252 protein-coding genes, 4 tRNA genes, 1 other RNA gene and 3 pseudogenes (2 of these 260 running past the window's edge) are annotated in these 230,686 nt (G+C 33.2%); 94 read left to right on the forward strand and 166 right to left on the reverse strand.

What is annotated here, in order from left to right; genetic code table 11:
* Positions 1-1,007, reverse strand: partial view of an ATP-binding protein gene (locus DL91_RS07970; RefSeq protein ID WP_048190990.1) — the 5' portion only. 334 nt of this gene lie to the left of the window's left edge; 1,007 of the gene's 1,341 nt are visible here — the first part of the coding sequence; its start codon is at positions 1,005-1,007; the stop codon falls past the left edge of the window.
* Between the two features lie 466 nt (positions 1,008-1,473).
* On the opposite strand from DL91_RS07970, the gene DL91_RS07975 reads away from it, so the two are divergent.
* From DL91_RS07975 to DL91_RS07985, 3 genes are all read left to right on the forward strand, one after another.
* A complete protein-coding gene (locus tag DL91_RS07975) occupies positions 1,474-2,223 on the forward strand; it encodes a ZIP family metal transporter (protein WP_048190991.1) in 750 nt (249 codons plus the stop codon).
* Between the two features lie 167 nt (positions 2,224-2,390).
* Positions 2,391-2,897: a MarR family winged helix-turn-helix transcriptional regulator gene (locus tag DL91_RS07980; protein ID WP_048190992.1), complete on the forward strand. Its 507-nt coding sequence runs from the start codon at positions 2,391-2,393 to the stop codon at positions 2,895-2,897.
* A gap of 51 nt (positions 2,898-2,948) precedes the next feature.
* A complete protein-coding gene (locus DL91_RS07985; protein ID WP_048190993.1) occupies positions 2,949-3,482 on the forward strand; it encodes a flavodoxin domain-containing protein in 534 nt (177 codons plus the stop codon).
* A 156-nt stretch (positions 3,483-3,638) separates the two neighbouring features.
* On the opposite strand, the gene DL91_RS07990 is transcribed toward DL91_RS07985, so the two are convergent.
* The 57 genes and pseudogenes from DL91_RS07990 to DL91_RS08260 form a co-directional block, all read right to left on the reverse strand.
* Positions 3,639-5,654 carry a phage holin family protein gene (locus DL91_RS07990; RefSeq protein ID WP_048190994.1) on the reverse strand — a complete coding sequence of 672 codons (2,016 nt, stop codon included), beginning with the start codon at positions 5,652-5,654 and terminating at the stop codon, positions 3,639-3,641.
* A gap of 344 nt (positions 5,655-5,998) precedes the next feature.
* Positions 5,999-7,234 (reverse strand): LL-diaminopimelate aminotransferase, encoded by a 1,236-nt coding sequence (locus DL91_RS07995; RefSeq protein ID WP_048190995.1) that lies wholly within the window; start codon positions 7,232-7,234, stop codon positions 5,999-6,001.
* 110 nt (positions 7,235-7,344) lie between these two features.
* Complete coding sequence (locus DL91_RS08000; protein WP_048190996.1) at positions 7,345-9,024, reverse strand: glutamate--tRNA ligase; 1,680 nt, start codon at positions 9,022-9,024, stop codon at positions 7,345-7,347.
* 159 nt (positions 9,025-9,183) lie between these two features.
* Entirely contained in the window at positions 9,184-10,170 is a 987-nt protein-coding gene (idsA, locus tag DL91_RS08005) for a short chain isoprenyl diphosphate synthase IdsA (RefSeq protein WP_048190997.1), read from the reverse strand.
* Positions 10,170-11,519 carry an RNase J family beta-CASP ribonuclease gene (locus DL91_RS08010; RefSeq protein ID WP_048190998.1) on the reverse strand — a complete coding sequence of 450 codons (1,350 nt, stop codon included), beginning with the start codon at positions 11,517-11,519 and terminating at the stop codon, positions 10,170-10,172. The genes idsA and DL91_RS08010 overlap by 1 nt, the downstream gene beginning before the upstream one ends.
* A complete protein-coding gene (fni, locus tag DL91_RS08015; RefSeq protein WP_048192646.1) occupies positions 11,509-12,570 on the reverse strand; it encodes a type 2 isopentenyl-diphosphate Delta-isomerase in 1,062 nt (353 codons plus the stop codon). Before fni ends, DL91_RS08010 begins: the two co-directional genes overlap by 11 nt.
* Positions 12,571-12,580: 10 nt before the next feature.
* A complete protein-coding gene (locus tag DL91_RS08020) occupies positions 12,581-13,381 on the reverse strand; it encodes an isopentenyl phosphate kinase (protein ID WP_048190999.1) in 801 nt (266 codons plus the stop codon).
* A gap of 141 nt (positions 13,382-13,522) precedes the next feature.
* Complete coding sequence (gene mvk, locus DL91_RS08025; RefSeq protein WP_048191000.1) at positions 13,523-14,509, reverse strand: mevalonate kinase; 987 nt, start codon at positions 14,507-14,509, stop codon at positions 13,523-13,525.
* A 150-nt stretch (positions 14,510-14,659) separates the two neighbouring features.
* Positions 14,660-15,499, reverse strand: coding sequence for an AmmeMemoRadiSam system protein B (gene amrB / locus DL91_RS08030; RefSeq protein WP_048191001.1), 840 nt, complete (start codon positions 15,497-15,499; stop codon positions 14,660-14,662).
* A gap of 113 nt (positions 15,500-15,612) precedes the next feature.
* The gene (rpsB, locus tag DL91_RS08035; RefSeq protein WP_048191002.1) at positions 15,613-16,209 is read right to left on the reverse strand and encodes a 30S ribosomal protein S2; all 597 of its coding nucleotides are present in this window, start codon (positions 16,207-16,209) and stop codon (positions 15,613-15,615) included.
* Between the two features lie 76 nt (positions 16,210-16,285).
* Positions 16,286-16,480, reverse strand: a complete 195-nt coding sequence (locus DL91_RS08040) for a 4Fe-4S dicluster domain-containing protein (protein ID WP_048191003.1) — start codon at positions 16,478-16,480, stop codon at positions 16,286-16,288.
* Positions 16,481-16,634: 154 nt separating this feature from the next.
* Complete coding sequence (gene eno / locus DL91_RS08045) at positions 16,635-17,891, reverse strand: phosphopyruvate hydratase (RefSeq protein ID WP_048191004.1); 1,257 nt, start codon at positions 17,889-17,891, stop codon at positions 16,635-16,637.
* A gap of 129 nt (positions 17,892-18,020) precedes the next feature.
* Positions 18,021-18,209 carry a DNA-directed RNA polymerase subunit K gene (locus tag DL91_RS08050; protein WP_048191005.1) on the reverse strand — a complete coding sequence of 63 codons (189 nt, stop codon included), beginning with the start codon at positions 18,207-18,209 and terminating at the stop codon, positions 18,021-18,023.
* Between the two features lie 52 nt (positions 18,210-18,261).
* Positions 18,262-18,494, reverse strand: a tRNA-Gln gene (locus DL91_RS13635).
* A 13-nt stretch (positions 18,495-18,507) separates the two neighbouring features.
* The gene (locus DL91_RS08055) at positions 18,508-18,675 is read right to left on the reverse strand and encodes a DNA-directed RNA polymerase subunit N (protein WP_048191006.1); all 168 of its coding nucleotides are present in this window, start codon (positions 18,673-18,675) and stop codon (positions 18,508-18,510) included.
* Positions 18,676-18,686: 11 nt separating this feature from the next.
* Positions 18,687-19,088, reverse strand: a complete 402-nt coding sequence (locus DL91_RS08060) for a 30S ribosomal protein S9 (protein WP_048191007.1) — start codon at positions 19,086-19,088, stop codon at positions 18,687-18,689.
* Positions 19,089-19,106: 18 nt separating this feature from the next.
* Positions 19,107-19,529 (reverse strand): 50S ribosomal protein L13, encoded by a 423-nt coding sequence (locus DL91_RS08065; protein ID WP_048191008.1) that lies wholly within the window; start codon positions 19,527-19,529, stop codon positions 19,107-19,109.
* Between the two features lie 14 nt (positions 19,530-19,543).
* Positions 19,544-19,906, reverse strand: a complete 363-nt coding sequence (locus DL91_RS08070) for a 50S ribosomal protein L18e (RefSeq protein WP_048191009.1) — start codon at positions 19,904-19,906, stop codon at positions 19,544-19,546.
* Positions 19,907-19,920: 14 nt separating this feature from the next.
* A complete protein-coding gene (locus DL91_RS08075; RefSeq protein WP_048191010.1) occupies positions 19,921-20,709 on the reverse strand; it encodes a DNA-directed RNA polymerase subunit D in 789 nt (262 codons plus the stop codon).
* A 20-nt stretch (positions 20,710-20,729) separates the two neighbouring features.
* Positions 20,730-21,122: a 30S ribosomal protein S11 gene (locus DL91_RS08080; protein ID WP_013644409.1), complete on the reverse strand. Its 393-nt coding sequence runs from the start codon at positions 21,120-21,122 to the stop codon at positions 20,730-20,732.
* Between the two features lie 25 nt (positions 21,123-21,147).
* On the reverse strand, positions 21,148-21,684 hold the full coding sequence (locus DL91_RS08085) for a 30S ribosomal protein S4 (protein ID WP_048191011.1): 537 nt from the start codon (positions 21,682-21,684) through the stop codon (positions 21,148-21,150).
* Positions 21,685-21,696: 12 nt separating this feature from the next.
* Positions 21,697-22,155, reverse strand: a complete 459-nt coding sequence (locus DL91_RS08090) for a 30S ribosomal protein S13 (RefSeq protein WP_048191012.1) — start codon at positions 22,153-22,155, stop codon at positions 21,697-21,699.
* A 176-nt stretch (positions 22,156-22,331) separates the two neighbouring features.
* Positions 22,332-22,416 (reverse strand) — tRNA-Ser (locus tag DL91_RS08095).
* Positions 22,417-22,653: 237 nt separating this feature from the next.
* Positions 22,654-23,616, reverse strand: a complete 963-nt coding sequence (locus tag DL91_RS08100) for an RNA-guided pseudouridylation complex pseudouridine synthase subunit Cbf5 (protein WP_048191013.1) — start codon at positions 23,614-23,616, stop codon at positions 22,654-22,656.
* 99 nt (positions 23,617-23,715) lie between these two features.
* Positions 23,716-23,946 carry a 50S ribosomal protein L14e gene (locus tag DL91_RS08105; protein WP_048191014.1) on the reverse strand — a complete coding sequence of 77 codons (231 nt, stop codon included), beginning with the start codon at positions 23,944-23,946 and terminating at the stop codon, positions 23,716-23,718.
* Positions 23,934-24,464: a (d)CMP kinase gene (cmk, locus tag DL91_RS08110; RefSeq protein WP_048191015.1), complete on the reverse strand. Its 531-nt coding sequence runs from the start codon at positions 24,462-24,464 to the stop codon at positions 23,934-23,936. The genes DL91_RS08105 and cmk overlap by 13 nt, the downstream gene beginning before the upstream one ends.
* Positions 24,464-24,730: a 50S ribosomal protein L34e gene (locus tag DL91_RS08115; RefSeq protein WP_048191016.1), complete on the reverse strand. Its 267-nt coding sequence runs from the start codon at positions 24,728-24,730 to the stop codon at positions 24,464-24,466. The genes cmk and DL91_RS08115 overlap by 1 nt, the downstream gene beginning before the upstream one ends.
* 276 nt (positions 24,731-25,006) lie before the next feature.
* The gene (locus DL91_RS08120; RefSeq protein WP_048191017.1) at positions 25,007-25,588 is read right to left on the reverse strand and encodes an EMC3/TMCO1 family protein; all 582 of its coding nucleotides are present in this window, start codon (positions 25,586-25,588) and stop codon (positions 25,007-25,009) included.
* A 34-nt stretch (positions 25,589-25,622) separates the two neighbouring features.
* Positions 25,623-26,180 (reverse strand): adenylate kinase, encoded by a 558-nt coding sequence (locus tag DL91_RS08125; RefSeq protein ID WP_048191018.1) that lies wholly within the window; start codon positions 26,178-26,180, stop codon positions 25,623-25,625.
* The gene (secY, locus tag DL91_RS08130) at positions 26,177-27,523 is read right to left on the reverse strand and encodes a preprotein translocase subunit SecY (RefSeq protein WP_048191019.1); all 1,347 of its coding nucleotides are present in this window, start codon (positions 27,521-27,523) and stop codon (positions 26,177-26,179) included. Before secY ends, DL91_RS08125 begins: the two co-directional genes overlap by 4 nt.
* Before the next feature lie 42 nt (positions 27,524-27,565).
* Positions 27,566-28,003 carry an uL15 family ribosomal protein gene (locus DL91_RS08135; protein WP_048191020.1) on the reverse strand — a complete coding sequence of 146 codons (438 nt, stop codon included), beginning with the start codon at positions 28,001-28,003 and terminating at the stop codon, positions 27,566-27,568.
* Positions 28,004-28,120: 117 nt separating this feature from the next.
* The gene (gene rpmD / locus DL91_RS08140) at positions 28,121-28,576 is read right to left on the reverse strand and encodes a 50S ribosomal protein L30 (RefSeq protein WP_048191021.1); all 456 of its coding nucleotides are present in this window, start codon (positions 28,574-28,576) and stop codon (positions 28,121-28,123) included.
* Positions 28,577-28,584: 8 nt separating this feature from the next.
* Positions 28,585-29,232: a 30S ribosomal protein S5 gene (rpsE, locus tag DL91_RS08145; protein ID WP_048191022.1), complete on the reverse strand. Its 648-nt coding sequence runs from the start codon at positions 29,230-29,232 to the stop codon at positions 28,585-28,587.
* Entirely contained in the window at positions 29,232-29,810 is a 579-nt protein-coding gene (locus DL91_RS08150) for a 50S ribosomal protein L18 (RefSeq protein ID WP_048191023.1), read from the reverse strand. The genes rpsE and DL91_RS08150 overlap by 1 nt, the downstream gene beginning before the upstream one ends.
* 15 nt (positions 29,811-29,825) lie before the next feature.
* Positions 29,826-30,272 carry a 50S ribosomal protein L19e gene (locus tag DL91_RS08155; protein ID WP_048191024.1) on the reverse strand — a complete coding sequence of 149 codons (447 nt, stop codon included), beginning with the start codon at positions 30,270-30,272 and terminating at the stop codon, positions 29,826-29,828.
* A gap of 316 nt (positions 30,273-30,588) precedes the next feature.
* On the reverse strand, positions 30,589-30,936 hold the full coding sequence (locus tag DL91_RS08160; protein WP_048192647.1) for a 50S ribosomal protein L32e: 348 nt from the start codon (positions 30,934-30,936) through the stop codon (positions 30,589-30,591).
* 14 nt (positions 30,937-30,950) lie between these two features.
* Complete coding sequence (locus DL91_RS08165; protein ID WP_048191025.1) at positions 30,951-31,484, reverse strand: 50S ribosomal protein L6; 534 nt, start codon at positions 31,482-31,484, stop codon at positions 30,951-30,953.
* A 9-nt stretch (positions 31,485-31,493) separates the two neighbouring features.
* Complete coding sequence (locus tag DL91_RS08170) at positions 31,494-31,886, reverse strand: 30S ribosomal protein S8 (protein WP_048191026.1); 393 nt, start codon at positions 31,884-31,886, stop codon at positions 31,494-31,496.
* Between the two features lie 12 nt (positions 31,887-31,898).
* The gene (locus DL91_RS13170) at positions 31,899-32,042 is read right to left on the reverse strand and encodes a 30S ribosomal protein S14 (RefSeq protein ID WP_081882648.1); all 144 of its coding nucleotides are present in this window, start codon (positions 32,040-32,042) and stop codon (positions 31,899-31,901) included.
* Positions 32,043-32,050: 8 nt separating this feature from the next.
* Positions 32,051-32,557, reverse strand: a complete 507-nt coding sequence (locus DL91_RS13640) for a 50S ribosomal protein L5 (RefSeq protein ID WP_048191027.1) — start codon at positions 32,555-32,557, stop codon at positions 32,051-32,053.
* Entirely contained in the window at positions 32,558-33,283 is a 726-nt protein-coding gene (locus DL91_RS13645) for a 30S ribosomal protein S4e (RefSeq protein WP_048191028.1), read from the reverse strand.
* A gap of 1 nt (position 33,284) precedes the next feature.
* Entirely contained in the window at positions 33,285-33,638 is a 354-nt protein-coding gene (rplX, locus tag DL91_RS08185; RefSeq protein ID WP_048191029.1) for a 50S ribosomal protein L24, read from the reverse strand.
* An 18-nt stretch (positions 33,639-33,656) separates the two neighbouring features.
* Positions 33,657-34,055 (reverse strand): 50S ribosomal protein L14, encoded by a 399-nt coding sequence (locus DL91_RS08190; RefSeq protein ID WP_048191030.1) that lies wholly within the window; start codon positions 34,053-34,055, stop codon positions 33,657-33,659.
* Positions 34,056-34,057: 2 nt separating this feature from the next.
* Positions 34,058-34,378, reverse strand: a complete 321-nt coding sequence (locus DL91_RS08195) for a 30S ribosomal protein S17 (RefSeq protein ID WP_048191031.1) — start codon at positions 34,376-34,378, stop codon at positions 34,058-34,060.
* A 108-nt stretch (positions 34,379-34,486) separates the two neighbouring features.
* A complete protein-coding gene (gene rnp1, locus DL91_RS08200; RefSeq protein ID WP_048191032.1) occupies positions 34,487-34,768 on the reverse strand; it encodes a ribonuclease P protein component 1 in 282 nt (93 codons plus the stop codon).
* 59 nt (positions 34,769-34,827) lie between these two features.
* The gene (gene yciH / locus DL91_RS08205; protein ID WP_048191033.1) at positions 34,828-35,166 is read right to left on the reverse strand and encodes a stress response translation initiation inhibitor YciH; all 339 of its coding nucleotides are present in this window, start codon (positions 35,164-35,166) and stop codon (positions 34,828-34,830) included.
* A 5-nt stretch (positions 35,167-35,171) separates the two neighbouring features.
* Positions 35,172-35,378: a 50S ribosomal protein L29 gene (rpmC, locus tag DL91_RS08210; RefSeq protein WP_048191034.1), complete on the reverse strand. Its 207-nt coding sequence runs from the start codon at positions 35,376-35,378 to the stop codon at positions 35,172-35,174.
* A 255-nt stretch (positions 35,379-35,633) separates the two neighbouring features.
* Positions 35,634-36,440, reverse strand: a pseudogene (locus tag DL91_RS08215) (30S ribosomal protein S3); the annotation flags it as partial.
* A 5-nt stretch (positions 36,441-36,445) separates the two neighbouring features.
* The gene (rplV, locus tag DL91_RS08220) at positions 36,446-36,907 is read right to left on the reverse strand and encodes a 50S ribosomal protein L22 (RefSeq protein WP_048191036.1); all 462 of its coding nucleotides are present in this window, start codon (positions 36,905-36,907) and stop codon (positions 36,446-36,448) included.
* Positions 36,908-36,919: 12 nt separating this feature from the next.
* Positions 36,920-37,333, reverse strand: coding sequence for a 30S ribosomal protein S19 (rpsS, locus tag DL91_RS08225; protein ID WP_048191037.1), 414 nt, complete (start codon positions 37,331-37,333; stop codon positions 36,920-36,922).
* 55 nt (positions 37,334-37,388) lie between these two features.
* Positions 37,389-38,114, reverse strand: coding sequence for a 50S ribosomal protein L2 (locus DL91_RS08230; protein ID WP_048191038.1), 726 nt, complete (start codon positions 38,112-38,114; stop codon positions 37,389-37,391).
* A 72-nt stretch (positions 38,115-38,186) separates the two neighbouring features.
* The gene (locus DL91_RS08235; RefSeq protein WP_048191039.1) at positions 38,187-38,444 is read right to left on the reverse strand and encodes a 50S ribosomal protein L23; all 258 of its coding nucleotides are present in this window, start codon (positions 38,442-38,444) and stop codon (positions 38,187-38,189) included.
* An 18-nt stretch (positions 38,445-38,462) separates the two neighbouring features.
* Positions 38,463-39,245, reverse strand: coding sequence for a 50S ribosomal protein L4 (gene rpl4p / locus DL91_RS08240; protein WP_048191040.1), 783 nt, complete (start codon positions 39,243-39,245; stop codon positions 38,463-38,465).
* 21 nt (positions 39,246-39,266) lie between these two features.
* Positions 39,267-40,277, reverse strand: a complete 1,011-nt coding sequence (rpl3p, locus tag DL91_RS08245) for a 50S ribosomal protein L3 (protein ID WP_048191041.1) — start codon at positions 40,275-40,277, stop codon at positions 39,267-39,269.
* A gap of 170 nt (positions 40,278-40,447) precedes the next feature.
* Complete coding sequence (locus tag DL91_RS08250; RefSeq protein WP_048191042.1) at positions 40,448-41,272, reverse strand: putative RNA uridine N3 methyltransferase; 825 nt, start codon at positions 41,270-41,272, stop codon at positions 40,448-40,450.
* A 397-nt stretch (positions 41,273-41,669) separates the two neighbouring features.
* Positions 41,670-42,269: pseudogene (locus DL91_RS08255) on the reverse strand (nitroreductase family protein).
* Between the two features lie 123 nt (positions 42,270-42,392).
* Entirely contained in the window at positions 42,393-42,758 is a 366-nt protein-coding gene (locus tag DL91_RS08260; protein WP_048191043.1) for a hypothetical protein, read from the reverse strand.
* Between the two features lie 211 nt (positions 42,759-42,969).
* Here DL91_RS08260 and DL91_RS08265 point away from each other — a divergent pair, with 211 nt between their 5' ends.
* The 3 genes from DL91_RS08265 to DL91_RS08275 all read left to right on the forward strand — a co-directional run bounded on the left by DL91_RS08265 (position 42,970) and on the right by DL91_RS08275 (position 45,909).
* The gene (locus DL91_RS08265; RefSeq protein WP_048191044.1) at positions 42,970-43,482 is read left to right on the forward strand and encodes a DUF308 domain-containing protein; all 513 of its coding nucleotides are present in this window, start codon (positions 42,970-42,972) and stop codon (positions 43,480-43,482) included.
* 104 nt (positions 43,483-43,586) lie between these two features.
* Positions 43,587-44,432: a potassium channel family protein gene (locus DL91_RS08270; RefSeq protein ID WP_048191045.1), complete on the forward strand. Its 846-nt coding sequence runs from the start codon at positions 43,587-43,589 to the stop codon at positions 44,430-44,432.
* A gap of 76 nt (positions 44,433-44,508) precedes the next feature.
* Entirely contained in the window at positions 44,509-45,909 is a 1,401-nt protein-coding gene (locus DL91_RS08275; RefSeq protein WP_048191046.1) for a glutamate decarboxylase, read from the forward strand.
* Between the two features lie 27 nt (positions 45,910-45,936).
* On the opposite strand, the gene DL91_RS08280 is transcribed toward DL91_RS08275, so the two are convergent.
* The 3 genes from DL91_RS08280 to DL91_RS08290 all read right to left on the reverse strand — a co-directional run bounded on the left by DL91_RS08280 (position 45,937) and on the right by DL91_RS08290 (position 48,351).
* On the reverse strand, positions 45,937-46,800 hold the full coding sequence (locus DL91_RS08280) for a hypothetical protein (protein WP_052374333.1): 864 nt from the start codon (positions 46,798-46,800) through the stop codon (positions 45,937-45,939).
* Between the two features lie 61 nt (positions 46,801-46,861).
* Positions 46,862-47,515: a hypothetical protein gene (locus DL91_RS08285; protein ID WP_048191047.1), complete on the reverse strand. Its 654-nt coding sequence runs from the start codon at positions 47,513-47,515 to the stop codon at positions 46,862-46,864.
* A gap of 218 nt (positions 47,516-47,733) precedes the next feature.
* Entirely contained in the window at positions 47,734-48,351 is a 618-nt protein-coding gene (locus DL91_RS08290) for an METTL5 family protein (RefSeq protein WP_048191048.1), read from the reverse strand.
* 262 nt (positions 48,352-48,613) lie between these two features.
* Between DL91_RS08290 and DL91_RS08295 the strand changes: the two genes are divergently transcribed.
* The 5 genes and pseudogenes from DL91_RS08295 to DL91_RS08315 all read left to right on the forward strand — a co-directional run bounded on the left by DL91_RS08295 (position 48,614) and on the right by DL91_RS08315 (position 54,373).
* Positions 48,614-50,098: an acetyl-CoA carboxylase biotin carboxylase subunit gene (locus tag DL91_RS08295; protein WP_048191049.1), complete on the forward strand. Its 1,485-nt coding sequence runs from the start codon at positions 48,614-48,616 to the stop codon at positions 50,096-50,098.
* Positions 50,099-50,120: 22 nt separating this feature from the next.
* Positions 50,121-51,095 (forward strand): biotin--[acetyl-CoA-carboxylase] ligase, encoded by a 975-nt coding sequence (locus DL91_RS08300; protein ID WP_048191050.1) that lies wholly within the window; start codon positions 50,121-50,123, stop codon positions 51,093-51,095.
* Between the two features lie 261 nt (positions 51,096-51,356).
* Positions 51,357-52,514 carry a PIG-L deacetylase family protein gene (locus DL91_RS08305; protein WP_048191051.1) on the forward strand — a complete coding sequence of 386 codons (1,158 nt, stop codon included), beginning with the start codon at positions 51,357-51,359 and terminating at the stop codon, positions 52,512-52,514.
* A gap of 193 nt (positions 52,515-52,707) precedes the next feature.
* A pseudogene (tnpA, locus tag DL91_RS08310) lies at positions 52,708-53,119 on the forward strand (IS200/IS605 family transposase).
* Positions 53,120-54,373: an RNA-guided endonuclease TnpB family protein gene (locus tag DL91_RS08315; RefSeq protein ID WP_197050630.1), complete on the forward strand. Its 1,254-nt coding sequence runs from the start codon at positions 53,120-53,122 to the stop codon at positions 54,371-54,373.
* Here the strand turns inward: DL91_RS08315 and rtcA are convergent.
* The 5 genes from rtcA to DL91_RS08340 form a co-directional block, all read right to left on the reverse strand.
* On the reverse strand, positions 54,338-55,354 hold the full coding sequence (gene rtcA / locus DL91_RS08320) for an RNA 3'-terminal phosphate cyclase (protein WP_048191052.1): 1,017 nt from the start codon (positions 55,352-55,354) through the stop codon (positions 54,338-54,340). The two genes, DL91_RS08315 and rtcA, sit on opposite strands and share 36 nt — an antisense overlap.
* 41 nt (positions 55,355-55,395) lie before the next feature.
* Positions 55,396-56,556, reverse strand: a complete 1,161-nt coding sequence (locus tag DL91_RS08325; RefSeq protein ID WP_048191053.1) for a TIGR03576 family pyridoxal phosphate-dependent enzyme — start codon at positions 56,554-56,556, stop codon at positions 55,396-55,398.
* A gap of 10 nt (positions 56,557-56,566) precedes the next feature.
* Positions 56,567-57,067, reverse strand: coding sequence for a TIGR00288 family NYN domain-containing protein (locus tag DL91_RS08330; RefSeq protein WP_048191054.1), 501 nt, complete (start codon positions 57,065-57,067; stop codon positions 56,567-56,569).
* Between the two features lie 332 nt (positions 57,068-57,399).
* Positions 57,400-57,741 carry a hypothetical protein gene (locus DL91_RS08335; RefSeq protein ID WP_048191055.1) on the reverse strand — a complete coding sequence of 114 codons (342 nt, stop codon included), beginning with the start codon at positions 57,739-57,741 and terminating at the stop codon, positions 57,400-57,402.
* A 187-nt stretch (positions 57,742-57,928) separates the two neighbouring features.
* A complete protein-coding gene (locus DL91_RS08340; protein ID WP_369792072.1) occupies positions 57,929-59,230 on the reverse strand; it encodes a sensor histidine kinase in 1,302 nt (433 codons plus the stop codon).
* Between DL91_RS08340 and DL91_RS13650 the strand changes: the two genes are divergently transcribed.
* The gene (locus tag DL91_RS13650; protein WP_156096056.1) at positions 59,154-59,318 is read left to right on the forward strand and encodes a hypothetical protein; all 165 of its coding nucleotides are present in this window, start codon (positions 59,154-59,156) and stop codon (positions 59,316-59,318) included. The two genes, DL91_RS08340 and DL91_RS13650, sit on opposite strands and share 77 nt — an antisense overlap.
* On the opposite strand, the gene DL91_RS14245 is transcribed toward DL91_RS13650, so the two are convergent.
* The 4 genes from DL91_RS14245 to DL91_RS08365 form a co-directional block, all read right to left on the reverse strand.
* Positions 59,315-60,514, reverse strand: a complete 1,200-nt coding sequence (locus DL91_RS14245; RefSeq protein ID WP_156096057.1) for a PAS domain S-box protein — start codon at positions 60,512-60,514, stop codon at positions 59,315-59,317. The two genes, DL91_RS13650 and DL91_RS14245, sit on opposite strands and share 4 nt — an antisense overlap.
* Entirely contained in the window at positions 60,514-60,939 is a 426-nt protein-coding gene (locus tag DL91_RS08355) for a hypothetical protein (protein ID WP_048191057.1), read from the reverse strand. Before DL91_RS08355 ends, DL91_RS14245 begins: the two co-directional genes overlap by 1 nt.
* A gap of 111 nt (positions 60,940-61,050) precedes the next feature.
* Positions 61,051-63,243 (reverse strand): PAS domain S-box protein, encoded by a 2,193-nt coding sequence (locus DL91_RS12955; RefSeq protein ID WP_052374336.1) that lies wholly within the window; start codon positions 63,241-63,243, stop codon positions 61,051-61,053.
* A 141-nt stretch (positions 63,244-63,384) separates the two neighbouring features.
* Positions 63,385-63,936 (reverse strand): serine O-acetyltransferase, encoded by a 552-nt coding sequence (locus tag DL91_RS08365; protein WP_052374337.1) that lies wholly within the window; start codon positions 63,934-63,936, stop codon positions 63,385-63,387.
* 251 nt (positions 63,937-64,187) lie between these two features.
* Between DL91_RS08365 and DL91_RS08370 the strand changes: the two genes are divergently transcribed.
* The 4 genes from DL91_RS08370 (at position 64,188) to DL91_RS08380 (ending at position 68,430) form a co-directional block, all read left to right on the forward strand.
* Positions 64,188-65,375: a site-specific integrase gene (locus tag DL91_RS08370; protein ID WP_052374340.1), complete on the forward strand. Its 1,188-nt coding sequence runs from the start codon at positions 64,188-64,190 to the stop codon at positions 65,373-65,375.
* A gap of 675 nt (positions 65,376-66,050) precedes the next feature.
* Positions 66,051-66,191 (forward strand): hypothetical protein, encoded by a 141-nt coding sequence (locus tag DL91_RS13655; RefSeq protein ID WP_156096058.1) that lies wholly within the window; start codon positions 66,051-66,053, stop codon positions 66,189-66,191.
* Between the two features lie 208 nt (positions 66,192-66,399).
* Positions 66,400-66,945 carry a hypothetical protein gene (locus DL91_RS08375; RefSeq protein WP_048191059.1) on the forward strand — a complete coding sequence of 182 codons (546 nt, stop codon included), beginning with the start codon at positions 66,400-66,402 and terminating at the stop codon, positions 66,943-66,945.
* A 1,152-nt stretch (positions 66,946-68,097) separates the two neighbouring features.
* Positions 68,098-68,430, forward strand: coding sequence for a hypothetical protein (locus tag DL91_RS08380; protein WP_052374343.1), 333 nt, complete (start codon positions 68,098-68,100; stop codon positions 68,428-68,430).
* Positions 68,431-69,215: 785 nt separating this feature from the next.
* Here DL91_RS08380 and DL91_RS08385 read toward each other — a convergent pair.
* Positions 69,216-70,841 (reverse strand): NAD(P)-binding domain-containing protein, encoded by a 1,626-nt coding sequence (locus DL91_RS08385; protein ID WP_048191060.1) that lies wholly within the window; start codon positions 70,839-70,841, stop codon positions 69,216-69,218.
* Complete coding sequence (locus tag DL91_RS08390; RefSeq protein WP_048191061.1) at positions 70,807-71,880, reverse strand: hypothetical protein; 1,074 nt, start codon at positions 71,878-71,880, stop codon at positions 70,807-70,809. The genes DL91_RS08385 and DL91_RS08390 overlap by 35 nt, the downstream gene beginning before the upstream one ends.
* Positions 71,881-72,803: 923 nt before the next feature.
* Here DL91_RS08390 and DL91_RS08395 point away from each other — a divergent pair.
* Complete coding sequence (locus DL91_RS08395) at positions 72,804-74,510, forward strand: helix-turn-helix domain-containing protein (protein ID WP_048191062.1); 1,707 nt, start codon at positions 72,804-72,806, stop codon at positions 74,508-74,510.
* Between the two features lie 94 nt (positions 74,511-74,604).
* On the opposite strand, the gene DL91_RS08400 is transcribed toward DL91_RS08395, so the two are convergent.
* Both DL91_RS08400 and DL91_RS08405 read right to left on the reverse strand, forming a co-directional pair.
* Positions 74,605-75,780 carry a helix-turn-helix domain-containing protein gene (locus tag DL91_RS08400; protein ID WP_081882651.1) on the reverse strand — a complete coding sequence of 392 codons (1,176 nt, stop codon included), beginning with the start codon at positions 75,778-75,780 and terminating at the stop codon, positions 74,605-74,607.
* A gap of 670 nt (positions 75,781-76,450) precedes the next feature.
* Positions 76,451-76,990: a hypothetical protein gene (locus tag DL91_RS08405; RefSeq protein ID WP_048191063.1), complete on the reverse strand. Its 540-nt coding sequence runs from the start codon at positions 76,988-76,990 to the stop codon at positions 76,451-76,453.
* Between the two features lie 483 nt (positions 76,991-77,473).
* Here DL91_RS08405 and DL91_RS08410 point away from each other — a divergent pair, with 483 nt between their 5' ends.
* Positions 77,474-77,725 carry a hypothetical protein gene (locus DL91_RS08410; protein ID WP_048191064.1) on the forward strand — a complete coding sequence of 84 codons (252 nt, stop codon included), beginning with the start codon at positions 77,474-77,476 and terminating at the stop codon, positions 77,723-77,725.
* Here the strand turns inward: DL91_RS08410 and DL91_RS08415 are convergent.
* Together DL91_RS08415 and DL91_RS08420 are read right to left on the reverse strand one after the other, a co-directional pair.
* Positions 77,722-81,012: a PAS domain S-box protein gene (locus tag DL91_RS08415; RefSeq protein WP_048191065.1), complete on the reverse strand. Its 3,291-nt coding sequence runs from the start codon at positions 81,010-81,012 to the stop codon at positions 77,722-77,724. The two genes, DL91_RS08410 and DL91_RS08415, sit on opposite strands and share 4 nt — an antisense overlap.
* A 1,283-nt stretch (positions 81,013-82,295) precedes the next feature.
* A complete protein-coding gene (locus DL91_RS08420) occupies positions 82,296-83,105 on the reverse strand; it encodes a TrmB family transcriptional regulator (RefSeq protein WP_369792073.1) in 810 nt (269 codons plus the stop codon).
* Between the two features lie 176 nt (positions 83,106-83,281).
* Between DL91_RS08420 and DL91_RS08425 the strand changes: the two genes are divergently transcribed.
* From DL91_RS08425 to DL91_RS08435, 3 genes are read left to right on the forward strand one after another with little or no spacing between them, the layout of a single operon-like run.
* Positions 83,282-84,007, forward strand: a complete 726-nt coding sequence (locus DL91_RS08425; protein ID WP_048191067.1) for a 4Fe-4S binding protein — start codon at positions 83,282-83,284, stop codon at positions 84,005-84,007.
* Between the two features lie 16 nt (positions 84,008-84,023).
* The gene (locus DL91_RS08430) at positions 84,024-84,362 is read left to right on the forward strand and encodes a cupin domain-containing protein (RefSeq protein WP_048191068.1); all 339 of its coding nucleotides are present in this window, start codon (positions 84,024-84,026) and stop codon (positions 84,360-84,362) included.
* Positions 84,363-84,382: 20 nt separating this feature from the next.
* Positions 84,383-84,577, forward strand: a complete 195-nt coding sequence (locus tag DL91_RS08435) for a hypothetical protein (protein WP_048191069.1) — start codon at positions 84,383-84,385, stop codon at positions 84,575-84,577.
* Between the two features lie 175 nt (positions 84,578-84,752).
* Here DL91_RS08435 and DL91_RS13660 read toward each other — a convergent pair whose 3' ends face one another.
* The 10 genes from DL91_RS13660 to DL91_RS08470 all read right to left on the reverse strand — a co-directional run bounded on the left by DL91_RS13660 (position 84,753) and on the right by DL91_RS08470 (position 90,802).
* Positions 84,753-84,902: a hypothetical protein gene (locus tag DL91_RS13660; protein ID WP_156096059.1), complete on the reverse strand. Its 150-nt coding sequence runs from the start codon at positions 84,900-84,902 to the stop codon at positions 84,753-84,755.
* 236 nt (positions 84,903-85,138) lie between these two features.
* Entirely contained in the window at positions 85,139-86,146 is a 1,008-nt protein-coding gene (locus tag DL91_RS08440) for an AI-2E family transporter (protein ID WP_048191070.1), read from the reverse strand.
* 258 nt (positions 86,147-86,404) lie between these two features.
* Positions 86,405-86,653, reverse strand: coding sequence for a hypothetical protein (locus DL91_RS08445; protein ID WP_048191071.1), 249 nt, complete (start codon positions 86,651-86,653; stop codon positions 86,405-86,407).
* Positions 86,654-86,865: 212 nt separating this feature from the next.
* Positions 86,866-87,018 (reverse strand): hypothetical protein, encoded by a 153-nt coding sequence (locus DL91_RS13910; protein ID WP_197050632.1) that lies wholly within the window; start codon positions 87,016-87,018, stop codon positions 86,866-86,868.
* A 301-nt stretch (positions 87,019-87,319) separates the two neighbouring features.
* On the reverse strand, positions 87,320-87,478 hold the full coding sequence (locus tag DL91_RS13915) for a hypothetical protein (RefSeq protein ID WP_197050633.1): 159 nt from the start codon (positions 87,476-87,478) through the stop codon (positions 87,320-87,322).
* A gap of 159 nt (positions 87,479-87,637) precedes the next feature.
* Positions 87,638-88,138: a TIGR00288 family NYN domain-containing protein gene (locus DL91_RS08450; protein ID WP_048191072.1), complete on the reverse strand. Its 501-nt coding sequence runs from the start codon at positions 88,136-88,138 to the stop codon at positions 87,638-87,640.
* 198 nt (positions 88,139-88,336) lie between these two features.
* Positions 88,337-88,933, reverse strand: a complete 597-nt coding sequence (locus DL91_RS08455; protein WP_048191073.1) for a hypothetical protein — start codon at positions 88,931-88,933, stop codon at positions 88,337-88,339.
* The gene (locus tag DL91_RS08460) at positions 88,930-89,352 is read right to left on the reverse strand and encodes a hypothetical protein (protein ID WP_048191074.1); all 423 of its coding nucleotides are present in this window, start codon (positions 89,350-89,352) and stop codon (positions 88,930-88,932) included. The genes DL91_RS08455 and DL91_RS08460 overlap by 4 nt, the downstream gene beginning before the upstream one ends.
* A 14-nt stretch (positions 89,353-89,366) precedes the next feature.
* Complete coding sequence (locus DL91_RS08465; RefSeq protein ID WP_048191075.1) at positions 89,367-89,606, reverse strand: PRC-barrel domain-containing protein; 240 nt, start codon at positions 89,604-89,606, stop codon at positions 89,367-89,369.
* Positions 89,607-89,824: 218 nt separating this feature from the next.
* Positions 89,825-90,802: a hypothetical protein gene (locus DL91_RS08470; protein ID WP_048191076.1), complete on the reverse strand. Its 978-nt coding sequence runs from the start codon at positions 90,800-90,802 to the stop codon at positions 89,825-89,827.
* 514 nt (positions 90,803-91,316) lie between these two features.
* Here DL91_RS08470 and DL91_RS08475 point away from each other — a divergent pair.
* A complete protein-coding gene (locus DL91_RS08475; protein ID WP_048191077.1) occupies positions 91,317-92,690 on the forward strand; it encodes a cation diffusion facilitator family transporter in 1,374 nt (457 codons plus the stop codon).
* Between the two features lie 429 nt (positions 92,691-93,119).
* Positions 93,120-93,191, forward strand: a tRNA-Gln gene (locus tag DL91_RS08480).
* Between the two features lie 720 nt (positions 93,192-93,911).
* Here the strand turns inward: DL91_RS08480 and DL91_RS08485 are convergent.
* From DL91_RS08485 to DL91_RS13670, 6 genes are all read right to left on the reverse strand, one after another.
* Positions 93,912-94,388: a tetratricopeptide repeat protein gene (locus tag DL91_RS08485; protein WP_048191078.1), complete on the reverse strand. Its 477-nt coding sequence runs from the start codon at positions 94,386-94,388 to the stop codon at positions 93,912-93,914.
* 185 nt (positions 94,389-94,573) lie between these two features.
* On the reverse strand, positions 94,574-95,434 hold the full coding sequence (locus tag DL91_RS08490) for a methanogen output domain 1-containing protein (RefSeq protein WP_048191079.1): 861 nt from the start codon (positions 95,432-95,434) through the stop codon (positions 94,574-94,576).
* A gap of 246 nt (positions 95,435-95,680) precedes the next feature.
* Positions 95,681-96,496, reverse strand: coding sequence for a DUF6282 family protein (locus DL91_RS08495; RefSeq protein ID WP_048191080.1), 816 nt, complete (start codon positions 96,494-96,496; stop codon positions 95,681-95,683).
* Positions 96,465-97,010 carry a FumA C-terminus/TtdB family hydratase beta subunit gene (locus tag DL91_RS08500; protein WP_048191081.1) on the reverse strand — a complete coding sequence of 182 codons (546 nt, stop codon included), beginning with the start codon at positions 97,008-97,010 and terminating at the stop codon, positions 96,465-96,467. The genes DL91_RS08495 and DL91_RS08500 overlap by 32 nt, the downstream gene beginning before the upstream one ends.
* 244 nt (positions 97,011-97,254) lie before the next feature.
* Positions 97,255-97,647, reverse strand: coding sequence for a hypothetical protein (locus DL91_RS08505; protein ID WP_048191082.1), 393 nt, complete (start codon positions 97,645-97,647; stop codon positions 97,255-97,257).
* A gap of 96 nt (positions 97,648-97,743) precedes the next feature.
* Positions 97,744-97,905, reverse strand: coding sequence for a hypothetical protein (locus DL91_RS13670; protein WP_197050634.1), 162 nt, complete (start codon positions 97,903-97,905; stop codon positions 97,744-97,746).
* Between the two features lie 439 nt (positions 97,906-98,344).
* Here DL91_RS13670 and DL91_RS08510 point away from each other — a divergent pair, with 439 nt between their 5' ends.
* Positions 98,345-100,168: a DUF2070 family protein gene (locus tag DL91_RS08510; protein WP_048191083.1), complete on the forward strand. Its 1,824-nt coding sequence runs from the start codon at positions 98,345-98,347 to the stop codon at positions 100,166-100,168.
* Positions 100,169-100,251: 83 nt separating this feature from the next.
* On the opposite strand, the gene DL91_RS08515 is transcribed toward DL91_RS08510, so the two are convergent.
* On the reverse strand, positions 100,252-100,557 hold the full coding sequence (locus DL91_RS08515; protein ID WP_048191084.1) for a DUF5379 family protein: 306 nt from the start codon (positions 100,555-100,557) through the stop codon (positions 100,252-100,254).
* A gap of 66 nt (positions 100,558-100,623) precedes the next feature.
* Here DL91_RS08515 and rqcH point away from each other — a divergent pair, with 66 nt between their 5' ends.
* Positions 100,624-102,606 (forward strand): ribosome rescue protein RqcH, encoded by a 1,983-nt coding sequence (gene rqcH / locus DL91_RS08520; protein ID WP_048191085.1) that lies wholly within the window; start codon positions 100,624-100,626, stop codon positions 102,604-102,606.
* A 45-nt stretch (positions 102,607-102,651) separates the two neighbouring features.
* Here the strand turns inward: rqcH and DL91_RS08525 are convergent, their stop codons facing one another.
* The 7 genes from DL91_RS08525 to DL91_RS08555 all read right to left on the reverse strand — a co-directional run bounded on the left by DL91_RS08525 (position 102,652) and on the right by DL91_RS08555 (position 109,143).
* Positions 102,652-102,957 carry a Zn-ribbon domain-containing protein gene (locus DL91_RS08525; RefSeq protein WP_048191086.1) on the reverse strand — a complete coding sequence of 102 codons (306 nt, stop codon included), beginning with the start codon at positions 102,955-102,957 and terminating at the stop codon, positions 102,652-102,654.
* Positions 102,941-103,324, reverse strand: a complete 384-nt coding sequence (locus tag DL91_RS08530; RefSeq protein WP_048191087.1) for a DUF2073 domain-containing protein — start codon at positions 103,322-103,324, stop codon at positions 102,941-102,943. The genes DL91_RS08525 and DL91_RS08530 overlap by 17 nt, the downstream gene beginning before the upstream one ends.
* A gap of 14 nt (positions 103,325-103,338) precedes the next feature.
* Positions 103,339-103,974, reverse strand: a complete 636-nt coding sequence (locus tag DL91_RS08535; RefSeq protein WP_048191088.1) for an Era-like GTP-binding protein — start codon at positions 103,972-103,974, stop codon at positions 103,339-103,341.
* Between the two features lie 607 nt (positions 103,975-104,581).
* Positions 104,582-105,280 (reverse strand): metal-dependent hydrolase, encoded by a 699-nt coding sequence (locus DL91_RS08540; protein WP_048191089.1) that lies wholly within the window; start codon positions 105,278-105,280, stop codon positions 104,582-104,584.
* Positions 105,277-106,554 (reverse strand): DUF308 domain-containing protein, encoded by a 1,278-nt coding sequence (locus DL91_RS08545; RefSeq protein ID WP_048191090.1) that lies wholly within the window; start codon positions 106,552-106,554, stop codon positions 105,277-105,279. The genes DL91_RS08540 and DL91_RS08545 overlap by 4 nt, the downstream gene beginning before the upstream one ends.
* A gap of 445 nt (positions 106,555-106,999) precedes the next feature.
* Positions 107,000-107,848, reverse strand: a complete 849-nt coding sequence (locus tag DL91_RS08550) for a hypothetical protein (protein ID WP_369792074.1) — start codon at positions 107,846-107,848, stop codon at positions 107,000-107,002.
* Between the two features lie 149 nt (positions 107,849-107,997).
* Positions 107,998-109,143 carry a UDP-N-acetylglucosamine--N-acetylmuramyl-(pentapeptide) pyrophosphoryl-undecaprenol N-acetylglucosamine transferase gene (locus DL91_RS08555; protein ID WP_048191091.1) on the reverse strand — a complete coding sequence of 382 codons (1,146 nt, stop codon included), beginning with the start codon at positions 109,141-109,143 and terminating at the stop codon, positions 107,998-108,000.
* Positions 109,144-109,378: 235 nt separating this feature from the next.
* Between DL91_RS08555 and DL91_RS08560 the strand changes: the two genes are divergently transcribed.
* Positions 109,379-109,552 (forward strand): class III signal peptide-containing protein, encoded by a 174-nt coding sequence (locus tag DL91_RS08560; RefSeq protein ID WP_048192663.1) that lies wholly within the window; start codon positions 109,379-109,381, stop codon positions 109,550-109,552.
* Between the two features lie 116 nt (positions 109,553-109,668).
* On the opposite strand, the gene DL91_RS08565 is transcribed toward DL91_RS08560, so the two are convergent.
* A complete protein-coding gene (locus DL91_RS08565) occupies positions 109,669-110,232 on the reverse strand; it encodes a hypothetical protein (RefSeq protein ID WP_048191092.1) in 564 nt (187 codons plus the stop codon).
* 408 nt (positions 110,233-110,640) lie between these two features.
* Here DL91_RS08565 and DL91_RS08570 point away from each other — a divergent pair, with 408 nt between their 5' ends.
* From DL91_RS08570 to DL91_RS08580, 3 genes are all read left to right on the forward strand, one after another.
* Positions 110,641-110,814 (forward strand): class III signal peptide-containing protein, encoded by a 174-nt coding sequence (locus DL91_RS08570; RefSeq protein ID WP_048191093.1) that lies wholly within the window; start codon positions 110,641-110,643, stop codon positions 110,812-110,814.
* Between the two features lie 309 nt (positions 110,815-111,123).
* Complete coding sequence (locus DL91_RS08575; RefSeq protein ID WP_048191094.1) at positions 111,124-111,297, forward strand: class III signal peptide-containing protein; 174 nt, start codon at positions 111,124-111,126, stop codon at positions 111,295-111,297.
* Positions 111,298-111,323: 26 nt separating this feature from the next.
* Positions 111,324-111,491, forward strand: coding sequence for a class III signal peptide-containing protein (locus DL91_RS08580; RefSeq protein ID WP_048191095.1), 168 nt, complete (start codon positions 111,324-111,326; stop codon positions 111,489-111,491).
* Positions 111,492-111,594: 103 nt separating this feature from the next.
* Here the strand turns inward: DL91_RS08580 and DL91_RS08585 are convergent, their stop codons facing one another.
* Positions 111,595-113,184, reverse strand: a complete 1,590-nt coding sequence (locus tag DL91_RS08585) for a glycosyltransferase family 39 protein (protein WP_048191096.1) — start codon at positions 113,182-113,184, stop codon at positions 111,595-111,597.
* A gap of 225 nt (positions 113,185-113,409) precedes the next feature.
* On the opposite strand from DL91_RS08585, the gene DL91_RS08590 reads away from it, so the two are divergent.
* Entirely contained in the window at positions 113,410-114,045 is a 636-nt protein-coding gene (locus tag DL91_RS08590; protein ID WP_048192665.1) for an acyltransferase, read from the forward strand.
* Between the two features lie 11 nt (positions 114,046-114,056).
* Here the strand turns inward: DL91_RS08590 and wecB are convergent, their stop codons facing one another.
* The gene (wecB, locus tag DL91_RS08595; RefSeq protein ID WP_048191097.1) at positions 114,057-115,133 is read right to left on the reverse strand and encodes a non-hydrolyzing UDP-N-acetylglucosamine 2-epimerase; all 1,077 of its coding nucleotides are present in this window, start codon (positions 115,131-115,133) and stop codon (positions 114,057-114,059) included.
* 56 nt (positions 115,134-115,189) lie between these two features.
* Here wecB and DL91_RS08600 point away from each other — a divergent pair, with 56 nt between their 5' ends.
* Both DL91_RS08600 and DL91_RS08605 read left to right on the forward strand, forming a co-directional pair.
* The gene (locus DL91_RS08600) at positions 115,190-116,134 is read left to right on the forward strand and encodes a glycosyltransferase family 2 protein (protein WP_048191098.1); all 945 of its coding nucleotides are present in this window, start codon (positions 115,190-115,192) and stop codon (positions 116,132-116,134) included.
* 12 nt (positions 116,135-116,146) lie between these two features.
* A complete protein-coding gene (locus DL91_RS08605; RefSeq protein ID WP_048191099.1) occupies positions 116,147-117,151 on the forward strand; it encodes a glycosyltransferase family 2 protein in 1,005 nt (334 codons plus the stop codon).
* A 107-nt stretch (positions 117,152-117,258) separates the two neighbouring features.
* Here the strand turns inward: DL91_RS08605 and DL91_RS14460 are convergent, their stop codons facing one another.
* The 10 genes from DL91_RS14460 to DL91_RS08655 all read right to left on the reverse strand — a co-directional run bounded on the left by DL91_RS14460 (position 117,259) and on the right by DL91_RS08655 (position 129,209).
* A complete protein-coding gene (locus DL91_RS14460; RefSeq protein ID WP_048191100.1) occupies positions 117,259-118,458 on the reverse strand; it encodes a glycosyltransferase family 1 protein in 1,200 nt (399 codons plus the stop codon).
* 49 nt (positions 118,459-118,507) lie between these two features.
* Positions 118,508-119,206 (reverse strand): hypothetical protein, encoded by a 699-nt coding sequence (locus tag DL91_RS08615; protein WP_048191101.1) that lies wholly within the window; start codon positions 119,204-119,206, stop codon positions 118,508-118,510.
* A gap of 89 nt (positions 119,207-119,295) precedes the next feature.
* Positions 119,296-120,714, reverse strand: a complete 1,419-nt coding sequence (locus DL91_RS08620; RefSeq protein WP_048191102.1) for a B12-binding domain-containing radical SAM protein — start codon at positions 120,712-120,714, stop codon at positions 119,296-119,298.
* Positions 120,715-120,751: 37 nt separating this feature from the next.
* On the reverse strand, positions 120,752-121,873 hold the full coding sequence (locus tag DL91_RS08625) for a glycosyltransferase family 1 protein (protein WP_048191103.1): 1,122 nt from the start codon (positions 121,871-121,873) through the stop codon (positions 120,752-120,754).
* 53 nt (positions 121,874-121,926) lie between these two features.
* Positions 121,927-123,366: a flippase gene (locus DL91_RS08630; RefSeq protein ID WP_048191104.1), complete on the reverse strand. Its 1,440-nt coding sequence runs from the start codon at positions 123,364-123,366 to the stop codon at positions 121,927-121,929.
* Between the two features lie 32 nt (positions 123,367-123,398).
* A complete protein-coding gene (locus DL91_RS08635) occupies positions 123,399-124,577 on the reverse strand; it encodes a glycosyltransferase family 4 protein (RefSeq protein ID WP_081882652.1) in 1,179 nt (392 codons plus the stop codon).
* 37 nt (positions 124,578-124,614) lie between these two features.
* Positions 124,615-126,333 (reverse strand): glycosyltransferase family 39 protein, encoded by a 1,719-nt coding sequence (locus tag DL91_RS08640; RefSeq protein WP_231551436.1) that lies wholly within the window; start codon positions 126,331-126,333, stop codon positions 124,615-124,617.
* A 153-nt stretch (positions 126,334-126,486) separates the two neighbouring features.
* On the reverse strand, positions 126,487-128,109 hold the full coding sequence (locus tag DL91_RS08645) for a hypothetical protein (RefSeq protein WP_052374351.1): 1,623 nt from the start codon (positions 128,107-128,109) through the stop codon (positions 126,487-126,489).
* Positions 128,110-128,181: 72 nt separating this feature from the next.
* Positions 128,182-128,715, reverse strand: a complete 534-nt coding sequence (yjjX, locus tag DL91_RS08650) for an inosine/xanthosine triphosphatase (protein WP_048191105.1) — start codon at positions 128,713-128,715, stop codon at positions 128,182-128,184.
* A gap of 17 nt (positions 128,716-128,732) precedes the next feature.
* Complete coding sequence (locus DL91_RS08655; RefSeq protein ID WP_048191106.1) at positions 128,733-129,209, reverse strand: phosphopantetheine adenylyltransferase; 477 nt, start codon at positions 129,207-129,209, stop codon at positions 128,733-128,735.
* Between the two features lie 56 nt (positions 129,210-129,265).
* Here DL91_RS08655 and DL91_RS08660 point away from each other — a divergent pair, with 56 nt between their 5' ends.
* Positions 129,266-130,828, forward strand: coding sequence for a radical SAM protein (locus DL91_RS08660; protein WP_048191107.1), 1,563 nt, complete (start codon positions 129,266-129,268; stop codon positions 130,826-130,828).
* On the opposite strand, the gene DL91_RS08665 is transcribed toward DL91_RS08660, so the two are convergent.
* Positions 130,821-132,233: an amino acid permease gene (locus DL91_RS08665; RefSeq protein WP_048191108.1), complete on the reverse strand. Its 1,413-nt coding sequence runs from the start codon at positions 132,231-132,233 to the stop codon at positions 130,821-130,823. The two genes, DL91_RS08660 and DL91_RS08665, sit on opposite strands and share 8 nt — an antisense overlap.
* 35 nt (positions 132,234-132,268) lie before the next feature.
* On the opposite strand from DL91_RS08665, the gene DL91_RS08670 reads away from it, so the two are divergent.
* From DL91_RS08670 to DL91_RS08680, 3 genes are all read left to right on the forward strand, one after another.
* Positions 132,269-133,399, forward strand: coding sequence for a pyridoxal phosphate-dependent aminotransferase (locus tag DL91_RS08670; RefSeq protein WP_048192672.1), 1,131 nt, complete (start codon positions 132,269-132,271; stop codon positions 133,397-133,399).
* A gap of 6 nt (positions 133,400-133,405) precedes the next feature.
* A complete protein-coding gene (locus tag DL91_RS08675) occupies positions 133,406-134,236 on the forward strand; it encodes a 4Fe-4S binding protein (RefSeq protein ID WP_048191109.1) in 831 nt (276 codons plus the stop codon).
* A gap of 74 nt (positions 134,237-134,310) precedes the next feature.
* Positions 134,311-135,492: a PLP-dependent aminotransferase family protein gene (locus DL91_RS08680; RefSeq protein ID WP_048191110.1), complete on the forward strand. Its 1,182-nt coding sequence runs from the start codon at positions 134,311-134,313 to the stop codon at positions 135,490-135,492.
* Between the two features lie 20 nt (positions 135,493-135,512).
* Here the strand turns inward: DL91_RS08680 and DL91_RS08685 are convergent, their stop codons facing one another.
* Positions 135,513-135,890, reverse strand: a complete 378-nt coding sequence (locus DL91_RS08685; RefSeq protein ID WP_048191111.1) for a hypothetical protein — start codon at positions 135,888-135,890, stop codon at positions 135,513-135,515.
* A gap of 95 nt (positions 135,891-135,985) precedes the next feature.
* On the opposite strand from DL91_RS08685, the gene tnpB reads away from it, so the two are divergent.
* The gene (tnpB, locus tag DL91_RS08690; RefSeq protein WP_048191112.1) at positions 135,986-137,152 is read left to right on the forward strand and encodes an IS200/IS605 family element RNA-guided endonuclease TnpB; all 1,167 of its coding nucleotides are present in this window, start codon (positions 135,986-135,988) and stop codon (positions 137,150-137,152) included.
* Here tnpB and DL91_RS08695 read toward each other — a convergent pair.
* The 3 genes from DL91_RS08695 to ffs form a co-directional block, all read right to left on the reverse strand.
* Positions 137,112-137,456: a hypothetical protein gene (locus DL91_RS08695; RefSeq protein ID WP_048191113.1), complete on the reverse strand. Its 345-nt coding sequence runs from the start codon at positions 137,454-137,456 to the stop codon at positions 137,112-137,114. The two genes, tnpB and DL91_RS08695, sit on opposite strands and share 41 nt — an antisense overlap.
* A 24-nt stretch (positions 137,457-137,480) precedes the next feature.
* Positions 137,481-137,565 (reverse strand) — tRNA-Ser (locus DL91_RS08700).
* Positions 137,566-137,706: 141 nt separating this feature from the next.
* Positions 137,707-138,021: signal recognition particle sRNA (gene ffs / locus DL91_RS08705), an RNA gene on the reverse strand.
* Between the two features lie 123 nt (positions 138,022-138,144).
* Here ffs and DL91_RS08710 point away from each other — a divergent pair.
* The 3 genes from DL91_RS08710 to DL91_RS08720 all read left to right on the forward strand — a co-directional run bounded on the left by DL91_RS08710 (position 138,145) and on the right by DL91_RS08720 (position 141,003).
* Positions 138,145-139,128 (forward strand): inorganic phosphate transporter, encoded by a 984-nt coding sequence (locus DL91_RS08710; RefSeq protein ID WP_048191115.1) that lies wholly within the window; start codon positions 138,145-138,147, stop codon positions 139,126-139,128.
* A gap of 211 nt (positions 139,129-139,339) precedes the next feature.
* On the forward strand, positions 139,340-140,557 hold the full coding sequence (locus DL91_RS08715) for an FprA family A-type flavoprotein (protein WP_048191116.1): 1,218 nt from the start codon (positions 139,340-139,342) through the stop codon (positions 140,555-140,557).
* A gap of 32 nt (positions 140,558-140,589) precedes the next feature.
* Positions 140,590-141,003 (forward strand): hypothetical protein, encoded by a 414-nt coding sequence (locus tag DL91_RS08720; RefSeq protein ID WP_048191117.1) that lies wholly within the window; start codon positions 140,590-140,592, stop codon positions 141,001-141,003.
* Between the two features lie 74 nt (positions 141,004-141,077).
* Here DL91_RS08720 and DL91_RS08725 read toward each other — a convergent pair whose 3' ends face one another.
* The 7 genes from DL91_RS08725 to hdrC form a co-directional block, all read right to left on the reverse strand.
* Positions 141,078-141,476: a CBS domain-containing protein gene (locus tag DL91_RS08725; protein ID WP_048191118.1), complete on the reverse strand. Its 399-nt coding sequence runs from the start codon at positions 141,474-141,476 to the stop codon at positions 141,078-141,080.
* Entirely contained in the window at positions 141,454-142,365 is a 912-nt protein-coding gene (locus tag DL91_RS08730) for a 2-phosphoglycerate kinase (protein WP_048192674.1), read from the reverse strand. The genes DL91_RS08725 and DL91_RS08730 overlap by 23 nt, the downstream gene beginning before the upstream one ends.
* Positions 142,366-142,557: 192 nt before the next feature.
* Positions 142,558-143,232 (reverse strand): metallophosphoesterase, encoded by a 675-nt coding sequence (locus DL91_RS08735; protein ID WP_048191119.1) that lies wholly within the window; start codon positions 143,230-143,232, stop codon positions 142,558-142,560.
* 119 nt (positions 143,233-143,351) lie between these two features.
* Complete coding sequence (locus DL91_RS08740) at positions 143,352-143,894, reverse strand: DUF2096 domain-containing protein (protein ID WP_048191120.1); 543 nt, start codon at positions 143,892-143,894, stop codon at positions 143,352-143,354.
* Entirely contained in the window at positions 143,891-144,157 is a 267-nt protein-coding gene (locus DL91_RS08745) for a DUF749 domain-containing protein (protein ID WP_048191121.1), read from the reverse strand. Before DL91_RS08745 ends, DL91_RS08740 begins: the two co-directional genes overlap by 4 nt.
* Positions 144,158-144,329: 172 nt before the next feature.
* A complete protein-coding gene (gene hdrB, locus DL91_RS08750) occupies positions 144,330-145,226 on the reverse strand; it encodes a CoB--CoM heterodisulfide reductase subunit B (protein WP_048191122.1) in 897 nt (298 codons plus the stop codon).
* Between the two features lie 12 nt (positions 145,227-145,238).
* Positions 145,239-146,057: a CoB--CoM heterodisulfide reductase subunit C gene (hdrC, locus tag DL91_RS08755; protein ID WP_048191123.1), complete on the reverse strand. Its 819-nt coding sequence runs from the start codon at positions 146,055-146,057 to the stop codon at positions 145,239-145,241.
* A gap of 250 nt (positions 146,058-146,307) precedes the next feature.
* Here hdrC and DL91_RS08760 point away from each other — a divergent pair, with 250 nt between their 5' ends.
* A complete protein-coding gene (locus DL91_RS08760) occupies positions 146,308-147,039 on the forward strand; it encodes an archaeosine tRNA-ribosyltransferase (protein WP_052374353.1) in 732 nt (243 codons plus the stop codon).
* 103 nt (positions 147,040-147,142) lie between these two features.
* Here the strand turns inward: DL91_RS08760 and DL91_RS08765 are convergent, their stop codons facing one another.
* The 3 genes from DL91_RS08765 to DL91_RS08775 are packed head-to-tail and all read right to left on the reverse strand — an operon-like array spanning position 147,143 to position 149,967.
* Positions 147,143-147,721, reverse strand: coding sequence for a class I SAM-dependent methyltransferase (locus DL91_RS08765; protein WP_048191125.1), 579 nt, complete (start codon positions 147,719-147,721; stop codon positions 147,143-147,145).
* Positions 147,722-147,749: 28 nt separating this feature from the next.
* Positions 147,750-149,024 (reverse strand): ABC-2 transporter permease, encoded by a 1,275-nt coding sequence (locus DL91_RS08770; protein WP_048191126.1) that lies wholly within the window; start codon positions 149,022-149,024, stop codon positions 147,750-147,752.
* A gap of 1 nt (position 149,025) precedes the next feature.
* Entirely contained in the window at positions 149,026-149,967 is a 942-nt protein-coding gene (locus DL91_RS08775) for an ABC transporter ATP-binding protein (protein ID WP_197050671.1), read from the reverse strand.
* Between the two features lie 232 nt (positions 149,968-150,199).
* Here DL91_RS08775 and DL91_RS08780 point away from each other — a divergent pair, with 232 nt between their 5' ends.
* Positions 150,200-150,469: a hypothetical protein gene (locus DL91_RS08780; protein ID WP_048191128.1), complete on the forward strand. Its 270-nt coding sequence runs from the start codon at positions 150,200-150,202 to the stop codon at positions 150,467-150,469.
* Between the two features lie 35 nt (positions 150,470-150,504).
* On the opposite strand, the gene DL91_RS08785 is transcribed toward DL91_RS08780, so the two are convergent.
* Together DL91_RS08785 and dph5 are read right to left on the reverse strand one after the other, a co-directional pair.
* Positions 150,505-151,428, reverse strand: coding sequence for a Dam family site-specific DNA-(adenine-N6)-methyltransferase (locus DL91_RS08785; RefSeq protein WP_048191129.1), 924 nt, complete (start codon positions 151,426-151,428; stop codon positions 150,505-150,507).
* A 44-nt stretch (positions 151,429-151,472) separates the two neighbouring features.
* A complete protein-coding gene (gene dph5, locus DL91_RS08790) occupies positions 151,473-152,264 on the reverse strand; it encodes a diphthine synthase (RefSeq protein ID WP_048191130.1) in 792 nt (263 codons plus the stop codon).
* Between the two features lie 113 nt (positions 152,265-152,377).
* Between dph5 and DL91_RS08795 the strand changes: the two genes are divergently transcribed.
* Positions 152,378-153,400 (forward strand): class I SAM-dependent methyltransferase family protein, encoded by a 1,023-nt coding sequence (locus tag DL91_RS08795; RefSeq protein WP_048191131.1) that lies wholly within the window; start codon positions 152,378-152,380, stop codon positions 153,398-153,400.
* An 11-nt stretch (positions 153,401-153,411) separates the two neighbouring features.
* On the opposite strand, the gene mtnA is transcribed toward DL91_RS08795, so the two are convergent.
* The 11 genes from mtnA to DL91_RS08850 form a co-directional block, all read right to left on the reverse strand.
* Complete coding sequence (gene mtnA, locus DL91_RS08800) at positions 153,412-154,341, reverse strand: S-methyl-5-thioribose-1-phosphate isomerase (RefSeq protein WP_048191132.1); 930 nt, start codon at positions 154,339-154,341, stop codon at positions 153,412-153,414.
* An 86-nt stretch (positions 154,342-154,427) separates the two neighbouring features.
* Positions 154,428-155,279, reverse strand: a complete 852-nt coding sequence (locus DL91_RS08805) for a radical SAM protein (RefSeq protein ID WP_048191133.1) — start codon at positions 155,277-155,279, stop codon at positions 154,428-154,430.
* Complete coding sequence (locus DL91_RS08810; protein ID WP_048191134.1) at positions 155,272-155,829, reverse strand: methanogenesis marker 17 protein; 558 nt, start codon at positions 155,827-155,829, stop codon at positions 155,272-155,274. The genes DL91_RS08805 and DL91_RS08810 overlap by 8 nt, the downstream gene beginning before the upstream one ends.
* Positions 155,826-157,058 carry a methanogenesis marker 15 protein gene (locus DL91_RS08815; protein WP_048191135.1) on the reverse strand — a complete coding sequence of 411 codons (1,233 nt, stop codon included), beginning with the start codon at positions 157,056-157,058 and terminating at the stop codon, positions 155,826-155,828. Before DL91_RS08815 ends, DL91_RS08810 begins: the two co-directional genes overlap by 4 nt.
* A complete protein-coding gene (locus DL91_RS08820) occupies positions 157,051-157,506 on the reverse strand; it encodes a methanogenesis marker 5 protein (protein WP_048191136.1) in 456 nt (151 codons plus the stop codon). Before DL91_RS08820 ends, DL91_RS08815 begins: the two co-directional genes overlap by 8 nt.
* Positions 157,503-157,886 carry a DUF2111 domain-containing protein gene (locus DL91_RS08825; protein ID WP_048191137.1) on the reverse strand — a complete coding sequence of 128 codons (384 nt, stop codon included), beginning with the start codon at positions 157,884-157,886 and terminating at the stop codon, positions 157,503-157,505. Before DL91_RS08825 ends, DL91_RS08820 begins: the two co-directional genes overlap by 4 nt.
* Complete coding sequence (locus DL91_RS08830) at positions 157,883-158,308, reverse strand: methanogenesis marker 6 protein (protein WP_048191138.1); 426 nt, start codon at positions 158,306-158,308, stop codon at positions 157,883-157,885. The genes DL91_RS08825 and DL91_RS08830 overlap by 4 nt, the downstream gene beginning before the upstream one ends.
* On the reverse strand, positions 158,286-159,824 hold the full coding sequence (locus tag DL91_RS08835; RefSeq protein ID WP_048191139.1) for a methanogenesis marker 3 protein: 1,539 nt from the start codon (positions 159,822-159,824) through the stop codon (positions 158,286-158,288). Before DL91_RS08835 ends, DL91_RS08830 begins: the two co-directional genes overlap by 23 nt.
* A gap of 25 nt (positions 159,825-159,849) precedes the next feature.
* Positions 159,850-160,836: a methanogenesis marker 2 protein gene (locus DL91_RS08840; RefSeq protein WP_048191140.1), complete on the reverse strand. Its 987-nt coding sequence runs from the start codon at positions 160,834-160,836 to the stop codon at positions 159,850-159,852.
* Positions 160,837-160,865: 29 nt separating this feature from the next.
* Positions 160,866-161,990 (reverse strand): DUF2117 family protein, encoded by a 1,125-nt coding sequence (locus DL91_RS08845; protein ID WP_048191141.1) that lies wholly within the window; start codon positions 161,988-161,990, stop codon positions 160,866-160,868.
* 142 nt (positions 161,991-162,132) lie between these two features.
* Entirely contained in the window at positions 162,133-162,636 is a 504-nt protein-coding gene (locus DL91_RS08850; RefSeq protein WP_048191142.1) for a ribonuclease VapC, read from the reverse strand.
* Positions 162,637-163,121: 485 nt separating this feature from the next.
* Between DL91_RS08850 and DL91_RS08855 the strand changes: the two genes are divergently transcribed.
* Positions 163,122-163,652 (forward strand): molybdenum cofactor biosynthesis protein B, encoded by a 531-nt coding sequence (locus DL91_RS08855; protein WP_048191143.1) that lies wholly within the window; start codon positions 163,122-163,124, stop codon positions 163,650-163,652.
* Positions 163,653-163,687: 35 nt separating this feature from the next.
* Here the strand turns inward: DL91_RS08855 and pyrE are convergent, their stop codons facing one another.
* The 5 genes from pyrE to DL91_RS08880 all read right to left on the reverse strand — a co-directional run bounded on the left by pyrE (position 163,688) and on the right by DL91_RS08880 (position 166,844).
* On the reverse strand, positions 163,688-164,215 hold the full coding sequence (gene pyrE / locus DL91_RS08860) for an orotate phosphoribosyltransferase (RefSeq protein WP_156096062.1): 528 nt from the start codon (positions 164,213-164,215) through the stop codon (positions 163,688-163,690).
* Positions 164,216-164,281: 66 nt separating this feature from the next.
* Positions 164,282-164,446 (reverse strand): hypothetical protein, encoded by a 165-nt coding sequence (locus DL91_RS08865; RefSeq protein ID WP_048191144.1) that lies wholly within the window; start codon positions 164,444-164,446, stop codon positions 164,282-164,284.
* 92 nt (positions 164,447-164,538) lie between these two features.
* Positions 164,539-164,793 (reverse strand): PRC-barrel domain-containing protein, encoded by a 255-nt coding sequence (locus tag DL91_RS08870; RefSeq protein WP_048191145.1) that lies wholly within the window; start codon positions 164,791-164,793, stop codon positions 164,539-164,541.
* A 244-nt stretch (positions 164,794-165,037) separates the two neighbouring features.
* Positions 165,038-166,624, reverse strand: coding sequence for a sodium:solute symporter (locus tag DL91_RS08875; RefSeq protein ID WP_048191146.1), 1,587 nt, complete (start codon positions 166,622-166,624; stop codon positions 165,038-165,040).
* A 13-nt stretch (positions 166,625-166,637) separates the two neighbouring features.
* A complete protein-coding gene (locus DL91_RS08880; RefSeq protein WP_048191147.1) occupies positions 166,638-166,844 on the reverse strand; it encodes a symporter small accessory protein in 207 nt (68 codons plus the stop codon).
* A 340-nt stretch (positions 166,845-167,184) separates the two neighbouring features.
* Between DL91_RS08880 and DL91_RS08885 the strand changes: the two genes are divergently transcribed.
* Positions 167,185-168,126 (forward strand): bifunctional enoyl-CoA hydratase/phosphate acetyltransferase, encoded by a 942-nt coding sequence (locus DL91_RS08885; protein WP_048191148.1) that lies wholly within the window; start codon positions 167,185-167,187, stop codon positions 168,124-168,126.
* A 71-nt stretch (positions 168,127-168,197) separates the two neighbouring features.
* Here DL91_RS08885 and DL91_RS08890 read toward each other — a convergent pair whose 3' ends face one another.
* Complete coding sequence (locus DL91_RS08890; protein WP_048191149.1) at positions 168,198-168,677, reverse strand: DUF308 domain-containing protein; 480 nt, start codon at positions 168,675-168,677, stop codon at positions 168,198-168,200.
* A 197-nt stretch (positions 168,678-168,874) separates the two neighbouring features.
* Between DL91_RS08890 and DL91_RS08895 the strand changes: the two genes are divergently transcribed.
* From DL91_RS08895 to DL91_RS08905, 3 genes are all read left to right on the forward strand, one after another.
* The gene (locus DL91_RS08895) at positions 168,875-169,231 is read left to right on the forward strand and encodes a hypothetical protein (RefSeq protein ID WP_231551437.1); all 357 of its coding nucleotides are present in this window, start codon (positions 168,875-168,877) and stop codon (positions 169,229-169,231) included.
* Between the two features lie 74 nt (positions 169,232-169,305).
* Positions 169,306-169,551 carry a DUF3788 family protein gene (locus DL91_RS08900; RefSeq protein WP_048191151.1) on the forward strand — a complete coding sequence of 82 codons (246 nt, stop codon included), beginning with the start codon at positions 169,306-169,308 and terminating at the stop codon, positions 169,549-169,551.
* Positions 169,532-169,714, forward strand: a complete 183-nt coding sequence (locus DL91_RS08905) for a hypothetical protein (RefSeq protein ID WP_048191152.1) — start codon at positions 169,532-169,534, stop codon at positions 169,712-169,714. Before DL91_RS08900 ends, DL91_RS08905 begins: the two co-directional genes overlap by 20 nt.
* Before the next feature lie 170 nt (positions 169,715-169,884).
* Here the strand turns inward: DL91_RS08905 and DL91_RS08910 are convergent, their stop codons facing one another.
* Positions 169,885-170,715, reverse strand: a complete 831-nt coding sequence (locus DL91_RS08910; RefSeq protein WP_048191153.1) for an MBL fold metallo-hydrolase — start codon at positions 170,713-170,715, stop codon at positions 169,885-169,887.
* A 39-nt stretch (positions 170,716-170,754) separates the two neighbouring features.
* Complete coding sequence (locus DL91_RS08915; protein ID WP_197050672.1) at positions 170,755-172,347, reverse strand: sodium:solute symporter family protein; 1,593 nt, start codon at positions 172,345-172,347, stop codon at positions 170,755-170,757.
* Between the two features lie 381 nt (positions 172,348-172,728).
* Between DL91_RS08915 and DL91_RS08920 the strand changes: the two genes are divergently transcribed.
* Positions 172,729-174,027: a phenylacetate--CoA ligase family protein gene (locus tag DL91_RS08920; RefSeq protein WP_048191155.1), complete on the forward strand. Its 1,299-nt coding sequence runs from the start codon at positions 172,729-172,731 to the stop codon at positions 174,025-174,027.
* A gap of 51 nt (positions 174,028-174,078) precedes the next feature.
* Positions 174,079-174,510 (forward strand): ACT domain-containing protein, encoded by a 432-nt coding sequence (locus DL91_RS08925; protein ID WP_048191156.1) that lies wholly within the window; start codon positions 174,079-174,081, stop codon positions 174,508-174,510.
* A 337-nt stretch (positions 174,511-174,847) separates the two neighbouring features.
* Here DL91_RS08925 and DL91_RS08930 read toward each other — a convergent pair whose 3' ends face one another.
* Both DL91_RS08930 and iorA read right to left on the reverse strand, forming a co-directional pair.
* Positions 174,848-175,441 carry an indolepyruvate oxidoreductase subunit beta gene (locus DL91_RS08930; RefSeq protein ID WP_048191157.1) on the reverse strand — a complete coding sequence of 198 codons (594 nt, stop codon included), beginning with the start codon at positions 175,439-175,441 and terminating at the stop codon, positions 174,848-174,850.
* A gap of 49 nt (positions 175,442-175,490) precedes the next feature.
* The gene (iorA, locus tag DL91_RS08935; RefSeq protein WP_048191158.1) at positions 175,491-177,341 is read right to left on the reverse strand and encodes an indolepyruvate ferredoxin oxidoreductase subunit alpha; all 1,851 of its coding nucleotides are present in this window, start codon (positions 177,339-177,341) and stop codon (positions 175,491-175,493) included.
* 263 nt (positions 177,342-177,604) lie between these two features.
* On the opposite strand from iorA, the gene DL91_RS08940 reads away from it, so the two are divergent.
* The 7 genes from DL91_RS08940 to DL91_RS08970 all read left to right on the forward strand — a co-directional run bounded on the left by DL91_RS08940 (position 177,605) and on the right by DL91_RS08970 (position 185,328).
* A complete protein-coding gene (locus DL91_RS08940; RefSeq protein ID WP_048191159.1) occupies positions 177,605-178,177 on the forward strand; it encodes a M48 family metallopeptidase in 573 nt (190 codons plus the stop codon).
* Between the two features lie 197 nt (positions 178,178-178,374).
* Positions 178,375-179,931: a fumarate reductase (CoM/CoB) subunit TfrB gene (gene tfrB / locus DL91_RS08945; RefSeq protein WP_048191160.1), complete on the forward strand. Its 1,557-nt coding sequence runs from the start codon at positions 178,375-178,377 to the stop codon at positions 179,929-179,931.
* 45 nt (positions 179,932-179,976) lie between these two features.
* A complete protein-coding gene (locus DL91_RS08950; protein ID WP_048191161.1) occupies positions 179,977-180,696 on the forward strand; it encodes an RNA methyltransferase in 720 nt (239 codons plus the stop codon).
* A complete protein-coding gene (locus tag DL91_RS08955) occupies positions 180,696-181,844 on the forward strand; it encodes a DUF1512 family protein (protein WP_048191162.1) in 1,149 nt (382 codons plus the stop codon). The genes DL91_RS08950 and DL91_RS08955 overlap by 1 nt, the downstream gene beginning before the upstream one ends.
* Positions 181,845-182,453 carry a dCTP deaminase gene (gene dcd / locus DL91_RS08960; protein WP_048191163.1) on the forward strand — a complete coding sequence of 203 codons (609 nt, stop codon included), beginning with the start codon at positions 181,845-181,847 and terminating at the stop codon, positions 182,451-182,453.
* Between the two features lie 51 nt (positions 182,454-182,504).
* A complete protein-coding gene (gene glyS, locus DL91_RS08965) occupies positions 182,505-184,226 on the forward strand; it encodes a glycine--tRNA ligase (protein WP_048191164.1) in 1,722 nt (573 codons plus the stop codon).
* A 346-nt stretch (positions 184,227-184,572) separates the two neighbouring features.
* Positions 184,573-185,328, forward strand: coding sequence for a TatD family hydrolase (locus DL91_RS08970; protein ID WP_048191165.1), 756 nt, complete (start codon positions 184,573-184,575; stop codon positions 185,326-185,328).
* Between the two features lie 27 nt (positions 185,329-185,355).
* Here the strand turns inward: DL91_RS08970 and DL91_RS08975 are convergent, their stop codons facing one another.
* The 6 genes from DL91_RS08975 to DL91_RS09000 all read right to left on the reverse strand — a co-directional run bounded on the left by DL91_RS08975 (position 185,356) and on the right by DL91_RS09000 (position 190,792).
* Positions 185,356-186,228 carry a carbohydrate kinase family protein gene (locus DL91_RS08975; protein ID WP_048191166.1) on the reverse strand — a complete coding sequence of 291 codons (873 nt, stop codon included), beginning with the start codon at positions 186,226-186,228 and terminating at the stop codon, positions 185,356-185,358.
* An 88-nt stretch (positions 186,229-186,316) separates the two neighbouring features.
* Complete coding sequence (minD, locus tag DL91_RS08980; RefSeq protein WP_231551439.1) at positions 186,317-187,135, reverse strand: cell division ATPase MinD; 819 nt, start codon at positions 187,133-187,135, stop codon at positions 186,317-186,319.
* A gap of 11 nt (positions 187,136-187,146) precedes the next feature.
* Positions 187,147-187,926 carry a cell division ATPase MinD gene (minD, locus tag DL91_RS08985; protein WP_048191167.1) on the reverse strand — a complete coding sequence of 260 codons (780 nt, stop codon included), beginning with the start codon at positions 187,924-187,926 and terminating at the stop codon, positions 187,147-187,149.
* An 11-nt stretch (positions 187,927-187,937) separates the two neighbouring features.
* Positions 187,938-189,272, reverse strand: a complete 1,335-nt coding sequence (locus DL91_RS08990) for a DUF2226 domain-containing protein (protein ID WP_048191168.1) — start codon at positions 189,270-189,272, stop codon at positions 187,938-187,940.
* Positions 189,273-189,380: 108 nt separating this feature from the next.
* The gene (locus tag DL91_RS08995; protein WP_048191169.1) at positions 189,381-189,737 is read right to left on the reverse strand and encodes a cell division protein SepF; all 357 of its coding nucleotides are present in this window, start codon (positions 189,735-189,737) and stop codon (positions 189,381-189,383) included.
* 2 nt (positions 189,738-189,739) lie between these two features.
* Positions 189,740-190,792, reverse strand: coding sequence for a DUF1611 domain-containing protein (locus DL91_RS09000; RefSeq protein WP_048191170.1), 1,053 nt, complete (start codon positions 190,790-190,792; stop codon positions 189,740-189,742).
* A 201-nt stretch (positions 190,793-190,993) separates the two neighbouring features.
* On the opposite strand from DL91_RS09000, the gene DL91_RS09005 reads away from it, so the two are divergent.
* The 4 genes from DL91_RS09005 to DL91_RS09020 all read left to right on the forward strand — a co-directional run bounded on the left by DL91_RS09005 (position 190,994) and on the right by DL91_RS09020 (position 193,604).
* The gene (locus tag DL91_RS09005) at positions 190,994-191,341 is read left to right on the forward strand and encodes a roadblock/LC7 domain-containing protein (protein ID WP_048191171.1); all 348 of its coding nucleotides are present in this window, start codon (positions 190,994-190,996) and stop codon (positions 191,339-191,341) included.
* A 48-nt stretch (positions 191,342-191,389) separates the two neighbouring features.
* Positions 191,390-192,385 (forward strand): 3H domain-containing protein, encoded by a 996-nt coding sequence (locus DL91_RS09010; RefSeq protein ID WP_048191172.1) that lies wholly within the window; start codon positions 191,390-191,392, stop codon positions 192,383-192,385.
* A gap of 54 nt (positions 192,386-192,439) precedes the next feature.
* Positions 192,440-193,006, forward strand: a complete 567-nt coding sequence (locus tag DL91_RS09015; RefSeq protein WP_048191173.1) for a ZPR1 zinc finger domain-containing protein — start codon at positions 192,440-192,442, stop codon at positions 193,004-193,006.
* A gap of 85 nt (positions 193,007-193,091) precedes the next feature.
* A complete protein-coding gene (locus tag DL91_RS09020; protein WP_048191174.1) occupies positions 193,092-193,604 on the forward strand; it encodes a nitroreductase family protein in 513 nt (170 codons plus the stop codon).
* A 72-nt stretch (positions 193,605-193,676) separates the two neighbouring features.
* On the opposite strand, the gene DL91_RS09025 is transcribed toward DL91_RS09020, so the two are convergent.
* Positions 193,677-194,219, reverse strand: coding sequence for a hypothetical protein (locus tag DL91_RS09025; protein ID WP_048191175.1), 543 nt, complete (start codon positions 194,217-194,219; stop codon positions 193,677-193,679).
* Between the two features lie 193 nt (positions 194,220-194,412).
* The gene (gene nadC / locus DL91_RS09030; protein WP_048191176.1) at positions 194,413-195,243 is read right to left on the reverse strand and encodes a carboxylating nicotinate-nucleotide diphosphorylase; all 831 of its coding nucleotides are present in this window, start codon (positions 195,241-195,243) and stop codon (positions 194,413-194,415) included.
* Between the two features lie 241 nt (positions 195,244-195,484).
* Between nadC and rnz the strand changes: the two genes are divergently transcribed.
* From rnz to DL91_RS09080, 10 genes are all read left to right on the forward strand, one after another.
* Entirely contained in the window at positions 195,485-196,393 is a 909-nt protein-coding gene (gene rnz, locus DL91_RS09035; protein WP_048191177.1) for a ribonuclease Z, read from the forward strand.
* Positions 196,383-197,138 (forward strand): mechanosensitive ion channel family protein, encoded by a 756-nt coding sequence (locus DL91_RS09040; RefSeq protein ID WP_048191178.1) that lies wholly within the window; start codon positions 196,383-196,385, stop codon positions 197,136-197,138. Before rnz ends, DL91_RS09040 begins: the two co-directional genes overlap by 11 nt.
* Positions 197,131-197,727: a class E sortase gene (locus DL91_RS09045; RefSeq protein ID WP_048191179.1), complete on the forward strand. Its 597-nt coding sequence runs from the start codon at positions 197,131-197,133 to the stop codon at positions 197,725-197,727. Before DL91_RS09040 ends, DL91_RS09045 begins: the two co-directional genes overlap by 8 nt.
* Before the next feature lie 242 nt (positions 197,728-197,969).
* Positions 197,970-198,221: a ferredoxin family protein gene (locus tag DL91_RS09050; protein ID WP_048191180.1), complete on the forward strand. Its 252-nt coding sequence runs from the start codon at positions 197,970-197,972 to the stop codon at positions 198,219-198,221.
* Positions 198,222-198,233: 12 nt separating this feature from the next.
* On the forward strand, positions 198,234-198,809 hold the full coding sequence (locus DL91_RS09055) for a hydrocarbon binding protein (contains V4R domain) (protein ID WP_231551440.1): 576 nt from the start codon (positions 198,234-198,236) through the stop codon (positions 198,807-198,809).
* Entirely contained in the window at positions 198,809-199,720 is a 912-nt protein-coding gene (locus DL91_RS09060) for a F420-nonreducing hydrogenase (protein WP_048191181.1), read from the forward strand. Before DL91_RS09055 ends, DL91_RS09060 begins: the two co-directional genes overlap by 1 nt.
* 11 nt (positions 199,721-199,731) lie before the next feature.
* Positions 199,732-201,180: a Ni/Fe hydrogenase subunit alpha gene (locus DL91_RS09065; RefSeq protein ID WP_048191182.1), complete on the forward strand. Its 1,449-nt coding sequence runs from the start codon at positions 199,732-199,734 to the stop codon at positions 201,178-201,180.
* 246 nt (positions 201,181-201,426) lie between these two features.
* Entirely contained in the window at positions 201,427-202,599 is a 1,173-nt protein-coding gene (locus DL91_RS09070; RefSeq protein ID WP_048191183.1) for a roadblock/LC7 domain-containing protein, read from the forward strand.
* 145 nt (positions 202,600-202,744) lie between these two features.
* On the forward strand, positions 202,745-203,710 hold the full coding sequence (locus DL91_RS09075) for a replication factor C small subunit (protein ID WP_048191184.1): 966 nt from the start codon (positions 202,745-202,747) through the stop codon (positions 203,708-203,710).
* Positions 203,711-205,210, forward strand: a complete 1,500-nt coding sequence (locus tag DL91_RS09080) for a replication factor C large subunit (protein WP_048191185.1) — start codon at positions 203,711-203,713, stop codon at positions 205,208-205,210. It begins immediately after the preceding gene.
* A gap of 64 nt (positions 205,211-205,274) precedes the next feature.
* Here DL91_RS09080 and DL91_RS09085 read toward each other — a convergent pair whose 3' ends face one another.
* On the reverse strand, positions 205,275-205,973 hold the full coding sequence (locus DL91_RS09085; protein WP_048191186.1) for an ATPase: 699 nt from the start codon (positions 205,971-205,973) through the stop codon (positions 205,275-205,277).
* A gap of 344 nt (positions 205,974-206,317) precedes the next feature.
* Between DL91_RS09085 and DL91_RS09090 the strand changes: the two genes are divergently transcribed.
* From DL91_RS09090 to DL91_RS09100, 4 genes are all read left to right on the forward strand, one after another.
* Positions 206,318-207,001 (forward strand): hypothetical protein, encoded by a 684-nt coding sequence (locus DL91_RS09090; protein ID WP_231551441.1) that lies wholly within the window; start codon positions 206,318-206,320, stop codon positions 206,999-207,001.
* Positions 206,998-207,246, forward strand: coding sequence for a hypothetical protein (locus DL91_RS14255; RefSeq protein ID WP_231551442.1), 249 nt, complete (start codon positions 206,998-207,000; stop codon positions 207,244-207,246). The genes DL91_RS09090 and DL91_RS14255 overlap by 4 nt, the downstream gene beginning before the upstream one ends.
* A 144-nt stretch (positions 207,247-207,390) precedes the next feature.
* Complete coding sequence (locus tag DL91_RS09095) at positions 207,391-208,017, forward strand: DedA family protein (protein WP_081882653.1); 627 nt, start codon at positions 207,391-207,393, stop codon at positions 208,015-208,017.
* 176 nt (positions 208,018-208,193) lie between these two features.
* Positions 208,194-209,162, forward strand: coding sequence for a zinc metalloprotease HtpX (locus tag DL91_RS09100; RefSeq protein WP_048191187.1), 969 nt, complete (start codon positions 208,194-208,196; stop codon positions 209,160-209,162).
* Positions 209,163-209,236: 74 nt separating this feature from the next.
* Here the strand turns inward: DL91_RS09100 and DL91_RS09105 are convergent, their stop codons facing one another.
* The 3 genes from DL91_RS09105 to aroD all read right to left on the reverse strand — a co-directional run bounded on the left by DL91_RS09105 (position 209,237) and on the right by aroD (position 210,887).
* Positions 209,237-209,440 carry a YwbE family protein gene (locus DL91_RS09105; RefSeq protein ID WP_048191188.1) on the reverse strand — a complete coding sequence of 68 codons (204 nt, stop codon included), beginning with the start codon at positions 209,438-209,440 and terminating at the stop codon, positions 209,237-209,239.
* A gap of 129 nt (positions 209,441-209,569) precedes the next feature.
* A complete protein-coding gene (locus tag DL91_RS09110; RefSeq protein WP_048191189.1) occupies positions 209,570-210,211 on the reverse strand; it encodes a S24 family peptidase in 642 nt (213 codons plus the stop codon).
* A gap of 4 nt (positions 210,212-210,215) precedes the next feature.
* Complete coding sequence (gene aroD, locus DL91_RS09115) at positions 210,216-210,887, reverse strand: type I 3-dehydroquinate dehydratase (protein WP_048191190.1); 672 nt, start codon at positions 210,885-210,887, stop codon at positions 210,216-210,218.
* Positions 210,888-211,245: 358 nt separating this feature from the next.
* On the opposite strand from aroD, the gene DL91_RS09120 reads away from it, so the two are divergent.
* From DL91_RS09120 to DL91_RS09135, 4 genes are all read left to right on the forward strand, one after another.
* Positions 211,246-211,968 (forward strand): hypothetical protein, encoded by a 723-nt coding sequence (locus tag DL91_RS09120; RefSeq protein ID WP_048191191.1) that lies wholly within the window; start codon positions 211,246-211,248, stop codon positions 211,966-211,968.
* Positions 211,969-212,037: 69 nt separating this feature from the next.
* A complete protein-coding gene (gene sucD, locus DL91_RS09125) occupies positions 212,038-212,898 on the forward strand; it encodes a succinate--CoA ligase subunit alpha (protein ID WP_048191192.1) in 861 nt (286 codons plus the stop codon).
* 134 nt (positions 212,899-213,032) lie between these two features.
* Positions 213,033-214,241 carry a hydroxymethylglutaryl-CoA reductase (NADPH) gene (hmgA, locus tag DL91_RS09130; protein ID WP_048191193.1) on the forward strand — a complete coding sequence of 403 codons (1,209 nt, stop codon included), beginning with the start codon at positions 213,033-213,035 and terminating at the stop codon, positions 214,239-214,241.
* Positions 214,242-214,363: 122 nt separating this feature from the next.
* The gene (locus tag DL91_RS09135) at positions 214,364-214,942 is read left to right on the forward strand and encodes a TIGR00267 family protein (RefSeq protein WP_048191194.1); all 579 of its coding nucleotides are present in this window, start codon (positions 214,364-214,366) and stop codon (positions 214,940-214,942) included.
* Positions 214,943-214,977: 35 nt separating this feature from the next.
* On the opposite strand, the gene DL91_RS09140 is transcribed toward DL91_RS09135, so the two are convergent.
* The 3 genes from DL91_RS09140 to DL91_RS09150 form a co-directional block, all read right to left on the reverse strand.
* Complete coding sequence (locus DL91_RS09140; protein WP_048191195.1) at positions 214,978-215,826, reverse strand: TatD family hydrolase; 849 nt, start codon at positions 215,824-215,826, stop codon at positions 214,978-214,980.
* Positions 215,827-215,892: 66 nt separating this feature from the next.
* Positions 215,893-216,753 carry a shikimate dehydrogenase gene (locus tag DL91_RS09145; RefSeq protein WP_048191196.1) on the reverse strand — a complete coding sequence of 287 codons (861 nt, stop codon included), beginning with the start codon at positions 216,751-216,753 and terminating at the stop codon, positions 215,893-215,895.
* Positions 216,754-216,822: 69 nt separating this feature from the next.
* Positions 216,823-217,458: an SGNH/GDSL hydrolase family protein gene (locus tag DL91_RS09150; protein WP_048191198.1), complete on the reverse strand. Its 636-nt coding sequence runs from the start codon at positions 217,456-217,458 to the stop codon at positions 216,823-216,825.
* A gap of 205 nt (positions 217,459-217,663) precedes the next feature.
* On the opposite strand from DL91_RS09150, the gene DL91_RS13675 reads away from it, so the two are divergent.
* The 15 genes from DL91_RS13675 to DL91_RS09220 form a co-directional block, all read left to right on the forward strand.
* Positions 217,664-217,807, forward strand: coding sequence for a hypothetical protein (locus tag DL91_RS13675; protein ID WP_156096063.1), 144 nt, complete (start codon positions 217,664-217,666; stop codon positions 217,805-217,807).
* A 583-nt stretch (positions 217,808-218,390) separates the two neighbouring features.
* Positions 218,391-219,053, forward strand: a complete 663-nt coding sequence (locus DL91_RS09155) for an RNA ligase partner protein (RefSeq protein ID WP_048191200.1) — start codon at positions 218,391-218,393, stop codon at positions 219,051-219,053.
* A gap of 409 nt (positions 219,054-219,462) precedes the next feature.
* Entirely contained in the window at positions 219,463-220,755 is a 1,293-nt protein-coding gene (gene hisS, locus DL91_RS09160) for a histidine--tRNA ligase (RefSeq protein ID WP_048191201.1), read from the forward strand.
* 90 nt (positions 220,756-220,845) lie between these two features.
* On the forward strand, positions 220,846-221,250 hold the full coding sequence (gene hisI / locus DL91_RS09165) for a phosphoribosyl-AMP cyclohydrolase (RefSeq protein ID WP_048191202.1): 405 nt from the start codon (positions 220,846-220,848) through the stop codon (positions 221,248-221,250).
* Positions 221,250-223,073: a PINc/VapC family ATPase gene (locus DL91_RS09170; protein WP_048191203.1), complete on the forward strand. Its 1,824-nt coding sequence runs from the start codon at positions 221,250-221,252 to the stop codon at positions 223,071-223,073. Before hisI ends, DL91_RS09170 begins: the two co-directional genes overlap by 1 nt.
* A 77-nt stretch (positions 223,074-223,150) precedes the next feature.
* On the forward strand, positions 223,151-223,900 hold the full coding sequence (locus tag DL91_RS09175; RefSeq protein WP_048191204.1) for a sugar phosphate isomerase/epimerase: 750 nt from the start codon (positions 223,151-223,153) through the stop codon (positions 223,898-223,900).
* 246 nt (positions 223,901-224,146) lie between these two features.
* Complete coding sequence (npdG, locus tag DL91_RS09180; protein WP_048191207.1) at positions 224,147-224,815, forward strand: NADPH-dependent F420 reductase; 669 nt, start codon at positions 224,147-224,149, stop codon at positions 224,813-224,815.
* A gap of 42 nt (positions 224,816-224,857) precedes the next feature.
* A complete protein-coding gene (locus DL91_RS09185; protein ID WP_369792053.1) occupies positions 224,858-225,250 on the forward strand; it encodes an SIS domain-containing protein in 393 nt (130 codons plus the stop codon).
* Positions 225,251-225,529: 279 nt separating this feature from the next.
* On the forward strand, positions 225,530-226,033 hold the full coding sequence (endA, locus tag DL91_RS09190; RefSeq protein WP_048191209.1) for a tRNA-intron lyase: 504 nt from the start codon (positions 225,530-225,532) through the stop codon (positions 226,031-226,033).
* Between the two features lie 97 nt (positions 226,034-226,130).
* On the forward strand, positions 226,131-227,234 hold the full coding sequence (locus DL91_RS09195) for a tryptophan--tRNA ligase (protein WP_048191210.1): 1,104 nt from the start codon (positions 226,131-226,133) through the stop codon (positions 227,232-227,234).
* A gap of 71 nt (positions 227,235-227,305) precedes the next feature.
* Complete coding sequence (locus DL91_RS09200; protein WP_048191211.1) at positions 227,306-227,941, forward strand: stage II sporulation protein M; 636 nt, start codon at positions 227,306-227,308, stop codon at positions 227,939-227,941.
* 106 nt (positions 227,942-228,047) lie between these two features.
* Positions 228,048-229,241 (forward strand): threonine synthase, encoded by a 1,194-nt coding sequence (gene thrC / locus DL91_RS09205; RefSeq protein ID WP_048191212.1) that lies wholly within the window; start codon positions 228,048-228,050, stop codon positions 229,239-229,241.
* 237 nt (positions 229,242-229,478) lie between these two features.
* Positions 229,479-229,682 carry a histone HfoB gene (gene hfoB, locus DL91_RS09210; protein WP_048191214.1) on the forward strand — a complete coding sequence of 68 codons (204 nt, stop codon included), beginning with the start codon at positions 229,479-229,481 and terminating at the stop codon, positions 229,680-229,682.
* A gap of 529 nt (positions 229,683-230,211) precedes the next feature.
* Positions 230,212-230,583 (forward strand): 50S ribosomal protein L7Ae, encoded by a 372-nt coding sequence (rpl7ae, locus tag DL91_RS09215; RefSeq protein WP_048191215.1) that lies wholly within the window; start codon positions 230,212-230,214, stop codon positions 230,581-230,583.
* A 64-nt stretch (positions 230,584-230,647) separates the two neighbouring features.
* Positions 230,648-230,686 carry the 5' end (the start) of a 30S ribosomal protein S28e gene (locus DL91_RS09220; RefSeq protein ID WP_013644212.1) on the forward strand. The gene runs 168 nt beyond the window's last position, so the window shows 39 of its 207 coding nt (coding positions 1-39); the start codon lies at positions 230,648-230,650; the stop codon falls past the right edge of the window.

Here is a 230,686-nt window from a genome sequence, read left to right on the forward strand (position 1 = left end):
GGTGCACGTCTAAGATGGGCTTCATCTACAATATTAATATCCAGATTGGTGGATAGAACTGGGATAAACTGTGTGTGAACAATTACAGGAGCACCTTTTATGTAGATAACATCTCTCTTATTTTCTAAAGGAACAATGAGCCTGTTTAGTATTATATTGTGATCCTCCTTCTGTCTTCCAAGATCATCTAAAAGTAAAACTCCACCATTGGCTTTTATTATTGGAGATGTTTCATACACTCCTTTATTAGGATTAAATAATGTTTCAAGCTTTTCACTTGTGAGTTCAGAGCCAGTGAAAACAAATGGGGCAGAAACTTTAACCCAACGAGGATCTTCAGGTTGTTCTGGACTTTTATGGTGAAAATCAGGGTCATATAATTGTATAACACTTCCACTGAATTCTATGTATTTGGGCATTAAAATTGGTGGAAGCATCTGGGACATCTTACTTGTTATGAATGTTTTACCTGTTCCAGGAGGCCCGTAAATAAAGAACCCTTTACCCCCTATGGAAGATGCTATCAATGTTTTCTTTGCCTTTTCAACACCAACAATTTCCTTCATGGCATTTTTAATTACACTTTCAGGGATTTTTAAGGGAAATCTGCCCTTTACCTGAGCACTCATTATTGTGAAATATTCATCATAAGCAACTGGTGCAATTCCAATATAAGGGTTTTCTTGCATAATTTGCAAGGCCTTCTCACGACCCTGTTGTTTTATTGTAAATTCAACACTTGGAAAAAGAAACCCACCACCTGTTTGTGCACACATATCATCTTTTTCAAGTTTACGAAGAACTGCTTCAAGAATATCAGTATGAAGGCCGGTAATTTCATGTATCTGATTCACCTTTATGACACCATAAGTAGATAATATCTTTAAAACCAGATTTTTAATGAATCCTACAGAAATATCAATATTATCAAGAGATTTAGGCTCTTCTAACAACTGAAACATTTTTTGCATTTGCACATCATGGTAATAATCCCCTAAATTGTCCATATTCCCTCCCCCATACAATATAATAATTTATTCAGATTATTTTTATTGAAATAAAATAAAGTTTTCAGAATTTATATCTATAAATTAAAAAATTTTCATTCACTGCTTACTTATTTAATATATATTTAATATTGAATATTTTTTACCCAACAAGTTATTTTATCTTAAGGTTGAATACTCGACATTTACACTTAAATTCACAGTGTATAAATAATTCCATTGATAAGATGTGAATATTTTCACAAATTAGCTTGATAACAATAAAATTTTGTTAACAGCCTATGATTAATTATTCCTCAATTCATTACTGGCCTATGAATGTCTAAAATTATTTATAAATACTTAAATAGTCGGTTTATTTATAAATGGTATTGAGGTTAATTCGAATATGCTTAAATTTCCTAATTTATGTGGGAATTTGAATAATGTTAATAAAATTATTTATTGTATTTATTAGGAGAATTCTATGTTTTCAACAATGGTTCAAGCAGGTTTATGGGGATTTATTGGTGGTCTTGCCCTTTTAATTGGAGCTGTAGCAGGTTATTACGTTAAAATTAGAAAACGAATCATTGGAAGTATAATGGCATTTGGAGCAGGTGTTCTAATAGCTGCTGCATGTTTCGAACTTCTTGAACAAGCATTTGAATGGGGTAGTTATGATTCAACAATCTTAGGATTTGTTTCAGGTGTAGTTATCTTCACATTTGTTGATCTTTACCTTTCCCGTACCGGTGCAAAGCACAGGAAAACTGCTGATAAATCTGTTGTAGGAGATTATGATGAAAATGGACCTGCAATTGCTGCGGGAGCATTACTTGATGGTATTCCTGAATCAGTTGCAATTGGTCTTACCATGATATCTGGCGGTGCCGTTGGTATTGCAACTGTTGTTGCTGTGTTTATCTCAAATATTCCAGAGGGACTTTCAAGTTCTGTTGGAATGAAGTCTATGGGATGGAGTAAAAAGACCATATTTGGTTTGTGGTTTTTAATAGCAATAATAACTGGGCTGTCTTCATTGGCGGGTTATAGTGTTTTTAGCCAATTCCCTCCAGATGTTAATGCAGCTACTTTGGCTCTTGCAGCTGGTGCTCTTTTGACCATGATAGCAGATACTATGATTCCAGAAGCATTCAGAGATACTCATGAGTTTACAGGTTTAATGATGGCATTTGGTTTTTTAATAGCATTTGTGTTGTCTAAATTGGTATAATTCTGTTTGTTTTTTTTGAAATTCTTTTTTTCAAATACAAATGTTTATATATTAAGATAAGTTATTAGGTAATATATTACCTATGTGATTTTAGAGTAAAAAATCTTGTTTGAATTGTTTTGCCTCAAAGTTTCACAAACAATGATAATAGAAAGGTGACCTAGTAAATGAAAAATTCAGATGAAATTATAGCAGAAATGAATATTGAGGAAAGACTCGATATGGAAAAATATATACTAGTAATCTTATTCCTTATACAGCAACGATGGAGTTATACAATCAATAAAGACTTTCAAAAAGACAATATTACCACCAAACAATGGCTGATGCTCATTGTAATTGGAACAGCATTTAACCACGAACCATCCATGCAGGAAGTTGCAGATGCACTTAGCACCACACATCAAAATGTCAAACAATTAGCCACTCGCCTTGAAACAACTGGTTTTCTTAAAATTGAGAGGGACCCTAAAAACAAACGCATATTAAGATTAAAAGTAACAGAGAAATCCGCTGAATACTGGCAAACAAGAGCGTCAGAACATGCCAAATCAATAGCAGAATACTTCAAAACACTAGAAGACATTGAAGTAGCATCGCTATTTAAGATCATGAACAAACTCGAAAAACTATCATTAACAATGTATGAAGATGCAAAAAATGTAAACAAGTAAGAAAATACTAATTTAAAGATTAAATAATCTAGATAATTGGGGGAAATTAATATGAAAGCATTAATAATATATGGAACACGTTATGGGACTGCAACTGGAATTGCAGAGGAAATATCAAAGGTTTTAAAAGAAGAAAATGTTGATGTTGATCTGGAAAATGCTAGGGAAAAAAAGGAATTAGATGTAACCTCCTACGATCTTGTTGTTGTTGGCAGTGGAATTAAAATGGGTAAATGGACCAAAGCAACAATGAACTTTCTCAAAAAGAATAAAGATGCACTTTCAAAACGCAAAGTAGCATTATTTGTTACCTGCGGAGCTGCTAATGAAGAAAAAACAATTGCCGAAGGACAGGAAAAATATTTAGACAACATTGCAAAGGAAAACCTTATCAACGAACCAATTGCAACAGGACTCTTTGGTAGTGTATATGATCCTAACGCCAAACAAGGATTGATTTTCAAATTGGTGAATAGATCCATTAAAAAGGAACTTGAAAAACAGGGAAAGGATCCAAATAAAAAGCATGATTACAGAAACTGGGATGAAATTAGAGCCTGGACTAGAAATTTAACAACCAAATAACCATATAAACAAATAATAATTGTTTTAAAATCTAAAAATCCTATAAAATTAAAAATAATCTAAAATACTACCAAAAATAATTTTTTTTTATTAAAAAATAATATCCTCTAATTAAACTATAAAAAAATTGCTTAGTTTATTCATAAAAAACTATCTTCATTGAATTGTTTTTTCTATCTCAGATTTGAATAATTGGTAAACCTTTTCAGCACCAATTAGATCGTTTTTAATTTCCCAATCTTTAGGATGTGAAATAAATGGATAGGATTGTTCGCCTCCAATTCCACCATGACTACCAACCAGCTCTTCAAATGCTGCTACTTCATTGCTTACAGGATCATACATACTCATGACCAGAACATCTGGAGTGTATCTGAAGCTGTTCGTTCTTCTTATATGATCCGCTGCATTTGGGCCGAAGTTAAGAAGAGGATTCTCTCCTTCAATAGTATCATCCTTTAAATAATATGTTCCTTTATTACCTATTACTAGTGGGCCATGTTTCTCAGAATTAACAAGTATAAATCCTATTCCAGGATGTTGTGCAAGACCCGGCATAAGATCTGGATATATTTGTATCAACTGTTCATAATTGAGTCTTTCAGTATGATCCGTTAAATATACCATTCCCAAATTACCCGAAGCCAATACGTTTACATTAGCATCCAGCTGGGTTACCTCTTTAGGTTTCACATTATATTTTTGTATATATTCATTAACATCCTCTGTTTTATCCCTGAAATAACCTTTAACCCGATCCCCCGGTGCTGTAAATGCTACTCCAAAATGGTCTCCTGTAGTTGGAGACATGTCTGCAAATATTAGAGCTTCAGCAGGCAGTAATCCCCTAACTAGTTCTTCTAATGTTAGATCATAGCGTTGTTTGAATGTTGCACCATTTGTCTGACCATGATCAGAATGTATAACCAATTTATACTTTCTGTGGGCAAGTAAAGAAGCCATTTCAACACGGTGGAACTGTTTATCAATACTTCTAAGGGCATCAAATGAATCTTTATCCCTTGTACCAGAATGATGTGCAATTTCATCATAACCTAGATATGTAACATATGCCACGTCAACATGTCCCTTAAGTACATCACCAATCAGCGCTAAAGTTGTAATTTCTCGTAAAAATACATTGGCACCTGCTCTTACAAATGGATAGATAATTCCACGTTTAATACGTGGATTAATATTTTTTATTGCGTGCATTAACTGTGATTTGTAATCAAGAATACAATCGTATAAAAATAGGGATATTATCCTGCTGAAGTTAGAGGAATTAGAAAATACATAACGCCATGCACGGTTATAAAATTTTCCCAAATTCTTCATTTTACTGAATGTAAATATAACATCCTCTGCATCACCTGAAAAAAGATTTGATCTGCTTGCACCGTTCATTGAAAGTAATCCGTTTCCATCTGATATTCTCTCTTCAACAATTGGAGCATCACTTAAACCTGTTGATACCATGAATTTATTATTATTTTCCTTTTCAACCCAGCGAAATGCTACTATATCCTCATTATTACCGTGTAAAATTCCTGCTTGGCTTGCACCTGTTTGGCTTGAAAGATCTGTTTCCCATCCACTTAAAACATGTACACCGTCATCTAACCATCTTTTAAGAGTAGGCATGTATCCCTTTTCAACTGCTTCCAATAGAATGTTCTTTGCCAGGCCATCAATTTCCATGAATACAACGCCGGGCTTATCTTTTATATTTTTTTTATCAAATTTCTTGACATTTTTTCTTATTGCTCTATACCATGCTGCATCATCATCTATGGTTATGATTCCTGCAAGTAACGTTGAAATTGCAGCCATTCCTATAGGTGCTAAAATTAAGGCAGCACCATCAATGGTGACTCCCTCTACAAAACCCGTTGCAAACCAGATTAAAGCCCCATTTATCAATAAAGAACCTATTCCAACTGTAAAAATCATGAATGGGAGTAAAATACGGGATAAAATAGGCCAGAGTAATGCATTTAATATACCAACAATACCGGCAGCAACAAAAGCACTTTCCCATGAATCTAATGTTAATCCTACAGAAAGATAAGCGATCAACAGAAATCCTAATGAAGAACCTATCCAAAGTATTATTGTACGCCAAAACCAATAAAATCTTGATTTATGATATTTCTTGTCATAATCTTCCATTTAGACCACCGATTAAAATTCTTTCTGTTAGAGAATACTATTAGATATTAGATTTTATAAACTGTTTATAAATTTAAACTCTATTAATATTTTAGCCACTTATACAGTAACAATAATGTTTAATTGGGATTAGATTAAATAAAATTTTGCAATTCCATTCATTTTCATTGTTAACTTGTAAATAACTTGTTAATAATAATAGTTATTCTATCAATTGAATCAATAAAAAGTGATAATAATCTAATAATAACATCTGTGTAAAAAAGTTAGATGAAATCAAAAATAATAATTTAAACTATAATTTCATAATGAAAATAAATAAAAAATAGAAAAAATGGATTGGATTAAATAGAAAGTTTAGAAATTCTATTCATGGCTTCTATAGTATTTTCCAGTGTATTGAAAGCTGTTAATCTGAAATAACCTTCTCCACTTGGACCAAATCCTACACCAGGTGTTCCAACTATATTAGCCTTGTTAAGGAGTAAGTCGAAAAATTCCCATGAATCCATATTTTCAGGTGTTTTTACCCAAATATACGGTGAATTCACTCCACCGTAGACTTTTAAACCAATTTTTTCCATACTTTTCCTTACAATTCCTGCATTTTTAAGATAATATTCAATTGATTCCTTGATTTCTTTTTGACCCTCTGGTGAGTAAACTGCTTTGGCTGCAACCTGTACAGGATAGGACACTCCATTGAATTTGGTTGTCTGACGTCTGTTCCATAATGAATTTAGATCATGTTTCTTCCCTTCAGAATCAACTGCTGTTATATCTTTTGGTACAACTGCAAATGCACATCTAGTACCAGTAAAACCTGCATTTTTTGAGAAACTTCTAAATTCTATTGCAACTTCCTTAGCACCTTCGATTTCATAAATACTTCGAGGTATATCTTCTTCTGTTACATATGCCTCGTAGGCTGCATCAAAGAGGATTATTGAATTATTTTCTCTTGCATAATCAATCCATTTAGTTAGCTCTTCTCTTGTAAGACCTGTTCCTGTGGGATTGTTGGGCAAACAGAGATAAATTAGATCAACTGGTGTTTCTGGAAGTTCTGGAATGAAATTATTCTTAGCGGTACATGGTAAATATACAATTCCTTTGTATTGTCCATTATCCTGCATTAGGCCGCTTCTCCCTGCCATTACATTACTATCAACATATACTGGGTAAACAGGGTCGGTAACTGCTATTATATTCTCAAGTCCAAATATTTCCTGTATATTGGCTGTGTCGCATTTGGCTGCATCGCTTACAAAAATTTCGTCTGTAGACAATTCAACTCCAAGTTTTTTATAATCTTTTTCTATTATTTCTTCTCTCAAAAATGAGTAGCCCTGTTCTGGTCCGTACCCCATAAATGATTCAGCCTCTCCCATTTCAAGTACTGCACTTTTAAATGCATCCACCACTGCCTTAGGAAGTGGGCGTGTTACATCTCCTATTCCCATTTTAATTACCTGTGCATCTGGATTTTCTTTTTGAAATTTTTCAACTCTTCGGTTGATCTCGGCAAATATATAGTTGCTTTTCAAAAGTAGGTAGTTTTCATTGATTTTTACAGACATTTTAATTAAACCTCATTTAAAATTTTTTTATTATATTAAAAACCCTTCCATCCAATTAGATACTAAGTTAATTTTATTGAATACAAAGATTGGCTTTTTATATTGAATTTTCATTTATGTGCAAAGTAGAACTGGATCTCTTTATCTGTTACATTATCTACACGTGCAAATCCAAATCTTTCAAACTGTACAACATCATCCACCTTAACATTTACAGCAGATGGTTCTACAAATCCTGTTGTAACAGTTGCATCGGGCATTACAACTTTGGATTTTATGGATCCTTCTACAGGCACCCACTGTATGATCATTGCTTTAGCTTTTCTTGCCTCTTCAAGGTCATTGCTGTGATAAGAAGTTGTTCCTTTATTAAAACTCACGTTTACTGTATCGATAAGTCTTAATATTCTTCCATCCCCGGTTTTTTTAAGATCTTCTGTAGTGATATAAAGTTCCGGTCCAAATGGAATTTCACGACTGCCCCTTTCAGGATAGTCTGGGTGTAAAGGCCTTTTTATTATTCCAATTTCAGATTCTGGAAGGTTTTCTATGTTTATCTTTGTGGGGTTAGGAACATAGAAGTACCTGTTTGATATTTCTTCGAGTATTGTACGGTTCAGTCCATAGACCTTCTTCCAGCTTACAGTTGCATCTGATATTTTGGGTCCGATCTCCATCATTAATTCAGTTATTGCTTCCTGTTTTATTCCCCTACGTGCAATTGCACGTATAGTTCCAAGTCTTGGATCATCCCACCCTTTATACAAACCATCTTCAATTCCCTGCCTTGCTTTGGATGTGCTCAATGCTACATCTTCCATTTTAAGTCGTCCATAGTGTATGAAAACTGGTACCTTCCATCCAAAGTGGTTGTAGAGATATCTTTGTTTTTCACTGTTTGCAAGGTGATCCTTTCCTCTTAGCACATGTGTAACACCCATTAAATGGTCATCAACAGCTACTGAGAAATTCATCATAGGATAAATTTTATATTTATTTCCTGTTAGGGGATGTTTTTCATCTACAACCCTCATTGCGACCCAGTCTCTTATTGCAGGATTTTTATGTTGAATATCTGTTTTAACTCGGAGTACTGCTTCTCCTTCACCCATGGTTTCCATTTGTTTCCACAGTTTCATACTGTGTTCAACTGGTAGTTCGCGGCAAGGACATGGTTTTGATTCATCTTTAAGTATTTTAAAGTCTCCTCCTTTACATGTACACATGTAGGCCTTTCCCATATCTATGAGTTTTTCAGCGTATTCATAGTATATTTCTATCCTGCTACTCTGCACATATTTTTCCTGCCATTCCACACCCAACCACTTTAGATCTTCCTCCATCATTTGGTAAGCGTTAGGGTCAACCCTTCGAGGGTCTGTGTCTTCAATCCTAAGAATTAGCTTACCACCATAACGTTTAACATATTCTTTGTTCAACACTGCCGCCCTTGCATGTCCGATATGTAGGGGACCCGATGGATTTGGAGCAAAACGTAGAACAACTTTCCCTTTAACATCTGGAAGATCAACAAGTCCTTTCTCCTCTACAGGTTTCTTCACTTTCATTCCGCCGAGCTTGTCCAGTTCTGATTTCTGAAGTTCAGGATCCATTGAATTTACCTTTGTAACAATTTGGGATGCAATTTGTGCAATTTTTTTGGCTTCGCTTCTTAGTTCGGCATGTGTTGCCATTACAGAACCCATAATAGCTCCATTACTTGCTTTACCCTTATGTTTCACTGCATTTATCAGTGCATGTTTGTAAACAATTTCTTCAAGGTTACTCATGAAAATCAACTCCAGTTATAAGCATGATAATTTTTTAAAATCACTAAATTTGTGAAATACACTTAATTATTTGATAATTATAAAAAAATTTTTAATTTAAGAAAAAAATGTCATTGATGAAAATTTGAAAGAAACATTTAATTTTGTTTAAATATTTTCTTATTTGTTTCTCTGTAGAACATAGTCTGCAATTTTTGCAAGCGCAATTGTTGCTTCTGATTCTTCCAGTGTTTCCAGTATTTTTTTAGCATTTTTAACATGTTCAAGTGCAATATCATGGGTGTATTTTATTGAACCATATTTCTCGAAAAGTTCCATTGCTCTTGCCACATTTGTATCTTCTTCTGCCTTTAATATGGACACTAACTCCTCTTTATCCTCATTTGAGGCATTTGAAAGTGCGTGTACAACCAATAAGGTCATTTTTCCTTCGATAATATCGCTTCCAACAGGCTTTCCAAGATTTTCTTCATCGCTTATAACATCAAGGTAATCATCCTGTATCTGGAATGCGAGTCCAATAAGCCTACCATATTCTGTTAGAGTATCAACTTGATCTGGTGATCCTCCACCAATTATTGCACCTGATCGTGTTGCAGCTGAAATAAGAGCCCCTGTTTTCTTGTAGATCATGTTCGTATATTCATCTTCACTGACATCGAAGTTTCCCTCAAAGCACATATCAGATGCCTGTCCTTCACATATTTTGATACAAGAATCAACAACTGTTTTAAGGGCTTCTATAACACGTTGGTATGAAACACCATCTACCTCTGTTTGTAGAACAGTTTCAAAAGCTTTTGAGAATAATGTATCACCTGCGAGTATTGCCATTGGCTCTCCCCACATTACATGTACACTAGGTCTTCCCCGTCTCTTATCATCTTTATCCATTATATCATCGTGTATCAATGAAAAAGTATGTATAAGTTCCACAGCAGCAGCAGTTTTAAGTGCTTCTTCTGCATGTCCACCAACTGCTTCTGAACTTAATACAACAAGGGAAGGGCGGATTTTCTTTCCACCAGCTTCTATAAGATGTAGTGTTGATTTTTGAAGTTCATCAGGGTCAACTGAGATAAGTGAATTTTTTATCTCTTCATCTATGCTTTTTGAATATTTCTTTAAAATATCAACTACTTCCATCAAACTCCTCCATTAAACACCTGTGCCTGTCCATTACGTAATATATGAATATCATTACCTAATTTGTAACCTTCTTCCTCTGCAAGTTCTGTGTATGCAGCCAACATATTCAAATTACCATGTGATGGTATTAGATGTTTAGGGTCGAGCATTCTTATGAAATCTCGATGGTCTTCTTTGCCTGCATGACCAGAAACATGTGCATTGGTAAATATTCTTGCACCACTTGATTTAAGTCTTCTTTCCATGAGGTTACGGTTGGCTATGTTCATTGGGTTAGGTATTACAGATGCAGATATAACAACATTGTCTCCTGGCCTTACATTGAACATGGTTTTACCATTTGCTATCCTTGGAAGGAGTGCATCTGGTTCTCCCTGGTGTCCTGTTGCAACAAGTACATATTCGGATCTGTTTTCATCTGCCCTTGCAAGAGCTCTGTTTACAGCCTTTGGACTTCCATAAACACTTGCAGTTTCTGGAAGTTTAAGTATTCCCATTGTTTCTGCCATTGTACAATAACGTTCCATTGACCTTCCTAAAAGTAGGATTTTACGGTTACTCTCATCTGCAATATTACAGATTGCCTGAATCCTCTCAATATGTGAGGAAAAAGTTGTTATAAGCATTCCAGTATCTTCTTTTAATGGTTCTTCCATTATATCCTTGAGCACCATTCTTGCAACTTTCTCAGAGTGAGTTTTCAATTGATCATCTTCTGCTGCTCGAGTTGTGTCAACTATAAGTGCTAAAACTCCTTTTCGCCCCAGTTCCCTGAATCTCTGGTAGTCCGGTGGCGGTGAAAGTGTCTGGTGGTTGTCAAATTTAAAATCGTTTGAATATACAATTATACCCTCTGATGTGTGCAGTGCAGGTGTAACTGTCTGCGGTATACTGTGGGTTGTGCGTACAAATTCCAGTGTTATGTCTGGAGATATCTGAATCTTTTCTCCTGAATTTAATACTTGAAGTGGATTTGTGACTTTGAACTTCCTTTCTCCCTTTATGGTTTTCTCAATTAATGCCATTGTGTATGGTGTGGCTATTAATGGAGCTTCATATCTGTGTGCTAGTTTTGCAACTGCTCCTATATGGTCCAAATGTCCATGTGTAAATACTATTGCCCTTACCTTTCCATCTACATCCTTCATAAGTGTGTCGTCTGGTATGATTCCCCTTTCAATAAGGTCCAAACTGTGCATTCTTGCTATATCTGTGTCTTCATGGATATGAATTCTATCTAGGTGTATTCCCATGTCGAATATTACAACATCTTCACCCACCTTTATAGCAGACATGTTTTTGCCTACTTCTTCATATCCTCCTACTGCTATTACTTCAACGCTCATTCTGTGATCTCCTCGCGTATTTTTTTGTGTCGAAACCTCTTTCATTGAGCCATTCCCTTGTATCGCCTTTAATAATAAGGTCTGATTTTCTAAGTTCTGCTATGTTTGATGCTCCGACAAGGAACATTGCAACGCGGAGTTCCTCATTAAATTTATTAAGTTTATTAATTACTGATTCATGTCCAATATAAGCTTCCTTCAAAAGTGGCAATGCAACACCTACTGCATCTGCCCCCAAAGCTAAAGCTTTGGCCGCATCCAAACCGCTTCTTATACCGCCTGATGATATTACTGGTATTTCAACTGACTCACAAACCTCTACAGTACTTGCTGCACTTGGTATTCCCCAGTCCCAGAAAAGATCCCCCATGGATCTGTCATTTGCCCGGTATGTTTCTACAGCTGCCCAACTTGTGCCACCTGAACCTGCAATGTCTATTGCACTGACTCCTGCACTTTCAAGTTTTATAGCATCTTCAGCTTTGATACCTGCACCAGTTTCCTTGGCTATAACCGGTATTTTAAGGGTTTTTGAAATTTCTTTTATTGCATTAATATGTCCTCTTGCATTTACATCACCTTCAGGCTGTATAGCTTCTTGTAATGGGTTTAAATGTACTGCAAGCGCATCTGCATTTATCATATCAACTGATTTTTGTGCCAATTCAATTTGTTGACAACCAATGTTTCCAATTATAAATGATGATGGTGCTTCTTCTCTCACAACTGTGTATGTTGATTCGAGTTCGGGATTTACTGCTGCTGCTCTCTGGCTTCCAACACCCATCCCAATATTGAGTGTGTTCACTGCCTTTGCAAATTCCCTGTTAATGGATAATGCAGCTGGATGTCCTCCAGTAATTGCAGATATTAAAAAAGGTGAATCCAATTTTTTACCAAGGAATTCTATTGAAATATCAATGTCTCCCTTGTTCACCTCTGGAAGGGCTTTGTGGACGAGTTCTATCTCCTCAAATCCTGTTTTCTTCCTGTATTCAACTTCGCAGTTTTTACACAAGAGTAAATGTTCTAATTTTCTGTCTGAAATCATTTTTTTTCCTTCATTTTTCATTTCGTATTAAAGTTCCTATTCCTTTTTCACCGTTTAGGGCTTTTTTTATATTATTATCGTGATTTGCATTGATTATTTCCGATTCAATACCAATTTTGGCTAGTTCTAGTAGTTCTCCGAGCTTTCCACCCATGCCACCAGTTACATCTACGGTCTGAATATTATCTGTTGATTCCAGTTCTTTGTGGGATGTAACCACTTTCATAAGATGTGCATCTGGATATTTCTTTGGATCCCTATTGTATATCCCGTCAACATCAGAACCTAGAATAACCTTTTCAGGCTTCAGATTCTCTGCCAGATATTTTACAATCTGATCACCAGATAGTACAGCCATTTTAATTTTTTTGTCCAAGTCAAGTACAACATCGCCGTAGAGTACTGGAACAAATCCTAAATCTAAATATTTTGAAATTAAATCCAAATCTGCATTTATTATACGTTTGTTATGTGTTTCTATGAATGATGATGGTTGTATTGACACTGCTGGGATTTCTTGTTCCACTAGATGTTGACATACCAATGCATTCAGGTTTTTGACCGAATTTTGAGTTTTAGAGAACCCCATTTTTTTTCGGGTAAGTTCTTGTGTAGATTTTATTTCACTGCCTATGGCATATTCTTTGGCGTATGGATGGCCGAATGAACCTGCTCCATGCACTACAATTAATTTATGATGGGATGAGTTTGATATTTCTCTGGCAATTCTAGTTAGATTATTTGAATCCAGAGTAGGAGTTAATGAATCCTTGCGGGTTATAACGCTTCCACCAAGCTTTAAGATTATCAATTAAGCACCATTATTATTTGTAAATTTATTTTGTGTAAATCATTATCATGTAACAAAAATTTTAGGGAATTATAATTAATTTTATCTCTGAAATTTTTGTTCTTATTTACTTTTATGATTTTATAATATTTTTTTTGGAATCTATTCTTTGGATTCCAGTCTAACTCCCTCAATGGATATATTTATTTTGAATGCATTTTCAAATTTATTTATACAAGATATTACTTCTTCTACTCGTCCGGGGCAGTAGGCTATTATGCTTCCACCTCCACCTGCTCCTGTTATTTTTGATCCGAGAGCACCTGTTTTACGGGCAAAGTAAACCATTTTTGATAATTCTTCTGTATTTACGCCTAATGAATCCAGTAATCCATGGTTAATATTCATGAGTTCCCCAATCTTCTGTTGGTCTCCATTTACTAATGCTTCACGTGCATGGTTTGTAATTGATTCCATTGAGTTGAGTATTGGATTCATTATTTGTGGATATTTTTCCACTTTAAGTTTTACAGTTTCTACTAATTTTCCTGTGTTGCCTCTTTTGGATGTGTATCCAATTATTATTGGAATTTCTGTATTTATATCTAGGGTTATGATTTCTTCAGCATTCTTTGAAAGGTAGATTACTCCACCATGGGTGCTGAGAGTTGTGTCAATGGGACTTGCTGCACCCTGTACTTCCAGTTCAACCTGGTAGGCTAGTTTTGCTATTTCGTCCCTTGTAAGATGTATATTGTTGTATATTGATGAAGATAATATTGTTGCAACTGTAATCGCTGCTGATGATCCTAATCCTGCACCAATGGGTATGTCAATATTTATGGTTACTTCCAATCCATCATTTGTATTGGTTTTTATTAGGGATTTCAGAACGTATTCTAGGATATTTTTCTTCTCATATTCTCCATTATCAAATTCTATTAATCCTCTTTCAAGGTTCAAAAATCCTGATACTCCCAGTTCTTCTACATTTACATGGGTTCGGTTGTCTTCACGTTTTTCTATTTTTACGTAGACCCTTCTGTCAACTGCAGCTGCTATTGCTGGTTTGCCATAGACTACTGCGTGTTCACCGAACAGGATTGTTTTTCCTGGTGCAGATGTAGTAACATGCTTTGTATTTAACATGATTGATCATTAAATGAATTTTAGTGATGGTTAATAAATTTTTATTTACTTGAATTTTATTATAAACCCTTGAATATCTAATTTTTTTTTATTTATTAATTTCAAGTTTTGATAATCTTTTAAATAGGGACTATATTTTCTTGGATGATTTTATCTGAACACTGCTGATGCGTATGCAACCACAGAACTTTTATCTCCTGTTGTGTCCCCGCTTGTTGCATATTTTTTTACTTCGCAGTTAGTGGCTCCCATTTTCTTTGTTGCAACCATTGTTGCTGCTACTGGACCGTATCCACACATACTAACATTAAGCTGTTTTACACGGTTTATCATTAATTTTTCATCCATTGCTTTAATTGCTTCTATTACCTGCATATCCTGTGCTTCAGCTATGTTTTGAGGTTGGTAGTGTGTGAAGTCTGTGCTTGCAATTACAACTACATCTCTTCCAAGTTTACTGGCTGTTTTCTGGATTGAATCACCAATTTCAATTGCTGTTTCTAGGTCCTGCATCCACATGGTCACTGGAACAAATTGGAAATCTGGATTTAAATACTGGAGAAATGGCAGTTGAACCTCTGCACTATGTTCTTTTATATGTGCAGCAGGATTTATATCTATTATATCTGCATTTTCCACCATAAGGTCTGCAAATTCACTATCTATATCTACTAATCCTAATGGTGTTTCCCATGAACCTTGGTTCATGGTTGATATTCCTGATCCCATTCCTGTGTGATTGGGGCAGAGTATTATAAAGGTTTCTGGAAATCCATCCTCTGCAATTTCATAGTAACTGTGTGCCGCAACAGGACCTGAATAAATGTACCCTGCATGAGGTGCTATAACACCTTTAATATTTCTTTTGTCTCCAATTTTGGGAATGCTTCCAGGACCTAAATGGTGTTGGAAGCACCACTCTATTTGTTTTCTAAGTGAATCAGGATCTTTTTCATAAAAAACTCCTGCAACTGCAGGTTTTCTTATCATAAAACCACCTCTACTTTTTTTATGTAAACAAATTATTTTGAGTTAAACAAAATTTTCATTAATACTGGTGTTATAGTTCCTTTGCATGGCTTAATTTCATTAATCTATCTATTTTACATCTTCAGTTCGAAGTCTGTTGGAGGAATATCTAGATCTTGGTCTTCTGCTAAGTCTCCTCTTCCTCTGAGTGTTTGTCTGGCTAATAACCAGTAGACTAATGCTATTGCTTTTCTTCCCTTGTTATTTACTGGTACAACAATATCCACATTTCCAAGAAGGTTTTCTGTATCGCATAATGCCACTACAGGAATTCCTATCTGTCTTGCTTCAATTATTGCCTGTGAATCTGATCTTGGATCTGTTACAACCAGTACTTTAGGTTCTATGAATTTAGCATAATTTGGATTTGTTAATGTTCCAGGTATGAATCTTCCAGGTATTGTTTTTGCTCCTGTGATCTGGCCGAATTTTTTAACTGGTGCCTGTCCATATTGTCTGGTTGATACAACCAGTATATCATCTGCATCATATTTTGAAAGGAATTTTCCTGCAGCCACTATTCTGTCGTTAGTTTTTCTAACGTCAAGCACGTAAAGACCGTCTGCCCTTACTCTGTATATATAGCGCTCCATATCCTTAGTTTTTTGCTGTGTACCAATGTGTAAACCTGCTGCTAAATATTTGTCCAATGGAATTAATAGTTCTGACAACTTATCACCCTCATATTTGATATTTAATTTATTTGTAAAAATTTTGTTTTTTTTTGTTGTATTTTAGAGTATGAATTTAATCATCATCCTCAACTACAACTGCTTCGTTTGGGCAGACATCCATGCATACTTCGCATAGACTGCATTCTTCTTTGTTTTGTATTACAACTTTTTCCCCATCAAGTATGAGAACTTCCATTGGGCAGACATCTATGCATTCTGCGCAGTCTGCTCCTTCACATTTATCGTGGTCTATTGTTATTTTAACCATATTTTTATCTCCAATAATTTTTTTTTTGTTCATCAATGGATGAATTAGCTTGCATAGATTATCAATGCTATTTTTCAATTGTTTTTATTTTTAATCCCAACATTATATCCTGTTTAATGTTATCAGGAATGTTTGGTATTAAATTTTTTTTAGCTTACCTGTATTTGGTTATGTCTGCCATTTTAGGGTTGCTCATTTCTTCTTCTATTCTTATAAGTTCGTTGAGTTTAGCTATACGTTCTCCGCCAACAGCACCTGTCTTGATTATTGGGCATGAAAATGCCACTGCAAGGTGGGCTATTGTATCGTCTGTTGTTTCACCTGAACGGTGTGATACAACTGGTACGTATTTATTATTACGGGCTAACTCAACTGTCTTGTAAGTATCAGTTAAAGTTCCTATCTGATTTGGTTTGATTATAATTGCATTTCCTGCCTGTTTATCTATTCCCTCTGCTAATATTTCAGCATTGGTCACAAATAAGTCGTCACCACAGATAAGGGCTTTTTTACCAGATTTTTTGGTTAGATCTGCAAATCCTTCAAAGTCACCTTCTCGGATTGGGTCTTCAACAAAGTAGTAGCCATAGGTGTCTATTAACTCTGCAACATAGTCAACCTGTTCGCCTGTACTTCTTCGTATTCCTTCTTTTGCATAGACATATTCCTTTGTTTCTGAGTCCCAGAATTCACTTGCTGCCATGTCCATTGAAGGTTTTACAAGTACACCTGTTTCATTGCTCACGGTTTCACATGCCTTGACTTGTATTTCAATGGCTTCCTGATTGGTGAGGTTGGGTGCCCATCCTCCTTCATCTCCTTTTCCGCCTGTGAAAGTTTTATCCTTGGCTTGTATGAGTTCTCTGATCTTCTTGTGAACGTTCACGTTGGTGAACACTGCTTCTGTTATAGTTTCTGCACCCACTGGAACTACTAAAAATTCCTGAATATCTGGTGCATTTTTACCTGCGTGTGCTCCTCCGTTGATCATGTTTCCAAGGGGAAATGGAATTTCTGTTTGCATGTTTCCGCCCAGGAATCTGTAGAGTGGCATGTTGTAGGATGATGCAGCTGCTTTGGCTGTTGCCATACTAACAGCAACTGTTGTGTTACCGCCTATGGAAGCTAGATTTTCTGTACCGTCGATTTCCTTTAAAACAAGGTCTATTTCGTTTAGGTCTTCTGCATCCATTCCAATAAGCTCTGATGAGATTATATCTTCAACTTCACCTATTATTTTGTCCACCCCTCCCTCAGGGAATGCAACTACTTCACGGGCTCCGGTACTTGCTCCGCTGGGAGCTGCAGCCCGTCCAAAACCGTTCCATGTTACTACATCCACCTCTAGGGTTGGGTTTCCTCTGCTATCTAAAATTTTTCTTACACGAATGTCTTCAATAACGCTGTCCACAAAAACACCTCTTTCTAAAAAATAGTGGTTATTTAGGTTGTTTTGGTTATTAAATTTGAATAATTTAATTAAATAAATTTATTTTTCCTCGGGAATCTTAGAAAAACTTGGATTTCATTTAAATAGAAATTAAATAGTTTTTCTTCTTACATCAAGGGGTAATTTATTCTTTTTAAGTTCAAGCAAGGCAATGTCTATTGGATCAATAGAATCTGCTTTAGATACATCTACCTGTGGATCTGCACCCATAGATAATTGTAATGCTCTTGCACCTATTATTCTTGCTTTTTCAAACCTTGTGAGTTTTTTAGCAGCCATAATATCTTCTCCCTATTAAATTATTTTATTTGTCATAGAAATGAAAGTGTAGTGGGGCCGCCGAGATTTGAACTCGGGTCTCCAGCGTTCCGGTGTATTAATTGACCATCCCCGTTCCAGTCGATGAAATATTTTAACTTGGAAAATTATTCAAATTTTGATCTAAACTTTTGGATAGAAATTTCTATGATAAGAAATTTAATTTTTAAGTGTAGAAATATAATTTCCTATGCTGGATACTTCTTTCAATGGCTGAGAGGATGGACCAAGCTACCCTACGGCCCCTATGATAAATTTTTTACCATACCTCTACATGTGCTATGAACATTCTTCTGCAACAGTACCTTGAGATTCCAAGTTCATCTAAAACTTTCTTAGGGTCTTCCCCTTCTTCGGTTCTTTTTTGGTACTCTTCAAAGTATGCAGATACCACTTTACCGCAGCTTAAACATCTTACAGGGATCATTTTGAATCAGCTTACCTGTAACTCTTTTGTTTCCTTGCTCTTGCTCCGGGACCACCATATTTTTTAGGTTCGGAACGGCGCGGATCTCCAACCAGCATGGTTCTGTCGTACTGGTTATACTTTTCTTTAAGTTCCATGTCGCTGGTCCATTGTACAAGTCCTTTGGCTATTACCATTCTGGCAGCCTCAGCCTGTCCCATAACTCCTCCACCTGCAACCCGTACGTCTATATCAACGTCATTTAAGAGGTCGCCTGCGAGTGTTAATGGTTCTTTTATTTTTAATCTTGCAAGTTCTGGATCGTATAGTTCAACTGGACTTTTGTTGATCCTGACACGGCCTTTCCCTGTCCTGAATCTGCCCCTTGCTATGGCAGTTTTCCTTTTTCCACTTGTGTGTATTACCTTCTTCATCATTACACCTTTTTATCCTTAAAATTTAGATCCAAGTAATGTTGATACTGTTCCAAGTTCAATGCTCTTGGTTATGTTCTTTGGTTCTGCTTCAGGTATCCTTGTTAGTTCTGCAGATTCAAATTCCGTTGGACATCCAACATAAACCTTTAGTAACTTGAATGCTTCTCTTCCATGAGATTTTTTGTAAGGTATCATTCCTCTTACAGTTCTCCTGAAAATATCATCTGGTCTTCTAGGGTATTTTGGTCCCATATCTCTAGGGTTGGATATGCTAGCCCTGTCTATTCTCTGTTTATATTTATGGTAAGCCCAATCCCTGCCACCAGAAATCATTATTTTTTCAGCGTTTAAAACAGTTACACTCTCACCTGCGAGTATGATCTTGCTGATTTTACTTGCAAGTCTTCCCAGTACGAGTCCTTCTCCGTCTATGATCATATACTACACCTTCTTTATTCTATTATCCTTATTCCGCTTCCCTTAGGATTTTTTTCAACAGCCTCAAGAATGTTCATACATTCTCCTCCTGCTGTTGCAATTTTTTCCTCGGCACTCTTTGAGAAGCCCATGGCTGCAACTTTCACCTTGTGGTCAAGGCTTCCGTTTCCTAAAACTTTTCCTGGCACGAGTATTACTTCATCAGGAGATGTGTACCTGTTTATATCGGATATGTTGACTTCTGCAGTTTTTCTTGTTGGTCTTTCAAGTCTTTTTGCAATGTCCTTCCATATTGCAGCGTCTTCTGAATATGATTTTTCTTTAAGAGTCACCACAATCTTCTTCAGATTGGGGTTTGTCTTTGTAAGTTTCACCATCCTTAAATTCCTCCTTATTTACAAAATTCTATGATCTTCTCAGATTTATCAGATAGGATGTCGCAAGCTCTTTTTAGAACTTCTTCTGGAGATAGTGATCCATCGGTTTCGATTCTGAAAATGTATTTGCCTTCCTGGCCTTCAACAGTTATTGAATTTGTTGTGCATCCTCTTACACAAGTTTTGCACATTGAACAGTTTTCAAGATCAACCACTTTAACTAGGTTTTTCTTTTCATCAAATTCATATACTCCCCTTGGGCATTCTTTTGCACACAATCCACATAACTCACATGTTTCGGTATCTATGGTTATCTGTGGGTAGTATTTGTATGCACAGGCTGTTGTTGGCTCCCATTTAGCATGTTCGAGTCCTTGTCCAAGTTTAGCAATTGCTATTAGCTCTACTTCTTCTCCTTCTTTGAGTTTGAGTAGTGGTATTGTATCATTGTAAGGTACAACTTGAGGATCCTGGGATTTTAGATCTCCAGAATATACTGTTTTAGGACCTTTCTCCTTTAGAAGGAGTGATACACTGCATCTTGGGCATGTTTCCTCACAATCACATTCTGATGCCAGTACCATTGATTCTATGTCTGTTGTTAGCGGCACAAGTCCCAGTCTGTGTGCTAGGGCTTCGTCAAATATTTTGGCGTCGTTTTTTAAGATCTCCACCGTTTCAACTGCCATTGTTGGGACTTCCACTGTGGATATCCTTCTTATGGCATTTATAAAGGCATCGTTGACCCCTTCTATTGAAAACAACAAAAAGTTCTCATCCTTTTTTTTGATATCTATTTCCATTTTAGACACTCTTCACGCTTTTAAACCCTTCTGCCCCTCTTACCTCCAGGTCTGCCTGTACCGTCGTGTGGTATTGGGGTTACATCTTCAATTTTACCTATTCTTATTCCTGCCCTTGCAAGTGCCCTTATTGTGGCCTGTGCACCGGGTCCTGGAGTTCTTGGTCCATTTCCACCAGGAGCTCTTACTTTTATATGAAGTCCTATTATTCCCTTTTCCTTAACATCTTCAGCAGCACGTGTTGCAGCTTCCATAGCTGCAAATGGTGATGATTCCTGCCTGTCTGCACGAACAACCTTTCCACCAGACCACTGGGTAATGGTCTCTGCACCTGTGATATCTGTTACAGTAATTATGGTGTTGTTGAAGGATGAGTAAACGTTAGCTACGCCCCATTTCTCTTTTTCTGCCATTTATATCACCTTATTTTTATTAATATTACTCATTTTTTTCTTCTGCAGCTGCTGGCTTGGTTGCTTCCTTCATGATCCTTTCCATTGGGGAACCAGGATAAAATCCTATGGTTTGTTCCTCGCCTGTTTTGACCATGTAGCCTGGTGCATTTATTTTTCTGCCGTTCATTGCTATGTGTCCGTGTACAATGAAGATCCTTGCCTGTTTGGCTGTGTTTGCAAGTCCAAGGTTGTGAACAACTGTTTCCAGTCTTCTTCTAAGTACATCTTCAACTGTTAAATCGAGTATGTCTTCGAGTTTTGCATCTGCCTTGAGCATACCGAGTCTTTTTATATGGTTTAAGAGCTGTGCCTTTTCAAGTTCAGCATGTTCTGTATCCATACCGAGTAAGAACCTTGCATCTCTTCTGTACCTTTTAATGGTAGTCTCAGCTTTCCAAACTTCTTTTTTAGTTCTGAGCCCATATTTAACAACTAGCTTGTTTTCTGCTTTTATACGAGCTGCGTTCCATGGGTGTGATGGTGTATCATATTGCTTTCTTGCCTTTCTTGGATGTCCCATATCATAACCTCCTTACTGTGGTCTTCCTCTTCTCCTTCTAACTCCAACAGATGAACCTTTCCTGAAGGTTGACTTGGTTCTCTGACCCCTGACTGGGAGTCCTACCTCATGTCTTCTACCCTTGTAGCTTCTGGTTTTCTTCATTCTGTTTAAGTCGTCCCTTAATCTCATTGTAAGGTCAGATTCTATTAGGTGGACTGTTTCACCAGTTTCATAATCGTTACGCCTGTTTAACATCCATTCTGGTAAATCAAATTTTTGAGGTGCTTTAACAGCCTCTTCAAGAACCAGAACATCTTTATCTGGCAGGTATCCTATTTGCATTGTTGCATCAAATCCAGCAACTGTGCACAGTGCCCGTGATAATGCCCTTCCAATACCTTTGATATCTGCAAGAGCGTTTTCAATTGTTTTTTTACCGTCTACATCCCTACGGGAGATACGGACCATGTGTTTAAATTCCTCTTCCATAAATTAACCTCCACTCTTCGTGTACAATTTTGTAATCTTAGTTTAGTAAAAAATTTTTTTGATTATGATCCTCCAAAAAATTCATTATTTCCATATATCTCAAGAGATTATGAAAATTTTTGATATTTTTTTTCATCCAGATCTATGATCGTTTTTACTTCTAAAATATCTGTGAACGCCGGGACTGGGATTTGAACCCAGGCGGAGACGAACTCCACAAGATTTCCAGTCTTGCGCCTTACCAGGCTAGACTATCCCGGCATGAAAAACCGTCTTTAAACCCTTCAATTTCAACCGTACAGCACAGACAAATAGAAAATACTATTTATCATTCACACTTTCACAGTCCTTACTGGTTTTTAAATTTTTAATATTTTTATTTAAATCCAGTACAGGGTTTAAAGTATATATTAATGTGTCTTTTGGCCTCGCCCCTAATGTTATTTTAGAGGTTCTACGGTGTAAATTTCTGGAAGTTAATGTTTAAAGAACAGAATTTTACTTCCACATCTTTGGATATGTTTCAGGTTCCATAAATACCTTTTTTATATTTATCATTATTCCCTTATTTGATTTCAAGATCCCTGCTGAATTTTCAACAGTTTCACCTGCTGCAACGAGTTCACCTTTAAGTGTGAGCACTCTAACAGTTTCTACTTTATCAATGTTAGGGGAAAGTTTCAGAATTCCTCCTGAAGCAAGATCTGCACCATGGCATATGGCATCCACAGCTGAATCCCTTACTATAACCTGTTTGAGATGTGTGACTGCTGCTTCCATTGGAAGTATGCATTCTCTTATTTGAGTTTCGTCATTTTCTTCAGTTAGGTAATAGTAAGCATCTGTTAGATCTTGAAGTGTTTTAAGTGTTTCGTCTTCAGTGAATGGTCCTGACTTAGTTCTTCTAAGTTCTGCCATGTGGGCACCAATTCCAAGTGCTTCTCCAATATCATGACAGTACTTTCTGATGTAGGTTCCTCCTTCGCAATTTATGCGGAAGAGAACATCCTGTCCATCGATTTCTATGATGTCAATATTGTATATTGTTCGAACCCTTAATTCACGCTTTACAGCGGATTTGAGGGGCGGTGTCTGGAATATTTTCCCTGTAAATTCCTGGAGAATATCCCGAATTCTCTGTTCACTGATTTCCTCATGAAGCCTCATAAGGCATACATATTCCTTAGGAGCACCTAAAAGCATCTGGATAACACGTGTTGCTTTGTTTATTCCTATGGGAAGTACACCTGTGACTCTAGGGTCGAGTGTTCCACCGTGGCCTGTTTTCTCAACGTGAAGAATCCTTTTTACCCATGAGTCAATCTCATGGGAGGTTGGGCCCATTGTTTTATCTAGATTCACAACTCCTTTGGAGATGTGTTCTTTTATTGGTCGCTCGTCGGGTTTAGATCCAAAATATGGATCTGTTTCACCTTCGGCTTTTATGAGAAGTTCTGCCATTAAAATGACCTGTTAAAGACGTTGCATTTAATTTTTTTATCTAATATTGTTTGGGTTGACTATATTTTGAAACCCTATGTTTTACAACGTCGTATAAACTTAAGCTATTGCTGCTTCAAGTTCTTTTTTTATTGCTTCAACATCATCGGATTTTATTTCTATTGTCTGGTCAACTGGTTCGAGATGTTTTATGTTGCATTTTCTGTTTTTCATTGCGGTTCCAACTACTTCAACAAATTTGTCATCTATGACTTCAACGATAACACATTTCTCGCCTGCTTCCCTTCCTGCTATTTTAACACATATTCTTCCTACTTCTATTGCTGGCATGAAATCACCTCAGTTACTTTTAATATAATCTCTGCTATGCCCTCGGGTTTGAAACTATGACTGTTTATAACAATGTCATAAACTTCCATATTTCCAATATCGATTCCGTGTATCTCTTGATAACGGGTGGCTTCGCTTTCTCCTCTTGTAATAATTTCTTTTTTTACAGTTTCTCTGGTTTTGCCTTCCCTCATACATATTCGTTCTGTTCGAATATCTTGGGGTGCTACAAACCATATTTTGAGGTCTGCTTCAACGAAGTGCGCTGAAAGTCTACCCTCAACAATTAAATCTGTATATTCTTTGGCTAACTGTGCCTGTCTTCTGTCGATTTCAAGGTCGATTTCATCGTTACCTTCGGCGAATTTACCAAACTCCATTATATCCATACCTTTTTCAACAGCCATTTGACGAAATATTTCGCCAGCTGATAGATATGGTATTTGAAGTTTTTCCGACAGTATCTTTGCAGCAGTTGTTGTACCGCTTCCTGCCAGACCACCGATGGTGATGATCATTACAACCTTGCCTCTTGTTTGAAGACTTGGCGAGCACACTCTGAACAGAGGTTTCCACCATAAGGCCTGTTAGGTCTTTTCTTTGACTTTGATAGTTTTCTTATTTGGTATGGTCTTCCCCTTGGAACGGAGTGAAGTTGCTTACCACATTCAGCACATATGTGCTTGGATGGTAGCTTCTTCTTATAGTGAAGAACTGTTTTTCCTCCAGGGGTTTTTTTGAATGTTCTTTTGTATGATCTAGATCTGTACCTTCCTTCTGGCATACACACATCTCCTCAAATTTTTATTTATTTAAATTTATTATAAAGCAAGTAACATGATGTTTTAACCAATAATTGGTTTCATTATAATTTATTAATTATAATTAAATATTCATCGTAGATTTTACTTGCGATATTATCTTTAACTCTGTTAAACTGGTTTTTAAAACTTGTATTCTATCCTAAAAAGTTTCCAGTAGAACTACTAGTTCTGTGTAGAATTCATTTTAGTTACTTAAGATTGGATTTAAAATGTAAATATGTGGTTGAACCACTTTTTTACATTGCTCCTCCCTTGAGTCCCAGTAATTTTCTCCATATCAGGGACATTGCAAATGAGCACAGTATGTACCATCCAAGCCATTCAATTGCAAATACAGGAACTCCTGCAGATTGATGGTAGAATGTATGGAATATTGGCACCAGCAACACATAATATGCAAAGGTGGGTATATTGAGCCACATAGTGTTTATGAGTGGATTTCCAGCCATCCAATAGAATACTATGATTATTGGCACGAATGTTACAATCATTGGTTTGAAGGAGTTGAACATCATCTCCTTCTGTAGACTCATAAATTCAGTCTGTTTTTTCTGCATATCTGCCATTGCCTTCGGGTCACCTGATTTCTGGGCAGCCATCATATCCTGCTGGAATCCTTTCATTTCCTTTTGCAGGAATTGTAAACGGTCCTGGTCAACTAGTAATTTGTTGGCCACTGTGATAACAAAAGCCACTACTGTAGCTATTATAAATACTCCTATGATTGCCCCGAAAAATGGATTGTTTGGATTAGAAACCAGTGTTAGAAGGGGGTTAAGTATAGGATTTAATACTTGGTTAAGAATTGAAAAGTCCATGTTTTTATTCCTCTCTTAATATAATCGTGTATAATCATTTTAATGTTTTCACCATCTCTTCAACAGCTTCATCTAGTCTGTTGTCGTGGTTTTCTATGATCTTTACTGTTGCACCAGTTAGAACTGCGTAGGCCATTGCTGCTGCCCTATTCATTTCCTGATGGATGTCTATATCCTTCAGTCTTTCTGAGTCCCTTGTTCTAGTTGTGTCGCTGATGCGTCTTTTTAGAATTTCATCGCCATCAGCTTCCAGTAGAACAAACATATCTGGTTTCAGCTGGTCTAACACCCATTTAGGAAGTCCTGGTAGAAATCCTGATGGTGTTTTTATGGTACAATGTGTGTCAACGATTATGTTACTTTGCTCGGACTTCTCTCTTATACTTTGTGCAGCATTTTCTTGAACTTCCTTTTGCATGTCTGGTGAAAGTTTCCGGAGTGAATCTCTGTCCACTACAAGACAGTCACTCTTTGCTATTTCTAGCATAACATCACCATAGTTCACATGCATATAATCAAGTTCTTCTAATACTTTTGTAAGCACTGTTGTGCTTCCTGATCCTGGAATCCCTGCGACTACAACCAATTTCATTTTGAATCACCTAAAAAATTCCTTAGCATTGGGTGCATGTCCATGAGTTGTTCTTGGGCTATTTCTTCGTATAGTTTGTAGACTATACCAACTGTCAGCAGAACACCTGTTCCTCCTCCAAGTGCGCCTGTTAGATCTGCTCCAAATGCAAGTAATCCAACAAATGCCCCACCAAGTACTGTTATGGCAGGAATATACCGTTTGAGTATCTTTTCAAAGTGTGCTCTGCTGCTTCTATGACCTGGTATCTGCATTCCCATTCCATGCAACTGTTTTGAAACCTGTTTAGGCCCTATACCACTTAATTCAACCCAAAGTACAGCAAATAATATACATGATGCTATGAATACAACACCGTATATCAAAACTCGCAAGGGATCGGTAAATAGTATACCAAGGGAGTTTGGTGGTGTCAGAACATATGCAAGTCCATTTATGGCCTTACCATTGGTTACAGTTCCCAAGATTGGGAACCCAATCTTCTGGAACATGGCTGCGAAAAGCTGTACATTCAGTAATAATGCACTTGTTAATATAACTGGCATGTTACTTGCGTATATGAATTTGAGTGGGTATTTTCCCCTTGCTCCTTTGACTCCCCCATATGATAGGGGTATTTCAACACGCATACTTTCTGCATAAACAACTATTAGGAATACCACTATGGTGGCTATTACAGGTAACAGTAAATAAAATCCAGGTTGTCCAACTGTTAGGGAGTATATAAATCCGGGTATTGCTCCAGCTGGAGCCTGAGATCCTGCCGGAACCAGTGGGTTTAATGATCCAACCACTATCTGTTCTGCAACACCTGCTGCAATAAACAGTCCAACACCGCTTCCGAATCCCCATTTTGAAACAACTTCATCAAGGAATATTATTAATATTCCTCCAATAGTTATCTGTAGAATAAGAATCCATTGTAATCCTGGTGTTGATGCAGGTAGTGCCCCTGTTAGTACAAGGACTGATCCTTCAAACAATGTGAATATGATTGCAAGGAGTTTCTGTGTTCCCTGGAAAAATGCTTTGTCCTCGGGTTTTGAAAGGTCAAGATTAATTATCTTACCCCCAACCAGCAGCTGCAGTATAATGGATGCCGATACTATGGGTCCAATACCTAAAGTTATTATTGAACCGAAACTACCAGCCATAACAGCTCTTAAATTAGCAAACTGGTCAACTGCACCTGAACTTAATCCAAATAGTGCTACTAAACCTAGTACGAAGTACAGGACTAATATCACACCTGTCCATTTGATTTTCTCTTTAAATGGTACCCTGTAGGTTGGGGATTTTACCTGGGGTAACAATGAGAAGATTGGTTGTATTATCTCTTTCAATGACCTTCAACTCCTTGCCCTAGAAATACATTAAAATTTCAATTAAAGGGTAATTGCTTCTCCTCCAGCTTCTTCAATTTTTTTGAGAGCTGACTTGGAAAATTGTGGGGATTTAATTGTTAGTGCTTTACTAATCCTGCCCTTCCCTAAAACTTTGTTGTAACCTATTTCAGTTACATCTATTACTATTTTTTTCTTATCTTTAGTTGCTAATCCTTTGGAAACAAGTTCTTCACATTTTTCATCTAGATAGTCAACATTTACAGGGTTGTATTCATATACACTTCCCTGTGGTCTTTTAAAACCGTATTTACCGAAGTGGTTAGGATCGTACTTGACCATCCATGTCCAATGGTGTTTGTGTCCACCGGCCAAACCTTTTCCACCTCTATGACCTGCGCCTCTGTTGTTCTTGGAACATCCTCCGGCCATTGTTCTGGAACCTCGCAATTTACATACTTTCCTTGTTTTTCTTATCATTAAATCACCTTGATGATATTTGTTAGTAGAATTTCTGGTAAAATTTTGGGGGATATTTAATTTGTTGTAGAAATATTTTAACAAAGATATGATTTAAACCTTTTAAAAAGGTTTGTTTTAGATCATCTTTGCAACAAGTTCGTTAATATTTCCCCTGTTTCCCAGGCTTCCTCCTTCTTTAAAGCTTTTTTTGGTTGCTTCGTATCCTCTCCTTGGAGGATGTAGTCTGAAAACTGATTTTATTCCAGCATCTTCAACAGTAGCTTCTCCAGCTACAACAGCCTTTGCAAGTTCTTCTATTGAAGAGAAATCTGTGTTTTCTTTAATATATTCTTCTGTAACATTAACATTACCTGAGAGTTTTCCACGTTTGGTTATGATTTGGGTAATTGTTTCCTCATCAATTTCTCCCCAGGTGATGTAGTCCTTTGCCTTCACTAACATTCCTTTGTAAGTTGGATCTTCGTGTAGAAGGACTAGGTGGTTGATTCTTGTGAGTTTTAACATGGACATGGTGTCTTGTATACCTTTCTTTACACCGGTTCTGCCCCTCACTCTTACTACTGCGATCATGTTATCACCTATACTATACATCCTAGATTTTTGAGGTCTCTGGTAGTTGCTTTTACTTTGCTCAGTTCTTTAAGTGCTTCAAAAACTGCTCCTGCAAAGTTTATGGTTGTCTGTGTTTGGCCCATTGTCTGAGACCATACATCGTCTATACCTGCTAGTCCTAGGATGGTTTTTCCAACATTTCCTATTGCTAGACCTACTCCACCAGGTGCTGGTATTAGGGTGACACGAACACTTCCTCTTTTACCTTCAATTTTGAATGGTACTGTGTGTTCCCTACCGCAGACACATCCCCAGTCACCGCAGCCTCTTCTAACTTTTATAATGTTAAATTTGGCATTGTCAACTGCTTTTCTTATTGCAGGTCCTACCTCTTTGGCTTTTCCCTGTCCAAGTCCTACGTAACCATTTTTATTCCCTACAGCTACTATAACTCTGAAGTTAACTTTACGACCAGACTTATGCATTCTCTGAACAAGGTTTACATCCATGACCTCTTCTTCAAGGTCGGGTAGTAATGTGTCTACTATTCCCAATTCCATTATTGGAAGGCCTTTCTCAAAGATCTCATCGATATCTGTTATTTTGCCTTCTTTAACCAAATGCCCTAACTGGGTTTTTGGTACAAATTCTTCTTTAGTGTAATTATTTGCCATTATACCCCTTCCTCAATCTTCTGTTTTATTGATTCAAAATGATCAGGGAGGTCTTTTGGAGATAGTCCATTTTTAATGTACTGTGAAAACTTTTTCTCCACCTCTTCGTCACTTAGGGATTCAGCATATGCTGCAACATGATCTCCCCTTATCCTTTCATCAGCAGGTAATATTACATCGTTGTGAGGTACATTGAGTCCTCCGTCAACTGCTCCCTTGAGTACTGCAAATATTTTTGCACCCCTGGTTGAGGATTTAAGGCCTATGTCTAGTACAGCATTTTCTATTCCTGCTTTCTGTGCTTTTTTAGCAACTAAAAATCCTGTTAAATATGCTGCAGAAGTGTTCTTTCCACTTCCTAACCATCCCATTTTTTTAAGTTCATTTGAATGTGCTGAAACAACAGTTTCATCCCCATCCACATTAACATTAATTATTTGGGCTATTGTATGTTGGTTAGTAATTCTTACAACCAATCTAGACTTGTCTAACCCTATAAGGTTCAGTCTTGCCCTATAATCTGTTTTTCCTTCTCTTCTTCTTTTAAATGCGAGTTTATATCTTGAACTGTGTGCCAATTTCATTCCCCCGTCTTATCTGAGCAAGTCATGATCCCTAGCGTATGTTTTCATATAGGATTTACTCCTAAATGCTCCGCCTTTGGCCATTCTGTAAAGTTTACGATAGGTTGTTTTATTAATTTCCCTGTTTTCCCTCATGTCTTTCAAATTAGTTCTGAGAGCCCTTATCGTAGTCATCCATGCTTTTTTCTTAGGGTTACGAGCTCCTTTAGCTCCTTTTATGCTACCCCTACCTTTCCTTCTTCCTTTACTTTTTTGTTCCGCAATTTTCTTTGATCTGAAGCTGCTTATTCCTTTTTTTGGCTTAGCTTTTATGGCTCCGCTGTCTATCAACTGTTTAACACTTTCTCTAGTAATAGCCCGTGATACTTCTTCAACAGTTTCAGGGTCTATCCAGACCTTGTTAACTCCTACTTTGAGTATGTCTGCAGCTAATCTCTTTTGAGTAGTAAGATTCATAAAGAAACCTCCACATCAAACATTTAAGTTTGATCAACATTTTACCTGAAAATTTTTTTCAATGAAATTAAAATATTTCATTGGATCTTCAGGATTTTTTTGAATCTATATAGTCGTTAAAACGACTTTTTTTTTGCATTTTTGCAAGATCATTTATTTTCCATGATTTTGCACAATCTTTTCCCTTCGCAATGCTGCTGGTTATTTATTAATTTGACATCTTCAGTTTTCATTGATCAATTTAATGTTCTACACATTTTTTTTCAATTCTACTGAAAATGTATTTAAATAACTCCTTAAACCATTGAAATTTGGTTTAAAGCCCCTTGTTCAAGATTTTTATTTTAAGTTCCCTTGCCTTTTCAAGCATGGTTATCTTCTTTCTGGTACCTACAGTGGAGCTGATCCTACCTGCCTGAGTACTTGGATCCAGTTTTTCAAGTTCTGCAACATTGCAGACAAGAATATCTTCGAATCCTGAAGGGTGAAGTCCCCTTAAATTTCTTGGGGTTCTGTAACCAATAGAGGGCATAGCAGGCTTTCGTGCCTCATATCTTCTTCTTTTACTTGTTTTACCCTTGGGTTTTCTGTATGTTTCCCCGAGTTTTTTGTACCTGAACCATTCTTGTCTTTTGAAGTTTGGTCTTTTGGTTTTTCTTATCATCATGGGATCACCGTTTATTCCTTGCTAACAAGGTATATTCCATCCTGGAACACCCTTGGGTCTCTTCCCTTTATTTTTGTAGCCTGTTCCATGTTGGCCATTGTCTGCCCAACATGTTCCTTGTTAATTCCGCTGACTATAACTTCGTCACCTTTAATTTGGACTTTAACATCCCCAACTATTTTAGATGATCTTGGATGCCTTTCACCAAGGAAGTTTTCGATGGTAATTTTATTTCCAGCAGTTTTAACTGTCATTGGGAAATGAGCGTAAACAATTTTCATATTGTAAGTAAACCCATCTGTTAATCCTATGATCATGTTCCTGATATGGGATCTTATGGTTCCTAACATGGCTTTATCCTTCTTTTTAGGGAAGCGTGCTTCAACCACTACTTTTTCATCTTCTACTTTAATCTGGATGGATTTATTGTTGAAGTTCCGTGTTAGAGTTCCCTTTGATCCTTTAACGGTCACTGCTTTGTCTACTGTGACATCTATTCCTTCTGGAATTGGGATTTCCTCCCTAAGAATCGTTACTTGAGCCATTTTATCACCTTAGTAAACATATACGAGTAATCTACCGCCAATACCCTTTTCTTTGGCTTCCCTGTGGGTCATAATACCCTCGGGGGTTGTTAATATAATTGTTCCAAAGTTTTTGGATGGTAGAAACCTCTTTTCAAATTTTTCAAATTCATCTTTCTTAACGGCGTGTCTTGGCTTTATTACACCGCACTTGTTTATGTTTCCTTCTAATTCGACCATGAACTGTCCTGCTTTGTCATCGTCGACGAATTCAAATTCACCGATATATCCTTCTTTTTGCATTGTCCTTAAAACATGGCCAATCATCTTAGATGCGGGTCGGATTGTACATCTTTTATTTCCCTGCATCTCGTTGTTTCTCATGTTTGTAAGTGCATCTGCAAGAGGATCCATAAGAGTCAAATTATACACCTCTTAGTTATATTTTTTAAATCCAATTCTAGCTGCAAGTTCTCTGAAGCATTGTCTGCACAACATAAGATTGTACCTTCTGACTAAAGCTGAATGATCATTACATCTGCTGCATTTCCTTGAAGCTTTTCCGTATTTTCTTGGCAATTTATCACCTATTCTATATTAACCTGGAATTCTTTCTTCATGAATTCCATTGTCTCTTCTTTCGTGACCTGGTGTTTACTTGGAACTTTTTTGTGCTGGATCCTTCTTCTTTTAATCCTGTAACCTGGTTTTTCAAAGGTTACTGCAACATTCATACCAAATATACCTATATCAGGATCGTAACGCATTCCTGGAATGTCAATGTGCTCTTCTATACCGAATGCAACATTACCTTGCGTATCAAACTGGCTGGCTTTTAACCTGTTTCCAATTCCATCAAGTACCATTTTAACAGCTTTATCAGCTTTTTCATTTCTGAGTGTAACTTTACATGCTATAGGCTGTCCCTTCCTTATTCCAAATTCAGGGTTGGTGACCTTACTTATGGTTCGTACCGGTTTCTGGTCTGTGATGTTTACTAGGAGTTGCTCAGCCCTTGCAAGTCTTTCTCCACTTTCGCCGACTCCAATGTTCACTGTTGCCTTTGCTATTTTCACGCCTTCCATCTGGTTCATTTACTTGCCCCCAGGTAGTGAAATAACCGGCTTATCTGTTCCAAGAACAAATACATAGTCTGCTAGTGTTAGAAATGTTCCATCGTCTGTCTCTATCTCTACAGTGTTTGGTTTGGATGATTTGGTTATGTTGATTTCTTTAACTTTACCAAGTTCTCCTATGTGTTTACCACCAGTAATGAGACCGACTGTACCACTTTCGAATTTTATGTGATCGGTAACTGTTTGATCTGGAATTTCCACAACAACAACATCTCCAGAACTGTATGCTTTTTCAACAACGGAGTTTCTTCCATCGTGGAGATTGAGTTGTGTTTTACCACCTTTTATTGTGGATATATCTGTGATCATACATAGTTTAAATTCTGCATTTTCCTTGCTTATTGGATGCAGTATGAGTCTTCCTTTGTGATCTGGAAGTACCCTGTAAACCTTTTCAGCTTTAGGTAATGAAATTACATCCATGAATCCCACGGGGAATTTGTAATCTTTTCTTGCACGGCCGTCCACAAGTATATCACCGTTGTTGATGATTATTTTTGCTTCCCTTGCATTGTCTGCAACCTTTAAAATGTCCCTTACAACAATGAGTAATGGTAATGATTCCTCAATTGCGTGTGGTCCTGCACTTGGTTTTACAGTCCACTTATCCTCTTTAGGGTGAATGGGCCAGTGCACTGGTGATTTGAATCGTTTAAGATGTTTTCTTGATCCCATCTTTGCCATGTTATCCCTTCCTCTCTACTATATCGTTTCTTTCATCGTCTTCCATATCGAGTTCAATGATCATTAAATTTGATGGATGAACTGCATGGTAGACTTTGTTACCATCGGGTTTCTGTACTGACATACCCTCAATCATGACACGATAATTTTTAAGGTCCACTTTTTCAACTTTTCCTTCGTGGTCCTTGAAATCGCCACGCATAACCTTTACTGTGTCACCTTTTTTAACAGGAAGAGATCTTCTTCTGTACTGCTCCCTGAGTTCTTCAGCAAGTGTTACGCTCATTAATTTATGGCGTATGTGTAATGGTGCCTTATAAATAAATTTCCTTTGTTTTCTTGGCTGTGTTGACATATATTATCACCTTTAATTTTATACTATGATGCTGGCAGCACTTCCAATAGCAGGCCATCTGTCAGCTGCTTCCTTTGCTATAGGTCCCCTTATTTCTGAACCTTTAAGCACCCCTTCAGGACTTACTATCACTGCAGCGTTATCTTCAAATTTGATTCTTAAGCCGTCAGCCCTTTTGAATTCTTTTTTCTGTCTGACCACAACAGCTGTTGTGACCTCTTTTCTCATGTCAACGGTACCTTTTTTAACAGTGATTACAATCATGTCACCGACACCAGCAGGTGCTAATCTTCTTCTAACACCCTTGTATCCTTTGACAGCTATGATTTCAACTTCCCTTGCACCGGTGTTGTCTATACACTGTAATCTTGCACCTATTGGGAGTGCTTTTGTAACGTTGGAGGTAATTGCCTTCATTTTTACTCTTCTCCCTTAACTTCCACCAATACGAAATGTTTGGTTTTGCTCAAAGGTCTGCATTCTGCTATTTTAACAGAGTCTCCAATCTTAACTTCTAAACAGTCAGGTTTGTGAGCGCTGATCTTTGATTTCCTTTTTTCGTATCTCTCGTATTTACTGATGAATTTATAATAACTCCTTTCTACTGTAATGGTCCTTTCTGCTTTATCACTTGTAACTATTCCTTCAAGAATTTGACCCCTCACTGGGAGGGTTCCATGAAAGGGACAGTTGGGATCATCACATTCTATTTTTGGTTCTTTAACGTCGATACCAACCATTTTATCACCTGATATGTCCTTTTATTTTATTAATATACAATTTAAAATTTTATTGTTGAATTTTTTATGAGTATGTTCCATGAGATTGATTGTTTTTATTGAATGCCTTCAAAACTTTCTGAATTTCTTTTTAATTCTGTCTTCAGGGCGAGCAACGATTATGCTTCCGTCAATTTCAACAACCGTATTATCTGGCAGTGTGAATTGAAAAGTTACAACGTTTTTAGGAATGATTTTTTCACATCCCTCAACATCCTCCACCTTAATGGTGTTTTTTGTTTCGTCGATAACTTCTCCTTTGATTCCTGTGAAACCTTCATGTGAGCTTTTAACAACCTCAACATTCAGTCCCACAAATTCGTGCCGGAATATGTTTTGTGGAGTGATCATGTTCCACCATGGAATTTATGGTAAGACATAGGTAAAAACATAGAAATTTTCCATGTTTCTTATCTGCGTCTTTTCCTTCCCCTATCTTCTCTGTCTTTTATCTCGATGGTGTCTGAAGAAAAGCCCATGTTAGCCAGAACTTCTTTGACCCTTCTTTTATGGTCACCTTGAAGTTCGATTTGGCCTTTTTTGGCTGTTCCTCCACAGGCACATTTTGCCTTAAGTTCCTTTGTTAGTTCCTTTATATCAATATCGTGCTCATCTATACCCTCAACAATGGTCATCAGTTTTCCGAATCTTCTTCTAACTGTATAGACCTTTACCTTTTGAATTTCTCTGGCTATCTCCTCGCAGACGCAAAGTTCTTCAGGAAGACCGCATATCTCACAGACTTTCATCGATTTTATTTCTCCTGCTGTTTTTCATTCATTATGGTAAGGACACGTGCGATTGTTCGTTTAAGTTCCTTTATTTTACCTGGATTTTCATAAACCCCTGCAGCGGCACTCTTTGAGATATTCTTAGAATGTTCAGCTTTGAGTTCATCCAGTTTCTTCTGGATCTCATCCATCTCCATTACCCGTATTTCCTTGCTTCTTAATATTACCATTTCTCTACATCCTTTTATAACTTGTGATAATTTCACACAGATTATAGTTTATTCTGATTTATCGCCCTTTTCAGTGGTTTCTTCTGTTTTAGAAGCTTCCTGAGTTTTGGATTCATCCTCATCTTCAGGTTTGGTTTCTTCTTCAGATTCATCTTCTACTGGAACCTCTTCAGTGGTTTCAGCTTCTGCTTTTTTCTCTTCAGATTCTTCAGATTCTTCCTCAACTGGAGCTTCTTCAGTGGTTTCAGCTTCTGGTTCTTCAGATGCTTCTTCAACTGGAGCCTCTTCTATTGTTTCTGGTTCCTCTGAAACTTCTTCCAGTTCTTCTACTGCTTCTTCGATGATGTCTACTTCTGCTGATTCTTCTGCTGCTTCTTCAACAATTTCTTCCACAACACTTTCAACTGTTTCCATCTTATCTGGTGTTGCTTCTACTTCAACAGTTTTTTCAACAACAGGTTCTTCAATTTCAATCTGTAAGATGTCAACTTTATCTGGTAAAACTACATCTGGAGGCATTATTCGAACGTTAATTCCAAGCACACCTGGCTTGAGTTGTACTGTTGCAAATCCATGTCTCACAAATCTGATGGATGGTTCTCCACATTTTTTGATGTAACCATCTGAAAATTTGGCACAAGCAGATCTTGAACCCCTTATTTTTCCAGAGATGGTTACTTCAACACCCTGGGCTCCTGCGCCCATGATTCTACGTAGTGCAGTGTAAGCAACTCTTCTGAAGTGCATTCCCCTCTGGAGCATGGCAGCTATTTTATGTGCCATTATCTTAGGGTTGAGTTCTGGTATGTCGACTTCTTTAACCTCTACTTGAGGGTTTTCGAGACCGTAATCGGTTTTAAGATTTTGGGTTATGCTTCGGACGGTTTTTCCACCTCGTCCTATTACCATACCCGGTCTTTCTGCGTAAACAACAACCATTGTACCGAGAGGAGTTACTTGAATTTCCATTCCACCGTAACCTGCCCTTTCAAGCTCGTTTTCAAGGTATTCGTCTATTCTTGTTCTTTTAAGTCCTTCTGTTACGAAATCCTTTTCAATCATTGAATCTATGCCTCCCCTAGAACTACTTGTATATGGGTTGTTGGTGTGTTAAATGGACTAGCCCTTCCAAATGCCCTTGCAGTCCATCCCCTTATGATGTAACCACGGTGGCTGGATATATGAACTATTTTAAGGTCTTCTGTATTTAGGCCCTTGTATTCTGCATTTGCCTCGGCGTTATCCAGTACCTGAAGTATGTGCTCAGCAGCTTTTACTGGGTAACGTCCTGTTGGCCATCCTACAAGCCCTCTTTTATGTCCTACTTTTTTATTGTGTCTTTTAAATGGTACAGGAGTTTCTTTTTTCATAACTCTCTCTAGGAATTCCTTTGCATCGTCGAGGTGCATTCCCCTTATGGTACGGCATATCTCAACAGAATGCTTTGGGGAAATCTTAAGAGCTTTCCCTGCAGCCTTTGCTGTTTTTCCTTTGTACTCATCTTGATAAGCGTATTCGATCTTCGCCATTGTAACTTCTCCTTATTTAAGCGGCACGAACATGGATGATCTTGTTGCACCCATACCTGGATCTCCGTGCTGAACCCTCTGCCTTGTGATTGCAAATTCACCAAAGTAACATCCAATCATTTCTGGTTGAATAGTTACATCAACAAATTCCTTTCCACTGTAGATTCCAAAGGTCATTCCAACCATTTCAGGAAGTACAATCATGTCTCTGCAGTGTGTTTTTATTATCTGTGGCCTACCATCCTTTCTAGGTCCATCTTTTTTGATCTTCCTTATCTTCTCCAGAACCTTCTTTTGCCTAGGCAAAAATCCTCTTTTGAGGGATCTTCTCTGCCTTGATGGTAATAGTTGTATAACATTGTCCAGTGGCATGTCCTGCAGTTCTTCCAATGTGTAACCGCGATAGTTAAATACTTTTCTTGCCAATTAGTCTCCTCCTAATCCTTTTTTTATCCGTTTTATTCATTAATTTAATGGAGAGTTATCTCCTTCTACCGGTTCTGCTAGCTGCTATTGAACCGACTTTTCTTCCTGCTGGTGCATGTCTTGATATTGTTGTAGGTTTACCAGGATGCTGCCTGTTTCCTCCACCATGCGGGTGATCCACTGCGTTCATTGCCACTCCTCTGACACTGACGTTCTTCTTACCCTTGGCTTTAAGTGCATGGTATCTATTACCTGCCTTAAGGAATGGTTTCTCCTTTCTTCCTCCACCTGCAACGACACCTACGGTGGCTCTGCAGCGGGGGTTGAATGCCTTTAATTCACCTGATGGTAATTCAACAATTGCCTTACCAACATCGTGTGTTATTAAAGAAGCGTAAGTTCCTGATGATCTAACGAATCTACCGCCATCTCCAGGATGTTTTTCTAAGTTGTAAAGTGGTGTACCTTCAGGAATCTCTGCTAGTGGTAATGAGTTTCCAGGGTTAATTGGTGCTGAAATTCCACATGCAACTTCATCATCAATCTGTATTCCTTCAGGTGCTAAAATAAGACTTTTTTCTCCATTTTCAAATTTTACAAGTGCTACAGGTGCTGTTCGACCAGGGTCGTGTATAATATCTTTTACTTTACCCTTCAGACAGCCTTCCTTTTCAAGATCATCATAGGATCTGTAGGCTATTTTTCCCCTGAATCGGTGTGATGCACTCTTGTAAGTAGGAGTTCCTCTTCCTCTTCTCTGGATTATTAATCGTTTTCCCATTTTATTTCCTCCGTTGGGGTGTTAAGTGTCCATACTGGATTTAACATGATATAGTTATGATAAGAATAATACCTAGAATACTCCCATTTTAACTGCTATATCCTCTGCACTGTGTTCTGCAGCCAGTTTTATGTAGGCAAGTTTTTGTCCCTTTAATATCTGGGTGTTAACCCTTTCAACTTTAACAGCATAAAGATCCTCAAATGCGGACTTTATCACGGTTTTATTGGCAGTTCTGCGAACTACAAAGGTTAATTCATTCTTCTGATCAATTGAATTCATACTCTTTTCTGTTAGATGTGGTTTTATTATTACTGCGTAAGGATCCATTTTCACTACCCCTTTTAATTACTTGAAAAGTTCTCCTAACTTTTCTACAGCTGATTTTGTGTAAATAGTGAGTCTACCAGGATGTGTTCCGGGAGCCAGGAGTTCTGCGTTGAGATTGTTCACAACAACAACATCTACACCTGCATGGTTTCTTGCGCCGAGGCTAATACCCTTATCTTCTCCAACTACCACTAGAGGGCCCTTTGGATTTTTGTATTTCCTACCCCTCATTTTACCTCTTCCAGCTCTTATTGTTCGACCTGTTTTAGCTCTTGTAACATCGTCCATTAAACCAAGTTTCTCGAATATTTCACGGGTTTCTTTAGTTCTTTTAACTGTTTCGAGTTCGTCACCAACAACAAATGGTATTTGGTCTATGTTTGCTATTTTATGGCCCCTATCTTCAACCATTTCTCTGTTTGCGGTTGCTGCGACAGCTGATCTTATTGCGAGCCTTCTTTCTTTTCTGTTGATCTTCTCGTGTATGATCCTCTCTGTCTTAGGTGGGTGTGCCTTTCTACCACCAGTTGCCTGTGGTATGAATGCTGCCTTTGAACCTGCAGGGTGTCTTGATCCCTTAACACGTGGAACCATTGCTGCACCACGGCCTGAACCAAAGGATTTAGCTGTTGTTCTTTTACCTGCCTTTGGGTCTGTTCCCCATGGCTGTATCCTAGCTGTTTGTGATGATATAACCGCCCTTTTTATAAGGTCGGGTCTGAACACTTCCATGAAAATTTCAGGAAGTTCAATCTCTTCGACGACTTCGCCTTCCAATGAATAAACTTTGATCTTCTCCATTTAAATCACTCTTTATTAAGTTTAAACTCCCTGTTTTGAAGCTGTGCTTATGTATGTAATATTTGGTGCATCGTTATGTTTGCCTATTGGCCTTACAGCTTTTCTAAGCATTACAAGTCTTTTTGATGGTCCTGGTATTGAGCCTTTTAATACAACGTAGCCATTTTTAACTAGTCCATATTTAACAAACCCACCTTTTGGGTTTACCTCATCCACCTGGGAGGATTCAGCAATTTTTAGGATTTTCTTGTTGTATTCAGTCCTTTTATGGTATCCCATCTGACCAGCCATTGCAACTGTCCACATGGTCCTTGCAGGTGTCCATGGTCCAATTGAACCTACGTGACGTCCTTTACTACTTCTTGCTGCTTTTCCGTACTGGATTCTGATACCGAACCTTTTAACAGGCCCTTGGAATCCTTTACCCTTGGTAACGGCTATGGTATCTACATGTTCACCGTCTGAAAATGAGTCTCCAGGGTTGATTTCCTTTCCTAGTACGCTTTGTGCAAATTCAAGTTTATCTTCAACGGATTTACCGCCTATTCCACATTCAATTATTTCTGGTTTTTTCTTTGGAACACTTGTGAGTCTTGGTTTGGTGTGTATAAGCACCCGTATATCCTCTACTTCATCAAGTTTTTCCTTTAATTCATCCAATTTTGCATCGGCATCGTCTTTCTTAGGCAAGGTTATTTTCCTTGCAAGATCCTCATGAAGACCAGTTGCTATGATGTCAGTCATTGTTTTTAACCCACGTGTGTCTTTTTTATAGGCACGTATACCCATTACAACTACAGGTGGTGTTTCCACTATAGTTACAGGGGAAGATACTTCCATTCCTTCGGTTGGTGAGTTTTTAACGTTGTCGAGCATGGTTAAATGGGTCATCCCCACTTTGTATCCTGGAAATCCTAAGAGACAAGCTTCTTCGGTTTCAGGCCATGATCTTATTTTTGGTGTTTCTTTGGCAGCTCGCTTTCTAGGACTGAATGCCACTGATCCACTTCTTGGTTGGTGATGTCTACTCATAATTTTACCTCCTTAATAAACTAATTTTCCAAATATCAGAGTTAATTTTTGTAAATCTGGTTTAAGAGCAAGTTAAACACAGATAAAGTTGATAACTACGTATGAAACGTCAAACGCAGATAAAGTTGATTAGCTACATCTAGAGCAAATTAAACACAAATATATTGTTGTTACTCAGTGTTTAAAAGCAAGTTAAATACAGATAAAGTCGCTAAAACTGCTTCTTCAGTACGTACAGTTTTAGTTCCCTGTGAAGGGACTGTGTTAACTTCGAGATCTATAATTTCTTTTTCATTCTGACCAGAAATAAGTTCATCTAGTCCAGAATAAGGACCACCAAACAGAATTGCTGTGTGTTTGGAACCCTTTAATCTATCTTTTACTTCCTCTAAAACAGAAGTGATGGGCGTAGCATACCTTGAAGTTCCAATGACCAAATCTGGTCCTGGTTTCAATGTAAGTATGCTTTCGTACAGGTTCTTATTGGTGGACAATACTTTGTATCCCCAATAGAAATCAGGTACATCAGGATCTATTACTATTTCCTTCCCGAACTTTACTACCTTAAAGCTCATAACCTTATTTACGCTTAGTTTTTCTTTACAAAGCGCATTCCTATCAGCACCGATATCCACTACGGTACCTTTCTTAGTCCGTTTTAATGTCAATCCCTGTCTGTAGTCACCTTCACTGAGTTCTCCAGTTGGGTGATGGGGAGTTCTAAGTGGCGGAAGAATGCCGACATTTCGGAGCTCCCTTGTTATAGGAAATACCCTTTTTCTAAGGTATTGAGGCGTATTCATATAAGTGAGTACATCACTAATAAACTTTACCTCTTCTTTGTCTGAATTATCGCTGTAAATAACGATTCTGTCAGCCTTGAATATGGCTGCAGATCTTCCAATCAGTCCAATTTTATATGTTTTTATTCTTAAATCTTTCGTTTCAGATAATATTGATGCTGGAACAAAAATTGATAAACGCTTTCTTTCCATCTTTTAATGTTTGTTTTCCTGGCTTATATACTATATGGAGGACATTTTACAAATGATTAAAACCCCTCTAACAATATTTACCAAGAATTTTACTATTTGAGTAACGAAAGAAGCTTAAAATCCCTCTTAAAAACTTGTTTGAAAAGAGATTAGTTATAGTATGTAAGTCTTAGCATATATACTCAATTTTTTTAGATTTTAATGCAATACAAATATTATAAAGATAATTTGTTAAATCAAAAGTCTGATGGTTGATATTTTAATATTAATAATGAATTTAGGTCTAAATTATATATCATGATATTATCCCAAAAAAGGGAATACTAAAAAACTAATTTTATACCTTTTTTGTACATCAAATTATCAGTTATTCGATTAAAAATAAAAAAAAATAGTATTAGAAGAATATTTCTTCTTTAGTGAATCTTAATTTGGGCATTTGCATATCTGCAGGATATCCAATAGGAACCAATATGGTTGGCACCAAACTAGATGGAATTTCTAGAATTTTTGAATATTCTTCATTATTAAATCCTTGCATTGGACATGAATCAATACCGAGAGATTTAGCCGCATAAATAGCTGTAATGGCCTCTATAAATACATTACACTGAGCTTCATTAACTCCAGTTTCACTGTCAAAGTTACTTAGAAATATATTCATAATCATTTGGAATTGTTCTAAATTTTCTTCGGGAACACCAGCCTTATTCATTAAATTGAGGGTCTTTTGAGCATTTCTATCCAGATCTGTATTGGCACAAAATACAAGTAAGTGGGAACATGTGATGATCTGAGCCTGTTTCATTGAAGCTGCAGATAATTTTTTCTTAGTTTCCACATCAGTAACAACTTTGATCTTTCATGGTTGTATGTTCAGTGCAGATGGTGCAAAACGTATCATCTCAAATAACTGCTCTAATTTATTTTCATCAATTATTTTACCATCAAATTTCTTAGTAGCATATCTAGACATTAATAACTCTTTAAACTCCATTTACTCACTCCCGTATTTCAAGAACATTGAATTATATTAAAAAAAATATGAGATATTTTTATTCAATTTGGATCTGTTTTAAAGCCGATAACCTTGTTTCAGTGGATATTATCTTTTAAATAATTAATCCTCAGAAACTTCCTGGTTTTCAAGGGTTTCCTCGAGTTCTTCGAGTATTTCTTCAAGTTCATGTTTACGTTCCTGGACTATAGATAAAGTGTCCAGTAAAACATCCCGAAGATCGTTGGTGATGAGCACACTCCACATCTCATCCAAGTAGTTGTACAGTGTTATTAAATTATCAGGAGATTCTTTATTTGTCTCCACATTATCTCTAACAAGTTGAACAAATACATCAAGCTCATTATCAAGGTGGTAAAGATTTTCAACTGTAAATGCTATTCTTTCTTCTATTTCTTGTTGTAACTCTTCCTTTAACAAACCTTCAACAGGTATAATTAATTCCCCTAAAGGATTTTCATCTGCCATATCAACCATCTCCATAATTTTTATACTATATAATATATGATATCCTTGGGAATAATAATTTTCTTTTAATTAAGGATTTTCTTCATCTAAAAAATAATATTGCATCAATACCAGTGAAAAATCATATTATTATATTTTAATTTGGAAAAAAACTTACATTATGAATATTAGAATGTGATTATTAAATATTAAATCAATGGAGGAAGAATAAATGGTCAATGAAAAAAATTTATTACTAGGTATACTAGGAATATTGCTGGGTATAATAGTTATTGTGTTCCCATTAATCAGCATTTTTACTGTTAATGCTATTGCAGGTATTGGAATTATATTTATTGGTATCTGGATTTTAATAAAAAGTTTGAAAAATGATAGTTTAGCAGCTGGTGCAGCCGGATTAATTGTTGCCGTATTTGCTATAATGATGGGTATAGTATTTATTGGAGATATTAAAGCATTTGAATTCTTTACATTTATAGCATTATATGTTGTTGGATTTTTCATAGCATTAGCTGGAATAACATCACTAATCTCTGGAGAAGGACTTAAAGGAAAAGCAACAGGAGCTTTAGGTATTATAATTGGTATCCTTTTTGTTATAATAGGCACATATGCTGCCAATCCATTAGTATTAGCAGCAATGATAGGTGCATTCCTAATTATAGCAGGAATAATAGAAATAATCGCGCCAGAAATGATCAATACCCCTAAAACAGATAAATAATCAGTATTTGAATTACAAAAAGTTTCTTACATTTTTTTTTAATCTTATTTTTTTTAGAACTCATTTAAAAACAAATTTATGCTTCAACCGTTCTAGATAATATCATGAATGCAAACAGGCCGAGTATATTATGGCAGAACATACTCATTGTATTGATGATAATTGATGGGATACTACTCTTTTTAATTGTAATATCAATGAATTTAAGGCCATCAACCTTCCATAATATGGGTTTAATCGATTTATTTATATCTCTTATCATTCTGTTGGTGTTTATTTGGAAAATTAAAGAAAATAAAACTTCTAAAGTCGATTTTCTTAAAAATAACTGGACAGATATCATTGCATTTATTCCAATCTATTTTATTGCATCAGAATTTGGAATGATATATCCCCACATTTTTATCAAGATATTAATAGTGGTAAAACTGGTTGCAATGTACTTGTTTATACAGAAAATTGGTTCAGAAGCCATAAAATATCAGGAAAAAACACGTCTTGATTATGCATTGGCCTTCTTCCTTGTGATTTTCTTTTTCTGTTCCTATGTATTTTACACAGCAGAACATGGTATAAATCCTGAAGTTGCAACTTACGATGATTCCATCTGGTTTGTTCTTCAAACAATTACCACTGTAGGTTATGGTGATATAATTCCAGTAACAGGTATAGGTAGGCTGATGGGCGTAATGTCCATGTTTAGCGCTCTTATACTTACAAGTATTGTAACTTCTGTTGCAACATTTTCTTTGATAGATAAGTTCAGAAAGGGAACAGAGATACTTGCAGAAAAAACCAGTTCCAATGTGAAAACTGTAAATGAAAAACTTAACCATATTAACACCCGTTTAGATGAACTGGATAAAATAGATGATATCAATAAGAACATAGAAGATATGAAATCAGAAATCGAGAGTTTAAAGGAAATTATAAAAAATAAAAGTAAATAATATTTGTAAGTAAATAAATTTACTTAAGTAAAACATGATTTACAAGAAATAATGTAGATATTTAGGGGGAATGGGAATGTTATCAGATAAAAAAAATTTGGATGAAATGGATGAGTCAGAAAGGGAATTCACAACAACCTATGGTAGCCGTTATTTCACAAAAAGCGTACCCAAATATGAAATGCCAAAAACTGGTATGCCTGCCCGGGCAGCCTACCAAATTATACACGATGAATTGAATCTTGATGGTAATCCTGCTCTGAACTTAGCAAGTTTTGTTACCACTTGGATGGAACCTGAAGCAGATCTCTTGATAATGGAAAGCATCGGAAAAAACTATGTTGACAACGATGAATACCCCCAAACAGAGGTAATACAAGACAGGGTTGTTAACATGCTTGCAAGACTGTTTAACGCCCCAAGTGATTGTAAATCAGTTGGAAGTGCAACAATAGGTTCTTCAGAATCTATAATGCTGGGACTTCTCGCCCATAAATGGACTTGGAAAAAAAGAAGAGAAGCCGAAGGCAAATCAGTTGATAAACCCAACATAGTAATGGGTGCCGATGTTCATACTGTATGGGAAAAATTTGCACGATACTTCGATGTAGAACTTAAACTCATACCTCTCCTGGAGGATATATACACCATAACAGCAGAGGATGTAATAGCAGAGATTGACGAAAACACTATTGCAGTTGGTGCAGTGGTTGGAACAACATTCACAGGTCAGATGGATCCAATAGAAGAAATTAACGCTGCATTATTAGAAATTAAGAAAACCAAAGGATGGGACATACCCATACATGTTGATGGTGCAAGTGGAGGTTTTGTTCTGCCATTTCTTATTCCGGATCTACAATGGGATTTCAGGTTGGAACAAGTAAGATCCATAAATGTATCAGGCCATAAATATGGATTAGTATATCCTGGTATTGGTTGGTTAATATTTAAAGATAAAAGTGACCTGCCAGAAGAGCTTATTTTTAATATAAATTATCTTGGAGGGCTCATGCCCAACTACTCCCTGAATTTCTCAAAAGGCAGTAGTACAATTATTGCACAGTACTATAACTTCATAAGGCTGGGAATAGAAGGTTATACAGATATTATGAAGAATATGCAAGAAAATGCACGTTATCTTGCTTCAAAACTTGAAGCTACTGGTAAATTCAAGATAATAAATAAGAGAGTAATATTTCCACTGGTGACTGTAGAGCTTCAAAACTGTGAATTTAATGCATTCCATCTTTCTGAAAAGCTTAGACAGAAGGGATGGATTGTACCTGCTTACACACTTCCACCAAATGCTAATGAAATTGCTGTTTTAAGAATGGTTGTAAAAGAAAGTTTTAGTAAAGATATGGTTGAAATGCTCTTTGACGATATAATGAAATCAATTGAAAAGCTCAATCAGTCCAGTGAAGAAAGAAAAGAGATAATTGATAAAAAAGAAAATCCAACACTGCTTTATTAGAAAAATAATTCAGTTATTTTTTTATAATCAGATTTTTTCAGGATGAGTACGTTCTGGAAGTAGTAGTAATGCACCTATTAAGAAACATAGACCACCTGTAAATGTTCCGAGATTAACAAGAGTTATATTGACAGGATTGCCTGTTAGTGGAAGTATGAATGCAGAAATTGCAGAAATACCAAATGCTATTGACCCTATTAGGTTTAAAGCTGCTATTTGCCATGAAAGACTTCCGATCTTCCAGGAGAATAGGGAGTGTCCTACTTCTATCCATACAAGTCCACTTGCAACTAAAAAGCATATGGATCCATATACATCGGGAGTCCATACTTGACTGTTTATCTGTTGGATAGTCATTAAGCTGTTCAGTGCATAAAAAGTACTAATATTAAAAAATATTGTTCCAATAAACTGGATCAATACAGCCAACCAATCAATTCTTCTTGGTTCCCATGTAAATAAACGTATTTTTTCCTTTAATTTTAAACCTTTAGGAGTTTGACGTGCATTTATTGTTTCAATGTACTGAGCTAGAGCTGCTGTTGTGAAAAATAACGACCCAATAAAAAAAGTCATTCCATCCAGGTTATTACCAACAATTTTGGGATAGACTGGTGATGAACCCAATGTAAAACATACAGCGCCTACTGCAAAGATCACACCAACCCACCATCCTATTGCTTTAGGTGCCCACAATGTGGATTTGGTACCGCTGTCTAAAAGATTGTGATGTTTACGATGATCTCTTGAAGCCCATCCTATATGAGATCCATTAGGATGTTTAAGTATAGCCTTTGTTACAAATGGCCCTATACCCTCTGCTTTAATACATGACCAATCATCTGGCAGATCGAGTGAGGGAATATTACACGTTAATTTCTTTTCCTTCAATTAATCCCCCATTTTCCCATTATTTCATTAATAAAAATTAGATAAATGACTAGATATAATTCTACTTTTGTTTAGTTTGAGATTTATTAATAGTTTTTCTTCCTTCCTTTATTCCATATAAACCATAATGTATCAATGGATTTATATTTAAGTTCTTTAAATCAGCATTTTCTTTAATATAATAATCTCCATCAAAGTTTTGGTTTGGTTTTCTACCTTCCTTGTACCCGTAATATATATATTGCATTATAGGATCATCACCAGATGATCTGACATCAGGATTATTTTTCAGGTAATATCCAATATCTAATAATTGCTTATTTTTTATTGCCCTATAACCTCTAATATTGATTATTGCATTTTTAATGCCTCTATTTTTCTTTTTTGTAAGAAGATAAACCATATAAAATTTTGTTTCAAGTCTTTGTTTAATGGTTCTCCCTTTATGATTTAGATACCCCATTTCGTATAGATCTGAAGATAATTTATTGATCTGTAAATTTAGTTTATTGATATGTGAATGATATTTTTGTTTTAATTCCTTTAAGGTTAATTCTTTTTCTTTAATTAATTCACGTGACCTTTTTAATTCAGTATCAGTCTGATCCAGTTTCTTTTTAGTTTTTTTTAATTCTTTCTTAACATTTTCTAAAAGATTGGTATAATCACTCATATCATTTATTTTGGTTTCTGACTCTTCTTCTTTAGGATACAAAATTCCATAAACCCCCATAATTCTTCTTTAGTTTACTAAATATAATATTGATTATTAGAAATAAGTTTTGGGTTTAAATAATTTTACATTAGATAATGCTAATTTTCATAAAAAGTAAAAAATCATACCGAAAATTGAGTATTCAAATCGATTAGAAAAGTTGAATAAATATATGAAATTCATTAATTTATTTTATAACCTTCTTTAACATTAACCCACTATATTTCTGCTCTTAGTAGCACTACCTTCACATTTACCTTATCCTTTGTATGGAAATCATATGTCCGGGGTATTGGAAAGGTATAGTGAAATGCATGAGATATGGTTGCTCCTTCTTTTTTGAAGAAATTGGTGATAAATTCCTCTGTTTCCCCAATATGAAATGAATAAACAACAGGAGCAATTTCAAGGGCTTTTATTATGAACAATCGGTCAGCTCCTTTCCTGTTAGCTTTTTGAGCCCCAAATGGAGGGTTTTGTATTACTGTATCTGCAGTTTCATGGAAATCCTTAATGTCACTTGTTACAAAATTTGTTTTGGATTTAACACCCAGTTTTTCCGCCTGTGAATTTGCAATTGAGATTGCATCAATATCAATATCCACACCAACAGATTCTTCAGCACCCAAAAGTGCAGATCCAATTGCAAAGATACCTGTTCCACAACCAAGATCTACTACCTTCATACCCTTGATATCACCAATTGAATTTGCATTCCATAGAACATCTGCAGCTATAACAGAAGGTGTTGAATACTGTTCAAGATTTATTTTTGGACTTTCATGGTATGGAATATCCTGTAAAACCATTTCGAGTTGTCTTTTTTTTGTGAACATTTAATCTCATCTTGTAATCAATAATTTTATTGTATTTATTTTCGATTTATGATAATATATTTAGGGATATTATAATTTGCTTTAACGTGTTAATAGAAATATTCATAACAACTCATTTATAAACAAGGTTTGGTAATGGAAATGAAAATATAAATTTATTACACAGTTCAAATAAAAATAAATATATAATAATTAGTTAAAAAAAGATTTTAAATCTAATAAACTTGTAATATGGGAAATAAAATTCTCAAGGAAGGATATCATGTTTAAAAAGGTCTTAATTGCCAATCGTGGTGAAATCGCAATAAGAGTAATGAGAGCGTGCAGAGAACTAGATATTAAAAGTATTGCAGTATACTCCGATGCAGATAAAAATTCTCTTTTTAGAAAATACGCCGACGAAGCATACAATATTGGTGAACCTGCACCTGCTAAAAGTTATTTGAATATTGATAAAATAATTGATGTAGCACTTAAATCAGGAGCCGAAGCAATACACCCTGGATATGGATTTCTAGCAGAAAACTCTCTTCTGGGAGAAGAATGTGAAAAACATGGAATAAAATTGGTAGGCCCTAGTGGACGGGTTATTGAAGAAATGGGAAGTAAAATAACTTCTAAAAAGCTCATGAAAAAAGCAGGAGTTCCTGTAATACCTGGTGCCAGCAAAGGAATAGAAACAGCCGAAGAAGCAGCTAAAATGGCGGAAGCCATAGGTTATCCTGTTATTATTAAAGCGTCTGCTGGTGGTGGTGGAATTGGTATGAGAACTGTCTACGAAGAAGACGAACTTGTAAGAGCCATAGAATCCACACAGTCTGTTGCTGCATCTGCATTTGGTGATTCAACAGTTTACGTTGAGAAATATATTGAAGAACCCCGACACATAGAATTCCAGATACTTGCAGATGAACACGGAAACACCATACATGTAGCTGACAGAGAATGTTCAATTCAAAGAAGGCATCAAAAACTTATTGAAGAAGCTCCTTCTCCCATAATGACCGAAGAACTCCGAAATGAAATGGGCGGCACTGCTGTGAAGGCTGCATCATACATAGGATATACAAATGCAGGTACAGTAGAATTCATATATTCAGAAGGTGAATATTACTTCTTGGAAATGAACACCAGAATTCAGGTGGAACATCCTATAACCGAAGTAATAACTGGAGTTGATCTTGTTAAAGAACAGCTTAAAATAGCTTCAGGTAAAGAACTATGCTGTGCTCAAGATGAAATATCGGTTAGAGGCCATGCCATTGAATGCAGAATAAATGCAGAGGATCCACTTAATGATTTTGCACCCAATCCCGGTAAAATTACTGGTTATCGTTCTCCTGGTGGTAATGGTGTTAGGGTAGATAGTGGTGTTTACAACAATTATTCAATACCTCCATATTATGATTCAATGATATCCAAACTCATTGTATGGGGAAGAACCCGTAACGAAGCAATTGCACGTATGCAGAGGGCCCTATCAGAATATATAATTCTTGGTGTTAAAACAACCATTCCATTTCACAAATCAATGATGTCCAATCAACATTTCAAGGATGCAAGCTTACACACCCACTTTGTTGATCAGTACAAAAAAGAGATAATTGAAAATATTGAAAAGGTTATCCAGAAGGATAAAGAGATGGAAGCTCGTCTTAAATCTACATTTTTACCTTCTAGAAAGGTTGCTGCAGTATCTGCTGCTGTATCAAGTTATATGGCCGATTCAATTAAAAAAACCGAATAGAATACTGGTAAGAGGATTTTAAATGACTAAAAAGAAAATATTAAAAACCCTTTACGAAAAAAAGGATGAATATATTCCTGTTGAAGAATTTGTAAATGAAACTGGTAAATCTCAAAAAGAGGTTGAAAATGAATTTCTCACACTTGAAGATGAAGGTTATATTATAAACTACTCTAAATCAGGTTATAGGCTCATAAAAACTCCAAATCTTCTATTACCATATGAAGTGAAAAGGGAACTTAAAACAAACTTTATTGGTCATGATATTCATTATTTCAAAGAAGTAGATTCAACTAACGACGTAGCCAAGTACCTTGCCGAGGAGGGTGCAGAGGAAGGAACAATAGTTATAGCAGAAATTCAAAACAGAGGAAAGGGCAGAAGAGGTAAAACATGGATTTCACCACCTGGAGGGGTTTGGATGTCCATAATACTCAGACCAGATATACCTCCTTTCAATGCACCGCAGCTAACACTGGTTACAGGAGTGGCAGTTGCAGAAACACTGAAAAAAGAATGTAACCTAGATGTGGGCATTAAATGGCCTAATGACATATTGATAGGAAATAAAAAGGTATGTGGAATATTAACAGAAGTTAATGCCAGTATTGAAAAGATTAACTATGTTATAGTTGGAATAGGAATAGATATGAATGTGGATGTTCCTCTGTTCCCACCAGACCTTCAGAAGGGTGCCACATCTCTTAAAAATGAATTAGACACAGAAATTAATGGGGCCATTCTTGTACAAAAGTTTCTACTAGAATTTGAAACTATATACAACGAATTTAAGGCAGGTAAATTTCCAGAAATTCTTAAAGAATGGCGTTCATTATCAAAAACAATCGGTAACAACGTTGAAGTAAGAACTAGGGGCAAAACTATACGTGGAGAAGCCGTGGGGATTAATAAAGAGGGAATACTAATACTGGAACTTGAAGATGGCAGTCTAGAAAAGATCATTTCTGGTGAGTGTCTACACATCAACAACAGTTAAAATACGTTAAATATCTAATTTTTATTTTTTTTATAAAGATAGATAAATTAATACTTAATGTTAACAATATAATAATTGTGCATTTATCCTAATGTTGGAAAATACCCCATCCGTGAGGGTGTGGATGAATCCAACCATAATCACCTAATTCAATACATTAGAGGATCCAATGAATAAAAAAATAATTACCATTATAGCACTTTTTATAATAATTTTTGGGTTAGCTATGTATTTATACAGTAGCAGTATTCATGTAACCCATTGACCCAAGGCCCTAATATAACCTCTTCTGATAGGGTACTTATTGTTGCACCACATCCTGACGATGAAACAATTGCATGTGGAGGATTAATAAGATACTGTGTTAAAAATAACATACCATTATCTGTTGTGGTTGTTACAAATGGTGGAAAAGGACATATGGGGGTTGTAAGGTATCAGGAGTCTATTAATGCAACAATGACTTTGGGACTTCCACCAGAAAATATAACATTTTTAGATTATCCCCAGGCACTTCAGTATCTATTCAATGATAATTGGAACCATCCTTGGGAAGAAGATGGTAACTCCACTCAAAATGTATTTGCTTACCAAAAAAATGCTCTTTACACTGGAGATAACGTTGAAAAAAATTTGGAAAGCACCATCAAGGATTTCAATCCAACCATAATTATTTACCCATATCCAAATGACGCAAATCCAGATCACTGGGGAACAAGTTCATTTGTTGAATATGCAACCAATAACCTCAATTATACTGGTAAAAAGTATAGCTATCCCGTACATGTTGCTTCACAATGGCCATTTCCAAGATCATATTTTCCACCAATGAATCTGTTACCTCCTTCATTCCTGAAAAATCAAATTAATTGGCTAGTATTTCCAATAAATGATTCGGATGAAAAAATCAAATACAAAGCTATTAACAGTTACAAAAGCCAATTACAAGAAGATCCAACTTTTTTATTATCATATGTCCGGAAAAATGAGTTGTTTATACCCTATGAACAGGGTACTGTCCAGGAAAAACCTGTTTCAATAGATTATATTAATAACAACCAATTTCCACCAACACTATTCAAGGATCCTGTTGGTGATACACTCGTTAAACCTCCACTTGATACTCTTTACTCAACTGTAAGTAACCTCAATTTAATGGATTTAACAGATATTGGATTTGACGAAGACAATAACACTATCTGGATGTCATTGAAGACAGTGGGAGGTCCATCAAAAATAGGAATATACAATTTTCATATCCGAGGCTTTGGAAGTTCTGGTGTAAACAGAATAGATGTTAAAGTACAGAACGGAACCTGTAATTATGTAATGTTAGCATCCAACAGTTTAAAACCAGATTCATTGAAAGGTAAGGTTAATGATAATGGAATAATCATAGCATACCATCAAATCTATTGAATGATCAAAAATACATGTTAAGTGTTGATGATATGAGAAACAATCAGTTCCTTGATAGAACTGGATGGTACACTGTAAATATTATTTCATAAAATTTAACATCTATTTATCGAGAAGTCCTCTTCCAAAAGGGGAGGGGGATGAATTGATAGTCTAGAAACAATTTTATAGTTATAGTGTAATGTACATAACTATGGAATATGGGCTTGACAGAGGGTCACATTCAGTATATGCACTACAAATATCACCTTGTACAGGTTGTGAAATTCCGTAGAAAAGCATTAGTCAATGATGAAATAACAGATTATCTTAAATAGAAAATCCTGAAATAAGCGAAACATTTGAAGTAACAGTCCTAAACATAGAATGTGATAAAGACCATTTTCCACATGATATTCAAATCAAAACCCACCTTAAACATTCCAAAATACTTAAACAGCATTAAAACAATTACTTCACGTGAAATTAAACGTAACTATCCAGAAGTGAAACAATTACTATGGAAACATGCGTTTTGGTCACCATCATATTTCCTAACAACCACAGGACAAACCACTCTTGTTGTGCTTATCAAATATGTTGAAAGTCAAGGGGAGAAAAAATAAATGTTAACTCAAAAGATACGTATATTCCCAGATAAGGAAGAGGTGTTATGGTTTCTTAGTGAACATTGTAGATTATTATATAATTTCGCATTATCTGAACGTAAAACAGCATGGAAAGAAAACAATGAATCAATAACCTATACTATGCAGCAAAACCAGTTACCAGAACTTAAAAAGAAATATTCCAAATACGGCATGGTATATTCTAAGGTTTTGCAGATGACTCTATGCACATTGGATGCTAATTTCAAATCATTTTTCAGTCTATATAAAAAAGGCCATAAAGATGCAAGACCACCAAAATACAAAGGTAAAAAATATTTTACAACATTAAAGTACAATCAATCAGGATTCAAACTAAAAAAGGGATATATACAATTTTCACACAAATACAAAGACACACCATTAATTTTCAAAATACCTGAAAAGTTTAGTTTCAAAAAGGTTAAAGAAGTACAGATATTCCAAAAAAAGAACCAATACTACATTAGCATCACCCACAAACCAACCCAAAAACAATACAATGATAATGGAAAGTACCAAGCTATTGATTTAGGAATAACCAAGATAGTTACAGCAGTAAATAGTAAAGGACGGTTTTTAGAAGTTAGAACTCCACTTCCAGATAAATATTCGAATCCCACAATCAGCAAACTACAAAGCAGACGTGACCATTGCAAAAAATATAGTAGAAATTGGTATAAACTAAATAAAGTCATTAATAAACTTAAACAGAAACAATCTAATCAGATTAAGGATTTTCAGCATAAAACTTCAAGGAAAATAATTGATAATACTCGTGCTAATACGATTATTGTTGGTGATTTGAATGTTAAAGGTATGGCTAAATCAAAGAATAAAGGTTTGAATCGTGCCACTCAAAACACAGGTTATCTGGCTCGTTTCACCAAATTCTTAACCTACAAAGCAAAACTTGTAGGTAAGAAAGTAATAAGAATTGATGAACGAAACACCAGTAAAACTTGTTGTAACTGTGGTAAAATACATGATATGAAGTTATATAATCGGAATATGATATGTGAATGTGGAAACAATCTTGACCGAGATAAAAATAGCAGCATAAATATTATGCTCCGTTTCCTATCACAAAATGGCTTGTGGACAGCCTATCAACAGTTCGTTGATAATCTGCGACAAACAGTCCCATCATTAGATGGTGCACTCGCAGGAAACCCCAATGCGATAGCATGGGGTAATTCACTTCACACTAATAATTGCAGATTCACCAATTGATCCTTTAACATGAAATTTTTTATCAATAAACTTCTCAGTCACATGAATATTGGTAACTGCATGCTGTGTAAGTTCAGATGTTTTAATAGTTGAATCACCTGCAAGTGCAAGATATGGAATTATCTGATCACCCATATACCTATCAACTGCAGAATTCCTTGAAATATTATATAAAATATCATTAGCAGCTTCATAGCCTATTATCTCGGCATTTTTACCAGGTTCTCCTATTGAACTTCCACTTACAGAAGTTATTCCATTTGTCCATAATAAAATACCTGAATCTGGCCCCATAGCCCTTTGAGAATGGTCAATTTCAATTTTTGATATGTAACCTGCATCTGACAATACCTGTTCAGCACTATTTGCCTGTCTCACTGCTACGTGTTCTGGAAGTTTAACTGCATGGGAAATTCCATTGATGCTGTTAAAATTTAATTCACATAAGTTTAATGGCCTCAATTTTTTAACTGGATCAATTTCAAGTTCAAAAATTCCCCCTCCACGAGGATAATGCCCTCTCTGTACCAGTTTAGGTTTTGCATCATATCCCATCAATTTTAAAACCGGCAAGGTAACATTTATGAGGTAATCTATACTTGGTGACCATCTAACATTTGTACCTCCAATAATTGTGATCTTCACCGGACTGTCAGCAAAAACTGCAGGTATCATAAAAGCTTGGAGTATTAAAGTTATACTGCCCGCTGTTCCAATATCAATTTTAAAGTCTCCCCCTATTAGTTGATTGGGACGAAAAAACAGTTCAGTTGAACCTAATTCCAATCCACTAACTGATGCTCTTGATAAATCTGCAACAGCTTTTACAGCATTCAAATGTTGAGGCATAAGTCCGGGTTTAGGTCTTCCGGAACGTATATTAGTAATATGAACTGGTTTAGATGTTACAGCTGATAATGCCGTTGCAATTCTAAGAACAGCTCCTCCTCCTTCACCGTATGATCCATCAACTTCGATCATTTTTTATCACCAAATATAAAAAAAAGATTTATTAGATAACTTTATTCGTAAAGTACAGCCTTACATGCATCGGTATCATCGATGATATTAACCAGATTGGAAAGAGAATCTAAAAAGGATTTCACTATTTCTTCTGTTGTTATTCTTGCTGCATCATTTGAAGCTAGATCTATACGTATGGTGGCAGATGCACCAGGCATACCCACAGCAGGGATAGTTATTATGCCATTATTTCTTAATAACAACATTGCAAAGAGAAAAGCCAAATCAGTCGGACTTAGATCTGTTTTTATTCCCCTGTCTGTCAATTCTAATTTAAGAGATTCTGGAGTTAACATCAACCCTGTCGGAGTTTCTTTAACATGCTTGAAATCTTCTTTTAAAGCATTGTAAAGATCGTGTTTATTTATAAATGCTTCGAGAATTATTTCAGGGCTTAAATTTTCAAGAGCTCTGACCATACCTGCTACTAATGGTGATTGAGCTTCCAAACCAAATTGATGGGCCTTTGATTTAACTCTAATCATAATATCCGATTTTCCCGACATTAATCCTCCTCTTGGACCACCCATCAATTTATCCGTACTTGTAATGGCAATATCCGCACCCATATCCATTGCACGAGGTTGTTTGTATACAATTGTACGTAGTCTGGCTCCAGAAGCATCATCAACAAAAACTGGAATTTCCCTTGACTTTGAAATTTCAATGATCTTTAAAAACTCTTCTTTGGAAATGACATCATGATCCATGGTGGATCCTGTTATAAAAACAAGCGAAGTATTTTCTCCCACTTTAAAATCATTGATATCGTCGAATTCTTTGTAGTTTGCACCAACAAGTTCTGCACTTCTTGGTATGGATGGGTGGGCTGGTGATTTAGGGAGATAATGAACAATTTCATCACCTTCTTTTACAAGTGCAATAATAGCTGCAAATATACCAGAACTAGTCCTGTTGAGAGCTAAAATCTTTTCTCCACCTAAGTGAATTTTTCCAAGTGTTTGGATTGCATCTTCAAATACTGCGGATCCAGCATAAGTTTCAAGAAGATCTTTATCTTCGGGTAATATTGGAAATCCACCAGCTAATCCTGTAAGATCAAAAAATCCATTTCTTCCCTGTGTCTGCAGTATTTTTTTGATAATTTTGAGAGCATTCTCTCTCCTATTAACTTCGTCAACTAAAGAATTAACAAGCATTTTTTAATCCTTATTCATTCTTTTTATTGATATTTTCAGACTTTAGAATGATTGCACTATCGGCAGAATTCTGTAGGGCTGCACTGAAACCTGGTTCTGCACCTATAACAATAGTTTCCTTTCCATTTTCTTTAGCTTTATTGATTATGGGTAAAAAATCAGCATCACGAGTCATGAGAGCAATAATATCAATATTAGGATTATAAATAAGTTCCATGGCTTCAACCGCCATGTAAACATCGGTGTCTCCAGCAACTACGATGGGTGTGAACCCTTGATTAACTATTGCTTCGATTAATTTATCTGAAGCATATTGATTTAAAAGGACTTTACCAACCCTCATATTTCCATATTCTGCTATTATGTCTCTAACTAAATCCAGATTAAGACTGAACTCCTTTCTTAACATATTAGGGCCATCAACTAAAAGACCAATATTCTTCCCTCCAGATTCACTCCTCTTGAGAGGAATATAATCCTTTAAGGAACTTAATTTTTCAAAACTGCGCATTATAACTATGCCTCCATGTACACTAATCGAGAAAATTTATGTATCGCTGTAAATCAGAAATGAAAGTCATTAACTGAGCTTGTATATGTTTATTAATTACTAAAACAATTTTCACTCCTGAAATTTCTGTACAATAGATTATTAATTTATATTAAATTCTAGTTTATTCAAACTTAATATATGAACCTCATGGATATATAACTTTTACAAATTAGGTTTAATATTAATCTTTTATCCAAAAAAACATGTGAATGGTTCTAAAAAAAATATTTTAAAAATTTTTACCCTTTAAAAAAAAGAATTAATAAATTGCTAAACCCCCAAAAGGGAGATTATTCAATTTCTAACGAAAATGAATCGTTAAATAGTTCTTTAACAACCTTTAAATCATTTGGTTTAAGTTTTGATACGGTAATATTATCCTCAATTTTTATATAGTATTCTGCATCAACTATTTCACCAGAATCATTCATATACAGGAAAAGACCATCTGCAAATTTCGATGGATCCCTGGAAGGGAGGAAAACTTCGAATCTGATGAGGACCTCAGAGCCATATATACTGTCGTGTAATTCAACCTTTTTTTCCTCACTTTTAAGAGCTTCTTTGAATATTTTCATTCGTGCTTTAAATTCTTTATCAATTGTTATCGTATCCTTCTTCTTTGCTGCCATAAATGCCACCATTTTATTTTATAAGAAAAAATTTTAACTCGCTGAATATAATGAGTTTAACAACTCTATATAAAAACTCGTTGTATTTAAGAACTGATTTTTGAAATATAAATATATTATTTTATAATTAATAAGTTGTTATGGAAAAAATGAAATATTAAATTCATATAATAATCTCAAATACCAGTTAAAATGATGCTTCCTCAAATTTAATAATGAATTCAGTGCCATGTTTTTTATTGAGTTCTATTTCACCGTCAATTTGTTGAGTTAAATTGTTTACTAGCTGAAGCCCCAAAGAATCAGTATTCCTAAAATCGATATCATCACGTATGCCCACTCCATTGTCTCCAACTATCAATATGTATTCACCATCCTCTGTCTTCAGACTAATATTTATCTCTCCTTCTCTTCCATCGGGAAATGCATACTTCATGGAGTTTGATACTAACTCATTTACTATGAGCCCTAAAGGAATTGATGTATTGATATCAAGCTTTATATTTTGAAGGTCCAAATTCAGTTTTAAATGGGATGGATCATTAATATACGTATTGAAAAGATCTTTTATTAGAGTACCCATGTAATCTCCAAAGTTTATGCTTTTAAGATCATCTGATCTGTAGAGAAGTTCGTGGATAAGTGCCATGGACTTTGCACGGTTTTGACTTTCACGGAACATATCAAAATCTTCTTTATTTTTAATATAATTTGATTGAAGATTTAAAAGACTTGAAATAACCATTAAATTATTTTTAACCCTATGATGGATCTCCTTTAATAACATCTCTTTTTCATTTAATGATTTTTTTAACTCTTCTTCCATCTCCTTTCGTTTAGTTATGTCGGTTAACATTCCCAATGATCCAATAAATTTATTGTTTTTATAGAGAGGTTTTGCTGAAATTATAGTCCATACACTGGATCCATTTTTATGAATGAATTTGAAATCATATTTTTCGCCAAAACCCTTTTTACGTCTTTCAAGTTTTTTCTTTGCATAATTTTTATTTTCATCATCCATAAATTCAAAAAATGAATGTCCCATCATTTCATTCCTTGTATAACCTAATATTTTTAGCATAGCATCGTTTACATAGTTTGTTTTGGCTTTTTCATCAATAATCCAAACCCCTTCCTCCGCTGTTTCAATAAAAGACCGGAACTTTGCTTCACTTTCTCGTAATGCTATTTCGACCTTTTCTTTTTCGAAACGAGCCCTCATGGCTTTAAGCCCAAATGATAAATCATTAGATAATTCCTCTAATAACTTCACTTCTCCAGGATCAAAAGCATCTATCTCATCTGCATAAATACCCATGGCACCGTAAACTTCTCCATCCATTTTCAGTGGTAAAACTATGAGCGATGAAAAACCATGTCTTTTGGCTTCTTCTCTCCACGGTGAAAACGTGCCATTTGTATTGATATCACGACACACTATAGTATTTCCTGTTTTTATAGCATTTCCACCAGGTCCACTACCAATCTCGTCATTTGCCCAAGATATACGTGTTTTTTTGAGATATTCTTCATCAAATCCTGCTGATGCAACTGGTTTAATAGTTTTCTTTTAATCATCCTCACCAAATCCAATCCATGCGAATTTATAGCCACCATTTTCAACTATTACACTGCAAATTTTATTCATCAGCTCATATTCTGTTGTTGCACGTGTCATCACCTCATCACTGTAACGTATCACTCTAAGTGCACGATTAGCACGTAACAATTCATTTTCAATTTTTTTACGTTTTGTTATATCCCTTGCAGCAGCAAAAACACCAACCACATCACCTGATTCATCCCTATAAATGGAAGCATTATACAAAACAGGTGTAATGTCCCCATCAAGATGCTGAATTTCAAGAGGATAATCTTTTACATATCCTTTACGAAAAACCTCTTCATAACCTTCCTTAGCCTTATCAGGCTCTGTAAAATAATCTGAAAAATCTGATCCAATAATTTCATTCCGAGAACAACCAGTAACCTTCTCAGTAGCTCTATTAACATCGGTAACCTTCCCATCAAGACCAATTGTTACCAATGGATCAATATTTGCCTCAATTAAACTACGATTATACTGATTGGCCTGTTTTAATGCTTTTTCTGCTATTTTAAGTTCAGTTATATCACGAATCGCTGCAAAAACACCTATTATCTCACCTTTTTCATCATAGTATAATGAAACATTTATTAAAACATGAACGATATGCCCTTCTTTGTGCATTATTTTAAGGGGATAGTTTTCAACAAAACCATTTTTGAATACTTTTTTAAATCCATCTAATGCATAACCTGGGTCTGTGAAGTAATTTGAAAAATTAGTTCCTATAACTTGTTTCAGATCATGCCCAGTTACAGTTTCAACTGCTTTATTAGCATCAGTTATTTTGCCATTGGGATTAACCGTTATAAATGGATCTATACTTGCATCAATTAAAACTCGATTATATGAATTTATGGTGATAAATGCTTTTTCATCATCTTTACGCTTTGTAATATCTTGACTGTTTACAACAATACGTTTAACTATACCATTATCTGACAGGGGTAGTAATGTATGATGAAAACAAGTTCCATCCCTAATATCTTCGAATTCAATTATTTTATTCAACTTTATTGTTCTTTCAACGTATTTACCTCTCAATTCAGCTGTTTCCGGAGGAATAATATCTTTATAGTTAGAACCAACCAGATCATTTTTAGTTCTTCCTAATCTTTTGGTTGAAGCTTCATTAATATCTAATATCTTGCCTGAAGTATCAATTACAAATAATGAATCATGAAAGCATTTAAAACTTCTTTAGAGAATTTTCCGTCATTTCTAAATTCTTTTAAAATGTTTTGTTTGTAAATTGCAATTTCTACTGAAGACTTATATTCATTAAAACTAAATGGAACGTATAAAATAGTGTAATCTTCCATAAACAAATTCTTATCTATTTTTCGGTTTTCAAAATCCTTTTTGAGATAAACTAAAGGAAATTTCAATTCCGACTCGATTATGTTATCAAATTCCGTTTTAAAATTAATATCCATCAATACTACATCAAACTCATATGCTATTTTAAGGACTTTTTCAGTGGATTTGACAACTGATGGGCTATTATAGCCCCAGGACTCTATTGTTTCACATATTTTTTTAGCTTCTGTTGAATCTCCTGTTACCAATAAAACATTCAACGATTTCATTTTTCACCTGAAAAATTTTATATATGCTTATTTGTATATTCTGATCTAAATTTAAATGAATTTATGGGTAAATGTCAGAGAAAAATTGAAATAAAAAAAACTGATTTTTTTTTAGATTCTATCTTTGTATACTAATTCTTGGAATCTTATTTTAAATTCTGTTCCATTAGTATTATCAAGCTCTATTTCCCCATCAATTTGATCTGTCAAGCTATTTACCAGTTGTAAACCTAATGATTCTGTATTTTTAAAGTCAATATTTTCAGGGAAACCAATACCGTTATCACTAATGTTTAACTCGTAATAATCGTCTTTAATTTTAAGAGATACTTTTAATTCTCCTTGACGTCCATCAGGAAATGCATATTTCAAGCAGTTTGACACTAATTCGGTTATAATTAGTCCACAAGGTACAGAAGTTTCTATATTCAGTTTAATATCATCAATGTCAAGGACAGGTTTGATGGTTCCCTTTTTAATTGAGTACGAATAAAATAGATCCCAAACCAAACTTTCAATATAATCCACAAAATATATTTTGTTGAAGGATCGGGAATTGTATAACTTCTCATGGATCATGGCCATGGATTTAACACGATTTTGACTTTCTTTAAGCACATTTACTGATTCTGCATCATCAACATACCTTGTTTGAATGTTTAATAGGCTTGATATTATCTGCATATTATTTTTAACTCTATGGTGAATTTCCTGTAGTAGCACTTCTTTTTCCCTGATAGAGTTTGTTAGCTTATTTTCAAATTGTTTACTTTCAGTTATATCGATTGCAATAATCAGTATGAAAGAAGTTTTACCATTTTTTTCTATTGTAGTGACTTGAACATTGATCCATCTCACTTTTCCATCTTTATCAATTAATCTAACCTCAAATGGTTTAATAGAGTGTCCATCTAACATATCAGGAAGTTTTACAATATTATTCAGGTCTTCTTCTAAGACAATATCTAGATCTGATATTTGTTTTCCAATAAACTCGTCCTTTGATAAACCTATTACGTTAAGTGATGCTTGATTAACATCCACAATTTTCCCATTTGTGTCTAAAAGGAGTGTATAATCCGGATTTGATTCAAATAATGTTCTGTATTTCTCTTCACTTTCAATTAATGATTCTTCTATAGTTCTACGTTCGCTAATATCCCTACTAACACCTAATACTTCGTTAATCTGTCCTTCTTTGTTTATTATAAGAGTGGTTACAACTTCTGTTGGAACTATCTTTCCCACTTTATCAATCTGATCAATGAAATGAGTCATTACTTGAAAATTATCATTTCCATATAAAAAACCTTTAATTCTAATAGACATGTTATTAGATATGAATTTATAAGCTTCTTGAGTTATAACATCCTTTATGGGCCTATTTAAAATTTCTTCTGATGTATATCCGAGTAATTGATAAACTGATGGACTGACATAGGTAAATTTACCTGTTACTATATTCATTATCCATATGACATCGCCTGTATTTTCTGAAATCAATTTATAACGAGATTGACTTTTTTTAAGAGCATTTTCAGCTTGTATTTGGTCAGTAACATCTTTAACAAATCCTTCAAGATAGATTATACTGGAATTACCATCCCTTACTGCTCTGAAAGACAGTTCAGCAGTCATTATACTTCCATCTTTTTTATAGTATCTATTATTGTAGGAATGCCAATTTTTATCTGTTAATACTTCATCAACAAATTCACGATGATTTTGTTGATCAACATAGAGTTTTTTCATTATGTTGGTCTTGTTTACGTCTTTGATTAATTCTTCAGGAGAATCATATCCCCACATATTTGAAAGTGCCTTGTTAACTCTACATATTTTTCCATCGGGTGTTGAATGGAAAATTCCAATAGGTGCGTTTTCAAATAAATTTTTGAAATGTTCCTGTTCCTCTTTCAATTTTATTTCCATTTCATGTTTGTAAATTACAATTTCAATTGAATTTTTTAAATCATTAGAATTAAATGGTTTTATTAAATATGCATATGGTTCGGTTAATTTAGCCCTTTCAACAGTTTCTGTTTCAGAATAAGTAGTTAAATATATTATTGGTATTTTATATTGATTTTTAATTACCTCAGCAGTTTCAATACCATCCATTCCACCGCTTAATATTATATCCATTAAAATAACATCAGGTCTAAATTCTGTTAATTTTTGTAGAGCTTCCTCTCCTGATGAAGCTGTTTCAGGAACACTGTATCCCATAGATTCAAGAATTCTCTTGATGTCCATAGCTTCTACAACATCATCTTCAACCACTAAAATTATGACTTTAGACATACGATCCTTAATTGGATTATATAACATATAGTTTTTACAACAAAATGCAGAAATTTTATTAAGAAAAGTTTGAGAAGTGAATATATTTTTGAAGATAAATAACCTGATATACTCGTACCCTATTCAAATCAAGACTAAAAATTAAGTTTTTTTGGTTTTTTCAGTTATTTTTGCAGGGTTACCAATTACAATTGAATTAGAGGGTATATCTTTTAACACCATAGTTTTAGCACCAATAGTGACATTATTTCCAATGGTTATTCCACCTAATATTGTTGATCCCGCTCCAATGTATGCATTATTTCCTATTTTTGGATATTCTTTGTGAAATGGAAGTTTTGCACCTATTGTAACTCCCTGATATACTGTACAATTTTTTCCCAATTTAATATTTCCAATTACAACGCATTGTGGATGGGGAAAATATAATCCCGTTCCAATTTCTGCCCTTGGCGAAATTTCAATGGATGTAAGTAATCTGTAAAAAAAGTATGCAATATATATTCTTAATTTTGAGTTTGGACATTGAGAATGGCATATTCTATGTAATATAACAGCTCTAAATCCTGTATCAATAAAAAATAACGATATAAATAGACCATAATTTCGTAAATGATTTTTTTTATATTTATTAGCCCTCTTGTAAGCTAATTGTCGACGAAAATCTTCTTTTATTAAATTTCGAGAGCCCATAACATTCACTTTTAAAAATAATTTAAGATTTATTCAATAAAATACCATTGACTTTAGGGAATATAAATTATAGGTTTTTTATTGATATTTTCTTTTATTTAATCTCTAATATTGATATGTCAGAATCAATCTATCAGATTTATAATTATATATTTATCATATTTTTACTTCGCTAAACAGCCATATGTTCACCATCAGGTCGCCATTTTTTAGTTCTTGGGGTATATAAAGCAGGGATGGGAAGTCGTAATATGGAAAAAGAACAGGAATACTTAAAAAGGTGGTATACACTTAGAAATTTATCAAAAGGAACTCAGAGAACTTATGAATCTATTATATACAAATATAAGAAGTTTACGGGGAAATCTTTTGAGGAACTAATCGATGAAGGCGAAAAAGAAGAAGTAGATAGGATTAGGCTAAGAAAACGTAAGTTAATGGATTATATTTTGGGATTTAAAAGTGAATTAGAAGATAATGGTACTGCTCCGGGAACAATAAGAAATAACATCGCTGCTGTTATATCCTTTTACAAAGCTTTTGATATTCAAACTCCAGATATAAAATTGCCTGCTGGTGATATTGGTTTAGAAAAAAATCAGGGAAAATTATTAACTCGAGAAGAGATTAAATCTATGATTGATGTCGCTAATATTAGGGATAAAGCTTTAATTTATTTTTTAGCCCTTACAGGTATGAGTCAAGCAGAAGCTAGACACTTTACTGTTAAAAAGTTTTTAGATTCTGCATCAGAAGCTATTGGAAAAGATATCTCTGATTTAGACAGATTATTTGAATATGAAGACAAGATCATTGAAGAAATATTAATGTTAGATATTGTCAGAAGAAAAGTTAATTACAAATATCAAACATTTCTTCCACCAGAAGCCATCAAACCATTAATAACTTACATAAAATCTAGACAATTCAATAGGAACGATAAACTACACATAAAAGATATTAATGAACCTTTATTCGTAACAAAAGACGGGTTTCCAATGAGTAGAACTGGTGTTGGGAACGAAATAAAACGTGTAGGTATACTTGCAGGGTTTAATAGAACTGAAGGTGCTTATTGTTTCTGGAGACCCCATGCAATGAGAAAATATTTCATAAGTACAATCATTAATGAAATAGGAGACCACATCTTAGCAGATTACCTTGCAGGCCATAAAATAGACAGCATTAAAAGAGCATATTGGAAAGCAGGTCCAGATGTCCTGAAGAGGAAATACTTGGAAGTTTTGCCATTTCTTAGTATTGATAAAATAAATGTTGAAAATAGTAAAGAATATTCAGAGTTAAAAGACCAAAATATCTATTTAAAAAATGACCTTAAAAATATTAAAGCTAAACTGGCAAATTTAAACGATTTAAATCAAGTAATTAAGATACCAGCAGTTCAAAATGCCATAAAACAAGAATTAAGTAATATGTAAGTTCTTATTTTCTTTTTTTTATTAATTTTTTTATTTAAAAATTTTCATAACTTATGTAGCTTTTATGTAAGATTTACATCATTATACATACTTTTTATGGGATAATAGTTCATCACTGGCTTTTATGGGTTTATATGATAGTAGGAACAACTCTATATTACCGGGGATGTTATCATATGCATTGAATGTACGGATTTACATCCTTCAAGTAAAAAATACATAGTGAATTAATCAATAGGTGATAGTTTGGTAGAAAAAGAAGATAAAATTGAAAATTGGATAAAAACGCTTGATGAATTAGTAGAATTGATAAATGAACCTGAAATGTAGTTTAAGAATAAATATGAATCTATGAAATTGGAATTTCAGATTCAAATCTCTAACCTGTTGTACACAAATTAGGAGTTTGTGTTTAAGTGTTAAATTGATGTTTTCCATATTTGAGCCATTATATATATGAAACCCAAAAAAACAATGCGAATCCCTCAGGGGATGCACTGATTAAATGAAGTTATAACATGTTTAAGACAATATTAGGATATAATAAGCCAATTGGATAAGACAATATTAGGATATAATAAGCCAATTGGATAAGACAATATTTGAAATAGGGGATTTTGAAATCCAATCATAGATAAAATGATAAATAAATTTAGAAATTAGAGAGGAAATAAAATGAAATTAAAACTAGAAAATTCAGTTGATATAATGGAAGAAAGTGAAAAACAGATAAAAAATTGGATCAATGTCTTGAATGCTTTGATTGAATGGAGAGATAACTCTAAAATAAATTTAAAAAACGAAGAGGAGATATAATGAAATTATAAGACGAAACTTGGATAGAGATGATGAATAGATTAGGTGAAAAGACAGAATATATTGAATATAATTGGACTGAAATTCCTGAAATATGGGATAGGAATGAAATAAATAGATTAAAAGATAATATATCTAAAATTTAAGAACTTTAATGAATTAATCGAATTCATAATATTAATTTTTAAAAAAGTGGGGGAAATTATTTATGAATGTAGAAGTTAAAATTAAGAGAACAACAGTCGATATACCTGTCGAGTATATCAATCAACTGAAAAGACGGAACATACCCATTAACGAGGCATCTAGATATGGAATAGAATTGACACTATCTAAAGAAAGAAGAATTAATAATATTGAAACTGAAATAAGAAAACACAAGATAAAAATAGATGACCTAAAAAAAGAAATAGAATTTATAAAGTTAAGCCCGGACATTGTAATATCTGAAAAAGAGATAAAAAAAGATAAAAAGGTCACTATGAAAATGCTCAGAGCCAGGAATAATACATGGAATAATTTAAGAAAAGATCTTGAAATTGAAGACAAGATCGCCTTATTCAAAAAGCATGCCGATATGTTTGATGTTGATGAAAAGGAAGTATTTAACCTAGTTGTGGAATTTCATGAGTCAATTAATTATGAGGATAATTATGAGGATAATTATGAGGATAATTATATGTACAATTTAAATGATGAAAAAACAATTGAAGAGGTACTTGAAGCATATAAATTACAGAACAGTTTAGAGTGAATAAATACCAATATAATAATTAGATAATAAATAATATATTATTTATTATCATTTATTTATTATTAGAAAATTGGGGATGATCTTTTTATTTATTATATGAATATAGAATGAAAAATCAGTTCAATAAACCTATATTTTAAATCATTTTATCATAACATTCATAAATATTTGCTTAACAATTAAATATATCTATTATATATTTAAATTAATGATCTATAGTCTATTATAGTTTATAAGGGTTAAATAGCTCTATTACAAATTCCCTAAAGATAAATAATATATATTTATATCCGTCTTTGAGTGTGCTTTTGTATGAACAAAATATTATTTTATGATCAAGTCCAAAATTCACAAGTAAATCTGTATTTCAAATAAAAATATACAATATATTACTTATTATTTTATTATATTGATTTACCTCAAACATTTAAGGATCTAGTTAAATCTAAGTATTTAAGTCATAGAAGTTCGTAATATCACGATATAAAGAAGTTTAATTGTATTTTTATATTAAATTATAGATTTAATAATGTTTTTTTATAGATCCGCCGTATATAATGCATTAAATATATTATTTAATACATGTGAACTTAAAAACTTGAAATAATCCCAAATAATTGTTTTTTCCTGAGCTGAGTACCCTCATATAATTTTTTAAATAAATTAATTATGTAATACTATATATAAATTAAATATTATTAATTTGTTAACCTTATAATATTGTGTTCAATTTATTTTATGAGAATTCGAGATTTGGAAACATAAAAATTCATGATAATATCCCGATAAAAGACCAAAATAATAGTCTAAAAAATGTATTAAGCTGTTAATGCTAAGATTTAGGATTTATAAGACTTAACTAATGAATTTATATATATTGTATATATTGTTGTTCTCTTTATGTAATATTTATGTAATATAATCCTTTAATTGAAAAATAATCAACACTCTGCCTTAAGGGTATATATATCAAATCAATCTAACCGTTATATGGAAATAGGAGTTATTAAAAGATTGGATGAATCATTAATTATGATAGTAACTTCCAAGAAAATTAATAATTCAAATGAGAGAACTGAAAAATTGAAAATTGTTAGCTCTTAAAATCCCAAATTAGGAAAATTAAATAATTTTAAATAAGGAGAAGATATTATGAAAAATGAAAATTTAAATATTGAAAGTTTAGAGATGAAAGAAAGTTATCTAGATGCTTATGAGAGAGAAATAGGAGAATTAAAATGGAAATATGATGAACTATCTAAATCTTACAAGGAACTCATTAGTAAACATGCCAAAGCTAACAAGAGACTCCGGTTCGAGGATGAAAGAATCAAAACACTTGAGGTTAATAAAGATAAGCTAACGAATAAACTTGAAGAGCTTAATGGAATACACAAGACTCTCGTAAAGAAATATAGACTTGAAATAAAAAAAAACAAAATTCTTAGAGATAAGCTAAATCTTCTGAAACTAATATTATCTTAGACCCGTTTAAATTCGCCTAAGGCAGTGCAAGGATGAAAACAGAGATTAAACCAAAATCACATTTAATCCTAATATAACAAAAAAAGAAGAGAATATGGGATTCTGTGAATAACAGGACAAGTACAAAACAAAAAATCAAAAACAATACCAAAATATCAAAAGATTGAATAAATTAAATCCATAAATTTTGATTATTGGAAAACTTGTATACTAAAAAAAAGAATATTTGATGAAATTGTTGGAATACAATTCATTATAGTAAAAATATGAATAATAATAAATAAATAATATATTTTTTATTATTTATTAAAAGATAATGTTCTATTATATTCTTTTTTTAAATTGATTATTTAGATATAATCTCAATATTATGAGTGTTTAATTATTTTATACTTAATTTATATAATCTGATAAAATAGTAGTTTATCTTGTCGTAATATTCAAATTTAACGAATTAGAGTAGTATGTATAAGAACAATAGAAGCTTAAATCCCATTTACAGTTAATTTCTGTTAGGAACTTATCTTACTCGTTAAATATTTTGAACTTAAAAATGTGAAATAATCGTAGAAAATTCATTCACTACAATCCACGAGTCCCCGTATAATAATTTTTCAAAAAAAACTTATATAATACGCATATTCATTAATACAATACAGTATAATAGATCTACTCTATCCACATTCTTAATGTTCCCATTAAACTTTATAAGCACTTTAGCTATGATTATGGAATTACTCACTAATGATTATCAATAGAAATTTAATTACAGATTTCTATTCAAATCATTGATGATTTAAAAATTTCCGTGCGATATCGTGCTTTTCTGCAATTTGATTCACTGCTTCAGAGTTTATAGTTGGTTTTGAATAATTTCTTAATGCCAACTCGGCTGCCGATAACAATATAAGCCCCATAATTAAATCACTAGCTTCTTCAGGCATACTCTCAAATCCCCAGAAGTTTATTGGGTAACCATTAGCTAAAACATTAATTTTGTTTCCTTTCAAATCTATGAAAGATTTACCAATTACATCAATACCATTCATTAAAGGTTCTTGTTCTTTTGATCGTCTACTTAACTCTTCAATGTCAATTTCATACAGTTCTGATGATGCACTAACTAAATAAGTATTATGAGATAAATTAGGAATTACATTTGAATCTATTGATTCATTTCCTGAAGCTCCTATCACAAAGTTTTTATTTAGGACTGCATCTCTGGGAGAATTAGATAAGGTAAATCCGTTTTGATGTGCCCATAAACGGTTATTATCTGATGGTTCGTATATAGTAACATTTGATCCATTACTTCGAAGTCTATTGGCTAATTCTTTCCCAATTGCACCACATCCAAATAACGCAATATCTTTTCCTCGTAAAGATATTTGAGGAAGTAATTTTTTTACGTTATTTACTACAGCTTCTGATATATATTTGGGCTCAAATTCATTTTTTAAATCGCTAGTAGCAACCGAAATAACTGGAAATTTTAATTTTACTTTTTCATCATTTCTAATACCTCTGGTAGTTTGTTCTACTGCCCCAATTACATTATTAATTAATTTAGGGAATTCATTGTGAATTAATGGGACAATAAAACCACCATCTTCAATAATCAAAATTTCCCCAATATGCTCTGGTGGACTTTCAGCAAGTTGTTTAAGATAATACTTTATATTAGAACGAGGTTTCACAATAGCACCTTTTTTCTCCAACCAATTCCCAATAGCTTCTCTTTGAGGATATGGATACTCTTTGTAAAAGAAATAACTATTTTTTAAATCCAATCCTAAACTCTCACAAGCACTTACAAAAGGGATAAGATCTTTTAGAAAATGTAAAACAAAAAATACACGTTTACCCCCAAATGGTTTTGATTTTTCCCATTCAGGTTCTCTTGAAAAATAATACATTAGAGGCGTATTTTCAAAAGGATTTTGAATAAATTCCGGAGGTAATTTTTGATTAAATTTCATCGAAGGACGTTCAGTTTCAGATTCATTTTTAGATTTAGATTTGTCTTCTTCGTTCATTATAATTTTTCCAGGATTTAGTCTATATGCTTCAATTTCTTTTGGAGAACTTTTTATTAGGTCTTTGTCGCAATAAGAACATTCAATTATTTCTTCATTATCTATAGCCTTTTCATAATCGTTAAAATCATTTAGTGTTTCACAATATGGGCATTTTATATACTTTTGTTTGTAAAGTAATTGATATTCATCTTCACATAACAGTTCAAAAATACCAGATACTTGACTTTCTCTTTCATTAATTTTTTTAGCGATTATTTTTGAGTTTAAATTGGCTGAGGGACTTATTGTATGTAGTTTAGTATCTATTTGTTCAATGACTTTTCTCAAGTCAGGATGTTTATATGCTAAGTTCTCGCACTCTTGATAATACATATTCTAAGTCCTCCGCTTTATTTGGTGTTTTAAAGTTAATTCTACTTTCGTCACCTAATAAGACAGTATGAACTTCATTTTCTAAGACATTGCCAATGATTGGGTTTTCATCATATGCAAGCCAATAAAAATTTCCCATATATCCTATCCCCTCATCTCGAATAGTGCTCATTGCATTATCGAATATGACTTCTCCTATCACTGATTCTTTACTTGTAGCACTTCTACCAGAAAATCTTCTTCCTTCTTCGCTTATATAATCAAAATTATGAGATCTGGCTTCAGGAGTTCCATTCTCTTCTAATATATGTAATTTTTCTATAACTTGACTTAAATCAACTTTTTCAAAAATATTTAAATCAAAAAAGATTTCAACAAGTTCTTTAAATTCTCTTTCTACCTGATCATATTCATAACCACTTGGTAATTGTAAAACTTGTAGTTTGGCATTATTAGACACTAAATCCCAACTAAAAATAATCATTCCACGACTATCTAGATTTAAATGTGCTCTTAAATCAACTGATTTACCATCGTGAGTTTTCTTTTCGTCTAGCTCTTCCGTTCGTTGTGAATATTCTATATATTTTAAAGCATATAGTTCAAGTTTTTCATTGGGGATATATTTTATAGATTTGAGGGATAATGTTTCTGGAGGAACAATAGGTAACGATGCGTCTAGAAATTTATCTAGTTCATTATTTGTTATGAATTCGTTAAAATAATGTACATTTTTCCATTCGGAAACTACACGTTCTGGGCCTTTGTAGAGAAAAATATGTTGTTTTCCATTAGGTTCGGATTTATTAACAAAACTAATTAGATCATAATAATTTATTGTACCAATTTCTAGGTTTTCTAGTATACGTTTGCGAATTTCATCTTTTTTTCCAGATGTAGGGAGTTCATGCGTTTTAAGAAATATTTTTATAAAATCTTTTCTTAGATCCATAAAATATTGGATAATTTTTTCGCATTCTTCTTCAGTATACTCTAACCCAGTTAAAAGCTCTTCTAATTTTTTTTCATCTAAAACCATATTAATCCACTTCATCTTAGAAAGATAATCAGATCTTAAATTTTTATATGAAGTGTTTTACATTATAAGCTTTACTATACACTCAAAAATGATACTCTGTGAGAAATGAATTATTATATTCGATTTTAGGGGTTTTTTTATAGCACATTTTCTGTTATTAACATAATTGAAAAATATTTTTAACAATAATGAGACACTATCATTATTAATCTTGGGGTATTATACAAAGGACTGGAAGTTCGTTGATACAATAGAAGAGCTTAGAAAGTTTTAGACAATGCACTTGTTATATTTCAAACAAATTAGTAACCTGCAAAAAACACTTAAAATATCTTTATAGAAAATTAAATTTACTTCGATATATGATGCAATGTTCACCATATTCAACAATTACATCATAACAAAGCACCCGCAAGAACGGACAAAATAATAGATTCCATATACTGGTGAATCTTAAATTTAATACTAATCCTGAGTTATATAATATATATAATACATTTGTGTAATAAGAGGTTCAGTTTGTTCCGTGAATATGTTTATTTTGCCTAGTACGCGATAATCATGATTATAAGTTTTTTTTCTAAGTTTAATCCTATTTAGGAGATATAGATATTTTATTATGCGTAAAGATCATATTAATTACTGAAACTGATAAAATGTAGCTATCTGTGTATTTTCACACATTCACTACTTCATGATTTGGTGTTAGTGAAATAAAAATCTTCATTTGTTCTCTAAGATAACTATGGATATTAGATAAAATCGTCCGTATTATGTTCAAAAATAATATCGTTGTTATTCAAAGCATTTAAATGTATTTATAAGGAATACAAGCTATTAGATACCTTAAATTTTATAAATGATTAATTTAATAATAAATTTGTAGTAATAAAATAGATGTTTATGGATATGGGGATTTGGAAATGCCAAGTAAAAAAATTTCTAAACAAAATGTTGATGATATCTGCAAAAAATACCAAGAAGGCACTCCAACAGGTGAATTAGCTAGTAAATATAAAGTATCAACTTCAACAATCAGATATCATTTAAATAAGAAAGGTATTGTAACTCCACAGAAATACAAGTTTTCTTTAGAAGAAGAAAAACAGATTTGCAACGAATATATATATGGAAAAGGATCTCCTTACATAGCAAAAAGATACAAAACTAATGATATAACAATATTAAAGATATTAAAAAGGAATAATATCAATCTAAGAGACGGGATGAGGAAGATTTCTCTTTCAGATGAGCGAATCATTTGCAATGACCATATTAAAGGGAAAAAAATAAACGATTTAGCTGGAAATTTTAATGTCACTCAACAAACAATTCGTAGAATATTAAAAAAAAATAATGTTAAATTAAACCCGCAAACAAAGTTTAATCGGAAGGAAGAAGATCAAATCTGCAAAGAATACGAAGAAGGTATTAGTGCTAAATTTCTTGGAAAGAAGTATAATGTACACCAACAGACAATTGGGAAAATACTAAATAGAAATGGGATAATTTTAACTAAAAGAATCATTACTCCAGAAATAGAAAGACACATCTGCAAAGAATACCAAAAAGGCACTCCAACAGGTGAATTAGCTAGTAATTGTGAGGTATCAAGAAAAACTATCCTCAAATATCTAAAAAAAAATAATATAAAATTAAACCCTAAATCAAAAAAGGTATATCCACACCTTTCAGTTGAAGAAGAAGAAAATATATGTAATGATTATTTAGATGGTCTAAGCAGTGTTAAAATTGCAAATATGTATAGAAGAAATCCCAATACTATTATTAAAGTACTTAGACGAAATAATATCGAAATTAAATCAAGTGGAAGAGTTCAAAAAGTAAATACTGATAATCAAACAACCATATGTAAAAAATATAAATTAGGAGCAACTACGTATGATTTGGCTGACGAATTTGATGTTTCACCAGTGACCATTCATACAATTTTAAAAATACATAAAATAGAAATCAGGAAACGTGGGGAACATTCAATTATTTTTTCTAAATTAGATATAAAACAAATATGTAATGCCTATGATGAAGGATCAACCTCACTTGAACTAGGGGAAAAATATAATTGTAGCCCATCAAGTATAATCAACGTATTACAGGAAAACAGTATTAAAATCCGTGACTCAACCATTTTCAATGTTAAAGAAGAAAAAAGTATCTGTACTGAATATAAAAGAGGATTAAATATTAAAGAAGTTGCAAAAAAATATAATTGCCATGTTTTAACAATTTATGGTATCCTAAATAAATATGAGGTTGAAAGGAGAGCCAATAAAGGCGAAAATCATTCCAATTGGAAGGGAGGAATCTCATTTGCACCTTATTGTCCTAAATTTAACGAAGAATTTAGAGAAAGAGTCAGAAACTTTTGGAATCGTCAGTGCGGAATTTGTGAATTCCCCGAGAAAGATGGTCTAAGAAGATTAAGTGTCCATCATGTAAACTATGAAAAAATGGTCTGCTGTGATAATACTCCTCCATTATTTATCCCATTGTGCCCATCATGTCATTCAAAAACTAATAATCACCGTATTACGTGGGAAAACTATCTAACGAGCTACATTATGACATGGTTTGACGGTAATAGTTACCTACCATCACAGGATGATTAACTTAAATTAGGAATTAGAAATTATTTTGATCTTTAACTTTAGAACTCCTACTTTTGGAACAATATTTCCATTCTTCATAAATTTACCGGAATTATTATATTGGTTCCCATTCTCCATTATCATTATAGTTAGGAGATGATGGATATCCACAAGCATTCCAAAGAGAATCGAAAATTGGCTTCAGTAATTTTACGATTTCATCATCATAATCTTCTATTATAGTTTCTGGTAATAATAAGACATCTCTATCAATAAGATGATGAATTCTTCTTCTTTCATCCCTGTACTCATTATCGTTAGTAGCCATTGTGTACCCTTTAACACCAACTAAAGATATAAAAATAAATACAGGAGTTTCTACATTTAAATCATTTAAAATTACTAAATAATTTATTATAGCATTAATTAATTCTTTTTCATAAATACCCTTTGGCATAACTTTACCATCATGCGGAGAATAAGTTAATTCTACGTCAACCGACTCGATTATTCCATTTCTGAATAATTGAACATAGTTTGAGGGATAGGTTTGATTGTAACCTATTTTTCCATCTAAATTATACCTTATATCACTTGCACTATTATTAATTAATTTTAACTTATCCCGATTTACACTATTTATATCATAATTCTGACTTGGATTAAAAGCTTTAATAGGAATGATGTGAACAATTGTTTTTCCTTGATCATTTAAAGGAATTGGGGCATCATTAGTATAAACTTTTGACAATCTATCCTCTCTGAATGTTTTAATATTATCTATGAGTGTTTCAGATAAACTAAAAGCATTACGAAGCTCTTCAATGTCAAATTGATATTTACCATTTGAATTTCTAGAATAGAAACTATAATCTTTCATTAATACCCTATGAGGACTTCTCCAGCTGTTTGGAACTCTAATTATAAGTGCTGATTTTGAATTTAAGAGTTGAACTTCATGAAGATCTACATGAACTCTAGGTTCTGTTCCATCTCTTAATAATCCTTCGATTTTGCCTTTTAAAATGTCTAAGATATCCTTTTCTATTCCTTCAATTGCAGTTGGAATTCCTTCATCTTCAATAATGCCAACAATAATGTCTCCACCACTTGCATTTGCAAAAGAAGATACATCTGCTAGAAACTCCTTCCGATCCTCTCTACTTCCAAGATTCAATTCTTCTTTATATTCAATAGTTTTATTTTCCAACACTTCATTTTCTTTTAAAGACTCCAAATCTACTTCAGTTATTTGATCCAACTTTTTTCCTATCGTAAGACCAACCCCCATAGTAGTATCTATATTATATGTTTAAACAAATCGGATATATAAAAATTAAAATTATATATTTTGATAACGAGAATTATCATATTTTTTTTAGATATTTATTGATTATTAAATTATTCAAACTAACTTATCATTAGTATTACAAAATATGTAGTATAGTTTTTTAAAGATCACTATCTTGCCTAAAAAGTCTTCTTTAACGAATTGAAACCAAATATTTATTTATTTTTAGTTTGAACATTACAAATAAAACTTCGTTAAACAATTCTATAACGAAGTACAATTTATTCATGAAGATAGATGGAATTTATTAAGATAAAATTTCTCAATAGTAATCAAATTAAAAGTTTTAAAAAATCTGTATTTTAGATAATTATATAGTAAAAAAGGATTCTCAAGGGATTAGCTGTCAATGATAGATTAAATTCAATTAACAGGACGAAAATACTACATGTTATTATAATCGTTTAATTTACTGATAGTCACCTTTAAAATACTGAATGGTTCAAAATTTAACTAATTAATAGTATAATTAGATATGTATCAAGGATACCTTTTAGGCCCATCTATAAATGTTTGAATTTCTGTATATTCTAAATTGAGATTAGTTAATGTTTGTCTTCTGGTATAACTAACTATAATATAAAAAAAGGATGGAAAAATTATTTTTCGTTTATTTTTTTTCTGAATATGCTCTATCTGCAAAATATGCTCCTATTACTACTAGAACAATTGCCCAAAAATTGTTATATAGTCCTGCTAAAATACTTGCTTGAGTACTTACATTTCCAGTGGATACAGTACCATTAACTAGGGTACCTACGGTATTATTAACTAATGTGACTGTGGTGCCATTAACTAAGTTAACTACGGTACCACCAGATATATTAACTAAATATCCACTTGAAGATGCAGTAATAGTTTGATTTAGTGGAATTATATCATTTCCATAGGCTAAAGTAAAAAAATATACGGAAATTACTGAGATAGTTATTGCCTTTCTAAACTCTCCCTCACGTAAATCATTCTTTTCTGTGAAAAAAAATGTTCCGGTGAGTACAGATAAAAAAGTTCCTAATCCTACAATCCCTAGACTCTTTAAAGGATCTGGTTGAATAATAGCATAAACAATACTACCAACTATTCCAAAAATTATAGTTATACTTCCTAAAATATACTTATATTTTTTATACCACTCCTTGCTTGGTAACAAAATAATACCCCATATCTAGTAAGTAATAACTAACATATAATATTTACTATTACACGCAGGGATATCATGGAGTCTGGTAACAAAAAACATTTAAGTTGAGTAGTATTGTGTAATTATTATGTATAATTACTACAATTACTCTTTTAGAAAGGTATTTATATTAGAATTTAATATAAAGTAATATAGTGACCCTATGGTCGCGAAACATCGCTATAACGAACTTCATTTTTCAGGTAAGAATAATTAACTTAATTTCAAACTCTAAAAATTCTGATTGAAATCAATTAAAAGTTAAAATAGTGAGATTTTAAATGATTAAGTGTTTAGAAAGGATTCTGGTGTGGAGTACCTCTCAAAACTAGATTAAATTTCTATCAATAGTACGATAATTCCATATGTTAAACAATACCATTTAATTTACTGATAGCTACCATTCAAATAGTGAATCTCCAAGATTTTAACACAATAACAATCTGATTAGATATGCATCAAGGATACCTTCTCTTTGTTTGCATTAACCACAGCGAAAGTCCAATTAAAATTATAGCCACCGCTACATTAGTTTTTATTGTGGAAAAACCTGTTCCTGGACTTTTAAGGATTGAAATATCAAAAACCCAACCCAAAAAAACTATAACACCAGCTAACAGTATTAAAATACTAGATAATTCAGAAAAAAATCTCAACCTTTCAATCAAATCAGATTCATCTACCATTACATCTACCAATCCTTAAATCCTTTCTTTATATTTCACTTCCTTAAATTTGATTTTAAATTCTGTCCCTTTATCTGTATTTAGTTTTAAAGTGCCGTCTAATTGGTTTATAAGATTTTTTACTAGTTGCAGGCCAAGTGTTTCTGTGTTTTCGATATCGGTATCTTCTGGTATTCCTATCCCATCATCGGCGATAGTGAGTTCCATTTGTTCTTTTGATGATTTGAGTTTTAAGGTTATGGTTCCTTTACATTTAGGGAATGCGTATTTGACGCTGTTAGTTACTAATTCGTTAATGATTAGTCCTAATGGTATAGCAGTGTCGATACTAATGTTAATATCTTCAATATTCAATACTGATTCAATGGTGCCTGTTGAAATTCCATAAGAATAAAATATGTCGGAGACAAGTTTCCTAATATACTCTTTGAAATTGATATCGGTGAAATTAGGTGATTGGTAGAGTTTCTCGTGGATCATGGCCAGGCTCTTCACCCGTCCCTGGCTCTCTTTCAATACGTTAATGGTTTCTTCTCCTTCCACATGCTGGGTCTGCAAATTCAACAAACTGGAGATGATCTGCATGTTGTTTTTGACCCTGTGATGGATCTCCCGGAGGAGAACTTCTTTTTCTTTGATTGTTGTTTTTAATTGGTTTTCGGCAACTTTTCTGTCGGTAAAATCACTGATAATTGCCATAATAGAGGAGATGCTCCTATCTTTGATTATGGGAGTTAAAGTTATGACCCCCCAACGAATTTTTCCATTTTTATCTCTGAATTGGGATTCAAATGTTTTTATTTGTTCTCCTTTTAATATTTGGGTTATATTTTCAACATAGACTGGTATATCTTCGGGAATTGCCAACTCCAATTCAATAAAGTGCTTTCCAATTAATTCTTCCCGTGATAGGCCGGTTATATCGCTTGTTGCTTTATTAACATCCTGGATAATTCCATCGGTTCCAATCAGTAGAGTATAATCTGGGTCTGTTTCAAAAAGGGTTCGGTATTTTTCTTCACTTTCACGTAGGGTATCTTCCATTTCTTTACGTTGTTGAATAGGGTGGGTTGTTACTACGATACCTCCAATATTAGGAACATGGATCATATTCTGAGAGATTGACTCTACATGGAGGTATTTCCCATCCGCTTTTCGAATTCTGAACTCCGTAGGAATTCCAGGATTCCGGTTTTCATAAACTTCTGCTAAATCATTCTTCACCCTCTCCAAATCATCAGGATGGATAAATTCGAGAGGACTCTTACCTATAAGTGAACCATCAGGATAGCCAAGTATTTTTGTGCAAGATGGAGAATCAAAAATTATATATCCATTTTTATCAAGGATGCGAATCATATCAGTAGAGCTGTTAATTAATGTCCTAAATCTTTTCTCACCCTCAAGCAGATTTTTCTCTGCTCTTTTGAGTTGAGTGATGTCCATAAACATGCCCGAAAGTATATTATCTTTCAAACTAGCACTTACAAGTACATTAACAGTTTGGCCATTCTTTCCCCGTGTTTCCAATTCATAATCGGTTACATGGCCATTTTTTTTCAGTTTATTGATAAATTGGAGTCGATCTTCACTGTTTTTATACAATTTTATGATATTATTCTCTTTAGGCTCATCAATATTATCATAGTGGAAGATCTTGGCCATAGCATCGTTGACAAATAAGATATCACCCTGTAAATTAGTCTTATAAATTCCAACAAGGGAATTATCAACCAACTCTCGATAACTTTTTTCATTCTCTTTCAAAGCTTTTTCAGCCGTTTTGCGTTCGGTAATGTTGTTGTAAATGGCCACTATTTTTCCATTGGGGAGTTTATATACCCAGTTTTCTCTCCAGCTTCCTGGATCTTTTAGATCTTTGTAAATGTTTTCAGGAAAATATTCTGGGTTTCCAGTCTTCCAGACTTTTTGAAATACTTCGAAAATTCCAAAATCTTTAACTCCAGGAAATGCTTCAGTCAACTTTTTACCGATAACATCTTCCTTCCGTACATGCTCCATATTCTCTGCAGCAGTGTTGAAATCTTTAAAAATAAAGTCTTTTCCATTGTTAACAGCTTCATAAACTGCAACACCACTATTCAAATGGTTAAACAAATCGCGGTATTCAGTTTCACTATCCTGCAAAGCTTCTTCAGCTTCTTTGCGTTCTGTGATGTTTGTTATGAATGAAAAATAATGGTCAACATTACCTTTTGAGTCCAGATGTGGGTTTACCACCAGTTCCACTGGAACAATTGAACCATCTTTTTTTATGTATTCTTTTTCATATTGGACAGATTTTTTGGAGTGTTGAAGTTCATCTAAGCATTTTCGTTCAGTTAATCTCCATTTTTCAGGAGTTAATTCCACATTCCAATTAATGGTTTTTAATTCTTCTTCTGAGTATCCGGTTAGTTTTTCAAATGCTTTATTCACAAAACCTAATTTACCATCAGGATAACCAATTCCTATACTTACAGACGCATCACGAATTATTTCTGACCGTAATTGTTCTTTATTATGACTTTTCTTTAATTCATTTTCAGCATGTTTTCGATCGGTAATATCTCTTACTATAGCTTGGAGCAAGTATTGGCCTTTAATTTTTAGTCTGTTTAAAGATATTTCAGCGTAAAAAGGTGTGGCATCAAACTTAAGATGTTTCCATTCGAAATGCTGCGGATATCCATCGAGAGCTTTGTTAATATATTCTACTGCCCTATTTTCAGATATTTCCCCGTTTGGCTGTATTTCAGGTGAAAATATGGAATAATGGGTTTTTCCTATTAATTGCTCCCTATTAATACCATAAATCTCTAAGGCCCTCTCATTGCATTCTATGAATTTATCTCCTTTCATTAAGAGTATACCATCTGCAGCTTGATTAAAAAGAGTACGATACTTAGTTTCACTATCTTTTAAATCGTTTTTCAATTTACTTTTGTAAATTGCGAGTTCTATGGCATATTTAAGTTCTGTTCGATCGTATGGTTTTATGATATATCCGTATGGTTCTGTGAGTTTGGCTCTTTCAATTGTGGACTCTTCAGAATGAGCAGTTAAATAAATAACAGGAATATTTAGGTCTTTAATCTTAGAAACAGTTTCAATACCATCAATATCGCCTTTAAGAATTATGTCCATCAGAATAAGATCAGGCATAATAGCTAATGCTTTCTCTACAGCTTCATCACCACTGGATGCGACATAGGGAACTTCATAACCAAAAGATTCCAATGTTAGCTTAATATCCATGGCTTCTATGTTCTCATCTTCTATTAATAGAATTTTAGCGTCTGTCATTATGAATAACCTATTATGTTGTATGTACAAACTCCTATTTGTTATTATGGTGCTAGATAAATAGTGAAAATTAACTTATTACATTTAAATTTGTAATTGGAAGTATTTTATTACTAACAAGAACCATTTTTGTAGTGGAATCATTTACATGCCTGTAGAATGAACTTTTTGACATTTTTAAAATAAAATAAGTATGCAAGTGTTGTTAAAATGATTTTCCGGTAATTTTACAGATTTTTTGGTAATTTAATCTATGATTACTCCAGATATTATAAAAACTATTGACTTTGATATTTTATTTTGCCTGCATACTAACCTTAAATGAATTACGGCCTTTTTTCTATAATACGAATCAAGAAAAGATTTATCGATGTTGGAATCTTAATGATACTGAATCAGGTTGACTTTTTAGGTCATCTGATTAAAATGAAAAAAATTTGGTGTCATGATAGATTTAATTTGCTTGTATTGGACAATAATTAAATAAACCTATTATCATCTTTTAATTTATAATGCCTAACTTTCAAATAGTTTAAGCTCCAACATTAAAAACCATTTACTGTTTGATTAGGTATATGATATCGTTTAAATCAATTTTTAGTCTTTTATGTTTCTGACATATCAAAATCGTGGAATAATTTAGTCCTTGTGGTTAATTAACGCTAAATATTAAGTAGTATATCAGTTAGAATTATGTATAATTAATGTAAATGCAATATTAGAAAATTATTTATACTCGAATCAAATATAAGGTAATATGGTAACCCCATGGTGGCAAAACAGCCATATAACGAAGTTTCAATTATCCATATATAAAAAACTTAATTCTTCAAAAATATTTCATATCATTAAAGTTTGATTATGGAATAAAGTAAAGTTATTGACTAAATTTTCGGCTGAAATCACAATAATTAAGAAATCATGATTTTATTGGATGATATTGTTATTGAAAAAGGTTGTGGAGTGGAGTATAAGCCAAAGCTAGATTAAATTTCATCAACAAAGACGATAATTCCATATGTTAATCTATATCTTTTAATTTACTGATACCTATCTTTTAAAATAGTGAATTTCCATAGTCTAGCACATTAACAGTCTGATTAGGTATGCATCAAGGATTCATTTTAGGTCCATATATAGTTGTTTAAATTTTCTGTATATCATAAATTGAGATTTGATAATGTTTGATAGATAAGAAATTTAATGTTTAATTAGTAGTAAACCCATTGGTGGCGTAATAGTACTTATTCCCCAGATCACATTCATTATGTATGGAAACTATATCAATCTTCCATAAAGGTATCCATATTACTTTTGTTGAAAAAGTTCATGACCCAAACCACATTATATAAATCTGCAATTGTTTCCACAAATTCAGTATATTGATTCCATACACCAATTGCTGTTTGAGATATTACACTTTCATCCTTAAATTTACAAAATATCAATAGCATTTCTTTTTTATCTCTGATTATGACCTTTATGAATGGTATTTGGAATGTCTTTTTCTCACAATCTAATTCTTTAATACCCTCAGAAATGTCTATTTTTTCTCCATCAGTAATGCTATATGGCGCTACAATAATCCTAGTCTGAATTCCTCTCTTTAATGACTTAGTTAAAGCATCATTCAATTTTTCAACTTCTTCATGAAACATGAACCCCGCTGCAATGTGCAGAGTACTCTTAGCACGGCCAATAATTTCTAATTCTTTTTTTATAATCTTATCAGAACCATAAATCAACCAAATAGGAGCAGGAGATTTTGATATTTGACTCTCATAGATGTTAACCACTTCTGATTCCGCTTCATCGAGTTCATCTTTGATCTTCACTCTTGATTTTTCAAAAACATCCTGCGGAGGCACAACCCCATATATCAACGGTTTTCCTCTCTTAATTTCTAAAAAATCTTTTTTATGTAAACTCTTTAATACATCATATGTTCTGGAAAGTGGCACACCGGAATCTTCACTAATTTCTAACGCAGTAGCAGATATCAATGAAGCCAAAGACAGATATGCTTTAGATTCATAATCAGTAAGTCCTAATATTTTTAATGCATTTATTGTGGCTTGTTTTATTGGAATAATATCCCTCCCTCATTTTCTTACTTTATACATGTTTAGTGAAAAAACATTTAAATATTGCGGAATATTGATCTAAATATTAGAAAATAACTGTATGAATTCAAATATCAAGTTATTTTTGATTAAATGATCGTTTTGGAGTTATCCTAGTGAATGCTATAAAAATTGGAGGTAATTAAATGAAAAAACATAAAATACGGTTAAGAATCTATATTTTAATAGCTTTGGTCATAACTTTGCCAATATTATTAAATGTATATTCACCCATCTTAATGGTGTGGGGAATTAGAAATGGTATAATCACAGCAAGCTTCCTTATTTTTGCAGCATGGTTTATGCTATCACTATTTATGGGTAGATCAGTATCATGTGGCTACACTTGCCCTTATGGCGCGTTACAAGAAATTTTAGGAATTCATATTTTTAAAAAAAAGCCAATTTCTGAAAAAGCAAATAATATAAGATATTTTGTTTTTGTTATATTCCTCCTATTGGTATTATTTTTAATTTTTAATATAGGGTTAGCGAAAAACATTGACTTATTTGCTTCAAATGGCAATTTACAATTGGTTATTTTTATAACCATTTCTATAATGACAATAGGTTTATTATCAATACTATTAGGGAGTAGAGCCTTCTGCAGATATCTATGTCCTCAAGGGGTGTTTTTAACAATAGGATCTAAACTAGGTAAAAAAATTAAAGTACCATCCTTACAATTAAACTCAAATAATAATAACTGTTCAAATTGTAAATTATGTGATAAATCGTGCCCCATGGGTTTAAATGTTAACCTAATGGTTAATAACAGCACTATGGATAACTTAAATTGCATATTATGTGGTGAATGTATAGAAAAATGCCCTAAAGATGCTATAAATTATTCTTTTAGAACTAAAGATTAAAAAAACAGGTGATAAAATGAGAATATCTAAAGTATCAGACATTAAATCCTCTCCAAACCCTCACGGAGTCTATGCACGTAAAATATATGATACCGAAAATGCTGTAGCAGTTCACATGACCATTAAACCAGGAGAATCCTTAAAAAAACACAGCACTCCTGTAGATGTGTTTTTCTATGTTTTAGAAGGTGAGGGTATTGTTGAAATTGGAGAAGAAAAAGAGAGAGTAAGTAAAGATGCTCTAATTGAAAGTCCTGCCAAAAAACCACATACATGGTATAATGAAGGACAAAATAATCTAAAAATATTAATTGTCAAAGTCCCAAGACCAATCAGATCTACAAAAGTTATTTAAATACATTAAGGAGCTATAAAATGGTTAAAGAAGTCGATGAAGACAAAGTATTTGAACAGAAATTGAAAGGTAAAATGGGTTGGAAATGTTCATGCTCTCTAGATATAGTGGACAAAGAATGCTCCCTAAAACAGATCATATGCAAAGGATGTGGAAAATCTTTTAAAACTAACAGCGATAAGGAATATTGCTTTGATTGTGATAAAAAAAGATAATATCAAAAAATAAACAAATTGATTTGAAGATTAAGAATATTTTACCATATTTTTTTATTCGAGGATCTTAAATTAAGAAACGATTGTAGTGTTGAAATACTTCTCTGCATTTTCTAACCACTTATCAGATTTCCCCAATGAAATTCCCCCCCCCCATTCCAGTTATATCCGTTCTCTATATTTTAATCTTTAATGTGATTTTAAATGTTGTTCCATTGTTTTGGTCGAGTTTGATTGTACCTTCGAGTTGTTCTACTAGGGTGTTTAGTAATTGTAGTCCTAGTTTTTTGGGTTTTTGGATGTCGAATTCTTTTGGTACGCCCACACGTTATCTTTGATTATTAATTCAGTTTCTTCACTTTTATGATGCAATGATATAGATATTTCGCCTTTACTATGATCAGGTATGCATCAAGGATACCTTTTAGATCCCATCTATAACTGTTTAAATCTTCCGCATATCTTAATTGAGATTAGAATATGTTTAATGGATAAGAAACTTATGTCTAAGTTAATCTTTTAATTATTGATAATTATTGTTTGTCCATGAATTCCTAGATTCTATTTATGATCATTTTTTTTATTATTCTCATCCTCTTCTTCTCCACTAGACATTATTGAAGCCAGCCAGCGAGTTTCATCATAGTTTTCTAGATATTTTATGACAATCAAGGTTAAAGGTACTCCAATTAAAAATCCTGTAGGACCTAAAACCCAACCCCACACAAATAATGAAACAAACACCACATAAACTGACATCTGAAGACCTTTTCCTGTTAGTCTTGGGAATATAATACTTTCAGCAATGGTGTTAATGATGATGAAGAAAAGTCCCATGATGATAGCGCCTTGTATGCCGAATTTAGACCAAGCTATCAATACTGGAGGTATAGCTGCTATTATTATACCTATGTATGGTATAAATCCCAGGAAAAATGTTAGTAATCCCCAGAGTACTGCAAAATTAATGTCGAAGACGAAAAGTATAACTGAAACGCTTATACCGTAAAAAAAGTTTACTTTTGCTCTGATTATAAAATAGTCGATAGTATCACGAATAAGAGCGAATGTTTTATTTAGGGTAGGACTATCCGTACCAAATCCTTTTTCAAGTCTTGTTTTTATTTGAGGTAGTTCATAAACCAGAAATATGACTGAGAACAGAAGGAAAGTTCCAATAGCAATTAACCCAGCAGAATCTGAAACAGGAATATTGTCAACAATAAATGTTATTATCTGATTTCCGTACTGTGCAAGAAACCCTGAAGAGTTTATAGTGAAAGTAGGAAGTGCTTTAACTAATTGAGCTAGTGTATACACAAGAAAACCCATTATTGCAGCACCTAAAGCTAAAGTTCCAACTAATGTTACTAATACTGATAGATTGTAAGACAAACCCTTCTTTTTAAGCCACATCAAAAAGGGATAGATAATTATGCTTATGAATATTGAAAGGAATATTGGTCCCAAAATCACCGAACTATATTTCATTCCCAGTAAAGCTACAAAAATTACTGCTATAACAAGTATTTGCTGAAGAAATGAGGGTATTTTAAATTCATCATTCATTTTTTGCCTCCTTTATACTTAACTATCAAATTGCTAAATGTTCCCAAAAACTTTATATTTTCAATGCTTCTAGAATTTGTTCTATGTGGTTTATTGCTCATCACTCTTGCCACCATACTACCTACAGTTGGCAAATTACCTATTAAACCGGATAAAATTGTCACAATCAAAAGTATGATGAAAAGACAAGAAGTTCAACCAACAATAAACCACCCTCTGAAATTATTATATAATATTATACATTGAAACATGACACAACTAATAGCCCATTTTTTCTACTTTTTTTATCCCTTGAGGCGTGATTTTTGCTTTAAATTCATTGCCTAAAAATATTTCAAGCTCTAAATATCCATCTTTTTCTAGATCTTCAACATTAGAAAATAATTCCTCAGATGTAATATCTAAAGTTTCCATTAAATCCCTACTATCAACTGAATATCCATAGCTAATTTTATCTAAGTTATATATATTCTTCAATATTTTCCTTCTAATTTCTACTTCATCCATTAAATTTCCTCCAATATTATTTTAAACATTATTAGATGTATTTTACAGACTGGATATTGTAATTGATTTAATTTTGATGGTTTTTAATTTAACCCAATAGTTCTTTAATTATAAATACTCCATTTTACTATTTTTAATGTTAAATTAATAATTTTGGAGTAATAATCTCCATCAGAGGGATTGATAAGATTTAATATAATCCTGTAATAGAATTATCCCATTCCTCTGTTTATCAATTCCATTATTCCATATGCTATGAGTACAATTCCTAATAAGTATGCTACAATCGCAGGATCTATAATAAAAATTACACCTATGATTATTGCAATTATCCCCATTATTTCACGGTATGTTTCAGTGTTCATATTCTATTTTATGTAAAAGAAAACATATAATTTTAATGAAAAACACTTAAACCCCCACACACAACACTTGAAATTCAAAGAAAATAATTAAAAGAGTAACTATGACAAAATTATTTTGTTATAGTTAACTAGAATGTTTTCTATTCAAATACTCTGCGAATCCATTTGTTAAAAAAATAGTTTTGAAGTTTGAATAGTAGACTAAAACTAGCACAACGTTATGTATAATGTATCATCGAGTTGAATAATGAATTTAAAAAAAAAATAAAGAGATTTTGAGTATCTAAGTTATATAAATGAATTATTTTGCAATTAATGCTATAATCCCTGAAATTAGCATTACTAATATTGCTACATACAATAACCAAAGAGCGAAACCTGGGAATAGTAATAAAATAATTAGAAAAATAATAGCAAGGCCCAGCAATGACCCACCACTTGCTTGTTGTGTCTCCACCATTTTTTCACCTCCATAATATTTTTAATCCACTATAATAGATAATATAATCTTATTACTGTATAAATTTATGGTTTTTTAATTTTACTAACTATCAAGGTGATTTTATTTCACAGGGGGAGTGCCGACGAATAACAAAAAGTTTGTTTGTCAAATCTGTATTTAAGTTGCAGTCTTGGATGTTTGGTGAGTCTTAAGGGTAATTATAATATCCGCTGAATTCTTCAAAGCTACACTGAACCCAGGTTCAGCCCCAATAACAATAGTTTTTTTCCCGTGTTCCTTGGCAACGTTTATTAATGGAAAAAAGTCAACATCACGGGTCATGATGGCTATGATGTCAATATTTGGATTGTGAATAAGTTCAAATGCCTCCACAGCCATCTGGACATCTGTTTCCCCTGCAACAATCATAGGTGAGAAACCTTGATTTACTACAGCTTCTATAAGTTTGTCTGAAGCATACTGATTAAGAAAAACCTTGCCTATCTTTATATTACCATATTCCGCTATTAAATCTTTTACTGTATCTAAATCGCAGTCAAATTCCTTTCTGAGCATGTTTGGTCCATCTACAAGTAGACCAATATTTTTATCATGACTATCATGCTTTATAAGTGGAATATATTCTTTAAATGAACTAAATTTATCTAAACGACGCATTTACATCTCCAATAATAAATGTAAAAATTAATCAGGATATATAATCAGTTTACCAACATATACACATTAAAAAATATCAATTTCTATCTTTTAGGATAATTTTTATTGATTCATAATAATTTAGGAAATTTTAAAAAAAAATATATATTTATAAATACTATTTTTCATTGTTGTTTCTTTTTTCGTCTAATTTTAAACTCATTCAGGACTTTCTAGTTTGTCTAGTCTTTCCTCGATTTTTTTGAGTTTTTTGTTTGTGGATCCTCTGTATTCGTTGAATCTGCTGTCTAGAGTATCTAGATCTCTTGATACTTTGGTGTATCTTTTTTCTATGTCTAGAATGTCGTCTTTGGTTGCTAGTTTCCAGTCTTTTATGAGTTGGTCGCTTTTTTCGTCTAAAAATAAGTCTATTTTATTTGACATTGAGTCTGTACTCGTTGCTCCTTTAACTGAGCCTTTTAATTTTTCGCTTACACCTGATACTTTCTCGCTTACACCACTACCTGTAATCTTCTCGCCTGCACCCGACACAGTAGAACGTACCCTATCACCCATTCCAGTTGCTTTTTCTCCCATTCCCGACATTTTTGCACCAACTCCTCCCATATCGTTATCTTCACCTTTCACTTTTTCACTTGCACCTGAAACTGTTGATCTTGCTTTTTCACCGGTTTCAACAGCAACTGAACGTGCCTTCGCAAATGATAGATTCCTAGTGTCCTGCATATAGAAATAAAGCAAAACCACAATGGCACCTGCGATTACTAGTATTGCCAATAACTCTAATGGAGTCATTTATGTTTCCATCCTTTAGATTTACCTGTTTTCTCTTCAAGTTCCTTTTCCTTCTCCTCTATGTCCATAAGCAGTTTTTGAAGTTTTATATATTCTGTTTTTGCTTCAAGACGATTAACCCGCTCATTTATCTCGCCGTGGAGGTATCCGGCTTTATGCATTAAATTAGATGTGTTTTCCCTTATAGTGGTTAATTTTTCCTGCTGATCCTTTGGTAGAACTATATCATTCATCATGCGTTTGGATTCCAAGTCCCTTTCAACAAGCTCTATCTTCTTTAGTTCAGCCTGTTTTGTGAGGAATTCAACGTTAGTCTGTGCTTCTCTGACCCGCCTCCATTGCATAAGTGCAACTATCAATCCAACAACTACTATGGCTGCTATTACTATATAAAGTACATTTTGTTCAATTGCCACCATACTGTTACCTATTCCTATTGTTCGTGGATATCGCTTGTAAGTAGTACTTTATCCCCAATAATTTTTACAATGTCATAAGGAATTATAGTCCCGCCACTAGAACTTCCAAGGCTTTCCAAGATTCCTCCTTTTCCAACTTTGAACGATTCCAATGTCTGGGTTTCAAAGTCCACCTCCACATCTTGCACCTTACCAATTACAATTCCCGCAGTGTCCACAACTTCCTTTCCAATGATTTCTTTTTTTATCAACATGGAATCACACCTTTTTTTTAGATCAATTATCAACAAGAATTTGTAATATTATTTATGTTCGATTTTGTACTAGTAATTTTTTGTATGAATTGAAAAATGTTCTATATTCTGAAAACCGTACACTGCCCAATAATCCTTCAAAGAAATTCAAAAAAACTGAGATAGATGAAGGATTTTAATTCAAAAAAAAATATATAAATAAAGGTTGTTTAAATCCTTTATTTAAGTCCTAACTGAACTCCACCGATTCTTGGTGCTAAGAAGTTGTAGATTATGGTGATAATTGCAACCATAATGAATGTTCCTATAAAGTACCTGAGTATATCATATATGAGGACTTCAACTCCTAGTACTGCATTTCCTGCTGCAGCCATAGTTATCAATTGCACAATGCCCATTATAATTCCGAATATAAGTGCAACTGAGGCTATAGCTAGTGATGCTGCTACAACTGGTATGGATGTTATCTCATGTGCTGTTCCTGCAGGTGCAAGTAATAACCTAACTCCACCAACTTTAGGTATAATGTAGTTGTAGAATATTGCTGCTAGTGCACTACCAATAAATCCTAATACAAAGACAGCTATTGGTATACCTATGATTAACATCAATGCTATAACAACTCCGCCATTACCTACGGCTGAGCCGTTTGGAAGATTTGCAGCTGTAAAGTTAGTTGCGTTAACTGACAAGTTTGTAGCATTACTCATACTTAAAAGTGCTGTTGCGTTGTTAACTGCTGCTACACCTAGTTGCATTACAAGGGGGATAATTGTACTTACAATTGTAGTCAATGGTAAAATCACTGCAGTTAGTAAGAGTCCCATTATTAATGCCCATATTGCTGCTATTGCTGATAATATGAGTGCAAATGACATCACAGGTACTGATGTCACTTGGTCTCCTTCTAGCCCTAATTTTACTCCGCCAAGTCTTGGTACAAGCATGTTGTAAATCAGTGCTGTAATGAATGAAAGTGTTGTATAAACCAGGAAAGCTCCAATAGGGTAAAGTATTATCATTGATATGCCTAGACTGGCAAATATTAGTGCTGCTCCCGGTAAAAATGCTGCTAATGCTCCAAAGGCAATCAGTAGTATAATTGCATATATAAGGCCTATTATAGCATTTATAGAAGCGGTCATCACTGTGAAAGGCACTGGTTCAATAGATTGTATTTCTTTAATGTCGACCATTTTTTCAACTCCTTTTTAATTATAATTTATTATATATTCCTAACTTTATATTAAATTTTCGTTTTATGGTTAGAATCATACAATAACTGTCTATTAAGAGTTTGAACTTGTTTCTTTGAGTATGCATTATGATCTACTTAACATATTTTTGTTATGCATAATTATTATAATCTGTATGATAAAATCAGAATTATTGGATTGAATTATAATTTAAAAGGCAGTTTTATAGATAAATTTAGTTTTAATTGATTAAAACATGTTTCGATAGATTTAATCCAGTAAAAGATAATAATTCTATTGCCTAATAATTGTATTTGAATTTAGTGATAGAAATGTTTAATTTACTAATCCTTCAAACTCCCATTGTATCTCACCGGACGTATATTTAAATACTTATCATTTAGACTAAATACTATGAGTAATAAATAAGATTCCACTCATATTGACAATATTTTCAATGAATTATCATTAGCTGACTGATCTCGATATAATATTTATTAATGGAGAAATATTAATGGAAAAAGAAAAACCTATTTTAGGGTATGATAAATTTTTGATGATGGCCATTATAAAGGAAGGTCCACTCAGTTTGGAGGAATTATGGGAAAAATCCATGTTATTTTTATCTTTGATCTGGTACCAGCAGTTACCTGGAAAAGGCCAGCCACTTATGGAAAGATTATTTTTCAAAGCTACTCGTTTACGCTCAGAACTGGAAGAGGTTAGAAATGATAAGTCTAATCATGGTGCTGAAATTGAAATGGATAAATTAATCAAAAAGGGTTGGATTAATCTAAATAAAGATGATAAATATGAATTAACCAAGGAAGGATTGAGTCAAGCTAAAATATATCGACAAAATATAAAAAAAGAGGCTGCTATGGTAGATAAGGAATTAAAACCTTCCACCACAGCTATGAATACAACATTTTTAGATGCATTCCTTGCGTTTCTTAAACTAGGTGGTGGATTAATAAGCGGTAGTATGGGTTTAATTGCCGATGGAAGTGATGCCACCATGGATACAGTCGAAGCTATCTTGGTTTGGCTGGGAATTAAATATCATCGAGAAAAATTAAGCACACTTCTAGTTGTAGCAGGATTATTTATTGCAGCCATTACAGTATTATTTGATTCCATCACCCATTTATTAGCGACATTTGGAGGACATGCAGAACCCATAACTATGCCTTATCTAGTTATAGCTGTTGAAGGAGTGGCTATATTATCTGCGTTTTTCCTTTTTTATTACCAACGTTTCGTTGGGAAAATCAACAATAGTTTAACTTTAATATCACAATCTGTAGATAGTAAAAATCATATTTTCATTGGTTCATCGGTTATTATAGGTGCCATTTTCGCAATTTACGGTGTTTACTTTGTTGATGCTCTAATCGGATTATTCGTAGGGGCAGGTATATTTAGAGATGCTGTAAGTTTACTTCGAGAAGCTATATTTGCTGAGAGAGGTGGAGAAGAAGATTACTCCAAAGAGTACAAACTTCCATTACAAGAATGTTGGGAAGAAAACAGATTAATAGCATTCAGAAACTGGATACTATACCTTTTATGGGAAGACCAGCAAAGAACACGCAAAGAAATAATTTCTTCACTCCATAGTACTTTCCATCCAGACAACTATATCCCTGTACTTAGTGAGCTCAAAGCTACTGGTTCAGAACCTTATGATTTCGATAATAAATTTAAAAATCTCATAAAACCATTAATAGAAGAAGAACTTTTAATTGAAGAAATAGAAGAGTACCTTCTAACCGAAAAAGGTGAGGAACACCTCAAAAATTTCATAAATAGCTTCAATAACTATGATGTGCGTCGTTCTGATGCCCTACTATTGGCTATGGCCCGAGATGAGAAGGAGGATAACTAAAATAATAAATATTTGATTATTTTTTGGTATCCAAACAATTGAGATAATAATTTATATTCTATTTTTCTTTTTTTTGGATAATTTATTTTTTTAGATGTAATTTAAATTAATAATAATATCAACTTATTCCCAAGGATTATAAAAAATATTCCACTAACATCACAAAATCGAATTAAGTGTATCTAGATAAAATCTGGAGAAAAATTTAAATCAAAAATGAAAATTTTTTCTTTCAAATAAAAAAGGTGTTATTTCCTAATTTTTTTATTTAAATTCCTTAGATAGTAATATATACAGTGCTAAATATTAATAAAACAACAGTCCTTGTGTCAGCACAAATTCTTAGCCCAAATCGTTATATACTATGAAATCAAATCTTGAAACTGTGCTTTTTACCTTGAATTTTACAAGCGAAGCAACATACATTTTAGTCCCTTGGGGTAGTGGCAATCCTGTGAGACTCTGGATCTTTCGACGGCGGTTCGACTCCGCCAGGGACTACTGATTAAATCACTGAACACCAGTATCAGTGATCAATAATTTTAGTTTTTTTTGTTGTAATTCCTAAAAATTCATTTTACCCCTATCTTGTTCAAGACCCCTAGACCAACTTATCAATATAGGTACATTTTTAACATTTGTAAATATTTGAGATGTGAACTACCCCTCCCTTTCGGAAGGAGCTTCTTCCTTCATTAAATCCACTAATGTGGTTTTTTTCAGAGAAGCTTTAATTTCCGTAGTTCCTACGATACTGATTAGATTAAGTGTAGTATGCTTGGTTATCGCATACGATACTATTAATTATTGTTAAACTATTATTTATATATAGGGTTGGATTCATCCCCACCCTCACACATGGGGTCTTCTCCAACATTAAGATAAATAATTCTTTAATATTACAAACTTATCATAAAATAATATCTTTATTGGATTACATTTTGATTCAAAAAAAACTAATGCAAATAGGAATAAGAAAATGAATCAAAAAATTATTATTTTGAATCATATCGAATTTTACTACTCATCAAATAAAATTTGGAAAAAAAATTGAAAGTAAAATTTGAATTTAAAAAACTAAATTAATAGAATAATTCAGCCATATTAAAGAATGTTGTTATCAATTAAGAATGGCAATTTTGGTATAGATATGGATATCAGATACTTTTCTTTATTATTCTAAACAATATTCAGATCTTCATGTGGAATTGAAAGGAAGTATTAATTTCTACCAACTAAAAAATCTCTGAGCTTATCCCTATTTATTCTTGCATTAACATCTAAAGGATTAATTTTTAAAGCTTCATTAAAGCATTTCATGCCCGCTTCTAGGTCTCCAGAATTAGCAAATGCTGCTCCTTTGTTAGTAAGAGCATTGGTATTTTCCGGATTTATGGTTAGTGCTTTGTTATAACATTCAATTGCAGAAGAATAATCTTCCATATCATAATATACCGCCCCCAAATTAACCAAGAGTTCTGTATTATTCTCATCCTTAGAAATAGCTTTATTGAATACATCTAAAGCTTCCCTATATTTTTTAAGTATTCTTAAAACATTTCCCTTGTTGTTAAGAGCTTGAATAAAATTTGGATCAATTTCCAATGCTTTATCATAGCATTTTATTGCTTCATTATACTGGCCATTCTCAAAAAAGGCAATTCCTTCGTTATTCCATTCTCCAGGATGTTTGGGCATAAAAATATTCTCCTAAACTTCAGTATATTAATTTATTATAAACCTGAGATGTATTATATTTCAAATCATTTGAATTTCTGCATTAATATTCACAGAACTTTTTTTCCTAATTTATGGTATAATAAATTTTAATTTAAATTAGTTCTTGTTAAAAATTATTTAATTATAAAATAAGAATAAAATTATTAATATTCAATTGAAAATTTACATCTAGGAGGATTAGGACCTAAAAGATAGCTATGTGCAATTTTTCCATCTATACTTGCCCATTTTAATGTGAGTTCTGCCATTGCCTTACACATTAGGCAGTATATTTTATTATCCTTTATTTTTGGACCCCACAAGCATTCGACAACTCTAAATTCATCTGCGCTTGTTTCCACACTGTAGCCTAAGTTTGAAAACATATGAGCCATCCAGGCAATATATTCAGATTGAACCTTTCTTAAATATTCAGGATCATCAATAAAATCATGTTGAACTTTAAGTTCTCTCTTAAATTTTACCTTCATATTATCCTCAAAAAACTTGGCAAATTCTCGTAAAAAACTTGCTGTATCTTCTATTCGTATCTGAGATGTGAGTGCAGGTGTAGAACTCAACATGAAGTCTTTTACAGTACTCATACGTTCTTTTTCTTCAAATTCTTTGGTTTTGTGTTGAAAATCTCTTCTTAAAAGAGCTATTTCTATACTGTATTTAAGTTCTGTATCATCAAAAGGTTTTATAACATAACCTGAGGGTCTAGTCAATTTGGCCCTTTCAAAAGTATCTGCATCTGCATGTGCAGTCAGGTATATAACAGGTACATCAAAACGTTGTGAAATACGTTCCACAGCATCTATTCCATCCATATCTCCTCTTAACACAATATCTGCCAGAATAAGATCTGTACCTTTTTCATTTGATATCTGAATAGCTTCTTCTCCAGATCCTGCGAGTCCTACTACTTCGTAACCCCAGCCTTCAAGCTTAGTCTGTATTTCAAGGGCAGTAATATTCTCATCTTCAATTACTAGAATTTTTTCTTCAGGAACTAGAAACACCTCCTCAACATGTTATACTTAACTATATGTCTAACTTAAATTGTTTATATAATCTTCTGGAAAATTTCATCTCCAATTAATTATTAATAACTATTACAAAATCTAGGGATTATGTTTTACAAATTATATTAAACAAAAATTAATCAATATTTATAAGATTATATGTTTAACATTTACAATTGATTTATAAATTTGTAAATATCTATTTTTTTCATTGAATTACAAAAATCTAACTTGAAACTATATTTAGCCCAGTATAAGTTTCTGTGGATTCACACCACACATTAATTTAATCTCATCCATTGAAATACCATATTCAAACATGGTACTAATAAACATCTTCAAACCATTAACAGGAAGAGGGTTATGGATTTGACCAAAATCTGTAGCCATTAAACATCTCTTTGCACCAATTTCCTTTATTGAATCTCCAATTATCATTGGATCGAGGTTATCGTGCATCTCCATACAAGCAACAAAACAGTGTTCTAAATAAGCATAACTAGCCATTTCCACTTGTTCATCTATAGTTGCACCAACTACTCCAGTTAATGGATGATTAACAATTATCTTCCAAATTCCCAGAGTCTTAGCCATATCTATCAAACTAAATATATCTGATGGTTTCATATGTCCCGTTCCAATAACCATGTTATTTTCAGCAACTACATGCAATATCTCTTCAATCTTAACCCAATCCATTTCCATGGTTGGATATGAAACTGTTGGAAACCAAACAAATCTACCTCCAATTTCAGCGGAAGCTTTGACAGCTTCGGGATTTAATCCTCCAACACTATTATTGAGTACCACACCCCCAAAAACTGGAAAGCTAGCCACTTCAGAAGCAATGATTGCCCTACCTGATGTTGGTTCTAAATGAGATTTTAAAACTATTGAATGCATTTTCTCATTTTTAGCACTCAAAACAGCTCCAATATCTGTTTGTAATCTGGGTTTAATATCCGGACTTGTATGAATATGTGTATCTGAAAGGTTCTTCAGTGGATAGTCTTCATCAGAAAATTCCTTAATATGATACTCGTTTTTTAACTTCGTCATAGAGGTTTCCCCCTGTTGAATCCATTGTAACAATTAATGGCCCAAATTCTTTAACTTCCAGTTCCCAAACTGCTTCAGGAACACCAAGATCAAGCCAGTGAACACTGTTAACCTTCACCACTGATTTAACATATAGTGCTGCACATCCACCAACTGCTGATAGGTATGCTTTTTTATTTCTAACCAGAGCCTTTGAAGTCTCTTCATCCATACCACCCTTTCCAACAATAAGCCCTGCACCCATGTCTAAGATTTTATGTTCATATGGATTCATCCTAGTGCTTGTTGTAGGGCCAACAGCAATCATATCGTATTTATCATCTGTTTTTTTTATTATAGGACCTGCATGAAAAATAACAGAACCTTTAATATCAATTGGAGATCCTTTTTCAACCATTCTTTTATGGGCACTGTCTCTTGCAGTATAAATGGTTCCTGAGATGTAAACAATATCTCCAATCCTTAAATTTGCTGTTTCCTCCGATGAAATTGGGGTTTCAAGTTTCACATTCATAGATTCACCTTTTATCAATCCTAAGTTTATTGTTGAATATTTGGGAAATTTCAGTTATTAACATCTTATCTTAGAAAAAACCTAAAATTCTTGAAATATATTGATAAGAACATATATGAGAACAAATTGGATATACTTGACTACTTAAAAAAAGAATTTGATAAAAACTTCAAGAATTATCTCTGATCATAAAAAATTATCCAATTGGTACAATAAAATATATGATTATTAAATTTGGATAAAATTACATTTGTGAACCGCTATTCGGGCTGTTAAAACGGTTTATATTCAATTTTTTTGTTTTTCTATAGTTTAAAGATTGATTTATTCTTTCATAGAATTTTTTAAACCTGTTTATATGGATTATAAATAGTTCCTTGGTTTTGTCAGCATCTTTAGGCATTATTCGATTAGGAATGATTATTGTGACTTCTATTGATAATGTTTGTAGTGATTCATTATATTCTATTTCAGAAGTCATGGAGTATTCATTATCAAGATATAAGTTTTGATTGTTTAATCTGTTACTTATAAATCGATATTGTTCTCTGTTAACTCCTGTATCTACAAATTTAATTACCATATCGGTTGCAAAGGGTTTATTTACTTTTATTTCACATTCATTAAATTTTAACATTTATTGGTCCACCAATAATAATCTAGATTCATATCAGATATAATTAATGTACATTTTAGATTTTTGTGAAAATTATCACAAACATATCAACATACACTAATTAAGATTTGTTACCCCCATTGCTGTACCCTCGGGTTTTTCTGATTTATATTTAAAATAAATCAGTGTATTGAATGGAATTATTATAATATTAAAATCAGAAACATCTTTTGTAATTTCAATAATTTCCTCTTCAGAATTTATGTGTATTGAAAACAACCTTATTTTCTCCAACTTCATAAATTTTTTCACAATCGGAAGTTGTAACTTTCAATTTAACAGCCCAGCTCATTAAATCACCAATAATACTTTGATCTAAATATCAAATAAATTTTTAAAATAGAAATTTATGATTATGTGATGATACTCACAAAATATTAGTCATAAAGTGCAAGTGTAAAACCAAATTATTGGATAATTAAAACTTATGAAAATTTAGAAAATAAAAACATATACAATTTAGATTCTCATTTTTAGTAATGATGGGAGTAAGAATAATAATCTTTTAACAGTAAATAAATGATGTATATAACTATAGAAGTACTAACATAATGATATTCAACTTCATCATCAATAAAAAAAAATTAAAGATACAAATATTATATATAAATTTAATATAACCATTAATAAATAATTTCTACTACTATCGAGGTAAATTATGGCAAGTTCTGACAGAATAATGGGTTTAAGCAAATACATTGTTACCCTTCCCGGCTCAACCTTTTCAGTTGCAAGTATGGTCTTTTTAAGTTTTATTTTAGGTGCTATTGTTTCTGCATTAGAACCAAGTCCCAATTATTCACTTTTATACAGTATTATATACGGAGGCGCTGCAGGATTTCTTATATTTGGTTTAACATCCATAATGAGTGGTGCTGTAACCCAACCAATGATCAACACCCTTGAAGGTAGACACATGAAGATGAAACAATCCATGTTTCTTTCACTTCTATCTATGTTGATAGTGGGTTTTGTTTACTTTATAGGAAGTCTAATCTCATCATTTACAATTTACAGTTATACCATCGACGCCCTTGTCTATGGATGTGTGATTATATTTGCAATAAGAATCCTAGTATTATGGGGAACATCCAATATCAACTTTTTTAAATCATTACCAGCTGCAGCAACCCAACCTGCGCTAATATTAAGTATGGTAATTGTAATTGTATCATTAACCAGCATAACAACGAATATTGGATACTTCAGTATACTTGCATTACTGATAAAAATTGTTATAGCTTCCTTAATTCTTGTGGTTGCCATATATTCATTTGTTGTGATAATAGAATCCCCAATGAAAAGAAATCTTGGAGTTGGAGGTTTGGAACTCTTAAGCCTATTTTTAGCCCATGTTACAGAAGGTTCAAATTCTCTTGAAGGACTTTTTGAAGATATGGGAGAACCTATAGATACTATAATAGGAATAATGGCCTTCAAAAATAAAAATGGATTGAAAGCAATCTTTTTAAGTCCAAGTGTGCATCCAGGACCAATAGGAAACATAGGCGGAGGCAACATGCCCACGCAACTAGCAAATAAATTTGAACCATTTACAATGGTATGTCATGGCCCTTCTACACACGATTTCAACCCAGTATCAGCAAAGGAAATATCTAAGATAGAAAAAGTAGTCAGAGACACTTTAGAATCTTTGGAATATTCTAATAAAGCAGGTAAATTCTCAAGGGTTCAAAGCGGAAATGCAAAAATAGGTGCCCAATACTTTGACAACAATTTGGTACTACTTGCTACCATGGCTCCTGAAGGATTTGATGATATGGACTTTGGTGTTGGTCTTGCACTAATAAACCTTGCTAAAGCAAAAACAGGGGCAGAAAATGTGATATTAGTAGAATGTCATAACGCCTTTAAAGGTGATGGTGGCAGGATACTACCAGGTAACAAAGAAGTTTTTGAGCTTATGGATGCAGTAGAAAAGCTTCAATCACCTGAAAAGCAAAATAATATCAAAGTTGGATGTGCATATGACCCAATGGATGACGTGAGCAAAGACGAAGGTGTGGGAGAAAGTGGAGTTAAAGTAATGGTATTGGAAGTGGATAATCAGAAAACAGGTTACATCCTGCTTGATTCCAACAATATGATAATTGGATTTAGAGAAAGAATTCTGAAACATTTAAAGGATATTGGCCTAGATGAAGCAGAAATTCTCACATCTGACACACACTTTGTAAATGCTCTTTCAGGCGGTCACAATCCAGTTGGAACTAAAAAACAAGATGTGATACTTGAACATATAATAAAATCTACAGAAGATGCAATGAAAGACCTTGAAGATGTTACAGTTGCTTGTGATGTTTCAAGGATAAAAGATTTAAAAACTCTTGGACCAACACATGCAACAGAACTTGTAACAACTATAAGTTCCATAGTAGCTGTAAGCAAAATATTTGCACCTCTCATATTTATAATAGCATTTTTATCTGCTTTTATATGGATATTTTACTGGGCGCTCTAATAATCAGCTCAGTTTATTCATATTAAAAAAAAATGAAGACATTAAGAATAATTATTTAAAAAAAACAGAAAAAATGGGAAAATTTATTTCCCAGCTGGAATTGGCGGCACAGGGTTGATATTAAAAAGTAGAATCCATAATACTATCCATATGAATAGAAACGGTACAATTCCACTCCAAAGCCATCCTTTAAATCCACCAACAGCTTCTTTACCAAATATTCTCTCGGAAACCTGTCCGGATATGTAAAGAACCACAAGGGCTATTAATATTGCAATGGCCTCATTGTTAATTCCACTTATTAATCCAGTTGTTAATGCAAACGATAAAAAAGCCGCTATTATTCCTCCAATTACATGTATGATCGTTACTTTAGCATCTACATCCATAATCTTTTACCTCCAAATATGTTTATTATTAGTCTCTTGTCATAAATAAAACCATAAGGTGTTCCAATGAAAGCCATGTCCAATGTTGATATTTACGCAATTTGCAAAGAATTAGGAGAACTGTTAAAGGATGCCAGGGTTCAAAAGGCATACCAACCAACCAAAGATACTGTACTTATACGGTTCCATGTGCCTTCTAAAGGCCGTGTTGATGTGATCTTTCAGGCTGGTTTACGAGTACATACGACCCAATATCCCCCACAAAACCCCAAAGTTCCACCAAACTTCCCTATGCTTCTGAGAAAGTATATTAAAGGAGGCCGTGTAACTGGAGTGAGTCAACACAACTTTGATAGGATTATGCGGATCGATATCCAGAAGGAGCATAAATTTTCATTGGTTATAGAACTCTTTGCTAAGGGTAATATAATACTTTTGGATGAAGATGATCAGATCATTCTACCTCTGAAAAGAAAATTATGGCAGGATAGAAAGATATCCTCAAAGGAGGAATACAAATATCCGCCTGAAAGGGGTATTAATCCGCTTGAAATTGAAAAAGATCAATTAAAAGAAATATTCCAGAATTCTGATAGAGATATAATTAGAACTCTTGCTGGAAATGGTCTTGGTGGCCTGTATGCCGAAGAGATAATATTGAGATCCAATGTTGATAAAAAGAAAATGGCTAGTGAAGTAACTGATGATGAAATTAATGCACTGCACAGCGCTCTAAATGATGTTTTCAAACCCATTAAAACATATGATTTCCATCCACAGATAGTATCTGGAAAAAAAGACGATGTTTTACCTCTTGATCTTCAGATGTATTCAGAATATGATAAAAAAAGATACGAAACCTACAATGAAGCTTCTGATGAATTCTACAGTAGCATAATTGGTGAAGATATTGTACAGGTACACGATGAAGTATGGTCTGGAGAAGTTGGTAAATTTGAGAAAAGACTAGCAATACAGTTGGCAACTCTTGAAAAATTCAATAAAACTGTAAAAGATTCCAAGATAAAGGGCGAAGCAATATATTCCAATTATCAAAATATACAAAATATTATAAATATTATAAATGAGGCTAGAGAGAAACATTCATGGCTTGAAATCATTTCAATCATAAAAAAAGCTAAAAAAGCTAAAACTGAAGGATTGGAAATCATTGAATCAATAGATAAAATGGGCGTTTTAACATTAAACCTTGATGGAATCATAGTTAATATTGATACGGGATTAGGCATTCCTGAAAATGCAGAAGTATATTATAATAAGGGTAAAAAAGCTAAAAAGAAAATTAAAGGAGTTAATATTGCTATTGCTAAGACTGAAGAGGAAATTAAAAAAGCAAAAGGTAAGCGAGAAATAGAAATGGAAAAGGTTTTAGTACCTCAGAAACGGGTTAAAAAGGATCTTAAATGGTATGAAAAGCTAAGATGGTTTTTAACATCTGATGGTTTGATGGTTATTGGTGGCAGGGATGCAACAACCAATGAAATGGTTGTTAAGAAACATATGGAAAACCGTGATATCTATTTCCATTCAGATATACATGGTGCTGCATCCATTATTCTTAAGGCAGGTAAAGATGAAATTCCAGAATCAAGTATTAACCAAGCTGCTGCATTTGCAGCATGTTTCTCGAGTGCATGGGCTAAAGGCTTAGGTTCTGCTGATGTTTACTGGGTTCATCCCGAACAGGTATCAAAAACACCACAATCAGGTGAATTTGTTACTAAAGGGGCTTTCATAATACGAGGATCACGAAACTATATCCGAGGACTTCCATTAACACTAGCAATTGGTAAAGTAGATTACGAAGGAGAAAGAATAATGGCAGGACCTCCGGAAGCAGTATCTAAATATACTGAAAATTTTTCATCTATTAAACCGGGTTATACTAAAAAAGAAGAGATAGCAATGCAGATAAAAAATAAGATAGATACAGATAAAATGTTCATAATTGAAGATGTTGTCCGTGTTTTACCTTCTGGAAAATGTGATTTTGTAGATAAAAAGGGTTCCAAAAGAAAAAGGAGATAATATCTTCATTGATTAATATTTTAAAAATAAATTTGTTGGAGAAAATTACATCTTCTCTTTATCTTTCATTTGTTTTTTTAGAAGAAAATTAATGTCTATAACGTACATTCCTTCTTGATCAGAAATAATTATAGAGTCATCCTCTAATAAAGAAGGTAAATTTAGCTCGTATATACCATGTTCTTTTATCATTATGGTTTCGATTGAGTCTCCCTTTATCTCTTGTATTTCTGGTTTTTTTCCCTTTTGATGGAATTCAAAGAATTTACTACCACACTCAGGACATCCTTTAAGGATTACTTCCTCTGAGTTGATTGTAAACTCTGATCCACATTTAATGCAACGATGCACCTGAATCACCGAGGTTGGCAATCATGGACAGGAAGTTTGATCTCTTCTTGACTGCCTTCATTACATTTGCAGGACCAATAATTGTTATTCCTATTGTTTTCTTTTTTGAAAGCCCAAAAAATGAAGATTTGTCCTTTTCTAGGGTGTATATATCAATTCCCATGAAATTTTCAACATCAATTTCACGCATTGTAGTTTCAATAAGTTCTGCCTCTTCTCCAGGAGTGAGACCACCCTCTATAACTACCAAATCACCGTCTTTAACCTTATCAACTATCATGGAAATTTTTTCCATACTTGTTCGGGTTTTTAGTGCATCCGATGATAGAAAATCCATTTTTAGAGCATTTGGTTCTGTATTATCCATTTTAAAACCCCTAATTAATTAAATTTATCAACCATTGCCTGATAAAGATCGGCTGTATTTTCTCCGTGTAATGCTGAAACTGGTACAACTGTGTGTTGTGGAAAAACAGAAGTGATTCGCTCAGAGGAAGCTTCAGGAAGGTCGATTTTGTTGGCTACAATAACAAATGGTATTTTACGTGCTTCAAGATTGCCCATTATTGTAATATTTGCTTGAGTTAATGGATCTTGTGTGGCGTCTACTACCAAAAGCACACCTGTAACATCATCTAACCATTTTATAGCTTCAATAATTCCTTTAGTTGCTTCTTTTGCTCTTTCTTTTGCTTCTTCTTCTGATAAACCAAATTCTAGGAAATTTTTATAGTCTATCTTTGTTGCTATTCCCGGAGTGTCAACAATATCGAAGTCTAGTTCTACTCCATCATATTCAATTTGAACACGTTCTTGTCTGTAAACACGTCTAGTTTCATGAGGAATCTCGGATACAATGCCTAATGGTTTACCAATCCAGTCATTTGTCATTGTATTTGCTAGTGTTGTTTTACCAGAATTGGGGTGTCCGTACAAACCGATTTTAAGTTTTTTATCCTTGCCAATAAGCTTGTTGAAGATGTTTTTAAAAAAGCTACGTCTGAAGAATTTCCGCATGTTTATCACTCTTATCAACTCACAATGATTAAGACATTAGACCATAAGAATATACTTAATCATCTAATGGTATTATTATTTTCCTTTATGAATCCCACTGTACCATTCTTGTTTATTAGTTAAACCTTAGGGTTTATATAAGTTCTGTTTTTGACCCTTAACATAATACCATATCTTCAATAGTATTTTGGAGACTTGATCACATTAGAGGCCATAGTTAAACTATACCAACAAAAGTTGATGAATTAAAATGTTAAATTTATTCCTGTTTTAATGATAATACTAAATAATAATAAGGAATTAAATCCAATAAAATTAAAAAGATATTTTGAAATAAAATCTTGATAGCCTAGATATTCAAATTTAAAATAATAAAATAAAATTTATCTTAAAGTAGGAGAATACACCATCCATGAGGGTGGGGATGAATCCAACCACAACATATAAATAATAATTAATACCTATTACTAATATAGTATGCGATAGCCAAGTATACTAAACTTAATCTAATCAGTACCGTAGGAACTACGGGAATTAAAGCTTCTCTGAGAAAGCACAATAGTGGATTCCATGAAGGAAGAAGCCCATTCCGAAAGGGAGGGGTAGTTCACTCCTTGTAACTATCACCAGGATTTAATATTATAACTTCAACATTTCTATTTGACTTTCTAACCATATCCGAATATTCCAATGGGTCTTGTTCTATAGCCGGGTATGTGTTGTAATGCATTGGAATAATTATCTCTGGATTAATCCATTCTGCAGCTATAGCTGCCTCAAATGGACCCATTGTATAACGATCTCCAATAGGCAACATTGCGATATCTGGTTGATATATATGGCTAATCACATATCGCATATCAGAAAATATTCCTGTGTCTCCTGCATGATATATCTTCCTTCCATTTTCCAGTTCCAATATAAAACCCGCTGAACTTCCACCTGCATCAACCTCCTCAATAAAATCCATATCAGAGGAGTGTAGTGAATTGACCATTGTAATTTTAATATCCTGAATTTTTGCTGATCCACCTATGTTCATTCCTAATGTTTCAAAACCCAGTTTTGAGAGGTAGATAGAAAGTTCATGATTGCAGACTATAATTGCTCCTGTTCTATTGGCAATTTCCATTGTATCTCCAAAATGATCTCCATGACCATGTGATACTAATATAACATCGGCATAAAGTTCTTCGACTGTGACAGGGGATATTGGATTGTTGCTAATAAACGGGTCAATTAGAATCCTAAGATTTTCATCTGTTGTTATCTGAAATGCTGAATGTCCCAGCCAGGTAATATTCATTTTCTGATCTCCATGTCTAAATCCTTTGAAATTTCCCATGCATCTTCAAAAAGTCTTTCAATTTCCTCAATGGACTTCTGGTCCTTGTACATAACACCAACCTCAAAACTCTCATAGATCGGGTCTGTTGATATAATAAGACCATTTGTATTGTCTGATACAACTGCAACTGTGTGTATGTGGGGCATTGTTCTGATCTCAACTTTATTTTCAATTAAAAGTTTAATTAATTCTACAGAAGTATCATCATCTAAGCTAGCTTCCTGAATTATCATTCTACTCTGTGTATCCATAAATTTTTTTAATATAGAAACATCAATGTTCCTGATCCATGGATACATCATTAATATTTTGTTATCTGCCTTCGAGATTGTGTCTTTTAATGCATCCTGTACATCTCCAGCATCAAAGGACCATATGATGCTTGGCTCCTGTGATTCAGATTTCAAAGTATCCAGAGTACCTTTAAATGAATCTAATCTTTCATCAATAATACTCTCAATATCCTTTGCATTTTTAATATAATTCTCCTTCAAACGATTCAATCTGTTTTTAACAAATTCCTGTTCATCTTTTTCCTTGGATTTAGAACTTTTTAATTTAGAAACGTCAATATGTTTAGGAACTGGCTTAATTTTTTCCTTTTTATCTGGTTTTTCATCTGCACTTTCCTTAAGGAGAACAGGTTTTATTGGAGGAACACCAACTTTAGGTTCTGTAGCCTGAGATATGGGAGCCTTCTTTTTTGGTTTTTCCATCGACAATTCAGGAGGAGTAGTTGTTTTAAATGTTTTTTCAGATTTAGGTAATACTTCTTTAGACGTTTGGTTAACTTTTTTAGGTACAGGTCTTGATGTGACAGGAGTAATCTTCTTCATTGGTTTTTCTTTTTCAGATTTAGATGGTATTACTGGTTTCTTATCATCCGCTGAAATGGGTTTAGTTTTCACTGGCTTAATTTTTTTTGAAGATTTAGTTGGTTTGGCTGGAGGTTTTATATTTTGTCCTAGTTTTTCTATTGCACCCTTTTTAGCTTTTCCTGTAACTGGTTTAGGTGCCTGTTTTGGAATTTTATTTTTTGGTTTAGAAGTTTTTGATCTTGACAGATCAATTTTGCTAGAAAAAAATACCATCATAATAATACCAAAAACAGAAGAACACAATCCCCCAAAGAAAAGTCCGAAATTAGGGGGAGTAGAAAAACCAAAGGACATTCCATAAAATCCTGCAATAAGCAGTAGACCTCCAAAAACCGTGACGAGTAAATTGATCATCCTTTACCTCCCAATAATATTGTTACCCCAGATATGTTATCACCAATGATCAAAATGTCTAAAATATAAATGAATCACTATTCTTGATAATAACTATACTTTTTTAATGTATAATATTATCTATTAAGTATTTAAATAGTAGGTTATCTCCATTACTCCTATTATAATTCAATCATAACTCAACCAAAATCGAGTAGGCTATTGGAAAAAAGATATGTACTGATTTTGAAAAAGCATAGATTATTATCAATTGTAATTGAAAAATTGTCAATTAATTTAATAGTATCTTGATTAATGGAGATTCTATTTTGATATTTCATCAGTATCAAAAGATTACTACAAATAACTCTTATTTTAATAAAATAAATGATATATGTCCTAATATCTTTATTTATTCAATATTATTTGATACAAGTATTCAAAAGTAATGCATTCACAATTTATGCTAATTTTCTTCTTGATATTCTTTTTCTGAATTTATGTTCCATATATTATCTTTGGATTTTACATTATTTATTATGTTTTCAACTGCAGTCATTGCAGTGAGCATAGAATGGTCCATATTATTATAGCGGTGCATTCCGTTCCTTCCAATCAAAAATAGGTTTTCAAACTGATCTACAAAATCCTTAATAGTATCAAATTTATTGTAAGTACCGAAATATGCAGGATAGGTTTTTTGAACTCTAATTACAACATTGTCAATGACATCGTTACCATCAATAATGTTAATTTTTTCAAGTTCATTAATTGCAAAATCCTTGAATTTTTCATCAGACAAATTCCACATTTTATCTCCTTCATTGCAAAAATATTCAAGACTTATCCAAACTTTTGAATCGTCATTAACAAGATAAGGACTCCAGTTATTAAATATTTGGATTCTGCCCATTTCAACATCTCTTTCTTGTATATATATCCAATTATCCGAAACTAAATCATTTAAAGTTCTTAGTTTGGTCTCATTTTTTATCTTGAGCTTAGTGAGAAGTAACCCAACAGTGATAAAATCACGGTATATCAAACCATTGGCCACTTCAATAACATCTGCAGGTAAATTTCCTTCAAAAGCATTTATTATATCTTTAACAGGCATTGATGAGAAAAAATAGTCTCCTTCAATCCTTTTTAATTCACCTGTTGATTCGTCATGGACTTTAATTGCAACTATCTCCCCTGAATTGAACTCTAATCCAACTACATTACTATTATGGTGTATTTCTCCACCATTTTCTGTAATTATTTCTCCAACTTCTTCCCACAGTTGACCTGGACCATATTTGGGATATATAATTACTTATTAAGCTTGTTTCAATATTCCTTTGGGATAAAATATTGTATTGTGTAAATCTTTTTTTAAAAGCGTGAAAGACAGCATTTTTAATTGAAAGTCCTTTATATATGAAAAACCAGAATTTTATCAATTTTAAAATTTACAATTCATCAATAATCCCTAGAATATGCCATAATGATCTTAACAGCATCTTCAGTTCCATTGTACTTTGAAAATTTTTCTTTGACTAATTCTGTCCTATTGATTATCTCTTTATCATTAATCAAATCATTTATATCCAATGCAATTTCATTTGGGCTTAAATGTTTTATATTCTCTATAATGGATATCCCATATTTTTGAAAATTCAAAGTGTTTTTAATCTGCTCAGAATGGTTATCAATGGGAATAATAATATTTGGGATTCCAAGTGACATTATCTCCATAATTGTTGTGTGGCCAGCAAGGCTTACAATTACGTCTGATATTTTCATCCAGTCCATCATATTATTTAAATACTCTTTTTTTATCACTTTATGAGATTCTTGGATAAAATCAGCTTTTATTTGTGGACCCGTAACAATTATTAACTTGTCACATTCGATCAGTGATGATGCTTCACAAATTAAATTCAACAATTCTTTTCCAAAATCGCTTCCACCTACTGTTACAAGAACGATAAGGTCAGAATTTTTGAATCCAAACTTATTTCTAAGATAATCCTTTTTGTGCATTTTTTTTGGATTAACTTTAAGAAATGGTCCAGTGTGAACTACAATTTCACTCAGTTTTTGAGGTATTTCTATAGAACCAGGAACATCTGGTATCATTATTACCTTACAAAGCTTGCAAACATCTTGAAAAAATCTTTTAAGACCCGTTTCAAGATATTCAATACTTTTTTCATTGGGATAAATATTTGATATGTTTATTGTAAGTTCGTTTGTAACCATAATACATGGTACACCAAGTATTTTAGCTGTTATTGGAACTGAATAATGTGAGTCTGCTATTATTATATTGGGTCTAATTTTTTTAATGATCTTTGATTCATGGTATATACTTTTCAAAAATATGTATGGAGCATCAATTGATTTTTTAACTGTGTATTTGATATCAAATCCCCCATCTCCATAAAATTTGATATCTGGAAGTTTAAGTGTTTCATATTCATGAAATGCTTTCAACATTTCATATCCTGAACCATAGCTTGCAAAAAATACTTCAACACCTTCTTCTTCTAATTTTCTAGCAATTGCTATACAACGTGATGAATGACCCAAACCTATACCACAAGGCATTATAAGTACTTTCATAGAGTAATCCTCATAATATATAAAAAAATATTTTGAATAATTATAGATAATATGATCAGAGTTTATTTAATTGATTATGTTAAATTTATAAGGTATTATCAGAAGTAAGTATCGATTTTGGATTTAAATCTTAATTACACTTTTAATTATTAGAAAAACTTATATGATCTTATCAGGATATTAATAATATAAAATTGCGGATATTGATTATATCAATAATTAGGGGGATTTTATGATGGACTTAATTAAAGACGAATATGGACAAGGAGCTGCAGAATACATTTTGCTATTTGGAGGAGTAATTGTTATTGCAATAGCTGCACTCATGATATACAGAAGCTATTTCAATCCTGGTATTAACCCATTTAATTCATCACAAGATATTAGTAAAGTAAGAAGTAGCGTATAATATTTTTTAAATTTTACTTTTTAGTCTTTTTAATAGACAAATTATTTATTTCCATCAGATAAAAAATCTACATAAACAATATCCAATTAAAAAAAACTATAAATGAATTGTAGAAATTAGTCCTGTGCTTCCATGTAATTAAGTATATCCTCAAAAAGGTTAACAGACCCCTCTTCATTGCTAAGGCTCCATGAAAATTTGTTAATCAAAATTCTCTTCTGTTCCTCTGACTGAGAGTATATATGGAAAATGGTTTTATTAAACAGTGAGTCAAGATCTTCATGAAATTCGAAGGAATTACGGGATTTAAGATCATCGATCTTGTTTCTGAAGTTCTTTTTTAATTTGGAGGAGGCATTTCTTACTTCGTTAACATCACTGCTTTCCAACAGTTTAATGAGAGTTTCTATTTCGACAAAATCAGTTTTCATAAGTCCAAAAACGATTCCCTCAGGTTTGATGGATTGAATCCTCTTCACATCATCGTAAATACTGAAATCATAATTGGTTATGTATATCTTTTTTTCCTTCAACAAGATCATCAAAGATTCATTTAGAGTTTTATCCGATGTTGAACGTTCAGATTTCTTTCTTATGGTTTCTAGGAGCTCTTTTTTTGATAGTTCTCTACCATCAAGAAGTTCAAGAATTATTTCCTTCATATTATAATTTTTTGGCATGCTTTGACACTTAATTTTTTGTTATGTGATATTATGCACATAAACCTATATAAAAATATCAATTTGTGTCATTAGTTGGTTTCAAGACATAACAATAATAAAAAAATTAATATAAGTCAATCATGTTGACATAATATTACCTTCTTAATTTTTTTCAATAATAAAATTTGTCAACTTAAATTAAATTATAAACTACTATAACTACTTAATTTACTTATAATGGCAGAAATTAAGCTAATTATAAATAGTTTTTATGAACGAATCCTTAATGATTTGTTTTTTTGTGATAATTAGAACAATATTGTAACAAATATTTATAAAGGAGGGAAAAATAAATTAATATATGGAATAGATTAGAAGATTGAGATTTGTTCCAAGGTATAGAGTAGCATGATGGGGGAGATACAAATGGAAATTTTAAAAGACCAAAGTGGACAGGGAGCAGCAGAATATATCCTTTTATTCGGCGGGGTTATTGTTATAGCTATAGCAGCACTCTTAATATACAGAGCATACTTCTCAGGCAATGCAGACGTCAACGCTTCATCGGATATCTCTACTGTTAGATCAAGTGTCAAATAAGGAAGAATATAAAATCTTAAGATTAATGTAGTCTCATTGAACTTACTCAAATGTGATCTACATTATTTCTCTTTTATGTTTGTTTAAACATGACCTTTCAAGGATTATTTTTAAAAATTAATACAAATAATTATTATTTGAACTATTTATTCATCATTAATAGGAACAAAGCATTAAATAAAAAAAATTATCCTTTATAAAAAAAATAATTCATAGAGTAATTATTGAATTAGATTGACTGCATTGTAATAAATTTATATATAGTAGAACATATATTATAATGTTAAATTTAATAGGAGGAAAAAAACCATGGAAATAATGAAAGACGAAGGTGGACAGGGAGCAGCAGAATATATCCTTTTATTCGGCGGGGTTATTGTTATAGCTATAGCAGCACTCTTAATATACAGAGCATACTTCTCAGGCAATGCAAACGTCAACGCTTCTTCGGATATCTCTACTGTTAGATCAAGTGTTAAATAATATTAAAGAAAATGTGGAACATGTTAATGGATGAAAGTGCACAAATTAGCGCCGAAATGATCTTAATTATGGGTGCCCTATTGGTACTTGTGATAGTTGCAGGCGGATTTATTTTTAATATTTCACAGCAAATTGCTACTAGTATCGGCAATGTCCTTAATACTGCAAGAGACAGTACAATTAACAGAATGTAACCCATTAACATTTTTTCCAATTTTTTTATTATTTTTTAAAAATTTTACCTTCAATTTTAAGAAAAGCTATTAATTGATTTAATGCAATTAAATTACTTTTTTGCTAATTATTTTCTAGTATCAAAGAATAAATTCTCAACCCCGTTATTTCTCCATTGCTTATCTCACGGTATCCGGATAAGTTTAGTACTTCGGTTTTATTCCATACAAAGTAATAAGTAATGTTATTATCCTTTAGTTCTAGGTTTAAGTCTTTTGAACTATTGATAGGGGTCGTTCCATAATATTTAACATTTAAATAGTAACAAACTGTTAACATTCCCATCCATTCATCATTTGAAGCAATATTTCCATGAATTCTATAATCAGATTTCAATGTATTGCTCAAATTGTATAGTCCATCATTTGGAGTTGCATAGTAAGTTATTTCGAGAGCTGGTTGAATAACAAATGAAAATACTAATAGGAATAATAAAATATTTCGAATATTTGATGTTAAGACATTATCTTTGTATAATATATCAATCATGTAAAAACCTGAAACCATTAACAAAATAAATATGAACCACAAATATCTCCATTCAGGAATGATAAGACAATATCCTCCAATATAAATCATCATGGTGATTAATAAATACGTCAATATTCTTGTAGCTACTATGTTATTCTTCGATTTAAAAATAACAAACACCATGGATAGTAATATCAAAATAGATATAGGCATGATTGATTGAATAATTTTAAATGTGTAAATTAAATTAGAATATACCAACTTCAATTCGTATTGAATATCTTTCTGTGACTCCAGTGGATTCCAATGATCTATTTTTAAATAAGAAATGTCATCCCAGATACTTATACTAGTATTGTTTGGGGGTTTAATTAAGCCAATATAATAAATAGGGACAGATCCATGTTCTAAAAGATTTACTTTATATTCTGGACCTACCATTGCCTGATTATATTCTCCTGCAGTGGAAATTGTAATTTTCCCATATTTTTCACTAATAGTTCCTATCCATAGACCACTTATTATTGAGAATACCAATAATCCCATAATTAAGTTATTTAAAACCCTTCTTTTATCCATTCTCAAAGCCTTTTTAAAAAAGATTAGGTTAAATAAAATGAAAGTAATCAAAAAAAATGGAAACGCAAAACTTTTGGTCAAATAAGCTAAAGATCCAACAAACCCACACAATGCACCAGAATACCAGTTATTATAATATTTCGAATCAAATAAAATGCTTAGATAATATATTAGTAAACAAACTAACAACAAATCAGGAGTGTTAAATACCAATGAAAATAATACTATAGCCGGAATCATAGCAAATAAAATAGATCTTTCAACAGTGGTATTCATCGCAAGAATACGGGAAAACCTCCTAACACTAATAAAAACAAAGAATCCAATGATTATAGACACAATTTTAGAGACGTATACAGCATATTGTGGGTTAGATCCAAATAATAAAAAGGGAGTTATTAACCAGGAATAAAATGGACTCCAATAACCATTAATAGAATTTCCCAAATTACCCGCAGCATATCCTTTTGCAATATTGATGTAAGAAATTTCATCTCCACCTATTCTATATTGAAAATATTGAAACAAATAAGCCGTTAGGACTATATACACAAATAAAACAAGGATAATATCCCAATTATTATATAAATACCCATTTTTCATTTATTGCCTCTATTTATTTAAATTTTATTTAAATATATTTTATATAAATAATATTGAACTAATTAAAGTTTAAGTGTAACTCAAATAGTTTGATGAATAAGAAACATCATAAATAATAATAATAAACATAATATATTTGAAAATAAAATAAATTAATTAAAATTTTAAAGTTAGTAATTAACAGATAGTATGTCACCATTAAAAAATATTTTAGGAACTAGGAATATGGCAAAATTTAGAAGTTTATTATTCGGTGAAAATCCGCCTAATGTTAGTGAGAATTCATCGAAAACAATAGATGGTTCAAAAAAAGATAGCAATATCACAATTGGCCTAAAATATAAAATGCGATCAAAAAATCCCATAATAGGGAAAAATGCACTTATTCGTTCTAATTCCATTATCTACAATGATGTAGAAATTGGAAACAATTTTAAAACAGGTCATGGAGTGACTATAAGGGAAAAAACAACTATCGGTGACAACGTCCTAATTGGGACTAACACTGTTATAGAAGGTCATTGCTCAATTGGAGATAATGTTAATATCCAATCAAATGTTTATATCCCAACAAATACAATTATTGAGGACTATGTGTTTATTGGACCTTGTGCATGTTTTACAAACGACAAATACCCAATAAGAGTAGATTTTGATCTGAAAGGACCTATAATCAAAAAAGGTGCATCAGTTGGTGCAAATTCAACTTTTTTATCAGATATAGAAATAGGAGAAGGAGCAATGGTTGCTGCGGGCGCAATTGTTACAATGGATGTACCTGATTATTTCCTTGCAATTGGTGCTCCTGCAAGAATAAAACCACTTCCAAAACACTTGAAAAAATTAAATAAAATAAGATAATTTGATTATAATTATTTAATATTATTTTTTATAATCGAAACAATATATTCTGAAGCATTACCCATTATATTTGAGGGAATTTCTATCATTTCAACTAATTTTTGATCATTATCAAGTAAATCCATGACACCTTCAACAATTTTCTCTTGATTGGTACCCAATAACAAGTTTTTACCCATCTCAACATAAACCATCCACTCTGTGTTGTCTCTTAATATCAAACAGGGAACATTTAAAACTGCACATTCTTCTTGGATTCCCCCAGAATCTGTCATTACAAATTTTGAACTTGCCAAAAGTTCAATAAAATCTTTATATCCCATAGGATCCGTTAATATGACATTTTTACCAATTTCCATTTGATGATCTTCAATAACCTTTCTGGTCCTTAAATGGGCAGGGAACAAAACCTTAATTTTATCAGAAATTATGTTAATTGCATCCAATATACCTTTTAATCCCCCGTATGATGTGTTTTCCTGCCTATGAAGAGTTAATAATATGTAATTTCCCTTTTCAAGCGAATAATCTGGTGTTTCATTGTTGAAAAGATCTTTAGTTCTTAGACATGCATCAACCGATGTGTTGCCTACTAGGTAAATTTTTCCAGGAGTTATGCCTTCGTTAATTAGGTTTTTAAAAGCATTTTCATCTGGTGCGAACAAAAAGTCAGAAATATGATCAACCATGATCCTGTTTATCTCTTCGGGCATTGTTCTATCGAATGATCTACAGCCCGCCTCAACATGAGCAACAGGTATCTGAAGTTTTGAAGCTGCCAATGCACCTGCAAGGGTCGAATTGGTATCGCCCTGCACAATTACAATACTGGGTTTTTCATCTAGAAGAACTTTTTCAATTTTCATAAGCATCTTTCCAGTCTGCTTAGCATGTGACCCTGACCCTATATTAAGGGTATAATCACAATCCCTGAGTTTTAGCTCCTCAAAAAATATTCTATCCATTTCATATGAATAGTGCTGGCCCGTGTGAATCAAAATTTGTTTGAAATCTTTATCTAAAAGTGTTATCAAAGTTGAAAGTTTGATTATTTCGGGTCTCGTTCCAAAGATGGTTGCTATTTTCATTTGTCTCTATGAATATGTGGAAAAGAATATATAATAAGCCTTTCTGAAAGATTACCATGAAGATATCTGTGATCATCCCAATGTACAACGAAGAAGACAATGTTCTAAGAACCCTGGTAGAAGTTAACATGGTAATGAAGAATTATGAAGACTACGAGATAGTTGTAGTAGATGATGGCAGTGCTGATGATACATATAGATTGGCAGAGGAATTTTCTTCAGACAATACCCATGTAAAAATTTATAAACAACCAATAAATATGGGAATGGGCAGAGCACTCCGCACTGGCTTTGAAAAGTCTGAAGGAGATATAATAATAACTATAGATGCAGATTTAAGCTACAGTCCCGAACATATCACAAAACTTGCCTCTGAACTCCTTAACGATGAAACTGTCGACATAGCAGTTGGTTCACCCTACATGGAGGGAGGAGATGTTAAAAATGTACCATTTATCCGGCTATTTATCAGTAAAATAGCCAATAAATTCGTTGGCTATTCTATGCCAGAAAATTTAAGCACTGTTACAAGTGTATTAAGGGCTTACAGGCGTGAAGTAATAGATTCAATGGAATTAGAATCAAACGGAACTAATATTAATCTTGAAATTCTTTCTAAAGCCATTGCAACTAGATATAAAATTAAAGAAGTTCCTGCAGTTTTAGAAGGAAGAAAACTTGGAAGATCGAAACTCAAATTTCGATCAAAAACCATTTCACATGTTTTATTTTCATTATACGAAAAGCCAATGATATTATTTGGCGTAATTGGACTTTTATTGCTTTTAATTGGAATTATAAGTGGAATCTATCTATTCTATGAATATTTATTAGGTACCCTCGATCCAACCAGGCCATTGATGTTATTTATGGTTCTAATGATTATCTCAGGAATTCAAATATTGATTTTCGGATTCGTTGCAACACAAATAAGCCTTCTTAAACGTGAAATCTATATAGTTCAAAAGGAAAACCGGTTATTAAGAAAAAAGTTTAAGTAAATCGGTGATATAATGGAAAATCCAAAAGTTGCTATAGTTATCTTAAACTGGAATGGCTGGAAAGATACTATAGAATGCCTTGAATCCATTTATCAAATAAATTACCCCAATTATAGGGTAGTTATTGTAGATAACAATTCTTCTGATGACTCTATTCAAAAAATAAAAGATTACAGTATGGGTAAACTGGAAATTAAATCTAAATTCTTTGAAAACAATCCAGATAACAAACCGATAGAAGTAATTGAAGATAATGAGTTTGAAATAACAGATTTTAACAATGATAATAATTTAATTTTATTAAAAAATGATATAAACTATGGTTTTGCTGAAGGAAATAATATAGGTATTAGATTTGCCCTTAAAATGTTCCATCCAGATTATGTTTTACTTTTAAATAATGATACAGTTACTGATAAGGACTTTCTAAAGGTATTGGTGTATGAAGGAGAAAAAGAGAAAAAAGTTGGACTTTTAGGTCCAAAAGTATATTATTATGACAATCCAAATGTTATTTGGTGTATTGGGGGGAAGATCGATTGGAAATTTGCCAGAGGGATAAATGTAGGGATAAATGAGATAGATAATGGACAGTATAATAAAAAAAAGAGTTTTGAATATATTAATGGTTCTGCTGTTCTTGTCAAAAGGAAGGTTTTTGATAATGTGGGATTATTGGATAAAAAGTTTTTTTTATATTTTGAAGAAGCAGATCTAGCTTTAAGGGCTGCAGAAAAGGGTTTCAACTGTCTTTACATACCTAAGGCTAAAATATGGCACAAAGTTTCCAGATCTGGTGGGGGAATAAGAAGAGAAATTGGGCTTTATTACATAACACGAAATAGATGGATCTTTATGAAAAAATGGGCACCGAAAGTAAATTTTTTAGTTTTTGTACCTATTCAAATATTAATGGCAATCATATTACCCCTTTCGATGAGCATATATTATAAAAATAATAAATTATTTCTAGTCTATTATAAGGGTTTGTTGGACGGTTTAATTAAGAGAATATAATGATAATTCAAAAGATTTAAGTCCATTTTTTGTAATTAATTAATTTTAAAACATTAATAATAAATTAAAATTTGGGGGGGGAAACATTATTATGATGAATAATATTATTAATCATTATAAACATCTTTAGCTTGTTTTAGATGGTTAAGTAATCTTTTTCCAGAATTTTCCAGTGTCCAATAATTATTTGAAACCACAATAGATTCTTCAATGAATTTATCAGACATATTTTGGTTTGTTAATAACGTTTCAACACCTTTCGCAAATATTGTATGATCTCTTTCTGTTAGAATACCTGTTTTTCCATTTATAACTGTTTCCATGACACCTCCCTCATTAATACCCACAACGGGAGTTCCAGAGCTCATAGCTTCCAATGGAACCAACCCAAATGGCTCCATGTAAGGTGTATAAACTACCATTTTTGCTTGGTTATATAATAAATTCAGTTCTTCATCAGTAATGAGATTCAATATATTTAATTTAACATTCAATTTAATTGCTAATTTTTCGAGATAATTTTTCCAGTGAATATTGCCATGATCAGTTACCAAAACAAAATCGGGACGTAAATCAACATCTATCATTGCTATTGATTTCACAATAAATTCAAAACCCTTTTCTGGAATACATTGGCCAACAGATAAAACAAAATTCTCTTTTAAAATATCAATGGGTCTAAAAACTCTATTGTCCACCCCTAAATAAGAAACAAGTGAACTTATACCATACATTTTGAAAATAATTTCCTTTGAAAAATTTGAATTCGAAACCATATATTTAGAGTAGTTCGCATATTTTTTATCATGTTTTATAAGTTTAGAACCAAATATTCTCAAATAAAGACCTTCTATGATGTTCTTATATTCTAAACCTGCTTCTTTGTATAGTTTTCTTGAAATATCGTATCTAAAACAATTTGGTTGTTGACAATAGTAAACGAGTGGTTTTTTTAAATATTTCAAAATGAAAGGCGCCATAGTATGTCTATCTTGTTCACACAAGACGACATCATAATCTTTTTTGTTTACATATTCTGCCATAATCTTTTGAGTTTTTTTAAGATCATTTAATGAAACTTTGGAAGGAAAATATTTCAATGCAGAATAAATAAATCCTGGAAGATTATTTTTTACTGGAAATACTTTTAAATTGTTTACAATATCTTTTAGGGGCAAATATTCTTCATTCGCAGTTGATGGAACTACAACATCTACTTCATGTTCTTTGGCTAAAAACTTTACATTTCCATAGAGCGCTCTTTTTGCACCACCTGACGGTAAATTATGAAAAACTGCAATCTTCATTAGTGTATTCTCCATTATTCGTATAAATAGGGGATTATCATTAATATTTTTAACCAGATTTTTGGTAAACACCTATAAAAACTATATTAGCCATGGGAAATGGGGAATTATATTTTGCATTATAAAACCCCGATTTAATTTCTGTCCAGTTATTTGTTTGGGATATTCGCTTTAAATAATAATTTTCATTAAATCTAATCTGGGCGGTTTCAATATACCTGTCAAGTATGGGATTCTGACCAATAGGTAATGTAACTACCAATTTACCGCCGTTAAAAAGAGATTTCTTTAAATTTTCGAATGCTTCAAAGATCTTTTCAGGATCCCGGGGATTTTCATCCCAACCAACATGTTCAAGAGTTGAAATACTGACTATTAATTTATATTTTTTTGAAGTTTGGAAATTTACTACATCCTCATTGATCACACCCTCGGCTTTCTCGTACTTATCTAAAATATCGTGATCTATAATAAAGTAATGTGATAGTACATTTCCTATTTCAAGGATGTTATTGCCATTATTTTCAGATATGAATTTGCAGATTATTGGTATTTCTACCGCCCGCTCATTATTCCAGGTTGTGTTGTAGCTGTGATTAAAATATTTGTAATTATGTCCCTGAAATTTAAATGTATTGTCTTTAACGAAAAATCTATAGTACTTATAACGCAGAGGATAATAAGGAATAACACAAAATAAAAATCGTATCCAAGTATTATTTGTTATTTTAGACCATTTTAAACCCATAAATTTTTCCCCAATATGTAATTTATCTATATATTTAATCTATAGTAAGAATAGTTATTGATCTCTGATATTTCCCATTTATGTTAAACTTAGTATTGTTTAATTCGTTTTATCAACCCTTTCATACCAACTTCAGGGTAGATATTGATAGCCAATCTCAATAATAAAAAGGGTTTTTTAATGTTCACCCACAATTTGTTGGGTATCCAACAAATAAACTCTTTATAAAACCCATATTCTTTGATGTAGAAGAATAAACGAGGTGTATCTCTAAATTTTAATGTTGTATAATTTGTTTTTAGTATAGCTAAGATATAAGCTTTTTTACGTTCTTCTACGCTAAATTCTGGTGTTTCAGCACATGGTTCCTCACACATGAAATCTCCATCAACATATGAGGAATGATTAACCAGATCAAAAACACTTCCGTTTTTATCGTACCATTCTCTAATCTTTGTTCCTTCAAATGGGGTAATCATATTCCAGTAAATGTGATCGGGGTTTATTTTTTTAGCAAAATCTATGGATGATTGGATTTTCTCGTAGGAATCACCTTCGAGACCGATTACAAAACACAGCTGTAGTGATAGTTTATGTTTTTTTATTAATTTAGAAGCTTTTACAATATCCTCTAATGTTTCGCCTTTATTAATCAATTCAAAAACTTCAGGATGCCCCGACTCGACCCCTATACCTATAGATGGACATTTTGCTTTTTTTAATAGTGAAATAATCTCATTATCGAGACCATCTGCACGAGTATTTATTATTGTTAGTGGTAAATTGATATTTTTATCTAAATATAGATTAAGAAATTTTTTAATATGATCTTTTCTAAACATGGCATTGTCATCATAGATAACTACTGAATCCATACTTTTTAGAACTTTCTTGGCTTGGATGACCTCTTCTATACAATCTTCAATCCATCTAGGCCGCCATTTTCTGGTTGAAACAAAACGAACTGCACAGAAACTGCAGTTATATGGACATCCACGGCTAGTAAGTAAAGGATATACGAAAATGTCTCCATAACCAAAGAAAGAGGTAAAGTCAGGAAAAGGCAAATTTTTTGGATCAGGCGGTTCTGATCGGATTATTAGACCTTTTGAATGAATATTTGCCTTTTTAACTGTTTCTTCTATTATATTTTCTGCTTCACCAATTAAGATATAATTGGCTTTGTTAACTAAATCATTATAATACAAGGTTGCGTGTGGTCCTCCAACGAGTATGGGTATATCAAATTTGGATATTTGTTTTATTATTTTATCTGCCTCGTTCATAGTGGCTGTGTATAATGTAATGCCCATAACATCTGGCTTAAAGTCATCTAAAAATATCTCTGGAGAAGGTGCATTGGGTTTGAATTGGTAGTCTACTACTAAGACTTCATATCCGCTTTTTTTTAAAACAGCAGCTAATGTTGCAAGGCCTAAATGGGGTGAATCACTATCACATTTCTCTCTTTTTGCATTAAAAAATAATACTTTTTTGTTAGACTCCATTCTATCACCTTTAAACCAATTAACATAATAATAGTTATCATTTATCTGTCACTTTCTCATAGATTTTCCAAGTTTGGCTTGCAGTTTTCTGCCAATTAAACTTCTTGGCTTGATTTAAGCTTTTATTAGATAAAGAAACACTCAAACTTTCATTTGTTAAAATTTTATACATTTTATCTGTTAAAGCTTGAAAATCATATGGATCTACCATAATCCCCGCATCTCCCACAACTTCAGGTAATGAAGATGTGTTTGAACTAACTACGGGACAACCACAAGCCATAGCTTCTAGCGGGGGTAATCCAAATCCTTCGTAGAAAGATGGAAAAACAAATAAATCTGTTGCATTGTAAAATTTGATTAAATCATTAATTGGTACGTATCCTAAAATAATTACCTCTTTAGATATACCTAAATCTTTAATAAGATGTGATATTTCATTGAATCCATGTCCGGGAATACCTATTAAGATCAGTTTAAGTTTAAGACCTTTATTTAAAAGTTTATAAAATGACTTGATCAATAATGGGATATTCTTCCTTAATTCTATTGTACCGACACACAAGATAAACGGATTTTTTATGTTATATTTAATTTTTAGTTCTTCTTTAATACTATCTTTATTTTTAATTAATTTGAAACGTTTATCAGATGCCAGGTAGATAACTTCTATTTTATCTTCAGGAATCCCTAAATAATTTATACAATCATTTTTTGTATTTTCAGAATCAGTGATGATATGATCTGGTCTATTTTTAATAATTTTTAGTGTCGGACCCCATAATTTATAAAACAAAGGAAGATCTCGGTGAAATAAAATTGGAATAAGATCATGAATCGTTAAAACCTTTTTTACATTTAAATTAAGGAAAAACGGGCTTATTTGGAAAACCATATGTGATGGCAAATGAAGAACATCTATATCTGTTTCTCTAACCGCTTTGGACAAATTTAGAGGATTAATCAAATTAAATGGAAGTGAGCCAATTGTTACATCATTGACCTTTGAGTAAATTTTATCGTTAGACTTTTTATAATGGATTAGGGATATTTTATCTGCATTACCCTCTTTAATCATCCCCTCGACAATATTATAAAGGTAATTATCTATACCTGTTCTTTGTCTATCTAATATCCATGAAAGTATACCTAATCTCATTTTATCAGTTCTTAATTTTTTTATGCATTCATTTTATTAAATAAACTATTTACTTATGATCTATCCTTTCGTAGAATGCTTTTTAAAATTTGCATATCAGTATCATCTAATGTTTTTGTAAGGAATATTGTACCAAAATATGTTATTGAAGCTACTAAACATACTAAAAATAAGTTTAAACTATTTAGATATATTACAAAAAATGTCATAACTAAACTTGAAAAAATTATTTTTGGTAAATCTTTTATCAATGGATTTAGAGTTGTATATCCATTTTTCCACATAACATAAATTATTATTGGCATCAGTATAAATTCAGTTAATACAGTTGCAAAACTAGCACCAATATAACTAAATTTTGGTATTAACAGGATATTGAGTAAAATATTCAAAATAGCACCAAAGCCCGTAATTTTAGTTACAATAGGCTGTTTATTAACTGAACCTAATAAGTTACCAGCAATTCCATTAAGGAACATGAAAATTAAAGTCCAAATTAATATTTGAAGTGCAATTATTGATGGAATGTAATCTGGTCCATAAAGCATTAAAATAATACGATTTGCTAACAATGTAGTAACGATTGTAATTGGAATACTAATAATTAACAAATATTTAAATGATCGTTCAAATGTGAATTTTAGAGACCTATGGGATGTTTTATAAAAATTAGACATCACTGGAAAGATTGAAATTATAAATAAGGTATTGAATGAAAGGAAAATGTAAATAATTTTATATGCTGCATTATACCATCCTACTACTTCGTTTCCAGCTATAATCGAGAGCATTACTGAATCTATCCAGTAATAAATCATGACAAAAATTCCTGAAAGTCCATAGGGTAATGCCTCTTTCATAATTAGCTTCCAGAAATTTAAATCAATATCAATTTTGACAATTGAAAATTTCCATATGTAAATGAAAAAAATAGAAAATAAAGTAATTAAACTTGAAATGAAATATAAGAAAGAAAACCCAACAACACCAAATCCTAATTTTATTGCTATAATGACTCCTAAAAACATTAAAATACTATTTAAAATTTGGTTTAAAGATTGATATTCCATTTTTTCGTTTGCTTGGAAAATAGAATAAAATATTCCAAAAACTGAAGTTATTATAGTTGATATAGAAATAAAATAAACCACGTTAATGGTTTCTTGAGGATAACCAAGTAAATTTATGAAAATAGCAATGAACAATAATGTGAAAAATGAGAGTATAATTTTTATTGTTAATCCATTTTCAAGATATTTCTTAGCTAAGGATTTATCTCGTGCAACTTCCCTAACAATTAGTGTGTTTATTCCTAAATCTGCCAAAATAGAAAAAATTCCTGAAAAAGCTAAAGCAAAGGATAAAATACCAAATCCCTCAGCACTGAGAAATCTTGCTATGTAAATTGTGTAGAAAAATATTAGAATAATGCTTATTATTTGAGAAATAGACAATATACTAGTATTTTTTGCAATTCTTTGTATTGTGCTCATTCTTATATCCTTTTAAATAATAGATAATCTGTTTATACGCGTTTATAAATCTTCAAGTAACCCTCTGCTATTTTTTCCCAACTAAATTTCACTTTAACCATTTTATAACCATTAATTGCAAGTTTTTTTCTAAATTTTTTATCCTTTATCACACATTTTATCGATTTAGAAAGTTCTAGAATATCTTTTGGAGGTACCAATAAACCAGTATTATGATCTTGAATTATATCCGGTATTCCTCCAATATTTGACCCTATAACTGGCAAACCACATGCCATTGCCTCAAGTAAAACCACTCCCAATCCTTCAGTGTTCCCTTGTGAATCAACAATAGAAGGAAGCACGAAAAGATCTGAGGAGTTATATATCCCTAAGAGTTCTTCATCTGAGATATTGCTTGTAATCTGAACATATTTATCTAATTCTAGCTCTTCAATGAGTTTTTTTATCTGGCTTTCCAAAGGCCCTGACCCAACTAAGTTTAGTTTGATGTTATCATACTCTTTTAAAACTTCTTTCACGGCTTTTATAAGATATTCAAATCCTTTTCTTTCTATAAAATAACCAATAGAAAGAATTTGGAATATTTCTTTATCTTTTTGCACATTTATTGGCCGGAAAAAATTTGTATCTACTCCAAAGGGCATTATTCCAAGTTTTTCTTTTTTTAAGCCCGATTCTAAGCATGCTTTTAAGGATCCGGTACTTATAGTAATAGTTTTTGAGGATTTATTAACTAATAATTTAAGGATAGGTATCGTATGGTATCTTTTTGATAGATAAACTTCTTCTCCAAATATTGTATTTACATAAGGAATTTTATAGAACGTTTTTAAGAATAGTGCACCTAATCCATTGGGAATGGGCCACTGTACATGAATAATATCCATATCATGTAATTTTCTACATGAATTAATGGCATTGAATAAAATGAATGTTAAAAACTGGAATTTTACAAAAATACCTTCTTTCACATTATCGATCATTCCAGATCTTCCACTTAGCCTTTGGAATTTTCTAGGATAAAAATAGTTGAACTTTTCAACGATCACACCATCGATAATATAATCAGTTTTTCCACCACTAAAAGGCGCTAGTATATGCACTTCATGACCTCGTTTACTTATTTCTCTCATAAGCCTGTGAACAAAGATTCCATGAGGATCACCTTTAAATTCAGGATATACAGATGTTATAACTCCAATTTTCATTTAACCTACTCTTTCAAATATTTATAAAATTTATGTGTTATAATTTCTTTTGATAAATCGTCACAATTCCAAACTGTTTAATTGGTGTATACGAAGTTAAATTAAGTCCGGGTCTAACACAGAAATAATAATCAGCATGGTTAGTTTCTAGGTAATTATTGAATGCATTGCTATCTTGCTGATTAAACGTGCTGTTTTTTACTCCATTTGGAAATGTTTGATTATCCTTAAAAATTGGTACCGGCTTCACATTTGTCCTGAGGTACCAGCTGAAATTTGGCCATAAATCGGAATAGATATTTCTATTTTTATAATCTGGATCATAACTAACAAACCATTGACTCGACTGTATAATTTGTTGATTTGCGATTACTTTATCGTTGTTTGCTTCTAATATAGAAGGTATTTGTGTGGCAGTTGATAAGAGCATAATAATTGTTAATATTACTGCAATGACCGGAAAAACAATATTTCTATTTTTGTATCTAAGTTTTATTCTATTTGAAATTCCAACCAACCCTAGAATCATAAAGTAAGCCACTGGTGGTGCCATAAGTACAAAATATCGATTGTCCTTCAGAACAAAAACACTGTGAAAAATAAAAAATGCCATAAACCATGTGAAAACCATTAAATTAAGATCCATATCTTTTAGCTTCATATCTTTTATAATATCGTAAAATAGGTAAGCAATGGCAAAGAATAATACTTCACTTAACATGTAAACCGTTTTACCAAAGCTAACTAAAAATATGATTCCTAAAATGATAAAGACTATACATTTTATCTTGGCTGCCCTATCAAAACTAAAAACATTAAATAATTCTTTATTAACCCGCTTTTTATTTACAAATTTTAGGAATAAATACAAAACAAACCCTAACATTACTATTAAGAGTATTGTGATACCTTGAGCTCCTACAAATGCTGGAAACTTTTGTAAAAAATAGATTATACTTGGTTCATATGATAGACTTTCTGTTGATGTTGTAAGTGCCGTTGAAGACGATCCGAAACTAATAAATGGATACATGATATTTCCAAATTTTTGATAGTAAAATAGGAGTACAGGTAATATAATTAATACTGAAACCCCTATTCCTGCAATAATACTCTTAAAGTTAATTTTATCCCTATTCATCAAAATGTAAAGGAAAATTGGGAATATTAAAAGAGCAGAATTGTACCTTGTCAAAAATGCAAACATTAAAAATGGAAATACTAAAATAAAGAACCTTGAATCCTTTTTAACGGCTAAAATAGTGAAATATAATGCCCAGATCGAAAAAGACACACTTGCAAGGTCTGAAAAACCAACACTTAATACTGTTAGGACTATTGGGAAAGTAGCATATAACAATCCTCCTAAGAAGCTTTCAAGATCATTAAACCTTACCTTTAAAAGGAAAAACAATCCAATAACTCCAAATAGGAACAACACGCCGTCTAAAACATAGATGGTACTTGTGTACACTATTCCCATTCGGAAGATCAAAGAAATTATAAATGAAAAAAAAGGCGGTCTCAATAAATCAGAGTATCCCATGCCCTGACCAGCAAATACAAGTGCATTAGATAGAAAATCAAAACTATCAGAAACTGGTCCCATATCTATCTGAACCAATATCCTGTAATATGTAATCAAACTTACAATAGCAGTTAATATCACCAAGAAAATAATAGAATTTGCATTTTTTTCTAGATAATTCCTTGGCCCTCTGTTTTCTTTATCTGTACGACTATCCAATTTATTCAAAAGATATCACCAAAAATTTTGTAATTTAATACATTAATTCCTTTATTTTTAACTTAATAAAACCCTAACCCTTCCGGAAAAATTTTAAGTTTGAGCAGTATTTAGACTTACCAATTATTTGTATCTTTTTCAAAACTTATAGAAAGATTGAGTTTAAATATTATTTTTTAAAGAATAAACTTTTAATACCGCAATCTTTCCACCAGTAATCTCTTTGTATGGTAGATCTGTTTGGTTGGAATTTCCCCATACAAGGTAGTAATCAATATTATCATTCTTCAGTTCAGTTTCTAACTCATTTAAATTACTATCATTCCTTGTTTGCCCATAATATTTACCATCCAAATAATAGGTTAAAACAAGTGATAATACCCATTCATTCTTGGAAGCCAAGTTACCATGGACATTGTAATCATATTTCAAATTATAGCTGATACTGTGGACATTTTCATCTACATTAATATTATTAATTAATTCAGTTACAGGCATGATAAGGAATGATAGAATTAAAAGTAAAAGCAGTATGTTTCTAATTTTGCTTTTAATTAAATCATTTTTATAGAGTACTTCAAAAAGATATACTCCCAGTAAGAATATTAAAATAGATATAATCCATAAGTATCTTGTATCTACAAAAATTAAACAGTATCCTCCTGAATATATGAATATCGTTATCAACAAGTACATTAACTTTCTTTTTGAGTCTTCATCTTTTTTGTATTTTAAAACAAATATCAAGGCTACTAATAATATTAATAAGGATAGAATTGAAAAACTCAAAAATTTCATGCTAGTTTTTATTATATTGTTCCAGATAATATTCAATTCAAATATAATGGATTTCACAGATCCCAGGGGATTCCAAGGTTTTATTTTAAAGTAGGATGGATCTTCCCATCCACTAACAGCATTTTTGTTTGGAGGTACAATAAGCTCGTTCATAGGGTGTCCATTTGATTCAGGACCTAAAAATGCTTGGTTATATGTTCCAGAAGTCCCAATAGTAAATTTATCGTATTTATCAGTGATTAAGCCTATCCAAATTCCACTCAGGGCTAAAAAAACTGTTAGACCCAATATGAGATTTTTCTTTACTTTCTTCTTCTTTTCATTATCTACTGCTTTGAAGTAGAAAAATAGATTGAATATTATAAAATGGACGATAAAAAAAACAAATGCAAATGTCTTACTGAAATAGGCTAATGCTCCTAAAAATCCACATGCAAAACCATTTCGCAATCTAAAAGAATATTTAGGGTCAAATATCAGACCAAAATAAAAAAGAAGAATACATGTAATCAGAAGATCAGGTGTAATTAGGTATAATGCAAAGTACAATACAATTGGAACCATCGCAAAAATGGCAATATTTTTTACATTTTCATTTATAATAAACTTAGAGATAAGAAATTTAACACCAATTAGGGTAAAAAAACCTATAATTAAAGACAATATTCTTCCTGAATGAACAAGGTACATTTTAGTTGTTCCCACAAGTAAAAACGGTGATAATAACCATGAAAAAAGGGGGCTCCAATAACCATTTATAGCATCAGGAAAATCTCCAAAAGCATACTCCTGCGCAATGCTAATGTAAGATACTCCATCTGAAGTTATAATGTACTGATAGTAGTTAAACAATAAAATTGATAAGATTATATATGTTAATAATGCAGTGGCAAAAACTAAATTAGGTTTTAAATGCCCATTTTTGCCATTGATCCATCTATTTAATCTTTTTATATCAAATGATTTAAGGTTTGTAAATCTCTTCATTATTTAAACCCATAACATGTAAATATTGCTCTTTAAAGTTATATCTGATACTATATTTATAATTTCTATTATTTATTCATCATTAAAATAAATATCTTTATTCATTCTAGGTATCATGGCAGTTAAAACACATTGTTCTGTGTTTTCAGTTCTGTTTAGCATGTCATGAGACAAATAGCTCACAGCTCCCTTCTTTTGACCAAGCTCTTCAACACCTGTGATTTTATCCATAACATCACCAACTTCAACACCATTTAGTACCTCTTTTACAACTTCGGGAGGATATTCAAATCCTGAACTTACTCCTAAAGTTAATATATCCCCATCGAATATTGCACACCACTGAAGATCTATATAACCGGTTAAGGAGTTGGGTGTTTCCATTAATCCAGATTCTATACCTACACTCAGATCATATTCATCAGAAAATGCGTTTTTGGCCCGGTTAATTGCTCCTTTTATGGTTTCATTTAATCCAAAGGGTTGATCAGATATTCCAGAGTCTACATTTACTGCGGAAACATCAATGTTATTGTAAATTTTTTTTAAAATATTTCTTGTGGCATTAAGTTTAACAGGGTTCATCGATCCGACTATAACTTTCATTTAAACATCTCTTATCCTTATTTATCACGGGTAACCCGAATTATGGTTCCCATTTTATCTATTTCCCCTTTTCTTATCCTTGTCGAGGATATGGGTATTCCATCATCTGCTAATACCATTCTAATTGTCACAATGTCAAGAGGTTTCATTCCTCTCTCTTTTCTTATTTTATTTATTTTAAAAGCTGTTGGTTCTGTTTCTTCACTTACAACTATGGCATCAATAGATTCATCTGAGATGGTTGTTCCATATGGATCGTTTAATTCCTGTATATCATAATTCTGGTGTTTCTTTTCAAGCAGACCTCTGAGATTAGACATACGAATATTACATGGTTCAATTTTACCCTTTACTCCACCAAATGTGTTTGATGTAACCCCTATTACTACATAATCCCCAATTTCAAATGCAATATCCATAAGCCGTCTGTGCCCATAGTGGAACTTGTCAAATGTTCCCCCTACCGCCACTTTTTTGTATGAGTTTTCCTTCATTTCGTTACCCTTAACATTTAGATATCTTGATTATGTAAAGGTCAGATAATATAATTATGCTGCTTGAACACAATGCAATCATCAAGGACATTAGAAAGGTTGACCTGAGATTTGCATCATGCTATCCCAATCTTTACAGAAGCGCCATGTCATCTTTAGGATTTCATATAATATACGATTTCCTAAATTCTAGAGAAGATATTTATTGCGAGAGAGTAGTTTATCCCCATTCAAAAAGTCTTGAAACAAGTACTGTACTTAAAGACTTTGATGTTGTAAGTTTTTCACTGCAATATGAGCAAGACTATATCAATGTACTGAAAATGTTGAAACAAGGTAGAATACCCCTTCGAAAAGAGGATAGAACCTCAAAACATCCACTTATAATTGCTGGTGGCCCCTGTGCAAGTTCAAATCCTCTTCCTATGAGCAGATTCATTGATCTCTTTGTTATTGGTGAGGCCGAAGTAATTTTAGATAATTTACTTGACCTTTATATCGATTTAGATAATCCAAAAGATAATTTAGATGCTTTTCTTGAAATAGAAGGAGTTTATCTTCCTGATCATCCTGTAAAAATGGTAACTGTACCAGATCTAATGGATGCTTGTCACCCTATTAGACAAGTAGTACCAGAAACAGATGAAAAAGAATATATCCCTGCTTTTGGACGTGCATTTCTTTTGGAAGTATCACGAGGTTGTACAAGGGGCTGTAGATTTTGCATGGCAGGATGTATCTACAGACCACGTAGAGAAATGCCAATTAAAGAGCTATTAAATATAGCGGAAAAGGGAGGAAATGCAACAGGACTTAACAAAATTGCATTGATAGGTGCTGCAGTTTCAGATCATTCTAAAATGGAAGAACTGTGTCAAGGATTGCATGAAAGAGGTTTTCAAGTAACAACACCCTCTTTAAGGATTGAATCTATAACAGATAATTTACTTGAAATATTAAAGTTAAGTGGCCTTAAAACCATTACAATTGCACCTGAATCTATATGGAAGGTCAGAAAAGCAGCAAATAAATCAATAACCGATGATATGATTAAGGATACTATCAATACAGCATTTAAACATAACCTTAATGTAAAACTCTACTTCATGCTTGGGCTTCCAACAGAAAATCAAAATGATATAGAATGCCTTGGCAAATATATTAAAGAATTGATCAAAATGGGAAAAAGAAAAAATCAGGTAAGGGTCAGTATAAATCCTTTTATCCCCAAACCACATACACCCTTCCAGTGGGAGGGCTTCAATTTAGATGAAATTAAACGTAAAATGAAATATATCGATTCACAAATTAATTTAAGGTCATTTAAGGTTGAAAACCCAAAAACTGCTTTAATTCAATATATTTTATCAATGGGAAGTCTTGAATTAGGTGATTTGTTGGAAAGATCATTGACTGAAAAAGTTTCAGTTAGGGATTGGTCAAAACTATCTCATAAATGGGATATCAATGAAGAACTTCCATGGAAAAATATGGATGTAGGAATCAAAGATGACTTCCTAAAAAAAGAGTATAAAAAAGCTATAAATGATAATTTAACACCTTGGTGCGAAGAATTTGGATGTTACAACTGCGGTGCATGTAACAAACAATCTAGCTGAATCTATCTCTTGTTCTATGTATCAATTCTCTGACTTGATTAATAAATTTTGCAAGGAATATTTCATCCCTCTCAATGGTCTGTGACACATAATCTTCACCTAATCTTAAATCTCTTCTTGCCGTTTTAATTTCTGTTCTTGGGGCGAATATTACATATACAGGAATTCCTAGAATAATTAATGCGCTTCCAATAATTATCTGGCTGGGTGCACACTGGGTCATTATGTAGATACTGATAATAACACCCAGTACAGGAATTATCCAGGGGAGCTTAATACCCTCTGTGAATTTTTTTCTGAGTGGAAATACGGATATACATGTTAGAAGATAGCAGAATAATAATGTAAACACTGAGAGAATAATTAGTTTATCAATAGTGCCAAATATTGCTGCAATTAATGTTACTATGCTCTGTGCAATCAGAGCAATATATGGTGTACCATATTTTGGATGAACTTTGGCTAAGATCCGTGGAAGCAGACCATCAGCAGCCATTGCATAAGGTATCCTTGCAGAAGATAATATTCCTGCCTCATCTGAACCTGATATTGATAGAAGAGCTCCTAAAGTTAGGAAACCTGCACCTATTGCACCTACAAGAGCATAACCTGCTAATGCTAATGGTGCTGTTGATGTGGAAAGTTCAAACCATGGAACTAAACCTAAAATAACAAAATTTGTAAGAATATAGAAGAGAGCAATTACTCCCATTCCAATACCTATTGCAAGAGGAATTGTTCTTTTTGAATTTATTATCTCATCAGATGGAACTGTAACCAATTCAAATCCAACATATGCCCAGAATATTAGTACAATTGCACTTCCAAGACCACTGAACCCTAAAGGGGCTATGGGGGTGAAGTTGGCAACTAGTAATGATGGTTTAATTATGAAATATGCTAAACCAGCAAATGTTAAAATAAGTATAGGAGCTATTTTAAGAATAGTTAAAATATCATTGGCTCTACCTGCCTGTCTAACACCAAAGTAGTTTATAATTGTAAGAAACAAAACAAATAGGAATTTTATAATAATTTGCAGAGTCTGCGACATGTGTGGAATGAAGAAATTCAGATATGCAACAAATGCAAGTGGAAATACTGCAATTGCACTCCATGATGCTATTAAAAGAGACCATCCTGTTAAAAATCCTGTGAAATCCCCAAATGCTCTTTTTGCATATGCATAGGGCCCTCCTACCTGAGGTACTCTTGAGGAACATTCGGCAAAGCATAAAGCTATTATTATAGCCATAACTCCTGCTATTACCCAAGCAAAAACCGAAAATGGACCAAGTAAACCTGCTCCAAATGAAGCTGCAATATATATGTCTGCACCAACAATTGTACCTATTACAAGACTGACAACATCATATAGACCCAATGATCTATTTAACTCTGACATAGATTCGATATATATAAGTGCAAATAAAAATAGGTATGGTAATTGTTATGGAACCCTCAAAACGTGTACAATCAATAAACCTTTCAGAAATAAGAAAGATGTTCGAAATGGCCGGTGAAGATTCAATAAACCTTGGACTTGGAGAACCGGACTTCAATACCCCAAAACATATAATAGAAGCTGCTTCAAATGCAATGAGAGAAGGTTTCACCCATTACACATCAAATATGGGGATATTGGAGTTAAGAGAAGCAATAACCCGCAAATTTAAAATTGATAATGGAATTAACACTTCTCCCAAATCTGTGCTAGTAACTGTAGGTGCTAGTGAAGCCATTTATATGTGTATGCAGGCACTTGTAAACCCTGGAGATGAAGTTCTAATACCTGATCCTGGATTTCTGTCATACAATGCATGTGTAAGTCTTGCTGGAGGCATACCTAGAGGAATTACACCTAATATGGAAAATAATCTTCGAATGACTGCAGAGGATGTTAATGAAAGAATCACAAACAAAACCAAGGCCATAATGTTGAATTCCCCCTCAAATCCAACTGGAAGTGTAATGGAAAAAGAGGATATTAAAGCAATTTCTGAAATTGCCGATGATAATGGCATTTATCTAATTTCTGATGAAGTCTATGAAAAGATTATCTACAACAATGTACACCATAGTCCTGGCAAATTTTGTGAAAACGCTATTACAATTAATGGATTTTCAAAGTCTTATGCGATGACAGGGTTTAGAATAGGTTATGTTACAGCCAATTCAGAAATAACAGAAGAACTTTTAAAGATTCATCAGTATACAACTGCTTGTGCAAGTTCAATGGTACAGAAAGCAGCATTAGCTGCTCTTGAAGGCCCCCAGAATAATATTGCAGAAATGGTATCTGAATTCAAAAGAAGAAGGGATCTGGTTGTTAATAGATTGAATGGAATGGGAATTGAATGTTCATCACCCCATGGAGCATTTTATATTTTTCCAAAAATTAACAATCCAGAAGAATTTGTTAAAGCTGGCCTGAAAAAAGGTGTTGTAATGGTTCAGGGCAAAGCATTTGGTACTCATGGAAAAGATCATGTGAGGCTATCCTATGCAACATCATACAACCAATTAGAAGATGCAATGGACAGGTTAGAATCAATAAATTATAAATTTTAGATTTTCATGAAGGGTAAATCCATTAAAGAAAAAGTTATTGATAAGTGTAAAGAACTTGATATTCCACTTGTTGGATTTGCACCTATTGAACGTTGGTCCAATCCGCCCAAAGAACTTCCAAACAGTTTTAAAGAATGGATACCCAAAGAATTCTGGCCAAAATCCATATATCCTGATGTGGAAACAGTAATTGTTATTGGACTTCCTATTCAACTCCCCATAGTTGAAACAGCTCCTTCTATTTATTATCATGAACTCTACAAAACAGTGAATATATTATTAGATATTAAAGCCTATGAAATTTCAAATTTCCTAACAAAAATTGGTTATCCATCAATATACCTGCCAAGGGATGGTTATGGTGATATTGAGGTTCTTTTTAAAAAACCCATGGCTTTTTTCTCCCACAAACATGCGGCTTTCCTAGCGGGTATGGGTTCATTTGGTGAAAACAATGTTATCCTTACAGAAGAGTATGGTCCGCGTGTCAGGTTCACATCAATATTCACAACAGCCAAAATAGAAGGGGATAAGATCAAAGGGACAGATCTATGTAAACACTGCCAAAGATGTGTTTCTCAGTGCCCAGTAAATGCAATTCCTGAAAGGAAAGAATCTAAAGAATTTCCATTACCAATGGATAAATTAGACTGTGCAACTAGGAGTAAAAAACTAAGGGAAAAATTCATATCACCCTGCGGAATATGCATTAAAGTTTGTCCTGTTGGAAATGATAGAAAAAAATTCAATAGAAAAGACATGTCAATTTATTCTGATAAAACTGAAACAAAATACACTAAGGCATGGGAACATGTTAAGAAATATGGAAGCAACTAATTAACTTTGAATAATTCCAATATTATAAATTCACATTATAAGTTTAAAAAATAATCAAAGCAGGAGATAAACAAATGAAAAATTTATTTGCAGATAGAATGTCTAAGGTTCCTAGATCATTTGTAAGAGAAATTTTGAAGGTTACTGAGAACCCTGATATCATCTCGTTTGCAGGAGGCCTTCCCAACCCACTATCATTCCCACATAACGAACTTGCAGAGGCATCAGCATTTGTTCTTTCTAATTCTAGTAATAAAGCTCTCCAATATAGTTCTACTGAAGGATATAAACCATTACGAGAATATATTGCAAATAGATACCAGCTTTCTGGTTTGGATGTTTCATCAGATAATATCCTTATAACCAATGGTTCTCAACAGGGTTTGGATCTTATTGGAAAAATATTTTTGAATCGTGGCGATGCCGTGCTAATTGAAAGACCAACATATTTAGCGGCAATACAGGCATTTGGATTGTATGAACCCAAATTTGTTTCGGTACCACTATTAAATGATGGTGTAGATTTGAATATACTTAAAAATATGGTTGAAACTTTTAATCCAAAAATTTTCTATTCTGTTCCAAACTTCCAGAATCCAACTGGAATAACTTATTCATTGGAAAAAAGGAAAGAAATCGGAAAAATATTCAACAAAAACCGTACTATTTTTGTTGAAGACAATCCATACGGCGAAATAAGGTTCATGGGAGATGATCTACCTCCAGTTAAGAAATACCTTAAAAGATCAATTCTTCTAGGTTCATTTTCAAAAATTGTTTCACCAGGTATGAGACTTGGATGGATAGTTGCAGATAATGAAATTATGAATAATTTAGTAACTGCAAAACAGGCATCTGATCTTCACTCTAATTTTTTATCCCAAATGATTGTTCATCGATACCTAACTGATAATGATGTTGAAAAACATCTCAATAATATTAGAAAGATGTATAAAATACAAAGAGATTGTATGATAACCATGATTAAGAAGTACTTCCCCTCTGATGTGAAGTACACTAGACCCGAAGGTGGAATGTTTTTATGGGTTACCCTACATGATGGAATGTCTTCAATGGAATTATTTGAAATTGCATTAGATGAAAATGTTGCATTTGTTCCAGGAGAAGCATTTTATTCGGATGATCCTGAGTTAAACACTTTAAGACTTAATTTCTCTAATTCAGATGTGAAAAAAATTGAAGAAGGAATAAAGAGGCTAGGAAATTCTATTAAAATGTTAGAACTAAAAATGTAAAAAAAATTAATTGGAAATATTTATTTTCGATTCATCCATTGATTTGAACAATCACTTCGAAGATAATAAGTCCAATAACCTTTATAATCCCCATAACCTTCTGCAATTTCATTTAAATTCTCATTAATAACATCAGATCCATAATAATTCTTTGCACATTTTATTAGCATCATATCTTTTTGAGAAATATCATCCATTATTCCTAAGCCCCTTATAAGTTCTAGATGAGCAGAATATTCACCAATACCCTTTATATTAAGCAACCAATTTTTAACTTCTTCTAATGGTGCATAACGTAAAAAATCCTCTTCAATATTTGCGAATGAATCAGAAACATTCATTAAATACTCTGATTTTTTACGGTTGTTCAATATTGTAGTTAATTTTTCTACACCCAAATTTTTTATCCTAATGTTGGAGAATACCCCATCTGTGAGGGTGGGGATGAATTCAACCACAACATGTTAATAATAATTTAGCAATAAATAATATTATGTTAAGAGCATATAGATATCGAATGTATCCGACTAAAAACCAAGAAGAAATGGTTAACAAACATTTTGGAGGATGTCGATACGTGTATAATTGGGGATTAGAATATAAAGTTCGAACATATTATGAAACGGGTAAATCAATATCCCGTTTCGCTCTTAACAAAGAAATAACATTACTCAAACAAAGTGAAGTATGGCTCAAAGAAATTAACAGTCAATCATTACAAGGAGCTACCCTTAACCTTGATAATGCATTCGCAAGGTTTTATAGAGAGAAAAAAGGATTCCCACATTTTAAATCAAAGAAAAATAGGGTACAATCATTCAATGTACCACAGAATTATAAAGTTGATTTCAATAACAATGAAATATACCTTCCTAAGATAGGATGGGTGAAAACAAAATTACATAGACAATTCAAAGGTAAAACGCAAACAGCAACGATCTCTAAGACAAATACTGGTAAATATTATATCAGTATTCTAATTGATGATGAACAATCATTACCTGAAAAGGTAAAATTCAATCAGAAAACCACCGTAGGATTGGATATGGGTTTAACCCACTTCTTAATTACAAGTAACGGTGTTAAGGTTAATAATCCACGTCCTCTTAAAACAAAACTTCGTAAACTTAAACGTGAACAACGGAAGTTATCACGTAAACAGAAAGGTTCAAATAATCTTAACAAACAACGAATCAAAGTATCAAAGATTCATGAACGAATACGAAACATACGTGAGGATTTCCAGCATAAACTTAGTAAATCTATTGTATGTGAAAACCTAGCAATAGCAATAGAGAAATTAAATATTAAAGGCATGCTACGAAACCATAACCTCGCACAAAGTATAAGTGATGTTGGCTGGGCAGGATTCATAGATAAATTAAAATATAAAACTGAATGGTATGGTAAAACATTACACCAAATAGGACAGTTTGAACCATCAAGTAAAATATGCAGCAATTGCGGATACCCTAACTGTAATTTAAAATTACATCATCGTGAATGGATTTGTCCAAATTGTGAAAAAAGACATGATCGTGATGTCAATGCAGCAGTTAATATACGTGATTTTGCTTTGGATAAGCAAAATTTAATCAGTACCGTAGGAACTACGGAATTTAAAGCTTCTCTGAGAAACCCACAAAAGTGGATTCAATGAAGGAAGAAGCCCATTCCAAATGGGAGGGGTAGTTCACTCTATCAATAAGTTCAGTTTTTACAGATTCACTTATGTTTTTATATGCAAAAAGAGTATAATTTAAAATCGGTTTTTCAACTGTTCCTTCATCCTCAACTCGGAATGCAATGGTTTGATCTTCAATATAAACAGCTTGGGTAAGAGAAAAATCATTAGTTGATTGTTCACCCCCAGTAGGAGCAAACATATTAATAAAATTCATTGATTTAGAAAAGTCAAATGGATTAGTCGGAAATATTTTTCCATTAATGGTTTTAACCTTCAATATCCCCACCTAGATTATATGAAGCGCCGGGGCCGGGATTTGAACCCGGGTGATCCAAAGGATCAGTGGATTAGCAGTCCACCGCCGTACCAGGCTGGGCCACCCCGACAAAATTTGATTTTTATTCAAAGAGAAACTTTGATCAATTATTTGAGATAGTGCTCTAAATCAATAAAACACGTATTGGAAACATTTATCAATCATGGTTTAAAAGCTTTTGGAATTTTTCCATGATCTAACCATTAATATAAGGTGGGCACGTTCAAGAGTGGACAAACCTCGCGAGCATTGGTGATCCAAAAACTTGACTCCACCCCGTTGCTCCACAAGCATCAGCTGTCCACAGTAGAGATGCTTCTTTCCAGACCTGACCCGTTCCCATTGTTAAAACAGTTAATTCAGGCCCTACAGCCCAAATCCTGCTACCACTGATCCTGCAGGACGAAGTTTCGACATCAAATTCAAGGGCCAAAACCCGTTTGATATGCCGCCTCTTGAACTTCGACCGCGCCATAAGGGGATATGCGCTAACAAAGGACCCCTAACCCTCCGGTCTAGCCCACTTTAATTTTATATTTATTAGTATTTGAACCTTGCGATCATTTAAAAAAAATTCTAAATTACATAAACTTATTTTAAACTGATTATTTGAGAATATTTTTATTCCCGTATCTACAAAAATATAATCATGGAATGGCTGTTGATTATTGGTGTAATAACTGCTATGTACATGGCATTCAACATAGCTGCCAACGATATTGGAAATTCTATGGGCACCGTAGTAGGTAGTGGAGCTCTTACCATGCGTAAAGCCCTATTAATAGGTGCCCTATTTGAATTTTTAGGTGCAATATTCCTTGGAAGTAGTGTTATTAAAACCGTTGGAAGTGGAATAGTACCACTTGAATTTATGACCGGTTTGGGTGCATTTATAATAACCATGTCAGCGGGTATATGGATTACAATTACCCTCATTAAAAAAATACCGATATCGGGTTCAGATGCTATTGTGAGTTCTGTCTTAGGATATGGTATTGTATATGCAGGCATAAATCATCTTGAATGGACTACAGTCGGATATATTATGGCAAGCTGGGTTATTTCTCCGTTGATTGGACTGGCATCAGGATTTCTGGTTTATTATTTCTTAAAATTGGGATTCCTCAACAAGGTCAAAAATAATATAGGTGCTAAAGACCGTGCAGAGAAAATATTTTCTTATTTCCAAATTGGGAGTTCATCTTTTGCTGCTTTAGGAGTAGGTGCAATAGATATAGCTGCAGCAACAGGAGTTTTATACGTAACTGTTGGTTCAACAATAGGTTTCTCAATTAAGTTATTAGGTGCCTTTGCACTTGTTTTAGGAATATTAATAGCAGGTAATAGAATAACAGACACAATTGGAAGAAGGATAACCGAATTAGTTCCCACTAGAGGTTTTTCAGCTCAAATTTCAGCGGGTTCAATTACAATACTCTTTGCATCGCTTGGAATTCCCATATCACCTACACAAACTCTTGTTGGTTCAGTAATAGGTGTTGGTATGGCAAGAGGTACATCAACAGTAAAATTAGATGTTATAAAACATATTGCATCTACATGGATAATTACAATTCCTGCATGTATTGGAATATCTGCATCGCTATACTTAATAATAAATGCAATTATCTAGGTAAATACTTAAAAATTGAGTTTATAATAATTTCATAATTTTAAATAAAATAGCCAAAAGATAGTTAATTATTAATATTCAATCTATTTTATTGAATTTAAATGATATAAATCCTTCATTACAAATTCAAAGAATTCTTTTCCAAAAAAATATATAGAATCAAATCTTAAATAATAATAGAATTAGTCTTCTATTTTGGAGGAAAAAAATTATGAAAGCAGATGCAATAAAAATAACAGATGGTGTTTACTGGGTTGGAGTTTTAGACTGGGATTTACGAAATTATCATGGGTATACGCTTAATGGAACTACATACAATGCGTATCTAGTTTTTGGGGATAAAGTAGCACTTATAGATAATACGTATCCCGGAAGTTCAGCGCAGTTATGGGGCAGAATTAAAGATGCGTTTGAAAAGGAAAATAGGGAATTCAAACTGGATCTGATAATACAAAATCATATTGAGATGGATCACAGCGGTGCGTTAACAGAAATACACAAGAAATTCCCTGAAGCACCTGTTTATTGTACTGCAGCGGCTGTTAGTGGTTTGAAGATTCATTATCCTTCCCTTGAAAGTGTGGATTTCAGGGTAGTTAAAACAGGGGAAAGCTTGGATCTGGGGGGTAAACAATTTATATTCCTTGAGGCACAGATGCTTCACTGGCCTGACAGTATGTTTAGTCTTCTTTTAGAGGATGGAATACTATTTTCAAATGATGCATTTGGTCAGCACCTCTGCTTCAATGAACGTTATGACACAGATATTTCTGAAAATGTGCTTATGGATGCTGCAGCCAAGTTTTATGCCAACTTACTAACACCATTATCTGGACTTATACTAAATAAATTCAAACAAGTCACGAGCTTAGAATTGTTAAATAAAATAAACATGATTGCACCATCACATGGCCAGATCTGGACAGACCCAATGAAGATAATAAATGCATATACCGGATGGGCCACAGGAAAATGTGAGGATAAAGTAACAATTGTTTACGATACAATGCATGGTTCAACAAAATTAATGGCACAGGCACTAGCAGAAGGGATTATTAGTCAGGATGTTGATGTTGCAATGCACTTCCTACATACAGATGAACGTAGCAACATTGTAAAGGATATATTGGAAAGTAAAGCAGTTTCATTTGGTGCACCAACCATGTTCAACCAAGTGTTCCCAAGTATGGGGGATATAATCTTCTATTTAAGAGGTTTGAACTTTGCTAAAACAGGTATCAAACGAAAAGCAGTAACCTTTGGATCTATGGGTTGGAGTGGGGAAGCACCAAAGATACTTGCAGAAGAACTTGAAAAATGTGGATTTGAAATATTCGAACAGATTAAGGTTAAGTATGTACCTACAGAGGAAGAATTAGAGGAGTGTTATGAATTGGGTGTTAAATTAGGTTCAGAAATTAAACAATAAAAAAAATTGCCTTTAGTATAGGAGGTATAAAAATGAAAAATTTAGAATTTGAAAGTGCATTGGACTCCAGAAAGAAACTTATGACAATATTGTTTTGGATCAATAGAAAAGCTGCGAGAACAGAAGGATGTGCGCCATTTTTATTAAAGAAAATAGTAACAGAGGAGAACACCTATACTCCAGAAGATCCTAAACTCCTTAAATTAACAAATGCAATTATTGAGGATATTCTGGAATCAATGGATGAAAATAAACATGTAAAATTTGAAATATCAATGGGAAATGAATATATAACTACAGAAATTGATGAGAATATTTTATCTGTAAACACTGTACACAACATTGAAATTGAAGATGAAATCATTGAAAAACTCGATCAAGAGCTAAATAAAAAATATCCCAGTATCTGCGAATCTTTTAAACCTCGTGTAACACCTCACAGATAAAAAAAAATATTTTACCTTGGATGTAAATCATCCAACTATCTTTATTTTTTTTGAAATAATTGGATTTAAAGGAATTAAATTTTAATTGCCCTAATAATATCACCATCGGATATTATTCCAACAATATTATGATTGTTGTCGATAACAACTAGCTGGTTTATAATATCTTCTTCTGATCCAAATTCATTCATTTTTCTTACAGTTGTTAAAAGATCATCATCTAGATTTACACTTACAACATCTTTTACCATAACCTTTTCAACAATCGTTCCAATTTCATATTTATCCAGTATTAGATTGTGTCCCAGATCAGTTGCTGTTACAATACCAACAAGTTCATCTCCATCAACAACAGGGAGAGAACTAATTTTATGTTTCATTAACTTTTCAAAGGCAAATACAACATCTTCGTTTGGGGGAACACTGATAACTTTAGTGCTCATCACGTCTTTAACTTTTAATTTTTTTAACATCTTCTTCACTTCCGTATGTCTTAGTAATACTCTCTATAATGGTGTCTATTGTAGTTGTAACATCGATATTCTCAATAACTGGAATATGATACTTATTTGCCTGGCTTTCAAAATATTTATGTGTTCGCCGTATAGCTCCAAAAGAGTTCATATAACGTTTAAGAGGCCTTCTAGCCCATTGTTGTCTGCATCTAGAATAAAATCTTCCTTTATGAACCTCTTCATCCTGAAGAGTCAATACAAACATGTTTACATTGTGTTTACTAACTAAATCCTCACTAATAAACCCCGGAACTATATGTACTCCTTCAATAACTATGCTGATACCTTCCTTTAGGGCCCTTTCTATAACAGCTTCAACTCCAATACTCACAGTGTCAACATGGTCACGGAATCCGATCAAAACTTCATCAAATTCTGGTGGTGGAGGTATTCTTAGTGAACGGTAAGCAGTATAACTAGACTCGTATATGGTTGGAAGAAGCTCTTTTGAAACGATTTTACGCATTACCTCACGGATCATATCAGTACTGATCATATTTCTGATGCCCAGCCTGTTGGCCACTTCAAATGCAATTGAAGAAGTTCCAACACCAGATGCGCCTCCAATCAGTACAATAAGAGGTTCATCACATTTTCGAATCCTCTTCCAAAGTCCATATTTCTCTGCAATCTCGCCCTCTTCTTCCTTTAGTTTTTCACGGACAATCATGATCAGATCATCCAGATTTATTACCTTTACTCCTTCGTCCATTAGATGAGCTTCAATCTGGGATGCGAAGGTGTAAGCTTTATCAGGATCCATCTCTGCCCTAGTTAATGACCTGGAAAGAACTCCCTTTGAAAAGGGTTCCCTATATTTTTTCCCACCTACTTCACCTTCAACCATTACTTTTTTCAATTTCTCACCTCAACTTAAAGGGGCAAAAATAGAACATCTAATCTATTTTAACTCAATAAATTTATGTAGGCATAGCTTAAATTATTTTCTATTATTTTAAATACAAATTAAAACATATGCCCATTGATATTATAGTTTATTTATATTCTGAATTAGTCTTTAATTGAATAAAAAAATTTGTTATTTGAGATTAATAATTTCTGGAATAACCTTTATATTATCGTCGTCAGAATCATCTATATTAATTATGCATGCATGCCCTTCTTTTAGCATACCCGGATTAATAATACTAGTCTTTCCTATTTTATCAATTGCCATAGACTCATGGATATGACCGCAAAGATTTATTGAAGGCTGAAATTCTTCAATAATTTTCCTTAGACTCTCACTTCCTACATGTTTGCCTGATGGGAGTAGATCTGTTTTTGTTCCCCATGGAGGGGCGTGTGTAACAAATAGAGTTACTTCATGATTTTTTATTTCTTCCATTACCCTTCGTGCACTATCATAGATCTCAATTTCATCAAATTCTAATGGAGTGTTAAATGGTGTTGGATTAGAACCTCCAAACCCACATATTCCTATATTTTTGATGGTAACACTTTTACCATGAATATTAATGGCTTTAGAGTTGTCTATACTTCCATAAAGATTTATTGGATCACAGTTTCCAGGAATTGCTAACACTGGAATATCAAAAGAGCTTATTTCATTAAGTATTTCTTCGGCTAGTTCATTTGGGCCAAAATCTGTAATATCCCCAGTTAGTATAATAAGGTCAACAGTATTTTTCTTGAGGTAATCAATGATCTTAATATATTTACCATGAATATCGCTTACTGCAAGGATTTTCATTGATGATGTCCTCCAAAAAAGTGTATAAATTTCTATTTATATGATTGTTTAATTCAAATTATTAGTTATGGTTTTAATTTTATAAAAATAATTTAAATATAAATTTGAAATAAGAATTATCAATCATTTTCTATCTGCTCTGCGAAAAACGATGATATTTCCTTTAAACTATCCTGAATGTTTTGTTTATCACCATATATTGCAATTATTGTGTCTGTTAAGAATTCTATAATCACATTATGATATTCTGCTATATCTTGTATCCTTTCCTCATCCAATGGTATCTTGAAGGTAACCCTTACCATAGAAAATCCTGGAGGTGCACCAACTATAAATTCAGACTTTTTATCAGGTAGATCATAGATTTTTTCCCCGCGAGAGGCTTTTGTGAGTTTTTTTATCCACTGATCAACGTATTCTTTACCTTCATCTTCAGCTAAATCCAATAACTTGCTTTGAGCCGTATTTAAAAAGTCATTTATCCTTTTAACTTCATTCAACCTCTCTGGATCAGCAGGATTAACCTTATAGAAGTTTATGGTGGTTTTAGCCAGTCTAATATCTTTGGGAATAGCAGGATCTATTTCTACATTCCTTTTTCGAAGGTCGCTTAAAAGTTCAACCAAAACCATCCATGTCTGTTCAAAAGGTAAATCGCTCATAAATGTCCTTCCAATATTTTTTTGCTGTTGTAATTTAATTCAGCATCCACCAACTTTAATTCTTCCACTATTTCATTAACATCCTTGTATGAATCTAAAAACAGTACATGATTACTTTCTGTACCTGCTATATTCACTATAGCTATTTGATCCTCATCATCAATGGTTTTTTTCTCAAGTAAAGCTTTATGCTGTACAAATGGCCCGTATTTTTCTGGTAGATCTTTAAAACGGAATACTCCAACTAAACTTGCAACGAACAAAAAAACACCTCTTATTTTTTTAATTTAGTAATAATTCTTAAACCTTTAAAATCAGATTAATCTTTGGTTTTTGAATTTAATATTTTTTACTATGATATCTCAATTATTTAAAAAATCGAACAAAAATAATTTATTAAAAAAATAAAAAAAATAATTTAAAGGAGAATATTAATTATTCTCCTCCAGTGATCTCATCGAGTTTTTTAAGAGCTGGGTCTGTGCTGGTTATATGAGCATCGACAGTTAGATCTTCTCGTTTTAATCCCATTGCAAGCCCGTAGAGCTGAGCAAGGTGGAACACTGGAATTTTGAAGTCTGTTCCGTACTTCTTGTTAACTTCTGTTTGTCCTACATCGAACTGGAGATGGCAGAATGGGCACACATTTACTATTGCATCTACTCCTGCATCTGTCATGTTGTCGAGTTTTTCCTTGGTGTAGTCTAGGGTGACATCTATATCACGTGATCTTAGACCTCCACCTGCACCACAGCACATCATTTTGTCTCTGTAGTCAACTGACTTTGCACCTGTTACCTCAACGAGTTCGTCAAGGATTGTTGGTTTATGTGGGTTGTCAATGTTGATTTCAGCACTTGGTTTAAGGAAGTGGCAGCCATAGTGAACTGCTACGTTAAGATTTAATGGTGTTGTAACAGCTTCTGTAAGTTTATCAAGTCCAACATCCTTGTAGAGAATTTCTGCGAAGTGTCTAACATTTACTTCTCCTTTGAATTCTCTTCCAGCTTCAGCTAGAACTCCGTTGATTTTGTCTTTCATCTCTTCGTCTTCTTTGAGGAGATGGTTGGTTTCAAACATTGATCCAAAGCAACCGTTACATTCTGTCATGATATCTGAGTTCATGTCTTCAGCTATGGTTATGTTTCTTGCAGCTATTGCAGCCCATGTTGTTTTATCGAATGATCCGAAAACACCTGGTGCAGGGCAGCAGGATGCTCCTTCCATATCGTTGAGCTCAATATCTAGTTTGTCAAACATTACCCTAGTTGCTTTTTCAATTCCAGGGTATCTGTTGTTCATTATACATCCTAAGAAATATGCAAATGCCATTGTGATTCCTCCTTATTCTAGCTCCCCTTTTTCCCAATTCCAGCCAATAAGATTGTCGAATCCTGTGGCTTTAAATATTTTCTGAACTTCTTCAAGTGCTTCAGGGAACTGGTGGGTTGTTGGTGGTAATTCATCGAGTCCAACGCTTTTTCTAAGTGCCATTGTTGCATCGTTAATAGGGACTCCGTGTCCTGTTTTTATAACAAATGAACCAGTCATTTTGTGTGCAGGTGCCATGTATCCTGCCTGTGCAGCGAAGTTTCTCACTGTTTTAACAACGTCCACAATTTTAATTCCTCTTGGACATCTTTCCTGGCATTCGTAACAGGTTGCACACATCCAAATGGTATCATCGGATATTACTTCCTCTTTAAGTCCCATAACAGACTTTCTTACAACATTCCTAATCCTGTAAGGTGTTCTTCTTCCAGAAGGACATGCACCGGTACATGTACCACACTGGAAACATAAAGCTACTGATTCAGCACCAGCATCCATAATTTCCTGTTTGAAATCTTCATCAATATTTTTACGGGTTATCACTTCTTCTTCTCTTCCTTCGAGTAAAGTCATCTTACCACTCCTATCTGTTTTGGATTTTTCAGGTTTTAATTCTTTTTTTTCAGTTTTTGAAACTTTAGAGTTTACATTTTCTGCAATATCTTTAGCTTCTGATTTAATTGTTTTATCGTTATCTTTTGGTGTTTCTTCTTTTTTATCTGTTGAAGTTTTTGCTTCAGTTACTGTTTCTCCTTCAGGAGTCTCTGTTTTCTCTTCTTCTTTATTCTCTTCTCCACTTAATATATTTTTTAAGCGTTTTAATGTTTTCATTCTGTTTCACGCCCTGATCAAATGATCGTATACGGCCCTATGTGAAAACTTGTGATTTTCATATCGTAGGTTTAATTTAAGCATATATAAGATTGTGTAAAAATCATCAACTGTAACCTTTTAGGTTACATATCTTGTTTTTACAAACAGAAAATAACATTACATTAAACAATCTATTATAAGTTAGATGATAATTTCCTTATTAAACTGTAATTTATTATTTACGATGTAAATTTTACCTGTGATCAATATGATGGAAATAAAAATGCACGATGGACCAGCTAGACTTGGTAAATACTCTGGAATAGAAACACCAGCAATAATTGATGTAGAAAAATCATTGAAAATATTAAAAGATGAACCAATGCCATATAATGTTCCAAAAAAACTTGCATCATGGTCTGTAAATTGTACTGTAGAAAATGCTAGATTAAGTGATGAAAATGGTGTGGGTGTTGTACATGGCTCAAGATATCCTGATTTGAGGGTTCAATGTGCCAAAGAATTGGAAGATCTTGGCAATACTGTTTTAATGATTGCAAATCCCGAAGAATTAATGAAAAGATCCAGAGATCTTGTAGAGATCTTGGTTATGATACGTGAGAACATCAATCCAAATACAATGATTTATTTTCCGCTAGCAGAACCATCTTTCATACCATTTCTGGCATATATGGGGGTTGATCTCTTTGATAATACTTCAGGAATGTTTTATGCTAGTTTAAATACCTTGTTAACTCCTTCAATGAGATATGACCTTGAAAAATATAAGATATTTGACATGAACCATGATGAACTTATAGATTATAATACAAAAACAATGGAATTCTCAATCAAGGAAGTACAGGAACATATCAAAAATGGTACTCTAAGAAATCTAGTTGAAGAACGGAGCTGCTCCTCACCAGAGGCAATGACTGCTTTAAGGATACTCGACAGAGACCATTCAGATTTCATTGATAAATACACACAGCTTTACTAAATCCATTAAAAAAAGATATAATTTCCAAAATAAATTTTTTATCCAATGATTAAATAAATAAAAAAAAGTGATATCCAAAAAATTAGATATCCTATTTCTTAAATCACTTCTTCAATACACCCTTAACCATATAATGATATTCTCCTATCTCATGTGAGTCAACAACTTCAAATTCATAATTTTTGAGCATGTTACCTACTTCTTCCGGAGATATTCTTACATGGAATGGAGGTCCTCTACTACTTTCAATTTTACGGAATTCTACAACAGCAAAAATACCACCAGGTTTTAAGACATTTACAATATTGGACATTACTGGGTCTACTTCGCCTCCATCTACAAAGCCATGTAGTACATTGGACATCAAAGCAAGGTCTATTGAATTTTCATTCAATGGTAACTTTTTGGTAATATCCGCTACAATTGCTTCTATGTTTTTTAAGTTCCTTTTTTGAATCTCGTTTTTCACAATATCAATTGAATCGGGATAAACATCAACAGCAAAAACTTTACCATCACTTCCCACCTTATCAGATGCTTCAATTGATACATAACCATCACCACATCCTGCATCAAGGAATTTATCTCCTTTTTTGATATCTGCTGCTTTTAAAATTACTTCAGCACTCAGTATGTCCCTAGATGATTTCCCATGATGTTGATGTCCATGTTTCTCAGTCATTTTTTGTTCCCCCTAAAATACATAGATTTTAATTTTCTGCCTTTAATCTAGTCTTGGAGAATAAAAATACTCCGATTACAAACAGGATTAATGTTAAAATTGCACTCAATTCAATTTCATTAGCAACAGAATTCAATCCTGATCCAAAGACCAAAACTGATCTAAGCGCAATTAAAGTGTGTGTCCAAGGAAGCAATCCATATATCGAAAAGCTTTGGCCAATAATGTTAACCATTACTTGTGGAAGTGGGAAGAATGCTCCAGTTAGGAAACTTGTAGGCACTACTATTAGTGTACCAAGGTTTGCAGCCTGTCTATCGTTTTTAGCGAATGATGCGATAATCATTGCCAGTGCAATTGATGCGATTCCCCCTATTATTCCTATGAATACAGCAATGATAATTGAATAGAAACTTCCTTGCCAGTGTAACCCTAATATAATTGCAACTATCAAAAGTATAACTACCTGTGCACCTGCAATAAGAGACCAAGGTATTAGTCCACCGAATAAAAGGTCGAATGAACGCATTTTAGACATTTTTAACCTTTCTAGTGTTCCACTTTCAACTTCCCTCGTTAAAATTGCAGCAACAGTTGTTGCAAGAAGAAGAATTGCAAACACTATCATACCCGGAGCTAGGAAATCGAATTGTGTGAAAGAAGATGTTCCAGGTATGGATTCAACTTTAGTATCGATAAATTTGGTTGGTTCTGCTCCAGGAGTTCCTGCAATCTGATTTTTGACAGTATTGACCACTCCTTGTTGATATTTTTCAAAAACACCCGCTAATATTCCTTGTGCAACTCCAAATCCCATGAATCCGGTATCACCACGGATAAGTATAGTTGAAGTAATGTTACTACTGGTTGAACCGGATGATAACGATGCTCCTGTACTGGACTGAATGGTATTGTTTATGAGCGATGCAACTGAATTGGAAAAGTTTGAAGGAATAATAATTTCAGCATCAACAGTTCTCTTTCTTAGAAGATCTTGTGCATTATTGTCTTCGGTCGTTGTAATGTTAAACAGCTTCACGTTGCTGTTTTCATAATTTAAACCTTCTAGAGTAGTGATAAGATCATTCCCATAGTTGACGGTTCCACCAGATGTTGTGTTTAATGTTCCTTGATCATAATTTACAATCGCTATGTTATGGGGTGTATTACCCTCACCAAATCCGCCAAATGCAAATCCAAAGATCATCATGAAGAATATAGGGAACAATAAGATGAAAAATAGTCCTCTTTTATCTCTGATCAGTTCTTTAAAGTCTTTAACAGCAATACTTGTAAATTTCATTTTATTCCCTCAATCCTGTTCCAGTTAGATCTATGAAAACATCTTCAAGTGTGTTTTGACGTACTGATATATCTTCTACAGTTACATCTAAATTTTCCAATGTTTGCATCATTTTCGGTAACTTTCCAATTGCATTAAGCGCCCTAATGTTGATCCTTCCTTTCACTTCAAAAACTGAAATAATATCTTCTTGGGCTGTAAGTTCATTGATGATTTCCTGATTTTTTAATGGATCAAATAATTTCATATCAACAACATCTCCCTCACCTATTTCTTTTTTTAGGTTTGCAGGAGTATCCAGGCGAATCAACTTTCCATGATCTATGATTGCTATCCTATCACTAAGCTGGTCAGCTTCATCCATTATATGTGTTGTTAAAATAACAGTTTTTCCTTCCACATCTCTCATTGCACGTATATAATTCCATAAAACACGACGTGATTGAGGATCTAAACCCTCTGATGGTTCATCTAGTACAACTATCTCAGGTTCATGGATAACTGCAAGTGCAAGGTTAAGACGTCTCTTCATACCCCCTGAAAGCTTAGAAACCACAGTATCTGCTTTTTCAGAAAGGAATAGATCATCCAAAAGTTTCTGAACCCTTGGATCCCTTATATTTTTCGGGACTTCATACATGTCGGCCATAAGATTAAGACTTTCTTTACAGGTTAAATTTTCCCATAGCATAAGTTCCTGAGGACACACACCAATGGATCCCTTTTCAATGTTTTTAATATCTTTTCCATTAACAATTACCTTACCACTTGTTGGACGTAAAAGCCCCACCATCATCTTAATGGAAGTTGTCTTACCTGCACCATTGGGTCCTAAAAATCCAAAAACTTCTCCCTTTTTCATACCTATACTAAGATTATCAACAGCTGTTAAGCCCTCATATTTTTTTGTTAGATCTTGAGCTTCTATCATATAATCCATAATTCAATCCACCCCTCAATTAATGAATATAATTAATGTTAAACTTGGTTTAACTATTTTAAATAGTATGTATTTAGTTACCATAGGTAATTTCTGTTACCACCGGTAACATTTTAATCTTGGTATCTATTCATATAAAAAGATTTCTAAAAAATAACATGTAATTCTAAAACTGAAGATATTTGCAACATGAAAAATATATTAAATAATATGATTAATCCAAGGGTGATTTAATATGATAGAAAAAATTGAAGTAAGTATGGCCAGCGGTGATGTGCATAACTTCAAAAGGGGGGAATTTGGAGTTGAAAGTATGGAAATAGATGAATTAAGAGGTTTAATCCAAATAAGTTATGGAAAAAAGGAAGGAGGACAAAAATACGTGTTAATACCTTTACAAAATGTCGAAAAATGTGAATATTTAGATAAAGAAGTTATTAACACTTCCCAGACAACTACTGAAACAAAAATTGAAAGTGGAACACAACTTTTAGACAAAGTCTAACAACATAAACGGAACCATTTATGAGTATAAAAGTATTAAAAATTCCTTACAATTAACTCATTGATAGTTCCCCTACCAGAGGAATCTCGATTAATATTTCTTTTTGCATAAACAATATCAATATTAAATTCGCTGTATAAATTATCGAAAAATTTATCTGTTAAATCTTCATTTTTTGGGTCAGAATTACTTAACATCAAATATGCACCCTTCTGATCCATTTTTTTAAAAAATGTAGCGAGCTTTAACTGATCAAAATCTGTAAATCCTTCTTTAGAATACGATGTAAAATTGGATGTTTTACTTAGGGGCCTATAAGGAGGATCAAAGTAAACAAATGTACCTTCCACAATGTATTTATCAGAATTTACGAAATCAGAGCATATTATTTCGGTATCACTAAGAGCTTGGTTAACCAAATTTATATTGGTTTTATCACATATTTTTGGATTTTTATACAGTCCAAATGGCACATTGAATTTTCCATTCTTATTTTGGCGGAATAACCCATTGAAACAAGTTTTATTCATAAATATAAAGTAGCTGGTTCTTTCAATCCATTGATAATTGTAATTTTCATAATCAAAATTTTCTACTTCTGAGTTATAAATATCCCTGATTCGGTAGTAATTCTCTTTACGTGCAATTTCATCTTTTTTTAAATGGTTTTCTTCAATATCATTCAATATATCTATCAATATTTTATGATCATTTTTAATTACTTGATAAGCCATTACAAGTTCTCTGTTAATGTCTAAAAGAATAGATTCCTTGACTTTGTAATACTTTTTAAGGTTAAAGAACATTGCACCTCCACCAACGAATGGCTCCACATATCTTTCTACAGCCCTTGTCTCCTTTAAATACGGAGGCAATCTATTATTAAGTTCGTTTAGGAGTTGATTCTTCCCACCAGCCCATTTTAAGAATGGTTTTGCACTAGAGATATTTTTATTCATTCAATTCTCCAAATAATATTAATAAAATTTATAATTTAAAAATACTAAATTAAATCTTCAAAAAGTTCTTTAGGTGCATCTGCAAGTTCAACAAGAGCTTCTGCTTCCATAAAATGAAGGTCACCTGGAATCATCAGACAGTGTAATGGACCGCCAAAATCAGAGTTAATAAGGTTTTTAATTTTATCAGCACGTACTAAAGGATTAACTGACCCTGCACGTGCAACTACAACAATCACAGTTTCTTCTGTTGCAATTTTTAGTTCTTTATCTGTTTCTGCTTGCAACAAATATTCCATTCCCTGGTTTGCTGTCATATACCTATTTTCATGAGCCCTTATATCTAAAAGAACTAGTGTATGTAATTTTGAATCCATATTTGCTTTAATTGCAAGATAAGGTGAATGGGGAAAATAGTTCTCTTCTGTAAATGGTATTGTTGTTACTTTACCAAATTTATATGCCTGAAGACCAGCAATTCCTGGTGCAGCAGAAAGAATTGAAGAAGAATGAATAACTGTAGTTTTTATCCCTGCTCTTTTCGCTTCTATTAACATTTCAGAGTGAGTTGTTGCAATTAAAGGATCTCCTGCACTTAAAAATGCAACATCTTTTATTTTTGCCTCTTTCAAAGGGAGATTCTCCTCTTCAACTTCTTCTCGGGTTAATATTTTTATTTCATTCCCAATAATTTCCTCAAGTGAGCTGATACTTCCCCCAAATAGTTTTGCTGTGTAAAATTCTGCGTAAACTGCTTCAACCTTTTTAAGTGCTTCTACACCCTTGACTGATATATCCTTTTCATCGTAAAGTCCTAGACCAATAAAGTAAAACATTGGGTTCACCTTCAATCCTTTTTATATTTAATATTTTATTTGAATTATTGATAAAATTTATAATCATTGGTATTAATATTAAATTACTGATGTAAAAATGTATGAGGAATCTAATGATCGGTTTAAAAGTTCCAAAAAACACTGCAGATAGAATTCGTAGATTTCTATTGAAACAATCACTTATAAATCTTGACATGAAAATAAAGCGTGTTGATGACTTTGTTTACATTCCATTAATTAAAATGCCTGATGATGAGTTAATGGAAGAAATAAAAGTTGATAATGTTGAAATTGTTGATACTAATTTTGAAATCCATAAAAAAGGACCTAAAAGCCTTAAAGATTATTTAAAAAATAAAGTAGACAACGATAAAATTGAAGACATAAAAAAATCTTTTGACATAATTGGCAATATTGTAATACTTGAAATTCCAGAAGACTTTGATGACCACAAATATATAATTGGAGAAGCCGCCCTAAAATTCACCAAACGCAACTCGGTATACCGGAAGATCAGTGAAATAAAAGGAATTGTAAGAACAAGGGAACTTGAATATCTAGCTGGCGAAGATGTATCAGAAACCGTTCATAAAGAATTTGGCTCCAGATTCATGCTTGATGTTAAAAGGGTATATTTCAGTCCACGTCTTGCAACTGAACGAAAAAGAATAACAGACCATGTCAAAAATAATGAAATAATAGTTGATATGTTTGCGGGTATAGGTCCATTTTCAATTTCAATTGCAAAAAAACATAAGGTGAAAATTTATGCTATTGATATTAATCCCTATGCGTACAAATATCTAAAAAAGAATATTAATTTAAATAAATTGGAAGGAAATATTATTCCAATTCTAGGCGATGTTGAAGAAGTATTAAATGGTTTAAATTTAAGAGCAGATCGAATTATTATGAACTTACCCGGAACTGCTTGGAATTTTCTTGATACAGCAATTAAATCTCTTAAACCCGGAGGAATTCTTCACTACTATGAATTTGCATCTGATTATCAGCAACCAATTGAAAGGATAATTGAGACTGCCTACCCTCGTAAAGTAGAAATTCTAAATTCAAGGAAGGTTAAATCAAAAAGTCCTGGTGTTTGGCATATGGGTATCGATGCGAGGATATATTAACTAAATTTTTGTTAAATTGGTTTGATAATTCCGTCTTCCGTTATTATACCTGTAATTAGGTCTGATGGTACTATATCAAAGGCAGGATTTTCAATTTCTGTACCTTCAGGTGCAACTCTACATTTACCAAAGTATAACACTTCATCAGCATCTCTTTCTTCTATTTCAACATCATAAATAGAGTTTTCACTGTCAAATGTGCTTTTAGGCGCTGCAACATAGAAGGGAATATTAAATCTTTTTGCAGCAAGGGCAACCAGTAATGAGCCTATTTTATTTGCTACTCCTCCCTTGGCTACCCTATCTGCACCAATAACAACTTTATTAACCATACCTTTTTGCATTAAATGCCCTGCAGCGCTGTCCACAGCCAATTTCACAGGTATTTTTTCTTGTTGCATTTCAAATACACTCAATCGAGCGCCTTGGCAAAGAGGTCGTGTTTCATCACATATAACCTTAATTCTCTTCCCTTCCTCATTTGCAGCACGTAAAACTCCGAGAGCAGTTCCATAATCAACACAAGCAAGTGCACCAGCATTACAATGGGTTAATATAGTGTCTCCATCATCTATCACTGCTGCCCCATTTTTGCCAATTGCCTTGTTGGTCTGGATATCCTCATTATACATGAGCATTGCTTCATCAATGAATGATTCAGAATTTAAAACCCGATCAACTGCCCAAGAAAGATTTACGGCTGTTGGTCTTGCGTTTTTAATTTTATCTGCAGCTTTTTCTATATTTTCTCCAGCAATTTCTGCAAGTACCATTCCAAATGCTGCTGCAACTCCAATTGCAGGAGCACCACGAACCTTCATAGTTTTTATTGCAGTTATAACATCTTCATAAGTTTTACATTCGTGATAAACAATTTCATCGGGCAAGAGGGTCTGATCTATTAAAAATAGTTTATTATCCTTCCAGTACATTGTTTTCATTTGATAACACGTTCCATTATATTATACAAAAGTTGTTAATTAAAAAAATAAAAAAAAATTGGAATTAAATTTCATCCATAATTTTTTTAGTAATGACTCGAAGGTGTCATGTCAAGATGTTTGTCTTCTTTTCCAGGAACACCATAAGCATCTGCCCTACATTGCGTACAAGCCCTAAAAACAGGTATTATCTCTTCAACAGCATCTCTTACCTCACTTAATTCTGCACAGCCCGGTTTAGGAGTGTCTTTGAATTTGTGCATAGGAATTAAAGGTATAACATTCATTAGTGAAGCTCCCTGTTCTTTAACCTTCTTTGCGATATCTAATATATGTTTATCGTTAACACCAGGAATTAATACTGCATTAACTTTTACAACAACTCCCCTTTCAGCTAGCATTTTTATGCCTTCCAGCTGGTTTTTGGATAATATATTGAAAGCCTCTTCTCCAGTATAAAGTTCACCGTTATAGAATACATTCGAATATATTTTACTACCAATCTTAGGGTCAATTGCATTAACAGTAACAGTAACAGTATTTATATGAAGATCTGCTATTTCATCTGCCTTTTCTGGAAGTAAAAGTCCATTGGTACTCATACATTTGATGAGATCTGGAAATTCTGTATCCATACGTTTAAAAAATTCAAATGTTTCAGTGTTAAAAAGAGCATCTCCTGGCCCGGCAACTCCCACAACTGCTATGTTCATTTCTGAAGTCACTTTTTTGACATGTTCCACTGCCTGATCCACTGTCATTACACGAGATGCAACACCTGGACGCTGTTCACATTTATTTATCTCCCTTGTACAGAAGTCGCAGTGAATATTACATTTTGGTGCGATAGGAACATGTATTCTCCCTACTTTGTCGTGCATTTTCTCGTTGAAACATGGATGCACCTTGGTCATATGGGCAAATTTTGATTCATTCATTTTTAACCTCCTCAATGATTTCGTCGGTTTTTTTAAGCCATTCATCCTTCATAATTTCGTCTGTACATGTTAAAGCAATAATATTTCCTACAGATTTATGATCAATAACCCTGAAACCTTCAGGGATAATTCTGAATATAGCATCGTAAACTTTATTTCTAAGGTCATCCTGAGGGTCACGTACAACCATTCCTTTTAATTCTGTTTGAGGATCGTCTATGATAACTTCAAAACGATTAGGCTGGTGTATTTTGTTTCTTCCTTCAGTTTTCCAAAGTTTTTCCAGTAGATCAGGCAGGTATGTTTCATCATTGATCTTTATAAACATTTCATTTCCTTCTTTGTTGAATTTATATTCTGCAAAATCATCAATAACAATTGGTTGAGAAGCCTTTTCTAATTTAACAACAATTATAAAAATGGGTTCTCTGGGATCAACGTAAACCCGAAGATCGCCTATTGATCTAGACACTTGAACTTCCTGTAATATATGTCTAATTATCATGTCATAGACTTCTGCCCCATTTTCATCGTAACATTCTACCTTCATTTCTTAACTCCTAATCCGGATACTAAAAGTGCTGAACCAACAGCTCCTATGTACTGCGAGTTTTCGGGTACAATTACTTCAATTCCACCTAATACTGTACTTACAGCTTCAACAAGACCCCCTATAAGTGATGTCCCTCCAACTTGGATAAGAGGTTCCCTTAGATCAATCTCTTGAAGTTGTTGTTCGTAAACCTGTTCTGCAACCGAATAACAAGCAGCTGCTGCTACATCTTCCTTTGATCCTCCTGCTGCTAATGAGGTTACAAGGTCTTGAATTCCAAATACTATACAGTAACTGTTTAATGCTGCATTTTTGTAGTTTCCTTTTAGTGCTAATGGGCCAAGTTCGCTTATATCTATACCTAATCTTCTTGCAGTCATTTCAAGGAATCTTCCAGATGCCCCTGCACATATTCCTCCCATTGTGAAGTTGTCAGGTATTCCATCGTTTACTGTTATGACCTTGTTATCCATTCCTCCAATATCAAGAACTGTTGCTTCACCTTTCTGCCTGTTTGCAAGGTAAACAGCACCTTTTGAGTTAACGCTGAGCTCTTCTTGGATAAGTTGAGCATTCATATGGTGTCCTATTCTCAGTCTCCCATATCCTGTAACACCCACACCATCAACATCCTCAAGTTTGTAATCTGTTTCCTTGAAAGCCTGTTCCATTCCAATGTTAGCTGTTTCTATAACATCTGCTGTGGGTAACCAACCAGTACCTATTACCTTGTTATTCTCCATAATAACTACTTTTGTTGTTGAAGAACCTGAATCTATACCTAATGTAAGGCCTTCCTGCTTTTCTCTTGCAAGTAGACTTTTTCTAGCAACTATAGTTGAAAGTGCTTCCATTCTTATGAATAGTTCATCTGCCTTGGTTCGTTCTGTAAATGAATATGTTACAACGGGTAGATTGGTGTTCTTTTGTATGAATCTCCTTATCTCATTCCTTACAAGTGCACCTTCTGCACATCTAAAACAAGTAGCTATAAAAACTGCATCTGCATCTGTTTTTCCTTCGACTATGGATGTGGCTCTGGCTATCATCAGTCTTATACCAGTACTTGCTGCATTAAATCCAAACTTTTTATAAGCTTCATCTATGTAGTCCAAATCTGCTTCAGGTATGATCATTTGGGCCCCAAATGTTTCTGCGGCCTTTTCTATCTCTTTTTGAATACCACTATAATCTGTTCCGCATGATATTTGAGCTATTTTAACCATTTGATTCCTCCGACTTCTCTAAATTGTCTAAGAATGTATTGATCTTGTTGACAACTTCCATTGTTTCTTCTTTGGTTGTTGGATAATGTAGTTCTAAAAGAGGTATTCCACGTTTTCTGAGGCAGAACATTGAAAGTTCATTGGTTCTAGCACACCCAATACATCCAAAACCAAAAGGTGCATCTTCCATTATTATTGCTGCTTCAGCAGCATCTATTAGAGGACCAAATATTGCCATTCTGCCTCTAACACCTGAAGGCACTTCAATTGCAGCATATTTAAGCCCTTTAATAGGTTCTTCTTCTGTAATATTTAATGGTGGTGAATCTATTTCAACGTCAGTAACCCTTTTTCTGATTTCTTTTTGCAAAACAAGTGGTTCATGGCCCCTTCTTTCAATGAGATCTGCAAGTATAAGTGAGTTAGGTGGGAAAATTGCTATTTTCAATAGAATTCCCCCCTCGAGTTATCTTTATCAAACTGTTCTGGTCTTTTAGTTATTTGCATTATATCACTGTAAATTCCTTTTGTTGTATCCACAACACCTATTGAAGCTATTACTTCATCATTTTCTAATAAAGGAACCACAAGAACTGGTACGCCTTTGTAAGGACCATAATTCGGAGTTTCATTGGATATTTTTCCATTTTCAAGTACTTTTTCAAGTATTGGGCCTGAATAATCATTGTCAATTACTTTACCCTCTTCGATTCTAACTCCTCTTGTGTTTTTAGTTCGCATGGTTATGGGAAGTCTGTTCACGAGTTCGTGTATTGCAAGTGCCAGGGGTGTAATTTCATCCCCAGTTGATGATTTTGTAAGGTTCATTTTTCACTCTCCTCTGCAATTTTTTTAAATGTATCAACCGATATCTTCCCTGGTTTTTTAAGACTGACTTTTTTAGGATGTTCAAGGGCTTCACTTACATAGCCTAATAGTTCAAACTCCTTTTCAAGCTGATGAAATCCTTCCCTTGCACCGCCCCTTTTTGCTCTGCATCTTCTTGGATCTCCCGGTGGAAATCCTCTGTCTTTGGTGAATATATTACAATAGTCAAGTTTCCGAATTTCCTCAACAGCCTTGTTAACATCAGATTCATCACCATTAATAATTGCACCATAACATGTTGATTTAATTGTGAGTGGAAATTCCATCATATGAAGCTTTCTTACAAGTTCTGTTTGACTTATATTTGCAGCAGGTCCTAAAATAATCATACGGGTAACTTTAGAGCTTTCTTCTTGCGACATAAACTGTGTCTCCTTCCTTGAATTTTTCAAGATTCTCTATTCCCTTAACAATTTTTCCTATTATATTGGTTCCTAAAAATGGTTCTCCTGTGGGTCCAAATTCATCGTTGTCTTCAAATCTCACTCCAACAACACCTATTTGTCTTCTTGACATATTGGTTATTCCTATCTCACCAGCTTTTACACAGCCTTTAGGCGGGTTTTCTGGTATAAGTCCTTTGGATTCCATTGGATTACCCTTGAACATCATTACTTTCATTCCTGGAAAAGCAAACATTACATCCAATGAACCAACAGGTGAATCTAGAAGTCCTGTTATTTTCTGGAAGTACCATGATGATTTAGGTGCTTTATCTGTAATATCAATGTATACTATCTTATCTTCAGGAACACCTACTGTTCTAACCTGATTTTTCTCTATTATTTCCATTGTAAATTGTGGTTGCTGTTCAACAATCACTGCATCATCATCATCTGATCCTTCCCTTATTTGTTCAATGCCCCGAGAGTCTAAAAATTCTTTTGCTTCCTTTTGAGTCATAGAAAGAGTCGTAACCCTCTTTGGAACCGTTTCAATAGTTATTTTATCATCTTTATTTGCAATATCTATGAGCTGTATTCCCTTTGTTATCTTACCCACAATTGTATGGTTTGGTGTTGAAACCCTATCTTCTCTGTACGCATATATACGACCTATACCTTTTCCTTTATTTCTTAAGGTAACTGTTCCCCTTTTTCTTTGATCTATATATTCTGCATCCTTACCAAGTCCCTGTAATCCATAAAATCCAATAAATGAATCAGATTCATAATCCACATGGAGTTCACCCTTTTCTGAAAGTGCAAAGAAATGTTCAACTGAACTTGGAGATTTTTTTGTTGGCTCAATCAGTACATAGGTGAATATTTCATTTCCATTTGTAATTTTGGTTTCAAGTTTAGTTATTGCAGCGCTTTGAACAATGCTTTTTCTTTCAACAACTGGTGTAACACTTTTAATATAATCTTCATCTGTAAGATTCATTATTGTTCTTTTTCCACCTACAACCCTTGCAAAAACACCTCTATTCTCTTTAGGAGCCCCGTAAACTCCTTTGTGTTTTTCCTTACTGAATATTATATGTGTTGCTTCAGCTGTAAATCCTGAAAGACTTAATATTACATCCCAATTCTGATATTTGTATTCTTCCCTTGATGGTGTGAGGTCAGTTGTGATTGGTCCTATTGCTACTTCGTTAGAAGTTGTCCATCGTATCCTTAGCTTTTCTAATTCACTGTAATGATGTTTCCATGTATCAAGCAGTATGTCTGGACAGTCTTTTAAAAGTTCGATTATTATGCTGCCCCTTGTTGTATTAAACCTATACTTATTAACATGTCTTTCAATCTCTTCTTGGCCTTTGATTACACCTAAAACACAACCCTCTTTATATGGTGCGCCAGAAGCATTCACCGCATCCTTTATTGTAGAACCATCTGGGAGTTCGATTTCCTCCCCATTGACCTTCACAAGCATAAGATCTCCTCTTTTAGGATTTTAATTAAGATCTCTCTTCTTTAATACCCATAATTATATCATAGTTAAAATCAAAAACAACTTTTTCTTGATTATCATGTCTCAAGTTAAGCTTTTTATCTTCCGTTATTATACCTGCAACTTGAGAGGTGATGTTAACTTCCTGTAACATTTCAATGCATTCTTTAACATTTTCTTCCTTTAAAGTAAGCACAAACCCAGATCCCGGATACACTTTTAACCATTCATCCCAGCTTACTTTGTTGTTTCTAGGGATTTTGTCGAGTTCAACTATTGCTCCAACTCCAGAGGCTTCTAAAAGCATTCCAAGGGTTCCAAGTATTCCAGGATTACTAATATCCTTACCTGCTGTTAGAAGATGTTTTTTTGCAATGCTGTTCATAACTGTAATCTGTGACTGGACCAGTTCGGGTGTCTTGTGTGATGTAGTATCCCAATTCAATGGAAATTTTGGATGCTGTCGACCATCTAGATCCATTCCAATAATAACACTGTCACCTATCTTTGCCCCACAACTGGTAATTACATCATCTTTACCTACTATTCCAGTTATTGAAACATCAAGAGCTGTGTATGGTGTGTCTGGATGAATATGTCCACCTACCATTGGAATTCCAAATTTTTCAACACCCTCTTTAATTCCCAACATTATTTCATTGCAAATATCTTCTTTGTTTACTGAAATCACATTGGTCATTCCCATTGGTACACCACCCATCGCTGCAATGTCATTGACATTGACTAGAACAGAACAGTATCCTGCCCAACGTGGATCACCCTCTATAAGCCTTCCCCACATTCCATCAGCAGCCATGAGTAATAATGTATCATTTCCAATATCTAATGCTGAAGCATCATCACCAAATCCTAGAGCGGTTCTACCTCCAATATTGTATGTTTCATCAAGTATCTGAGTAGCTCCTCTTATAAAATTTTTCCTGGTAATTCCATCATAATTTCTTAAAGAATTAATAAGAATGTCTAAATCCAAATTTCCACCTCATTTTAGGTTTAATAATTCTAGTTGTATTTTAAATTATATCTGTTGGTGGTGTTGCTAATAATCTGTATTATTTTACTTTTAAAATTTTCTAAATTTTCGATTTCCATGGTTTGTTTACCATTAAATAGTTCTAAAAATATCTTATTGCCTACTATATCATCCAAACCACTTTCAAGCTCCACTATCATCGATCCAACTGTTTTAAATCCTTCTTCTACAACTTTGTCCAGATCTCCATCAGTTATCCCTATTATCGGTACTTTGAATCTATAAAGTATATCTCCTGCAACCAGTGTTGTGTCATCTCCAACAGTTACAACAAGATCAGAATCTTTTAATTGGTAAATGTCCTCAGCAGCATGGCTTAAATAGGATATATTCAATTTGGAATTGTGTTTATTGTATTCCTTTCTTTCTAATATCCTGGGAGGGATTCGAGATCTTCTTAACAATCCTGTTTTAACCACTGCACTGTTTAGATCTATGATTCCAAGTTTTTCAACACCATGATCCTTAATTTCTCCGCCAATAATATTTTTTAATATCCCTCTTTCTGCAACAAGTATAACTTCTGAAGAAGTTGACTTCCCAACTACTATGCCATTTAGGAAAATATTTTCATCCTTTGATACACCTGCAATTTTTCTGTAAACAGTTGTTTCATCTTCTATTGTATTGTATAATGTATCATTTTCCATTTTTTTAATTACAGTTGAAGGTCTCAAAACGTTTAGATCTAATTCTCTAGCTAATTTTTCTGCTAGATCAATCTGATTTTCATTCCACGGTATTACTGTTCCATCGGGTTCTCCGGGTCTTTCAATTTGAATAAGTTCTGGAACACCCTTGCACCTACTAAAAACCTTGTATCCAAATGCATGTCCAGTAATATTGGATTTACCATAATTAATTAAAATAACTACATCTGAATTTTCTGAAATTTTGTCAATTGACTGGCTTGGAAGCAGCTTTTGGTTGATATCTATTACTTCTTCCATTTCCGCGTCAATAACGGCTGTTCGACCCATTGTACCCCCTAGCCTGGCTGTTACATTGCCATAATTTTCTAGAAGTCCCAATATCTTCTTGGCAAAACCAGTGTCAACTATTTGAGGTCCATGAACAACAACACCTATTTTCATCATCACATCAGTTTTGAGTTTAAGTGTTTTTATAATTATCTATAAAAAAAAATTCATAATATTTTAACATAATCTGATAAAAACATGAATATTTGATGATTCAAAAAATGAGCTTATTCTAATTCAGTATTTTATATTTAAACTATTTTTTTAACCTTTTTTTTATAATACGAGTTCCACATATTTCACATTCATCATACATATATTCTGGAGGGTATTTTTTTTTACATCCCTTGCACACCTTTACCCACCCATATATCCCCTTAATTCCCTCGGTTAAAACACTCCTGTAGGGCATTTCAACTATTTTAAGAACATTTTGCATCGAATAATCATCTGTAACGACTACAGGATTCATAGATTCTCTTTTAAGTCTAAATGCAAGTGCTACAAGATTTTTATCGGCTTCAGAAAGTCTTAATACATCCCCTGATTTTATTATAACCTTAGAAACATTTTTAATATCTATTAATTCAGGTTCCAAAATCCGTATAGATCTTTGCTCAATTGCAGATTCTAGAATCAATTTAGATTTCAAATCTTTTATCTCAGAAATAACGGATGCTGTAATAAAATTCTGGTACTTTTTTGAGGAAAAACCACCTATAATTGCAGATGCATCAAGAACATATACTTTATGGTACATATATTCATTTATTTCTTCTTTAAATAATATAAATTGATTAGTTTTAATGAAAAGTAAAAAATAAACATAAATAATTAAATCAAAAAACCTCCTGTTTACTCTTTTATTTTAATTATTGGAGCTTAAAGATCGCTTTTTATAATTTTAAGGGCCAATGTGAAAAAGTTTTTATGTTATAAAAAACATACCCTACCTATGAGGGAGGGTATAATTAGACTCCTCTTAATTTTTTTCGCAAAAAATTAACCGCCTCCGATTTGGACCTAATGCCCTCCCTCACCCCATAAGGAATAAATTAACATCATTTAACTAGTTTTTTTAATAATAAACTCTTCTTTGTATATTCTATTTCGATTAATATTAGATGCCCAATTTAAATTGCAAAATAATTTAAATTCCAATAAACAAAATATATTTTAAAAACTTTTATAATGAATTTAGATTGAAAATAATTAACCATATTATATCAATCAATAGGTGATCCTATGAAAAGTAAAAGCATGGAAGAACACAAGAAGAATGTACCTAAATCAATAAAATTCGGAATTATTACATTAAGTGACAGTAAACATAAAGATTTTTTAGAAAATAAAACCACCGACATATCTGGTAACTTAATAATAGATTCACTGAAAAAAGAACACAAATTAGTATTCTATTCAGTAATTCCTGATGATTCAGAACTACTACTTTTGACTGTTGAGGACATAATAAAAGAGCGTGATGCAGATGTGATAATCACAACTGGTGGCACTGGTATTGGGGTTAGAGATATAACAATTGAGACTTTAAAACCACTTTTAGAAAAGGAAATTACTGGTTTTGGTGAAATATTCAGATATGAATCATACAAAGAACTGGGTACAGGAGCAATATTAAGTCGTGCAACTGCAGGTGTTTATAAAGGTACACTAATTATTTCATTACCTGGCTCTCCAAACGCTGTAAATACTGGTTTAAAGATCATCACACCCGAATTAAAACATCTTGTAAAACATATGCATGAGGGATCATAGGAATCTTTTATATTGAAAATAAAAAAAATTGTCATTTACAAGAAATCATTTACTGAAACTAAAGGTTCCAATTCAATTCCTTCCCTTTTTAAATTATCAATTGCTCCTTCATCTCTATCAACAATTACAAATGCTTTTTTAACCAATCCCCCATTTTCTGATACTGCTTTAACAGCTTTAATAAGGGAACCCCCTGTAGTTGTAACATCTTCAAGAACAATAACTTTATCACCCTCTTTAAGGTCTCCTTCAATTAGTTCTGAAGTCCCATAATCCTTTTTTTCCTTTCTTATCATCAGCATAGGGATTGATGACAAAATAGAAACAGCAGTAACTATTGGAATAGCTCCAAGTGCAGGTCCTGCTACTTTATCCGTATCATTGATATCTAATTTTTCAGATATTATTTCAGCTACCTTTGAAAGGATTATAGGGTCTGTTATGGCTCTTTTCATGTCAACATAGTAGTTGCTCTCTTTACCCGAAGATAGGGTGAACTTTCCATATTTCACTACATGGTTATCTTTCAGAAGTTTTATGAGTTGATTTTTAGTGTTTTCCATGGGGATCACTTGAAAATATAGATTATTATTACTTATATTGGATTTATATAATTAATTAAATTATGATCATTTGAATGATTTATTGCTATCTCCAGTTTTGAAACTTTCACAAGATTTGCAAACTGCCTTTTGAATATTGTAACATTTTCCACAGATTATGCTGCCACAAAGAGTGCATGTGTACATTTTACCTGGTCTGCCACATATACTACAGATACCACTAACTTCCAAATTAATTCACCTACTAAAAAAAATTAGTTGATTATATAAAACATAATTTTAATTGTAATCTTTTTATAAAATAAAAAATTAGTTTAATTTATTTACTGTTCAGTTCCTTCTCCTTCTTTGATGGTGTCTTTTAAAAGTATTTTATCTCCAATCTTCTTTACCATGTCATAAGGTACTATTGTTTCACCCTTAGATATTCCAAGACCCTCTGAAATTCCGCCCTTTCCAAGTATAAACGCTTCTAATGTTTTGGTTTCAAAATCTACCTCTACATCCTTCACCTTACCAATTACAATTGCAGAACTATCAAGAACTTCTTTTCCAATAATTTCTTCTATTATCCTCATGGTTTCACCTTTATATAACTATGATTAGCTTACAAAATTACGATCTTATTTAAGTTTAATATTATACTTAAAGTTTTATTTTAAAAAAGAAAGGGAATCTGCATGTTTTATTATTATAAATAACCAAAATTGAAACTAGATATTATTAGGAATAATTAATTGTTAGAAATTAGTTCTTTTTATTCCAAGTATTTTAATATTTCAAAAATAACATTAAAAAAATAAAAAAAAGAAATGGGTTTATTTATCCCACATCTTTAAATGCTTTGTCTAGTATTTCCTTACTTGGTGGTTTAGTGAGTAAACTAACAACTATTGTTAATATAAATGCTAGAGGAACACCAATAACCAAAGGATCTACTGTTGGCCAAGGCATAGTTGTTATTAAAACCACTTTACCTGTCAAAGCTTTGCATACTCCAAGGGCTGCTGCTGCTTTCTGGTTTATAAACAGATATGAAATAGCTGTGTATACTGTTCCAACAACAAGTCCCGCAATTGCACCTTCCTTGGTTGTACGTTTCCAGAATAATGCACAAACGTACATGGCAAGGAAAGCAACCGCTGTCAAACTGAACCACATGGCAGTACCTACTGCAATGATATTTGCAGGGAGTATAAAACCGAGTATGACTGCTATGAAAACAGCTACAACAATACCTGCTCTAGCAACCATTACAGAGGATCCTCCTACTTTATTTGATAATGTTTCATATATGTCTCTTCCAAGAGCTGTTCCCTGAACATGGAACTGTGCACTTAATGTTGACATTGCTGCTGACATTAGCGTTATCATGAACAGATATGCAAACCACAGAGGCATAGCCGTTGATATAAAGAGAGGTATTATTTTATCGGCATTACCTCCTGCTGCTTGAATAGCTATCTGTCCAGAATGTTGCATAAAGTAGACATTTGATAAAGCACCCACAATAAATGCTGTTCCTGTCATCATGGCTATGAAAACTCCACCAATTAGAACAGCTCTGTTAAGTTCTTTGTTGGATTTTACTGTCATGAATCTTACAACAAGTTGTGGTTGAGATAAAACTCCTATTCCCACTCCCAGTATCAGCGTACTGACCAGCGTCCACCAAAAGGCACTGCCAAGTGTTGGCATCGACGTCCATCCTGTAGCCCCTGTACTTGATGCTGCGGCTGGTACCATTGCAGACATTCCGGAAAGTAATTCATTGGCATGAACAACCCCACCAAGAAGCCAGTAAGTTGCAACTAAAAGGAATGCCATTCCAAAGAACATGATGGTTCCTTGAAGGGCGTCAGTATACATAACACCCCTAATTCCTCCGAAAACAACATAAACAGCAACTATCACTGCCATTGCAACCAGTGCTATATTGTAGTTAATGCCCAGTGTTGTTTCAACAAATCTGGCCATACCTATCAAAACTACCCCTGCATAAAGGGGCATTGCTAGGAATATTACCAACCCACTGAAATATTGTATAAAACGACTATTAAATCTCTTTGATAAAAATTCTGGGAATGTTAATGCACTTAAATTGTGCCCCATTTTTCGGGTTCTTTTCCCAAAGAATACAAATGCTATAAATATTCCAACTAAGATGTTCAAAAATGTGAGCCATAACAGACCCATACCATAAACTCCTGCTGTTCCCCCAAAACCAACAATCGCAGCGGTACTTATGAAAGTTGCACCATAACTTAATGCCATAATATAAGGATGAGTATTTCTGCCTGCAACCATGTAGTCTTCAGAACTTTTGGTTCGTTTCCATGCAACATAACCAACGTAGAAGACCATGAGGAGGTAAATTAAAATTACTATACTGAGTATGAACAAATCCATTTAAATCAAACTCCTAACCCTCTTCATCCCATAATCCGAGTTCTTTTTCTTCCATATCCTTTTCTTTATCATGCCATGCTATTTCTTCAGAAATTTGCCCTTTCTCATCGTCGCCGCCCTTATTCCAGTTAATAATACCATAAACTACACATAAAAGCGTTGCAAGGATACAACCGATATATGCAGCCGAAATCCAGGGGTCGCTTATTCCCAAAACCACTGTCGCACCTCCATTAAGATTGAATTTTTATTAACTATATACATTAATAATGTTAAATCTAAAAACCTTTTAAATCTTTCTATTAGTTCTGAGGTTTAGTTAAAATAGTTCAACTTTTTCATAAGACTTCTGAATAAATTTTAATATATCTTCAATTATTAAATATTATTAACAACATAACTAATCAAGAAAATTAATTGGATTATTTAAATTGGAATAATAGTTTTCCAATGGTAAATTAGTAATAGTTTTTATTTAAGTGATTTAAATCCCAATTTATGTTTATAACCTGTAATTACATTTATTAAGGATATTTTGAGTTTATTTAGGAGGTTAAAATTTGATCACCAAGTTTGAAGAGGTCTTTGATAAAATAAAATCACATCCAAAAAAACAGATAGCTGTAGCGGTAGCACATGATTCAACGGTTCTTGAAGCAGTTACAAAAGCAGATGCCCTTAATATCACAGATTATATACTTGTAGGTGATGAACAAAAAATATTAGACATATCAAAGAATGAAGGATTTGAAATTAATGAAAATAAAATTTACAACGAACCTAATAATATAAAAGCTGTTAAAAAGGCCGTACAACTTGTTAAAAGTAACAGAGCAGATATATTAATGAAAGGTTTTGTGAATACAGACGATTTTTTACGTGGAGTATTAGACAGAGATAATGGTTTAAGAACTGGTAAAGTAATGAGCCACGTGTATGTACTTGAAAGCTCAGCACTTAGGCGATTACTCTTTATTACAGATGGTTCTATGAACATATACCCCGATCTAGAAACTAAATGTAGTATAATATTAAACTCAATATACCTTGCAAATATTTTTGAAATAGAAGAACCTAAAGTAGCCATTACTACTGCAATAGAACTTGCTAACCCTAAAATGCCATCAACAATTGATGCAGCAGTACTTGCGAAAATGAGTCAACGTGGCCAGTTCAGTGGTAAAATTATAGATGGACCTCTTGCACTTGATAATGCTATAAGTCCTTGGGCAGCTGAACATAAAGGAATAGGTGGGCCAGTAGCAGGTAAAGCAGATATTATAGTAGTTCCCTCAATTGAGGCAGGTAATATATTATGTAAAGCCCATGTTTACCTTACTGGCGGTAACCTTGCAGGTGTGGTTATAGGTGCTGCCGCTCCAATAGTATTAACTTCCCGTGCTGATACATCGCAGTCTAAACTTAATTCTATTGCAACTGCAGTTTTGACAGCAAATATGGAGAGAAGTCTCAGTATCAAATTTGGAAATGTACATTATTAAACAAAAATTTATGAAAATTAATTTTTATAAATTAGTTTAAAAATAAAAAAAATTATTGGAATGTAGTTGGCTTAATCATTTTGGAATAACATTATTATTCCCATGATTAACAGCCACAGACCAATTAATATTCCTAAATAGATTGGGTTGGTTACTATTGATCCTACGATTATGTACAATAAACCAATAATAATTGATACTACACCATTCCATCTACTATTTCCAGCCTTTGTGATTACACCGATTATACCCGCTATCACAAAGAATATACCTACAATGTATATAATTAATCCTGCTAAGAAAGCAAAAAGAGCCGGGTTGAAGATAAAACCTATTCCAAGAATCAATGCTATTATACCCAGAAGTATCTCTAGAATTCCTAGACTTATACTCTCACTAATTTCAAATAATCCTCCAAATAGCATCCCTAGACCAAAAAGAAGGACTAAAAATCCTGTGATTACAGCTGCAGGTACAACTCCTAAAACAGGAAATGCCAAAACAATTAGACCAAGAATAATAAGAATTATTGCAATGCCCATTTTTTGCATATTTTAACCTCCATGTTTATCCAACAAACCTCTAATTCTGTTGTATTATATATAATTAGTTAAATATAAAATTTTATTGTTGGAAATGCATGATATTATCCGGTTCCAGACATCAATAAATAGAAAAATCATATATTGTAAAATTTAATTATGTTAAAAAACAAAAATTATAGCAATTAACAACATACAATTATGGGGTGATATTTTTGGCATACATATCTGAACCAATTACTTTCAGTAAAGAAATTGAAGGTTTACCAAAGGATTTAATAGTACCAGAAGGTTTTGTAAAGGATTTCCATTTTTCTACAGAGAAACATCTTATGGTTATTATGCGAATTGTTGGACCAGACACAAACAAAGTTGTAGATTTTTTTGAAAATGGTGAAGACAATGTTTTTAACATACAAACCGTTTCAGCTCTTGATGGTAGGGAAATAAATGATGATTTTATATTAACAGACCTCTATCTTGATGAAGGGCCTAACTTATCGGTAGACATTGATATAGAACCTCCTATGGTCAGAGTAATTTTAGACTTTTTAATGAAATAAATTCAATTATATGTTTGAGAACACCCAACAATATCAAATATGTAATTTCTGACAGAAATTTTTTAGGAGATAATATGGAAGAAAGGGTTTTTATTGCAGAACAACCTAAGCCAGCTGAAGAATCGTTGCAAAATGCATTTGGAGAAAGTTACAGATATTTCAAAGAACTGATGGATATTTCAGATTCCTATATTAAAGACTGGAATTTCTCTAAAACAAGCGGGTGGATGTTAAAAGTTCATGATAATAAAAAAGCACTTTTCTATATTACACCATTAAAGAATGAGTTCAAAAATAAGTATGGCAATCAGGAAAAGTGAATTAAATACCTTCCTAAAGGATATTGATTTGGAAAAAATTCATAAAAAGTTATTAGATACAAAAGAATATAGAGAAGGATTTGTTATCCGATTTAAAACTAATGATGATGATTACAAAAACTTTGAACTTCTTATAATGAAATTAATATCCATTAGAAATTAAAATCATGCAAATTGATAAATTAATTGAATACTTTGAATTAGTAAAATTTCTATTACTATTTTTTTTTGGGATATGTATTTTTAATTTTAGAACTCAATAAACTCCCATAATTTTAGTGATATACAAAATAAAAACTTAGCAGAGAAATATCGATTATTTCTTGATGCTTATTATAAAAGCTCGTGGCCAGCAAGTACTTTGACTTCAGGATATTCCAATAAAAATTCACATATCTGTTCTAAAGTCTTTTGTGCCAGAGATATATCTTCAGTATAATCACATGGGGCTATTTTAAGTCTTAAATTGTCACTTATAAAACTCGCATCCATTGTAAGTAAAATTGGCCCATCCAGACCGTTTATTAAATATGAAATATGTCCTTTTGTGTGTCCTGGAGTTGAAATTGCCCATAGTGATCCATCTCCAAGAAGATCTGCACATGGACCCAATGGTGGTATCTCATTTAATGTGGAGAAGTCTATTTCATATAAAGTATCAATATCCTTTAAAAAATCTCCATATATTTCTGGCTGATATTGTTCTATTTCTCCCTTTCCAACAATGTAAGGAATTTCTTTAGGCAGTTCTCGTGCACCGGCTATGTGATCTGGGTGTAAATGACTTAGAAAAATACTTTCAAGCTTTATTCTATTATTTTTCAGGTGGAATCCAATATTTTCATTTTTCTCTTGGAAGAATTCATCTGCAAATTTTCCTTTGACTCCTCCATGTGGATCATATGTGTACATTGCATCCAATCCGGCATCAATAAGATAATTTCCAAATTCATTGTGTTTAATTAAATGTGAAATAATGGGTACATTGAGTATTTGATCCTTAATGTAGTCAGCGTTGGGATGCTTAAAGTTGATGGTTCCTCTTTTATTAATTTTAACAGAACCTGTTTTGAAACTTTCGAGGATTATATCACGTGGATTTTGAAAGATTTCACTCCAGCTCTTCTGTGTAGTTTTTTTTATTTTAAACTCTTTTATCTTCATTTTAAAACCGGGAAAGAAAAATAAATATTTGGAATGGAATTATTTTCTTTCCACTCCATTAAATATCTTATCAATGAATTCCTTTTCAGGAGGTTTAGTTAAGTATGTTACAACTATTGTTGCAATTATTGCAATGGGCAATGCAATAATAATAGGGTCGACAGTAGGCCATGGTAAAGTTGTTATTATAACTGTCTTTCCAGTTACTACTTTTGATATCCCAACTGCCTCTGCTGATTTCTTGAATCCAAATAATAACCAGAAAAGGCTTGTAAGTGATCCTGAAACAAGCCCTGCAATTGCCCCAGCTTTAGTAACTCTTTTCCAGTATAATGCTGCAACATACATTGAAAGAAATGCTGCAGCAGTTATTCCAAACCATATTGAGGTTCCAACTGCTATTATGCTTGCTGGCAAAATAAATCCTAATATCACAGCTATTATAACAGCTACAACAATCCCTGCTCTTGCAACAAGAACGGAAGATCCTCCAGTTTTACCAGATAATGTCTCATAAATATCCCTACCAAGAGCTGTTCCCTGAACATGGAACTGAGCACTTAATGTTGACATTGCAGCAGATAGTAAAGTGATCATAAAAAGATATGCAAACCATAAAGGCATTGCAGCAGCTATAAAAGTTGGTATTACAGTATCTAAGTTTCCACCCGAAGCTTGAACCGCTGTTAAACCAGTATGTTGGTAGAAATACAAGTTAGATAATGCACCCACAATGTATGCACCAAATGTCATAACAAATATGAAAATGCCCCCAATTAAAACAGCCCTATTAAGCTCCCTATTAGATTTAACAGTCATAAATCGTACAACTAGCTGTGGTTGGGAAAGTACACCAATACCCACTCCCAGTATAAGACTTGAAACAAGAGTCCACCAGAATGGACTACCAAAAGATGGCATGGATGTCCAACCAGTAAATCCTGTTGCCACAGCTTTTGCAGTTGCATTTTGAGGAACAATATTTACAAGATTACTTAGAGCCTGATTTGCATCAATAACTCCACCCAACATCCAGTATACAGCACCTAAAAGAATAATCATTCCAAAGAACATTATGGATCCCTGCAGTGCATCTGTATACATTACACCCCTTATTCCCCCAAATACAACATAAACTGCAACTACTATTGCCATTGCAACAAGAGCAAAACTGTAATTTATCTGAAGTGTGGTTTCAACAAACCTCGCCATTCCAATAAGAACCACAGATGCATAAAGAGGCATTCCCAAAAATATCACTGCCCCTGAGAAATACTGTATGAATTTACTGTTAAAACGACGCGAAACAAACTCTGGAAATGTCAAAGCATTTAAATTATGTCCCATCTTCCTTGTTCGTTTACCAAATAAAACAAATGCAATGAATATTCCAACGATAATATTTAAAAAAACAAGCCATAAAATTCCCAAACCATAATTTGCTGCTACTCCTCCAAAACCCACAATTGCAGCGGTACTTATAAATGTAGCACCATAACTTAGGGCCATTATGTAGGGATGAGTGTTCCTTCCGGCCACCATATAGTCCTCAGAACTCTTAGTTCGTCTCCAAGCTACATAACCTACATAACCTACCATTAGGAGGTAAAACAATACAATTATACTCAACATAAAAATGTTCACAATACCCCTCCGTTTAACATAATAATATCTATTGTTACTTATTACTCACAATACCAGAAACAACTTAATGACCACCTAAGATCCATTTGATGTATCTAATCTTTGTAATTCTTAATTAATATTAATCTAATTTATAAAGAGTGTATAAAACTTTTTCTCAAATGCATTGAACACTTTTAATATCCAGCATACAACTGGCATGGATAATGAAATATTTTAATAAAATATGAGTATTAAAATTTAAATGCCAAACTTTTATTAATCCATCAGTTAAATTCAAACATGGAAATTTCAAGGGAGTTAATTGTGATCATCATTTTAATCATGAATAACTGATTATAATTTATTTGGGATATTATGGGGGATAATATGATCTGGAATAAAGAAGCAGAATGTATGTCTGATGATAATAAAGAAAATTTACAATTAAAAAGGTTAAAGGAAGCAGTTGAAAATGCATATAATAATGTTCCATATTATAAAAAGCGTTTAGATGGAATGAACATAAAACCAGATGATATAAAAACTCTTAAAGACATTGAAAAACTTCCTTTTACAACGAAAGATGATTTAAGGGAAGCCTATCCTTTTGAAATGTTTGCAGTTCCTAGAAAAGAAATTGTAGAAGTTCACACATCATCCGGTACAACTGGCAAACCTACTGTATCAGGCTACACTAGGGGAGATATAGAAATATGGAGTGAAGTCATGGCCAGAGGTTTATCAATGGCAGGGGTCACTGATGATGACATAATCCAAAATACACATGGTTATGGTTTATTTACAGGTGGTTTTGGTGTTCATTATGGTGCTCAAAAAATAGGAGCCACTGTAATTCCAATTTCAACAGGTCAAACCAAAAGACAAATTGAAATCATGCAAGACTTTGGAACTACTGTCATGATATTTACTCCATCATATGGACTTTACCTAGCTGAAGAAATCGAAGAAGAAGGAGTAAAAACAGAAGATCTCGGTTTTAAAGCCATTGGATTCGGAGCAGAAATGTGGACAGAAGAAATGCGTCAAAAAATTGAAAAACGATTCAATGCACCCGCTTATAACATTTATGGACTCACCGAAATAATGGGGCCTGGTGTGGGGCTTGAATGCAGTGAACAAGAAGGTCTACATATTTTCGAAGATCATTTCTATCCTGAAATAATTGATCCTGAAACCCTTCAAACATTGCCTGATGGAGAGACAGGAGAACTTGTTTTAACTACTTTAACTCGTGAAGGTACCCCATTAATACGTTTTAGAACCAAAGACGTTACACGGCTTAAAAGAGGTAAGTGTGGGTGTGGAAGAAATCTTGTAAAAATGGATCGAATTACAGGCCGTACAGATGACATGATGAAGATTAGAGGCGTTTCAGTATTCCCATCACAAATTGAGAAGGCTCTTCTAAGAATTGAAGGAGTGGAACCCCATTATCAAATAATTGTTACAAGACCACATTTAATGGATGAACTCGAAGTAAGGGTTGAAGCATCTGAAGGACTTTTCTCAGATGAAATTAAAGAACTTGTGGGAATAAGACAGAAAATTGAAAATTATATACATAACGAAATAGGTTTAAGAGTCAAAGTAACGCTTGTCGAGCCTAAAACACTTCCTAGAAGTGAAGGAAAAGCTGTGAGAGTAATTGATAAAAGGGAACTTTAATCTGAGTAATATTAAACTGATTATCAGTATCAAAATCATAAGGGGATTAAAATGAAAATAAAACAGTTGTCTATATTTTTGGAAAACAGAAAAGGTAGGATGAAAAATGCATTAGATGTACTTGAAAAAGGTGGAGTAAACATTAGAGCCTTATCAATAGCAGACACTTCAGATTTTGGAATTTTAAGGTTAATTGTTCCAGATCCTGAAGAAACCAAAAAATTACTCGAAGACAACAATTTCATTGTGAAAATTGGAGAGGTTATAGCCGTAAGAATGGCAGATCATCCTGGAGGATTGGGTGTAATCCTTGGAATTCTGGATGATAATAATATCAATCTTGAATATTTATATGCATTTGTAGAAGAAAAAGAAGAAATGGCAATTGTACTTTTGCACCCTGAAAATATTGACGCAGGAATTAAAGCACTGCAAAATGGAGGAGCAAAAGTAATTTCAGCAAAGGAAATATATGGGTTGTGAACTACCCCTCCCTTTCGGAAGGAGCTTCTTCCTTCATTAAATCCACTAATGTGGTTTTTTTCAGAGAAGCTTTAATTTCCGTAGTTCCTACGGTACTGATTAGATTAAGTGTAGTATGCTTGGTTATCGCATACGATACTATTAATTATTGTTAAACTATTATTTATATGTAGTGGTTGGATTCATCCCCACCCTCACACATAGGTATTCTCCAACATTAAGATAAATTAACCTAGCCATTTAATTATCTTCTTTATTTCATTTTTATTTTCAAAAAAGATGATTAAAATTGTAATTATTAAAATTCGGGAATAAATAAATGAAAGGAATTATTTAATTAGGATGATTTAATAGAAGCAAATCCACGTTCAAATGCATTCAGATTGATATCCAAACTCTTTTCAGGCAAATTTGCCTTCATAGACTCAATGACAACTTCTTTTTTAAGAGGAAATCCCTTTACAGCAGCTGCTCCTCCAAGCATGACCATGTTCATTGATAGCAAATGCCCCGATTCCTTTGCAATTTGATCGGCATTAAATGCATAAACTTTCATAGATTTATTGTTAAGTTCGCATAGAATATCTTCAATTTTAGGATAGGAAAATTCACCTGCATTTAGGTTAAAAGGATATATTGTGGATGTATTAACTATCACCGATGTTTTACGACTTAACTTTGGAATAGCACGTAAAGCTTCTATAGGTTCAAAGGATATTAACAAATCTGCTGAACCATATTCTATTATGGGATTGTATGCATCCCCAATCTTAAGTTCAGTTGACACGCCTCCACCTCGCTGAGCCATACCATGTACCTCGCTCATAACAACAGGCATACTACTTTTCATAGCTGCTTCTCCAAGAACAGTTGAAGTCTTTATGATTCCCTGCCCTCCAACCCCTGAAATATAAATATTGTAAGGTTTCATTATCCATCGCTCCAATAAATAAATTTAGAAATTTAATTATTTGTTAAAACTATTTTTTTATCCCTATTGCTTTTTCAGGGCAAATTTGTACGCATACATTGCATTTATTGCATATCTGAGGGTCAATATGAATTGAACCATCTTCATCAGTATATATAGCTGTACATGCAAATTCTGTGACACATTTAGCACATGAATCACATTTATTCTGTTTCACTTCAAGGCTGAGGTCACTCTTTCTTACTCTCTTAATTAGCATGCATGGATATCTGGATATTACAACTGCAACACCATTGAATTCCAGTGCCTCTTTAAACGTTTCCTGAGACTTTTTAACGTTTAATGGATTTATTAATCTTAAAAATTCAACCCCTGTAGCTTTTACTATTTCTTCAATTGAAATTTCAGGAGCTTCCCCTCCCATACCATCGACAGGCAGACCCGGATGCGGTTGGCCTCCTGTCATTGCAGTTGTTCTGTTATCCAAAATAACCAGAACAAATCTGTTTTTATTATGAACTGCATTTATGAGCGGAGGTATTCCTGCATGGAAAAAAGTTGAATCACCAATAAAACTCACAACATTTTGATCTGTTGCCTTTGAAAATCCACAACTAGTTCCAATAGAAGAACCCATGGAAAGCAAATAATCAGCTGAATTATATGGTGAAGCCACTCCAAGCGTATAACAACCAATATCAGTTGGATAAATCACATTTTCTAGACTAAGTTCTGCAACTGCTTTTTTAACAGAATAATATGCTGCCCTATGGGGACATCCAGGACAAAGAGTAGGTTGACGTTCGGGAATGGCAATTTCACTCACATTTGCATTGTATATATTCAAATTGATATCAATAACTTTGTTCAAAGCATTAAGAACAATGTTTGGGCTGTACTCATATATCATTGGCAATGTACCATCCAGTTTGCCATGAATATTTTTTTTAAGCCCATTTTGCCCTATAATTGACAGTACTTCCTTTTCCATTATGGGATCAACCTCTTCAACAATAATTACTGTTTCAAGGTCTTTAATGAAATCCAGTACAAGTTGATCTGGAAATGGGTACGATAATGTTATCTTCAAAACATTAATTTCAAGCTGGTTCTCCTCAACAGCATCCATAACATAATTAAATGCACTTCCACTTGAAATTACACCTACTTTTCCATTTTTATTAACAATTGTGTTCAATGGAGAGTTGTTTGTAATATTCTTTAGTTTTTCCATTTTTTCCACAAGAATTTTATGCATCAGCATTGCTGTGGAAGGTACAGGAACAAATCTTTTGGGATCCCTTTTGAAAAAACCCTTTTTGGGTTTATCTACATTAGTACCTGTTTTAACTACTCCCCTCATATGAGAAACCCGTGTTGTAGTCCTCATAAGTACTGGCAATTTAAATTCTTCAGATAACTCATAGCTGTATTTCATAAGATCCTTTATTTCCTGTGGATTTGAAGGTTCAACCATTGGGATATTTGCAAGTCTTGCATAGTGCCGGTTATCTTGTTCATTCTGTGATGAAAACATTGATGGATCATCTGCAGATAAAATAACCATACCTCCCTCAACACTTGTATATGCCACACTCATAAAGGAATCTGATGCAACATTTAAACCAACATGTTTCATGAAGGTAAAGGATCTTACACCTGAAGCTGCTGCAGCTGCAGCAACTTCTAGAGCTACCTTTTCATTAGTCGAAAATTCAAAATATATTCCTGCATCGGTTGCAATCTTAGAAAACACATCTCCAATCTCTGATGAAGGAGTACCAGGATAAGTGGATGCTAATCCAACCCCTGCTTCTATTGCACCTCTTACAGTTGCTTCATTTCCGAGCAAGAATAAATTTTCATTTTCGCTTGCTGTTAAAATTTCTTTTATATCCATGACGATCACTTAAAATTAAAATCTTTATATTTCTGATATAGCTTTTATTATTTAAATGAATAAACAAATTATGTAAATTATTAATTTCTAATTATTTAATTAAACAATAGTTCCATTTCACATTATTGATATGTAACACAAGAATATATTTGTTTATCAATCCTTCTGCAGGTTTTAAAATTAAATATTTCTTGATCAATTAATTAATTTAAAATCATAGTTCTAAGTAATAATACTCATTAAAAATAGTTATGGACATATAAATGATTAAAAAAGCCAAGATCCAAGATATGGAAGTTGAATATGAAGTTATCCATAGAAAAGTTAAATACGCTAGATTAGAAATTAAAACTGATAAATTGAGGATTATAATGCCTTTAAATTATAATAAAGATGAAGAAATTATAAAAAAACATGAAAATTGGATATATAAAAAGTTAAGCCGTATAAAAGCATCCCAAGAAGAGGCAAATAATAAAGAACTAAACTTTTTCATGACCGAACCAGAATTCAGAGAGATTGTTTTGTTATTTGTTAAAAATTTATCCAATAATTTGAATGTAAAGGTTAATAAAGTATATTTCAAGAAGATGAAAACTCGATGGGGAAGCTGTAGCTCAAAAAAGAATGTTAACATAAACATTTATTTGATGCATCTCCCCATTTATCTTATAGAATATGTAATATTCCATGAATTAACCCATCTAGTTGAAATGGGACATAACAGAAGATTTTGGAGCATAATATCCACAAAATATCCTGATTACAAAAAACAGGAACACGAACTATTAATTTATTGGCTTCTAGTAAGAAAACTCATTGATACAGAACATTGAATCAATAAACATTTTGGAGAATATATTATCACTACTTATAAATTATTTATAATATATGAACCAATATCTAACCATCTAACGTAAATGAAATTTATTCATTCAGAAAGGTTAAATGATTTAATAATAAGAATTAATGAGCTTTTAATTTAAATAAATCTTTTTTAATTAGATTTTTAGTAAAAAAATTGGAGATAGAAATGTTAAAGGTTAATGTTCTGAGGCAAGACCCAGACATGGGTGAAAAACCTCATTTAGAAAGTTATAGTGTTCCTGAAAATGATAAGATGAAAATTCTGGATGCGCTGAATTATATCAACACAGAGTACAATGCAGATATAGCCTACAGATGCTCTTGCAGAGCAGGTCAATGTGGATCATGTGCTTTGAAAATGAATGGGAACGTGGTTTTAGCTTGCAAAGCCGAAATAACAAATAATGCAATTATTGAACCACTTGACTTTGATGTGATCAAAGATTTGGTTGTTGACAGGTCCAAATTTGATAAAAAAGTTGGAAAATTGGATCTTTATTTAGAAGGTGAATGTAAAAATCAGGATTGTCCTGCTGTAATAAATCCTGAAGAATATGCAGACACAAAAAAGATTAGAAGCTGTATTGAATGTTTATCTTGTATATCCGCATGTCCGGTAGTAAACGAAACATCGGAATTTGCAGGTCCATACTTCATGCGATACATTTCCAAATTTGCAATGGATCCAAGAGACTGCGCAGATCGTGCTAGTGAAGGGTTTGACGAAGGACTTTATTGTTGTACATCTTGTGGAAAATGTGCAGAAGTCTGTCCAAAGGAAATAAACACCTTTGGATCCGCCATTGAAAAATTGAGAGCAATTGCATGCCAAGAAGATGTAGGTCCTCTACCTATTCACAAAGAGGTTATGGAGCTCATAAAAAAAACAGGCCGCTCAGTTGAACCACTTGGCAAAGGAACCATGGGAAAAGGGTTTATAAAAGCTGTTTCAGAGGGCAAAATAGATATCGCGAACAGTAAACAATCGGGAATAACTAATGAATCCAATTCAGAATCTAAAACAAAAAAACCAAAAGTAGCATTTTTCACAGGTTGTATGGTTGATTATAAGATTCCAGAGATAAGAGTTGCATTTCTGAAAGTGTTGGAAGACAACGATATAGATGTTATTGTTCCAGAAGATCAAGTGTGTTGTGGTTCACCATTACTTAGAACTGGACAGACAGATCTGGTTTCTGATCTTGTTAAGAAAAACGAGGAAGTCTTCAAAGACTACGATACCATAGTTACAGTATGTGCTGGATGCGGTTCAACCCTTAAAAATGACTATCCAAAATATGGAGTTAATCTGAATGTGGTGGATATTAGTGAATTTTTAGCTGAAAGATTAAACACAGCAGATATGAAACCAGTTAACATGCGAGTAACATACCATGACCCATGCCATCTTGTTAGAGGGCAAGGAATAAGTAAAGAACCTCGAGAAATACTTAAAAAGATTAAAGGGCTTGAATTTGTAGAAATGGAATTTCCTGACCAGTGCTGTGGTGCAGGTGGAGGTGTAAGGGCCGGAAAACCTGAAATAGCAGCCGGGCTTGGTAAAAAAAAGGTTGATATGGTTAAAGACTTGGGTGTAGATGCAGTTATTACCATATGTCCATTCTGTGAATACAATATCAGAGATAGTTTAGAGAAAGCCGGAATAGAAAATGTAAAGGTAATGAATATTCTGAAGCTTCTTGAAATGGCCTATGATTGTTAAATTAATGAATTAAAGTATTTTAACCTAAAAATTTAAGTGAAAAATATGATTTACGTTGTTTTTGTTGAACCTGAATCTCCTGGAAATATTGGTTTTCTTGCAAGGACCATGAAAAATTTTGGATTAACAAATTTAGTCCTTATAAATCCATGTGAATTAAAAAATGAAAGTTACTTTCAAGCAATGCATGCAAGAGATGTTGTAAGCAACTCGGTAACGTATGATTCGCTTGAAAATTTTTTAATGGATGCTAAAATTGACTCGGCTGTTGGGACTACAGGTACTGCAGGTGGAAGTTATAATGTAGCCAGAATTGCTGTAAGTCCAGAACAACTTGCAGATTCAATTAACTACCAAGGTAATGTGGCTTTAATCTTCGGTAGAGAAGGTAATGGGCTTTCAAATCAAGAAATTAAGCTGTGTGATGTGATTGTAAGTATTCCTACCCATGATTATTACCCCATACTTAACATAACCCATGCCGCAGCCATCATATTTTATGAAATGTTTAAGAGAGAAAAGTCTTATCCTGTTGATGGGCTTGAAGCTGCAACAAAAGCTGAAAAAGAGAGCTTGATGATATACATGGATGATATAATCCAAAAATTAGGTTACCCCACTCATAAAAGCAAAAATGCATCTCTGGTATTTAAACGAATTATTGAAAGAGCATTTATATCTGGAAGAGAAGCTCATACCTTGAAAGGAACTTTAAGGAGAATAAACGCACGCATAAAAGAAAAAGGAAATGAAGGTGAAAAATAATGTTCCTTGGAATTACCCCCTTTGATATAATCATGATAGTGGTCATAATACTACTGATAATAATGATTCCAATTCTACTTAAAATGAGAATAAATTCTTCAATCTCACGTTACACATTTGAACTTGAAGCAATGGTCAAAGAATCCAAAAAAACATTGGTAAAAATATGTGTGGAAAATGGAAATCCAATAAATGATCCAAGTGATGCCGTTGATAATTTCATGGAATTTTTTATTGTCCCTCCTGTTGCACTTGATCCTGCAGGTATAATGGATAAATTTGAATCAATTATGGATTTAGGCGAAGAACGATTTAAACAAATGACCAAAACAATTGCACCTCATGCAGACGATGAATGGAGATCAAATATAATCATGACGCTCAAAGCAACACTGGGTATAAATGGCGTTGCAAAGATGGTTAGACACAATCTTGAGCTTTCAAAAAAAACAGGTAATCTTCAAATACTTCTAATGCTTCAGATGAGCCTTCCACTCATCATGAGATTGGTTAAAGCTCAGTATGAAGGTGCAAATGCATTTTCAGAAGGAAAACCTGTTGGAGATGGTATAGGTCCGTTGGTAACAGGAATGCTCTTAAAGGATCTTCCAGAAAATGAACTTAATTATATTGAAGACGATCTTATTGTTGGTGAACTAAACATATACAATAGGAATATTGTTGTAATGCGTGCCAAAGGTCCGGGTGCAAGAGTTGGTAAAATTGGGAAAAATGTTACATCAATTATGGAAGAGAGGAATATTAAAAGATTAATTACTGTTGATGCTGCTCAAAAACTTGAAGGAGAAGAAACTGGATCTGTTGCAGAAGGAATTGGTGTTGTGATAGGTGGGCTTGGAGTTGACAAGTGGCTTATAGAGGAGCAGATGGTGAAAAAGGATCTTCAAGTAGATGCAATTATTGTTAAGATGAGTCCTGAAGAAGCCATGTACCAGATGTCCAAGAAAATTCTTGAATCATCTGAAAAAGCTCTTGAAGTTCTTAAAAATTCAATTTTAGAATCTGAAACTGGTTCCAAAATTATGGTACTGGGTGTTGGAAACAGCTGTGGAATACCCAATACAGTCAAAGATATATCAAAGATAAACATAAAAGAAGATATCAAAAAAGATAAAAGAGGGCAATAAATGGCCATTCTAAGTGATAAAGATATAAAAAAACATATTAAATCTGGAAAAATAGTTATAGAACCATTAAATGAACCAGAAAGACAAATTCAACCATCTTCAGTTGATTTAAGGATAGGAAATGAATTTAAAAGCTTCAGAATAATAAGGAAGCCTTGTATCGATCCAATGGACAAATCAGACATTGAAGGTTACATGGAATCATTTTATATAGAAGAAGGAGAACCATTTATTATTCATCCTGGTGAATTTGCTCTGGCAACGACCTATGAAACTGTTGAACTTCCTGATAACCTTGTTGCGAGGGTTGAAGGCAGATCATCAATGGGTAGACTCGGAATAACCATGCATGTTACAGCAGGGTACATAGATCCAGGTTTCTGTGGAAAAATTACTCTAGAAATATCCAACATAGGGAAAATGCCTGTTGCACTATATACGGGTCAGAGAGTTTGTCAAATAGTCTTTGAGACTATGACATCACCAGCAGATAGGCCATACGGACACCCTGAGCGAGACAGCAAATATATGAACCAGAGTCGTCCAGTTACAAGTAAAATTAAACACGATTATGAACTTATAAGAGGATCCACCCTAAAAAAGAGTTAGGTTCAAGAAATTATTATATTTTTGAAATAAATTTTATTGAGAGGATTTATCATGACAGACAGCAAGGTAATGAACATAGCCAAGAAAAGAGGATTTCTTTGGTCTTCATTTGAAATATATTCAGGATCAGCAGGTTTCTTTGATTACGGCCCGTTAGGTGCAATACTCAAAAACAACATCATTGAAAAATGGAGAAACTACTATATAATACACGAAGGTTTCTATGAAATAGAATCACCAACCATAATGCCTGAGGAAGCACTTAAAGCTTCAGGACATGTTGACCATTTTACTGATCCCATGACAGAATGTAAAGAATGCATGGAAGTTTACAGGGCAGATCATATAATTGAAGCAGCCATAAATGAAGATGTAGAGGGACTAGAAGATCAGATATTGACTGAAATGTTATCAGATAACGAAATTAGATGTCCTAAGTGTGGTGGCCCGCTAACACATGTATGGAGCTATAACTTAATGTTTCAAACATTAATAGGTGCAAAGGGCAAAAAAACAGGTTATATGCGTCCTGAAACTGCACAGGGAATTTTTATTCCATTTAAAAGATTATTAAGGTTTTTCAGGGGAAAACTTCCATTTGGAGTAGTTCAAATTGGTAAAGCTTACCGTAATGAAATCTCTCCCCGTCAAGGAGTTATTAGATTGAGGGAATTTACCCAAGCAGAAGCAGAAATATTTGTTGATCCTTCAAACAAATCCCATCCTCAATTCAATGCCATAGCAGATGATATTCTAACTCTTTTCTCAGCAGAAAATCAGATAAAAAAACAAAATTCAGAAAGAGTGAATGCTAGAAAGGCTGTTAAAGAAGGATTGATATCCAGTGAAATTTTAACTTATCAATTATGCCTAGCAGCAAGATTTTTATCGGATATAGGAATTCCATCAGAGGTTATAAGATTCAGACAGCATCTTCCAACCGAAATGGCCCATTATGCAATTGACTGTTGGGATGTTGAAGTGAAAACAGACAGGTTTGGATGGATCGAAATAATAGGAATAGCCGATCGAACAGATTTTGATCTGAAATCCCATAGCAAACACAGCAACGAAGATCTTAGTGTTTTCATTGAATACAATGAACCCAAAACAGTTACTAAACTGGTTGTGAAGCCAAATATGAAGAAATTTGGTCCACTTTTCAAGGCTGATGCACCAAAAATACTCAGTGCATTAGAAGATTTAAAAGCATCAGATATACAAAAAGCCTTTAAAAATGATGGCATATTCAAAATAAAAATTGATGATAAATCTTATGAATTATCTCCAGAAATTATATCTTTCGAAGAGATTGAAGATATTATTCGGGGTGAAAAGGTTATTCCCCATGTAATTGAACCTTCATATGGAATTGACCGCATAATTTACTCTGTACTCCTTCATTCATACGCTGAAGATGATGATAGATCATTTTTAAAGTTAGCAAAAGGAATAGCTCCTATTGGAGTTAGTGTTTTTCCACTTTTAAACAATGAAGATCTGGTTAAAATAGCACATTCTATAAGGGATGAATTTAGAAATCAAAACATAATATCAGAATATGATGGATCAGGAACAATAGGACGTAGATATGCTCGTTCTGATGAGATAGGCATACCATTCGCAGTCACTGTTGATCATGAAACTCTTGAGAATAATACAGTGACCATACGAAATAGAGACAACTTGAAACAGACAAGAATCCCTATAAAAAATATCTACAATATTTTAAAGGATCTTCTTGAGGGAAGACTTGATTTTGAAGATATTTAATTTTATTTTTTTTTAAATAACAATTTATTTAATTTATTATCCGAGTTGCAAATAAGAGCCTCTAACTCTCTTTTTTGGAATTAATTTAACAATTTTAATCTTGGTTCGGTCATCATCCCAGTCTTATTATTTTTAATGCAATTTCTTTAATATTTGTTAGGTGATACATTCTTACAATTCTTTACATCCCCATTCTCTTCCATTTAAAATTAGGTAAACCATATAACCAAATTTATTTGTCTAACAAAAATATTTATATCCTTCTTAAATTGAATACATGATTTATTAATAAAAAAAGCATACAAAATAAATAAAATTCAGAAATGCTCTTAAAAGGTGATAATATATGATAGATGCACATATACATGCAGATACAAGACCATATGAAGATTTTGAAAAAATGGCAGTGGCAGGTATTAAAAAGGCAGTTAGCTGTGCACACGATCCCATGAAAATGAGTACATCCGCAGTTGTTTTGGATCATATACACAGAATTATGGAAAATGACACCCAAAGAGCAGAAAAGAATGGATTAAAATTGTATGCTGCTGTTGGTCTTCACCCTAGGAGCATATCTTCCGATTACATAAGAGTTATAGAAAAGCTTCCAGAACTGCTTGCTAATAAAAATGTTGTGGCACTTGGAGAAATAGGGCTTGAAACTGCATCTGAAATGGAGATAAAAGTGTTTAAACAACAACTGAAAATTGCACAAGATATGGGTATAAAAGTTGTTGTTCACACACCCAGAACCAATAAAAAGGATGTAACTAATATAACAGCATCAATAATTGAAGATAATATCGAAACATCCCTTATTCTGCTTGACCATGTAGACAATTCAATAATAGATAGGGTTAGGAATTTTGAAGGTGTACTTGGAATTACTGTTCAACCTCAAAAAATGACGCCTGAAGAAGCTGTTATCTTGATGGATGAATATGGCTATGATAGATTTGTACTGGATAGTGATATGAGTTCATCACCATCAGATCCTTTATCAGTTCCAAAAACAGTTCATAAACTTAGACTTGCTGGTGTAAATGAAAAGGATATAAAAAGAGTATCATATACCATTGCATCTGAATTTTTTGATATATAATTTATAAAATTTATTAAAATACAGAATTTATTTAAATTCTGAACTGTTAAAAGCCCCAAGTTTTGTTATACAACTTGAAGCAGATTGATTTCCAAGTTTAAGGCAATCTTTAAGTTCATTTTTTTTAAAAAATGCTGTTATGAATCCTGCTGCAAAAGAATCCCCAGCTCCTGTTGTATCTATAGCATTTAGTTCCTTTGTAGGATAATGAATTTGATTATTTTCAGTATATACTTTCGAACCTTCCTTTCCCATTGTTACTACAACCAAAGGAACCCCATTATCAACTATGAGTTTAGCTCCTTCTTCATAATTTCTACCTGTTAAAATTGTGACTTCCTTCTTGTTTAAAAACAATATATGAGTTCTTTTAAGGATTTTATCTAGGGCATCCAACCCGTATGATGCTAACAAATTGCCAGGATTGAATGAAAGTAATTTTGCATGTTTCGAAGCTTCTTCAACTACTTCAATGTACATGCCAGTTATGTGAAGTATTTCAGAATGCTTAATAAGGGTTATATCTTCCCTTTCAAGATTGAACTTTGAATTTGAACCCATAAACGTATAAATAGATCTTTCACCATCTGGTTCAATTGCAATAAATGCCATTCCTGTTTTTTCATCTATCGAAACCAGCCTTTCGGTGTTAATTCCTTCTTTTTCTAATTCAGAGCGAATATGCTTACCAAAAATATCATTACCAATTCTTGCCATTATACCAGTTTTCAAGCCATATCTTGATACACCAACAGCAAAATTGGCAGCTGAACCGCCGATTAATGTACTAAGATTTCTAATATCCACTTCATCATCAGCACCGGAAAAACGTTCCACATTCATTAAAAAATCAGTATTACATGTTCCAAATCCTAAAACATCTAATTTGAGATCTTTCATGTTTTCGCCAATAGCCTAGTTAAATTATTTTTTATATATGATGATTAAATTTCTGTTAGTTTAATTTATAAAAAAATATTTTATTTATTCATTCGGGTAGTAATCCAACAAATTTCTTGATCCTACCAACAATTCCTTCTTTATTAGGTTCAATTGGTTTATATTCTTTTCCGAGCAGATCAGCTGCAAGTTGCATAACTGCATTGCTTGTTGGGGAAGATGGGTTCACTTCCACCACAGATCTTCCAAGAGCCATAGATCTTTCCACTTCCCTATCGTAGGGAATTAAACCAATCATTGGAACTTCCAGTATAGATTCTATTTCATTTTCTGATAATAAAAATTTATCATCGTACCACATATTAAGAACAAAACCACTTATCTTAATGTTTAATTCATTGAAAAGTATTCTTATTTTCAGGGCATCTGCAACAGATGGCATGTTGGATTGTGTCACTAATATTGCCTCTGTATTTTCAGGAAGCCCCTCAAATACATTGGCGTTTATTCCAGCAGGAAGATCCATTAAAAAAATATCGCCATAATCAGATATCTCGTTCATTATCTTGTTCCATGAGATATAGTTGGGATTTATATGTTTCAAAGTTTCAAAATGGATTCCCGTAGGAACCACACGAATTCCTTGGTTAACTTCATAAACACATTCATCTATGGATTTATCCCTCACTAAAACATCATGTAATGTTACATCAGGATTTAAAAGACCTGTAATAACGTCCAAATTAGCCATTACCAGATCTAAGTCCAGCATGACAACTTCCTCACCAAAAAGTGAAAGTGCAACCCCAAGGTTAAATGTTATGGATGTTCTTCCTACTCCACCCTTTCCTGAAGCAAATGCTATGAATCTTGACATTTTATACCATTTTCCAGCCTGTAATTCCAATCAATATTAATTCATCTCCTTCCAAGAAGTCCTTCAACGAGTTTGGCAATAACTCCCTTCTTATCTGGTTCAATTGGCTGGTATTCTTCACCTATAAGATCAGCACCTAACTGCATTATGGCATTGCTTGTTGGTGATTTAGGATTTTTTATAATTAAAGGCTCACCAAAAGCTGCTGCCCTGCTAACCTCAGGATCATCTGGTATGACTGCTATAACAGGTACTTCAAGAATAGTTTCTATTTCAGTAATTGTTAAAAAGGTTTTATCGTGTTGCTCCCTGTTTATTACAACACCTATAATATCGACCCCAAGTTTGTTTGCTATGATCTTAGTTTTTAGAGCATCACTTATGGAAGGAACTTCCGGAGTTGTAACTAGTATCATCTCCTGAGCCGCAGCTATAGCAGCCAGAGCGTCTTTTTCAAGTCCTGCAGGTGCATCTATAAGCAATATATCCGCATTTTCAACTAATATCTCCAATGCACTCTCTAATCTATCCATTTTAATTTTACGGAGGCCTTCAAGAGAAATTCCTGCCGGAACAACTTTTACTCCTCCAGGTCCCTCGTATATAGCATCTTCAATAGATGCAGATCCTGAAAGAACATCGTGCAATGTTACAGATTTTCCTTCCATGCCCAGAATGAGTTCGAGGTTGGCCATTGCAACATCTGCATCAAGTACTATAGTCTCTTCTCCATAAGTTGATAATGCAACACCTAAATTGGCTGTGATAGTTGTCTTCCCTACACCGCCCTTTCCTGAAGCAATTGTTATAACTCTTGTCATCTGCTAACCTCCTAACTAATCTCTACATTAACATCAAATTTATCTACAATTTCAGGATATTTCCTGAAACTTTTTCTTATTTCTATTTGAGATATATTTATTATCTGTCTTTCCAGATTAATATCCTTTGAATCACCCATAATACGAGATAAGAATCCTTTAGATTCTAATTCGATTATAATATTGACCTTACCACTCAATCCATCCATGTTTTCAAGAAAAACCATTACCTCGGCTCCTTTAATTTTAGGTATGGGTAATATTGATTTTTTGATCTTATTCATTAACGTCAATTCAATTTTTTCAATATCTTCATCTCTTACTGAACCACCTTTATATGATTCAAGTATATTATCAACATCTTCCTCTTGAATGTCTTTGATACCATATTTTTTCATCAATTCGGACCTGTCAACCAAAGGCATTTCTACATTTTCCTTTTCTTCCTTTGAATTGGTTTCAAGATCGTCTTCTAAAGTAGAATCTATATCTTGAACAGATTCCTCTGTAGAGGGGATATTAGATTCATCTGTTACAGGTTCTATTTTCAATTCATCAGAAGGTTTTTCCTGTTCCGATTCTATTACAGATTCACTATTCATTTCTGTAACAGGTTCGGGAATTTGCTGATTAGTTTGCTGCTCCTTTGTGTCGTTCTCACCTAATTGTTCTGCATTAGTTTTTGGTTTGATTATTTCAGGAACAACATCTTTAACAGAATTACTTTCTAATTCAGATTTTTCAATTGGTTCATTTGGAGCTTCTTTTGTTTCAGATAGAATTTCTGAATCATTTGAAGACCCTTCTTTGCTAACTATCTCATCATCATTTTGGGGAACTTGTTTTGGTTCAATTGTTTCAATTGTTTCAGTTTTTGTAGGTTTTATTGATTTAGGATTATTTTCAGATTCTTTTATAGCTTCTGAAACAGGTTTTGCTGTAGGAACTGCCTTCGGCTCGGGAGTTGTTTCTGTTTCTATATTTGTTAAGTCCTTGGATTTTTTAATCTCATCTATAATCTCATATGCATCTGAACCAATAATATATGGCTTGTTAATATCCATATAGAAATCAATTTGGGTTGGACGTACATTGAAAATTTCAATTAGAGTTCCTTTATTATTCATTGCATCACTAATTTTTTCGATAGCATCAACCCTAGAATGTCTATCATAAGATGCTGCAATTTCTTTACCTTGTTTAAAAAGAATAAATCCTTCTTCGGAACCTGATGTAATCCTAATGAATCCATTATGTCTTTTTAAAGAAAGATCCTTCAATAACTCTGCGAATTCAATTTCATCCGCATAGCAGATCATGGAAGGTCTAGTTATTGGTAACTCCATTGATATCCCCCAATCCCCACACAAAACTAATTCTAATTATTTTTTAAGTGAGGAATAGTTTATTATAATTATCTTATTATTAAATCTTTAAGTAGTAAATATTGTTTTTCACTTCCGTATAAGCTTGATCTCGGGGGGAGTGATGATAATAATATTTTTACCATTTTTACATAGTAATATTGCTTCTCCTCCAGTTTTATCCCTGAATGCCTTTAATTTTTCTCCAGCCAACTTAAATTCTTCGGGACTATCCCTTTCAAGGTAGCTCATATCCATTATAATAGGATTTTTCTCTTCGGTGATCTGACTCAATGCAAAGTCAAAATCATCCAAGTTCTTGGCTTTCATTAGGATTATCTCATAGAAAGAATGTTCAGGAACAATTATGGTTTCCTGTTCTTCTTTTTCATTATTTTCATCATCTATACCAATATTTTTCTTTATAATATCCAGTACATCCTTCATTTCTACAAGTCCCCTATATAATCAATAATTACATCTAGCAATCTTGATGCTCCGCCATTTTTAACATCAACAGCGGGCAACCCATATTTACTTTCATAATTATTTAATTCAGTTTTGTCACTGACATTTCTTAGATTCAAAGATAATCCAACTACTTTTGTGGGTTCTAATGCTTCAATAGCCTTAACTTCAAATTCTATACCTCTAGGTTCTCTGTATGGGTGGTTGGGTCTGTGACACACAATAGTTGCATTAGGCGTTGCACCTATAAGAATAGAAGCTGAAAGTCCTCTTGGATGAGGGTTACCTCTTTCTGTTAGGCTTGATTGACCTTCAATGAATATAATATCAGGATTCTTCTGTTCCTCCATATATTTAATAGATCCAATAACTGCAGAAGCAACATCCATAACAGAGAGGCTTCCTGCACGGAAATTCATATCAACGGGTTGTTCAAATCCCATCTCATCAGTCGAAATTACAACTGCATTTAAACCCCTTTCTATAGCTGCTTTACCCAATAGTCTTGTTGTGGTTCTTTTTCCACACTCTTGTGAAGTACCTCCAACGAATACTATAGGAGTTTTGGGTTTGTAATCGAGTTTTGGTAAAATTTCTGTACACATTGGGGGTGCTGTACCAAATATTTTCCTTATAACATCCAGTCGAGGGCTGATTTCCTTTAAAATTACGCCTTTAGCATCCGCAAACTTAATAATAGATTCATTCTGTGAAATCGGTAATGATCTAAATGAAGTAACAACATTTTTACCATTATCAATTGCTTCAACAGCGTACTTGAGTGCTGTTCCTTCAGCACCTATTGGCAGCATAATGGCTACGCTCTTGGCATTTGTCTTTTGAAGGACTTCTGTTAGATCTCGAGATATAACATTATTGCAAAATTCTTGGCCTTGCTTTTCAGTATCATCATCAATGAAACCAACAGATTCCACACCCTCAAAATTAGAGAATTTTTCTCCGCCACCTCCACATCCTATTATAACAAATGGGTTGAGGTCTTGAATTTCCTTAAGAGAAGTTATAAAATACAAAGGATCACTCCTATAAATTTTGGTGAATTTACTGTTAAACTTAACAATATTAGTAATTTTAGTGAATAACTGTTAAACTTAACAATATTAGTAATTTTAGTGAATAACTGTGAAACTTTACATTACCTATTTATTTAATAAATGTTAAACCAAGATATATACTTTGGGTAGATTACTCAATTCTATTGTGGAGGCATAGGTATGATAGAAAGAATACTTAAGGATTTAGGAAGGATCAACGGTGTAAGTGGATCACTGGTAGTTGGAAAAGATGGTTTAATCATCGAAAGTGAAGTACCAGGAGACATAGATTCGGAACTTGTTGCTGCCATGGCGTCTGCTGTTTTCGGTACAGCTGAAAGATCTGCAGAAGAAATGAAACATGAGCCACTTCAACAAGTTATGATAGAGGGGGAAAAGGGAAAAACTTTAATGATAGATGCAGGGGAAGGAATTTTAGTAGTCATAACCGACATAGCAATTAATCTCGGTTTAATAAGAATTGAGATGAGAAGAAGTGCTGAACGTGTAGTTGACATGTTAACATAAGTTTTAAATCGGTAAATACCTACTTTAAGACAATTGGGGAGGGAAAAATTGAGAAAACCCTACGTTATACTAATTGGAAGTGCATCAGGCATTGGAAAATCAACTATAGCCTCTGAACTGGCAAAAGAATTGGGAATAAAACATTTAATTGAAACTGACTTTATAAGAGCCATAGTCCGTGGAATAATAGGTCCGGACTATGCACCATCACTTCATAAATCCTCATTTGATGCTTACACAACACTTAGAGACAAAGAACGGTTTGAAGATAATGATTCACTGATCGAAGCTGGTTTTGAGGATCATGCTTCATTTGTTATTCCTGCTATTGAAAGGGTGATTAGAAGAGCAGTGGATGATTATGACGATGTTGTAATAGAAGGTGTACATTTAGTTCCGGGTTTCATTGACATTGAAAAATTCAAAAAAGACGCTTCGATTCATTTTTTTATACTAACCGCTGACAAAGAAGTTCACAAAGAAAGATTTGTTAAAAGAGCCATGAAAATAAAACGTGGTGGCAAACACTTGGAATATTTCAAGGAAAACAGGATCATAAACGACTACCTTGTGAAAAGTGCAGTGGAACATGGAGTACCAGTTATTAATAATATAAAAATTGAAAGTTCGCTCAAACGAATGCTAACTTTAATAAGAGAAATATGTAAAGTTATGCTTTTTAAACATTCTGTTGACCAATTAGAAGATGAAACATCCATAATACTAGATAAATATGGTGGTAGAATGGTTGATGTATCTTATTTTCTCCCGGGTTTTGGAGAACCTTTAAACAGGAAGGTGAATGTATTTGATCCGGTGGAAGCTAGACGTTTCATAGACAGGTTGGAAAAAAATCCCAAGAGGAAAAAGGACTTGGAAAATCTGTACAGTCTATCAGATAATATTCATGGTCATAAGATTTGTGCTCCTGATAAAGAAAGTCTAGAAAATATGATAAAAGATCTTGATGAGAAAGGTTTTATTTACAAAAATAAAAAAAATAAAAACGAAACCGATTCTGGAACAGGACCTCAAACATCTTAATTAGATTAAAAATTAAGTAAATTGCCTAAATTTTAAATATGTGGGGAACTACAATTGAATAATATTACAACAGATTGTCCAGTATGTAGGGGTAAGAATACCCTAAATATGACCAGTAAAACAGAGAAAATACCCTATTTTGGGGAGATTATGGAATCAACTCTGCTTTGTTCAGATTGTGGATATAAACATTCTGATACCATCTGTTTGGAGCAGAAAGAACCAGTGAAATACACACTCAAAATCAATAAAGATAAACTAAATACAAGAATTGTTAAATCCCAATCTGCAACTCTTAGCATACCCGAATTAGGTCTTAAAGTTGAACCAGGTCCCAAATCACAGGGTTACGTTTCTAATGTAGAAGGAGTCATTAATAGATTTGAATCTGCTGTTGCCACAGCAATGGAATGGGCAGAAGAAAAACAAATACAGGAAAATGCCCTTAAAATACTTGAAAAAATTGAAGAATTGAAAACTGGAAATGAAATAGCAACTTTAGTTTTGGAAGATCCATTTGGACACAGCATAATAGTGGACAATGATGCAAAACACAGAAAATTAACTGAAGAAGAAATAAATGAACTTAATACTGGTTTTATGACCATTGAAAATGAATAATTAATTATAATTTATCAATAGACTATTATTTTTTTTATTTTATTTGTACAATTTTATAACCTGTTGATTTATTAGGAGGAGTTATATGGAATTTTTAAACCTGGTTAAAAACAGATTCAGTGTAAGAAGTTACAAACCAGACGATGTAGAGGAAGAAAAATTAAAGGTTATATTTGAAGCAGCCAGTCTTGCACCAACAGCTGTGAATTATCAGCCATTTCAATTGATTGTAATAAAAACACTTGGAGTTGAAAATAAATTAAAACGTATTTATCCTGCAAAATGGTTCAGTGAAGCTCCTTTAGTGATCTGTTTGTGTGTAATCCCTTCTAAAGCTTGGAATCGTAAAGATGGAAAAAATTATGCAGATGTAGATGGATCAATTGTAATGGATCATATTATTTTAGCTGCAACCAGTTTGGGACTTGGTACTTGTTGGGTTGGCGCTTTTGATCCGGATGCAGCTCGTGAAATTTTAGATTTACCTGAAAATGTTGAACCACTTGTATTTACCCCATTAGGATATCCTGCAGAAGAACCAAAAGTTAAACAACGCAAAAAACTGTCTGAAATAGTTAAATTCAAGGATTTAAAATAAATTCATAAATATTTAATTTATTTTGAATAAAATCAGGGTTATCAGAATAATAATTCAAGAAATGAAGAGATATCAGAATATCTCATCGCTCTCATCATCAATATCTTTAAGTTTGAGAGATTTTTTGACATCCATTGTTAATGCATCACAATCTGCTTTTATAGCTTCTAGATGTTTTAATATCCTAAATTTCTCCTCATTAATCCTCTTAATATTGGTGTAAGGATATATTGATTCTTTGAGCATTTCATATTCAATGGTTGTGTAAGGATAATCATTAAGTTGTTCACAGACCCGTTCTAGTACTTCACCAAGGAACTTGTTCATCTCAACTTTAACCCTTTCCCTTATCATCTTGTCCTTATCAAGATTTCGTTTCATGAGCCTTACAACTTCAGCCTTTGCAAAGGGTAAATCTTCACCTTCGTCTTCTTCTCCCTCTTCATCAAACTCTTCTTCTAAATCTGCATCTAATTCTTCTTCATTTTCTTCAGTAGAATCCTTATTTAATTCTTCAGTTGAATCTTGACTTGAATCGTCATTTAATTCTTCAGTTGAATTTTCGGTATTATCTTCATCCAATTCTTTGTATTCTTCATCATTGTGATCTAGCATAAAATGCCTCCAATATTCTTTATAAATGATCTGTAAAAAAACCTATATAAACTTATTGCATTATATTGTAGTTTCCCCTAATAATTTAGATAAGACAAAGGAAAATCCTAATAATTATCAACCAAGGAATGAAAAATATGAAAAGGTTGATATTTAAATAAAATATTAATTAAATCAACAATTTACTCTTCCTTTATATTATTTCAAGACTCATATCAAGCGATTTTGCAGAATGAGTTATATAACCAGTTGAAATTACGTCAACTCCCGTTTTTACATAATCAACAATATTATCCGGATTAATCCCACCTGAAACTTCTATCAAAATTTTATTTCTAAGTCCTTTATTTTCAAGAGCATTTAAAACATTTCGTATTTCATCGGGATTCATATTGTCCAGCATGATTATATCTGCCCCAGCCATGGCAGCTTCAAGTGCATCCTTTGTGCTTTCAACTTCTACTTCAACCTTTTTTGTAAAACTAACATAGCCTTTAGCCATCTCAACTGCTTCTTTCACACTGCCCACTATTGCAATGTGGTTATCTTTTATAAGGATGCAGTCATCTAGCCTGAATCGATGAGTATCGCCACCACCCACCCTTATGGCTTCTTTTTCTAAAAATTGTAGTCCCGGTGTAGTTTTACGTGTCCCTGCTATAATCACATTATTGTTAACCTTTTCAATCAGCATTGCAGTTATAGTAGAAATCCCACTCATCCTCATGAGTATATTAAGAACTGTTCTCTCAACACTGAGTATTGTGCTTGCATCACCATCAATCTCCATAATAATATCATCTTCAGCAAGTTTCTCTCCATCATGTTTTTTTATACTTGTATTAATTGAGAACTCCTGAAAAATATTATTAACTAGATCAATACCTGATAAAATTCCCTTTTCTCTGCTGATGATCTTGGCCTTTATCAATTTATCTGGAGGTATTAGGGCTTTTGTGGTTATATCTTCAAAACCAATGTCTTGGTACACCATTTTAATTATTTCCCTTACATCGTACTTCATTTATATCACTTTACCTTAAAAAATTAGATAAATGGTTTTCTTTTACATATATTTTAATAACTTGTATGGGTATTTCTATATAAAATAAAAGATATAAATGTTCATTAAGTTAAGGGGTCATAGGAACCCATTTAACAATAACAAAATGAATTAGTGAATATAATTTACTTTAGGATTATCTAAAATTAATAAAATTTTCTTTACAAAAATTATTTAATAATATTTTATAGGATTGGAACAAATGGAACTTATATTTCTAGGGACATCATCAGCAATACCAACCAACCACAGAAACCACTCTGCAATAGCATTAAAAAGTTTTGGAGAGATTATATTATTTGACTGTGGAGAAGGAACTCAACGACAAATGACAAGGGCTAGATTAAGTCCCATGAAAATAAGTAAAATATTCATAACACATTTTCATGGTGACCATATCCTTGGTGTTCCAGGGATTATACAATCAATGGCCTTCCGTGGGAGAACCGAACCACTTAATATATATGGACCGCCAGGTCTTTCAGAATTTGTTAAACATATCAAAAATTTCGGTTACTTTGCACTTTCGTTCGAGATAATAGAAAACACTATTTCGGATGGGATTGTACTAGATGAAGAAGAATATACTGTTATGTGCTGTAAAACAGAACATTCAGTAACAAATTTTGCTTACAGTATAAATGAGAAGAGATCACCTAAATTCCTTAAAGAAAATGCTTTAAAGTTGGGTGTGAAACCTGGACCAGATTTTGGCAAGCTTCAAAGTGGAATTGCTGTTAAAGTTGGTGAAAAAATTATTAAACCCAAACAGGTACTTGGTGAAAATAGAAAGGGACGGAAAATAGTATATTCTGGTGATACCCGACCATGCGAACAGATGATAGAATTTTCAAGTGATGCAGACATTTTGATACATGAATCAACATTTAACGACAGCCATATGGATAAATCTTACGAAACAGGGCATTCAACAGCTTCAATGGCAGCGGAAATAGCTAAAAAAGCTAATGTAAACAAACTAGTTCTCACCCATATCAGTACAAGATATAAAGATAATAAAACAATTGAAAAGGAAGCATTAGAAGTATTTGAAAATTCTATTGTTGCTGAGGATATGATGATTCTTGAGGTGAAACGGAATGAACCTTGAAACGATACTCAACAACCCCACTTTAAGAGACATTATTGTTACTATTCTTATTCTAGGTGTATCAACATTAATAATTAAATGGTCATCAATTTTCATAATTAGAACTGGTAAAAGATTTGAGTCGGATGATACCCTAATCCAAGTTATAAATGAAATTATCAAATATACTATCTATGCACTTGCTATAACAATAATACTCAATGAACTTGGAATAAATATAACAGCTATAGCCGTGAGTTTAGGTATTGTAGGTATAGCTGTGGGTTTTGCAGCAAGAGACACCATATCAAACTTTATTTCAGGGCTTTTTGTTCTAGGAGATAAAAGTTTCAAAGTAGGAGATATTATTGAAATATCCGATCAAAAAGGTAAAGTTATGATCATGGGTTTCAGAGTCACCAAACTTGTGACTCCCGACAATAATATTATAACAATTCCAAATTCAAATTTTTCAAGAAATTTACTTGTAAATCACACCCCCCTAGAGGAGAAGAGGGTTGATCTAGATATTACAATACCTTACTCTGTAAATGTGGAAGAAATAGCTGAGAGATTCAAAAATTTAACATTAAGATTTAAATGGGCTCTGGATTTACCAAAACCAGATTTAATTATAAATGAACTTGCAGATACTGGTGTCAAAGCCATGTTAAGTGTCTGGGTAGATGATCCATGGAAGGTTGCTGAGTACAGATCTATTATAGCAAAGGAAATAGGACCATTATTGGTTGATAAACATGAATAGAAACAGAATATTCTCGGTTGCAATACTATTAGGATGCGTATTTTTATCCTTAACAATAGTCATGGCAGGTTTTGAACAGTCAAAAGAACTTGGTAAAGCACAAAAGAGTTTAAAAGATTATAATGAAAAGATGAGTAATCCTGTTGATGCCTTAGATCCACTCAGTTCAAGTGGAGGTGCTTCAATCGGAGAACTTGTGATACCAAAACTTGGAGTGGATTGCATAATACGTTCTGATACTGTTAATGCTTACAACGCTGTTTTTCACTATTCTGAAAGTGTATACCCAGGGCAACCTGGAGAATGTGGTATTTTAGGCCATAGAACAACATATTCAGGATTATTCCGAAACTTAGGTTCGCTACAAATCGGTGACAAAGTAATAATCATAGATGCTGTAATGAAGAAAAAATACACTTATTCAGTTACTTCAAACGGTGATGACATACGTTGGGATTATAAAACTAATCCTGTTAGATTTGCACAGGAAGGGGATGCAAGATTAATGTTAATGACGTGTTATCCTCCTGGAAAAAAAGAAGCATCATACATAACCCATTGTAAGCTTGTTTCAACCGAGGATATTTAATTTTTTTTCAGAAAATCTGATATTATGCATTATTTAACTGTTTATGACCTTTTCGATATGGTAATTATCAATAAATATTTTTTGAAAATTCTTTTTTTATTTGGGGTGAACCTTATTAATAATGAGTAATCTATATATTTAGATTAATAATGCATTGTCAAAAATCAGATATAGGTCAAATGGAATGATTTTGTAACTCGTTGAAATCTTCCATTACCAAAAAAATATTAAGAGGCGTACAGATGGTAAAAATAGAAATAGACGAAAATGCTTGTGTTGGTTGCGGTTCTTGTGTGGACGATTGCCCCAACGATGTCTATGAAATGGATGAAACAAAAAACAAGAGCAAAGTTGTTAAGGAAGATGACTGCATGGCTTGTTTGTCATGTCATGAAATCTGTCCATCAGAAGCAATGGAACATAAAAATATACACGTGGCCAAAAGGCTTTACATAGATAGAAGAGTAAGTGGAATACTCAAAAAAATAATATAGGGAGATTCTTATATGGCTCATATGGAATATCAGATAGAAAGGGAAGAAAAAGAAATATTGGGGGATTTCAAACCCGAACTTATTCCGGATGAATGTGGGGGAGGCATAGATGATTATGAAGAAGCCCTTCATGTACTCATGAAATTCGTTGGTTCGATGTCTAGTGCACTTGAACAAGTTTCAGGCCGTGGTGCAAATGCAATTGTATACCAGGCAGGGAAAAGAATGGGGCATGAAGCAGGTAAAATGGTTGAAAAAACCGATGACCTAGAAAAGGCAATGCAAGAGTTAAGTGAAATATTGGGTATTGAATTCTTCTTCGATATGTGGAAACCCGCAGACCAAGCAGAATACACCGTTGAAAAAGGGAATGAAACAATTGTCAAACTCATATTTAGGGACTGTGTGGTAAGACAAACCCTTAGAAGAGAAGGACTACCTCAAAAAGGACCTCTTTGTTATCTACTCTACGGATACACAGTTGGGGCTGTTGAAGAAGTTATGGGAATAAAAGGAAAATTAGACATTGATCATGTCGGACCAAATGCCTGTCTTAAAACATTAACAATCAAATGGGGAGGCAAATAATGGTTAAACTAGCCCTCGAACTTTTAGCAAGTTGTGCTGGATGCGAAGTATCCATACTCGATCTCCATGAAGATCTTATTGATGTACTTGAAAAGGCAGAACTGGTTTATGCACCTATTCTTATGGATGTTAAGGAAATACCCGAAGACATAGACATAGCCATTGTTTCAGGTTCGGTTAGAAATGAAGAAAATAAGGAAAGACTTGAAGAAATCCGTGAAAAGGCAAAAACAGTTATTGCTTATGGAACATGTGCATGTTACGGAGGAATAACTTGTATGGCGGATCTTTACAGTCCAGAAGATGTTTCAGCCAGGAGTTTTTCTGACAATCCAAGTACAGAATCTTCTGAACAACCCTCTGAAGTTGTTCCAAAGTTATTGCCGATAGTTCATCCAGCAGGAGACATGGCAGAGATAGATTACTATATACCAGGATGTCCTCCTAAAGAAAATTTAATCAAGGATGTTCTTGTGCCATTAATAGCTGGAGAAATCCCAGAAATACCTAAGAAATCTGTATGTGCAGATTGTAATCGTACAATGGAACATATTGAATTTGATAAGATCCATAGAAGGATAGAAGGAGAACCAGACCAAGAAAAATGTTTCCTTAGTCAAGGATATGTGTGTCTTGGATCTGTAACTCTTGGAAGATGTGGTGCATTGTGTTCAGCAGCTGGAGTTCCATGCCATGGATGTGGTGGACCTTCAATGGATATTTTAAGAGAGCCTAGTCATGATGTTTACAACTGCATTATTAATCGTATCGCACATATCTCTAAGATGCCCCACAAGGACGTTGAAAAACAACTATACGATATTGGACATATTGTATACGGATTTGTTATTGGAAGCACAATAATGGAGGATAAAAAAGTTTCCTTGATCCCTCAATTGATCAAGAAATAAAAGGTGATACCATGAAACAAATAGAAATAAGCCCAATATCAAGAATTGAAGGGCATGCAAAGATCACTGTTCAAATGGATGATGCAGGAAATGTTTCAGATGCTCATTTCCATGTAATGGAAATAAGGGGTTTTGAAAAGTTTTTAGAAGGTGCTGCCATTGAAGAAGCTCCTAGAATAACACCAAGAATATGTGGAGTTTGCCAAACAGCACATCACATAGTATCTGCAAAGGCCACAGATGCTGTTTTCGGTTTACAACCTCCAGAAACAGCTCAAAAATTAAGGGAATTAACTTTGCTTGGCCAATATATCCATTCTCATTCACTTCACTTCTATTTCTTAGGTGCACCAGATCTAATTCTAGGACCTGATTCTGACCCTGCAGAAAGGAATGTTGTTGGACTCATCAAAAAGAATCCTGACCTTGCAAAAATGGCAATTAAAACCAGGAAAATTGGACAGGAAATAACATCCGTTGTAGGTGGGAAACCTATACATCCTGTTACATCGATTCCAGGAGGCCAATCAAAGCCTCTTACATCAGAAGAAAGAGATGGTTTACTGCCAAAAGTTAAAGAAGGAATAGGATTAGTTGAGTCAGGTTTAGAAGTAGCAAAACCACTTTTTGAACAATATGCCGATGCCATAGAAACACTTGGACCAATTGAAACCCACTTTGGAAGTTTAACCAATGGAGGGGCTCTTGAATTTTACAATGGACCAATGAAGATGATTGACAAAGATGGAAACTCTGTTTCTGAATTTGACCCATCAAATTACTTGGATCATATTGAAGAAAAAGTACAACCCTGGTCCTACATGAAATTCCCATTCATGAAACAAATAGGATTCCCCGAGGGAAACTACCGTGTTGGACCTCTTGCAAGAATAAATATTGCAGACAGCATCCCTACTGAGAGAGCATCTGCACTCTATGGAGAATTCAAAGACAAATATGGAATGGCACAAAACCCATTACTCTATCATTATGCCCGGCTTATCGAACTCATGTACTCGGTTGAAAAAGCAGTGGAATTGTTAGAAGACGATGCAATAACTGGCACCAACATAAGAACAGCACTTAGCGAACCATTAATGAGTACCGACGACGCCAAAAATTCAGACAAGAGGATGAGAGGAGTTGGAGTAATAGAAGCACCAAGAGGTACTTTATTCCATGATTACGAAACAGATGGTGCAGGTATTATTCAAAGAGCGAATCTCATTGTTGCAACAGGCCAAAATAATCTCTCCATGGATATAGGTGTTAGAGAAACTGCCAAAGCCATGATTAAAGGTGACGAAGTATCAGAAGGCCTAAAAAATAGGCTTGAAATGATAATAAGGGCTTATGATCCTTGTCTATCATGTGCTACACATATGATAAATGGTGATTCACCTCTTGTTGTGGATATTCATGACAGTGATGGAATTCTGGTTAAAAGACAAATAATATAAATATGGGAATTAAATTCCCTGTCCTTATTTTTTTAATCGATAAAAAAATTCCATAAAAACTTTATTTAGCACTCTACTACTGTTAGAACAATAGATTAATATGTATTTCATATAGTAACGCAATTTTTTTATGGTGAATTTAAATTATAGAACTCATTTTCATTAAATTATATCTTTTTAAAAACGATAAACATAATAGCTTGAATATTAAGATTAGATTTTAAATACTATCTTAACTGTGATTCAATGAAAGATCGTAATCTAAAGGTGGAACTTGAAAGGATCGTTAATGATCTTGGTAAAGTTGATGGGGTGGAAGGAAGCCTAATTATAGATGGCAATGGAGATATACTGAGCCAACGCATATTACAAGACATAGATATAGGCTTATTTGGGCCAATGGCACATGTAATAACCAGTTCATCAAAAAGGTTACTTAACTCTTCTAATCAGGGGGATATTCAACGAATTTTAGTTGAATCTGAAAATGGAAAAGCATTATTCCTCCATTTGGGGAATGTGCACTTCATTGTTCTAATGAAAAATCGTGCCAACGTAGGATTGATTATGGTTTCATCCAAAAGGGCAGCAGAAAAAATTGTTGAACTAACCAAGGATCTTGAAATAGTATCAGAAGAAAAGATATCCACAACACCTGAACCACTTAAAACAGAACCAATATCGAATGAACATAAAGAAATAATTTCAGAGAAATTAGAACATGAAAAAATTATTGCCAACAATCTTTCAGAACAAAGTAACGATATGGGAATAGATAATGAAATTATTTCATCAGATTCTCAAGTAGAAGTACAAGTTGAGACAAAATCAGTTAAAACTGATATTCCAAAAGAAGAAATAATTTCTGAGGAACATACAGGTAAAGAAGTTGAAATAGATTCAGATGTTAAACAAGGAATATCCATCCCTGTAATAAAACCTCCAATTGCATTTCCAGATATTAAAAAGGTAGATGAGATACCAGAAAATATAACAGAGCGTACAGATTTAATTTTAGATATTTATGAAGCTATATTCCGAGCTATGTCAATTGGTGCAAGTAAGATTATGGGAGTTGCACCAGCAAGAGGGTTAACCCAGAAGTTTCTGCCTATTGAACAGTGCAAAAAATTACTAAATGGAGTTAATGTTAAAAGCAACTCTACAATAGATTTCACCAAGATCAGAGAAAATGCAAATAATATCCCAATTGAGGAGAGAGAATCCCAGTATATAGAAGATTTCACCAGAATTTTAGATGTTGTAACAGATAATTATGGAAAAGTTATGGGTTATGGGGCATTCAGAGGGATGGTAAGACCAGAATTTAAGATTATCACCAATTCCTATGGGCCTGTTATGAAAAAACTTGGAATCACCGCCAAAATGCATCCGGAAATGGCAGAACTATTCGAATAATTTAATTAATCTCTTTTTGGAGTTAAAATTCATTGAAACTCTTTTTACACGTTTTTCTATCTTTTCATTTTAGGATATTTTTAAAATCCTCAACTTCTGATAAAAGTTAATAATCATAGTATACAATATGAAAGTGGTGATATGGATGAATGGACCATGGGTTGAAAAATACAGACCACAAACCTTAGATGAAGTTGTGGGTCAAGATCATATAATTTTAAGACTTAAAAGATACGTTAAAGAGGGTAGTTTACCCAATCTCATGTTTACAGGCCCTGCTGGTGTTGGAAAAACAACAACAGCAATAGCTCTTGCAAAGGAAGTACTTGGGGAGTATTGGAGACAGAACTTCTTAGAACTCAACGCTTCTGATGCTAGAGGTATAGATACTGTAAGAAACGATATAAAAGGTTTTTCACGTTTAAAAGCCGTTGGATCTCCTTTTAGAATAATTTTCTTAGATGAAGTAGACAATATGACCAAAGATGCCCAACATGCCCTAAGAAGGGAAATGGAAATGTACACTAAGACATCATCTTTCATATTATCATGTAATTACTCATCCAAGATAATTGACCCTATCCAGTCCAGATGTGCAATATTCAGGTTTGCTCCAGTTAAAGGACATCAAATAATTGGAAGGCTAGAATACATTGCAGAGGCTGAAAATCTAAACATTAGCACAGGTGCAATTGAGAGTATTGTTTACTTTGCTGAAGGTGATGTAAGGAGAGCTGTGAATATTTTACAAGCTTCAGCCTCGTTAGATGAAGAAATAACAGAAGATAGTATACATGATGTTGTTTCAAAGGCCAAACCAAAAGATGTGAGGAAGATAGTAAATAAAGCTCTTGAGGGGGACTTTTTAAGCGCTAGGGAACTATTAAGAGATGTTATGGTTGTTCAAGGGACTAGTGGAGAAGATATGGTAACCCAAATATACCAAGAAGTATCAAGAATGGTTTTGGAAGAACGCATAAGAGAAGATATCTATATAAACTTGATTGAAAGTATTGGTGAAACAGATTATCGGATAAGGGAAGGATCCAATCCAAGAATTCAACTTGAAGCACTTTTAACCAAGTTTTTAATAAATGCAAAGGCAGATTAAATGTTGTGGACAGAAAAATACAGTCCTAAGAATTTTGATGAAGTTCTAGGAAACGTCAAGATAAAAGACGCAATAGTAGAATGGACAGAAGAGTGGTTAATGGGTAATACCCAGAACTGTTTGCTTCTAATAGGTCCAGCCGGTACTGGAAAAACAACACTTGCACATTTGGCTGCAAATGAGTTTTCAGAATACATAGAACTCAATGCCAGTGACAAGCGATCCTATGACATTATTCTCAATACAATAGGAGAAGCCTCTGCATCAAAATCATTATTTGGAGATGGGCTTAAACTAATAATATTGGATGAAGTGGATGGAATTCATGGAACTGAAGATAGAGGTGGAACAAGAGCAATAAGTAAAATCATTAAGGAAGGCCATCACCCCCTTATCATGATGGCCAACGATCCCTACAGCAAAAGGTTGAAAAGTCTTAAAACCAAATGTAATACTCTAATCTTGCGTAAAGTTCATACAAATTCAATTGTTGCTCTGCTTAAGAGAATATGTGTTAAAGAGGGTGTTGAATTTGAAGAACATGTTATACGGAATCTTGCTAAAAGTTCAAATGGAGATTTAAGATCGGCAATTAATGATCTTGAGGTAATTGCACGTGGAAAAACAAAAATCACATCTGAAGACCTTGAACTATTATCAAAAAAAGATGATATTATCAATATCTTCGACTCTGTTAGAACAGTTCTTAAGAGTAAAAATCCTCGTAGAATAAAGGATGCAATGAAGGTGGAAGCAGAACCTTCATTTCTTATTGAATTGATAGCTGAAAATATTCCCCGAGAATATGAGAAGGTTGATGAACTTCAGAAAGCATATGAAATGATATCTCTTGCAGATATTTATCTTGGAAGAGCATTTAATACACGCGTATATTCCTACTGGAAATACACATACGAACTCATGAGCCTGGGTGTTGCACTGTCAAAGGAAGAGACTTACAGAAAATTTTCAAGGTTTACAAATTCATCAATCTTTACAATGCTGTCTAAAAGCAGAGCAAAACGGGATTTAAAAGATAAAGTTGCCAAAAAAATGGGTGAAAAGCTTCACACATCCAAGAAAGTTGTTAAAGAACAATTCCCATACATGGAAATAATGTTCCAAAACGATGAAACAGCCTATGAATTAGCTACCTATTATGGATTAGCTGATGATGAAGTAAAACTTTTCAGATCAAGAAAAATTAAGGTAAAAAAATCTAAAACTAAAAAAACTGTTCCTAAAGATTCCAAACCAGATAGTTTTAATGGATTTAGATCCAAATCTGCAACTAAAAAATCGGATAGTCCTGCAAAAAAGACAGGAAAATCTTTAAATGAAGATAATAAAGTTTTAAAATCTGAAAATAAAAAGAAAGATAAAAAAAGGAATAATAAGAAGTTATCAGATACTAAATCATCAGTAAAATCAGAAGATAAAGAAAAAAAATCTGATAAAAATGGAAAAGATAATTCACAGACTTCCCTTTTTAATTTCTAATAATATATTTCTAATAATATATTTCATTTTTTTTTAATAATTTTCTTTAACTTAAACCTACTAATTATTGTATACTTTCCTTATCAACGTACAATGCAGATTTTAAAATATTTTCACGTACATCTGGAATGAATCCTTCAAAAAATTCTATTAGATCACTTTCAGTACTTTCATTAGAATATTTATATTCAAAATCAAGTTTTTCGAGCCAAGATACTAACCAAGATCTAGGCACGTTTATTAAGGGATATATTAATTTTAAATTGTTTTCAGTATCATATCTATTTTTTAAACTGTAAACTTCAATTTTTTCACCGTTTAAAATCTTTCCAAGGATTTTTTGCACTTCATCATCCAAATTTAATGGTAATGCAACTGCATCTGCATTATGTTTATTTGCATCTTCTAAATCTTTGCCATAAATTATTTCAATACCATATTTTCTTTTGTATGGCTCAATAATTACATCCAGGATAAAATTGGAGCATCTATCATTTTCAATTATAAAAATTCTTTCTCCAGGTTTTAATGAATTTGCAAGAATCCTTGAAGCCCGGGTACATATTTTCTGGAATATTTTTGATCTGCTTATGGAAAAACTTGGAAATTTCCTAATGAATGTTTCCTGTCTTTTATTTGAAAATCTTGAAAATCTTTGATTGTTAATTAAGATATGTTCATCAATTATACTGATAAACCTAGTATCAACACCTATCTGGTGTAAAAATTTAATAACATCCCTATTAATTTGTTCTGGGTTCATTTTTATTACCTACAATTGAATATTAGAATCATCATAGATATAAATAATTTAAATATAATCAAAAATCGCCTAATTTATATTTTAATCTAGCCAAGAACTATGATTATCCCAGAAATAATATTAGAATATTTTATTGAATATTCCTAGGGGAGTTTTAAAAGCCCAATTTTTGTTTATCTTCTTAAATACCCCATACATCTAGAAAGAACAACAATTATTATTCTTACAATTTGGAACAGCTCGTGAAATTGATTTTACATAGCCTATTGTAAATATAAATAATTAAAAGTTCATATTATATTCATTAATTGTTAAATTAATACAAGATTGTAGAAGGGTTTTAATTGTTTAAAATCTTCGGTAGAAAATCAGAGGACAATAAACCAGATTTATTAGAAATAACACTTCAAAAACCTGTTGACTGTCTCTGCGATTTCACCTACAACTTCTACTGGCAACATAATGGTGAAAAGCTAGATCCTGATTGGAAAGTGCCAGATAATAATTTAACTTTTGGAGATCTTATTGAACATTTAAAAAAAGGTGGTAATCTAAAAATAAATGGGAATGTCGGCCACAGATTATGTTCAAGTATGGGTACTGACTTGGTTTACTTTGGAGGTACAGGTAAAGAAATACCTGCAGGAAATGTATATGTTGATGGTAATGTCGATACTAGAATGGGCATCAGTATGACAGGAGGCAATATTTATGTTAAGGGTCATGTTTCTGAACCAATGGGAAATATTTTAGAGGTTAAATCCGATTTAAAGGGTTATAGAAAATTCAGATCAATAACGGATATTGTCTCAAATGGGTTGAAAGGGGACAATCCACTTGGATTTAAACTGCTAGGTAATAAACTAACCATAAACGACGAAACAGTTAAAGATACAGTTGGAGCCAGACTAGATGTTGATTTTGAAATAATTGTAAATGGAAATGTTGATCTAAGCACAGGAATTTTAATGAGGAATGGCTCTGTTAGAGTGAACGGTACAGCGGGGAAAATACAGGTGCCCTTATGAATGGTGGAACCGTAATTATTAATGGAAATACTGATGATTTTACAGGTATAGATATGATTAAAGGTCAAATAATAGTAAATGGTGATGCTGGAAAATTTATGACTGCCAATAAAAAAGGTGGTGTATTAATGGCACATAAAGGAAGTCCTATACATCCTACTATAATAAAAACACTTGAAACTTCTGATCAAAATTTATTAATTTCAAATGGTTTTAATCCGAGAAATTTTGTCAAGTTTGAATAATTTAATGTCTCAATATTTCATATTTTTTAAATATATTTTAATATTATTACATATTTTTATAAATAAATTAATAATTTTTTTCAAATCCAAATTAATGTACAATTTGGGAAAAACCTTTTATCTAATGTAAACTAATTATGGTTCATGATCGGAATTCTTGAGAACTTAAGCAATTTTGGTATCTCTCTCATTCAAAGTCTTGGTTACTGGGGAGTTTTCATAGGTATGACGCTTGAAAGTGCCTGTATACCACTTCCAAGTGAGATTATAATGACCTTTAGTGGATATGTTGTATGGCAGGGTAACACAAATATGACTTTGCTGGGAATAACTCTTGTAGGGGCAGTTGCTAACCTTTTTGGATCATTAATAGCCTACTATGTAGGTTTGATTGGTGGAAGACCTATACTTGAAAAATATGGTAAATATATTCTTATTACCCACAGTAACCTAGAACGTGCAGACAAATGGTTTGAAAAGTACGGATACGAAGCCGTATTTATAAGCAGGATGCTTCCTGGAATCAGGACATTCATCTCGCTTCCAGCAGGAATTGCACACATGGACATTAAAAAATTCATTATTTACACATTCATTGGATCTCTTCCATGGACATTTGCATTGGGCTATATTGGAGTTCTCCTAGGCCCGCACTGGGATTTGATAGAAAGTTACTTCCATATATTGGATATAGTGGTTATTATTGGAGTTATAGGGTTCATAGCCTATATTATTTATAAATACAAATATAAACCAAATAAAAATGTATAAATGAGATTTTGATCCCTATTAGATGATTATTATTTTTTTTAATCTTTAAATGATTTATAGAAGAATATTAGAATTATAATTTAGAATTTAAAGCTAAAAATCAATTTAAAAAAAGTTATTTATAACAGATGTACTATAGAATGAAATATAAAAATTACAGTTTAGGAGATGAATGAATGGTAAGGGCAAATACATTTTTACTCAAATTAAGATTATTTATAGCCACAACTCTATTAATGTTGATTCTTTTGGCTATAATCATAATCATCACTTCATACTTAGGGTTTGGAAGTCCGTTGATCTTCGCTTCATTCGCCATTGTATTGGTCTTTGTTCAATACATGATAGGACCTAAGATGGTTGAAACCATGATGCATGTACATTATGTTTCTGAACAGGAAGCACCAAATTTACATGCAATGATTGAAGATCTGGCAATGAAAGCAGGGGTGCCAAAGCCAAAAATAGGAATTGCTGAAATAAACCTGCCCAATGCTTTTGCTTTCGGAAGAAGCAAAAAAGACGGTAGAATTTGTGTTACCCGAGGTATATTGAAACTTCTAGATAAGGAAGAACTTGAAGCTGTTCTTGGACACGAAATGTCACACATCAAACATAGTGACATGGCTGTAATGACATTAATAAGCGTTGTTCCATTGATATGTTACTACATATTCATTAGTACACTGTTCTCAGGTGGTAGAGACAACAATGGATACGGTGTTATCATAGGAGTAGCTGCACTAGGTGCTTATTTAGTTGGACAACTTTTAGTTCTATTTGTTTCACGTGCTAGAGAATATTATGCAGATGAGGGGAGTGTAGAATTAGGAGGAAAACCTCATAAACTCGCAAGTGCACTATACAAACTTGTTTATGGATCTGCCACAACAAATAAAGATGAACTGAAGGAAGTTGAAGGTTTAAAAGCATTTTTTGTAAATGATATATCAGATGCAGGTAATGAAATAAATGACCTACAACAGCTTGATGTAAACATGGATGGAGTTATTAGTGAAGAAGAACTTGCAAGACTCAGATACTCCGATACCAAAATTGGTACAACTAAGAGTGTTATGGAACTTTTATCAACCCATCCAAATATGGTTAAAAGAGTTAAAAGACTGTCTGAACTCGCTCAATAACTTTCAGACAACCTTTTTTTTATTTTAAATTTTTTTCATTCATGAGAAAAATGATATTTTGTTATTTACTGTTATCAGGGTACTTCTTTAATAACTTCTTGAACCCTTCCAACTTGCCCATTTTGTAGTCTTACTTTAATGCCATGGGGATGGAAAGATTTTTTGGTCAATAAATCTTTAACAATACCTTTTGTTCTTTTTCCGGTTCGTTGATCCTTTTTCAATACAATATAAACTTCGGATCCAATTTTAATATTCTTTCTATTTTGTCCATTCATTTTTTCATGTCCATTTAAAGATAAATGCCTGTCCATCTGCAAAAAAAATAATGGCAGACATATGTGAAATATTTAACCCAATCAGAGCTAAGAAATGATTCAACATTCTATTTCATTGTACTCTAAAATTTAATATACTTTCACAACTCCAATTACATTTGCTGTTGGAAGCCAAGTATTCAGTGGAGTTTTTTCAACTGTTACAGTTTCAACAGATCCATTTGGTAGTGTTGTTTGAGTGTTGGTTATCTCGATATTTTTGTTGTCACTAGTTAAATAAACTTGATTCCCTTCAATAATAGAAAGTCTCTTAACTATCAGCCCATATGTTGGGTGCATAGCAACTACAATATCCCCAACCGTTAGATTATTAGTTTTAAGTACTAAAATACTCTGTCCATCTTTTAATGTTGGAACCATTGATGTACCCTTAACTTTTGCAGCCATGGGTAGTTGATTGATACCGTACTGGGAAACAATGTTAACATTAACATTATAACCATATTTAGATGCAATTGATTTGATATCTGATTTTATAATATCAACAGTGCTGTTAGGTGATTGTACATCTCCAGAAGCTTTATTTTTTACTTCTTTCTCCATTTCAGAAGGCACAGTCCATATTAAAAATGATTGATAGTTTACATTTGTACTGGTACCATCTGTGTTTATTGTTATCGACAGGTTATTTGATTCCACAATAGAATACATTGAGAAAGATAGAATTACCAGTATTACAACTCCTAAAATTAGCCAATTGTTTGATTTCATCAATTCACCGCCAATTTCCAAGTTTATCTAAAAATTTTTTAGTGTTAACTATGTCTAGTTGACCTGGAGCGGATTTATTATTTAATGATGCAAATGTGATTGGAGAACCAAAAAGAGGGGCAATAATCCTTGTATACATTCCAATATCACCCATAGCAATACCAATAGTATTTTGAACCTGGGATAACACATTCAAAACAACAAGTGTATCAGAAATATTTTGGGGCATCACAGAAAACTTTGCAATATCTCCCAGCTTTTTTTCCCTTCTAACTATTTCCAAAAGAAAATCAATTGAAGGAGTTTTATTAAAATCATGATATGAAATAATGGTAGATTTAGAGCCATTAATAATCTTTTCTAAGTATTCATCTTCCGTTTCAAGCTCTATATCCACAATATTAGCGTGTTTAGCTGCCCCCAGTAGAATATCAATTCTTTCAGACTCTGAACCCTTGAAAAAGCCTCCCTCTTCCATTTTTCTATTGGTTGCAATCAATGGAAAGTTAATTTCCTTGATTATGCTTGAAACATCATCAGGATTGGGATTATTCATTACATCTATACGAAGTTCCAGCAAGTCTGCACCTGCTTCAATTGAATTTTTAGCAGCTTGTAAAACAGACTCATAATTTTTTTCAAAAATTGGAACACATATCATAGCTCTGTTATTCAATTCCCATCACAACTCCCATTTTATATCCCGCTAAACAGGGATTAAGAATTATATACTTTTGATAATTATATTTGGTTTTGGTTCATAAATATTCATATGCAAGCCATGAAACATGTAATTGTACAGCAATTAACACTGGATAGATCAATATCTTACACAAAAATCTATAAAAACAAGTTCCCACAATATAGCCCTATACCATGGGAATAGGTTACAAGAACAATTAAAAGGTTTAAAAATCTAGAAATTCCGAAATGATTTTGTATTTATAATCCTAGTAAGACACAACATGGTAAATGCAAACTCCAATTTATAATGCATCTTAATGAAAACCACAAAAATAATGAAGGTGATCTACTTGAAATTAACATCTATTGGTGCAGATGTTTCAGGAAACGATGTTTCCTGCAGCCAAAACATGATACAAAACATTGAGAATGATATACATAAACTTTTAGATATTGGGGCACATAAAGCTGCCTTAACAAATATTACAGGCGATGACATAGTTATAAGTGCGTTTGTACCGGAGGATAAACTTGAAACTATCAATCATACAATAGTTGAGATTTTAACAGAAAATGCCGAAGATTTAGGTGATATTGGCGGTATCTCCAAAACTCCAGAAGGAGCCGGCGAAGGCATATCTTATGCCGAAGCCAAAATAAATCAAGATCGTTACCCTGATGCAGTTATACTTGCCTTCGACACTTATGGTGGGGAACCCTTTGTTAAGACTGTTGTGAAATCATCTATAGATGCTGCTACAGGTATGGACAATGTCACAGACATAGGTGGTGGAAACTTTGGAATAGTCAAAATACCCGGTGTAGGCTATGTTTCAGACGAAACAGATGATCCAGTTATCGCAGCTACAATAGAAGATATTGAAAGTGTTGGAATTGTTGCAGGGGCTATGGTAGGTGCAGCACTTGGAAACAAAAATGTTTATCTTGTAAGAAGAGGAACTCCTTCATATGTTATTCCCGGAAGTGTAATATTATCTGTTTCAGCTTATATGAATGGTAATGTTATGGATCTGGCTGTACCACTAGCACAAAGGATGAAAATTTTAGGATAATATGATTATCAAATTTATATTAATTTTATTGATGGATATTAACAATATAAAACTTTAGGGCGTGAAAATATGATAATTCTTGATGAAAATACCAGATGTATTGTACAAGGAATTACTGGTAAACAGGGGTCTTTTCATACTGAACAGATGCTGAATTACAGTACCAATGTAGTTGCAGGTACAAGTCCAGGTAAGGGCGGTCAAAAATTTGGAGAACTTCCTATCTACAATTCTATTGAGGAAGCCAAAGAAGATTTAGATATTAATGCATCTATAATATTTGTTCCAGCATCATTTGCTAAGGATGCTGCATTTGAAGCTATATCCCAATTGGATCTTGCAGTTATTATTACTGAACATATACCCGTTCATGACTCAATGGAGATAGTTGAGTATGCTAAGAGGGAAAAAACAACAATTGTTGGCCCCAATACACCAGGAATAATAAGTCCGGGAGTCGGTAAACTAGGAATTATGCCTACACATATCTTCAACGAAGGAAACATAGGAATTGTTTCAAGGAGTGGAACTCTGACATATGAAGTTGCTAATCAAGTAACCAATTCCGGAATGGGAGAAAGCACATGTATAGGTATTGGTGGAGACCCAGTTGTAGGTCTTGACTTTGCAAATGTTTTACAGAGGTTTGAAGATGATGATGATACTGCTGCAATGGTAATGATAGGTGAAATAGGGGGCAATGCTGAAGAAAAAGCTGCAGAGTACATAAATAAAAACATAAGCAAACCAGTTGTAGCGTATATAGCAGGTGTGACAGCCCCACCAGGTAAACGAATGGGACATGCCGGTGCAATAATTGAGGGAGAAAGTGGTACTGCTGCAAGTAAAATTAATGCATTAGAAGATGCAGGTGTTTATGTAGCAGAAAGGCCATCTGAAATAGCTGATAGAATCTGGGAGCTTTTGTAAATTTTTATTTATCAATTAAGTATATCAAAATGTATAGATATATTTAGATAACAATTTTTAACTAAATTTAATATAATACTTCCCATTAACAACATAAAATTTAAATTTTTAAAAAAACATTTCAAGTGGGTATTATGGTAGAAGAAAAAGAAATCATAGAAAAGCTATTGAATGGAGAATTGAAGATCCGTCAGATAGATGACCTCGTAGGGGATACAGAGAAATCTGTGGACATAAGGAGGAAGTTTATTGAAACCGTTTCAAACACAAAACTAGAACATTTATCCAACTACTCACTTTCAATGGAAGAGGCAATAAAGAGGAATATTGAAAATCCAATAGGAACTATTCAAATACCATTAGGAATTGCAGGACCACTTGAAGTTCATGGGGAATATGCCGATGGAGATTATTACGTTCCTTTAGCAACAACTGAGGGTGCCCTAGTTGCATCTATTAACAGAGGATTTTCAGTTATTAAAGCTGCAGGAGGAACTTCAGCTAGAATAATAGAAGATAAAATGACAAGAGCCCCTGTTATTAAAACAGAATCTGTTTCTGAAGCTATTAAAATTAAAGAGTGGATAAAAGTACATTTCAATGATCTTAAAGAAGCTGCCGAATCAACAACCCGACATGGGAAACTTATTAAAATTGATCCAATAATTATTGTTGGAAAATATGTGTATCCCAGATTTGTTTATACAACTGGAGATAGTATGGGTATGAATATGGTTACCATAGCAACTGATACAGCTCTTAAAATTCTTGTGGAAAAAACTTCGGCCCATGTAATTGCTCTAAGCGGTAATGTATGTGTAGATAAAAAAGCTGCAGCAATTAATCTAATTGAAGGTAGAGGTAAAAGTATAGTTGCGGAAATTTCTATTCCAAGGGAAATTGTAGAGAAAAAACTCAAAACAACGCCCGAAGCAATAGTAGAAGTAAATGTATCAAAAAATTTTATAGGATCTGCAATTGCAGGCAGTATGAGCTTTAATGCACAATACGCCAATATGATAGGGGCTATTTTCCTTGCAACTGGTCAGGATGAAGCCCATATAGTTGAGGGTAGCCTTGGAATAACATTTGCAGAAGTAGTTAATGGAGATCTTTACTTTGCTGTAACACTACCAGATGTGCCATTAGCTACATTTGGTGGTGGAACAAAAATAGAAACTGCCAGGGAGTGCCTTGAAATTATGGGAGTATACGGCGCAGGTAAAGTTGGGAAGTTTGCGGAAATTGTTGCGGGAACTGTTCTTGCAGGTGAACTTTCACTCATTGGCGCGCTTGCTGCGGGACATCTTGCAAGGGCACATAAAGATCTTGGAAGGGGATGATAATTTTTTTTGATCCAAATTTTTATTTTATAAAATTTTTAAATACTATAACTCTTAGATTAAGTTAATTCTTATGATTACAAATGAATAATTGAACTTCAATTTAAGGAGAAATTTTAATAATGAAAATTACTGAATTAATACAGGAATATCTTAAAATGAGCCGTTATGTTGCGCTGGGTACTCTAGACGGTATATTGGCAGTTATGGGTGTTACCCTTGCAGCAAGTGGAGTTGCAAGTGCTGGAGGATTACCAATACCTAACTATGTAATAGGTCTTACCGGGTTAAGTGGAGGTATTGCACTCGCACTTTCCAATGCATTTGGATCTTTTATTGGTGAAAGGGCGGAAGAAGCCCGTAATCTTAGGGAACTCGAACAGAAAATGGTTATTGAAGAGGGGACTCTGGATGATACATTAATACATAGACAAGCAAAAAAAAGAGTATATATGAGCATGTTCACTCATGGTTTTTCTAGTTTTATAGGTTCATTTGTACCTGTTTTACCATTTATCATATTAACAAATCGAACAACTGCTACTTTAACCACAATCACTTTTTGTTTCTTTGCTCTAGTACTATTAGGTATTTATCTTGGGAAAGTATCAAGGAAAAGTCTGCTTAAGACTAGTATCGAAATCGTTCTTATTGGTGTCCTTATAGGTGTTATAAGCTTTATTATTGGTGGAGGACATTGATTTATTATTTCAATTTATTTCCTATTTTTAGTATATTATACTCCAAGATCAACCATGTAAATCTTCTCTATATTATCAACATGGATTTTATAGGCATCCTCTTCGCTTAATATTCCCTGTTTTAAATAATCCTTTGTGCGTCTTGGAACTGTTTTCGGGCCTAGAACTGCACCTGGTCTAGTTTTGTCATCTAGATAATCTGTTTCCATAAAAAAATTATTTCCCTTTTTAAGTCCTTCCTTTATTACAGTTTTTGTTGCAATCAATGATGGTGTGAGCCCATGATTTTCTTCTTTTAGAACGCATGCTCCTGAGAAATGTTTTATAATTCGATTTCTTGGGATTCCAACATCATCTGCCATTTCAGCAAATTCAAGAAATTGTTTAGGCCCTGCAGTCTCAGTGTGTAATTGAACTGGGCATTCTGCATCCTTTGCAAGTTCCATTGCATATGAAATCAGTCTGTTATGAACTTCGAGTTCTTCTTCGGATACATCATAGTGTGGTCTTCCAATTTCACCTATTGCCACTGCTTTTTGTTCTAAAACTAGCATCTGTGCAGTTTCGAGAGCATTTCTCATTAATAATTCTGCTTTCTCAATATCCATACCTGATTTTAATCTGCGTGATAGTTCTGCAGGATGGGCACCAACAACTGCAAAGGCTTTTACAGGTGTGCATTTTTTGATTTCTTCAACATATTTTATGACTAATTCCATTGATTCCTGAAAACTGCAGTTCTCATTAACTGTCCATGTAGGTTTATTAGGAACTATCATAAAACTACCACCAGCTCTATGAAACTTATTTGCAATTTCTATTGGCCCTTCACCGTTTATAGGGTCTATATGTATATGATTGTCTGTCACAGGAATATTGTCCATATTATGAATCCTCCACTGGAATAATCCATATAAAATTCAGGTAATAATTGAAGGTGTATATTATTTTTATATTATTTCCAAGTTCATCTGATCCATAAGGGCTTTTTTAAAGACTTCTACAGGCGGTTCAATTCCGGTCCAGATCTTAAATGATTCGACTCCTTGGTACATTAACATTTTAACTCCAGAGATAGGTTTTGCTCCTGCCTTTTCAGCTTCATTCAATAGGCCAGTTTTTAATGGATTGTAAACTATATCATTAACAACTAGATCTTCATGCATCATATCTGCTGTTACAATTGGTTTTTGACTTATATTCGGATACATTCCAATTGGTGTGGTATTTACAAGAATATCTGTATCTTTGAGTTCTCTTTCAAGTTCATGTCCAAGATCTGTAACCAGTACATCTGGTTCAAGCTTTTCAACAAGATCATCTCTGAGTTCTGATGCCCTTTCAATGGTTCTGTTAGAAATTACAAGATTTTTCGCTCCACTAATAAGAATCTGAAATGCTACTGCCCGTGCTGCCCCACCTGCACCTAATATCATAACCTTCTTATTTTTAACTGAAGTTATCTCATTAATTGCCCTTACAGCCCCAATTCCATCCGTATTATGGCCTACAGCACCGTTTTTTCCAAATTCTATAGTATTTACAGCTCCTATTAATCCTGCAGCAATATCCAGATAATCTAAATATTTAATTACCTCAGTTTTATGAGGTATTGTTATGTTTAAACCTTTAATCCCCAATGCATATGCTCCTGCTATTGCATCTTCAAGTTCTTCTGCATTCACATGGAAAGGCACGTAGATATTATTCATATCCAACTCCTTAAAAGCTGCATTGTGCATCCCTGGCGATAATGTATGTTCCACCGGGTCTCCAATAATACCAAAAACATTCGTTTTACCATTTATCATTTAAAAGGTACCTTCTTTTATATTTTTATTTAATTTTCTTAGAATTATTTGATGGTGTATAATATTTGTTTACTCCATGATATCCTTAATTTTTTCTTGTACTGCTTTCCCAAGTTTAAGATGCTCCCCAACATCAGGGTGTACACCATCTAGTTCACTTGCAACAATTATTTTGGAAGTATCAAGGAATTCACAGTTATTATCTTCAGCAATTTTGGCGTAATACTCTGATAATTTGCAGGATACATCATATGAATCTTTAAATTCTTCTGAAATATTTTCTATCAGAGTTAAGTGTGGAGGAGCCATTAAAAGAATTTTAGGTGCTGTACCATCTGGCCCTGATCCACTTTTCTTTATAACCTCAACTAATACTGTTATTCCACGTGAAATTTCCAATGCAGATAATGAAAACCTTTTTTTAAGATCATTGGTGCCAAGAAGTAGAATGCAAAGATCAATTGGTTTATGGGTGTGAAGACAAGGTTTTAAATATTTTAACCCATTTTTACACTCCTGATAAAGTGGATCATCCCAAACTGTCGTTCTACCATTTAATCCCTCTTCAATGACAGTATAACCCCCAAATAAACCTTTTTTGACTAATCCTGTCCATCTTTCATTTGTTTTCATTCTATCCGGTTTAGCAGGATCATAACCCCAGGTTATGGAGTCACCATAGCAAAGAATGGTTTTCTCTGTCATGAATTATAGTTTATTCTTTATTTGTAATTAATACTTAGTCAATGACAATTGAATCAGATATAAAATATATTTTATTATGATGTATTATAATGAAACAGGGTAAATTAAGAGGATATAGCAATTTAAAAAAAATAATCAAAATGTTTGAGTTAATGTTTGGTTTTATAAATAAATTGCAATCGAATAAAAAAAAGAGGTTGATAATATGTGGGGTAGAAAAGAACACATGGGTGGAAGTATGATGAATGAAAAAATGATGGAAATGATGAGTAAAGAAGATATGATGGCTATGTACGCTATGAAATTAGATTTTAAAATAGCTAAGATGGAACTCAACTTGATTATCTGAAAAAAATGCATGAAATGTTAAAGAAAAAAATGTAAATTAGAAAGCGTAAAAAAAAATAATTTTACCCATATATCATTTTTTTTTAAAAAGTAGAAAAATGGAAAAAATAACTGCCCACTTTTCTTTAATTTAGTTAAAAATAGTTGAAATGAATGTTAAACTATTTTCATTTGGATCTCATTTGATATTGAAAACCAAGATTATTAATTACAAACTGAATGGACAGTATCCATATATATCACACTCAGTACGATCTCAGCCCCCACCCCGGAGACAGTAACAGAACCCTCTCTTTTTACAGACAACAGATCTTCTATTAACATTACCATTATCCCCAATTCCTAACATATCCACAATATTCTAATCTCAGAAACTTTTTATAGGATAATATTAAACAATTTATGATTATTATCATATTTCTCTTTGTTTGATAAATCTGTAAAAATAGGAAATTTGGGTTATTAGAAATTCTTTTATAATGTGGACTTCATATATTTCAATATATAGGAATTATATTGTTGAACTGTTAACAGCAATATATAGTATTAAATAATGGCCTAAACTGTTGGTTTGAGGTGTATAAATGCTAGCAAAACAGAGATTTGTTCTTGATACAACTGCTTTTACAGATACACAGCTTCGTGATGAATTTGGTGATGGAGATCTATCTAAAACTGTTGATGTTTTATTAGATCTCATTGCAAAATCAAGGATCAAACTCAATATAAGCTGTCACATGCCACCAATAACATACAAAGAATTTACAGATTATATGGCACGTTATGACTGTCCAAATACAACCATGATCAAAGCAGAAACATGGATCGTTAAAAAAACACCAAACCGTTATGATACCAAAATCCCTTCTGAAATTTTCTACGAATATGTACAGGATATGAGGGAAAGGATGAATAAAGGGATGAGGATATCTGAAAGTGGAATTTGGGAGGCTGCTGTTGAATCAATGGTTATGATGTCCCGTGGAGAGAAAAAAGTAGATATAGAAGCCAAAGTTTTAAGTAAAGCCATAACTGACTTTAGAAAACGTTACAGGGCTGCGCTAAGAAAGGGAACTTTGGATAGTGCCCCTGATCTAGATGTACTTCTCCTTGCAAAGGAATTAAAAGCAGGAGTAGTGGCTGCAGATGAAGGTATCAAGGTTTGGGCAGAAAGACTTGGACTGAGATTTTTAAGTGCTAAATCATTTCCTAAAATGATGGAGGAATACCTCCAACATTATGATTAAAATTTTTTTAAGGTAGCTCATTTAAAAATTTGCATCATTTAATCTTTTTACTGAATAATAATTAATTAAAAAATTCACTGATTAATTACTGTGAACTACCCCTCCCTTTCGGAAGGAGCTTCTTCCTTCATTAAATCCACTAATGTGGTTTTTTTCAGAGAAGCTTTAATTTCCGTAGTTCCTACGGTACCTGATTAGATTAAGTGTAGTATGCTTGGTTATCGCATACGATACTATTAATTATTGTTAAACTATTATTTATATTATTGGTTGGATTCATCCCCACCCTCACACATGGGGTATTCTCCAACATTAAGATAAATTATTTAAATATGATCAATGAATAGTTTGTAACTTGAGAAACTTATAATTCATTAATTTTTACCCAGATCATAAGGCAGGAAAAAAAATGGAAATACAGAGACCTAGGGGAACACGTGATTTTCTTTTTAAAGAAATGAAAGAGAGAAAAAGCGTTGAAACCACAATGAGACGAATATTTGAAACTTATGGTTACAGTGAAATAAAAACACCAATTTTTGAAGACCTATCACTTTTCACAACCAAATCTGGTGAAGGCATTAAGGATGAAATTTATCACTTCCAAGATAAGGGAGGAAGAGACCTTGCACTTAGACCAGAACTTACTGCACCAGTTGCTAGAATGTATATTAAAGAGCTTCAAAAAACACCTAAACCCGTTAAAATGTACTATTTTGGAAGTTGTTTTAGGTATGAAAGACCTCAAAAAGGTAGATGGAGACAATTTTGGCAGTTTGGTTGCGAACTAATAGGTGGAAAATCTCCCGGATCTGAGGCAGAAGTTATTAGTATGGCTGCGCACTGCCTTGAGGAACTTGGACTCAAAGACTTTGATATACACATAGGAAATCTTGGAATTTTAAGGAACATACTAAATGATGCAAATATTCTTGGGAAACTACAAGATCAGGTAATGGGTATAATTGACAAGGGTGATGTAGAAGAACTTGAAAGGTTACTCCAGGATATTGATCTGGATAATGATTCTAAGGAATTGTTAATGAAACTCGTTGAAATGAAGGGTGATAGTTCCATAATTAAGGATGTTGAAGCCCTTATCAACTGCAATGAACATGCTTGTAATGCTTTATTTGAGCTTGAAGAGCTTCTTGAATCTCTTAAAGCTTTTGGTTTCTCAAATTATGTAGTAAATCTGGGAATTGCACGAGGATTGGATTATTATACCGGAACTGTGTTTGAAATTTATGTACACGGTCTTGGTGCACAAAAACAGATAAGTGGTGGAGGAACCTATAATTTAATAGAGTTATTTGGTGGTGAAAATGTTGAATCCACTGGATTCGCATTCGGTTTTGATAGAGTTATGGATGCCCTTAATAAACAAGAAAAATCCATTGAAATTGAAAGATCAGTACAAGTCTTTGTTGCCCCAATAAAAAATGATTTGAAACTTAAAGCATTTGATATAGCCCAGAAACTAAGGAAAAATGGCATACCAACTGATGTTGATCTAGTTGGAAAGAAACTTAAAAAGATATTGTCATATGCAGATACTATGGAAATAAATTACGTGGTATTAGTTGGTGCAAGGGATATTGAAGAGGGTAAGGTTACTGTTAAAGATATGACAAGTGGAGAACAGGAAATAATTGATCTTGAAGATATAGCAGACACCTTGAAATCTAAATTAATGATTTAAAAAAATGATTTTCAAAAAAATTTCATTTTTAATTGTGAATTACTATGAATATAACACAATATGGTGCTGACAGTACGTGGAGATGGTTTAATGGATGAAAAAGATCTAGATCTTAATTTCAGGCATGAAGTTGGGGGTGAAAAACTTGTTATAGCAATAGCACAAGATTATGAAAGTTCTGAAGTGCTTATGGTTGCTTATATGAATAAGGAAGCCCTGATGAAAACTCTTGAAACAAAAATAGCCCATTATTGGAGTACTTCAAGAAATAAACTTTGGCTCAAGGGTGAAAGTTCAGGACATACACAAGAAGTTCAAGAAGTATTAACGGACTGTGATGAAGATGCAGTTCTTTTGAAGGTCAGACAGAATGGAGGGGCTTGTCATGAAGGTTATTATTCTTGTTTCTTTAGAAAAATTCATGAAGATGGTGGAAATTTAGAAGTGGTTAAAGAAAAAGTTTTTGATCCTGAAAACATTTATGGAGATAAATGATGAAAATCGTTCCAGATACAAGTGTTATAGTTGATGGAAGAATTACTAAACTAGTTCTTAGTAAAGATTACCATGGATGCGATGTTATTGTTCCAAAGGCAGTTATATCAGAACTTGAAAATCAGGCCAATAAAGGTAGAGAAACTGGATTTAATGGGTTAGGGGAGCTTAAGGAACTTCAAAAACTTTGCAGAGAGGGTAAAATAAAACTTTCATACGTTGGTAGAAGACCCACCCCTGATGAAATATCACTTGCAAAGGGTGGGGAAATTGATGCCATGATAAGGGACACAGCAGGTGACAACGAAGCAACACTCATAACCAGCGACAGAGTTCAAAAAGAAGTAGCCGAAGCCCAGGGACTTGATGCAATTTATTTGAAGCCTGAAATGATAGGATATAAGGAACTAATAATTGCCAAGTACTTCGACAAAGACACTATGTCAATCCATCTCAAGGAAAATGTCACACCAATGGCAAAAAAGGGAACTCCAGGCAATATAAAACTTGTAAAAATCAGACAACGAACTCTGAAACGTGGCGAACTGGAAAAAATGGCCAGAGAAATTACAGAAATGGCAAAAAGTGATTTTAAAAGTTTCATCGAGATAGAGATGGAAGGAGCAACTGTAGTCCAATTTAGAGAATACAGAATATCAATTGCAAGACCACCATTTTCAGATGGAGTGGAAATAACTGTTGTAAGACCCATTACTAAGGTTTCATTAGATGATTATAAACTTCCAGAGAAACTTTTGGATAGATTAAGAAATAGTGCAAAGGGAATTTTAATAGCTGGGCCCCCTGGTGCAGGTAAAACAACATTTGCTCAAGCAGTAGCAGAATTTTATAGTAGAGATATCGGGGCAATTGTAAAGACTATGGAATCACCTAGGGATCTTCAAGTTGGTGATGAAATTACCCAATATGCACCATTAGAAAAGGATATGGGAAAAACAGCCGATATATTACTTCTAGTAAGACCAGATTATACTATATATGATGAACTACGTAAGACTAAAGATTTCAGAATATTTGCAGACATGAGGCTAGCAGGTGTGGGTATGGTAGGAGTTGTACATGCAACTAGACCCATAGACGCTATACAAAGAATAATTGGAAGGGTAGAACTTGGAATGATACCGTCAATTGTTGACACAACAATATTCATAAACGATGGGAAAGTTGCAGCCATTTACGATGTTAAACTCACAGTAAAAGTTCCAACAGGAATGATCGAAGCAGATCTTTCAAGGCCAGTAATTGAAATTAGAGACTTTGAAACAGGTGATCTGGCCCATGAAGTCTATACTTATGGAGAACAAACAATTGTAATGGAAGTTGGTATTGAAAAATATGAAAAATCACCAATAGAGAAGATTGCTGAGAAAGAAATTATCAAAGAGATTCGAAGCAGAATACCCGATGCAACTGTAGAAGTGGATATGAAATCTGACAAGCGTGCAACTGTTTATATAGATGAAAAGAATATTGCCAAGTTGATAGGTAAAAAAGGAAAAACCATTGACGAAGTTGAAAAGAAGATTGGAATAAGTATAGGTGTTGAACCACTGGAAATTAATCAAATTAAAGATATGTTCCCTGTTGAAACAGAACTCTCAGGTAATTATGTAATGCTGAACTTCAAAAAAGATACTGTTGGCACTCCATTTGATATATTGGTTGAAGATGAATATCTATTCACAGCAACTGTGGGTAAAAAGGGAAATATTAAGATTAAAAAGGACATAGAACTTGCAACAATAATTATTCGTGCCATGAAAAGGAATATACCCATCTATGCAAGGATAAGGAAAGAATAAATTAAAATTGAATATCAGCTAAGTATATCCACATGCATATACTTTTCAATGCTCAGATATATCTTGAGAGTGAATTTATGAAAATTAGCGTATCTACACTGGCATTTTTACCAACACCCCTTGAAGATGTACTAGAATGTCTTGAAAATAGAGGTATCAAATATTGTGAAGTAATAAATGAATATCCCTATAATACAATAGATATGGATGTTATTGATTCTCACGATATTAAAATATCTGTACATTCTCCATTATCAGACATTAATATAGCTTCTTACAACGACTCAATAAGAAAATCCTCAGTTTCCCAGATAAAAAATAGTATTGACCTTGCTTCTTCATTGGACACTGAAATTGTAGTTGTACATCCGGGACACATACCTATACTGGGTAAAAAATTTGTGGACAATATCCTTAAAAACAGTGCTGAATCACTTAAAGAATGTTCCAAATATGCTGATGACAGTGGAGTAATGCTCTGCGTTGAAAACATGCCTGATATTGAAGGATTACTATGTAAAGATATAAATCAACTTGATGAAATTGTTCAGGAACTTGATGCGCACATAACAATGGATGTTGGACATGCCAACAACATGAAATTTACCATTTCTGAGATGCTTAAATCTCCCAGGATAAAACACATCCACCTTTCAGATAATGATGGAAGTTTTGACAGCCACAATGCACTTGGAAGTGCAAATATTGATTTTAACTCTTTATTTCTAGAACTTAAAAATATTGATTACAAAGGTATTTTAGTTGTAGAAGTGAATAATCTCCAAGCTGTCTTTGAAAGTCTGGATTTCCTTAAAAAAATAATTTAAAATGGATTTTAGAATAAATTATTTTTATTTTAGTAGAATTATATATCATAATTCATTTAAAAGAATTTATTTTCATTTCATGAACATTAAAAATTTCTAGATATGCCTCTATTAAATCCATCCAAGAAATATTTGTAATTGTTGGATGAAAAAATCCTATTTTTTATATATAATTTATAATATAGTCATTGCATAGAAACTAAAAGAAATCGATCTTATAATAAAAAAATAAAAGGGGATGTTTAATTGAAAATTGCAATAATTGGTGGAACAGGATACCAAGGATTAGGACTTGCATTGAGATTTGCAAAATCTGGAGAACAAGTTTTAGTAGGATCTAGAGATTTGAAAAAAGCAGAAAATGCAGTCAATATTATTAAGAACATGTTAAATGACGATGATCTCCCCAATATAACAGCAATGACCAATGAAGAAGCAACAAAGAATGGTGACATTATTATTTTAACAGTACCCCTTCAAGCCCAGATGATAACTTTGAAAAGCATTAAAGACCATGTGGGTGGTAAAATATTTGTTGATGCAACAGCTCCTCTTGAAGGATGTATAGGAGGGAAACCAACAAGATTTGTTGATCTATGGGAAGGATCAGCATCTGAAAGATCAGCTGCATTTTTAGGTGAAGAAGCCAGAGTTGTATCTGCATTCTGTAATATAGGTGCTGCAAGCCTTACAAATATAGGTGAAGATGTACAATGCGACTGCCTTGTTTCGGGTGATGATTCAGATGCCAAAATACCTGTGATGGAACTTGCAGAAACAATTCCTGGAGTTAGAGCAATAGATTGTGGTCCTCTTGAAAATGCAAGGATAGTTGAAAAAATAACACCACTTTTAATCAATCTAAATATTCGAAACAGAATAAAACTTGCAGGTATAAGAATTACCGGATTATAGACCTTGAATAATATGAATTAATAAAATTTGAAGGTCTTAAGCATGGAAAATATAAAAAAAACAGCAGAAAATATAACAAAACATGCACTGGAAGTTATCAACAGAATAGACGAAGAACAAGTGGATAAAATGATTGAGGTTATTTCTAAATCTGAATCTACGTTCATAGTTGGTAGCGGAAGATCTGAATTGATTGGTATGGCCTTTGCAATGAGATTAATGCATTTAGGATTTGCTGTATATGTTATAGGAGATGTAACAACACCGGCAATAAAAGAAAAAGACTGTCTAATTGCAATATCTGGTTCCGGTGAAACAAGAACAGTAACAATTGCAGCAGAAACAGCTTCAGACTCAGGAGCATCTGTTATAGGTATAACAACTAATATATCATCAACACTTGGAAAATTCCTCGATGTTGTGATTAACATATAGAGTAAATCCAAAGAACCTTGGAAACATTACACATCCCATGTTTTAAAGGGAGTATATGATGATTTAACTCCAATGGGAACTTTATTTGAGGACAGTACCCATTTGTTCCTTGACGGTCTTATAGCCGAATTTATGGCACGTCTTGGAAAAAAAGAGATCGATCTTAAAAAGAGACATGCAACAATTGAATGAACAGGATAAATAATACAAAAACTAATATTGATCTATTTGTAACGTTAATAATGTATTTATTATACTAAATTAATTTAAGGGTGAATCATGAATTCAGAATTATCAGGAGATTTAGTAATTATCAGAGAAGGCAATATAGCAAAGATCCATGAGAAAAGTCATTATGGAAATATGACCGAAGATGGACTTCAACTTTCTTTAATTGAAGCACTTTATTTGATGGAAAAAGGAAAATTAGATGTTGAAATAGATTCTGAAGATATTTCTACTGAGAAACTCTTTAAGATCATACGCAAACAAGGATCCTTTGCCAATTTTATTGTTTTCAGAGATCTTAGGAATAGGGGATATATTGTTAAAACAGGTTTCAAGTATGGATCAGAATTCAGACTATATGAAAGGGGCAAATCACCAGGAGATGGTCATTCCAATTATCTTGTGAAGGTTGCAAACGAAAATAGTGAATTCTTGATGTCAGACCTTTCAAGTTATGTTAGAGTTGCCCATGGTGTGAATAAAAAACTTTTGTTTGCTGTTGTTGACGATGAAAATGATATTACCTACTACAATGTAGAATGGACAAGACCCTAAATATAATTGATAAATTAAGGATATCTTAATAAATTTACTTTATCATTAGAAATTATGAAGAAATAAAAATTTTTTTGTTATTATAAAGGTGATTCAATTGATAGACCCCTGGAGTTCAGCGATTGTAGATTATGAAAAACTCATAGAACAGTTTGGGATAAAACCATTCTCAGATCTTTTGGATGATGTGGAGAACCCTCCTAACCTTATGAAAAGAGGGATTATTTTTGGTCATAGAGATTATGGAAGAATAGTAAAGGCCATGAGAGAGAAAACTGAATTTGCTGTTGTAACTGGTATGATGCCCAGTGGTAAAATGCATATCGGTCACAAGATGATAGTTGATCAGTTAATATGGTATCAAAAACAGGGCGCAGACATTTATATCCCCATAGCAGATATGGAATCCTACTCTGCCAGAAATATTGAATTTGATGAATCAAGAGAACTTGCAATAACAGAGTATCTAACCAACTACATCGCTTTGGGACTGGATTTTAATAAAAAGAATATAAACGTTTATTTACAGTCAGAAAACAAACTGGTACAAAATCTTGCATATATGCTCGGCCGCAAGGTTAATCTCAATGAGATGAAAGCAATATATGGATTTACAGGATCAACCAATATTTCACATCTTTACGTACCATTAATACAGGTAGCAGATATATTACACCCACAATTAGAAGAATTTGGAGGTCCTAAACCTACTGTAGTTCCTGTTGGCCCGGATCAGGACCCTCATATCCGTCTTACAAGGGATATTGCAGAACGATTCAAAAACAGATTTAAATTTATTGCACCTTCTTCAACTTATCACAGATTTATTACAGGATTAACCGGAGATAAAATGTCCAGCAGCAAACCAAAAACAGCGATATTTCTTAGCGACAGTCCAGAAATTGCTGCAAAAAAAGTTAAATCTGCAAAAACTGGTGGAAGAGAAAGTTTAGAGGATCAACGCCACCATGGCGGTATACCCGAGGAATGTGTTGTTTACGAGATGCTTCTCTATCACCTTGTTAACTCTGATAAAGAACTAAAAGAGATGTACCATAACTGTAAAGAAGGAAATGTTATGTGTGGGGAGTGTAAGAATCATGCATCAGAAATGATGATGAAATTCTTTGAACAATTATCAAAGCGAAGGCAAGTTGCAGAACATGAAGCCAGGAAGATTTTAAGTAACAATGTAAGATAGTTAATAAAGATAAAAAAAATATTCAATGATCATTAAACTAAGATAACGTAAATCTTGGAGTAGGGTACATAATGCTAAAAAAAGAGAAATATGATGGGTTTTTTGGGGGATTGTACAGAAGAAATGAAAAATTTTTGATACTTTCCACAGCTATATTGTTAATTTCCATTTTCTTAGGTTTTGCTTTGGCAAGTGTTTTAAGCCCAATACTTGGAGTTATGTTTGGTGAATTTAAAAGAAAGGCTGTTCAAGGACAAATACAACTCACAACCCTTTCAATATTCTTCAACAACCTCAGAGTTTCACTTTTCATTTATTTAGGTGGTCTGACTTTTGGAATTTTTACAGTACTCTTTCTATTAACCAATGGATTATTTATTGGTTATGCAGGGACACAATTTCCACTAGGCGATTACATAATATTCACTATTCCACATGGAATTCCCGAAATTATTGGTATTATTATAGCAGGTGCTGCAGGATTTAGACTGACCAGTTGTATATATCATATCTTAGAGGGATTAACACATATGAAAAAGGATATTTCTATGAGAAACCAGTTCAAATATATTTTAGAATTGAATAGTGATGAATTTTGGGAATCTCTAAAGTTAATGGGAATTGCAGTTGTTTTCCTTTTATTAGCTGCGTTTATTGAAGCAAATATTAGTATAACATGGGGAAACTACATAAAAACATTGACTTGATGTTTCCACTCCAAAATAATCTAAATAGTAATATTTAAAATTTTAAAATTAAAAAAAAATATTATTAACAATTCAAACTTAATTTAAAAATTACAATGGTGATATAATGATGAAGTGTATAACGTGTGGAGAAGAGTATGACCTTGGGGAAATAATTTACACATGTAGTAAATGTGGATCCACACTTGAAGTTATTTCCAGACCGGATGTTTCCAGGGATATTTTTGAATGTAGAAGATCCACTATGTGGAAGTATAAAGAGTTCATGCCAGTTAACGAATCAAAAATAGTGAGTCTTGAAGAAGGTGGAACACCATTTTGCAAATGTCCAAAAATTGGTGATAAGTTAGGAATTGATCTTTATGTAAAAGTTGAGGGATCAAATCCAACAGGAAGTTTTAAAGATAGGGGAATGAGTGTTGGTATAACAAAAGCAGTTGAACTTGGAGTTGACACAGTGGGATGCGCATCTACAGGCAATACATCCGCATCATTAGCAGCCTATGCTGCACGGGCTGGCAAACGTTGCATAGTATTATTACCTTCTGGAAAGGTTGCGCTTGGAAAACTTGCACAGGCAATGTTCCATGGTGCAGAAGTAATTTCTATAAAGGGCAATTTTGATGAAGCACTTGAAACTGTTACATCTCTCGCACTTGAAGGGCAGCTTTATCTTCTAAATTCAATCAATCCATTTCGTCTGGAAGGCCAGAAATCTATAGGTTTTGAAGTAGTGGATGATCTTGGATGGAAATCCCCAGATAGGATAATTTTGCCTGTTGGAAATGCAGGAAACATATCAGCAATATGGAAGGGTGTATCAGAGTTCCATGAAGCAGGTTTTATTGATGATCTTCCAATGATGACCGGTATACAAGCAGAAGGTGCAGCACCAATTGCCAATGCAGTACGCAAAGGCAAAAATAGTATTGAACCTGTTAACAATCCTGAAACAATCGCAACTGCTATTAGGATTGGTGCACCTGTAAGTGCACAAAAAGCATTGCGTGCAATATATGATTCCAATGGAATTGCAGAGACTGTAACTGATGATGAGATATTAAATGCACAAAAACTACTTGCAAGAACCGAAGGAATTGGTGTGGAACCTGCCTCAGCAGCATCAATTGCTGGGCTTTTGAAGCTTGTAAAGAATGGTGAAGTTGATAAGGGAGAACAGGTTGTATGTATTGTAACTGGTCATCTATTAAAAGATCCTAATACTGCTATAAATGCATGTACTAAGCCTGTTGAGATTGATGCTAATGTTAAAGCTCTTTCAAAGATTATAAACCCATGATTAAATTTCCTCATGCAAATTTTTTTTGATAAATCTGGACTATTTCTATATCCTAATTTTTTTCTCATCACATAATACAACACGATTTGTCATGGGGTGTCCAAAATTGATATGGATCATGATGACATGACCCATTAGCATATAGATCATTAAATAATCTCATAAATATACGATAAATATATAAGGGAGTACGACAACAGTGTATATTAACAATTATATAAAAATGAGGTGATTAATGTGGAATTACCAATTGCTCCAATTGGAAGAATAATTAAAAATGCAGGTGCAGAAAGAGTAAGTGACGACGCTAGAGAAGCTTTAGCAAAAGCTTTAGAAGAAAAAGGTGAAATGATAGCTTCTGAAGCAGTCAAACTCGCAAAACACGCTGGAAGAAAAACTGTTAAAGCATCAGACGTAGATTTAGCTGTTAAAAGACTTTAAATAGTTTTTTCTTTTTTCTTTTCTTTTTTATCTCTATATAACTTCTATTTTGATTGTAATTTTAATATTTAAAATGTAATAATCCACAATATTTTTTAGAAATATTTCATGATATTTTCCAGTTATTATCAGTTCAATTTTGATCATTTAAAAAATTAGAATAATTATTGAATTTAATATTTACAAAATTATATATCTTGAATATAGTTCCTGTTTTGTATATTACCTCGAATAATTGTCAGATAATTGTATCTAAGGAAAAATATACGAACAAATGCATATACAGAGTTCAAGTTTGAGTATGTTTCTTCGAGCAAACTATATATAACATGATATTGAAATATGCAATAGACTAATTTTGAACTTGAAAAAATCATTCTATGAATTTAATTTGTTTAGAAATTAGAATTTGATTTATCAGTGTTTTATAACAGTCATTTCTGATCGGAAGAACTTTTATATATACTAAATATAAAAGTATGATCTGCCGATGGATGGTTAAAACCAGATGAAAAAGGAGGTATAATAAATGGCAAAAGCAATGTATGTTAAATTCGATACACCAAAGGAAATAGCTGATAAAGCTTACGAAGCTTTAGAGATAGCAAGAGATACAGGTAAAATAGGTAAAGGTACCAATGAGGTAACCAAGATGATTGAAAGAGGTAATGCTCTATTAGTATTTATAGCAGAGGACATAGACCCACCTGAAATAGCTGCACATTTACCTGTACTTGCAGAGGAAAAAGAAATTCCTTATGTTTACCTTCCAACTAAAGACGAACTTGGAGAAGCAGCAGGTTTAAACGTTGGAACAGCATCAGCATGTATCATTGATGCAGGTGAAGCTGAAGATTTAATCAACGATGTAGTTGAGAAAGTCGAAGAACTTAAAAAATAAGTAAAAGACTATTTTTTACAATGAAAGGCCCATGCCTTTCTCATTTTAACTGAAGGTGATTTATATGGAAGATGGAACTCCTGCTGAAATTATAGAAGTTCTG

This window comes from Methanobacterium sp. SMA-27 (assembly GCF_000744455.1).
Lineage (GTDB): Archaea > Methanobacteriota > Methanobacteria > Methanobacteriales > Methanobacteriaceae > Methanobacterium_B.

What these genes read in the sequence shown, in the direction of transcription:
- DL91_RS07975 (WP_048190991.1), top strand. Translation starts at nt 1,474, where the DNA reads ATGTTTTCAACAATGGTTCAAGCAGGTTTATGGGGATTTATTGGTGGT.
- DL91_RS07980 (WP_048190992.1), top strand. Translation starts at nt 2,391, where the DNA reads ATGAAAAATTCAGATGAAATTATAGCAGAAATGAATATTGAGGAAAGA.
- DL91_RS07985 (WP_048190993.1), top strand. Translation starts at nt 2,949, where the DNA reads ATGAAAGCATTAATAATATATGGAACACGTTATGGGACTGCAACTGGA.
- DL91_RS07990 (WP_048190994.1), bottom strand. Translation starts at nt 5,654, where the DNA reads ATGGAAGATTATGACAAGAAATATCATAAATCAAGATTTTATTGGTTT.
- DL91_RS07995 (WP_048190995.1), bottom strand. Translation starts at nt 7,234, where the DNA reads ATGTCTGTAAAAATCAATGAAAACTACCTACTTTTGAAAAGCAACTAT.
- DL91_RS08000 (WP_048190996.1), bottom strand. Translation starts at nt 9,024, where the DNA reads ATGAGTAACCTTGAAGAAATTGTTTACAAACATGCACTGATAAATGCA.
- idsA (WP_048190997.1), bottom strand. Translation starts at nt 10,170, where the DNA reads ATGGAAGTAGTTGATATTTTAAAGAAATATTCAAAAAGCATAGATGAA.
- DL91_RS08010 (WP_048190998.1), bottom strand. Translation starts at nt 11,519, where the DNA reads ATGAGCGTTGAAGTAATAGCAGTAGGAGGATATGAAGAAGTAGGCAAA.
- fni (WP_048192646.1), bottom strand. Translation starts at nt 12,570, where the DNA reads ATGATTTCAGACAGAAAATTAGAACATTTACTCTTGTGTAAAAACTGC.
- mvk (WP_048191000.1), bottom strand. Translation starts at nt 14,509, where the DNA reads ATGTTAAATACAAAGCATGTTACTACATCTGCACCAGGAAAAACAATC.
- amrB (WP_048191001.1), bottom strand. Translation starts at nt 15,499, where the DNA reads ATGATAAGAAAACCTGCAGTTGCAGGAGTTTTTTATGAAAAAGATCCT.
- DL91_RS08040 (WP_048191003.1), bottom strand. Translation starts at nt 16,480, where the DNA reads ATGGTTAAAATAACAATAGACCACGATAAATGTGAAGGAGCAGACTGC.
- DL91_RS08050 (WP_048191005.1), bottom strand. Translation starts at nt 18,209, where the DNA reads ATGGCTGCTAAAAAACTCACAAGGTTTGAAAAAGCAAGAATAATAGGT.
- DL91_RS08055 (WP_048191006.1), bottom strand. Translation starts at nt 18,675, where the DNA reads ATGATCCCTGTAAGATGTTTAAGCTGCGGTAAAGTGGTATCTGCATAC.
- DL91_RS08060 (WP_048191007.1), bottom strand. Translation starts at nt 19,088, where the DNA reads ATGAAGAAGGTAATACACACAAGTGGAAAAAGGAAAACTGCCATAGCA.
- DL91_RS08065 (WP_048191008.1), bottom strand. Translation starts at nt 19,529, where the DNA reads ATGATCATAGACGGAGAAGGACTCGTACTGGGAAGACTTGCAAGTAAA.
- DL91_RS08070 (WP_048191009.1), bottom strand. Translation starts at nt 19,906, where the DNA reads ATGGTGAAACTTACAAAGACAAACCCCAATCTGAAGAAGATTGTGGTG.
- DL91_RS08075 (WP_048191010.1), bottom strand. Translation starts at nt 20,709, where the DNA reads ATGGAAATAGATATCAAAAAAAAGGATGAGAACTTTTTGTTGTTTTCA.
- DL91_RS08080 (WP_013644409.1), bottom strand. Translation starts at nt 21,122, where the DNA reads ATGGCAGAAAAAGAGAAATGGGGCGTAGCTAACGTTTACTCATCCTTC.
- DL91_RS08085 (WP_048191011.1), bottom strand. Translation starts at nt 21,684, where the DNA reads ATGGGACATCCAAGAAAGGCAAGAAAGCAATATGATACACCATCACAC.
- DL91_RS08090 (WP_048191012.1), bottom strand. Translation starts at nt 22,155, where the DNA reads ATGGAAGAGGAATTTAAACACATGGTCCGTATCTCCCGTAGGGATGTA.
- DL91_RS08100 (WP_048191013.1), bottom strand. Translation starts at nt 23,616, where the DNA reads ATGGCAGAACTTCTCATAAAAGCCGAAGGTGAAACAGATCCATATTTT.
- DL91_RS08105 (WP_048191014.1), bottom strand. Translation starts at nt 23,946, where the DNA reads ATGCCAGCAATAGAAGTAGGAAGAATATGTGTTAAAATAGCAGGAAGG.
- cmk (WP_048191015.1), bottom strand. Translation starts at nt 24,464, where the DNA reads ATGATCATCACCATCGGTGGTCTGGCAGGAAGCGGTACAACAACTGCT.
- DL91_RS08115 (WP_048191016.1), bottom strand. Translation starts at nt 24,730, where the DNA reads ATGCCAGAAGGAAGGTACAGATCTAGATCATACAAAAGAACATTCAAA.
- DL91_RS08120 (WP_048191017.1), bottom strand. Translation starts at nt 25,588, where the DNA reads ATGGACTTTTCAATTCTTAACCAAGTATTAAATCCTATACTTAACCCC.
- DL91_RS08125 (WP_048191018.1), bottom strand. Translation starts at nt 26,180, where the DNA reads ATGAAATTGGTTGTAGTCGCAGGGATTCCAGGATCAGGAAGCACAACA.
- DL91_RS08135 (WP_048191020.1), bottom strand. Translation starts at nt 28,003, where the DNA reads ATGATAAGAAAAACAAGGAAAGTATGTAAATTGCGAGGTTCCAGAACA.
- rpmD (WP_048191021.1), bottom strand. Translation starts at nt 28,576, where the DNA reads ATGATCGCAGTAGTAAGAGTGAGGGGCAGAACCGGTGTAAAGAAAGGT.
- rpsE (WP_048191022.1), bottom strand. Translation starts at nt 29,232, where the DNA reads ATGGCAAATAATTACACTAAAGAAGAATTTGTACCAAAAACCCAGTTA.
- DL91_RS08155 (WP_048191024.1), bottom strand. Translation starts at nt 30,272, where the DNA reads ATGAATCTTACTACTCAAAAGAGATTAGCTGCAGACATACTCAAAGTA.
- DL91_RS08160 (WP_048192647.1), bottom strand. Translation starts at nt 30,936, where the DNA reads ATGATAAGAAAAACCAAAAGACCAAACTTCAAAAGACAAGAATGGTTC.
- DL91_RS08165 (WP_048191025.1), bottom strand. Translation starts at nt 31,484, where the DNA reads ATGGCTCAAGTAACGATTCTTAGGGAGGAAATCCCAATTCCAGAAGGA.
- DL91_RS13640 (WP_048191027.1), bottom strand. Translation starts at nt 32,557, where the DNA reads ATGAACCAGATGGAAGGCGTGAAAATAGCAAAGGCAACAGTGAACATT.
- DL91_RS13645 (WP_048191028.1), bottom strand. Translation starts at nt 33,283, where the DNA reads ATGGCAAAGATGGGATCAAGAAAACATCTTAAACGATTCAAATCACCA.
- rplX (WP_048191029.1), bottom strand. Translation starts at nt 33,638, where the DNA reads ATGTCAACACAGCCAAGAAAACAAAGGAAATTTATTTATAAGGCACCA.
- DL91_RS08190 (WP_048191030.1), bottom strand. Translation starts at nt 34,055, where the DNA reads ATGAAGGCAATTACCTCCAACGTTACAAAAGCACTCCCAATAGGTGCA.
- DL91_RS08195 (WP_048191031.1), bottom strand. Translation starts at nt 34,378, where the DNA reads ATGGTTGGTATCGACGTTAAAGAACCAAAAATAGAATGTGATGATCCC.
- rnp1 (WP_048191032.1), bottom strand. Translation starts at nt 34,768, where the DNA reads ATGATCACTCCACAAAACATATTCCGGCACGAATTTGTGGGACTGAAT.
- yciH (WP_048191033.1), bottom strand. Translation starts at nt 35,166, where the DNA reads ATGAAAGTCTGTGAGATATGCGGTCTTCCTGAAGAACTTTGCGTCTGC.
- rpmC (WP_048191034.1), bottom strand. Translation starts at nt 35,378, where the DNA reads ATGGTAATATTAAGAAGCAAGGAAATACGGGTAATGGAGATGGATGAG.
- rplV (WP_048191036.1), bottom strand. Translation starts at nt 36,907, where the DNA reads ATGGCGAAGATCGAATACGCTTATCAAGATGAGTACAAAGGAAAAACA.
- DL91_RS08230 (WP_048191038.1), bottom strand. Translation starts at nt 38,114, where the DNA reads ATGGGAAAACGATTAATAATCCAGAGAAGAGGAAGAGGAACTCCTACT.
- DL91_RS08235 (WP_048191039.1), bottom strand. Translation starts at nt 38,444, where the DNA reads ATGGATCCTTACGCAGTAATAATAAAACCACATCTAACAGAAAAGAGT.
- rpl4p (WP_048191040.1), bottom strand. Translation starts at nt 39,245, where the DNA reads ATGGAGAAGATCAAAGTTTATTCATTGGAAGGCGAAGTCGTCGAAGAG.
- rpl3p (WP_048191041.1), bottom strand. Translation starts at nt 40,277, where the DNA reads ATGAGTAGACATCACCAACCAAGAAGTGGATCAGTGGCATTCAGTCCT.
- DL91_RS08250 (WP_048191042.1), bottom strand. Translation starts at nt 41,272, where the DNA reads ATGGAAAGAAAGCGTTTATCAATTTTTGTTCCAGCATCAATATTATCT.
- DL91_RS08260 (WP_048191043.1), bottom strand. Translation starts at nt 42,758, where the DNA reads ATGGCAGATGAAAATCCTTTAGGGGAATTAATTATACCTGTTGAAGGT.
- DL91_RS08265 (WP_048191044.1), top strand. Translation starts at nt 42,970, where the DNA reads ATGGTCAATGAAAAAAATTTATTACTAGGTATACTAGGAATATTGCTG.
- DL91_RS08270 (WP_048191045.1), top strand. Translation starts at nt 43,587, where the DNA reads ATGAATGCAAACAGGCCGAGTATATTATGGCAGAACATACTCATTGTA.
- DL91_RS08275 (WP_048191046.1), top strand. Translation starts at nt 44,509, where the DNA reads ATGTTATCAGATAAAAAAAATTTGGATGAAATGGATGAGTCAGAAAGG.
- DL91_RS08290 (WP_048191048.1), bottom strand. Translation starts at nt 48,351, where the DNA reads ATGTTCACAAAAAAAAGACAACTCGAAATGGTTTTACAGGATATTCCA.
- DL91_RS08295 (WP_048191049.1), top strand. Translation starts at nt 48,614, where the DNA reads ATGTTTAAAAAGGTCTTAATTGCCAATCGTGGTGAAATCGCAATAAGA.
- DL91_RS08300 (WP_048191050.1), top strand. Translation starts at nt 50,121, where the DNA reads ATGACTAAAAAGAAAATATTAAAAACCCTTTACGAAAAAAAGGATGAA.
- DL91_RS08315 (WP_197050630.1), top strand. Translation starts at nt 53,120, where the DNA reads ATGTTAACTCAAAAGATACGTATATTCCCAGATAAGGAAGAGGTGTTA.
- rtcA (WP_048191052.1), bottom strand. Translation starts at nt 55,354, where the DNA reads ATGATCGAAGTTGATGGATCATACGGTGAAGGAGGAGGAGCTGTTCTT.
- DL91_RS08325 (WP_048191053.1), bottom strand. Translation starts at nt 56,556, where the DNA reads ATGCTTGTTAATTCTTTAGTTGACGAAGTTAATAGGAGAGAGAATGCT.
- DL91_RS08330 (WP_048191054.1), bottom strand. Translation starts at nt 57,067, where the DNA reads ATGCGCAGTTTTGAAAAATTAAGTTCCTTAAAGGATTATATTCCTCTC.
- DL91_RS08335 (WP_048191055.1), bottom strand. Translation starts at nt 57,741, where the DNA reads ATGGCAGCAAAGAAGAAGGATACGATAACAATTGATAAAGAATTTAAA.
- DL91_RS08355 (WP_048191057.1), bottom strand. Translation starts at nt 60,939, where the DNA reads ATGAAATCGTTGAATGTTTTATTGGTAACAGGAGATTCAACAGAAGCT.
- DL91_RS12955 (WP_052374336.1), bottom strand. Translation starts at nt 63,243, where the DNA reads ATGTCTAAAGTCATAATTTTAGTGGTTGAAGATGATGTTGTAGAAGCT.
- DL91_RS08365 (WP_052374337.1), bottom strand. Translation starts at nt 63,936, where the DNA reads ATGGGCTCTCGAAATTTAATAAAAGAAGATTTTCGTCGACAATTAGCT.
- DL91_RS08370 (WP_052374340.1), top strand. Translation starts at nt 64,188, where the DNA reads ATGGAAAAAGAACAGGAATACTTAAAAAGGTGGTATACACTTAGAAAT.
- DL91_RS13655 (WP_156096058.1), top strand. Translation starts at nt 66,051, where the DNA reads ATGAAATTAAAACTAGAAAATTCAGTTGATATAATGGAAGAAAGTGAA.
- DL91_RS08375 (WP_048191059.1), top strand. Translation starts at nt 66,400, where the DNA reads ATGAATGTAGAAGTTAAAATTAAGAGAACAACAGTCGATATACCTGTC.
- DL91_RS08380 (WP_052374343.1), top strand. Translation starts at nt 68,098, where the DNA reads ATGAAAAATGAAAATTTAAATATTGAAAGTTTAGAGATGAAAGAAAGT.
- DL91_RS08385 (WP_048191060.1), bottom strand. Translation starts at nt 70,841, where the DNA reads ATGTATTATCAAGAGTGCGAGAACTTAGCATATAAACATCCTGACTTG.
- DL91_RS08390 (WP_048191061.1), bottom strand. Translation starts at nt 71,880, where the DNA reads ATGGTTTTAGATGAAAAAAAATTAGAAGAGCTTTTAACTGGGTTAGAG.
- DL91_RS08395 (WP_048191062.1), top strand. Translation starts at nt 72,804, where the DNA reads ATGCCAAGTAAAAAAATTTCTAAACAAAATGTTGATGATATCTGCAAA.
- DL91_RS08400 (WP_081882651.1), bottom strand. Translation starts at nt 75,780, where the DNA reads ATGGGGGTTGGTCTTACGATAGGAAAAAAGTTGGATCAAATAACTGAA.
- DL91_RS08410 (WP_048191064.1), top strand. Translation starts at nt 77,474, where the DNA reads ATGCATCAAGGATACCTTCTCTTTGTTTGCATTAACCACAGCGAAAGT.
- DL91_RS08415 (WP_048191065.1), bottom strand. Translation starts at nt 81,012, where the DNA reads ATGACAGACGCTAAAATTCTATTAATAGAAGATGAGAACATAGAAGCC.
- DL91_RS08425 (WP_048191067.1), top strand. Translation starts at nt 83,282, where the DNA reads ATGAAAAAACATAAAATACGGTTAAGAATCTATATTTTAATAGCTTTG.
- DL91_RS08430 (WP_048191068.1), top strand. Translation starts at nt 84,024, where the DNA reads ATGAGAATATCTAAAGTATCAGACATTAAATCCTCTCCAAACCCTCAC.
- DL91_RS08435 (WP_048191069.1), top strand. Translation starts at nt 84,383, where the DNA reads ATGGTTAAAGAAGTCGATGAAGACAAAGTATTTGAACAGAAATTGAAA.
- DL91_RS08440 (WP_048191070.1), bottom strand. Translation starts at nt 86,146, where the DNA reads ATGAATGATGAATTTAAAATACCCTCATTTCTTCAGCAAATACTTGTT.
- DL91_RS08445 (WP_048191071.1), bottom strand. Translation starts at nt 86,653, where the DNA reads ATGGATGAAGTAGAAATTAGAAGGAAAATATTGAAGAATATATATAAC.
- DL91_RS13910 (WP_197050632.1), bottom strand. Translation starts at nt 87,018, where the DNA reads ATGAACACTGAAACATACCGTGAAATAATGGGGATAATTGCAATAATC.
- DL91_RS13915 (WP_197050633.1), bottom strand. Translation starts at nt 87,478, where the DNA reads ATGGTGGAGACACAACAAGCAAGTGGTGGGTCATTGCTGGGCCTTGCT.
- DL91_RS08450 (WP_048191072.1), bottom strand. Translation starts at nt 88,138, where the DNA reads ATGCGTCGTTTAGATAAATTTAGTTCATTTAAAGAATATATTCCACTT.
- DL91_RS08455 (WP_048191073.1), bottom strand. Translation starts at nt 88,933, where the DNA reads ATGACTCCATTAGAGTTATTGGCAATACTAGTAATCGCAGGTGCCATT.
- DL91_RS08460 (WP_048191074.1), bottom strand. Translation starts at nt 89,352, where the DNA reads ATGGTGGCAATTGAACAAAATGTACTTTATATAGTAATAGCAGCCATA.
- DL91_RS08465 (WP_048191075.1), bottom strand. Translation starts at nt 89,606, where the DNA reads ATGTTGATAAAAAAAGAAATCATTGGAAAGGAAGTTGTGGACACTGCG.
- DL91_RS08470 (WP_048191076.1), bottom strand. Translation starts at nt 90,802, where the DNA reads ATGGTCGACATTAAAGAAATACAATCTATTGAACCAGTGCCTTTCACA.
- DL91_RS08475 (WP_048191077.1), top strand. Translation starts at nt 91,317, where the DNA reads ATGGAAAAAGAAAAACCTATTTTAGGGTATGATAAATTTTTGATGATG.
- DL91_RS08485 (WP_048191078.1), bottom strand. Translation starts at nt 94,388, where the DNA reads ATGCCCAAACATCCTGGAGAATGGAATAACGAAGGAATTGCCTTTTTT.
- DL91_RS08495 (WP_048191080.1), bottom strand. Translation starts at nt 96,496, where the DNA reads ATGACGAAGTTAAAAAACGAGTATCATATTAAGGAATTTTCTGATGAA.
- DL91_RS08500 (WP_048191081.1), bottom strand. Translation starts at nt 97,010, where the DNA reads ATGAATGTGAAACTTGAAACCCCAATTTCATCGGAGGAAACAGCAAAT.
- DL91_RS08505 (WP_048191082.1), bottom strand. Translation starts at nt 97,647, where the DNA reads ATGTTAAAATTTAATGAATGTGAAATAAAAGTAAATAAACCCTTTGCA.
- DL91_RS08510 (WP_048191083.1), top strand. Translation starts at nt 98,345, where the DNA reads ATGGCAAGTTCTGACAGAATAATGGGTTTAAGCAAATACATTGTTACC.
- DL91_RS08515 (WP_048191084.1), bottom strand. Translation starts at nt 100,557, where the DNA reads ATGGATGTAGATGCTAAAGTAACGATCATACATGTAATTGGAGGAATA.
- rqcH (WP_048191085.1), top strand. Translation starts at nt 100,624, where the DNA reads ATGAAAGCCATGTCCAATGTTGATATTTACGCAATTTGCAAAGAATTA.
- DL91_RS08530 (WP_048191087.1), bottom strand. Translation starts at nt 103,324, where the DNA reads ATGGATAATACAGAACCAAATGCTCTAAAAATGGATTTTCTATCATCG.
- DL91_RS08535 (WP_048191088.1), bottom strand. Translation starts at nt 103,974, where the DNA reads ATGCGGAAATTCTTCAGACGTAGCTTTTTTAAAAACATCTTCAACAAG.
- DL91_RS08540 (WP_048191089.1), bottom strand. Translation starts at nt 105,280, where the DNA reads ATGAATATTACCTGGCTGGGACATTCAGCATTTCAGATAACAACAGAT.
- DL91_RS08545 (WP_048191090.1), bottom strand. Translation starts at nt 106,554, where the DNA reads ATGATCAATTTACTCGTCACGGTTTTTGGAGGTCTACTGCTTATTGCA.
- DL91_RS08555 (WP_048191091.1), bottom strand. Translation starts at nt 109,143, where the DNA reads ATGAAAGTACTTATAATGCCTTGTGGTATAGGTTTGGGTCATTCATCA.
- DL91_RS08560 (WP_048192663.1), top strand. Translation starts at nt 109,379, where the DNA reads ATGGACTTAATTAAAGACGAATATGGACAAGGAGCTGCAGAATACATT.
- DL91_RS08565 (WP_048191092.1), bottom strand. Translation starts at nt 110,232, where the DNA reads ATGCCAAAAAATTATAATATGAAGGAAATAATTCTTGAACTTCTTGAT.
- DL91_RS08570 (WP_048191093.1), top strand. Translation starts at nt 110,641, where the DNA reads ATGGAAATTTTAAAAGACCAAAGTGGACAGGGAGCAGCAGAATATATC.
- DL91_RS08575 (WP_048191094.1), top strand. Translation starts at nt 111,124, where the DNA reads ATGGAAATAATGAAAGACGAAGGTGGACAGGGAGCAGCAGAATATATC.
- DL91_RS08580 (WP_048191095.1), top strand. Translation starts at nt 111,324, where the DNA reads ATGGATGAAAGTGCACAAATTAGCGCCGAAATGATCTTAATTATGGGT.
- DL91_RS08585 (WP_048191096.1), bottom strand. Translation starts at nt 113,184, where the DNA reads ATGAAAAATGGGTATTTATATAATAATTGGGATATTATCCTTGTTTTA.
- DL91_RS08590 (WP_048192665.1), top strand. Translation starts at nt 113,410, where the DNA reads ATGGCAAAATTTAGAAGTTTATTATTCGGTGAAAATCCGCCTAATGTT.
- wecB (WP_048191097.1), bottom strand. Translation starts at nt 115,133, where the DNA reads ATGAAAATAGCAACCATCTTTGGAACGAGACCCGAAATAATCAAACTT.
- DL91_RS08600 (WP_048191098.1), top strand. Translation starts at nt 115,190, where the DNA reads ATGAAGATATCTGTGATCATCCCAATGTACAACGAAGAAGACAATGTT.
- DL91_RS08605 (WP_048191099.1), top strand. Translation starts at nt 116,147, where the DNA reads ATGGAAAATCCAAAAGTTGCTATAGTTATCTTAAACTGGAATGGCTGG.
- DL91_RS14460 (WP_048191100.1), bottom strand. Translation starts at nt 118,458, where the DNA reads ATGAAGATTGCAGTTTTTCATAATTTACCGTCAGGTGGTGCAAAAAGA.
- DL91_RS08615 (WP_048191101.1), bottom strand. Translation starts at nt 119,206, where the DNA reads ATGGGTTTAAAATGGTCTAAAATAACAAATAATACTTGGATACGATTT.
- DL91_RS08620 (WP_048191102.1), bottom strand. Translation starts at nt 120,714, where the DNA reads ATGGAGTCTAACAAAAAAGTATTATTTTTTAATGCAAAAAGAGAGAAA.
- DL91_RS08625 (WP_048191103.1), bottom strand. Translation starts at nt 121,873, where the DNA reads ATGAGATTAGGTATACTTTCATGGATATTAGATAGACAAAGAACAGGT.
- DL91_RS08630 (WP_048191104.1), bottom strand. Translation starts at nt 123,366, where the DNA reads ATGAGCACAATACAAAGAATTGCAAAAAATACTAGTATATTGTCTATT.
- DL91_RS08635 (WP_081882652.1), bottom strand. Translation starts at nt 124,577, where the DNA reads ATGAAAATTGGAGTTATAACATCTGTATATCCTGAATTTAAAGGTGAT.
- DL91_RS08645 (WP_052374351.1), bottom strand. Translation starts at nt 128,109, where the DNA reads ATGAAGAGATTTACAAACCTTAAATCATTTGATATAAAAAGATTAAAT.
- yjjX (WP_048191105.1), bottom strand. Translation starts at nt 128,715, where the DNA reads ATGAAAGTTATAGTCGGATCGATGAACCCTGTTAAACTTAATGCCACA.
- DL91_RS08655 (WP_048191106.1), bottom strand. Translation starts at nt 129,209, where the DNA reads ATGAAGGAAAACTCATACAAAAAAGTGGCGGTAGGGGGAACATTTGAC.
- DL91_RS08660 (WP_048191107.1), top strand. Translation starts at nt 129,266, where the DNA reads ATGCTGCTTGAACACAATGCAATCATCAAGGACATTAGAAAGGTTGAC.
- DL91_RS08665 (WP_048191108.1), bottom strand. Translation starts at nt 132,233, where the DNA reads ATGTCAGAGTTAAATAGATCATTGGGTCTATATGATGTTGTCAGTCTT.
- DL91_RS08670 (WP_048192672.1), top strand. Translation starts at nt 132,269, where the DNA reads ATGGTAATTGTTATGGAACCCTCAAAACGTGTACAATCAATAAACCTT.
- DL91_RS08675 (WP_048191109.1), top strand. Translation starts at nt 133,406, where the DNA reads ATGAAGGGTAAATCCATTAAAGAAAAAGTTATTGATAAGTGTAAAGAA.
- DL91_RS08680 (WP_048191110.1), top strand. Translation starts at nt 134,311, where the DNA reads ATGAAAAATTTATTTGCAGATAGAATGTCTAAGGTTCCTAGATCATTT.
- tnpB (WP_048191112.1), top strand. Translation starts at nt 135,986, where the DNA reads ATGTTAAGAGCATATAGATATCGAATGTATCCGACTAAAAACCAAGAA.
- DL91_RS08710 (WP_048191115.1), top strand. Translation starts at nt 138,145, where the DNA reads ATGGAATGGCTGTTGATTATTGGTGTAATAACTGCTATGTACATGGCA.
- DL91_RS08715 (WP_048191116.1), top strand. Translation starts at nt 139,340, where the DNA reads ATGAAAGCAGATGCAATAAAAATAACAGATGGTGTTTACTGGGTTGGA.
- DL91_RS08720 (WP_048191117.1), top strand. Translation starts at nt 140,590, where the DNA reads ATGAAAAATTTAGAATTTGAAAGTGCATTGGACTCCAGAAAGAAACTT.
- DL91_RS08725 (WP_048191118.1), bottom strand. Translation starts at nt 141,476, where the DNA reads ATGTTAAAAAAATTAAAAGTTAAAGACGTGATGAGCACTAAAGTTATC.
- DL91_RS08730 (WP_048192674.1), bottom strand. Translation starts at nt 142,365, where the DNA reads ATGGTTGAAGGTGAAGTAGGTGGGAAAAAATATAGGGAACCCTTTTCA.
- DL91_RS08735 (WP_048191119.1), bottom strand. Translation starts at nt 143,232, where the DNA reads ATGAAAATCCTTGCAGTAAGCGATATTCATGGTAAATATATTAAGATC.
- DL91_RS08740 (WP_048191120.1), bottom strand. Translation starts at nt 143,894, where the DNA reads ATGAGCGATTTACCTTTTGAACAGACATGGATGGTTTTGGTTGAACTT.
- hdrB (WP_048191122.1), bottom strand. Translation starts at nt 145,226, where the DNA reads ATGGCATTTGCATATTTCTTAGGATGTATAATGAACAACAGATACCCT.
- hdrC (WP_048191123.1), bottom strand. Translation starts at nt 146,057, where the DNA reads ATGAAAACATTAAAACGCTTAAAAAATATATTAAGTGGAGAAGAGAAT.
- DL91_RS08760 (WP_052374353.1), top strand. Translation starts at nt 146,308, where the DNA reads ATGATGGAAATAAAAATGCACGATGGACCAGCTAGACTTGGTAAATAC.
- DL91_RS08765 (WP_048191125.1), bottom strand. Translation starts at nt 147,721, where the DNA reads ATGACTGAGAAACATGGACATCAACATCATGGGAAATCATCTAGGGAC.
- DL91_RS08770 (WP_048191126.1), bottom strand. Translation starts at nt 149,024, where the DNA reads ATGAAATTTACAAGTATTGCTGTTAAAGACTTTAAAGAACTGATCAGA.
- DL91_RS08780 (WP_048191128.1), top strand. Translation starts at nt 150,200, where the DNA reads ATGATAGAAAAAATTGAAGTAAGTATGGCCAGCGGTGATGTGCATAAC.
- DL91_RS08785 (WP_048191129.1), bottom strand. Translation starts at nt 151,428, where the DNA reads ATGAATAAAAATATCTCTAGTGCAAAACCATTCTTAAAATGGGCTGGT.
- dph5 (WP_048191130.1), bottom strand. Translation starts at nt 152,264, where the DNA reads ATGTTTTACTTTATTGGTCTAGGACTTTACGATGAAAAGGATATATCA.
- DL91_RS08795 (WP_048191131.1), top strand. Translation starts at nt 152,378, where the DNA reads ATGATCGGTTTAAAAGTTCCAAAAAACACTGCAGATAGAATTCGTAGA.
- mtnA (WP_048191132.1), bottom strand. Translation starts at nt 154,341, where the DNA reads ATGAAAACAATGTACTGGAAGGATAATAAACTATTTTTAATAGATCAG.
- DL91_RS08805 (WP_048191133.1), bottom strand. Translation starts at nt 155,279, where the DNA reads ATGAATGAATCAAAATTTGCCCATATGACCAAGGTGCATCCATGTTTC.
- DL91_RS08810 (WP_048191134.1), bottom strand. Translation starts at nt 155,829, where the DNA reads ATGAAGGTAGAATGTTACGATGAAAATGGGGCAGAAGTCTATGACATG.
- DL91_RS08815 (WP_048191135.1), bottom strand. Translation starts at nt 157,058, where the DNA reads ATGGTTAAAATAGCTCAAATATCATGCGGAACAGATTATAGTGGTATT.
- DL91_RS08825 (WP_048191137.1), bottom strand. Translation starts at nt 157,886, where the DNA reads ATGAACCTTACAAAATCATCAACTGGGGATGAAATTACACCCCTGGCA.
- DL91_RS08830 (WP_048191138.1), bottom strand. Translation starts at nt 158,308, where the DNA reads ATGTCGCAAGAAGAAAGCTCTAAAGTTACCCGTATGATTATTTTAGGA.
- DL91_RS08835 (WP_048191139.1), bottom strand. Translation starts at nt 159,824, where the DNA reads ATGCTTGTGAAGGTCAATGGGGAGGAAATCGAACTCCCAGATGGTTCT.
- DL91_RS08845 (WP_048191141.1), bottom strand. Translation starts at nt 161,990, where the DNA reads ATGAAAATAGGTGTTGTTGTTCATGGACCTCAAATAGTTGACACTGGT.
- DL91_RS08850 (WP_048191142.1), bottom strand. Translation starts at nt 162,636, where the DNA reads ATGTACCATAAAGTATATGTTCTTGATGCATCTGCAATTATAGGTGGT.
- DL91_RS08855 (WP_048191143.1), top strand. Translation starts at nt 163,122, where the DNA reads ATGAAAAGTAAAAGCATGGAAGAACACAAGAAGAATGTACCTAAATCA.
- pyrE (WP_156096062.1), bottom strand. Translation starts at nt 164,215, where the DNA reads ATGGAAAACACTAAAAATCAACTCATAAAACTTCTGAAAGATAACCAT.
- DL91_RS08870 (WP_048191145.1), bottom strand. Translation starts at nt 164,793, where the DNA reads ATGAGGATAATAGAAGAAATTATTGGAAAAGAAGTTCTTGATAGTTCT.
- DL91_RS08875 (WP_048191146.1), bottom strand. Translation starts at nt 166,624, where the DNA reads ATGGATTTGTTCATACTCAGTATAGTAATTTTAATTTACCTCCTCATG.
- DL91_RS08890 (WP_048191149.1), bottom strand. Translation starts at nt 168,677, where the DNA reads ATGCAAAAAATGGGCATTGCAATAATTCTTATTATTCTTGGTCTAATT.
- DL91_RS08900 (WP_048191151.1), top strand. Translation starts at nt 169,306, where the DNA reads ATGGAAGAAAGGGTTTTTATTGCAGAACAACCTAAGCCAGCTGAAGAA.
- DL91_RS08905 (WP_048191152.1), top strand. Translation starts at nt 169,532, where the DNA reads ATGGCAATCAGGAAAAGTGAATTAAATACCTTCCTAAAGGATATTGAT.
- DL91_RS08910 (WP_048191153.1), bottom strand. Translation starts at nt 170,715, where the DNA reads ATGAAGATAAAAGAGTTTAAAATAAAAAAAACTACACAGAAGAGCTGG.
- DL91_RS08915 (WP_197050672.1), bottom strand. Translation starts at nt 172,347, where the DNA reads ATGTTGAGTATAATTGTATTGTTTTACCTCCTAATGGTAGGTTATGTA.
- DL91_RS08920 (WP_048191155.1), top strand. Translation starts at nt 172,729, where the DNA reads ATGATCTGGAATAAAGAAGCAGAATGTATGTCTGATGATAATAAAGAA.
- DL91_RS08925 (WP_048191156.1), top strand. Translation starts at nt 174,079, where the DNA reads ATGAAAATAAAACAGTTGTCTATATTTTTGGAAAACAGAAAAGGTAGG.
- DL91_RS08930 (WP_048191157.1), bottom strand. Translation starts at nt 175,441, where the DNA reads ATGAAACCTTACAATATTTATATTTCAGGGGTTGGAGGGCAGGGAATC.
- iorA (WP_048191158.1), bottom strand. Translation starts at nt 177,341, where the DNA reads ATGGATATAAAAGAAATTTTAACAGCAAGCGAAAATGAAAATTTATTC.
- DL91_RS08940 (WP_048191159.1), top strand. Translation starts at nt 177,605, where the DNA reads ATGATTAAAAAAGCCAAGATCCAAGATATGGAAGTTGAATATGAAGTT.
- tfrB (WP_048191160.1), top strand. Translation starts at nt 178,375, where the DNA reads ATGTTAAAGGTTAATGTTCTGAGGCAAGACCCAGACATGGGTGAAAAA.
- DL91_RS08950 (WP_048191161.1), top strand. Translation starts at nt 179,977, where the DNA reads ATGATTTACGTTGTTTTTGTTGAACCTGAATCTCCTGGAAATATTGGT.
- DL91_RS08955 (WP_048191162.1), top strand. Translation starts at nt 180,696, where the DNA reads ATGTTCCTTGGAATTACCCCCTTTGATATAATCATGATAGTGGTCATA.
- dcd (WP_048191163.1), top strand. Translation starts at nt 181,845, where the DNA reads ATGGCCATTCTAAGTGATAAAGATATAAAAAAACATATTAAATCTGGA.
- glyS (WP_048191164.1), top strand. Translation starts at nt 182,505, where the DNA reads ATGACAGACAGCAAGGTAATGAACATAGCCAAGAAAAGAGGATTTCTT.
- DL91_RS08970 (WP_048191165.1), top strand. Translation starts at nt 184,573, where the DNA reads ATGATAGATGCACATATACATGCAGATACAAGACCATATGAAGATTTT.
- DL91_RS08975 (WP_048191166.1), bottom strand. Translation starts at nt 186,228, where the DNA reads ATGAAAGATCTCAAATTAGATGTTTTAGGATTTGGAACATGTAATACT.
- minD (WP_048191167.1), bottom strand. Translation starts at nt 187,926, where the DNA reads ATGACAAGAGTTATAACAATTGCTTCAGGAAAGGGCGGTGTAGGGAAG.
- DL91_RS08990 (WP_048191168.1), bottom strand. Translation starts at nt 189,272, where the DNA reads ATGGAGTTACCAATAACTAGACCTTCCATGATCTGCTATGCGGATGAA.
- DL91_RS08995 (WP_048191169.1), bottom strand. Translation starts at nt 189,737, where the DNA reads ATGAAGGATGTACTGGATATTATAAAGAAAAATATTGGTATAGATGAT.
- DL91_RS09005 (WP_048191171.1), top strand. Translation starts at nt 190,994, where the DNA reads ATGATAGAAAGAATACTTAAGGATTTAGGAAGGATCAACGGTGTAAGT.
- DL91_RS09020 (WP_048191174.1), top strand. Translation starts at nt 193,092, where the DNA reads ATGGAATTTTTAAACCTGGTTAAAAACAGATTCAGTGTAAGAAGTTAC.
- DL91_RS09025 (WP_048191175.1), bottom strand. Translation starts at nt 194,219, where the DNA reads ATGCTAGATCACAATGATGAAGAATACAAAGAATTGGATGAAGATAAT.
- nadC (WP_048191176.1), bottom strand. Translation starts at nt 195,243, where the DNA reads ATGAAGTACGATGTAAGGGAAATAATTAAAATGGTGTACCAAGACATT.
- rnz (WP_048191177.1), top strand. Translation starts at nt 195,485, where the DNA reads ATGGAACTTATATTTCTAGGGACATCATCAGCAATACCAACCAACCAC.
- DL91_RS09040 (WP_048191178.1), top strand. Translation starts at nt 196,383, where the DNA reads ATGAACCTTGAAACGATACTCAACAACCCCACTTTAAGAGACATTATT.
- DL91_RS09045 (WP_048191179.1), top strand. Translation starts at nt 197,131, where the DNA reads ATGAATAGAAACAGAATATTCTCGGTTGCAATACTATTAGGATGCGTA.
- DL91_RS09050 (WP_048191180.1), top strand. Translation starts at nt 197,970, where the DNA reads ATGGTAAAAATAGAAATAGACGAAAATGCTTGTGTTGGTTGCGGTTCT.
- DL91_RS09055 (WP_231551440.1), top strand. Translation starts at nt 198,234, where the DNA reads ATGGCTCATATGGAATATCAGATAGAAAGGGAAGAAAAAGAAATATTG.
- DL91_RS09060 (WP_048191181.1), top strand. Translation starts at nt 198,809, where the DNA reads ATGGTTAAACTAGCCCTCGAACTTTTAGCAAGTTGTGCTGGATGCGAA.
- DL91_RS09065 (WP_048191182.1), top strand. Translation starts at nt 199,732, where the DNA reads ATGAAACAAATAGAAATAAGCCCAATATCAAGAATTGAAGGGCATGCA.
- DL91_RS09070 (WP_048191183.1), top strand. Translation starts at nt 201,427, where the DNA reads ATGAAAGATCGTAATCTAAAGGTGGAACTTGAAAGGATCGTTAATGAT.
- DL91_RS09075 (WP_048191184.1), top strand. Translation starts at nt 202,745, where the DNA reads ATGAATGGACCATGGGTTGAAAAATACAGACCACAAACCTTAGATGAA.
- DL91_RS09080 (WP_048191185.1), top strand. Translation starts at nt 203,711, where the DNA reads ATGTTGTGGACAGAAAAATACAGTCCTAAGAATTTTGATGAAGTTCTA.
- DL91_RS09085 (WP_048191186.1), bottom strand. Translation starts at nt 205,973, where the DNA reads ATGAACCCAGAACAAATTAATAGGGATGTTATTAAATTTTTACACCAG.
- DL91_RS14255 (WP_231551442.1), top strand. Translation starts at nt 206,998, where the DNA reads ATGAATGGTGGAACCGTAATTATTAATGGAAATACTGATGATTTTACA.
- DL91_RS09095 (WP_081882653.1), top strand. Translation starts at nt 207,391, where the DNA reads ATGATCGGAATTCTTGAGAACTTAAGCAATTTTGGTATCTCTCTCATT.
- DL91_RS09100 (WP_048191187.1), top strand. Translation starts at nt 208,194, where the DNA reads ATGGTAAGGGCAAATACATTTTTACTCAAATTAAGATTATTTATAGCC.
- DL91_RS09105 (WP_048191188.1), bottom strand. Translation starts at nt 209,440, where the DNA reads ATGAATGGACAAAATAGAAAGAATATTAAAATTGGATCCGAAGTTTAT.
- DL91_RS09110 (WP_048191189.1), bottom strand. Translation starts at nt 210,211, where the DNA reads ATGAAATCAAACAATTGGCTAATTTTAGGAGTTGTAATACTGGTAATT.
- sucD (WP_048191192.1), top strand. Translation starts at nt 212,038, where the DNA reads ATGATAATTCTTGATGAAAATACCAGATGTATTGTACAAGGAATTACT.
- hmgA (WP_048191193.1), top strand. Translation starts at nt 213,033, where the DNA reads ATGGTAGAAGAAAAAGAAATCATAGAAAAGCTATTGAATGGAGAATTG.
- DL91_RS09135 (WP_048191194.1), top strand. Translation starts at nt 214,364, where the DNA reads ATGAAAATTACTGAATTAATACAGGAATATCTTAAAATGAGCCGTTAT.
- DL91_RS09140 (WP_048191195.1), bottom strand. Translation starts at nt 215,826, where the DNA reads ATGGACAATATTCCTGTGACAGACAATCATATACATATAGACCCTATA.
- DL91_RS09145 (WP_048191196.1), bottom strand. Translation starts at nt 216,753, where the DNA reads ATGATAAATGGTAAAACGAATGTTTTTGGTATTATTGGAGACCCGGTG.
- DL91_RS09150 (WP_048191198.1), bottom strand. Translation starts at nt 217,458, where the DNA reads ATGACAGAGAAAACCATTCTTTGCTATGGTGACTCCATAACCTGGGGT.
- DL91_RS13675 (WP_156096063.1), top strand. Translation starts at nt 217,664, where the DNA reads ATGTGGGGTAGAAAAGAACACATGGGTGGAAGTATGATGAATGAAAAA.
- DL91_RS09155 (WP_048191200.1), top strand. Translation starts at nt 218,391, where the DNA reads ATGCTAGCAAAACAGAGATTTGTTCTTGATACAACTGCTTTTACAGAT.
- hisS (WP_048191201.1), top strand. Translation starts at nt 219,463, where the DNA reads ATGGAAATACAGAGACCTAGGGGAACACGTGATTTTCTTTTTAAAGAA.
- hisI (WP_048191202.1), top strand. Translation starts at nt 220,846, where the DNA reads ATGGATGAAAAAGATCTAGATCTTAATTTCAGGCATGAAGTTGGGGGT.
- DL91_RS09170 (WP_048191203.1), top strand. Translation starts at nt 221,250, where the DNA reads ATGAAAATCGTTCCAGATACAAGTGTTATAGTTGATGGAAGAATTACT.
- DL91_RS09175 (WP_048191204.1), top strand. Translation starts at nt 223,151, where the DNA reads ATGAAAATTAGCGTATCTACACTGGCATTTTTACCAACACCCCTTGAA.
- DL91_RS09185 (WP_369792053.1), top strand. Translation starts at nt 224,858, where the DNA reads ATGGAAAATATAAAAAAAACAGCAGAAAATATAACAAAACATGCACTG.
- endA (WP_048191209.1), top strand. Translation starts at nt 225,530, where the DNA reads ATGAATTCAGAATTATCAGGAGATTTAGTAATTATCAGAGAAGGCAAT.
- DL91_RS09200 (WP_048191211.1), top strand. Translation starts at nt 227,306, where the DNA reads ATGCTAAAAAAAGAGAAATATGATGGGTTTTTTGGGGGATTGTACAGA.
- thrC (WP_048191212.1), top strand. Translation starts at nt 228,048, where the DNA reads ATGATGAAGTGTATAACGTGTGGAGAAGAGTATGACCTTGGGGAAATA.
- rpl7ae (WP_048191215.1), top strand. Translation starts at nt 230,212, where the DNA reads ATGGCAAAAGCAATGTATGTTAAATTCGATACACCAAAGGAAATAGCT.